We start from the raw sequence: 189,686 nt of genomic DNA on the forward strand, positions 1-189,686 counted from the left end.
CGGACCAGCACCCAGGCGATCAGCGTGCCCATGACCAGGTTGATCAGCGCCACCAGCAGCGAGGCGATGACGGTCAGCTTCAGCGCGGCCCACGCGTCCGGGGTGGTGATCGCGTCCCAGAAGGCGGCGGGCCCCTGCGAGGTCCCCTTCCACAGGACCGCCGCCAGCGGGATCAGCACCACCGCGCTCAGGAAGATGGTCGCCGTGCCCACGCCGACCGCCGTGCCGCCCCACGCGGGCGGGGTGATCCGGCGGCCGGGCGCGGGGGTGGGCGCGTCCCTCGTCTTCTCGATCGTCGGCACCGGGCTAGCCCTCCACCGAGACGCCGATGCCCTTCTCGACGTCGGCCATGATGCTGCCCTTGGGGTCGAAGAACTCCTTCTTGACCTTGGGCCAGCCACCGAGGTCGGCGATCGTGAAGAGCCCGGACGGGTTCGGGAAGCCCTCGGCGCCGGGGACGCCGTCCACGACGGGCCGGTACCCGTTCTTGACGAAGATCTCCTGCGCCTTCTTGCCGTACAGGTACTTCAGGAACGCCTGGGCCTCAGCCGGGTGCGCGCTCTTCTTGGTCACCGCGACCGGGTTCTCGATCAGGAGGGTGGAGTCGGGCACCGTGTAGTCGATCGGCTGGTTGTTCTGCTTGGCGAAGATGGCCTCGTTCTCGTAGGCGAGGAGCACGTCGCCCTTCCCGCCCGCGAACGTCTGCAGCGACTTGCGGGCGCTGGAGTCCTGCACGGGGACGTTCTTGAACAGCGCGTGCAGGTAGGCGGTGCCGGCCGCCTTGTCGGCGCCCTTGTTCGCCTTGGCGCCGTACCCGGCCATGATGTTCCACTGCGCCCCGCCGGAGGTGAACGGGTTCGGGGTGATGACCTGGACGCCGGGCTTGACCAGGTCGTCCCAGGTCTTGACGTTCTTCGGGTTGCCCTTGCGGGTGGCCAGGACGACGACGGAGTTGCTGACCATGCCCTTCTGCGGGCCGGAGTTCCAGTTCGCGTCGACGAGGCCGGCGTCCACCAGCCGCGTCATGTCCGATTCCAGGGAGAACTCGACGATGTCGGCCTTCAGCCCGTTCGCCACCGCGCGGCTCTGCTCGCCGGACGCGCCGAACGACTTGGTGAAGGCGACCTTCTTGCCCTCGGGCGTCTTCTGGTACTCCTTGATGATCGCCTCGAAGGCGGCCTGGGGCGTGGAGTAGGACACCAGCGACAGCCGGACCTTCCCGGAGTCCCCCGACCCCCCGCAGGCCGCCGCCCCCAGGGTGACGGCGGCCAGTCCCAGCACGACCCCGGTCTTGCGTGCGCGCATCGTCTCTCCCAGACTTTCCCTACATGTTTGGTCGACAAAGCATGTTGCATCGACGCGTACACGTCAAGTCCGGGCAAACTATTTCCTACTAAGACTATAGGAATAGTTGATTTTTAGCCGAGGCAGTGATTCGCTATGGATCGACGGGATCCCGCGCGGCCGGCCGTCCGCGGCCTGGACCCGTCACCGACCCGGGCCCGGGGCTGGGGTGGCCCCGGGCCCGCCCGCTCTCGCGGCTCCCGCCTACGGCTTGGGCAGCATGCACATGGTGTCGAGGCCGAGGACGCGGTTGAGGCGGCCGAACGCCAGCCAGGAGCCGATGCACATGCTCAGCTCCACGATCTCGCGCTGGGTGTAGTGCGCGGTCATGCGCTCCCAGAACTCGTCGTCCAGGCCGTGGTGGTCGAGCGCGTAGCGCTCCGCGTACTCGGCGGCGAGGCGGGTGCGGTCGTCGAAGCGGCCGGTGGTGCGCCACTCGGCGACCGCGCCGGCGAACTCCTCCTCGACCTTCTCGCCGTCGCGCTCCGTCCGCCAGTCGAGGCAGAACACGCACCCGTTGATCTGCGCGATGCGCAGGCGGGCGGCCTCGAACTCGCGGAGGCCGAGGGTCGTGTGCGCGTACACCGCGAGCGAGAGGCCGGACGCGGCCGGGCCGATGCCGGGCACCAGCTCGCCCCACGCGTACTGGATCGGGTCCTTGCCGTCGGGGACGTCGAGGTTCATGAGCGGGTGCCTCCGAGCCTGCCCACGGCGGGGCGCAGCGGGACGTCGAGCGCGTCGTAGAGTCCGGGCCGGGCGTCCACGAGCCAGTCGATGGCGCTGACGAGGCGTCCGACGGCGGTGGCGTTGCCGCCCGACGCGCGGTTGCCGTGCTCGTCGGTGGCCTCGACGGTGACCTCGATGCGCGGGACGCCCTCGATGACCACGCGGTGCGCGCCGTCGCCGTCCGGCGGGACGGGCCAGTCCGGCGCGCAGGACGGGTGGATGCGGGTGACGTGCTCGACGACGATGCGGGCCTCGCCGTCCACGATGCCCTGCACCTCGAACCGGACCGCGCCCTGGGTGCCCTTCTCGAAGTCGCCCATGGACGCGGTGGTGATGGTGTCGTCCAGCGGACGGCGGTCCAGGGTCTCGCGGATCTCGTCCAACTCGACGCCGAGCGCGCGCGCCATCAGCCGGACCTGCCCGCCCCACACCATGGTCGGGACGGTCGCGGCGAGCATGGGCGGCTCGTAGTCCATGGGCTGGCCCATGCCGACCAGGTAGCGGACGGAGTCCGGCTGGTCGTAGGTGGAGTAGTCGAAGATCTCCTGGCAGCGGATGACGTCGATGACGCCGCCGAGCCCGCTGATCATCAGCGGCAGGACGTCGTTGCCCCAGCCGGGGTCGACGCCGGAGACGAACAGCGAGCCGCCGCCCTCGGCGACGGCGTCCAGCACCGCCTCCCGCATCTCCGCCGGGGCGTTGCGCTGGTCGTAGAGCGCGTACAGCGCGGGCGTGACGACCACGGCGCCGGCGCGGACCGCCCGCAGGATGTCGGCGAGCGCCTCGTCCGGGCGGATGTCGCCGGACGCCGCGTAGACGACGGCCTGCGGGCCGGAGGCGAGGACGGAGTCGATGTCGGTGGTCGCGGCCACGCCGAGCCCGCGGCCGAGACCGGCGAGGTCGCCCGCGTCCCGTCCGGCCTTGCCCGGGTCGTGGACGATCACACCGGTGAGGTTCAGCGCCGGATGGGCGTCGACGGCGCGCAGGGCGAGTCGCCCCACGTTGCCGGTGCCCCAGACGATCGCGGAGATCATGGGCGGAATGTAACAAAGCCCGGATCACTTGCCAAGCAAGCACTTGGTTCACTGGCTGTGACCTGGCAACACGTGAGGGTGACGGGTCGTAAGTTACTTTTGCGTAGCTAGTGACTTCGCCCTCCTCTCGATATAGAACCTGTTTCAGTCTCAGTGAGAGTGAGGGAAGTCACATGAGCGACTTCGCCATGCCCAGCGGGAGACCCGACGGCATGTCCCGGCGCGGATTCATCGTTGGAACCGGTTCCATTTTGGGGCTCGGACTGATGGGCGGCACCGGCGCGGCCACCGCCCGGGCGGCCGGGCCGATCGGCAACGGCGCGCACGTGCCCGTCCTGATCATCGGCACCGGCTACGGCGGCTCCGTCGCCGCGCTGCGGCTCGCCCAGGCGGGCGTCGACGTGCACATGGTCGAGATGGGCCAGTCCTGGGACACCCCCGGCTCGGACGGCAAGATCTTCGCCAACACCCGGTCGCCCGACTACCGGTCCTACTGGCTGCGGACCCGGACGAAGCAGCCGCTCAGCAACTTCCTCGGCTTCCCGCTCGACAAGGACGTCCCCCGCTACGCCGGGATCCTGGACGCCGAGGAGTTCGCCGGCATCACCGTCTACCAGGGACGCGGCGTCGGCGGCGGCTCGCTGGTCAACGGCGGGATGGCCGTGACGCCGCAGCGCTCGCGGTTCAGCGGCGTCCTCCCGTCGGTCAACGCCGACGAGATGTACGGCGTGTACTACCCCCGCGCCAACGCCGGCCTCGGCGTCAACGAGGTCGACCGGGCGTGGTTCGACACCACCGACTGCTACAAGTACGCGCGGGTCGGGCGCAAGCACGCCGAGCGCTCGGGGTTCGACTTCGTCTACGTCCCCAACGTGTACGACTTCAACTACATGAAGCAGGAGGCGGCGAATGCGGTGCCGAGGTCGGCGCTGGACGCCGAGATCCTCTACGGCAACAACCACGGCAAGAAGTCGCTCCAGAAGACCTACCTGGCGCAGGCCAAGGCGACGGGCCGGGTCTCCATCTCGCCGCTGCACCGGGTGACGTCGGTGTCCCCGGCGTCCGGCGGCGGCTACACGGTCGCCATCGAGCAGCTCGACACGTCCGGCGCCGTCACGGGCGGCAAGACGGTGACCGCCGACCGGGTGTTCTTCGCGGCCGGCAGCGTCGGCACCAGCAAACTGCTGGTCAAGCTCCGGGCGACCGGCGCGCTGCCCGGCCTGAACGGCGAGGTCGGCAAGGGCTGGGGCGACAACGGCAACGTGATGTGCGGCCGCGCCAACCACATGTGGGACGCGACCGGCAGCCTCCAGTCGTCCATCCCCACCGCCGGCATCGACAACTGGGCGGCCGGCGGCGCGTTCGCCGAGGTCGCGCCGCTGCCGACCGGCATCGAGACCTACGCCTCGTTCTACCTGTCGATCACCAACACCCCGCAGCGCGGCGAGTTCTCCTGGAACGCCTCGGCGGGACGGGCCGAGCTGAACTGGCAGCAGTCCTGGAAGCAGACCAGCATCGACATGGCCAAGACGATCTTCGACAAGATCAATAAGAAGGAGGGGACGATCTACCGGACCGACCTCTTCGGCGCCTACAAGATCTGGGGCGACCACCTCACCTACCACCCGCTCGGCGGCGCCGTCCTGAACAAGGCCACCGACAACTACGGCCGCCTGCGCGGCTACTCCGGGCTGTACGCCATCGACGGCTCGCTCATCCCCGGCAACACCAGCGTCAACCCGTTCGTCACCATCACGGCCCTCGCCGAACGCAACATCGAGAAGATCATCGCGACCGACCTGTAGCGGCTCGCCGAGGGGATCCGGCCACGGGCGCGTGTGGCCGGACTTTTCACGTCCGGGGCAAGGCCGGGTCAGGGCGGGGCATCGGACGGCCCCCGCCGCGCGGCACGCCGGACCCGCGGGGGCGCACCCGGGTTGTCGGTCGAGTATCCGGGTAGCGGCTGGTCAACGGGGGGCTCGGACGCGCACGGCGCGCCGCCGGCAGGCCCCGCATCGCGCACCGGCGCATCAAGCACCGTCCAGTCGGTCGGGGGAAAACGTGGATTCGGATGAGCATTCTCGGCATGGGCATCGCCGTGGTGGCGGCGTGCTTCATCGGGCTCGGGTTCGTGGCGCAGCAGCATGCGGCCTTCCGGGAACCGCTGGAGCAGATCCTCCATCCGCGGCTGCTGCTGGACCTGCTGCGCAGCCGGCTGTGGCTGACCGGCATCGCCTCGATGATCGTCGGCCAGATCATCTTCGCGTTCGCGCTGAACATGGCCGACGTCGCCGAGGTCACGCCGGTGCTGACGGTCAACCTCATCTTCGCGCTGTTCGCCGCGCACGTGATCTACCGGGAGCCGCTCGGCCGCAACGAGTGGCTGGGGGCGCTGCTGCTGTGCGGCGGCGTCGCGACGTTCCTCGGGATCGGGACGCCGCACGGCGGCGACCTGCCCGGCGTGCACTCGCCGCGCTGGCTCGCGGGCGGGGCGGTGCTCGGCCTCGTCGCCCTGTGCGCGTTCGGCGGCCTGCACCGCGACCTGCGCGTCCGCGCGATGCTGCTGGCGTGCGGCGCCGGGCTGCTCTACGGGCTCCAGGACACGCTGACCCGCAGCGTCCTCGTGGTGTCCGACGACGGCTTCGCCAAGACCATGGTGACCTGGCAGCCGTACGGCCTGGTGTTCATCGGGGCGCTCGGGCTGCTGTTCGCGCAGAGCGCGTTCGACGCGGCGCCGCTGCGGATCTCGCTGCCCGCCACCACGGCGGCCGAGCCGCTCACCGGCATCGCGCTCAGCATCGTGATCTTCGGGGAGCGGGTGGAGCTGGAGGTCTCCGACCTCGCCCTGGAGTCGCTCGGGCTCGCCGCGATGGTCGGCGGCATCATCGTCCTCGGCCGGTCGCCGTACCTGGGCAAACCCGGCGAGCACCCGTCCGTGTCGGCTGACGGGGTGGAGTACCGATGATCGCCATCGTCCTCGCGCTGCTCGCCGGAGCCTCGAACGCCATCGCGTCCGTGCTCCAGCGGCGGGTCGCCAAGGCCGCGCCCGAGTCGGACGCCTTCAAGCCCGCGCTCATCCTGGACCTGCTGCGCAGCCCGATGTGGCTCGGCGGCATCGTGGCGCTCATCGCCGCGTTCGTGCTCCAGGCGGCGGCGCTGTCGATCGCGGGCCTGTCGCTCGTCCAGCCGCTGCTGGCCGTCGAGCTGCCGTTCACCATGATCCTCATCGCGTGGCTGGCGCCGCGCGGGCTGAAACGCGTGCCGTGGCCCGCCGTCGTCCTGCTCACCGTGGGGCTGGCCGTGCTGCTGTTCGCGCTCTCGCCCGACGAGGACTACCACCTGCCGAGCACCTCGGCGTGGATCGTCGCGATGGTCTGCACGGTCGGCGCCGTCGCCGGGCTCATCGCGGTGGCATGGGCCATCCACCGGCCCGCCCGCGCGGTGCTGCTGGGCATCGCCACGTCGACCGGGTTCGCGCTGACGGCCGCGTTCATGAACACGGCCACCCGCCAGCTCGAAGACGGGATCGAGACGGTCCTGACGTCCTGGCAGGTCTACGCCATGGCACTGGCCGGCCTCATCAGCCTCTTCCTGCTGCAGAACGCGCTGCAGAGCGGCAGCCTCGTCGCGGTGCAGCCCGCGCTGACCATCTCCGACCCCGTCGCCAGCATCATCCTCGGCGTCTACCTGTTCGGCGAGGACGTCCGCGGCGGGCCGTGGATCATCCTGGAGGCCGCCGGCCTGGCGCTGATCCTCCTCGGCAGCATCGGCATCGCCCGATCCCCGCTGCTGCACGAGGAGCACAGCGTCAGCCAAGCGCAGCGCGTATGACCCGCTCGGCGGGGACGGCGTCGAACAGCGCGGCCGCCCGCCGGGCGCGGGACCTCCGCGCCGCCCCGTCCGCCAGCAGGTCGAGCGCCTCGACCAGCTCCCCCGGCGTCCGCGCGTAGCAGCTCACCCCGGCCCGCGCCATCGCCGCGGCGCCGTCGCGGCCGTGCCCCGGGATCGGCCGGTAGGAGATCACCGGCAGCCCGCACGCGAACGCCTCCCGGCAGGTCAGCCCCGCCGCGTTGTCGATCAGCGCGTAGGCGCCCGCCATCAGCGCCGCCATGTCGTCCCGCCAGCCCAGCGCGGGCCCGTACACCCGCTCCCGGAGCCGCTCGTTCCGCCCGCACAGCACCACGGGCACGTACCGGCCGGACGCCGCGAGGCCCTGCGCCGTCTCCACGACCCGCCCGACGCCCCACGCGCCCGCGGAGATCAGTACGATCCGGTCGTCCGGCCGCGCCCCCGCCGCGTCCCGCAGCGCGCTCCCGGTCCCCCGCCGGCGCCGGAACTCGGGCCGGACGACGGGCGCGTGCCCGGACGCGGGACGTCCCGTCCGCTCCGTCACCGTCCGCGCGGCCCGCTCGTCCGGGCACAGGTAGCGGTCGTTGCCCGCGTGCAGCCACAACCGGTGGACGGCGAAGTCGGTCACCAGCACCAGCGACGGCACGGTGAGCCGCCCCGAGTCGCGCAGCCGCCCGGTCGCCTGCGCCGCGACGTGGAACGTCGACACGACCGCGTCCGGCGGCAGCTCCCGGATCCGCGCGTCCAGCCGGCTCGCGATCAGCGCGGTGAGCGGCGACGCGGGCGGCGGGCGCCGGGACACGAAGAACGACCGGTAGATCCCCTCGTACAGCCACGGCGCGGACCGGACCATCCCCTCGTACATCCGCCGCAGCCCGTCCCCGAGCCGCAGCGGGACCAGGTCGAGCACGTCCAGGACGGACGCCTCGACGTCCCGCACCGCCATCCGGCGCGCCAGCTCCGCCGCGACCGCGTCATGCCCCGCGCCCATACCCGCCGTCAGAATTAAGAGTCGCTTGCCCATGAGTTGAGCTCCCCCCGGTGAAACTGTCTGCATGTCCCGCCGCGCCGTCTTGACCGCCGCCCTGCTGGGCCCCGCCATGGCGGGCCCCGCCCTGCTGGGCCACGCCCTGCCCGCGGCCACCTGGCTCCGTCCGGTCCGCCGCCTGACGCCCCGCATCGCCGGGCGCGGCGGCCCCCGCCACGTCGCCCTCACCCTCGACGACGGCCCCGACCCCGGATCCACGCCCCACTTCCTGGACGAACTGGACCGGCTGGACTGCCGCGCGACCTTCTTCGTCCTCGGCACGATGCTCCGCCGGGTCCCGTCCCTGGGCCGCCGCATCGTCGGCGAAGGCCACGAGATCGCCGTGCACGGCTGGCACCACGACAACACCCTGACGACCCGCCCCGGCCGCACCTCCGCCGGGATACGGGACACGGTGCACCTCATCGAGGACGTCTGCGGCGTGACCCCGTCCTGGTACCGCCCCCCGTACGGCGCCCTCAGCACCGAGGCGCTCCTGGGAGCGCGCCGCCAGGGCCTGCACCCCGTCCTGTGGACGGCCTGGGGCAAGGACTGGACGGCCTCCGCCACCCCCGCCTCCGTGCTGGAGACCCTCGCACCGGGCCTCACGGGCGGGGCGACGCTCCTCCTGCACGACAGCGACGTCACCGCGGCACCCGGCGCATGGAAGTCGACCCTCGGCGCCCTCCCCGAGGTCGTCGCCCGATGCCGCGCGGCCGCCCTGACCGTGGGCCCCCTGCGCGACCACGGAGTACACCCGTAACGCCCCCTGTCACACGGCTACTACTCCCCCGCCATCCGCCCCCTATGTAGCGCTGACCACCCGTTTCTCGGTAGTCCCTGGCCTCACGGCGACGGCGGCCCCGCCGCGCGCGCGTCCCGTCCGGGTACCGGTGCACCCGGACATCGTCGTGACCGCCCACGTCTCCGGTGCCGACCAGGGTGGCCCCGCCGGGAGACACGTCGCACAGGGTGCGGCCCTCCCAGCGGGGGCCGTCGAACTCCGCGACGGCGAGCCCGCCGCCGCCCATCCGCCCGCAGTGCCCGGACGAACCGCCGTGCCCCGCTTCCCCCGCGGCGAGCAGCACGCTCCCGTCACCTTCGCGCTCGCGGCCCCCACTTTGCCGACCATGTGACCCGATACCGGGCATCCCGCGCCGACTGTGATCATCTGGCCCGAGCTTTCACAATGTTGACGAAGCCAACAGACTTGCCCATGGCTCCGACCAGTGCCGATACGCCGGACGGCAGCAATGATCACGACTTACCATTGAGGCACCATGCTTCTCGACACCATCGCTGTACGGCGGCAGAGCGGGAAAGAGTATCGATGACGGTGCCCCAGCGAGATGACGCCGACGATCAGGGCCGGCCGGAGCCGGTCGACGGACGCATGATCGTGCGGATCGTTCGTGATCTCGCCGTCCCCACCTTGCTGGTCAACCGGACGTCGGTCATGCCCTTCGACCGGAACCGGCAGGAGAACGACGCGGAGCATTCGTTCTCGCTCGGCCTGGCCGCGATCTGCATCGCGCCGCTGGTCGATCCCACGCTCGACACCGCGCTCGTGTCGAAGTACTCGCTCGTCCACGATCTGCCGGAGATCTATGCGGGGGACGTGTCGGTGTACGCGCAGGAGGAAGTGCGCGCGGGCAAGGCGCGACGGGAGACCGAGGCCCGCGAGCAGCTGGCGAAGAACTTCGGTGACCTCTTCCCGGACCTCATCGCGACGCTGGACGCCTATGCGGACCAGGACGACAGGGAGAGCCGGTTCGTCTACGCGCTCGACAAGCTCCTCCCCCACGCGATGGTGCTGATCGGCGACCACCACCCGGTCAGGCCGACCTGGGGCGAGTACAAGCGCACCGAACTGAGGGCGCGAAAGAAGATCCAAGCGGCCTTCCCGGAGCTCATCGGCGTCTTCGACGATCTCTGCGCCGAGTTCGCCGAGCGGCCGCACTTCTTCTCCGACGGCGCGTCGGGCGGCGAGCCGCGGTAGCGGGTCATTTCCCCCCTCGCGCCGACACGACCGTCGCGTAGGCGATGCACGCCGCCCCGGTGAGGGCCGCGAGCATGCGCGCCCAGAGCGGCGAGTCCTGCCCGAGGATGGCCGGCAGGGCCACCAGGAACGCCCCCGCGATGCTGCCGGCGACGCGGAAGGACAGCCGCCGCCGCGACCGGCGGACGATGACCGGGAACCACGCGTGCGTGGTCAGCGCGCGGGACCCGGCCCCCGCGCCTCCGTCCTGGGGCCCGCCGAGCCGCAGCGTGACCCGGGTCAGGGCGTCGAAGGACATGGTCTCGGGCTGGAGCCAGAACTCCACCGAGTCGTACCTGGACGCGACGTCGTAGGCGTCGTCCGACGAGACGCGCAGGAACGTTCCGTCCGTGACGCACGACAGGGTCCGCGGCACGTCGTCGGAGTACCTCTTGGAGTAGAAGACGACCGGGAGCCGCGCGGACCGGCGGTCGGATATCGCCAGCCTGCCCTGGTCGTCGAAGTCCATTGCCGCACCGTTGCCGAGCAGCGGCTGAGAGACCCGCATGAAATAGGAATGCGCGAAGGTGTCGTGCATGGATAGGCGGCGGGCTATGCCGAGCCATTTGGCGTCGTCGTCTCCGCCCTCATGGATGCGCAGGTCGGGGAATTTGGTGACCGCCGGATAGTACCGGCCGCCGTTGCGTTCCCTGAGCTTGTCCAGCCATGCCTTTCCGGAGGCGGCGAGTTCCTGTTCGGTGAGCGGCAGGTCCTCCAGGTTCGCGTAGTCCTCCACGCTGAGCTGGAGCACGATCATGTCCGCGACCTTGTCGGTCCGGACGACCGAGGCGAGCCGGATCGGAATGAGGAAGGGCGCGGGCTCGTCGACGTCCGCGACGAACGCGATCACGGTCCGGCGGCTGATCACCGAGCCGTCCGCGATGCAGGTCTGCAGGTCGGGCGCCACGTACTCCGCCTCGTAGCGGAAGCGCAGCAGGGCGCCGCGCGGCAGCGACAGGGCGGTGAGAATGTCCTCCGCGTAGCGCCTGCGGAGGTTGGAGGAGAGCAGGAGGACGCCGGGGCGCGCGTCTGCGGTCATCAGATCCGTGACTTTCCGGAGGTACGGCAGTGGCCCGATTTATTGCTATAACACCTGCAATTTAGCTTATCGTACGGCAGCCGGGGCCGGCACCGTCACGGTGGCGACCGATCACGCCTCGGTGTCACTCTCGTCGCTCAGCACGATGAACCTCCGCCAAACCCGGTCTTTGGGAAGTTCGTCAAGTCTCAAGCGAGATACAGAGTTATAACTGAGCCCGTCGGCGGCGAGGTCCTGATGCCTGCCGCAAAGCACGGGGCCTTCCATGCCCGTGGCCTGGTCGCAGGTCAGGTCGATGATCGTGCGGAACGGATCGGGCCGTTCTCCGATCTCGACCCAGCAATGGTGCTCGACCGAGGAGATCGCCGGGTTCGTGCTCTTCAACTGCCCGTAGCAGTAGGTGGACTCGACGCCGAACTCGTGGCGCAGAGCGCGGGCCAGCCATACGGAGGCGACCCCGCACTGCCCCCGCGGGTCGGCCGGATCCTGGTACTCCAGCGTGTACCGCGGATGCGCGGTCCGCGCGGACCAGGCCGCCTGTATCTCTTTCCGGTACTCCATGAGGCGGTTCAGGCAGTCGGGGTCGTGCGGGGAGAACCGGCGGCGCGGCAGGGACTCCTCGCGATGCCGCCCGTCGGGGATCCTGTGGATCCTTTCCGGTATTCGCGCGAGGGCCCGTTTGGCGTCGCGGGTCACCCCGGTGAGGAGAAGCAGGTTGCCGGGGACGTCGAGTTCCTGGGTGCGCTGCCCGCGCCGCAGTCTCCGGGTCGAGAAGTAGCCGTTGTCGTCGTAGGCGTACACCACCGGCGCGAGCGCGAAGGGCCGGAAGCCGGTGGCGTGGAACGTCGTCCCCTCGAAGCCGAGCATCGGGTTGAACGCGGTGATCACGTACTTGGCCCGCTCGGCGTCGCGGATGTGCTTGAAGGCGCGCCCCAGCATGAGGCTCATGATGTTGTGGGGAATGTCCGGCAGGCCGTGCATGCGGGTGAGGATGAGCAGTTCGCGCGGTTCGGCGTTCACGTCCACGGCTCGCAGGGCGTCCAGAACGTAGGGCCGGTCGACCGGAGAGAACGCCGCATAGGCGATCGGCATGGCGGCGCCGGGGACGAAGAGGCCGAACTCGAGTGTCGTGTCGCTTCTGGCGCTGCGCAGATAGTGAAGCCTCGACTGGATGAACTGGCCGGCGCGCGTCGTGACCTGACCGCAGGCCAACCGCAGCCGGTAGCCGTGGTCGCCCTCGAAGGCGAGGTCGCGGCGCACCTTGCTGCCCCCCGCCAGCATCGAGAAATGCGCCTCGTAGGCCGCGTCGACCGATGCCATGCCGATCTCGGCGGAGCGCACCACCGCCTGCACCCGCACCTGCTCGTACACGTCACCGACGGCGGGTCGCGTGAGCAGTTCGCGCGGAAGGGCCGGGAGGTGCAGGCGAACCTGTGTCTCCATGGTCCGCTCCGCCACCCCGACGCGGTGCGCGTCCCGCCGCCACAGCGGGCTCGCCTTGTCGATGAACGCCTCGATGTCGGGGTCTCGCAGTGCGGAAATAAGATCTTTCCTGCCCGGCGTGGAGGACGATTCCGGTCTCCGCGGACCCTCCGGACGGATCGGTGTCGACGTGCGCGTCATGGGGCCTCCCATCGTTGGCGATCGCGGCCCTGACCATGGCATCGCGCCAATTATAAGCAGTCTTTGCCCGGCCTCTGAGTCGCGAGTCACACTTGTCTCCATCTCGTTCGAAGACGCGCCTCCGCCGGAGATCGAACCTGCATCCGACCTCATATAAATGACCCTTCACCTGAAACCGCACCACAGTCGACGACCTTACGGGCTGCACCTTGGGATGAGGTATCTGCGTCCGTTTAGGGCAGCGGACCTGTCCGAATTCCGTGATCATCTTGTCGGCGTCGCCGATCTCATGTTCGGCTGCGGGCGGATCGCGGCCGGGAAGCGCACGAGGCCCGGCGGGGTCGGTCGGCTCCGGTGGAGTCCCGGTCCGAACGATCGCGCCCCGGCCGTCGTCCACCGGACGGCGGCCGCGCGACCAGGGCGCCCTGCGGCACGGCCGCCGCTCCCCTGCCATCGCAATCATACGACGGCATGATTACAGGAACAGGACGAATGTCATCACATTGCCCGTGAATCGCACGATCTCCTGCACTTTACGGCAACATAGACATACAGCTTCCCACAACATCGACACAAATAAATACTCAATCGATCACACCAGGGCGACCGACATGATGGGCTACCCTAGATCTCCGCGCGCGCGAGCCCATTCCGTAAGGGCCCGAGATTTCCGCGCCGATCGGACTGATTTATGGAGGGCGCTTGTCACGTATGCAACCCGGCCGGCTCATCCATGGGCGGTACAGGATCACAGGAAAACTGGGTGAGGGCGGCTACGGGGATGTGTGGAAGGCCGTCGACATGCACTATGAGATGGACGTGGCGGTCAAGGCCATGCGGCTGGGGGACGGCTTCTCGCCCGATGAGCGAACGCAACTGCTCGCCCGGGCCGAGCGGGAGGCCAAGAACGCGATGCGTCTTCGCGACCATCCATGCATCATCACCACGTACGACGTGGTGAACGAAGACGGCGTGCCCCTCATCGTCATGCGTCTGGTCGACGGGCACTCGCTCGAAGAACGGCTGAGGCGGGTGGGGCGCCTGTCCGCCGAGGAGACCTTGAAGATCGCGACGCTGCTGCTGAAGGCGCTGGAAGCGGCACACAGGTTGGGCATCCTGCACCGCGACGTCAAACCCGCGAACGTCATGCTGTCCAAGGACGGCGAGGCTCTTCTCGGCGACTTCGGCCTGTCCGTACACCCGGCCGACACCTCGATCACACCGTTCGGCCAGCGCATCGGCACACCGGAGTACCTCGCCCCAGAACGTCGGGCGGGCCAGAACAGCGACATGGCGAGCGACCTGTTCGCCCTCGGCGTCACCCTGTACCGGTGTGTGGAGGGAGCGTTGCCGTTTCCCCGCGACGCGGTGTCCGACTGGGCCACCCCGCCGCTGAAGTACGCCGGCCCTCTCGCAGTCCTGATCACGAGGCTGCTCGAAAAGAACCCGAGGAACCGTCCCACCGCCGCCGAGGCTCTCGCGCTGATCAGCGGACTGCCTCTTCCGGGCAGGCCGGGCGAGCCGAGCACCGCAGAACCGTCCCCGCAGGTCGGCCCGCTGCTTTCTCCTTGGGAGGACGTGGCCACGTCCAGGCCCGACACAGTGCGGAGCCGCCCCCTGAGAGCTCTGCGCCTGTCGGGCATCATGACTCTGGCTGCGATCGCCCTCGGGGGCCCCGCCGTAGCGGTGGTCATGCCGGACATGTTCGGCGACAGATCCTTCCAGCGCGCCCCCTGCCACGCCTCCACGCCAGATCTGATTATCAGGAATCACGACGAGGGCGGCGTTTGGCGGCCGCGCCGCTCCATGACGCTGCTCTCGGATGGGCAACCATCGATCTCGCCAGTTGCGCCAGGAAGTTAGCCGGGTCGGCACCCGACGCGCTGACCGCGCTCCGACGGGCCACGCCGTCCGCGGCGGGAGGGGCAGGACGCAACTCCGCCGTTCTCCCGCCTCACCCAGCAGGCCATGCCCTGTCACCCCATCGGAGGCGGGGCAGGCTCGCGGTTTCCTACGATCCCCAGGGCCTCACGCCGGATCATGAGCGTGAGGCCCTCCATGCTGCTGCGGCTCAGCTACCGGTCGTACCGCCCGGCGCGGACGTCGTCCGCGAACATGCTGAACGCCGCGCGCCCGAACGCCAGCCTCGGCCCGTCCGGATCTTTCGAGTCCCGGACGGCCACAACCGATCCACCTTCGGCAACCTCAACGCAGTTGCCGCCTGATGAGTCGCTGTACGTGCTCTTACGCCACTTGCTGGATGACAGGTCGGGGGTACTCACGTGTCCTCCATGATGGTCTGTATCAGGGCGGCGGATTCCGTCGCCGACAGTGCCTCAGATCTTGCCACATTGAAGAGCACGGCAAGGTTCTGAACTGCAACTGCGTCCGCGAGCATCTGACCATTTCCGCCAGCTCCTTCGATGTACGCGACGTCCGTGGATCTTTCGAAGGTAAGGACCTGGAACCCGGTCGCCTCGAAGACATTCGCGCAAGCCGGAAGTACCTGGATGGAGATATTCGGTAGGCCAGCGATGTCCAGCAGCCGCTTGCACTGCCCACAGCGAACCTCCTGTGGGACGTCACGGAGAACAGACTCGCGAATAAGTAGGACCACCACGGGGGGTCTGGGGCCCGTTAGCACCGCCTGCCGCTCCATCCGGATCGCCACAAGTTCATCGATCCGGTCAGGCTGCAGCCCTGTGCCGAACACCAAGCGGGCGTACTCCTCGGTTTGGAACAGCCCAGTGATAAGCACAGGCTCGTAGATGCTGATGTGTGGGTGCCATCGGGTGTCTCCCGGGTGTCGGCCCGTGTGCTCGGGGTGTCGCCCGCCTCGTTCGGGTGCTCGCTGGGGGGGTGAGCGGTTCGTAGCTCAGAGTAACTCTTCCCTGCAAGGCTTTCCCTTGAAACGCCCAACCGAATTCGCAGGGAACCTCGACCCGTGAACGATCAAGAACGCCAGCGACTCCAGCAGCAATATCCCGCGTGGCACATCCGCCGGCCCCCGACGATGGGATGCCTCGTAGCCACCCGCATCGACCATCGGCTGACTCAGCAGGAGATCTACTACGGCCTCTGCGCCACCCTTGTAGAGGACACGTATCAGCAGCTCATCGGGGCTCTCGCCAATCAGCGCAAGATCGAGGAGACGCTATGATCTCCGCGCTGGCGATCACCGGCGGCTCGCTCCTCGCGCTCTTCGCCATATGCATGCTGCTTCTCTTCATACGCATGGGGATCGCCGACCACAGTTACGTCGGAAAACACCGATAGGCCCGGCCCCCACCCGGCCCCCACCCCCGGGGCAGCACCACTACGCACTAACCTGTTTGCGATGCGTTGCCTTTATGAGACCCCCGGTAAGAGCAACACACCGCAAGCCAACACCGTCTAACACTTCGACCGGAAACCCAGCCAGAACCCTGGCTCCGTGACTGCGGCGTGTTGTCCCCGTATGTGGGGCGCGAGGGAGTAACACGCCGCTCCCAAGGCTGCTTCCGACGAAGCGCCTCTGAACACCCGGAGCGGTTGCCGTTCCGGTGCCTGCGCTCCCCCAACCCTGCGCAGGCCACCGACAGTCCCCCAGACCGGCAACCGCTCCGGGCCCACACCCAGAACCCGCCTACCGCCCGCCACTCACCGCACGGAGACCCAACCCTCGCGCCAGCAGCAACCACTCACCATCTGCCCTGCGCGGGGTCACTGCCGATCGCGGAAGGTCTGCTTCGACAGGTTGTAGAACGGCAGCTTCACCGCCAACTGCAGCGTGGGTGCCTTACGTTGCCGACATGACGTCCACTCCCCTGGCCGCGTCGCGCCGGGTGCACGCACGGCGATGGCTCGTCGCCACCGTCCTGCTCTACAACGTCGCGCACCATCTCGGCTTCGCCGTCGCGCCGCTCGGGGACGTCGGCCACACCCGCTGGGGCGACTGGATCGACGTCCTCACCCCCTACACCGTGCTGCTCTCCGCCGCGGCCGCCCTCCGCGCCGCCGGGGCGGACCGCCGCGGTTGGACGCTCTACCTCGTCGGCGCCGTCACGTACACCGAAGGCCACGGCATCCACCTCGCCGCCAACTCCGTCTACAACACCGCCCCGGGCCCCACCGCGCACCTCTGGGACGAGACCGTCGGCCACTACCTCTGGTACGCCGGAACCGCCCTCGTCTTCGCCGCCCTCGCCACGGCGTTCGCCCGCACGCCACCGCCGCGCACCTTGCTCTACCTTCCGTTCAGCCTCGGCGTCGCCGTCACCTGGACCACGAACTCCATCGAGGGCGCCACCGCCTTCATGGGCATCGCGGTCGCCGCCGCCTTCACCGTGTGGGGGTGGCGGACCCGGCAGCACCTGGGCCGCGTCCTGCTTCCCGCCTTCGCGCCCGCCCTCGTCATGCTCACGGCCTACGGGGGCTGGTACCGGGGCTTCCCCCAGCCGTCTCACATGGGCTGGATCTGACCCCGCGGCCCCAGCTTGTAGTCGGCCCACCGCCTGGTCAGCGCGGCGTATTCGGCGACCCAGGGGGCGGAGAGGGTCTCGCTGCTCCTTCGCCACCTCTCGGCGAACACGCGCGAGAACAGGGCGATGTGCGACGGCTCCGCGCCGGCCCACGAAGTGAACTGCGACACCCACGCGTCCGCTTCGCGGGGGGTGTGGCCCGCCTTGAGCAGCCAGGGGATCAGGAGCCCCAGCTCGGCCCATGCCTGGCCGCGGGCGACGAACGCCCAGTCCGCCACGTAGGCGCGCCCGTCGGACGTGATGATCAGGTTGTCCTCGTTGAGGTCGGTGTGGACGAGCGCCGAGCCGGCGATCGCGGAGACGTCCTCGCCGGCCGACGCCCAGCACTGCTCCACCGCCCTCTGGACGACGTCCGGGCACGGGGTGGCCTGGATCGCGTGGAGGGTCTTGGCGAACACGGCCAGGTCCGGCGAGCCCGGCGCGAAGTCGGCGGGACGGCCGTCCACGCGCTCGAACCCGAGGGCGACCCACTCCCCGGTCTCGACCTGGAAGCGCAGCCGGGGAGCGAATTCCGCGACGTAGGGGTTGACCGCCGCCTCACGGCGCAGCGACATGGCCTCGGGGCCGTCGCCGTCCGCCGGCTTCCTGGCGGCCTTGACGAAGGTGGAGCCGTCCGGGCCGTGCAGGGTGGAGGCGAAGTCCGCGTGGTTGCCCCTGCGGGCCGGCTCGATGCTCTTGACCCGGCCCGTCGTGGCCTGGATCTCGGCCCGGAGCTCATCGGGCAGGTCCGTCCAGCCGCTACGCATGAGGTTCCTTCCGCTGAACTCACGATCGTCGTGGCCGAGACCCGCGCCGGCGGCACGGTGCTCGCAGCATATGGGGAGGCGGCGGCCGCCGCGGCCGGAATGGGAGGCGGCGCGGCGGGCGTTGAAACGGAGATGAGCACGGCGGAGGAACGGCTGATCGCGGATCGCGTCGGCACGGTGAGCCTCATCGCGTCGCTGAGCCGCGATTGGCACGGTGTCGTCGACGCGTCGGCGCAGACCGGGGTGGACGACGAGCACGACCCGGAGGGCGCCACCATCGCCTTCGAACGCGCCCGGATCGAGGCGTCCTTGAGCCGGGCCCGCGCGCATCTGGCCGACATCGACGACGCGCTGCGACGGCTCGGCGACGGCGCCTACGGCGTGTGCGAACGCTGCGGCGGCCCGGTCGGGGCGGAGCGGCTGGCCGCCCGGCCCGCCGCCCGTACGTGCCTCGCCTGCGCCGCCTGACCTGGCCGGCGGTGGCGGTGGCGGCGAAGGCTCGCGTGGGCGGGCCGGGCCCACCCGGGCGGTGGGCGCCCGGGCGGGTGCCCTCACCCGGTCAGAGGCGCTCCTTCAGGAGCTCCTTGCCCTGCTCGGCGCCCTTGCGGCTCTCTCCCTGCGCGCGGCGGAAGAAGTCGGCCAGCTGGACGTCGCCCTCGCGCTCGGCGTCGTCGATGTAGGTGTCCAGCCTGAGGGCGTTGCTCAGGCACTGCTCGACGAACCAGGTGATGTTGTAGTCCTTGTCCTTGGTCCCTGTGGCGTGACCGGTCTCTTGAGGCATGAGTCCTCCCCCCGATGATGCTTACTTTTCCGGCGGATACCCATACGTCCGCCGATGAACCTCAGCCCCGTACATACCCACCCTTTTCAGACAGCAGTGACGGCGCCGCGTCAGGCGGGACGAGGGGGCTGCTGGACGCTCCAGCCGTTGCCGTCCGGGTCCTGGAAGAAGACGAAGCGGCCCCAGGGGAAGTCGTGGACCTCGCTGACCTCGACCCCGCGGGAGGCCAGTTCGGACCGGGCGGCGTCGGCGTCCTCGACGACCACCTGGAGGCCCTGGATGGATCCCGGGGGCATGTCGCCGCCCAGGCCGTCGCCGATGGAGATCGAGCAGGCCGACCCGGGCGGGGTCAGCTGGACGAAGCGGACCTCCTCGTTCACCCGGTGGTCGTGGTCGGCGTTGAACCCGACCTGCTCGGTGTAGAAGGTCTTCGCACGGTCCACGTCCGAGACGGGCACCTGCACGAGTTCCAGTTTGAAGTCCATGTCCCCTCCTCAGAGGGAGATGTCGTCGCTACCGGACTTCGTACCCACCGGGCCCGGTGCCAGCGAGCCGTTTCGTCATGAAGACGCTGTTCGGGTCGGGACGGTAGTCGGCGAAGGGCTCGCAATAGACGAACCCGAACTTCTCGTAGAGCTTCCTCGCGGGCAGGAAGAACTCGTCCGAGCCGGTCTCCAGGCTCACCTGCGCGAAGCCCGTCCGCTCGGCCTCGGCGACGATGTGCCCGAGCAGCATGGACGCGATCCCGCCCCGTTTGCGCGCCGTGGACGTGCGCATCGACTTCAGTTCGGCGTGGGACACGTCCAGCCTTTTGAGGGCTCCGCAGCCCACGACGGCGTCGCCGTCCATCACCGACCAGAAGGTGACGTCGGGCTTGCGCAGCGCGTCGAGATCGAGGGCGTGCTTGCTCTCCAGCGGTGTGACCGACCGCATCTCGCGCAGGTGCTCGGCCAGGAACTCCGCGACCCGAGGCCCGGACAGGTCGTCGACGACGATCCTCATCCCGCGCCCTCCTCCCCGTCAGCGACGCCGTACCCGGGCCATTCTCCCGCGCCGGAGCCGACGGCAGCCGCCGAGCCGCCGGGCGCCGACGGCGAACGGTTGACCGGGTCCGGCGCCATTTCTATTCTGTTGGGTCGTCCGAAGGGCGTCGACCAGGGGGTAAGCGGTGACACTGCCGGCGGAGGAGACGTTCGGCTTCCAGGCCGAGGCGGCCCAGATCCTCGACCTGATGGCCAATTCGCTGTACAGCGACAAGGAGATATTCCTCCGGGAGCTGATCTCCAATGCGTCCGATGCCATCGACCGGTTCCGGATCGAGCGCTTCACCCACCCGGAGTCGGCCGGGACGGAGCCGGAGGACGAGCCGCGGATCCGCGTCGCCTTCGACAAGGACGCCCGCACGATCACCATCGCCGACGACGGCATCGGGATGAGCCGCGACGAGGTGATCGGCAACATCGGCACCATCGCCCGGTCCGGCACCGCCGAGTTCCTCCGCGCGAGGAGCGGCGACGCGCGCGGCGACACGGCGCTGATCGGCCAGTTCGGCGTCGGCTTCTACTCCGCGTTCATCGTCGCCGACCGGGTGACGCTGACGACCCGGCGCGCCGGACTGCCGGCGGCCGAGGGCGTGCGCTGGTCGTCCGAGGGCAAGGGCGAGTACACGCTGGAGGCGGTCGAGCGCGCCGAACGCGGCACGACGATCGTCCTGCACCTGCGCGAGGGCGAGGACGAGCTGCTCAACGAGCACCGGCTGCGCTCGGTCATCAAGCGGTACTCCGACCACATCGGCCGGCCGATCCTGCTGGGCGGCGACGACACCCCGGTGAACCAGGCCACGGCGCTGTGGGCGCGTCCGAAGAGCGAGCTGACCGACAAGGACTACGACGACTTCTACCGGCAGCTCACCAACGACTTCTCCGGCCCCCTCGCCCACGTGCACGCGAAGGTGGAGGGGCGGTACGAGTACACGCTGCTGCTGTACGTCCCGTCGCAGGCCCCGTACGACCTGTGGCTGCCGCAGTCGCTCCAGGGCGTGCGGCTCCACGTGCAGCGCGTCTTCATCCTGGAGGACGCCGACCGGCTGATGCCGCGCTACCTGCGGTTCGTCCGCGGCGTCGTCGACTCGGCCGACCTGCCGCTGAACGTCTCCCGGGAGATCCTCCAGGGCGGCCAGGCCATGGACCACATCCGGTCGAGTGCGGTCAAGAAGGTGCTCAGGCTGCTCAAGGACATGGCCGAGGGCGAGCCCGAGAAGTACGCGACCTTCTGGACGGAGTTCGGCGCCACCCTGAAGGAGGGCATACCGGACGACCCCGCCCACCGCGACGACATCGCCCGGCTCCTCCGGTTCACCTCCACGGAGCGCACCGGCGTCTCGCTCGCCGACTACGCGTCCCGCATGAAGGACGGCCAGGACAAGATCTACTACCTGCTCGCCCCCGGCCTGTCCGACGCCGCGTCCAGCCCCCATCTGGAGGCGTTCCGGGCGAAGGACATCGAGGTGCTCCTGCTGGACGACGCCGTCGACAACTTCGTGGTCACGGCCCTGCCGCACTTCGAGGGCAAGCGGCTCCAGTCGGTCGCCCAGGGCCCGCCCGACTTCGGCGACATGGAGGACACCGCCGACAAGGACGCCGCCGAGCAGGACGACGCGGGCTGCGCCGACCTCGTCGGGAGGCTCAAGGAGCACCTGGACGGCAGGGCCTTCGACGTGCGCGTGACCACCCGGCTCACCACGTCCCCCGCCTGCATCGTCGCGGACGAGGCCGACACCGAGTTCGCCCTCGTGCAGCGGATGCGGGGCTCGGGCCTGCCGAACCAGCCGATCCTGGAGATCAACCCGCGCCATCCGCTGATCGAGCGGCTGAACGCCGGGCAGGACGACCCGCGCCTGGCCGACTGGGCCCACGTCCTGTTCGACCAGGCCGTCCTCACCTGCGGCGCCCGCATCGAGGAACCCGCCGCCTTCGTCACCCGCCTCAACACCCTCCTCGTCTCCCTCACCTCCGACACCCCCGGCCGCTAGCCGGGACGACCGGCGTCGCGTCGCCGATCGTCCATGATCACGGGACGCGCGTCCATCGGGATGCCCCTCCCCGGTCGGCGCCGCCGCCCGGCCCGCGGGAGGGCCTCGCCGCGCCGCGGGGGTGGGGTTAACCGGGGGCTTATGGGGTTTCTGGGGGAATGGGAGGATGCGGGTTCTGGTGGCCGAGGACGAGCGGTTCCTGGCGGATCTGGTGGCGGAGGGGCTGCGGAAGCGGGCGATGGCCGTGGACGTCGCCTACGGCGGGGACGGGGCGCTGGAGCGGCTCGCGGTCAACGACTACGACGTCCTCGTGCTCGACCGCGACCTGCCGGGGGTGCACGGTGACGAGATCTGCCGGGAGCTGGCGCAGCGGGGCGCGGCGGTCAGGATCCTGATGCTGACCGCGTCGGGCGCGGTGCACGAGCGGGTCGACGGGCTGAACCTGGGCGCCGACGACTACCTGGCCAAGCCGTTCGCGTTCGACGAGCTGGTGGCGCGGGTCAAGGCGCTGGCCCGGCGGAACGCGGCGGCGCTGCCGCCGGTGCTGGAGCACGGCGGGATCACCCTGGACACCGCGCGGCGGGAGGCGTTCCGGGACGGGCGTCCCGTGCCGCTGTCCCGCAAGGAGTACGCGGTCCTGGAGGTGCTGATGCAGGCGCGCGGCACGGTCGTCAGCACCGAGGACCTGCTGGAGCGGGCCTGGGACGAGAACACCGACCCGTTCACCACGGTGGTCAAGGTGACGATGAGCAAGCTGCGGACGAAGCTCGGCGGGCCCGCCGTCATCGTGACCGTGCCGGGGAGCGGGTACCGGCTGTGAGGCCGATGACGGTGCGGGCGCGGATGACGCTGCTCTACGGCGGGCTCTTCACCGTGATCACGCTGGGGGTGCTCGGCGCCGTGCTGTGGATCCAGGAGAGGATCGTCGACGGCCGGGTGCAGGACGTCCCCTTCGGCGTCCCGCTCAGCGGCATTCCGTGCGATCAGCGGGCCGCCGAGCAGTCCTGCCGGAAGGTCCCGTTCGAGGGCCCGCTGTCCTTTCCGGAGGAGGCGTCGAAGCGGGTCGTGGAGCCCGAGCGCTTCCAGGAGAGCCTGGTGGGGTCGCAGCGGCTCGTCATCCTGGTCGCCATCGCGGTGATCGTGGTGCTGGCGTTCGCGGTGTCGTGGTGGCTCACCGGGCGGCTGCTGCGGCCGCTGCACCGGATCACCGGCACCGCGCGCCGCCTGTCGCTGACCACCCTGCACGAGCGCATCGCACTGGACGGCCCGCAGGACGAGCTCAAGCAGCTCGCCGACACCTTCGACGCCATGCTCGACCGGCTGGAACGGGCGGTCGACAGCCAGCGGCGGTTCGTCGCCAACGCCTCCCATGAGCTGCGCACGCCGCTCGCCGTCCAGCGCACCGCCATCGAGGTCGGCCTGGCGGATCCGTCGCCCGAGCGGCTCGCGGTGGTCCGGGCGGAGATGCTGCGCAACACGCGGCGGTCCGAGCGGCTCATCGACGGGCTGCTCGTCCTCGCGCAGGGCGAGCGCGGGCTCGACGGCCGGGCCCTGGTCGATCTCGAAGCGGTGGTGGGGCAGGTCGTCGGCGACCATCTGCCGCTCGCCGAGCGCGGCGGCGTCGCCGTCGCGGCCGCGACCCGGCCCGTCACCGTCGCGGGGGACGAGGTGCTGCTCACCCGGATGGTCGCCAACCTGGTGGAGAACGCGATCCGGCACAACCGCCCCGGCGGGGACGTCCGGGTCGAGCTGTCGGAGGAGGGGCTGGTCGTCCGCAACACGGGCCCGGTCGTCCCGCCCGGGAAGGTGGACGAGCTGTTCGAGCCGTTCCGGAGGCTGGCCGGCGACCGGACGGGGCCGGGCGGCGGCGCGGGGCTCGGCCTGTCGATCGTCGCCGCCATCGTGCACGCCCACGACGGCACGGTGAGGGCCACGGCCGACCCCGCCGGGGGGCTGTCGGTGGCCGTGGCCCTCCCCTGATCACTCGCTGCGGAGCACCGCGGCGGTGCGGGTGGCGGCGGCCCGGACGGCGGGGATCCAGGCGCCGAGGACGGCGACCAGCAGCCCGGCGCCGGCGGGCGGCAGCAGCAGCGTCCAGGTGTAGACGTGGATCCACGACCTGGCCATCCCGCTGCTGAGGAGGTCGCCGGTGAACACCACGACGCCGTGGTGGGCCAGCACCCCGAGCGGCGTTCCGAGCGCCCCGCCGATCACCCCGAGGGCCGCCATGGACGTCACCATCATCAGCACGACCTGGCGCGGCGCCATGCCGATGGCCTTGAGGACGCCCAGGTCACGGCTGCGCTCCCGGGCGCTGAGCAGCACGCTGTTGAGCACGCCGAGGCCCGCCGCCGTGCAGATGATCAGCGAGAACAGCACGGACAGGCCGGTGAAGACGACGGCGCCGCCGAGGTCGGACTCGGCGACCTCGGCGTGCAGCCCGCCGGACGCGGCGGAGTTCACCCGCCGGGCGTAGGCCGCCGGGTCCGTGCCCGGCGTCACCATCACCGAGAACGGCCGCGGCATGGACTCGTCGCCGGCCCCGGGCAGGCTCGCGGCGTCGAGCATCAGCCTGGTGGTGTCGGAGTGCGCGAAGGAGCCGACGATCCGGACGGCGGCCCGCGACCCGTCCGCCTGGAGGGTGAGGGCGTCGCCCACGTCCAGGTCGTTGCGCCGCAGGAACGCCTCCGTCACCACCAGTTCGCCCCGGCCGGCGAACCAGCGCCCGCGGACGAGGTTGTCGCCGAAGAACGGCCGGTAGTCGCCGCCGTAGGTCTCGGCCACCAGCCCTGAGGGCAGCCCGGCGACGCGCACGGGAACGGGCATGGACGACATCACATGCGCGGTGCCCGGCTGGGCGCGCAGCAGCGCCGACACCTGCTGCTCCGGCAGGCGCGCCGGCCCCTGGAGGTGCGGGTCGACGCCCACGTCGACGGACGTGCGCGCCTCGGCGTCCGCCGTGAGGATCTTCGTGACCGTCTGGTGGAGGCCGAACCCCATCGTCACGGCCGTCACGCCGAGGCAGAGGCCCGCGAGGGTGAGCGCCGTCCGCGCCGGACGGGCGACGGGCAGGCTCAGCCCGAGACCGGCCGGGACGGGCAGCCGGGAGCGGGCCAGCCACCGCTGCGCTCTCCGGCCGCGTCCCCCGCGCGAGACGGTCCCGGCGCTGATCGCCTGGACCGCCGGCAGCCGGCCCGCCCGCAGCGCCGGGAGGAGCGCGGCCAGGACGACGAGGGCGAGGACGCAGCCGCCCGCCAGGACGTCCGGTCCGAGGCCGGTACCGCCGGCGGACGGCAGGTCGAACCCGGCGGCCAGGTCCGCCGCCACCCGCCCGGCGAGCAGGTGCCCGGCCACGAGCCCCGCCGCGCAGCCGAGCAGCGCCGGCGGCGCGATCATCCCGACATGCACGGCGACCACCTGCCCGGGTGTGAAGCCGAGCGCCTTCAGCACGCCGATGCGCCGGAACCCCGCGACCACCGCGCCGCTGACCACGTTGCCGACGATGAACACCGACACTGCCGTCGCGAGCGCCCCGAAGACCGCGACGAACGGGATCAGCTCGTTGAAGTCCTCCTCGAACGACTTCTCGACCTCCACGTAGGACGCGTAGTCCCGCGTCGGCAGCCCGGCGGTCGCGGCGGCCACGCCCCGCCGCACCGCGGCCGCGTCGCCCGCGCGGTCGAACCGGTAGAGCATCCGCAGCCCGTCCGGCCTGAGCGCGCCGATCTGGCCGGGCGTCACCCAGCCGTCCGCGCCGCCCGTCACGGAGGCGGCGAAGCCCACGATCTCCAGCGCCGGGAGTCCCGGCGGCGCCACGGTGCCGCCCAGCCGCTTCGGGCCGACCGGGCCGCCCCGGAGCACGATCTCGCCGGGCCCGCGGACCCACCGCCCCGACGTGACCGTCAGCCGGTCCACCGGGCCGCCGGGGTCGGCCCGTCCCGCGACGAGGAGGCCGTCACCGCCGACCGTCCGCGGGCCCATCCCCTGCCCCTGGGGCAGCTCGGCCGTCTGGAACGGGCCCGCGGCGGCGGTCACCCCGGACGCGTGCGCCGTGGCCGCCGCCTGCCCGGCGGTCACCTTCGCGGAGTCGAACGCGACGGTGGCGTGCGCCCCGCGCGCCTGCGCGAACGCGTCGGCGAACAGGGAGTCGGAGGCGGCCAGCAGGCCCAGCCCGAAGACGAGGGTGGCCGTCGACAGCGCCACGACGACGGCGATGCTGACCGCCTGCACCCGGCGCCGCCGCGCCCCGGCCCGCGCCGCCGCCCGCACCGCGCTCATCGCACGCCCCTCTCCAGCTCGGCCTCGCGGACGATGCCGCCGTCCCGGAACTCGACGATCCGGGTCGCGCAGCGGGCCGCCAGCCGCTCGTCATGGGTGACCAGCAGCAGGGTCTGGCCCTGCCGGTTGAGGCCGAGCAGCAGGTCGACGACCTGCTCGCCGGTCGCGCTGTCGAGCGCGCCGGTCGGCTCGTCCGCGAGCAGCAGCGCCGGGCGGTTCATCAGCGCCCGCGCCACGCCGACCCGCTGGCGCTCGCCCCCGCTCAGCACCGCCGGGTAGGCGCCGCGCCGGTCGGCGACGCCCAGTTCGTCCAGCAGTTCCAGCGCCCTGGCCCGCGCCTTCCGGGCCGGGACGCCGACGAGCCGCCCGGCCAGCGCCACGTTCTCCAGCGCGGGCAGGTCGTCGAGGAGGTTGAAGAACTGGAAGACCATGCCGATCCGGCGGCGCCGGAACCGGGCCAGCGCCGCCTCGCCCATCCCGGTGATGTCCTCGCCGTTCACCTCCACCGTCCCGGACGCCGGGCGGTCCAGGCCCGCGACCATGTTGAGCAGCGTCGACTTCCCGCTGCCCGAGGGCCCCATCACCGCGACGGCGTCCCCCGCGCGGATCTCCAGCGTCACCCCGTCCAGCGCGGTGACACCACCGAATGTCTTGCGCACGGAGCCGAGCCGTACGACCGTGTCCTCAGGTGCGTTCACCCGGCCACCATGGCGGCCGGAGGGTTTCCACGAGGTGAGCGCCCGGGACTTTCGGCCCGCGGACCCAGGCCGGAGGTCGCACCGCCGCCGGGGTCCGGCGGCGGCAGACTTGCCGGACGCGGCTCCTGGGAGGGCGGGCATGGCGGATGTTCGGACGGCGCTGGGCGAGGTCGTCGGCGAAGGGCATGTGCTGACGGGCGACGAGGTACCGCCGGAGTACGGGCGGGACGAGTCGCTCGGCGTCGCCGCGGAGCGGCCGGGCGCGGTGGTCAGGCCGGCGGACGCCGCGCAGGTCGCGGCGGTGCTGCGGGTCGCCGCCGGGTACGGGCTGCCGGTGACGGCGCGCGGTGCGGGGACGGGCCTGTCCGGTGCGGCGGTGCCGCGGCCCGGCGGGCTGGTGGTGTCGTTCGAGCGGATGAACCGGATCCTGGAGATCGACACGGACGGCCAGGTAGCGGTGGTGCAGCCGGGCGTCACCCTCGCCGAGCTGGACCGGGCGGCCGCCGGGAAGGGCCTGGTGTACCCGATCTTCCCCGGCGAGGACAGCGCCAGCATCGGCGGGACGGTCGCCACCAACGCGGGCGGCATGCACGCGGTGAAGGAGGGCGTCACCCGGCACCACGTCCTCGGGCTGGAGGCGGTGCTCGCCACCGGCGAGGTGATCCGGACGGGCGGCCGGTACGTGAAGACGTCCACCGGCTACGACCTGACGCAGCTCATCGTGGGGTCGGAGGGCACGCTCGCGCTGGTGACGGAGGTGACGCTGCGGCTGCGTCCCCGGCTCCCGCACCGTGCCGGGGCGCTGGCGCCCTTCCCCGGCACGGAGGCGGTCACGGCGGCGGTGTCCCGGCTCACCGGCGGCGGGCTCGACCCGCTCGTCCTGGAGTACGTGGACGTCCTCGCGATGGCGGCGATCACGGAGAACGCCGGGCTCGACCTCGGCGTGCCGCAGGACGTCCGCGACGCCGCCGGGGCCTACCTGCTGGTGGTCCTGGAGAACCGCTCCGCCGACCGGCTCGACGAGGACGTCCAGGCGCTCGGCGAGGAGCTGTCTGGCCTCGGCGCCGCCGACGTGTACGTCCTCGCGGGCGACCGCCTCCAGAAGCTGATCACCGCCCGGGAGCAGGCGTTCTGGGCGGCGCGCAACGCCGGGGCGAACGCGATCGTGGACGCCGTCGTGCCGCGCGCCGCGCTGTCCCGGTTCTTCGCCGCCGTCCCCGCGATCGCCGGACGGCACGGGGCGCTGATCGGCGGCTGCGGGCACGCCGGCGACGGCAACGTGCACCTGTCGGTGTTCCAGCCGGACGCGGCCGCGCTGGACCGGCTGATGGACGAGCTCCTCGCGGCGGCCGCCGCGCTGGGTGGGACGATCAGCGGGGAGCACGGCATCGGGCGGGAGAAGACCCGCCACTTCCGCGCCCTGGAGGATCCGGCCAAGGTGGAGCTGATGGCGCGGATCAAGCGGGCCTTCGATCCGGACGGGATGCTCAATCCGGGCGTCCTGTTCGGCTGAGCCGTCCGGCTGAGCTGTTCGGCTGGGCTGGAGACGAAACGTGGGGAGATGCGAATGAACGGCGCGCAGGCGATGGTGCGCACGCTGGCGGACGCGGGCGTCGGCGTGTGGTTCGCCAATCCGGGCACGTCCGAGCTGCACCTGGTGGCGGCGCTGGACGGCGAGCCGCGCGCGCGGGGCGTGCTGTGCCTGTTCGAGGGCGTCGCGACGGGCGCCGCCGACGGGTACGGGCGCATGGCCCCGGCGCCCGCCGCCGTCCTGCTGCACCTCGGCCCCGGGCTCGGGAACGGGCTCGCGAACCTGCACAACGCGCGGCGCGCCGGGACGCCCGTCGTCACGGTCATCGGCGACCACGCCACGGACCACCAGCGCTTCGACGCGCCGCTCCAGTCGGACATCGCCGCGGTCGCCGGGTCGGTGTCGGCCTGGACGAGGCGGCCCCGCGACGCCGCCGACGCGGGCCAGGCGGCGGCGGAGGCCGTCATGGCCGCCCGGGCCGGCGGCGTCGCCACGCTGATCGTGCCCGCCGACGTCGCCTGGTCGGAGGGCGGCGGCGCCGCGCCGGCGCTGCCCGCGCCCCGCCCCGAGCCGGTGGCCGCCGACGCGCTGGAGCCGGCCGCCGACGCGCTGACCGGCGGCGAGCCGTGCGTCCTGCTGATCGGCGGGGACGCGACCCGGCGCGAAGGGCTGGCGGCCGCCGGGCGCATCGCGGCGGCGACCGGGGCGCGGGTGCTGTGCGAGACGTTCCCGGCCCGGCTGGAGCGCGGCGCGGGCGTCCCGGCGGTGGAGCGGCTGGCCTACCTGGGCGAGATGGCGTCGGCGCAGCTGGACGGCGTCCGGCACATCGTCCTCGCGGGCGCGCGCCGCCCGGTGACGTTCTTCGCCTACCCCGGCAAGCCCGGCGACCTGGTCCCGGACGGCTGCCAGGTGCACGACCTCGGCGCCGACGCGACCGGCGCGCTCACCGGGCTCGCCGACGCGATCGCCAAGGAGGCGGTCCCGGTACCGCAGCCGGCGGCGCGGCCCGCGATCCCGTCCGGGACGCTCACCGGAGAGACCGCCGCCGCCGTCATCGGCGCGCTGCTGCCCGAGGGCGCGATCGTGTCGGACGAGGCGAACACGTCCGGGCTGTGGCTCCCGGCCGCGACCGCGGGCGCGCCGCCGCACGACTGGCTCTCGCTGACCGGCGGCGCGATCGGCCAGGGCATGCCCGTCGCGACCGGCGCCGCGGTCGCCTGCCCCGACCGCCCGGTCGTCTGCCTGGAGGCGGACGGCAGCGCCATGTACACGCTCTCCGCGCTGTGGACGCAGGCCCGCGAGGGCCTCGACGTCACGACCGTCGTGTTCAACAACGGCGCCTACGCGATCCTGTCGATGGAGACGACGCGGGTGGGCGCCGTCCCGGCCCCGCCCGAGCCGGGGACCATCACCCGGGACATGGTCGACCTGTCGCGCCCGTCCCTCGACTTCGTCGCGCTGGCGTCCGGCATGGGCGTCCCGGCGACCCGGGCGCGCACGGCCGAGGAGTTCGCCGCCCAGTTCGGCAAGGCGCTCGCCGAACCGGGCCCGCACCTCATCGAGGCGGTCGTGCCGCCCCTGGGCTGACGGCCGTCGCGCGCTGCGCCGGTGAGGAGTGAGGGCTTTCGTCCCCCGGACGGTGCCCTTCGGCCCGGCCGGGGGGCGCGGGCGTCAGACGCCGAGGCCGCGGCCGATGATCTCCTTCATGATCTCGGTGGTGCCGCCGAAGATCGTCTGGATGCGGACGTCCTGGTACGCCTTCCCGATCGGGTACTCGGTCATGTACCCGTAGCCGCCGTGGAGCTGGACGCAGCGGTCGACGACCCGCTTGAGCAGCTCGGTGTTCCACCACTTGAGCATCGCGGCCTCGTCGGCCGTCAGCTCGCCCGCGCCCTCCTTGAGGATGCACTCGTCGGTGAACGAGCGCGCGACGGTCAGCTCCGTCTTCATCTCGGCGAGGGTGAAGCGGTTGTGCTGGAACTTGCCGATGGGGCGGCCGAACGCCTCGCGGGTCTTGCAGTACTCCAGGGTCCGCTCGAAGGCGTCCTCGGCGGCGGCCATCGCGGTCGCGCCGATGGACAGCCGCTCGCGGGCGAGGTTCGTCATCAGGTAGATGAAGCCCATGCCCTCCTCGCCGAGGAGGTTCGCCTTGGGCACGCGGACGTTGTCGAAGAACAGCTCGGCGGTGTCCTGCGCGTGCATGCCGACCTTGTCGAGGTTGCGGCCGCGCTCGAAGCCCGCCATGCCGCGCTCGACGGCGAGGAGGCTGACGCCCTTCGCCCCGGCGGACGGGTCGGTCTTGGCGACCACGATGACGAGGTCGGCGAGGATGCCGTTGGAGATGAACGTCTTCGAGCCGTTCAGGACGTAGTCGTCGCCGTCCTTGACCGCGGTGGTCTTGATGCCCTGGAGGTCGGAGCCGGCGGCGGGCTCGGTCATCGCGATCGCGGTGACGATCTCGCCGGAGCAGTAGCCCGGGAACCAGCGGGCCTTCTGCTCGTCGGTGCAGAGCTGGCGCAGGTAGCCGCCGTTGATGTCGTTGTGGACGGCGAAGCCGGGCCCGTGGATGCCGGCCTTCGCCAGCTCCTCGTTGAAGATCACGTAGTAGCGGTAGTCGTCGTTGCCGCCGCCGCCGTGCTCCTCCGGCATGTCGATGCCGAGCAGGCCCGCGCGCCCGGCCGCCAGCCACACCTCACGGGAGACGATGCCGTCCTTCTCCCACTGCTCGTGGTGGGGGGCGGCCTCCTTCGCGATGAAGGAGCGCACCATGTCGCGGAAGGCGTCGTGCTCGTCGGTGTAGATGTCCCGTCCCATCCGGCGGTCTCCCTCTAGTAAGTGCGTGCTGATACAAGGTTAATGTAACACTGGCGCTGTCACATAGAGGGAGGCGGGATGGAACTCACCGTGGACGAGCTGGCCTCGCGCGCCGGCGTCACCGTCCGGACCGTGCGGTTCTACGCCGGGCGCGGCCTGCTCCCCCCGCCCCGCCTGCGCGGACGCACCGGGCTCTACGGCCCCGACCACCTCGCGCGGCTCGAACTCGTCCGGGAGCTCCAGTCGCTCGGCCTCACGCTCGCCTCCATCGAGAAGCACCTCCAGAGGATCCCCCTGGACGCGCCGGCCGAAGACCTCGCGCTGCAGCGGGCGCTGCTGTCGCCGTGGGCGCCCGAGCGGCCCGAGGACCTCGACCGGCACGAACTCGACCGGCGGGCGGGACGGCACCTCGACGACGAGACCATCGACCGGCTGGCCGCCCTCGGCGTCGTCGAGCGGATAGCGGACGGCGCCGTCCGGGTCGTCAGCCCGGCGCTGCTCGGCATCAGCGCCGAACTGGCCGAGCTGCCGATGCCGCTGGCCACGCTGATCGCGTCCCATGAGGCCGTCGACCGGCACACGACCGCGCTGGCCGCCGAACTCCAGCAGGTCTTCCAGGACACCGTCGTCCGGCCCTACCGGGAGGGCGGGCGGGCGCCGCAGGAGCGCGAGCAGCTCATGGAGATGGCCGGCAAGCTCAAGCCGCTGATGATCCAGTCGCTGGTGACGTCGTTCCAGCGGGCCGTGGACAAGGCCATCCGCCGCTCCGTCCCCGACTGATCAGGAGTTCTTCCACTCCTCGCCCTCGTACTCGACGAGTCGCGGGTGGACGAGCGTGTTGACCTCGACGTCCCGGCTGCGGCGGTCCTTGGGGAACACCGTCGACGCCTGGAGGACGTCGCCGTCGAGGAAGCGGAGGCCGGGGACGTCAGGCGCGAGCTTCAGCGCCGGTGCCTCCCCGGTGGGGGACGCCAGGACGTAGCCCCAGTCGCCGAAGCTCGGCACGTCCACGTGGTACGGGGTCGTCGCGAAACCGGCGGCGGCGATCGACTTCTCGATGCTCCAGAACGACTTGGGCGCGAAGTACGGCGACCCCGACTGGACGACCATCCGCCCGCCCGGCGCCAGGATCCGCTTCACCATGCCGTAGAACTCGACCGAGTACAGCTTGGCCGTGGACACGTCGTCGGGGTCGGGCATGTCCACGATGATCGCGTCGAACTGCTCCTTCAGGCCGCGCAGCCACGAGAACGCGTCGGCGGCCACCGTCCGGACGCGCGGGTCCTCGAACGAGCGGTGGTTCAGCGACACGATCGGCTTGTAGGTGCGGGCCAGGTGCAGCATCTCCGGGTCGAGCTCGACCAGCGTCGCGCTCCGGACGTCCTTGTAGCGCAGCACCTCGCGCAGCGCCAGCCCGTCCCCGCCGCCGAGGACCAGCACCCGGCCGTGCGGGCCCGACATCAGCGGGTGGACGAGCGACTCGTGGTACCGGTACTCGTCCACGGACGAGAACTGGAGGTCGCCGTTGAGGAACAGCCGCAGGTCGGACGGCCCCAGCCCGGCCTGCCGCGTGATGACGATCTCCTGGTACTTCGTGCGCTCGGAGACCGCGATCGGGTCGGCGTAGAGCGCCTGCCGCGCCGACACCTCGAAACCGTCCGCCAGCGCGTACGTCCCGCCGAGGACGCCGAGGACGGCCACCATGCCGAGCGCCAGCGCGGCCCGCGCGACGCGCCCGACCTCGCGGCGGAACAGCCACAGCACGACCGCCATCCCGGCGACCGCGTTCACGGCGCCGACGAGCAGCGCGCCCTTGATGTGCCCGAACGCCGGCAGCAGCAGGAACGGGAACGCGAGCCCGCCGACCAGCGCGCCCACGTAGTCGGCGGCGAACAAGTCGGCGACCGCGGACCCCGCGTCCTGCTTCCTGATCCGCTGCAGCAGCGTCATCAGCAGCGGGATCTCCGCGCCGATCAGCGCGCCGACCGCGAACGACACCACGACCAGTGCCGGGACGTACAGGTCGAGCCACGCGAACGCCGCGTACAGCGCCAGCACCGACACGCCGCCGATCAGCGCGAGCACGCCCTCGACGACCGCGAACGCCACGACCGCGCGGCCCTGCAGCGGCTTCGCGGCCAGCGACCCGACGCCCATCGCGAACACCATCACCGACAGGACGATCGACGCCTGCGTGACGGAGTTGCCGACGAGGTAGCTGCCGAGCGCGACCAGCGCCAGCTCGTACACCAGCCCGCACGCCGCGCACGTGAACACCGCCGCGAGGACGAGCGTGCGCGCGACCCGGGCCGGGACGCGCAGCCTCCCCGGACCGTCCGCCCGGGACGGCTCCGGGGAGGCCCGCTCCGCATCGGACGGCTCCGGGCCGGACGGCAGGACGGCCCCGTCCAGGTCGCGGGACGTCAGGAGACCGCCCCGGCCACGATCGCGGCGACGCCGAGGTCGGCCGCGGCGACGACCCACCCGGCCGGGTGGATGCCCGTGCCGCCGCCGTCCGCGTCCACGAGGGTCGCGCCCAGCTTGCCCGGCGTGATCACGTCCAGCAGGAAGAACGCGACGATCATCAGCACGATGCCGCACGCGCCGAACACGGCGGTGTCGATCAGGCCGTCGGTGAGGTCGCTGTCGCTCGTGACGATCGCGGTCGTGACGATCGCGCCGATGCCGAGGAGCTTGGCCGACAGCAGCAGCGCGGCGCCGCGGTTGCCCTCGGTCCAGATCTGCTTGCCGAGCCTGCCGGGCGTCGTCACCTCCACCACCAGGTAGCCGAGCGCCATCAGCGCGATCCCGATCGCCCCGTAGGCGAACGTCGCGCCGACCTCGTCAAGGATGTCGTTCATGTGTCGCTCCTCATTTGCCCGACCCTGGGCCGCCGCCCCGGAAGGACGCGGCGCCTCTGCTGTTCCATCCGTTGCTGCCGGGGCTCGACCAGCGCCCGCCGACGTGGGAGTAGTAGCGGTTGTAGCCGCCGCGGGGCCTGTCGACCGTGATCCGGCTGCCCGCGCCGTTCGGCAGGACGCCGACGACGAGCTTCGGGTAGCGCAGGAAGATGCCGCCCGCGGCGCCCTTGACCGCCATGTCGTCCACCCGGTCGATCGGCTTGAACTTGCGGCCGATCTCGGAGGCGACCGTCTGGGGGGCCTTCGGGGAGCGGTAGGCGCCCGATCCCGTCTTGGTGTACTTGTCGCCGATCCACGACGACTGCGACTGCCCGCAGCCGCCGAGCGCGACGGTGGTCAGGGCGGCGGCGGCCACGGCGCCCGCCACCCGGTGTCCGCTGTTCATGAGGGTCTCACCAACCGGCTTCGCGTCATCACGATCTCCCGGGTCTGGGGGTAGGCGTGCCAGGTCCGCCAGCCGAACCCGGGTTCCTGCGTCTCTTCCAGGGCCAGCGCGGTGACGGCGTGCGGGGAGCCGGGGAACGCCCCGGTCAGCGCGTCACCGCGGTCCGCGAGCCGCGCGCACACGGCCTCGACGGCGCCGGCGAACGCCGTCCCGTCGCTGTGCGCTGCGGTCGTCGCGGCGAACTCGTACGCCCAGCCGGGCACGCTCGTCGCCGCGCGTCCGGGCAGCGGCTCGGCGCGGCCGGCCAGGCATGCCACCGTCTCGCTCAGCGGGCCGGCGATGACCTGGTGGGACGCGCCGAGCAGGCGCATCTCCACGGTCAGGCCGGCGCGCTCCACCGGGAGGACGGCGAGCGCGTCCAGCGGCGGCAGGCCGAGCACGAAGGAGAGCCCGTCCGCGCGCGCGTCCGCGTAGGGGGTGTCGAGGGTGGCGCGCACTCAGGCACCGCCGCCCGGGTAGATCGTCATCGATCCGGTGGGGACGCGCTCGCCGAGGCCCGCCTCCCACTGGCCGCCGCCGTACTGCTCGAACGACAGGTACTTCCCGCGCGGGCCCTCGTAGTCGACGTACTCCACCCGGCCCTGGACGCCGACGCCGGTCGTGCCCTCGCTGGTGTAGTCGGCGGTGCCGTGCTCGTCGCGGCGGTACTCGACGCCGTCCACGACGACGGTCTTCTCACCGGGCGACAGGTCGCCGATGTCGTGCTCCGTCCACCAGACGACCTCCAGGTCGGGGTCCTCCTCGACGGAGACCCACACCTTGGCGCCCTCGGCGGTGTCGGCGTCGAGGAGGTGCTCGCTCCAGGTGAAGCCGCCCTCCTTCAGCCGCACCGAGCCCCGCACGAAGTAGCGGGTGCCGAGGTACTCGACCATGTCGCCGGCCTTCAGCGTCCGCGGGTCGCCGGCCACCTGGTCCTCGGCGGCGAACGGATCGCGCGGCGCGGCGGGCGGGGGCGGAGCCGGGGTGTTCGAACGACGTCGCAGCAGGACGAGGATGAGCACGACCAATGCGACCAGAATCAGCGCCAGGAGGATGACAATCGCCGTTCCGCCCACGGGCACCTCCATCGTTTCGTCGACAACACGGGCGCAGACCAGCGGATCTTACCGACTGTGGCGTCTCAGGCCCATACCGCGATGAGACGTATCAAATGATCCTCGGGTTTCATGTGAGAACCCGACGATCCGATGCAAGGCCGATACCGAAACCGGCCGGAGGCGGCCCGGTTCAGAGACGGGCGGGCTCAGGGGCGGCCCGTCTCAGAGGCGGGCGGGTTCAGAGGCGGTCGGCGGCGGCGGCGACGCGGTCGTCCGTCGCGGTGAAGGCGATCCTGACGTGCCGGGCGCCGGCCGGGCCGTAGAACTCGCCGGGGCCGACGAGGACGCCGAGGGACGCCAGGTGGGCGACGGTGTCCCAGCACGGCTCGTCCCGGGTGGCCCACAGGTAGAGGGACGCCTCGGAGTGGTCGACGCGGAAGCCGTGCCGCTCGAACGCCTCGCGCAGGACGGCGCGGCGGCGCGCGTACCGGGCCCGCTGCTCGTCCACGTGCGCGTCGTCGGCGAACGCCACCGCCATCGCGGCCTGCACCGGCGCCGGGACGATCATGCCGGCGTGCTTGCGGACCTCCAGCAGCCGCTTCACGAGCGCGAGGTCGCCGGTGACGAACCCGGCCCGGTAGCCCGCCATGTTGGAGCGCTTGGAGAGGGAGTTGACCGCGAGCAGCCCCTCGTGGGAGCCGTCGCACACGTCCGGGTGCAGGACCGAGATCGGCGGCTTCTCCTCGTCCCAGCCGAACTCCAGGTAGCACTCGTCGCTGACGACGACCGCGCCCCGGCCGCGCGCCCACGCGACGACCTTGCGCAGGTGCTCGGCGGGCAGCACCTTGCCGGTCGGGTTGGACGGCGAGTTCACCCACACGATCTTCGGGTTCACCGGGCCGAGCGCGAGGAGCCCGTCGGTCGCGACGGGCTCGGCCCCGGCCAGCCGGACGCCCACGTCGTACGTCGGGTAGGCCAGCTCGGGGAAGACGACCTTGTCGCCGGGGCCGGCGCCGAGCAGCGTCGGCAGCCAGGCGACCAGCTCCTTGGTGCCGATGACGGGGAGCACCGCGTCCGGGTCGGCGCCGGACACGCCGGCGCGGCGCCGCAGCCAGCCCGCGACCGACTCGCGCAGCTCGGGCGTCCCGTAGGTCTGCGGGTAGCCGGGCGCGTCGGCCGCCCCGGCGAGGGCCGCCCGGATCGGCTCGGGCGTCGGGTCGACGGGCGTCCCGACGGACAGGTCGACGATGCCGTCCGGGTGCGCCAGCGCCCGCTCCTTGTACGGCGCGAGCCGATCCCACGGAAAGTCCGGCAACGTGAACACTGGCCCTGCTCCTCCTCTGGAGACCCGGCGGGCCGCGGCCCTCCCCACGGGGAGGCCGCGGCCCGGAAAACGGCGCAGGGGACCCTCGGGGCGCGCCTCGGAGCGCGCCGGCCGGGTCCGCCCGGTCTGCTACTCGTCGTGGCTCTGCGGAGGCAGCGCGGCGACGATCGGGTGGTCCTTGTCGATCTTCCCGACCTTGGACGCGCCGCCGGGCGAGCCGAGGTCGTCGAAGAACTCCACGTTCACCTTGTAGAAGTCCTTCCACTGATCGGGGACGTCGTCCTCGTAGTAGATGGCCTCAACCGGGCACACCGGCTCGCATGCGCCGCAGTCGACGCACTCGTCCGGGTGGATGTAGAGCTGACGCTTCCCTTCGTAGATGCAGTCGACCGGGCACTCCTCGATGCATGCCTTGTCGAGCAGGTCCACGCAGGGCTGCGCAATGACGTAGGTCACGTCAGTGACTCCTCTCGGATATCCGGCCCCGCCGCACGTCACGGGTCGCCGCAAGCTCGCTGTGAATAGTATGGCCACCACGGCTCAGTCGATTCGACATGGGGGTCCTCACATGTCCGCCCGCTTCGCCGCGCGGCTGGTGGTTTCCATCAGTGGCGCGGACGTGGGCCAGCGGGTCTCGCTGCGCCGCCGTCTGCCTACGGGAGAGTACAGCGACGTCGTCGGCGTGCTCGAATCGTGGTCCGGCAAGACCCTCATGGTGCGCCGCCGCGACGGCGAGCTGGTCGAGGTGCCCGAGGAGATCATGGTCGCGGCGAAGGTCGTCCCGCCGCAGCCGCCGCCGCGCCGCCGTCCCCGCCGAGAGGAGCCGGAGGACGGCTGACGCGGCCGGCCCGGCCGGTCAGCCGGTGCCGCCGGGCGCCGGGCTCGACGGCGCCGGACTGGACGGGGCCGGGCTGGACGGGGCCGGGCTCGCCGGAGCGGGGCTCGACGGAGCCGGGCTGGACGGACCCGCCGGAGCCGGGCTCGTGCGCGCCGGTCCGGCGGGCGATCCGGACGGCGGCGGGCTCGCCGTGACCGGTGCGGGCTCGGTGACGCGCTCGCTGTAGGTCACGCCCGGCTTGAGCGGCCGGCCCTGGAAGAGCTCCGACACCGTGACGAACGTGAACCCGCGCTTCTTCAGGCCGTCCACCACCTTCGGGATGGACTCGACGCTCGTCTTGTGGATGTCGTGGAACAGGATGATGCCGCCGCGGTTCGCCTCCTTGACCCCGACCCGGGCGTCGCGGGCGGCGTTGTGGTAGCGCCAGTCGAGCGTGTCGACGCTCCACAGGATCAGCGGCATCCCGACATCGCGTCCGACGCGCTTGTTCGTCGCCCCGTACGGCGGGCGCATCAGCGTCGCCTTCACCCCGCCGGACGCGGCCGCGATGGCCTGCTGCGTCCGCTGGATCTGCGACCGCACCCCGGCGGACGACATCCCGGTGAGCTGCGGATGGGACCAGCTGTGGTTGGCCAGCTCATGGCCTTCGAGGGCCATCCGGCGCACCACGTCGCGATGGGCGCCGACGTTCTCGCCGAGCATGAAGAACGTGGCCCGGACGCCACCCTTGTGCAGCGTGTCGAGCAGGCCCGCGGTGTAGGGCCCCGGGCCGTCGTCGAACGTGAGCGCGACGCACTTCACCCGGTCGCAGTCGATCTTCCGTGGCGGTGGCGGCGCAGGCGCCCGGGTCGCCTGCGCCCTGCCGCCCAGGGCGGCGTTCTGCCCGGCGGTCCGCGCCTGCCGCTTGTCCGCGTGGCTGCATCCCGCGATGAGCAGCAGTCCGGCCGCAATGACGGTGATTCTTCTGGTCCGCACCACGCACCCCCGAACGTGTCGCTTCGGGGCGGCTAATACCCTCCGTCACCGTTAAGACACATGACGGGGCGGATACTGGTTCGTGACCGGTTCGCCCGGACCGGCGGAGGCCGCGGCGGGCCGGGCCGGGCGGGCGTCAGCGGAGCGGCCAGTCGGGGACCTCGGGCGGGAGGTCCTCGCTGACGCGCATCGGGAAGTCGGCGTCCCGCTTCTCCAGGAAGGACGAGACGCCCTCGATCGCGTCGGCGCCGCCGCCGAGGGCCGCCATGAGGCGGGAGTCGGCGACGTGCGCGTCCCAGGGGGACGGGGCGGACAGGCCCGACCACATGAGGCGGCGGATCGCGGCGACGGACACGGCCGAGGTGTTCCCGGCGATCTCGCGGGCGAGCGCGTAGGCGGCGGGGAGCAGTTCGTCCGGCGCGTACACGCGGGAGACGAGGCGTCCGGCGAGGGCCTCCCGGGCGTCGAAGACGCGGCCGGTCGCGGCCCACTCCATGGCCTGCGCGATGCCGACGATGCGCGGCAGGAACCAGCTGGACGCGGCCTCGGTGACGATGCCGCGGCGCGCGAACACGAACCCGAACCTGGCCTTCTCGCTGGCGAGGCGGACGTCCATCGGAAGGGTCATGGTGACGCCGACGCCGACCGCGGCGCCGTTGAACGCGCCGATGACGGGCTTGAGGCAGCGGGCGATGCGCAGCGCGACGGTGCCGCCGCCGTCGCGCGGGGTGCCGTCCTCCAGGACGTCGTCCTCCCCGGCGAACATGTCCTTCGACCTCTCCTTGTCGAAGGTGTCGCCGCCGCCGCTCAGGTCGGCGCCCGCGCAGAACGCGCGGCCGGCGCCGGTCACCACGACCGCGCGGACGGCGTCGTCGGCGTCGATCCGGTCGAAGACGTCGAGCATCTCGTTGCGCATGGTGAACGTGTAGGCGTTCATCTTGTGCGGCCGGTTCAGCGTGACGGTGGCGACCCCGTCCCGCACCTCGTACTCGATCTCCTTGTACGGCACCCGCGCACCCCTCCCGCTCGACAGAACCCGATTCTAGAACGAGTCTTCAGCTTCGGGGGGCCGGTCAGCTCCGGGCCTCGGGGAAGAGGCGGAGCAGGACGTCGCGGCGCCACTCCGCGGCGTCGCGGCCCGGCGGCGGGACGGGGATCAGCGCGCCGTCCCCGGCCTCGGCGAAGCGGACCCCGACGCCCGGGGCGAGTTCGGCGGGGGGCTCGCCGGTCGCCGCGAGGCTCCGCGCCAGGGCGCCGAGGACGCGCGCCCAGCCGTCCCCGAGGTAGGGCGGCAGGCCTTCGGCGCGCAACTCCGGCAGGCCCCGCGCGGCAAGGCCGACGGTGCGCAGGGTCAGACCGTCCGGGCCGCCGGCGCCGACGATCCGGACCTCGGACGTGACGTCCGCCATTGCCAACACCGCCTCCCTACAGGACTTTCTCCGATAAATTATGACAGTGAATTGGGCCGTGACGACGTACGACTCCGCCTTCGGGTACGTCTCCGCGCACGGTGCGCCCCTGGTCGACCTGCTCGATCCGCAGCCCGGCGAACGGGTCATCGACCTCGGGTGCGGCACCGGGACGTTCAGCGCGGAGATCGCAGAGCGGGGCGCCGAGGTGCTGGGCATCGACGGCAGCCCGGACATGGTCGCGCAGGCCGCCGCCATGCACCCGGGGCTGTCCTTCATCGTCGGCGACGCCCACGACTTCACCGTCGGCGAGTCCTTCGACGCGGTCGCCTCGAACGCGGCCCTGCACTGGATGACCCGCGACCCCGACGCCGTCATCGGGCGGGTGCACGCGGCACTGCGTCCCGGCGGCCGGTTCGTCGGCGAGCTGGGCGGCGCCGGCAACTGCGCCGAGCTGATCGTCTCGATGCAGACGGCGTGGCGGGTGTTCGGCCTCGGCGAGCCGGAGCTGCCCTGGTACTTCCCGTCGCCGGCCGAGTACGCGGCCAAGCTGGAGGACGCCGGCTTCACGCTGCGGCTGCTGGAGCACGCCGACCGCCCCACCCGGATGACCGAGGGCCCGAACGGCGCCGCCGACTGGGTCCGCGCCTACGCGGCGCGCGCGCTCGCGGACGTCCCGCCGGAGATGGTCGACCCGCTGCTCGACCGGGTCAACGACCTGGCCGCGCCCGCGCTGCGCCGCGAGTCCGGATGGGTCGCCGACTACGTGCGGCTGCGGTTCGCCGCCGTCCGCCGCTCCGACGGCGCCGCGCCGCCGCCGTTCGGACCGCTGGCCACCGACCGCCCGCTCTGACGCCCCCCGCGTCCCCCGCCTAGGGTGGGGGACATGCTGCGGTTGTACGACCATCGGACGGGACGCGCCGAGCCACTGCCCGGCGGGCGGGGCCTGCGCGTCCAGGTCCTGCCGGGCGCGGGCCACCGCACGCTGGTGGTCGCCGATCTCCTGCGGCGGGTCGCGCACCGGGCCGGGCGCCATGTCCGGCTGGTCAGCACTCCCCCCGGCGTGGACGACTACGCCGACTACAGCGTCGCGTCGCTTGAAGTGCTCGACGAGCCGCTCCCCGATGCCGACGTGTACGTCTCCGCCTCCGCTCGCGCGGACGTGGACGCGCTGTGCCTGTCCGTGCCCGCCGAGACCGGCGCGGCGCCGCCCGACGCGGCGGCCGCGCGCCTCGCGATGCTCCAGGTCCCCTACCGGGAGCCCCTGGACCTGTCGGACGCTCGGTCCCTGTCCGCGAGCGAACGGCTGGACGGGTTGCGCGCCAAGGTCGCCGGTTGGGCGACGTCCCCCGGCCGTCCGATGAGCAGGGAGTACGCGGCGGAGGCGGAGTCCGCGCTGGCGGACGACCTGGGCGGCGCGGGCGCGCTCGCCGTCCTCGACCGGCTCGCCGCCGACCCGGACGTCCCGCCGGGCGCGAAGCTGGAGACGTTCGTCCACCTCGACATGCTGCTGGGGCTCGGGCTGGTCTCCGCGATCGGGACCGCCTGACCGCTCCCGCCGACCGTGCGTCCCGATGGCCTCCTCCATGGCACCTGTGCGGCAGATTAACCGCACCTGCGGGTGACCCGGGCTTTCGCGGTGTCCGGGAGAAGCTAACTTCGTATGTCGTGTCGACCCGAGCCCCAGAGTCCCCGGCCCCGGCGGCCCCCGAACCGCCGGTCCGGCCGCGACGCCGCCGCGCCCGCCCGCTGATGGCGGCGTTCGCCGCGTTCGCCGTGCTGCTGTTCGCGGCCGTCGGCGGTGTCGGCTGGTACTTCGCCGGCGTCGCGATCGAGGTCGACCACTCCGCCGAGTACCCGCTGACCATCGTGGACGCGGCGAACGGCACCGTCACGCTGCCCCGCGTGCCCGCGACGGAACGCCCCGGGGCGTGGTCCCTCGTCTGGAAGGACGGGCGCGCCTTCCTCGGGCCCGTGGTCGGCGGCGGCGAGGACCACGTCGTGCGGAAGGTCGCGTCGGTCGTCTCGGGTTCCCTGGTGAAGGGCGCACCGGCGGCCATCGACCACTGGATGTACGACGGCGACCCCAAGACGGCCCTGGGGCTGCCCTTCGAGGACGTCACGTATCCGTCCAAGGTGGGGCCGATGCCTGCGTGGCTGGTTCCGGGGGCCGCCCAGAACGGGACGTGGGTCATCGCCGTCCACGGACGGAACTCGGACAAGGCCGAGACGTTCCGCGTCATGCGCTCCGTGCACGAGATGGGCCTGCCGATCATGTCGATCGCGTACCGGAACGACGTGGGCGCGCCTACGTCCGGCGACCGCAAGAACCATCTCGGCGACACCGAATGGCACGACGTCATCTCGGCGATGGGCTACGCGCGCGCGCACGGCGCGACCGGTGTCGTCCTGTACGGATGGTCGATGGGCGGCGCGATGGTGATGACGGCCCTGCGCAAGGACCCGACGTTCGTCCGGGGCGTCGTCCTCGACTCCCCCGTCGTGGACTGGAGCGCGACCCTCGACAAGCAGGGCGACGCCCGCCACCTGCCCGGCTTCATGACCGACGTGGCCAAGCAGGTCCTGGAGTGGCGCATCGGCATCGACCTGACCGACTACGACCAGCGCCGGTACGCGCCCCGCCTGCGCAGGCCAGTGCTCCTCTACACCACCAAGGACGACGCCACCGTCGCCAACGGCCCCGCCTTCACCTTCGCCAGGACGGCCCCGCCCGGCATGGTCACCCACATCACCACACAGGGCGACCACACCCAATCGTGGAACGTCGACCCCGCCGCCTATGAACGCTCCCTGAAGACGTTCCTGAAGAGAGTCAGCTAGGGCGCACCTCAAGGAGCGTCTTGCCGACGGTCGAACGCGACTCGATCGCCCGGTGCGCGTCGGCCGCCCCGTCCAGCGGGAAGCGCTGGCCGATCACCGGCCGCAGCCGTCCCGCGGCGGCCTCCTGCAGCGCGCTGAGCGTGAACTCCCGGAGCCGTTCCGGCCCGGCGGTCGGCCGGACGAGCGCCACGCCGCGTCCGGCCGCCTCGTCCGCCGGGATACTCGCCCACTCGCCGGACGCCAGACCGAAACTGACCATGCGCCCCCCGCTCCGGAGCAGCGTGAACGCCGCACGCGCGACGTCGCCGCCGACCCCGTCGAAGACGACGTCCACCGCCGCGACCTTCTCCGCCCAGCCGGGCTCGCGGTAGTCGGCCGCCTCGTCCGCGCCGAGCCGCATCGGGACCTCCGCCTTGTGCGCGCCCCCGGCCGCCGCCACGACCGTCGCCCTCCTGGCGTTCGCCAACTGGACGAGGAGCGTCCCGACCCCGCCGGCCGCCGCCTCCACCAGCACCCGCTCGCCCGGACGGGGCCCGGCCGCGTCGAGCATCATCGCCGCCGTCCGGCCGTCGGCGAGGAGCGCCACCGCGTCGTCGAGCGCCAGGCCGTCCGGGACCTCGAACAGCGCCGCCGCGTCCACGGCGGCCTTCTCCGCGTAGCCGCCGGCGCCGCCGGTGCCGCTGACGACCCGCCGTCCGACGAGCGCGCCGTCCACGCCCGCGCCGACCGCCGTCACCACGCCGCCGACGCCGTTGCCGGGGATGACGGGCGGCTCCAGCTTCACCGGCGCCGGCCCGGACCCCGACCGCATCTGCGTCTCCACGAACGTGATGTTGACGAACTCGACCTCGACGAGCGCCTGCCCCTCCCCCGCGACGGGATCGGGCGCCTCCCCCGGCACGAGCACCTCCGGCCCGCCGAACTCCCTCAGCCACACCGCACGCATGCGAACCCCTCCCATCAGCGACAGTCGGCTCCACCCTGCAATCTCAAGCATGGTTGAGGTCAACCTGGTCGCAACGAATCCCTTTTCTCGCCCCACGCATCTCTGTAAGCTTTCGCGCGTATTCCGCCCCGTTGTCGGCTGCCGCTCAAGGAAGACGATGCGCGCCCGGTTGGTACGTTCCTCCCTGCTCGGGTCACACCGCGCCGCCGCCATGGTCGCCCTGCTGACCGTGTGCACGGTCGCCGGCTGCGGCTCGCCCGGCCCGTCCTCGAACGGCGAACTGGCCCCGAACGGCTCCCTGGACAACGGCGCCGCCACGACCGCACCCGCCGCCGGCGCGCCCTCGTCCATCCCCACGGCGGAGCTTTACAAGACGGTCCTCCAGCGCTACCGCGCCTACCAGGACGCCTACAAGAAGGCCTACGAGACCAACGACCCCAGCGCCCTCCCCGACGTCGCCATGGCCCCCCTCCTCACCGAGGTCGCCGACGACGTGGAGGCCACCAAGGCCAAGGGCGTCATCTGGCGCTTCACGAACACGTTCAACCCGCGCGTCTACGCCCGCTCCAAGGACAGCACGAAGGTCTACGTCATCGACTGCGTCAACACTCTCGCCGCCTACCGCTACTCCGCGCAGACCGGCAAGCGGATCGAGCAGCTTCCTGGGGGAGCCTTCGTGTACCGGGCCACCGTCGCGTACGCCTCCGGCACTTGGAAGGTCGCCGCCAACGTCCGGGACCGGCAATGCTGACGGTTCGCAGGGAAGGACACCCGATGTCTGCCCACACCCACACCAGACGCCCGACGGCCGCCGCCCTCACCGCTACGGTCCTCACCGCTACGGTCCTGACCGTGCCCTTGCTGCTCGCCGCCCCGGCCCAGGCCGCACCCTGCAAGGTCACCAACGGCACGCATGCGAACTGCAATAAGACCATTCGCACGCCTGGAACCGGAGGAGGCGGCACGGCGCCGGGCGGTGGCGGCGGCGGCCCCTGGGTGCCTCCTACACCAGAGGGGCTCACCCCGGACCAGGCACCAGGTGTCATAGGAGTCCCGGGGGCGGCTGCTCCCCCGCCCGCACCCCCCGCAACGGCCGACCTGGTCGCCATGGCGCAGGCCGCCGCCGAATTCCCCACGCCCACCGTGCACACGGCCCCCGCGGACAAGACGTTCGTGAGGCTACGGACGGCTCTGTGGGTGGACGGCTTCCAGGACGTGCAGACTGAACCGATCACCGTGGGCGCGCAGACGATCCAGTTGACAGCCAAGGCCGAGTCCGTGACATGGAACATGGGCGAGAAGAAGTTCGATTGCACGGGCGCCGGAACCAAGGACGGCAAGACCTGCAATTACACCTACCAGCGGTCGTCCGCGTCAGAGCCCGGCGGCAAATACATGATCACCGCGACGATCAACTGGGGCGTCGCGTGGACGTGCACGGGCGACGACTGCGACTCCGATGGTGGCGTCCTCCCGGACAACCCCGTCACATCCGCGCCCACGCCGCTCGTCGTGGGCGAGATCCAGACCAACACGGGCCAGTGACCCCGCGCGAACATCGGCTGCCCGGGTTCGTCGAACTCGCGGAGCTGGGGACGGGCGCCCAAGGTGAGGTCGTGCTCGCGCGGCACGAGTCCGGCGGCGGACCGGTCGCGATCAAGTACCTGGCCCCCGCCCTGCTCGGTGACACGGCCGCGCGGAGCGTCTTCCGCCACGAAGCGCAGATGCTCAAGCGGGTGAACAACCCGCATGTGGCGCGCTTATTCGACTACCTGGAGTCGCCCTGGGGCGCGGCGATCATTCTGGAGGCGGTCCCCGGGCGTCCGCTCCGCAAGGTCTTGGACGAGCACGAAGGAGCGCTGACGGCCGAAGCCGCGTTGGCGACGTTGAAGGGCTCGCTGCTCGGGTTGGCGGCGGCGCACGCGGTCGGGGTCGTCCACCGCGACTACAAACCCGGCAACGTGCTCGTCAGGGACGACGGGCAGAGCAAACTGATCGACTTCGGTGTCGCCGTTCTCACCGGGCAGGGCGGCGACCTGGCGGGGACGCCCAGGTACATGTCCCCGGAGCAGTGGGCGGGTGGACCCGCCACCCCGGCGACCGACCTCTACGCGGCGACATGCGTCTTCGTCGAATGCGTCACCGGCAAGAAGCCCTTCGGGGGAACGACTCTCGCCGAGCTGAAGAGCGCACACGAGCAGGGCCTCACATCGTTGGAGAATGTTCCGGAGCCGCTGCGTCCACTCGTCCGGCGGGGTTTGGCGAAGAGCCCGAGCGATCGGGTCTCGAACGCGTACGAGTTCGTGAGCGAACTGGAATCGGTCGCCGTCCAGGTCTACGGACCGGATTGGGAAAGGCGCGGAATCCTCGCACTCGGTGCGGTCGCCGCGGCCGTGGTGACGGCCGTGCCACTCGCGATGCTCGGCGGTGCCCTTCTCGCACCTGGCGCATCGGCGACCGGCGCGGCGGCCTCCACGGCCGCGGGTCATGTGGCGGCCGGTCTCGCCCAGGGCGCCGCGTCGGTCGACACGATGGCGAAAGCCGGCGCGTCCGTGTCCAAGGGCTTCCTGAGCAAGGTCGGCGGCGCGAAGGGAGCCGCCGGCATCGGGGTAGTCGGCGTGGGCGGCGTGATCGCGGCCTGGCTCTTCTGGCCCGGCCCGAGCGTGGGCGGGACGAGCCACGCAGGCGTCCACGCGTACTTCACCAACCCGGGTGTCCTCCTTGGCCAGACATACCTGCCCGCTGCGGAGACTCCGTACATCGACTTCAAGTACACGCTCACCCCGGCCAGGGCGAAGACCGGAACGGAGGTGCGCCTCATAGAAGAGTTCCACGGGCGCACTCCCGGAGGCGTTTACTACACCCCGAGCGGTGAACGCCAATGCTTCGGCCACAAAGCGACCCCGCCCAAAACCCACGCATACGGATGGGGAATCGGGCTCAGCAAAGACCAACTCGATGTCAAAAGTCCGGACTATCTCACCTTTTACCGCATGCCGCCGGCGAAGCGGAACGACATCCCGCAGAAGATATCCGGCGCCGTCACCCTCCCCGTGCGAGGTGACACCGTGGGCGAACAGCAGCCGTTCGTCGAGGCGGAGTGCGCCACCATGAGCCGCTGGACGACCACGACGAGAATCGTCCTCCCCGACCACAAACTGCTGCCTCCGGGCAAGTATCTGGTGACACCGCATGCACCGATGAAGGTGACAAAGGCGGTACGGGAAGACGAGGCGATCCCTCCGGAGTCCGCGGGAGCCAGGATCGACGGAACACTACCGGTGATCGAGATCCTGGACGACTGAACGAGCCCAGATCACCCTCCCCTCAGGCAAGACGCCATACCCGGCCAGATTTCCCGGCCCCGCGCCCATCGATCAGCGTCGCCGGACGCGCCTCTCACGCTGCGCGCGGATTTGGACTCTGCGTGCTGCGAGGTCATGCGGGATGCGAGGTTCCCCGTTCATCGCCGCTTCCAGCAATTCCGGTGACGACGCCGAAAGGAGAAGGGGCCCCGAAGCCCGCCACATGCCGCGCTCCACCCGCACCGCCCAGCCGGGGAAGCACTCCCGCAGCCGTGCCAGCACGTCGGCTTCGCTCACGCCGCCCCGTCCGGCAAGAGTGCCCACACGGTCTTCCCGCCGCCTCCGAGCGGCTGCGCGCCCCACTCCTTGACGAGCGCGCCGAGCATCGCCAGCCCGCGCCCGTCCTCGCTCAGCAGCCTCGCCGACCCCGCGGCCGGCAGGACGTCGGAGGAGTCGCAGACCTCCACGACCGTGCCCTTGTCAGCTTGGAGGAGCCGCACGGTCGCCGAGGTACTCCCCGTTGTGCTGCAGGACGTTGGTGAGGAGCTCCGACACCACGACCTGCGCTACATATGCGTCCTGCCCCCACTTCTCCAGGACGTTCCCAGTCCAGTCCCGAGCCGTTTTGACCGACTCCGCCCGAACCTGGACGACGATCTCCGCACGCCCCTGCATAAACGATCACCTCCGGATTTCCGTGACTCAGTGCACAGAATCCACTCCGAGGCGTAATGTGACTATTCAAGCTCCGAGACGCAGCTCTGGGACTCACAACCGCTTTAGAACACTTCAGATCTACTGGAGGTCCCCCCGCCATGGCCGCCAAGCGCAAGCCGTCCCCCGCCCTCAAGGCATTCGGCGCAGACGTCAGACGCCTGCGGGAAGACGCGGGCATCACCCGTACGGAACTCGCCAAGCGAATAGCGGTCACCCCCTCGTACATCTCACAGGTGGAGAGCGGCAACACACGCTGCCGCAAGGACTTCGCCCAGCGCATGGACCAGGCGCTGGGCACGGACGATCAACTCGCCGCAGCCTGGACCAAGCACCTCCGCTCCGCGGCTTACCCGAAGTTCTTCTCCGACTACTCGGAGGCCGAAGCGTCGGCCGAACTCCTCCGCGCCTACGAGGCGACCTTCGTGACCGGCCTCCTGCAGACCAAGGAGTACGCTCACGTCCTCCTTCCCGCCGAGATCGCCCTTGAAGCCCGACTGAAACGGCAGCAGATCCTCCTCCGCGAGTCGCCTCCCAGGCTGGTGGTCGTCATGGACGAAAGCGTGCTCATGCGGGAGGTCGGTGGCCCAGTCGTGATGAGGGCCCAATGCGAGCACCTACTCCAGATGACCGAGCAGGAAAACATCATCGTCCAGATAGCACCGATCGCGTACTACCGTGGCGTCTCTGGATCATTCAACATCGCGACACAGCCCACGGGGGAGGAACTGGTCTCTCTGGAGACGTCAGTCGGGGAAGCGCCTCTGACGATCCAAGGGATATCTTGACCGTCGTCGGCGAGTTCGCGGAGTTGCAGGCGCGTGCACTAAGCGTCAGCGACTCTCGCGACTTCATACGAAAGGCGATAGACCGGTGGACGACGTGACCTGGCGCAAAGCTCAGCGCAGCAACGACCACGGCGGGGCCTGTGTTGAGTTGGCCGCTCTCCCCAAGGCCGTGGGCGTGCGGGACTCCAAAGACCCGGACGGCCCGAATCTCCTCCTTACCCCGACCGCGTTCCTGGCACTCCTGACCGACCTCAAGCGGCGGTAGCCTCATCCGAAAGGTTTTAGAGGAAAGATGGAGCTGAACTGGCGAAAGTCGAGTCACAGCGACAACCTCGGCGGCAACTGCGTGGAGTTGGCAGAGCGACCTGAGGGTGTCGGTGTGCGGGACTCCACGGACCCGGACGGCCCGAAGCTCCTCCTTGCCCCGACCGCGTTCCGCTCGCTCCTGACCGACCTCAAGCGGCGGTAGCCTCGAACGGTTCCAGAGCCGAGAGGGGGCGCACCGGCGTGGGAGCGGAGGGGTTCGTCGTGGTCACCGGGGGGCCTGGGGCCGGGAAGAGCACCCTGGTCGACGGCCTGCAGGATGCTGGGTTTGCTCGGTCTTATGAGGCCGGACGCGGTGTCATCCAGGACCAAGTGGCCATCGGAGGCCGCGCGCTTCCGTGGCAGGACGTGGATCTGTTCGCCGAGATGATGCTCTGCTGGGAACTGCGCTCCTATCGCGGCATGGAGGCTCGGACGGGGCCTGTCTTCTTCGATCGCGGGATCCCCGACATCGTCGGCTACCTTCGGCTTGAGGGGCGGTCTGTCCCCGCGCACCTGGACACCGCGGCCCGCACTTTTCGCTACGACGAGCGCGTGTTCATCGCTCCGCCGTGGCCTGAGATCTACGCGCGGGACACCGAGCGCAAGCAGTCACGGGACGAGGCGGAACGGACCTACGAGTCCATGGTCACGACCTATACCGAGTACGGCTATGAGCTGGTGGAACTGCCCCGCGCGCCCGTGGAGGACCGCGTCCGGTTCGTCACTGATCATCTGCCTTGACCTTGGACAACCCCGCACCAATCCGCGGACGAACACCTCGACCAACGTGACAGCGACCGGCAGCACGGAGAACCCGGCAGCCTAGTGCCGGACGCGGTTCGCCTCGGCGCAGAGCTGGGGGCGGGCGAACCAGGCGGCGTCGAGGCGCTGTCCGGTCAGCGACTCCAGGGTGGCCATCGCGGTCTCCCAGTCCGGGCCCGGGGTGGTCCGTGCGGCGAGGTCGCACAGCGCGCCGAGGTGGTCGGTCAGGGCGTCCGGGTCGGCGCCCCATCGGGTCAGCGGTTCGAGCAGGTCCAGTTCGGTGATCACTGCGCCGTCGACGAGGTGGTAGAGCCGGTTGTAGTTGTTGATCAGCCAGAACACCGAGTGGACCGTGGCGTCCCGGCTGAGCTGCTGCAGCGCCTCCACCTCGGCGGCGGCGGCGCCGTAGGCGACGACGACGAACACGTCGCCGCGGTCTTCGAGGAACACCGCGTCGACGAAGTCGTAGTCGCTGTTGTCGTCCGGGCGGCGGGTGGTCAGGGCGTCCGGGTCGCCGTGCAACCGGCGTACCAGTTCCTGCGCCGTCAGGCCGGCCTTGTGCGGGCGGACGACCGTCCAGGACAGGCTCTCCGCCGGGCAGACCGGAAGGTGGAGCAACTGTTCGAGCATTCGCACGTAATGCTCGATCTGCTCCGGCACCGGGCCCGCCATGATCGGCTCCTTCGGTCGGCGATCGCCCGACCCTACGGGAGCGCTGGGCTGAGGGGGTGGGAGATCGCGCTGGTAGGATCGCGGCCGATGCGTGGGCGGATGCGGTGACGCAGCCTGGTGGCCCGCCCCGGCGTGATACGGCCGATGTCCGTTCGGCGCGGGATTTCGTCCGCCCGCTCGTCCACAGTTAGGTTCCCCCGTGCTGTTCTCCCCTCTTGCCGATCGCCGTGTGAAGGCCGGTGCCTTGGTGAGCGCGGTGAGGGGCCACTGGTTGTTCGCGGTGGTGCTGCTCGCGGGCGTGGTACTGCGGGTGGTCACCATGCTCGGGTTCCGCGGCGTGCTGTGGTTCAACGACAGCTACGACTTCGTCCGGATCGCGGACGATCCGTTCCCGCATCCGCTGCGGCCGTCCGGTTACGGGTTGTTCCTGTGGGCGTTGAAGCCGTTCCACAGTCTGGCGCTGGTGACGCTGCTGCAGCACGCGGCGATCGTCGGGCTGGCGGTGCTCGGCTACCGGATGCTCGTGCGGGACTTCGAGGTCCGCCGGACGTGGGCGGCGCTGGCCGTCACGCCGATCCTGCTGGACTCGTTCCAGATCGAACTCGAGCACCTCCTCCTGTCGGACACCCTGTTCACCGTCCTGGTGTTCGGGGCGATGCTGCTCCTGGCGAAGCCGGGGGCGGCCGGGTGGCGGCGGGCGGCCGCGGTGGGCGCGCTGCTCGGCGTGGCGGTCGTCACACGCACCGTCGGCGTGCCGCTGTTCGTGATCGTCGTCCTGTACCTGCTGGTGCGGCGGACGAGGTGGCCGGTGTACGCGGCGCTCGCGGTGGCGTTCGTCCTGCCGGTGGGCGCGTACGCGACGTGGTACCAGCAGGAGCACGGCCGGTTCGGGATGTCCGGGGTGGACGGCATCTTCCTGTGGGGGCGGACGGCCGCGTTCGCCGACTGCGACGCGCACGCGCCGCCGCGCGACCTGGCGAGCCTCTGCCCGTACGGGGACAAGGGCGGCCGTCCCGCGTCGTCCCACCAGATCTGGGAGGCCAACTCGCCGACCGGGTGGTCCAACGGGAAGGCGTTCGACGAGGAGACCAACGCGCGGGCGCAGCGGTTCGCGGTGTGGGCGATCCGCAACCAGCCGCTCGACTACCTGCGCGTCGTCTCCTACGACTTCTTCGTCCGGACGTTCTCGTGGCACCGGTCGCAGTACCCGACGGTCGGGACGGAGGCCAGGTACCACTTCCCGACGAAGCCCACCGCGCGCAAGCCGGAGCTGCCCGTGCTCGGCGGCGGCACCCGGCGGACGGTCGTCCGCGAGTACTCGCACGGCACGGGACGCACGCACATCGTCGAGCCGTACGCCGGCTTCATGCGCGGGTACCAGGAGCGTGTGAGCGTGCCCGGCACCGTGCTCGGGGTCGTCCTCCTCGCGGGCGCGGCCGGGATGGTGCAGCGGCGGGCGCGGGCGCGGACCGCGCTCTTCTGGACGTCCGGGGTCACTCTCCTGGCGGTTCCGCCGATCATGGTCGATTTCGATTACCGGTACATGCTGCCCGCCCTCCCGTTCGCCTGCTTCGCCGCGGCGATGGCGTGGGGCCGCCGCGAACCGGTCGCGTCGCCGGACGAGCCGGATCCGGTCGCGGAGGCGGAGCCCGAGGCGCAGCCGGCGGACGCCTGACGCCCGCCCCTCTTGCGCCCGCCCGCGCGCTACGTGAGACTTCCTCACATTCTTGGGGTGGGAGGGCGCCGGTGCCGCGGATCCGATGGGACGTCCTGCTGGGCGTGGTCGTGCTGGCGGACGTGCTGCACGTCTTCCTGCCGTCGCTCATCACGCTGGTGGGGAGCGCGGGCGAGACCCCGGCCGAGGTCATGGGCGCGTACGCGCTGTCCTGGTTCGCGGCGGCCTTCCTCACCGTCCCGCTGGCCCGGTTCGTCCCGGCCCGGCGGCTCGCGGCCGGCGGCGCGGCCCTGCTCGTCGCCGCCCGGCTCGCGCTCCAGGTCACGGACGGCGGCGACGCCCAGCTCTACGCGGCCAGTGCGGGCCTGCTCGGCGGGCTGGTGTGGCTGACCGCGACCGCGATGACCGTCCGGGACGCGGCGCCCGCCATGACCGGCTTCGCGGGCGGGCTCGCGGCCGCGACCGCGCTGCACGCGGCCGTCGAGGGCATCGACCTGGTGTGGCGGACGGGCTTCGTCCCGTGGCTGCCGCTGGCGGCCTACCTGGGGCTGTTCGCGTTCACCCTGACCCGGCGACCCCCCGGCGGCGCGGAGGCGGACGGCCCGGCGACGAACGGCGCACCCCGGATCTGGCTGGCCGCTGGGCCCGCCTTCCTCCTGTGGGGCCTCTACACGGGCAACGCGGCGCACGCGCAGGCCAGCGCGGGATGGTCCGGGGGCGTGGCGGCGGCCGTTGTGGCGGCGGCCGCCGTCCTGTCGGTGGAGGTCGCGGCCAGGCCCCGGATGTGGACGCGGCATCCGCTGGTGCCGGCCGCCGGTCTCGTCCTGTCGGCGGCCGGGTTCGCCGCCGGACGCGCCACCGTGGACGGCGTCCACGGCGTCTCCCCGGCCTGGACGGTGGGCGCCCAGGTGCTCGGCCAGTTCGCGCTCGCCGGGTGCCTCGGCTGGTCCGCGTCCGTCCCCGGCCCCGACCGGCCGGGCAGGCGCGGGACGGCGATGGCGGGCGGCTGGTTGCTGTTCGTCGTGCTGATGTTCGCCTACTACTCCGCCTACGACCTCGGCACGCCCAACCGCTGGGTGCCGGTGGCGGCCGCGCTGGGTGCGGCCGCTCTGGCCGTCCGCGCCCCGGCGGTGCGGCGCGAGCGCGGCCCGGGGGTGTGGGCGGTGGGCGCGGCGGCCGTCGCCGTCCTGGCGGTCGCGGCCGTCCCGCTGTGGCGCGACACCGGCCCGCGCTGGCGCCCGGACGGCGACGGCGGCCTCCGCGTGGCCGCGTACAACGTGCGCATGGGCTACGGCCTGGACGGGACGATGACCGTGACCCGGCAGGCCGACGCCCTGCGCGCGCTGCGCCCGCACGTCGTCGTCCTCGGCGAGGTGGACCGGGGCTGGCTGCTGAACGGCGGCCGCGACTCGCTCCGGCTGATCTCCGAGCGGCTCGGGATGCGGGCGGTCTGGGCTCCGGCCGGGGACGAGGTGTGGGGCGACGCGCTGCTCACCGACCTGCCGGTCACGTCCGTCCGGAACACGCCGCTGGTGAAGGGCGGGCCGACGGGCGCGCAGGCGCTCGCGGTCGGGCTGCGGTGGCGGGGCCGCGACCTCACGGTGATCGCCACGCACACGCAGCCGCCCGCCGACTGGTCGGACCTCGGGCAGGCCGAGCAGCTCGCCGCGCTGGCCCGGCGGGAGGGACGCGACGGCCGCCAGGTCGTCCTCGCCGGCGACCTCAACCTGGAGCCCGGCAGCCGCCCCTGGGACGTCCTGCTGGGCGCGGGGCTGACCGACGCGTTCGCACCGTCGCGCCCGTTCGCCACCTTCCCCGCCGCGCCGGAGCCGGTGAAGCAGATCGACCACATCCTGGTCACGCCCGGCCTGGTCGGACGGGACGCGGCGAACGAGGCCGTCCCCCACTCCGACCACCGGCCGATCGCCGTCACCCTCGACGCGAAATGAGTACATCAGCGGATGGCCGCGCTCTCCGCGTCCGCGATCATGGCCGCATGCGCCGACTCGGGATCGTCCTGCTGACCTGCCTGACGGCCGCCGGGTGCGGCCAGGTCCCCTACTCCGAGGAGGGCGCCACGGCGGAGGACCGGGCCACCGACGACGCGCGGCGGACCGCGGACCTGGCGGGCGACAAGCTCTACACCGCCCGGGTGATTCCCGGGCGGGACCTGGCGCACCGGGCGGCGGATCTCGACGGCGTCGAGGTCATGAGCATGACGGGCGCGTCCACCGCCGGGACCGGGGTGGTCCTCGTGGTCCGCGTCTCCGGCACGGGGGCGCCTGCCAGGCCGTACTACGGCGAGCCCGTCACCGTGCAGCGCTGCTTCCGGATGCGGTTCTCGACGACCACCGAATGGAAGGACTACGGCACTCGCCTCGTGGCATGCCCGTCCGGGGCGGCACTGAAGTTCGGCCCATGGCCGAAGACGCCGGAGATCCCGTACGAGAAGCTGCGGAAGGCGCTGCCGCGCGTCCCGGTGGGAGGCCGTGCGGACGAGGCGGAGGTCCGCGCGGCGGTCGCGTCGCTCCACCTGGACCCGGCGATCAGCGGCGAGTTCGCGACCAGGGGGGACGTCGTCGGCCTGGTCCTGAAGGCGAAGCCGTACCTGTCGGACGCGTTCGACTGCGTCCTCGCCCGCGTCGCGCCGGGCCGGACGAGCGTGTGGTCGCCGTCCCGGATCCAGCGGATGCCGGGCGAGGGCGGCTGCGGCGCCGGCAACGCCGTCGACCCGGCGCCCCCGCCGCACTAGAGGTTGTCGAGGCGCGCGGCGGCCACCTTCTTCGGGACGACCATCCGCCACGCGTCGACGACCAGCTCGCGCATCTCGGGCTCGTCGAGCGCGGCCGTCCGGCACTCCACCCAGTTGAACCGCATCTCCGATTCCCGGGGAAGGTGGAACTTCGCCGGTTCGGAGGCCACCAGCGCGGCCCGCTCCTCCTTGGGGAACGCGAACCCCATCTCGGTCTCGTCCCGCGAGAACGCGACGTAGACGATCGAGCCGACGCGGAACTTCACCCGGTCCCTGATGAGGTGCTCCGACGTGCGGGGCAGCGTCAGCGCCAGCGCCCGCACCTGTTCCACCGTGATCATCTGTCCTCCTCCGGCCGCGTTCCCCCCAGGAAAGCACGCCGGAACACATGATCTTGTTAGATTTGCCGCGTGAACGAACTGGTGCGCTGGCAGACCGAGCACGGGACGATCGTCGTGGAGAGCGACGACCGGGACCCGGGATTCCAGTCGGTGTCCCGTACCGGCGACCTGTTCCGCGAGGCGGCGGGCAAGTTCGAGGACGCCTTCGACAGCGTCCGGGAGGCGGCCCAGTCGGCGCTCGCGGCGCTGCGCGGCGGCGGCCTCGACCCGGACGCGGTCGAGCTGGAGTTCGGCGTCAAGCTCAACGCGGCGGCCGGCGCCGTCATCGCGAAGACTTCCGTCGAGGGGCACCTGAAGGTCAAGATGACCTGGGGGCGGCCCGGCACCGGGGCCGCGGAGGAGGCGTAGCGGGCATCGTGGACGACTGGCAGTGGCGCGCCTGGGTCGGCCACCCGTCCGGCGGCAAGCTCGGCGCGGCGTTCCTCATCACCGAGACCCGGCTGCTGACCTGCGCCCACACCGTCCAGGGGCTGGACGAGGCGCGCGTCGGCTTCCCCGGCCTGCTGGAGGACCTGCCCGCCGAGGTCGTCCGCTGCGGCGACTGGCGGCGCGCGGGCGACCCCGGCGACGTGGCCGTCCTGGAACTGCGTCGGCCCGTCCCGTACGAGCCCGCGCGGCTCGCCGGCCCCGACGGCCTCCACGAGCACGACCTCGCCGGGCGGACGTTCGCCGTCTGCGGATTCCCCCGGCGCACCGACGAGAACGAACGGCATGCGACCGTCACGACGTCCCCGCACCGGGGCATGCGGCGCGAATGGTGGGAGCTGAAGACGGGGCCGGGCGACTGGCTGGAGGAGGGCTACAGCGGGTCGGCCGTGTACGACGCGGCGACGGGCGAGGTCATCGGCATGGTGACGAACGCCGAACTCCGGCACGGCGACCGCGCCGACCTCGGCTGGATGCTCCCCCTCCCGCGGATCCGCGCCCACTGGGAGGAGCTGGACGACCTGCTCCCGCTCCGCTGGCTCACCCGGGACGCGCGCCGCGAGCTGCGCGGACTCCTGGACGGTGTGCGCTTCACCGATCCTCTCGCCGCCGGGCTCGAACAGGTCACCGGGCGCCGCGCGTCCGGCGGGTTCCGGTCGGCGTGGGCGTCGGTCCGGTACGTCGCCGAGGGCTGGCCGGAGGACCGGCTCGTCCGCTACCTCGCGGCGCTCGGCCGGCACCTGCCCGAGGCGGCGCGCGGGCGGTTCGACGCCTGGTCCGCGCGGCACCTGCCCGGCGCGGCGGCCGCCCCGCGCCCCGCCCCGGGGGCCGGGCCCGCGTCGGTCATCGTCCGGCTGGAGCGGGTCACGTTCGACAACGCCTTCGACGTGACCGTCCACACCTGGATCGACGGCGCCGCAGGGACGTCCCGGCCCACCGAGCGGGTCCCCGACCGGCGGGTGCGGCCGGCCGTCGAGGCGGGCGTGGCGGCGCTGGCGCCCGCGCTGTTCGGCCGCGACTGGATGATCGAGTTCGCGGTGCCGGAGAGCTGGCTCGGCAAGCCGTTCGAGCAGTGGCACCTCGACCCGCGCAACAAGATCCCGATGCGCCGGTACCCGGTGGTCGTGCGGGACGTGGAGCGGATGCGGCCCGACTCGATCCGCCGCGACCAGGCGCACCACCGGTGGCGGCTGCTGCGCGAGCGCGGCCGCAGCGACCCGCGGGCCATCGCCTGCGACGCGCCGCGCAAGGGCCGCGACTTCCAGGACTGGCTGGAGGCGAACGTCGACTTCTGCGTGCTCGTCTACGGGTCGCGCCCGGTCAGGAGCTGGCTGACGGCCGCGCTCAACAACGGCGTCCCGGTCATGCTGTGGACGCGCACCCCGTGCGACGCGCCGACCCACGGCGACTGCCGCGGGCACCGCGTCCTGGACGAGCTGACCGCCGCCGTCTGCGACGAGGACCCGGGCGACCTGCCGCGGGTGGCGCTCGCCCTGCGCAAGGCCGCGCTCGTCGCGCCCAAGGACGAGCCGCACTGCGGACGCGACCTGACCCTGCTGTGGGACGACCCGTCCCGGCTGCCCGATCCCCCGCTCGCCATGGAGGTATAGGTGCCCGACTGGCTGCTCTACACCGGGAGCCGTCGCCCCCACGACGGCATCACGCGGCTGCCGCCGCCGCCGCCCTGGCGCGCGTTCGACGGCGGACCCGTGCTGAAGACGCCGCCCGGCGGTTCCGGGAACGAGCACCAGGCGACCACCTACCGGCCGTCGGACGACGCCGTGCAGCAGGTCAACGCCGCGCTGTATCTGCGTCGCCCGCTGCTGGTGACGGGCCCGCCCGGTACCGGCAAGTCGACGCTGGCCTACGCGGTGGCCCACGAACTGGATCTCGGGCCCGTCCTGCACTGGCCCATCACCAGCCGGACCACGCTGCGCGACGGCCTCTACCAGTACGACCCGCTGACCCGCCTGTACGCGGCGGGACGGGACGGCGCGACGGCCGGGCGGGACGGCGCGCCCGCCGAGGAGGACATCGGCCGCTACATCCGCCTCGGCCCGCTCGGGACCGCGCTGCTCCCCTACGGCCGTCCCCGCGTGCTGCTGGTGGACGAGATCGACAAGAGCGACATCGACCTGCCCAACGACCTCCTCACGATCTTCGAGAAGGGCGAGTACGAACTGCCGGAGCTCACCCGGCGGGCCGACCCGTCCGCCGAGGTCATGACGGCGGACGGGCCGGGCGCCCGGGTCACCGTCACCGCCGGGACCGTCCACTGCAACGCCTTCCCCCTGGTCGTGATGACCAGCAACGGCGAGCGCGAGTTCCCGCCCGCGTTCCTGCGGCGCTGCGTCACCGTGGAGCTGCGCCAGCCGTCCGGGGAGGCGGAGCTCGCCGCGATCGTCCGGGAGCACCTGGGGCCGCTGGCCGAGGAGAGCGACGACCTCGTCCGGCGCTTCTTCGAACGGTCGTCGTCCGGCACCCTCGCCACCGACCAGCTCCTCAACGCCGTCTACCTGTGCCGCCACGCCGACGCCGGGGACCGCCGCGCCCTCGCCGACCGGATCATGCCGTACCTGACCGGGCCGGTCGATGACGACTGACGGCGGGGCCGGGCGGCGGCCCCCCGCGGGTGAGATCGACCGGCTGCGGGCGGCCCTGTCCGCGATCGGGCCGCCGCCGGACGCCCGCGAGCTGAGCGAGATGCTGTGGCTCGCCTGCCACATCGCCCCCGCCGGAGAGCCGCCGTCCGCCGTCCCGCCGGTCCCGCCGCCGGCCGTGCCCGGCTCTCCGGAGGTCCCGCGGCCGCCGGTTCCGCCGGCTCCGGCGGCTCCCGCGCCGCCGCCCGCTCCGGAGCCGCTCACCGGCCTGCATCCGCGTCCCGGGCCGGGCGCCGCACCGGCCGGCGAGGCGGCGGAGGTGCTCGTGCCGACGGCGCCGATGCTGGCGGACGCCCTCGGCGTGCAGCGGGCGCTGCGCCCGCTGAAGCGCCGCGTCCCGTCCCGGCACCGGCGCGAGCTGGACGAGGAGGCCACGGCCGCGCGGATCGCCGACACCGGCCGGTGGACGCCCGTCCTCGTCCCGTCGCCCGAACGGTGGCTCACCCTCACCCTGGTCGTCGACACCGGCCCCACCATGCGCCTCTGGCGTCCGCTCGCCGGCGAGCTGACCGAGACGCTGATCCGCCAGGGGGCCTTCCACGACGTCCACGTCGCCTACCTGGACGGGACGGGCCGCATCGCCGCGACCCCCGGCGCCTCCCTCCAGGACCCCGGCACGCTGCTGGACGCGTCGGGCCGCCACGCCGTCCTCGTGCTGAGCGACTGCTCCGGGCCGCACTGGTGGGACGGGCGGGCCGCGCGGGCGGTCCGCCGCTGGGCGCAGGCCGGGCCGACCGCGATCCTGCAGCCCCTCGCCGAACGCCTGTGGCGCCGCACCGCCGCGCCGGCCACGCCCGGCCTCGCCGCCCTCCCCCGTCCCGGCGCCCCGAACACCGACCTGCGCTTCCTCCCGTTCGACGGCGCCCCGGCGCCCGGCACGCCCGTTCCCGTCCTGGAGGTGGCGCCGCACTGGTTCGCCGCCTGGGCCGGCCTCGTCTCCGGTTCCGGCCCGCAGCCCGCCGCCGTCGCGGCCCTGCCCGCCCGGACGTCCGGCCCGGCGCCGGTCCGCCGCGAACGCGACCTGCCGGTCGGCGAGCGGGTGCGCCGCTTCCTGGCCACGGCGTCCCCGGACGCCGCCGAACTCGCCGCGCACGTCGCGGTGTCCGTCCCGTCCCTGCCGGTGATGCGCCTCATCCAGCACCGCATCCTCGGCGGCTCCGGCCCCGGGCAGCTCGCCGAGGTCCTGCTGAGCGGCCTGCTGCGCCCGGCCGGCGACGTCCGCTACGAGTTCGTCCCGGGCGCCCGCGAGGCCCTCCTCGACACGCTCCCGCGCCCCGAGGCCCAGCACACCCGCCACGTCCTCAAGGCCGTCTCCGCCGAGATCGAACGCCGCGCCGGCACCGCCGCCGAGACGTTCCGCGCCCTCCTCCCCGCCGACGGCGGCCCCGTCGCCCTCACGGCCGACACCGACTACTTCGCCCTGGTCACGCCCGAGACCCGCACTCACCTCGCCCCCGCGGAGGCCCCGCCCCATGACCCCGACCTGGTGGAACTGCTCGGAGCGTCCGCCGAGGAACTGATCGACCGCTTCTGGGGCGGGCCGTCCCGGAAGACGCTCATCGGCGCGCTCGGCCACGGCGGCTGGATCTACCTGGACATCATCGACGGCGGCCCCGACCTGCCGCACGGCCTCGTCACGGGCCCCCGCCCGGCCCGCGAGGCCCTGCTGCGGACGATCGTGTTCAGCCTCGCCCTCACCCACTCGCCCGACCTCGTGAACGTCGTGCTCGCCGGCCTGCCGTGGGACACCTCCTTGACGGACCTGGACGGCCTCCCCCACGTCACCGACGCGGACATCCCCTCCACGCCGACCCCGGCGCTGGCGGGCGCACTCCAGGACCTCGGAGCCGAGCTGAGACGCCGCGAAGCCGTCCTCCGGGACGCCGGGGTCGCCACGTGGGACCAATACCAGGCGGCACTCGCCAGGGGGCGTCCGCTCGCCCCGCTCCCCGCGATCGTCGTGATCGTCGACGACGCCGACCCGCTGGTCGAGTGGGGCCGGGGGCTCACCGCTTCCCTCACATCGCTGTGCACGACCGGAGCGGGCGCGGGATTCCGCTTCGTCTTCTGCGCGCCGGACGGCGCCGCGATCCCCCCCTGGTCGGCGGACCTCACGACCTGGCACGCCGACGCACGCGACCGGACGCTGTCCATGAAGCTCCCGACGGGGGCGCCCGTCCGGCAGGAGTTCCGGCCCGCGCACGTCTCTCCCGACGCCTCCGCCTCCATCCGGGAGCTGATACGCCGCCGCGCAGGCCACACGGAGGGCTCCCCCGCGCGCGCGCAGCCTCCCTCGCGCGAGGCCGTGCCCAAGCCCGACGTTCTCAGCCTGAACGGCGGCGGGCCCAGCGGCATGTTCCACGAGACGTGGGCGCTCCCCGCATCGGAGCCGCGGAACCCTGCCATCGGCCACGACCCGGACGGCAACGTCCTCACCGTCTACCCGCTCGACTTCTCGTCTGGCCTACCGCACGGCCTGGTCATCGGCGCCTGGAAAGCCCGGCAGCGCGTCGTCCGCGCCATCACGCTCGCCCTGGCCGCCGGCCACTCCCCCGCCGACCTCAATTTCGTGTTCGCGGGCCTCGGCGAACACCCCCTCGGCGAACCCCTCGACCTCCCGCACGTCCGCTACTCCGAGGACGAACTGCTCGGGCACCCCGACAAGCTCCAGCACTTCTTCGACTTCCTGTCGGAGGAGCTGGACACCAGGGCGGCCGCACCACCGCGCGCCATCCCAGGCGCCTCCGATTTCCGCGTCGGCGCGGACCGTTTCTCAGGCGACCTCCAGGTGAGCGCCGCGGGGGACGTGGTCGCGGGCGACATGCGCCTACCGCCCCCCGCCGCCGACCCGCCGCGCCTGCTCGTGGTGGCCGACGTGTCGCTGACGCTGCCCGCGAGCAGGCCCCAGGTCGGCGAAACGCTCCTCTCGCTGGCGCAACGCGGGAGGTCCCTCGGCGTCCAGCTGCTGCTCACCTCGACCACGGTCGAGAACACCACGATCTGGGACCGCTTCCTCCCCCTCCTCGGCTGGCGCGTCGCCGCAGGCCCCGGCCCCCCCGCCGTACTCCAGCGCGTCATGGGACGGGCGGGCATCACCTTCCCCGGCGAGCGGACGGCCTACTTCCGCGCCGGCGGCGGCTCCCGGCAACGCTTCACCGTGGCGGACGAGCCTCCCGAACCCGTGGTGCGGGACTTCATCCGCCGTACGCGCAGCCGCATGCGGGACACCGCGACCGTTCGTGAGGCGGGTCCCGTCCAGGCCGATCCTCTGCGCTCCCGTGCCGTGCTGATCGGCGTGTCCGAGTACACCTCGCTGCCGGACCTGCCCGCCGTCCGGCACAACCTGGAGGGGGTGCGGCGGGTCCTCTGCGACCTGAGGGTCTGGGGGCTGCCGGAGAGCAACTGCGTCGTCCTGGCGGAGCCCGCGGACATGGCGCAGGTCCTGGAGACCGTCGAACGCGCTGCCCAGGAGGCAGAGGACGGGCTGCTGGTCTACTACACGGGGCACGGCCTGCGGGAGGAAGGCGGCGAGTTCTCCCTCGCCCTTCCCGCGTCGCGGCCGGGTGAGGCGTCCGCCACGCTCTCCTTCCAGCGGCTGCACCACGCGGTCGCCGGCGGCCCGCGCCACAAGGTCCTGCTCCTGGACTGCTGCTCCACCGAACGCACGCTGGAAGACGGCCTCCCTCCGGACACGCTCTCCGGCGACAGGACATTCGTCATGTCGGCGATGTCCGAAAGCGGGCCCGCGCCCGTCGACCAGGCCGGCCGCCACTTCCACACGACGTTCACCGGCGCGTTGATCGCAACGCTCGAGGACGGGATCGCGGGGGCGCCCGCCTGCCTGGACATGCGGACGCTTCACGAGGCCCTCTACCGGGACCTCACCGACAGAGGCCGGCCGCGCCCGTATTCCACCGAGTTCAACGACGACAACAGAGCCGTCTGCCTGTTCCGCAACCGCGCCCACGAGGCGGAGCCTCCGGCCGCGGAGGAACCCGCCGAGCCGATCATGGCGCTGCTCGACGGCTCTTACCGGGACGGCCATCTGGTGTTCTGCGGCCGGTTCCGGCAAGAGATGCTGACGGCGGCCCGGTGGTACGGAGCGCGACTCGCCCGCCGAGGCGAACTGCCGCACACGACCGTGACCGCGCCGTCTTGGCGGATGCTGGTGGCGCACGACTCGGGTGACGGTGCCACTACCGTCCCCGGGCTCCTCCGGGAGTCGGGAGGCGGGGTGCTGCTGGTACACGACGCGGGCGAACTGGTGACCTCCGAGGCGGGGCCGATGGGCATGGCGGTGATCGATGAGATCGCCGGATCGGCCGGGCGGGACGACGCCCCGCTGCTCGTCCTGTGCGGGGAGGTCCCCGCCATGCGCGCCCTGCTCACCCTGATGCCTCCCGACACCGCCGAGCGGTTCCGCATGATCGCGCCGGCGGAGTGGGGCGGTGCGGTGTCCCCGCTTCCGGTGCGCCTGCCGCGCGGCGAACTCGCGATGGCGTCGCACGGGCGCATCCCCATCGGCGTCGAGTACGGCACGCAGGCCCCGGCCGTGCTGGACTTCCGGGAGCTGCCGCATCTCACCGTGGCCGGCCCGCCCGGCTCCGGCAAGACGAACGTGCTGTACCTCGTCTTCGACGCCCTCAGCACCGGCGGGGAGGAACCGTACGTCATCGACCCGAGCGGCGGGCTGAACGACATGGACTTCCGGCTGCCGGGCCGGCCCCGGATCTCGTCCGGTGAGTACGCCGCCACGTCGACGCAGGTCCGGTCACTGATCGACAGGCTCCTCGGCCGCCTGGAGCGGTCGCCCGCACAGGAGTTCTACCTGCTCGTGGACGATCACGCCCTGCTGGACCGCGAGCTGTTCCAGCCGCTCGGGCCGCACCTCGGCGGGGGACGCCTCCACCTCGTCGTCGCCCGCACGGCGACGAGGCCGTACACCGGCGCCGATTCGCTGCTCGACGGGCTCCACCCGGAGATGTGCGCGGCCCTGCTGATGGGCGGGCCGACGCCGTCCGAGCGCGTCCCCGGGCGCGGGGTGCTCACCCGGGGGTACGAGAGCCGGTTCGTCCAGGTCGCGTCCGTCCTCTGAACGGTATTGGAACGACCGGCGCGGGGAAGGGCTACGCGTCCACCGCCTGGATCGGGGCCGGGCTGGGGGGCGCGGCGCTCGCGGCACTCACGCTCGACCGGGCCCGGCGGCCACGGGCGCGCCGGTCCCCCGAGGCGATCCGCTCGCGGGTGCGGGTCACGTAGCCGGGCGGGCGGAGGGCCGGGACGGTGGTGTCCGCTCCGGCCCTCCGGGTGCGGCGCGTCAGGAGCAGGATCTCGTCCGGAACGCCCACAGGGCCCGGCGGTGGGAGTGTTCGGCGACCGTCCAGACGCGGTGCCGGCCGCGGTAGCAGGAGAGGTCCTCGGGGCCGTAGGAGATCGTCCGGCGCTTCACCTGGGCCCAGCCCCGCGACGTGCGGCGGGTCGTGAGAAGGGTGCCGCGCTTGCCTCGGTGGCTCTGGGTGAACCACCAGCGGCCGTTCGTCCGGACGGCGCCCTGGATCTTGTCGGCCGGGAGCACGGCGCCCCAGCTCGGCCGGACGGGGCCGCCGCCGGACAGCGCTTCGAGCCGCCACGTCACCACCCGTCCCCGCGGCCAGTTCGGGCGGCAGTACTCCCCGGCGGTGAGGACGTGCGGCCGGGCGGTGCGGTCGACGGAGATCCAGGACATGCGCAGCGGTCCGGTGCCCCGGCACTTGCCGCCGACCTTGCCGTGGGCGAACTCCCAGCTGCTCGTCTGCGGCATCACGTACCGGAATCCGTGCCCGTAGTACTTGCCGTGGTGGAGGCCGACCCAGCCGGGGTGGCGGGTCGAGCCCGCACCGCTCTTGGACAGGTCGTAGATGTGGCGCATGTCGAACTCGCGCACGCCGTGGCGGGTGTCGGCCACGTACAGCCTGTCGCCGTACCAGGCGATGCCGCCCGCGTGGATGCCGATGTCGGAGTAGGTCGCGCGGCCCCCGCTCATCCTCGGCTCGACGAGGAGGACGTGCCGGTACGTCCGCCGGGCGGGGTTGACGAACGTGAGTCTGACCTTGCCGCTGTTGTGCCACGACACGAGGATCGGCCTGCCGCCGCCGGCCGTCCGTTCACCGGCCGCCGCGTCCGAGACCGACGTGACGCCCTGCGGGACCCACTTGCCGGTGGCGTTGTCCTTGCGGTTGAAGCAGTAGACGAGCGAGTGCGCGGGCACGCCGGCGCGTCCGGCGCAGCCGCGGCCCATCCTGGCCTGCCCGGACGAGTGGAGCAGCGCGTCGACGCCGCTGCGGTGGAGCCTGCCGCCGAGCGCCCGGACCGGCGTGCTCCGGTCGGCGCCGCGGCGCAGGACGAAATCGCGGGGATTCAGATCCGCCGGGGCCTTCGCGGACACCGCCGCCGCGGACACCGCCGTCACGGACACCGCCGTCACGGGCGCCGCCTGGGCGGCGCCGGGGACGGCGGCCGCCAGCGCGGCCAGCGGGACACCGGCCGCGAGGGCCGCGACGCCCGGCCGGCGGGCCCGGGTCACCGTACGCTGCATGATCATCACGCTCCGCTACGTAACCCCGGCCGGGTCGCGCTAAAGGCGTCCGCACCCCCCGCGATGATCAAGTTATGTTTACGCCCGCCGGGTGGACCCCCGAGATCGCCCGGGACATCGCGGGACGGGACGGCCCCCCGCGCGGAGGGCCGCCCCGGCGGGGTCAGCGCAACCGGCAGGCGCCGGAGCCGGACGCGGACGGGTCGCTCTCGGACGTCCCCGTCAGCCGCAGCCGCGCGTGGCGGGACGCGCCCGGCGCGGCCTTCGCCCAGACCTCCACGTGCGTCCCGCCGCCGGCCGGTGCGGTCGCCAGCTCGTTCGGCAGCCACGCCGTCCAGCCGTCGCCGGACACCTCGGCCTTCAGCCGGAACACGTCCGAGCCGTGGGGGCCGGCGCCGCCGCGCCCCGTGTTGCGGAGCGCCATGGTGCACTTCGTCCAGCCGGAGCCGGCCGGGCGCGCGTGCCCCGAGGACAGCCGCACGCCGCGCCGCTGCGGCCCCGCGCCGTCGAGCGAGCCGACCGCGACCGTGTAGGACAGGACGCCCCTCCGGTCGCGCCGCACGTCCAGGACGTAGAAGTGCAGCCGGTTCGCCTCGTCGACGTACTCGTACTCGCTGCCGGAGTCCGTGCCCGCGTGGTAGAGCGCGTCCGAGAGCTGCCGGTAGTCGCCGATCGTCATCTTCTGCGGCGTGCCGTCGGGGAGGACGAAGTCGACCTTGTCGATGTCCTGCGGGTTGGCGTCCTTGACCCAGATGAACGGGGCGCGGTCCTGGTCCTTGGTCTTCGCCAGCAGGACGCCGGAGTCGGGCGTGAAGGAGTCGGTGCCCATCCGGTCGACGACCTCGAGGGTGTAGTTGTCGTAACCGCCGCCGTCGCAGAGCGGGTCGGCGCCGGTCTCGCAGCCGGGGCTCTTGTCGCCGCCGTCGCCGAGCTTCAGATTGATGCCGGACAGCTCGTTCCCGCCCGGCTCGGCGGACCGGGCCGTCACCGTGGCGACGGCCATGCCGGACGAGGCGAGCGCGTCCCGGCCTAGTTGCAGCACCTTGCCGGAGTCGACCATGCCCAGTTTCAGCTTGTTGCGGAGCATGTGCTGGGCGCCCATGGACCCGCCGCCCGTCGCGGGGATCGTCCACCGGCTGTGCGGGCCGCCCGGCCCGTTGAACGTGCCGCGGCTGAGCATGTCCCACGGGCCGCTGTAGGCGCGGCGCGGCGGGTCGCTGTACGGGTTGTTGTAGTTGTCGCCGATGCCCAGGATGTGGCTGAACTCGTGGGCGTACACCGACATGCCGGAGCTCTCCGCCTGGGTGGAGGACACCCCGAAGATGGCGTTCGGCCAGATCGTGGAGCCCGCCTGCCAGGACGTCCAGGGGATGTACCGGGTCTTCACCCAGTTCGGCAGGCCCGGGTCGCCCGGCCCCCACTCGGGCGGCACGTTCTCCTTCGTGCCGAACTTCATCTCGCCGAACTCCTGCCACGTGGAGCTCTCGTCCTGCCCGGCGCTGAGGAAGAAGACGAAGTCGTACTTCTTCGCCGCCTCCTCGCCGACGTCGGCGACCCACGCGCCGCGGGCGTCGCCCCGCAGGTCGCGGCCGCAGGTGTCGCCGGACGGGCAGCCCGTGCCGCCCTGCATGCCGTCGACGCCGTACTCGTGGTCCTTGGCGGGCATCCGGTAGGCGCCGAACCCGGTCAGGTTCACGCCGTACCGGCCGCCGGAGTCCTCCATCCAGTACTCGTGGAGGGTGTGGCCGTGGTTGAGTTCCTGCGGCTTGTTGAGGAAGCCCTCGTAGAACGAGGCGACCTTGTCGCGCGGGACGTCGCCGACCTCGACCGGGTTGCCGAAGACGGACGAGTTCTTCGGCTGCGTCACCTCGAACGGCTGGTTCGCGTAGTCGACGAGGACCACCGCGACGTTGAAGTTGCGCACCGACCCCTGCCGGGACGGGTCCGCCCACGAGGCTCCGGGGATGGACCTGTAGTCGTCCCACGTCATCGTGTCGGGAAGCTCGTAGTTCTGCGGGTCGATGGGGCGCGGGGCGCCCGCCGCGAACGTGCGGGCGGACGGCTGCTCGCGCTGCCACGGCTGGGTCTGCGGCCAGTGCCGCATCTGCCAGGGGTTCGCGGCCGGCTCCGGGATCGGCGTTCTCGGCTGCGCGGCCGCCGGGACGGCCGCGAGTCCCGTGACGAGCCCCATCGCCGCCGCGGGGACCAGCAGCATCTTCTTCGCGCGCATGTCTCCCCTACCTCTCAGAAGGGTTGCTGAGAGGTAGGTAAGAACAGGCGCTTCCGCCCCGCTAGGGCCGACTTAGCCGATCTTGCACCGAATGTCCTGGCATGTCGCGCGATGCGCCCAGGTCACGGCCTCAGCCGGAGCCCAGGGGCAGCTCGCGCTCGGCGACCACGATGCCGTCCTCGTCGCTGTAGAGCCAGTCGCCCGGACGGAACTCGACGCCGCCGAACGACACCGGGACGTCCGCCTCGCCGGCGCCGTCCTTGGCGCTCTTGCGCGGGTTCGAGCCGAGCGCCTTCGCGCCGAGGTCGAGCCCGCGCAGCGCCGCCACGTCCCGGACGGCGCCGTTGATCACGACCCCGGCCCAGCCGTTCGCCACCGCCGCCGCCGCGATCATGTCGCCCATCAGCGCGGACGCCAGCGACCCGGCGCCGTCCACGACCAGGACCCGGCCGCCGCCGGGGGTGTTCAGCAGTTTCTTCACGAGGCCGTTGTCGCGGTGGCAGCGCACGGTCGAGACGGGGCCGGCGAACGACGTCCGCGCGCCGTACTGGCGGAACTGCGTCTCGCAGCTGCGCAGCTCGTCCCCGAAGTCGTCGATGAGGTCAGCGGTCGCGAAGTCCATGCCGGCAGCCTACTGTTCGGTAACCGATCAGCCCGAGGGCGCGTCGGTGGGACGGCCGATCAGCCGGGAGAGCACGATCGACGTCTTGGTCGCGGTGATGTTGTCCTCCCGGCGCAGCCGTTCGAGGGCCTGCTCCAGGTGCTGGATGTCGCGGGCCCGCACGTGCACGAGCGCGCTCGCGTCGCCGCTGATCGTGTACGCCGCGACGACCTCGGGGTGGCCGCGGACGCTGGAGTAGATCTGCTCCGGGGACGTCGCGCCCGTGCAGAAGATCTCGATGAACGCCTCGGTCGTCCAGCCGAGCGCGGCCGGGTCGACGACCGCCGCGAAGCCGTTGATCACGCCGTCCGAGCGCAGCCGGTCGACCCGCCGCTTCACCGCCGGGGCCGACAGGCCGACCTTGTCGCCGATCTGCGCGTACGAGGCGCGGCCGTCCTCCAGGAGACGCGCAACGATCCGACGGTCGAGGTCGTCAAGACGCAACAAATAACACCCCCCAAGTCGGTTTTCCGCATTGGTCGACGGTCATTTCCGAACATACGCTGGGAAGCGGACCGGCGGCCACCTGACCCGCCCGGCCTCCTCCCCTCGGCACCGGACCCGCGTCCGGTGTCCCAGCCATGCCCCGGCCCGACCGGCCGGGCCGAGCCGCCGAAGGAGCGTCGTGACGCGAACCGACCAGCTGCGAGCGATGTCCGAGGACCACAGCGCGCACAACTACCACCCCCTGCCGATCGTGGTCGCCGAGGCCGACGGCGTGTGGCTGACCGACGCCGAGGGCCGCCGCTACCTGGACATGCTGGCCGCCTACTCGGCGGTCAACTTCGGGCACCGCAACCCGCGCCTCACCGAGGCCGCCAGGCGGCAGCTCGACCGCGTCACGCTGGTCAGCCGCGCGTTCGACCACGACCAGTTCGGCCCCTTCGTGTCCGAGCTGGCCGAGCTGTGCGGCAAGGAGATGGTGCTGCCGATGAACAGCGGCGCCGAGGCCGTCGAGACCGCGCTCAAGACCGCCCGCAAGTGGGGGTACGAGGTGAAGGGCGTCCCGGCCGACCAGGCGAACATCATCACGTTCGAGGGCAACTTCCACGGCCGCACCACCACGATCATCAGCTTCTCCACCGACCCGGACGCCCGCGACTCCTACGGCCCGTACACGCCCGGCTTCCGGACAGTCCCGTACGGGGACGTCGAGGCGCTCAGGGCCGCGATGGACGACGCCACCGTCGGCGTGCTGATCGAGCCGATCCAGGGCGAGGCCGGCGTGAACGTCCCGCCGAGCGGGTTCCTGCGCGCGGTGCGGGAGCTGTGCACCGCCAACGGCTCGCTGATGATCGCGGACGAGATCCAGTCGGGCCTCGGCCGCACCGGCGCCACGTTCGCCGTCGAGCACGAGGACGTCGTCCCCGACGTCTACATCCTCGGCAAGGCCCTCGGCGGCGGCATCATGCCGGTCTCCGCCGTCGTCGCCGACCGGGACGTCCTCGGCGTCTTCAAGCCCGGCCAGCACGGCTCGACGTTCGGCGGCAACCCGCTCGCCTGCGCCATCGGACGCGAGGTCATCGCCATCCTGAGGACCGGCGAGTACCAGGAGCGGTCCCGGACGCTCGGCGCGCACATGCACGAGCGCCTCGGCCTGCTGCCCGGCGACCTCGTCCGCGAGGTGCGCGGCCGCGGCCTGTGGGCGGGCGTCGAACTGCACGGCGAGGCCCGTCCGGTGAGCGAGCGCCTCATGGACCTCGGCGTCCTCGCCAAGGAGACCCACGAGACCACCCTCCGCCTCGCCCCGCCGCTGGTCATCGAGCCCGCCGACCTCGACTGGGCCCTCGACCAGCTGGAGATCGCCCTGAAGGGCTGATCCCGGACCCGGGACGCCGCCGGCCGACGGAGCCCGGCGGCGTCCCGCCGCTAAGGCGAACCCGCGAGTCGTCAAAGACTTGGCCGCCGCCCGCACGGCGCGGCGGCGCGGCGCGGCCCCGGCGGCAGGGTGAGGGGCATGCTGCGGAACAGGAGCCGGCGCCGGGTCGTGATCGGATGCGGCGGGCTGGCGGTGGGCGTCCTGCTGGTGCTCGCGGGCGGCCTCTACTTGCTGCAACGGGCCTACGACGGGGAGGTCAGGCGGGTCGCCGGCGCGATGCCGAGCGCGGGCGGGCGGCCGTCCTCCACCGGACGCGGCGAGAACTGGCTGCTCATCGGGTCCGACCGGCGCGCGGACGACCCCTCGATGGGCTCCCGGGCGGACACGATCATGCTGGTGCACCTGTCCGGGCGCGGCGACCGGGTCTCGCTCGTCTCGATCCCCCGGGACGGCTGGGTGCCCGTCCCCGGGCACGGCTCCAGCAAGATCAACGCGGCGTTCGCGTACGGGGGGCCGTCGCTGCTGATCCGCACCGTGGAGCAGCTCACGCACGTCCGCGTCGACCACTACGCCGCCCTCGACTTCGGCGGGTTCGTGAAGATGACGGACGCGCTCGGCGGCGTCGACGTCACCATCACCAAGGACACCTACGACCCGATGCACGAGCGCCGCTGGAAGGCCGGGCGCCAGCATCTGGACGGCACCGAGGCGCTCGACTTCGTCCGGCAGCGGTGGAACCTGCCGGGCGGCGACCTCGACCGGATCAAGCGGCAGCAGGCGTTCCTGCACGCGCTGGCGGCCAAGGCGCTGGACACCCGCAACCCGCTCAAGATCGACCGGTTCGTCCGGGCGGCGACCGGCTCGGTGAGCGTGGACGACTCGGTGACCTCCGGGGCGCTGCGGGGGCTCGCGCGCCGGCTGCTCAAGACGTCCCTGATGGAGTACCTGACCGCCCCGGTCGCGAAGATGGCCGAGCGGGACGGGCAGAGTGTCGTACTCCTGGACGATGATGGCGTGCGGTCGCTGTCGGCCGCCGTCCGGGAGGACCGGGTGGGCCAGTACGTGACCCGCAACGGCGCGGCCAACTCAGTGAACGCCGTGCGCTGACCCGTCCCACCTGCGGGAACATGTCGGACATGTGGGCAAGGTGACGAGAGTCGTCCGATGGGATTAATCTGAGTGGACTAATCCCATCGACCCGAGGCCCGGCACCATGTCCCGACCGCTCACACCGCTCGCGCTGACCGTGCTGCGGATGCTGTGCGACAGTCCCATGCATCCGTACGAGATGCAGCAGCGCATCCGCGACTTCGCCTACGACCAGGCCGTCAAGATCACGCACGGGGCGCTGTACCACTCGGTGGAGCGGCTCGCCGCGTCCGGCCTGATCGAGCCGCTGGAGACGAGCCGGGAGGGCCGCCGGCCCGAACGGACCATCTACGCGGCGACCGCCGCCGGACGGGACGCCGCGCAGATCCGCCTCGCCGAACTGCTCCGCAACCCCGCCGAGGAGTTCCCGCTGTTCGGCACCGGGCTGGCGTTCCTCAACCTGCTGGCCGAGGACGAGGTCGCCCGGCTCCTGCGCAGCCGCACGGTCGCGCTGGAGGCGGCGCTCGCCGCGCACCAGACCGCGCACGACGCGCTCCGCAAGCAGGGGCTGGAGCGCTACAAGCTCATCGACCAGGAATGGCTGATCGCGCGCGTGCGCGGCGAACTGGAGTTCGTCCGCGGCCTGGTCGGCGACCTGGACTCGGGCCGCCTCACCTGGAAGGACGACGAGGTGCACATCCGCTGCCATCCGCGGCCACGACCGGCGCGCCGTGACGACAAGGGGGACTCATGAGCAAATGGCGCGGAAATCCCTGGGCGATCCTGCTCACGCTCTCCCTGGGATTCTTCATGACGCTGCTCGACCTGACGATCGTGAACATCGCGATCCCGAGCATGATCGACAAGCTGGACGCCTCGCTGGACGAGGTGCTGTGGGTCGTCAACGCCTACATCCTGGTGCTGGCCGTGCTGCTCATCACCGCCGGGCGCCTCGGCGACCTGTGGGGCAAGAAGAACCTGTTCATCACCGGGGTGGCACTGTTCACCGTGGCCAGCCTGGTGTGCGGCGTCGCGCAGGACCCGGCGCAGCTGATCGCCGCCCGCGGCGTGCAGGGGCTCGGCGCCGCGCTGCTGATGCCGCAGACGATGTCGATCATCATCAACGTGTTCCCGCCGGAGCGGCGCGGGACGGCGCTCGGCGTGTGGGGCGCGGTCGCCGGGGTGTCCACGATCGCCGGGCCGACGGTCGGCGGGCTGCTCGTCACCAGCCTCGACTGGCGGTGGATCTTCTTCGTGAACCTGCCGATCGGGATCCTGGTGCTGGCCATGGCCGTGCCGATCCTGCCCGGCCACACCCGCACCGTCCGGCACCGGTTCGACGTCGTGGGCGTGCTGCTGGCGTCCGCCGCCCTGTTCTGCCTCACGTTCGCGCTCACCGAGGGCCAGAAGTACGAGTGGAACGAGGGCATCTGGGGGCTGATCGCCGCCGGGCTCGCACTGTTCGCCGTCTTCGTCCTGCAGCAGCGCGGCCGCCAGGACGGCGAGCCGCTCGTCCCGTTCTCCCTGTTCAAGGACCGCAACTTCACCGTCCTGAACTTCGTCGGCGCGGCCGTCTCGATCGGCATGATCGGCATGTTCCTGCCGATGACGATCTACCTCCAGTCGGTGCTGGGCTTCAGCGCCCTCAAGGCGGGCCTCGTCATGGCGCCGTCCTCGCTCGTGTCGATGTTCCTCGCGCCCGCCGCCGGGCGGCTGTCCGACCGGATCGGCGGCAAGTTCATCCTGATGGCGGGGCTCACCCTCTACGGCGTCGGCATGCTGTGGATCGTCATCGTCGCCGGGGTCGCGACGGACTGGAAGGCGTTCATCCCCCCGCTCGTCGTGTCCGGCCTCGGCATCGGCGGCGTGTTCGCGCCGATGGCCACCGAGGCGACCCGGAACGTCCCGCCGCACCTCGCGGGCGCCGCGTCCGGCGTCAACAACACGATCCGGCAGGTCGGGTCGGTGCTCGGCAGCGCGGCGGTCGGCGCCGTCCTGCAGAACCGGCTCGCGTCCGCGCTGCGCGACGAGGCGACGGCCCGCTCCGCCGCGCTGCCGCCCGACGTGCGCCCCGGCTTCGTGCAGGGGTTCGCGGACGCGGCCAAGGGCGGCCTGGAGGTCGGCGCGGGGCAGAGCGGCGCGCAGCAGCAGCAGCTCCCGCCGGGCGTCTCGCCGAGCGTCGCGCACCGCGTGCACGAGCTGGCCGGCCAGGTCTTCTCGCACGGCTTCGTGCACGCGATGAAGCCGACGATGTTGCTGCCGGTCGGCGTCATCCTGCTCAGCGCCGCCGCGTGCCTCACCCTGAAGGGCCACAAGAGCGGCCACGCCGCGGCGGCACTCGACCAGGAACCCGCGCCGATGGCGACCTGACCGCGTCTGACCGTGCGGACGGCGACCTGACCGCGCCGCTAGCGAGTACGGCCCGCCCTGCCGAGCAGCCAGTCGCCCGGCGGGCGGGCCGGCGGCACCAGCATGATCCCGGCCACGGCGGCGACCATGCCGCCGATGATGAACAGGTACCCGGCCGTGGTGCCGGGGACGACGAGGTCGCCCTCGCCGCGGCGCGTCGACATGACGAACACGACGACGCCCCAGACGACCGCGGGGATCGTCGCGCCGAGCCGCCCGCCCATCCCGAAGCCGGCCAGCCGGGCCATCGCGAAGACCAGCGCCACCAGGGCGATCGCCGCGACCGGGACGGGGCCGACCGTCCAGTCCTGGGCGAACGAGCCGAACACGCCGAACACGCCGCCGAGCAGGCCGAGGGCCGCGTACGCGGCGCCGGACACGAACGCGTCCAGCGGGCCGTCGCCGCCGCCCGCCGCCAGGGCGGACGCGCCGGCGTCGCCGTCCGCCGGGAGGCCGTCCTTGGCGAGGCTCACCCGCGCCTCGTCATCGTCCTTGTGCACGGACGCCAGGGTACCGGCCGGGGTCGCGCGGCGGTCAGGCGCTCGGCTCGGCCAGGCCCGCGAACAGATCCTGCTCGCGGCGGCCGGGGCCGACCGGGCCCTGCTCCCCGGCCTGCAGGATGAAGTACTCGGTGCCGAACGCCTGCTGGCCCAGATTGTTCGACAGCGCGAAGAACGGGCCGACCTGCTCGGGCGCGACAACGATCTGGGTCCGGTGGGCGCGCAGCGCGGCGAGCTTGGCGGGCAGGTGGGCGCGGGCGTCCACGGCACTGGTGACCTGCCCGTCGGGGACGCCGGAGCCCAGCTCGTCCAGCCCGGCGACGCGCGCGAACGGCAGCTTCGCCTCGCGCATCACCGCGATCGCCCGCGCGAGGACGGTGCGCGGCGTGGCGTAGGCGTAGAACTTGCCGGCCCGCCACGGCTCGGCGCCGTCCACGAAGGACGGGTCGGCGGCCATCTCGAACGCGCGCCACGCGACGCGGTGCGCCTGGATGTGGTCGGGGTGCCCGTAGTTGCCGCGTTCGTCGTAGGTGACGACGACCTGCGGCCGGATCTCCCGGATCACCGCGACGAGGTCCGCCGCGGCGGTGTCGACGTCCGCCCGCCAGAAGCAGCGCGGGTCGTCGTTCGTGGGCGCGCCCATCATGCCGGAGTCGCGCCAGCGTCCGGCTCCGCCGAGGAAGCGGTGGTCGCGCACGCCCAGCGCCGCGCAGGCCGCCGCGAGCTCCCCGATGCGGTGCTCGCCGAGGCGGTCCTCCTTGTCGGACGCCAGATGGCGCAGGTCTTCGGGGATGACCTCGCCCTCCTCACCCAGCGTGCAGGTGACGAGGCAGACATGGGCGCCCTCGGCGGCGTACTTGGCCATGGTCGCCCCGGTCCCGATGGACTCGTCGTCCGGATGGGCGTGGACGAACAGGATCCGCGGCTCCTTCATAGTCACCGAGCCTACTCAGGGCCCGGCATCGCGGCGATGACCGCCCTGCCCCGCGCATCCCGGCGGGCGCCCGGCCCGGGTCAGCGGCCCCCGCCGCCCGGGGTCTGGCCACCGCCGCCGCCCGCTCCGGCGCCACCGCCACCACCGCCGCCACCGCCGTCGCCGCCGGTCGGCGGCGGCTCGGTCGTCGGCTCGTCCGTGGTCGGCGGCTCGGTCGTCGGCTCGTCCGTCGTCGGCGGCTCGGTCGTCGGCTCGGACGTGCGCGGCGGCGGGGTGTTCGTCCGCGTCCGGGTGCGGGTCGGCGTCGGCTCCTCGGGCTCCTCGGACGTCGGCGTCTCCGAGACCGTCCCGGAGTCGGTGACGGCCGGCGTGGTCGGCGAGTCGGCGGGGCCGCCCCCGCCGCGGGTCGCCGCGTACACGCCGACGACGATCGCCAGCACGACGATCGCGGCGACGGCCGCGATGATCGGCCACCGGGACTTGCGCTCGGGCTCCCAGTCGTCGTACCGCGCCCGCTCGGCGCCGCGCGGGGGCCCCGCGGGCGGCAGGTTCCCGGTGTAGTCGGCCGGGGAGACGCGGCGCGTCCCGGCGCCCGGACGGGTCGCGCCCGCCATCATCCCGGCCGCGCCGAGCCCGCCCGCGGCGAGCGTGGAGCCCTCCGCGAGCATCGTGTTCGCCTGCGCCGGGTCGTCCATGCGGGTCTGCCCGACGCCGCCGGGCCCGCTGCCGATCAGCGCCATCATGAGCTGCTGCGCGGTCGGCCGCCGCTCCGGCTCCTTGGCCAGGCAGGCGCCGATCAGCCGGTGCAGGTCGGGCGGCACGCCGTCCAGCATCGGGGGCTCGTGCATCACCCGGTTGATGACCGCCATCACGGTGTCGTCGCCGAACGGCGGACGGCCGGTCGCGGCGAACACCATCGTGGTGGCCCATGCCCACACGTCCACGGCCTCGGTGAGGGTGGCGCCCGCGACCTGCTCGGGCGCCATGTAGGACGGCGTGCCGATCGCCTTGGTCGCGTTCGTCTGCCCGGTGTCGAGGGCCCGCGCGATGCCGAAGTCGATCACCCGCGGCCCGTCCGGCGCCATGATCACGTTGTGCGGCTTGAAGTCGCGGTGCACGATCCCGGCCTGGTGGATCGCCACCAGCGCGGTCGCGGTGCCGATCGCGAGCCGGTCGAGCGCCGCCCCGCCGATCGGGCCGTCGTCGGTGACCTGCTTGTACAGCGACGGGCCCGGGACGTACTCGCTGGCGATGTAGGGCTGGTCGCCCGCGACGTCGGCCTCCAGGACCTGCGCGGTGCAGAACCGCGCGACCTGCTTGGCGGCCTGCGCCTCGCGGACGAACCGGGTGCGCGCCATCGTGTCCCCGGCCAGGTCGGCGCGGAGCAGCTTGATCGCGGCCCGGTTCCCGGAGGCGTCGACGCCGGCGTAGACGACCCCCTGGCCGCCCTCGCCGAGCCGTTCGACGATCTCGTACGAGCCAAGCCGCCGGGGATCTCCCGGCTGCAGCTCCGGCATTGACCACTCCTCAGCCCGCGACGAAAAAAGTGCTTGGGGAAGCTTTGAGCTTACGCGAGCGCGGACCCGGGCACGGGACATTCCCCGCCCACCGCGCGACGACCCGTGATCATAGGGGGAGGAGGCCGCCGTGCGCCGCGCTTCCGCGGCGTCCTGGCAGACTCGGATGTCATGAGCATCAGCTATCCGCGGCAGAGCGCCCGCACCCGACGGTTCAGCCTCGGCGTCCCGCGCGCCTTCCAGATCGCGCCGGACGAGTCGCGTGTCGCGTTCCTGCGCACCAGGGCGGGCGACGACCCGGTCACCTGCCTGTGGACGCTGGACACCGCGACCGGTGCGGAGCGGTGCGTCGCCGACCCCGCCGCGCTGGACGTCCCCGGCGAGGAGAACCTGCCCGCCGAGGAGCGCGCGCGGCGGGAGCGGGCCCGCGAGCAGGCGGGCGGCATCGTCGGCTACGCCACCGACCGGGCCATGCGGCTGGCCGTGTTCGCCCTCGCCGGCCGCCTCTACGTCGCCGACCTCGACACCGCGCTGGTCCGCGAACTGCCCGCGCGGACGCCCGTGTTCGACCCGCGCCCCGACCCGGCCGGGCGGCGGATCGCGTACGTGTCGGGCCGCACGCTGCGGCTGATCGAGATCGACGGGACCGAGGACCGGGCGCTCGTCCAGCCGGAGTCCGACCAGGTCTCCTACGGCCTCGCCGAGTTCGTCGCGGCCGAGGAGATGGGCCGGATGCGCGGGCACTGGTGGTCGCCCGACGGCGGGACGCTGCTGGTCGCGCGGGTCGACGAGACGCCGGTGCAGCGCTGGCACATCGCCGACCCCGCCAACCCGGACCGCCCGCCGGCCGAGATCGCCTACCCGGCCGCCGGGACGCCGAACGCGCTGGTGTCGCCGGTGCTGCTCAAGGTCGACGGCCGGCGCACCGCCGTCGCGTGGGACCGCGGCATGTTCCCCTACTTCGTCGCCGCCTCCTGGGACCGGCACGGCCTGCTGATCGTCGCCCAGCCGCGCGACCAGCGGGCGCAGCGGGTGCTGAACGTCGACCCGTCCAACGGCGAGACGTCCCTCCTGCACACCGAGCACGACCCGGTGTGGACGGACATCGTCCCCGGCCTGCCCGTCCGGACCCACTCCGGCGATCTCGTCTGGACCACCGAGGACCGCGACGCCGACACGCGCCGCATCACGGTCGCGGGCGAGCCCGTCACGCCGGCGGGCCTCCAGGTCAGGTCGATCCTCGGCGTGGACGGCGAGTCGATCCTGTTCACCGCGTCGGAGGAGCCGACCGAGGTCCACCTGTACTCCCGCGACGCGGACGGGATCACGCGGCTCACCGAGGGGCAGGGGGTCTTCGGCGGCATCCGCTCGGGCGGCGTCACCGTGGTCACGGGCGCGCGGCTCGACCGCCCCGGCTCGGAGATCGAGGTGCGCACGCCGTCCGGGACGCACCCGGTCGCCTCGTTCGCCGAGACCCCGGTGATCACGCCGCGGGTCGAGCTGCTGCGGGCCGGCGACCGCGAGATCCGCACCGCCGTGCTGCTGCCCACCGGCTGGGAGCCCGCCCAGGGCCGGCTGCCCGTCCTCATGGACCCCTACGGCGGGCCGCACGCCCAGCGCGTCCTCGCCGTCCAGCGCATGTACTACGAGCCGCAGTGGCTCGCCGACCAGGGCTTCGCCGTCGTGATCGCCGACGGCCGCGGCACGCCCGCGCGCGGCCCCGCGTGGGACCGCGCCGTGCACGGCGACTTCGTCGGGCCCGTCCTGGACGACCAGATCACCGCGCTGATCGAGGCCGCGCGCAAACATCCGGGCGCGCTCGACCTCGACCGCGTCGGCATCCGCGGCTGGTCGTTCGGCGGCTGGCTCGCGGGCCTCGCCGTCCTGCGCCGCCCGGACGTGTTCCATGTGGGCATCGCGGGCGCGCCCGTCACCGACTGGCGGCTGTACGACACCCACTACACCGAGCGCTACCTGGGGCATCCGGACGAGGAGCCGGAGAACTACGCCGCGAACTCGCTGATCGAGATGGCCGGCGAGCTGAAGCGCCCGCTGATGATCATCCACGGTCTCGCGGACGACAACGTCGTGGCCGCCCACACGCTCCGGCTGTCGTCCGCGCTCCTGGCGGCGGGACGCCCGCACACCGTCCTGCCGCTGTCGGGCGTCACCCACATGACCCCCCAGGAGGTCGTCGCCGAGAACCTGCTCCACATCCAGGTCGACTACCTGAAGTCCGCCCTGTCCTCGTGAGCCCGCGCGTCGCCCTGGCCTCCGTGCCAGGACGTCCATAGGGCGGCGTAGGAGCCGTTCTGGGCGATCAGCTCGTCGTGGGTGCCGAGTTCGGTGATGCGGCCGTCCTCCACCACCGCCACGCGGTCGGCGTCGTGGGCGGTGTGGAGGCGGTGCGCGATCGCCACGACGGTCCGTCCGTCCAGGACGGCGGCGAGCGAGCGTTCCAGGCGGCGGGCGGCGCGCGGGTCGAGCAGCGACGTCGCCTCGTCCAGGACGAGCGTGTGCGGGTCGGCGAGGACGAGCCGGGCCAGCGCGAGCTGCTGCGCCTGGGCGGGCGTCAGCGCCGTCCCGCCGGAGCCGACGGCGGCGCCGAGGCCGGGCCCGTCCCAGTCGACGGCGGCCAGGACGCGGCGGATCTCGTCGTCGGACGCGCCCTCCCTGGCCATCGCCACGTTCTCGCGCAGCGTGCCGCGGAACACGTGGTGCTCCTGCGTGACCAGGGCGACCTCGCGGCGCAGGCCGTCCAGCGGCAGTTCCACCAGCGGCACGCCGCCGACCGTGACGGCGCCCGAGCGCGGGCCGTCCACCCCGGCGAGCAGGCGGCCGAGCGTGGACTTGCCCGCGCCGCTCGGCCCCACCGTCGCGAGGCGCTCGCCGGGCCGCAGGTCGAGGTCGACGCCGTGCAGGACGTCGTGGCCGGAGCGGTACGAGTAGCGGACGCCGCGCGCCGTGAGCCGCTCCCCCGCGGGGCGCGCGTCCCCCGGCGCGCGGTCGGGCGGGACGTTGCCGACGCCGAGCAGGCGGGCCAGCGACGCGCCGCCGAGCTGGAGCTCGTCCAGCCAGGAGAGCATGGCGTCCACCGGTTCGATGAGCAGCTGCGCGTACAGGGTCGCGGCGGTCACCTGCGCGAGCGACGCCATGCCGTGGATGTAGAGGAGGCCGCCGGCGAGGAGCGTCGCGACCACGGGCAGGACGAAGCTCAGCTCGGCCACGGGGAACAGGAACATGCGCAGCCGCAGCGTGTAGCGCTCCGCCTGGTAGGAGGCGGCGATGTCGGCGTCGCCGCGCCGGTGCCGGCGGCCGGCGAGGCCGAGCGCCTCGACGGTCCGGGCGCCCTGCACGGTCTCGGTCAGCCCGTCCGCGATCCGTGACCACGCCTCGTTCTCCCGCAGGTAGCCGGTGTGCGCGCGGGGCAGGTACCAGCGCATCACCGCGACCAGCAGCGGGACGGCGACCAGTGCGGGCAGCGCGACGAGCGGGCCGTTCAGCAGCAGCGCGGCGAGGGTGAACGCGCCGACGACGATCGCGACGAGCGTCTCCGGCATCGCGTACCGGACGGACGTGCTGAGCGTGTCGACGTCGCGGGACGCGCGGGTGACGAGGTCGCCGGTGCCGGCCCGCTCGACCGTGGACAGCGGCAGCGCCAGCACCCGGTCGACGAACTCCTCCCGCAGCTCGGCCAGCACGCGCTCGCCCAGCTTCGCGGACGCGAGGTAGGCGTACCGGATCAGCAGGCCCTGCGCGACGACGAACCCGGCGATGGCGAGGCCGATCGCGTCGATGGAGGCGCGGCCGTCGCGGACGTCCTCGACGAGCGCGCCGAGCAGCCGCGGCGTCACCAGCCCGGACACCGCGGCCAGCCCGTGCAGGGCCAGCACCGCGGCGAGCGCGCGGGGATGCCGCAGGACGAGCCGCCGCGCGTACGCCCGCACCTGCGCGGGCGTCGCGACCGGCAGCGTCTCGGCGCTCATGTTCCCGCCCTTTCTGCGGTCTCGCCCCGGGTGACGGCGGCCGCGTAGCGCGGCTCGCCCTCCAGGAGGTCGCGGTGTGTCCCCTCCGCGACGACGCTGCCGTCCTTGATGAAGACGACATGGTCGGCGCGGTCCAGCATCAGCGGGCTGGTCGTGCACACGACGGTGGTGCGGCCCGCGCGCGCTTGGCCGAGCCTGTTGGCGATGCGTGCTTCGGTGTGGGCGTCCACCGCGCTGGTCGGCTCCACCAGGACGAGGACGTCGGGGTCGGCGGCGAGCGCCCGCGCGAGCCGCAGGCGCTGCTGCTGGCCGCCGGAGAACTCCCGCCCCGCCTCGGCCACGTGCGCGTCCAAGCCGACCGAGGCGACGACGTCCTCGACGCAGGCCGCGTGGATCGCGGCCTTGAGGACGGCCTCGTCACCGTCCGGGGCGAGGGACTCGTGCAGCGCCCCCGAGAAGAGGCGGTCCTCGTTGACGGCGACGAGGATCCGCTTCCGGACGTCCGCGACCGCGTCCAGCGGGACGCCGCCGAAGTCGACGTCGCCCGCCGCGTACCGGCCGAGCCGGTCGGCGACGGCCTGCGCGTCGCGCGGGTCGGCCGCGGCGATCGCGGTCACCCGCTCCGGCCGCACGACCAGCCCGGACGCGATGTCGACCAGTTCGGCGGACGCCGCCGGACGGGCCGTCCCGGTGTCCGGCAGCTCGGGGTCGATCGCCAGCAGCGCGGTCACCCGGCCCGCCGCGACCAGCCCCTTGGTGATCTTGCTGGCGGCCTCGCCGAGCGTCTTCAGCGGGACGATCAGGAAGACCGCGTACCCGTAGAACGCCACCAGCTCGCCGACGCCGATCCCGCCCCGCACGGCGAACCGGGCGCCCGCCCACGTCACCAGCGCGATCAGCAGCCCGGGCAGCAGCACCTCGGCGCCGTTCATCCGGGTCTCGGCCCGCGCGACCGCCACCCCGGCCGCGCGCACCCGCTGCGACTCGGCGCGGTAGCGGCCGGAGAACAGCGCCTCGCCGCCGATGCCGCGCAGCACCCGCAGGCCCGCGACGAGGTCGGTCGCGTGCGTGCTCAGCTCGCCGACCAGCTCGCGGTGCGCCAGCTCGCGGTCGCGGTAGGGGCGCAGCAGCGGCGCCGCGATCGCCAGGATCAGCGGGACGCCCACCAGCACGATCAGGCCGAGCGGCGGCGAGGTGGTCAGCAGGATGCCCGCCACGGCGACGATCGCGACCACGGCGCCCGACCCGCGCGAGACGATGTCGAGTGCGTCGCCGACGTGCGACACGTCGGACAGGCCGATGCTGACCACCTCGCCCGCGCTCATCCGCTTCGGCAGCGTCCCGCCGAGCCGGGTCGCCTGCCGGGTGACGAGCTGGACCGTCCGGTAGGCCGCCGCGAGCCAGTTGAACACGGCGAACCGGTGCCGCGCGGCGCCGGTGACGGCCTGCACGACGCCGAGGCCGAGGAGCACGCCGGACCACGCCAGCAGGGCGCCTTCGTCCCGCGCCGCGAGCCCGTCGCCGATGGCGCGGCCGATCGCGGCGGGCATGAGGGCCTGGCTGAGCATCCAGACCACGCCGAGGAGCGCGCCCGCGGTGACGCTGCGCCACTGGACGCGCAGCAGCCACCAGAGGTAGCGCGCGGGGGTTCGGTGATCCGGCCTGCCAGGCTCTTTCTCCGGCAAAGGCTTCACGGAACGAAAGGTTATGCAGCGGGTCGGCCGATGTTCGACTGGTTTTTCACCTGGTCCGACGCGTTTCGGGCCGCCCGGATTTCATGATCGGGACGCCTGCCGGGGGTGCGCCGCGGCGTTCGGACACGCTAAGGTCGGGTGCGTACGGAGCGACGCTTCCTCCGCTCCTTGAGCCGGGACCCTGGCGGCTAGGCCAATGCCGCTGCCCGGCGCGGCTCGCCACGCTCTTCCGCGCCAGCGGGAATACGCGGGGCGCCACCAGCCGTTGCCAGTGCCGTCAGCCCGACTTTCCGGAAGCCCCTGTGAGCACGATCAGCCATCAGACGCACCCCTTCACGCCGGGGGCAGAGGACAGGATCGACCTGCTCCTCATCGACGCCGACCCCTCCGACGTCCTCATGGTCGAGACGATGCTGGCCGAGACCGGCATGGACGCCGGCATCTCCGTCGCGTCCGACCTCGCCGCGGCCCGGCGCTCGCTGACCCGCCGCACCCAGTGCATCCTCGTCGACCTGTCCACCCCCGGCATCGACCGGCTGGACGGGCTGCGGCAGGTGCTGGCCATGTCCGGCACCGCCGCCGTCGTCGTCCTGACCGGCCTGGACGACGCGCACCTCGGCGTGCGCGCGGTCGCCGCCGGCGCCGAGGACTACCTGGTCAAGCAGGAGGTCGACGCGCCGCTGCTGGCCCGCGCCATCCGCTACGCCATCGAGCGCAAGCGCTCGGAGGAGACCGAGCGGCGGCTCGTCGAGGCCCGCATCCTCGGCCGGGAGAACGCCCGGCTGGAGCGCGGGCTGCTGCCCGTCCCGCTGATCGACGACCCGTCGCTGCGGCACCACACCCGCTACCGGCCCGGCCGGCGGCGCGCGCTGCTCGGCGGCGACTTCTACGACACGGTGCAGACCGAGGGCGGCGCCGTCCACCTGATGATCGGGGACGTGTGCGGGCACGGCCCGGACGAGGCGGCGCTCGGCGTCCAGCTCCGGATGGCGTGGCGCACGCTCGTGCTCGCCGGGCACACCGGCGAGCAGCTCCTCGGCACCCTCGACACCGTCCTCGGGCACGAGCGGCGCAGCGAGGAGATCTTCACCACGCTCTGCATGATCACGATCGCGCCGTCCCGGCGGACCGCGCGGATGCACCTCGCCGGGCATCCCGCGCCGCTGCTGTTCCGCGGCGCCCTCGGCGCGGACGGCGAGGTCGCCGCGCTGCCCGAGTACGCGCACGGCCCCGCGCTCGGCCTGCTGCCCGGCGGCGAGTGGCCGACGACCGAGATCGACCTCGGCGAGTCGTGGAGCCTGATGCTCTACACCGACGGCCTCATCGAGGGCAGGGTCGGCAAGGGCTCCGAGCGGCTCGGCACCGACGGGCTCGTCGACCTGGCCCGCGTGGCGCGCGGCGGAGGCGCCGCGGGGCGCGCCCTCATCGACGACCTGGTGACCCAGGTGGAGCGCCTCAACGGGGACGCCCTGACCGATGACCTCGCCGTCCTGCTGCTGTCCCGGCAGGAGGGGACGATCTCCGCGCGACGTTGACCACAGGTCCCTGACCTCCGTCAATGTCGCCTGGATCACCCGATCGGAGAGTTCCCGGCCGTCCTGTGAAGTCACTCACCGGACCGGACGTCACGGAACGGCCACAACCGCCGGTCGGCATGCGTTCATAGCCTGCGGCTATCGCCACCAGTGCGCTGATGACTTGGAACTATTCTCTGATCCGGACATAACGTGCAGGTCGTGGCTATAGCGATACCTGCGATCTACCGATCGACCGTCGGCAAGAAGGCCGTCATGGCCGTCACCGGCGGCGTCCTCGTGCTGTTCCTGATCACGCACATGCTCGGGAACCTGAAGATCTTTCTCGGCGCGGAGGAGTTCAACCACTACGCGCACTGGCTGCGCACGATCGGTGAGCCCGCGGTACCGCACCGGACCGTCCTGACGCTCCTCGAGGTCGTGCTCGCCGTCTCGGTCGTCCTGCACATGTGGTCGGCGGTGTCGCTCGGCAAGCGCGCCGCCCACGCGCGCCCCGTGAAGTACCAGTCGAAGAAGAAGTCGCACGCGCAGGGCTACGCCGTCCGCACGATGCGCTACGGCGGCGTCATCATCGCCTTCTACATCGTCTGGCACCTGCTCGACCTCACGTTCTTCGTCGTGAACCCCAAGGGCGGCGACGCCACCCCGTACGAGCGGATGGTCGCCGACTTCGACGCCTCCCGCTGGTACATCACCGTCTGGTACGTCGTGGCCGTCCTGCTCGTCGGACTGCACCTCAACCACGGCATCTGGAGCGCGTTCCAGACCCTCGGGCTGCGCGGCCCGCGCAGCCACAACGCCCTGCGGGGCCTCGCCGCGACCGTCGCCGTGCTGGTCACGCTCGGCTTCGTCGCCGTCCCCGTCTCCATCACGTTCGGATGGGTGAGCTGACCATGACCGACGGCTTCTACAAGTCCGGCGAGCCGATCGCCGACAGCAAGGCCCCCGTGGGCCCCATCGAAGGCCGCTGGACGACGCGCAAGTTCGAGGCCAAGCAGGTCAACCCGGCCAACAAGCGCAAGAAGAAGATCATCATCATCGGCACGGGGCTCGCCGGCGGCTCCGCCGGCGCGACCCTCGGCGAGGCCGGCTACCACGTCCAGCAGTTCTGCTTCCAGGACTCGCCGCGCCGCGCCCACTCGATCGCCGCGCAGGGCGGCATCAACGCCGCCAAGAACTACCGCAACGACGGCGACAGCGTGTACCGGCTCTTCTACGAGACGGTGAAGGGCGGCGACTTCCGCTCCCGCGAGTCGAACGTGTACCGGCTCGCCGACATCTCCCGGAACATCATCGACCAGTGCGTCGCGCAGGGCGTCCCGTTCGCCCGCGAGTACGGCGGCCTGCTCGACAACCGCTCGTTCGGCGGGACGCAGGTCTCCCGCACCTTCTACGCCCGCGGGCAGACGGGGCAGCAGCTGCTCCTCGGCGCCTACCAGGCGCTGATGCGGCAGGTCGAGGCCGGCAACGTCGAGCTGTACCCGCGGCACGAGATGCTCGACCTGATCATGGAGGACGGGCGGGCGCGCGGCGTCGTCGTCCGCGACCTGATCAGCGGCGAGATCAAGCACTACACGGCGGACGCGGTCGTGCTCGCGTCCGGCGGCTACGGCAACGTGTACTTCCTGTCCACGAACGCGATGGGCTCGAACGTCACCGCGTCCTGGCGCGCGCACCGGCACGGCGCCCTGTTCGCCAACCCGTGCTACACGCAGATCCACCCGACGTGCATCCCGGTCAGCGGCGACCACCAGTCGAAGCTGACGCTCATGTCGGAGTCGCTGCGCAACGACGGCCGCGTGTGGGTGCCGAAGCAGGGCGGCGACACCCGCAAGCCGTCCGACATCCCCGAGGACGAGCGCGACTACTACCTGGAGCGCATCTACCCGTCCTTCGGCAACCTCGTCCCGCGCGACATCGCGTCCCGCGCGGCGAAGAACGTCTGCGACGAGGGACGCGGCGTCGGCCCCGGCGGCCTCGGCGTCTACCTCGACTTCGCGGACGCCATCGGGCGGCTCGGCCGGGACAAGGTCGAGGCCAAGTACGGCAACCTCTTCCAGATGTACGAGCGCATCACCGGGGAGAACCCGTACGACACGCCGATGCGCATCTACCCCGCCGTCCACTACACGATGGGCGGCCTCTGGGTGGACTACGACCTGGAGTCCTCCATCCCCGGCCTGTTCGTGATCGGCGAGGCGAACTTCTCCGACCACGGCGCCAACCGGCTCGGCGCGTCCGCGCTGATGCAGGGCCTCGCGGACGGCTACTTCGTGCTGCCGAACACCATCGGCGACTACCTCGCCCGCAACCCGTTCGCCCCGGTCTCCGAGGCGGCGGTCGGCGAGGCCGAGGAGCGGGTGCGGTCCCGGATCGAGCGGCTCCTCGCCGTCGACGGGGACCGCTCCGTCGACTCCTTCCACCGCGAGCTCGGCCACATCATGTGGGAGTACTGCGGCATGGAGCGCACCGAGCAGGGGCTGCGCAAGGCCCTCGAACTCGTCCCGGCGCTCCGCGCGGAGTTCTGGGCGCGGGTCAAGGTCACCGGCAAGGGCGAGGAGCTGAACCAGCAGCTGGAGAAGGCCGGCCGCGTCGCCGACTTCTTCGAGCTGGCCGAGCTGATGGTCGTCGACGCGCTGCACCGCACCGAGTCGTGCGGCGGCCACTTCCGGGGCGAGAGCCAGGACGAGGACGGCGAGGCCAAGCGCGACGACGACAACTTCGGCTACGTCGCCGCCTGGGAATGGGCCGGGGAGGGCGAGCAGCCCGTCCTCCACAGGGAGGCCCTGGACTTCGAGAACGTCAAGCCGTCGCAGCGGTCGTACAAGTAACAGAGGTCGTACACGTAATCATGAAGCTCACACTGCGCGTCTGGCGCCAGAGCGGCCCCCGGGACAAGGGCAGGATGGTCGAGTACAAGCTCGACGACATCTCCCCCGACGCCTCGTTCCTGGAGATGCTGGACGTCCTCAACGAGAAGCTCATCGCGGACGGCCTGGAGCCGGTCGCGTTCGACCACGACTGCCGCGAGGGCATCTGCGGCATGTGCTCGCTCGTCATCAACGGCACCCCGCACGGCCCGGAGCGCGCCACCACCACGTGCCAGCTCCACATGCGGAAGTTCGAGGACGGCGAGGTCATCGACGTCGAGCCGTGGCGGGCCAAGGCGTTCCCGGTCGTGAAGGACCTGGTCGTCGACCGGTCGGCGTTCGACCGGATGATCCAGTCGGGCGGCTACATCACCGCCCCGACCGGCACCGCGCCCGAGGCGCACTCGACGCCCGTGCCGAAGCCGGACGCCGACCGCGCGTTCGAGGCCGCCGAGTGCATCGGCTGCGGCGCGTGCGTCGCTGCCTGCCCGAACGGCTCGGCCGCGCTGTTCCTCGGCGCCAAGATCACCGCGCTGGGCCTGATGCCGCAGGGCCAGCCGGAGCGCTGGGACCGCGTCGTGTCCATGCTGGAGACCCACGACGAGGAGGGCTTCGGCGGCTGCACCAACACCGGCGAGTGCACCGCGGCCTGCCCGAAGGAGATCCCCCTCGACGTCATCGGCCGCCTCAACGGCGACTACCTGAAGGCGACCGCCGGCGGCCGGAAGCGGTAACCCGCCCTGCCCTCGGCCCATGGTCTCGGCCCCGCCCGGAGTACCGGGCGGGGCCGTTCTAACCTGGACGCATGATCACTCTGGTCCCGTACCACCAGGACGAGCGGATGCCCGACGCGTCCTTCCCCCTGCCCGGCCCCGCCCCCGTCCCGATCACCCGCGACCTGCCGGACGGGGACGTGTGGCAGCGCCTCGCCGCGCTCTTCGAGATCGTCACGGCCGAGGTCGCCGACCAGGTCGCGGGCGGCACGCGGCCCACCGTGGTCTCCGGCGACTGCCTCACCGCCGAGGCCGTCCTCGCGGGCCTCCAGCGCGCGGGCGTGGACGCGTCCATCATCTGGTTCGACGCGCACGGCGACATCCACACGGCGGCGAGTTCGACCTCGGGCTACATCAGCGGGATGCCGCTGCGCCAGATCCTCGGCGCCGACCCCGGCCTGCTCGCCGACCGCCTCGGCCTGCGTCCGCTGCCCGAGGAACGCGCCGTGCTGGTGGACGCCCGCGACCTCGACCCGGCGGAGGCCGAGTTCCTGGCGTCGTCCAAGGTGCGGCGCTGCCCGGTGGACGACGTGGTCCTGCCCGACGGGCCGCTCCTCCTGCACATCGACGTCGACGTCATCGACGAAAACGACCTGCCGGGGCTGAAGTTCCCGGTGGCCGGCGGCCCCTCGTCCGACGCGGTGGTGGCGTCCGTGCGCCGCATCATGGCGACCGGCCGTGTGGCCGCCCTGGACATCGCCTGCCCCTGGCATCCGCCCGCGGGCGACGACACCACCGTCCGTGCCCGGCTCCTGCAGGATCTACTGGACGGCTGACGGATCACCGCGGTGAACGTGCCGCGGGGGCCGGGAACCTAGGCGTCGACCAGGTTCTCGACGCCGGCCGGGAGGGTCCCTGCCACGCCGGCCTCTGCGAGGAACGTCTGCAGCGTCTCCTGGAAGGCGCGTGCGGCGTGCGTGAGTTCGACGTCCTTGCGATGGGCGAGGGCGATCGTCCGGAGGAGGCCCGGACCGTGGCGTCCGCGGCGCGCCTCCTCGTCGGCCAGGACGAGCGGCGTCCCGCGCAGGCCGGGCCGTCCGGCCAGGACCATGCTCGGGACGACCGCGATACCGAGACCGACCTCGACGAAGCGCAGCACGGCGTCCATCTCGCCGCCCTCCACGGCGAACCGGGGCTCGAACCCCGCCGCCCGGCAGGCGCTGATGGTCGCCTCGCGCAGGTCGTATCCGGGACGGAACATCACCAACGGACGGTTCTGCAGATCCTCGATGCGCAGGTACGAGCGGCGCGGCAGCTGCGCCGGGTTGTCGGCCCCCGCCGGAGAGGCCACCACGAGGTGTTCGCGCAGTATCGAGGTCGCGTCCAAGGGCGGGTCGCCGTGGAGGGGCAGGATGACCAGGGCCAGGTCCAGGGAGCCGCGCGTCAGCTCCCGGACGAGGTCTCGCGAGCCGCCCTCTTCGACGATGAGCTGAATCCCCGGGTACATGTCGTGGAAGCGGCGCAGGACGTCCGCCAGCAGGCCCGCGCAAAGGGACGGCGTGGCGCCGAGCCGGACGCGCCCGCGCTTCAGGCCCGCCAGCTCCTGCACCTCCAGGCGCGCGGTGTCGACGTCGGCCAGAATGCGCTTGGCCAAGGGCAGCAGCGCCTCACCGGCGGGCGTCAGCGTGATGTTGCCGCGCGCGCGCCGGAACAGGGAGACGCTCAGCTCGCTCTCCAGCGCCCGGATCTGCTTGGACAGCGACGGCTGCGCCACCCGCAGGAGCTCCGCGGCCTGCGTGAAGTGGCGCACCTCCGCGACCGCGACGAAGTAGGCGAGCTGCTGCAACTGCATCCTGCACAGGGTACGGGCCGTCCCTCCGCCCGGTGCGCACCGGGTCAGCGGGCGTGCCTGCGGAGGGCCTGGAGGTCGTGCACGATCAGCCGCCGCCGCCCCGTCTCGATCCAGCCGTGCCGGCGCAGCGTGCGCAGCGCCTTGCTCACCGCCTCGCGGGACGCGCCGACCCAGCCCGCCAGCTCCTCCTGCGACAGGTTCAGCGTGATGCGGACGCTCTCCTCGCCGGCGCCCGTCCGGTGCGGCACGCCGAACCGCTCGGCCAGCTCGACCAGCCGCTGCGCGACCCGCCCCGTGGCGTCGAACATGCCGAACTCGACGCGCTTGCGGTCGGCGTCGCGCCAGCGCTGGCACAGCATCCGCATGATGATGATGGAGACGCGGCCGTGCGCCTGGAGGAACGCCGTGAACTCGTCCACCGTGAGCGCGAGCGCCCGCACCGGCTCCAGCGCCTGGACCGTCGCCGACCGGGGCTCCCCGTCGATCGCGGCGACCTCGCCGAGCAGCGCGCCCGCGCCGCGCACCGCCAGCAGCGCCTCGCCGCCCTGCTCGTGGTAGGAGAACGCCTTCACCCGGCCGTGCAGCAGGACCGCGACCCAGCCGGGCGCCTCCCCCTCGCTGAAGAGCGTGTCCCCCCGGGCGAAGTCGCGGACGCGGCCACGTGCTTCCAGGTCCTGGCGTTCCACCGGGGTGAGGTCGGCAAGGAACGAGCCCGGTTCGAGGGCGCTCATGCCCACCACGCTAAAGGGATCCGGGCCCGGCCGCCCCCGGGAGGCAATCACGGTTCAGTATCGCGTTGTGTGCACTATTCCCTACTCCGCCGGGCGGGCGTGCGTCACAGTTGCTCCCGGCGTGCGCATTCGGAGGGCCGTCCGGTGTCCACGGCGTCCACGGGGAACGGCGGGGACGGCGGGCGGCGGTCCGGGGGCGCGCCGCCCGCCGTGTTCCGGGAGCGCCGCACGCCAGAGCGCCGCTCCCGCAGCGGAGACCGGCGGGAAACGCGAACGCCCCCCGTCGCGCGGGGCGGCGGGGGACGTTCGCGAGAACCTCGGGACGCGTGGACCTCAGGCGGACGGGGTGTCCTGGCCCTTCTTCACGATGCCGAGCTTGCTGCCGAGCCACACCACCGGGTCGTACTTGCGGCCGACGACCCGCTCCTTCATCGGAATCAGGGCGTTGTCGGTGATCTTGATGTGCTCGGGGCAGACCTCGGTGCAGCACTTGGTGATGTTGCAGAACCCGAGGCCGTGGTCGTCCTGCGCGATGTTGCGCCGGTCGGCCTGGTCGGCCGGGTGCATCTCCAACTCCCCGATCCGCATCAGGAAGCGCGGGCCGGCGAAGTTCTCCTTGTTCTCCTCATGGTCGCGGACGACGTGGCAGACGTTCTGGCACAGGAAGCACTCGATGCACTTGCGGAACTCCTGCGACCGCTCCACGTCCACCTGCTGCATCCGCAGCTCGCCCGGCTTGGCGTCGCCCGGGTCGAACGAGGGGACCTCCCGGGCCTTCTGGTAGTTGAACGACACGTCCGTGACCAGGTCGCGGATGACCGGGAACGTGCGGATCGGGGTGACCGTGACCGTCTCGTCCGGGTCGAAGGTCGACATCCGGGTCATGCAGAGCAGCTTCGGCATGCCGTTGATCTCCGCCGAGCACGAGCCGCACTTGCCCGCCTTGCAGTTCCACCGGACGGCGAGGTCGGGCGCCTCCGTGGCCTGCAGCCGGTGGATGATGTCGAGGACGACCTCGCCCTCGTTCACCTCGACCGTGTAGTCGGTGAGCTCGCCGGAACCGTCGTCCCCGCGCCAGACCCTGAACTTGGCCTCGTAGCTCATCGGTCGCCCTCCTCGTCGTCCGCGGCGCCGGCGGCGGTCGCGCCCGACCCGGCCGCGTCCTCCGCCTCCTCCGCCTCGACCTCCTCGGCCAGCCCCTTCGGCAGCTCCTCGGCGGTCAGGTACTTCTTCAGCTCGTCGTTCTCGAACAGTTCGAGCAGGTCCTCGCGCATCGGCGACAGGGACTGCCGCGTCAGCTCGACGTGGGGGGACGCCGGGTCGCCGGCCAGCGAGCAGACCAGGTTGACCTTGCGCCAGTCCGCCGACATCCCCGGGTAGTCGTCGCGGGTGTGGCCGCCGCGGCTCTCCTGCCGCTCCAGCGCCGCCTTCGCGACCGCCTCCGACACCAGCAGCATGTTGCGCAGGTCGAGGGCCAGGTGCCAGCCCGGGTGGTAGCCGCGGCCGTCGTTCACCGCGACCGGCTCGACGGCGACGTTCGCGACGCGCTCGCGGAGCTCGCCGAGCGCCTCGATGGCCTGCTCCAGCTCCTCTTCCTTGCGGATGATGCCGACCAGCGTGTTCATCGTCTGCTGCAGCTCGGCGTGCACGGCGTAGGGGTTCTCGCCGTCCTTGCGCCCGAACGGGGCGAGGGCCTCGGCCGCCGCCGCCTCGATCTCGGCGTCGGGGGCGGCCGGCCGCGCGGCCAGCCCGTCCACGTACTCGGACGCGCCGAGCCCGGCGCGCCGCCCGAAGACCAGCAGGTCCGACAGCGAGTTGCCGCCGAGCCGGTTCGAGCCGTGCATGCCGCCGGACACCTCGCCCGCCGCGAACAGGCCGGGGACCTTCGCCGCGCCGGTGTCCGGGTCGACCTCCACGCCGCCCATCACGTAGTGGCAGGTCGGGCCGACCTCCATCGCCTCCTTGGTGATGTCGACGTCCGCCAGCTCCTTGAACTGGTGGTACATCGACGGCAGCCGCTTGACGATCTCGGCGGCGCCGCCCGGCATCCGGCCGACGACGGTGAGGAACACGCCGCCGTGCGGTGATCCCCGCCCCGCCTTGACCTCGGAGTTGATGGCGCGCGCCACCTCGTCGCGGGGCAGCAGCTCGGGGGGCCGCTTGTTGTTGTCGGGGTCGTCGTACCAGCGGTCGCCCTCCTCCTCGGAGGTGGCGTACTGGTCCTTGAAGACCTCGGGGATGTAGTCGAACATGAACCGCTTGCCGTCGGAGTTCCGCAGGACGCCGCGGTCACCGCGCACCGACTCGGTCACGAGGATGCCCTTGACGGACGGCGGCCAGACCATCCCCGTCGGGTGGAACTGCACGAACTCCATGTTCAGCAGCGTCCCGCCGGCGAGCAGCGCCAGCGCGTGCCCGTCCCCGGTGTACTCCCAGGAATTGGACGTGACCTTGAACGCCTTGCCGATGCCGCCGGTCGCCAGCACCACCGCCGGGGCCTCGAACACCACGAACTTGCCGGTCTCGCGGACGTAGCCGAACGCGCCGCAGATCTTGCCGTCGGCGTCCTTCAGCAGCCGGGTGACCGTCGTCTCGGCCCACACCTTGAGGTTGGCCTCGTAGTCGCCGTGCTCGGCGTGGTCCTCCTGCTGGAGGGCGACGATCTTCTGCTGGGTGGTGCGGATCAGCTCCAGGCCCGTCCGGTCGCCGACGTGCGCCAGCCGCGGGTACTCGTGCCCGCCGAAGTTGCGCTGGCTGATCTTGCCGTCCTTGGTGCGGTCGAACAGCGCGCCCCACAGCTCCAGCTCCCAGATCCGCTCCGGGGCCTCCTTGGCGTGCAGCTCCGCCATCCGCCAGCTGTTCATGAACTTGCCGCCGCGCATGGTGTCGCGGAAGTGGACCATCCAGTTGTCGTTGGCGTTGACGTTGCCCATCGCGGCGGCCGCGCCGCCCTCGGCCATCACCGTGTGGGCCTTGCCGAACAGCGACTTGGAGATGATCGCGGTCTTCTTGCCCTGGAGGCGCGCCTCGATCGCCGCGCGCAGACCGGCGCCGCCGGCGCCGATCACCACGACGTCGTACGAGTGCCTCTCGATCTCAGTCATGATTCCTTGGCCTCAGTTGAAGATGCGCGGGTCGTTGAAGGCGCCGCCGGCGACGAGTGCGACGTAGGCGTCGGCCACCACCAGCGAGCCCAGGGTGATCAGGGCGTACATGCCGTGCCGCTCGTTGATCTTGGACACCCAGCCCCACATCCGGTACCGGAACGGGTGCTTGGAGAAGTTCTTCAGGCGTCCGCCGACGATGTGCCGGCAGGAGTGGCACGACAGCGTGTACAGCCACAGCAGGACCACGTTCGCCACGAGGATGAGGGTGCCGAGACCGATGCCGATCCCGCCGTCCTTTCCGTGGAAGGCGCGGATCGCGTCGTAGGTGTTGACGAGGGAGATGAGGACGGCGGCCAGCCAGAAGTAGCGGTGCAGGTTCTGGCCGATCAGGGGGAAGCGCCGCTCCCCGGTGTACTTGGCGTGCGGCTCCTTGACCGCGCAGGCGGACGGCGACAGCCAGAACGACCGGTAGTACGCCTTGCGGTAGTAGTAGCAGGTCAGCCGGAACAGCAGCAGGAACGGCAGCGAGACCGCCGCGAACGGGATCCAGCCGCGGGTGCCCGCCGGGAGGAACGTCCCGAACTCGGCCGCGTTGCCGCGCTGGCCGGTCTGCCCGACCACGTCGTTGCAGATCTCGTTCAGGCACGGTGAGTAGAACGGCGTCAGGTAGTGGTACTCGGGCACGTAGAACGCGGAGCCCCAGAAGGCCCGGACGGTCGCGTACACCACCCACGCCGTGAAGATCACGAAGGTCGTGATCGGATACAGCCGCCAGTTGTCCTTCCGGAGGGTGCGTTCCTTGATCTGGGCGCGCGTTTTGGCGGGCGCCTCCACAGTGCTCATCGATCGCTCTCCTGAGCTCGGGTCGTCGTGTCCCCGTACCACGGTCCGCGCGCACCGTCCGGCCGTCGCGCCCGGCCGCCGGCTCATCGCGCCCTCGCGCCATAAGCCGCCGGCCATGCGTCCGGCCGGGGGCCGCGCTCCGGCGGCCGGGGCCGTGCCGCATGCGGGCGGTGACGCCTCGTGTGCGCTTCCAGCGAAGCGACCCTATGCCACTTACCGGGAGCTGTGACATACATAACAGCCAGACCCGCATGTGAGCCTGACCACAGACTTTAGCCCGGCAGGGGACGCCTCGCACGGGCCTCCGTCCATAACCAGTTGTTATGGCGGAGGGGAATCGAGACGAGCGCGCTACGGAATGACCGAGCGGTCGCCGAGCACCCGGCCGAGGACGGTGCGGGCGAAGTGGGCCTCGGCCTCGCTCGTCCGGCCGGTGCCGTACACCCGGAGGACCTCGGCGAGGTCGGGGAAGCGGTCGGCGATGAGGGCGGCGGCGTCGTCGATCTCGGCGGCGGACGCGACTTCGCGCAGGAGCGCCTGCACCAGGCGGGCGGGCTCGGCCTCGGGCGGCCGCCCGTCCGGAGGGAGGGAACGTCCCGTGTCGGTACGGCCGGTCGCGCGTCCGGCGCCGGGGGCGCGTTCGGACGCGGCCATGCGCAGCCCGGAGGTGGTGGCGGCCGTCTCCCCCCTGATCTCCGCCAGGCGCTCCTTGACCTCCGCGGCCGGCAGCGCGCCGAACGCGGGATCGGCGACGAGGTCTTCGACCGCCATCAGCCGGTGCAGGACCGCCGGGTTGCTGATCTTGGCCCGCTGGCCGGACATCAGCTGCGACAGCATCGGCGCCGACAGCCCGAGCACGCCGGCGAGACCGGACTGGGACAGGCCGAGCCGGTCGAGCAGCGGCCGGACCCGGTCGCCGAGCGGCTCGCCGTACCACTCGGTCTGCAGCGCGCGGTTCCGGGCGACCGTGTCCTCGGCGACGCTCACCTCTTCGCCCCTCCTTGACGATTCGCAAATGCAAACGCTAGATTAACGTCCGCACACGCCGATGCGGCTCCGCAGGCCATGCTGCCACGGAACGCGCTGTTTGCATATGCGACAAACCGGAGAGGATCGACCATGCGCCCGACGTTTCGCCTGGTGGCCGCCAGCGCCGCGACCCTGCTGCTGGCCGGCGGGCTGACCGGCTGCTCGATGCTCGGCTCCGACGAGTCCGGCTCGGGTTCGTCGTCCGGGAGCGGCTCGGCCGCCGAGGGCGGCTCCAACGTCTCGCTGGGCCGGGCGGGCTTCGACAACGCCGCGAAACCGGTGGTGAAGGGCACGTTCGCCAGCCCGGCGGGGAAGGACGCCACGATCGACATCGCCGTCATGGGCCTGCGGGCGAAGGGGCGGCTGGCCACGCTGAGCGTCCAGCTCACCCCGCACATCCCCGCCCCCACGACGGATCGGATCAACGCCTACGCCCTCAACGGCGAACACGGCCTCGGCACCTCGCTCATCGACCCGGTGAACCTCAAGCGGTACGTCGTCGTGAAGGACTCCGGCGGCAAGGAGCTGGAGACGGACGACATCTTCACGAAGATGACGAACCACCAGGCCACGCCCTTCTTCTTCACCTTCGCCGCCCCGCCGGAGAACGTGCAGGCCATCGACGTGCAGATCGGGACGTGGCCCACGTTCCGCAACATCCCGGTCGGGCGGTGAGCCGCATGCGCCGACCGGTCGTCCTCGCGGGCGTCCTCGCCATCGTGCTCGGCATCCCGGCCGTCGCCGGCGCCGACCCCGGCGTTCCGGACGTCAACCTGGCGAAGAGCACCCTGTCCATCGACGCCGGCAGCGCCGTGCACCCCATCGACCTGTCCAAGTCGGTGCTCCCCCTCGAAGAGGAGGAGCGCAGCGGCGCACGGGTCACCGTCCGCATCTCCGCGGACGTCCTGTTCGACTTCGGCAAGGCCACGCTGACCGACGGCGCCCGCCGCCGCATCGCCGCCCTCGCTCCCCGGCTGCGCGACGTCAGGGGCACCGTCCGGGTCTCGGGGCATTCCGACTCGATCGGCGTCCCGGGCTACAACCTGGCGCTGTCCGAACGGCGCGCCGAGGCGGTCAGGGCCGAGCTGCAGGACGCGCTGAAGGGGTCGAACCCGCGGATCCAGGCCACGGGCTACGGCGAGACCAAGCCCGCCGCCGCCAACGAGCAGGGCGGCAAGGACGACCCCGAAGGCCGCGCCAAGAACCGGCGCGTGGAGATCACCTACGAAAAGGGGTGAGCGGCCACCCGCGCACCTCGCGGCCGGTCTCGGCCGGTCGTGGGTGGTCTCGGGCAGTCGTGGGTGGTCTCGGGCAGTCGTGGTGGTCGTGGGCGGTTGTGGGCGGTTGTGGGCGGTTGTGGGCGGGGGCGGTCAGCGGGGTGGCGGACCGAGGTGATCGAAGATCTGCAGGGGTTCGCCGTCCAGCGTCCGAACGGGGAACCGCAGCTCCAGGCGGCACCCGGCCAGCGCCCGCCGCGCCATGTCGGCGTTCCCCGGGCGCTGCGCGGGATCGTCCGCGCACAGGCGGCCGACGACGGACCACAGCATCGGCGGCACCCCGGCGGGCGGCGACCCGACCCGCTGCCGGGGCGCGGGGTCGCCCGCGCCGGTCAGCATGCGCCAGCAGACCATGCCGGCGGCGTACAAGTCCTGGCGCGGGCCCGGACGGTTCCAGTCGAGCACCTCGGGCGCCAGGTATCCGGGCGTGCCCATGGTGAACCCGGTCGTGGTGAACCGCATCCCGTCGTCCCCCAGCGCGATCCCGAAGTCGGCCAGCCGCACGTGCGGCGCCCCGACCGGGCTCGGCTCCAGCAGCAGGTTGGCGGGCTTCACGTCCCGGTGGACGACCCCGGCCCCGTGGATGTGGCTCAACGCGGCCAGCAGCTGATCGAGCACCTCGGCCGCGTACTCGGGCGGCAGCCTGCCGTAGTCCCCGAGGAGCGTCTCCAGCGAACCGCCGCTCATCAGGTCCATCGCCAAGAGGACGTCGTCATCGGTCATGCATGACGCGTACGGCGTCACCACATGCGGATGCGCCAGCCGCAGCGCCCGCTCCCGGACGACCCGCTGCATCAACGCCGGCCCCCGCCGCCGGACGAGCTTGGCCGCGCAGTACCGCCTCTCCGCATGGTCGTAGGCGCGCCACACACGACTCGTCCCCCCGGTCCCGATCCGGTCGAGCATGGTGAACCGACCGCCGATCACCCACCCCTCGTTCACGGCACCGATCGTACGGAACCCGGCCCGATCCGGCCGCCCGGGTATTCCGCCCTCCTGTCAACAGAAAGGGCGCCTCAGGCATCCAATAGGAGGAGCCCGCTCCCCCGCCTCCATAGAATGATCAATCACCCGAACCACCCGCCCTCGACAGGGCCCGCCCGAAACGGGACCGATGAGCGACAAAGACCCCGGCCACGACGACCTCGGACCGGACAAGGCCGCCCATGACACCCCAGAGGCCCCCGACGCCGCGGGGCCGCCCGAAGCCGAAACCGAACCGGCGACCGGGGACCAAGGCGAGAAGCCGCACACCGCCGTCCCTCCCGAGCCCACCCAAGCCGCCCCCGCCCCGGACCGCCCCGCCGAACCCGCTACCGAGGTCGGCTCCGAGCAGCGCGACCCTGCGGTAGATGAATCGGCGGAAGCCGAGGGCACTAGTAAGGCTGGAGCCGGGTCGGAGCGACGCGGGCAGGCGGCGGGTGAAAAGGCGGAGGGTGCGGACGCCGGTGAGGCCACGGTCGTCGTTTCGGCGGCCAAGCGGGGCGGTGCGGAGGATTCCACGGGCGAAGGCGAGGCGAAGGGCGGGGGCGCGGACGTGCCCTCGGCCGAGCAGGGCGGGGCTGGGAGCGGCAAGAAGGGTGAGGGGCGGCGGCGGAGGGTCTGGCGGCGGGTCGCGGTCGGGGTGGTCGTCGTGCTGCTGCTCGGGGGCGGCGGGGCGGCGTGGCTGTACCACGACATCATGGGGGGCATCGAGAAGGAGCACGTCAGCGACAAGCTCGGGACGGACCGGCCGAAGAAGCTGAACAAGTCGCTCAACATCCTGCTGATCGGGTCCGACACGCGGGAGGGCGACAACGCGCGGTACGCGGTGCCGGGTATGTCGGGGGCGCGGTCGGACACCACGATGCTGCTGCACCTTTCCCCGAACCGGGACCAGGCCGTCGGGATCAGCTTTCCGCGCGACTCGATGGTGAAGATGCCCGCGTGCAAGAAGGAGAAGGGCGGGACCGTTCCGGCGCAGTTCGGCATGTTGAACGCGGCCTTCGCGTACGCCGGCCCGACCTGCACGTGGAAGACGCTGGAGTCGCTCACCGGTATCCACATCGACCATTTCGTCCAGGTGGACTTCGCCGGGTTCAAGCGGATGGTCGACGCGCTGGGCGGCGTCCAGATTTGCGTCGACAAGCCGGTGAACGATCCGCGGGCCGAGCTCTACCTGAAGGCGGGGAAGCAGACCGTCAAGGGCGATGAGGCGCTCGGCTACGTGCGGGCCCGCTATTCGCTCGGCAACGGGTCCGACCTTGAGCGGATCGAGCGCCAGCAGAAATTCATGGCCTCGGTCGTCGACAAGGCCACCAGCGGTTCCGTCCTCACCGATCCGGCCAAGACGTACAAGTTCCTCAAGGCCGCGACCAAGTCGATGACGACCGACGACGACCTCGACCTCGCGGCGATGCGGAAGCTGGCGGACGGACTCAAGGGGATGAGCGCGGGGCAGGTGCGGTTCGTGACCGTCCCGGTCGAGGGTTACGCGCCGGACCCGAACCGCGTCCAGTGGAACCGGGAGCTGGCGAAGCCGCTGTTCGAGGCGATCCAGCACGACGGCGAACTGCCCGCCGAGCCCACGGGGCCGGCGAAGCCCGCGCAGGCCGAGCCGCCCGCGCCCGGCAAGGTGCACGTCACCGTCGTCGCGGCCGGGGCCAGGGACAAGCTGGTCGAGCGCGTCGTCAGGCAGCTGAAGCTGCGCGGTTACAAAGTCGCGAAGAAGGTGGAGAAGGGCGCCGGGACGGCGGAGAGCCGCCTCGTCTACGCGCCGGCGGCGGAACCGCAGGCGTCGGCGCTGGCGCGGGACGTCCCCGACGCGGTGCTCACCGCCGATGCGAAGGCCCCGCCGGACGAGGTGCGGCTCGTCCTCGGCACGAACGGCGTCCGGCTCGCGCCGCCCGCCATCAACAAGATCGGCGGAGGAGTGCAGGCCGGTGCGAAGCTCTGCGGCTGACCGGCCTCAGCCGGCGAAGGACAGGACGGAGACGAGCGCCCCGGCGAGCATGTAGGGGCCGAAGGGGAACTCGCCCTTCCGCGTCCGGCGGACGATCATGATGCCGACGGCGACCAGGCCGCCGAGGACGTAGGTCGCGAGGAGGCCGAGCACCCAGGCGTCCCGTCCGAACCAGCCGAGGCAGAGGCCGAGCACGCCGGACAGCTTGACGTCGCCCATCCCGATCCCCGCCGGGACCGCGAACGCCTGCGCGAAATAGAGGACGAACAGCGCCGCCATGCCGATGAGCGCGTGCCCGAACCGCGGCCATCCGTCGTCGGCGAACGGCGCGGCCACCGCCAGCAGCGCCGCCGCGATCCCGTAGGACGGCAGCGTGAACCGGTCCGGGAGCCGCTTGACCTCGACGTCGATGAAGGCGAGCAGGGTCCCGGCCGCCGCGAGGTAGAGCAGCGCGGGCAGGACGGGCTCCGCCCCGGCCCGCCACCCGAGCAGCCCGAAGAGGACGGCCGTGACCAGCCCCGCCAGGATCCGCCGGCGGCGCGGGACGGCGCCGACGTACGGGGCCGCCATGGGCGCCAGGAGCATCCCGACGGCGAACCCCGCGGGCGGCAGCACGAACATGATCATCGATTCTCGTCCCGTCCGCGCGTCACGTCAGCTCACGCCGGTTCACGTCGCGTTCGCGTACAGCAGCGCGATTCCGATGGCCGTGAACACGCAGCCGACCGCGACCATCCCGATCGAACCTGAAAGTGCGCGTCCGGAAGAGGTGTTCATTCGCGCCGTCCGGGGGTTCCGCGGGTCGTACAGGACCTCGACCTGGTGTCCCTTGAGCCGGAAGAGCTCGTAGGATCCCGCCCTGGTCTGGCCGACCGTCTCGATGTCGGCGCCGTCCAATGTGCGGAAACGCAGGACCGGGAAGTATTCGTAGGAGTCCGTGGTCGACGTTCGATGGACCCCGGCGACGATTCCGGGAACGCGATATGCCGAGGCGAGGAACGCCTTGGACGTGCGGTAACGGTGAACGCCGCCGATGCCGAGAGCCGGTCCCAGCAGCAGGGGCACGATTACGAGAAGCCAGCTCGACACCACCAGTACCGCCGCGCTCTTCCGATCCGACGCCAATGCGGATGGTCGGGCCCAGACCCGCCGCCATCCCCGTGACTCCCCACAACGTACAGGCCGCCTGAGAAGAAGGAACCGGTTTCCACGGGGGTGGCCCCGACCGGACGACCGCGATTCCGAGGAGCCCGGTCCGTGGCGTCGGCGACACGGGAGGGAGGCGACGGGGACGGCAGCGCGTGGCTGGGCCGGGTGCCGGACGGGTGCAGGCTCTAGAGTCTGTCTGTAGGCCCCACACTGGAGACGACGGCGATGACGAATCCTTCGGACCCCGGTCACCCTTCGCGCCCGCAGGCGCCCGGCCCGCCGGGGGGCCCGTACGGCGGACCGCCCGGTCCGCGGCAGCCTGGGCCCGTCCCCGGCCCCCGCCCGCCGGGCCCGGTCGGTCCCGCGGGCCCGCCCGAGCAGCAGAGCTGGGCTCCGCCCGAACGAACCGACAAGGGCCTGCTCGGCGCTCTCCTGGACGCCAACTTCGACTCGCTGGTGACTCCGAAGCTGCTCAAGGTCTTCTACGCCCTGTCGATGGTGATGGTCACCTTCGAGTGCCTCGCCATCGTCGGGCTCGCCATCTGGATCATCTCCCTGGACTTCTATTGGGCCGTGGCCGTTCTGCTGATCATCGCGACGCCGCTGATCTGGTTCTTCCAGATGCTGTTCGTCCGGATCCTCATGGAGGCGGTGGTGGTCCGCTTCAAGCAGGCCGAGTATCTGCGGATCATCAAGGACAAGGTCTAGACGGGGCTGCTGGTGGGCGAGTTCGACGGGACGCCGCCGCGCGACACGCGGCGCGACGCCGGGGCGACGCGGCGCGAGGGCGCGCGGGTGCCCGGCCCGAGGTCGGCGGCGGAGACGGCGCGGGACGGGACGGCGGCGGGCGGTTCGCTGATGCGGCTGCCCGCCGTGCTCGGCGAGCGGTACGCGACGGTCGCGGAGCTGCCCGTGCAGGGCGCCGAGTCGGATCTGCTGCTGGTGCGGGACGCGCGCGGCGACGCGTACGTGGTGAAGATCTTCCGCCGCGGCTACCGGGCCGACCGGGACGTGTGGGCGAAGCTGCCCGCGCTCGGCTCGCCGAACGTCCTGCGGATCCTGGAGACCGGGCACGCGGACGGGCGCGACTACGAGATCACCTCGTACGTGCCGGACGGCAACCTGCGGGCGCTGATGCAGGAGGGGCCGCTCCCGGAGGAGGGGGTCCGCGAGGCCGCGGCGCAGCTCGCCGCGGGACTGGCGGCGCTGCACCGGGCGGGCATCGTCCACCGCGATCTGAAACCCGAGAACGTCCTGGTGCTGGGGACGGGCCCGTTGCGGCTGGCGATCGCCGACTTCGGGCTGAGCAAGGTCCTCGACCAGAGCGTGGTGTTCGCGTCGTCGTCGCGGACGCTCGCGTACGCGGCCCCGGAGTCGCTGTCCGGGCAGGTGTCGCCGGCGCGCGACTGGTGGTCGCTCGGCATGATCGTCCGGGAGCTGGCGACGGGGCGGGCGCCGTTCCAGGGGCTCAGCGAGACCGTGGTGGTCGACCATCTCGCGACGCGCCCGGTCAGCGCGGACGACGTCCCCGACCCGAGGCTGCGGATGCTGTGCCGCGGCCTGCTGGCCCGGGATCCGCGCAGAAGGTGGACGGGCGAGCAGGTTCGGGAGTGGCTGGACGGGGGCTCGCCGCCGGTCGCCGAGGAGAGCCCGCAAGCGGAGGCCGGCAGCGGCCTCCCTTTCCAGGGCCACCGCTACACCAGGCGGGACGAGCTGGCGCGCGCGCTTGTCGAGCACTGGGATCACGCCGCGCAGTACTTCTTCGGACGCGGCGAGTCGGGCGAGGCATGGCGGAGCCTGCGCGAGTGGCTCGCGGACGTCCCGGACGACAGCCGCATCGGCCTGATCGACGGCTACCTCATGACGCGGCTCCCCCCGGACGTGAAGCTGCTGCATCTGGTGCGCTGGCTGGATCCGGCGCTCCCTCCGCACTTCCTCGGCCGCCGGGTCGCCGCCGGCGATCTGCCGGGGCTCGCCGCGCTGGCCGGCGACCACCGCCACCCCGACCACGGGACGGCCCGCCTCATCGGCCGCGCGTTGTGGGAGCACCACCTGCTGCACGTGCTGGCCGGTTTCGAGGGCGCGGAGGAGCTGGGCCGGATCGACGACCAGTGGCGCGCTCACGTGACGGCGTGGAACGACCTCGTCCGCTGGCTGCGCGAGCAGGACGCCATGCCGCCGGGCGTCGCGCGGCGGCTGCCGGACGCGGAGGCCGAGGAGCCGCCCGCCGTCCTGCTCACGCTGCTCGCGCTGGCGGCGCGTCCGGCGGAGACCGACCGGCTGATCTCGGAGGGCGCGGCGCGGGCGCGGGAGGCGGTCTCCGGGCCGGTGCCGTGGTTCACCTGGATGGCGGACGGGGCCGGTGACGATCCGCTGCGCCTCCTCGCGGTGACGCGCGCCGCTCCGGAGGCCGTCCTGGAGAGCGAGTCCCGGGCGCGCGACCGGCGCACCGCCGAGCAGCGGGACGAGGAGTTGCGCGCGCAGTGGGCGGAGCGCGAACGGCGGCGGCTCGCCGGCCGCAACGCGGCCATGGGCAAGGCCGTCCTGTGGACGCTGCCGGCGCTGTTCTTCTGGCTCGCAGGCAGCTGGGTGGTCGGCTCGCTGTTCGGCGGCGGCGGCAGTGACAGCGGGACGACGTCCGTCGGCGTGCACGGCTCGTCGTCGGGCTTCTCCTTCGGCGCGCTGGCCGTCGTGTCCGTCCTCGCCTGGGCGGTGCAGTGCGGCAGTGAAGTGCTGCTCGCGCGCGCGCAGGGCGAGGACTACCTCCGCAACGGCCCGTGGTCGATGCTGTCGGGGGTCCTCGGGGCGGGCGGCCGGGGCCTTTCGAAGGCGTCCCAGACGATGTCGGGCGCCGCGCGGCGGACGGGGCGGCGCGGCTGCGGCGTCCTGCTGATCGCCGTGACGCTCCCGCTGCTGCTCCTCCTGCTCCTGCTCGCGGCGCTGACGTCGGTCGCGAGCCTGCTCTGGCTTCTCGTCCTCATCGCCGTCCCCGCCGCGCACGCCGTCGCGGCGGGTGTGCGGCTGCACCGCTGGCGGCAGGCCCGCACGATCGGAGGCACTCCTTGAGCAGCGGAATCGACGCCGACATCGCGCTGGACGCGGCGGTCGTGCTCAGCCTGGGCATGAACCGGGTGCTCGGCCGCGGCGCCGGACTGGCCGGACGCGGCGCGGAGGCGCTCGCGGCGCTCGCCGCCGGGCGGGCCGAGGCGCGGGCGGCGGCCCTCGCCGAGGTCGAGTCGCACGAGCGCGCCCTGCGCGAGGTCGTGGAGCGCAACGCGCGCATCGCGGCGCTCGCCGAGACCCGCGCGAAGATCGGCGCGGAGGTGCCGCTGCCCGAGCGGCTGCGGCCGGACGAGCAGACGCCGGCGGAGCTGGCCGCCTGGTGCGCGGCCGCCGACCAGGCCCTGGACGAGGCGGAACGGCGCCTGTCCGAGCACCTCGCCGCCCAGGTCAGCACGCAGATCTTCGCCGTCCCCGCGGAGGGCCTCACAGCCGCCGCGGCGCGGCCCGCGCCCCCGCCGGCCGGCGGCGACGACGACGACGTCCAGCGGAACCTCGAACGGATCATGGCGCGGCTGCTGCCGGACGCGGCGGACGCGGAGCGGCGGGCCGTCGCGGAGGCGGCCCGGCTGCTCGCGGAGGCCGGGACGGCGGAGGAGGCCGAGGGCGTCCTGCACGAGGTGCGGCTGCGGATCCAGTCCGCCAACCGCCGCACCGAGGAGCGGCGGGCGGAGGAGCGGCGGCTGGCGGCCGAGCGCGACGCCGCCGAGCAGGCCGGGGCCGAGCGCCGCTACGTCCTCGACTCGATCACCGCCGCGTTCGAGGACATGGGGTACGAGGTCCACGCCGGGTTCGAGACGCTGACGGCCGAGGACGGCACGGTGACGCTCACCAAGGGCGCCTGGCCCGACCACAGCGTCCGGATGCGGGTCGACGACGCCGCGCACGTCCGGGCCTCGATGATGCGCGAGCGGCCCGCCGAGAGCGAGGACGACCGGCGGGTGGACGTGGAGCGGGAGCGGGAGTGGTGCGAGGCGTTCGAGGCGGCGCGGGCCCGGCTGGCGGACGCGGGGATCCGCGCGGACGTCGGGTGGCGGCTGGAGCCCGGGGTGCGCGAGCTGCCGGTCTCGGCGCGATCACGGCAGACTAGGGGACGTGCCGGGCAACGCGAGCACCATCGCGAGCGTCATAACTGAGATGCCGGGGGACGGGGATATGGAGCGGGGCCGCATGAGGCCGTCTCCCTGTGACGGCCGTCACCCCGCGGGGGAGCGCAGATGAGCATTGATTCGCCGACTCTCGGGGGCCGGCTGCAGGGCTGGCCGCCGTTCATCCGCGAGCTCGACGCGACCCTCTCGGTGCACTCCCAGTACGTCCTGTCGGGGAACCTCTACGACAGCTTCCTCGCGCCGCCGGCGGAGGGCGCCGGCCCGGCGCGGCTGCTGCCGCTGCGCGGGCTGCTCTGGGAGACGCTTCACTCCAGCGGCGCGTCCTGCATGATCGTGTACGACCCGGTGGACGGCCTCCAGGTCTACCCGGACGGCGACGACGCGGCGGCGCAGGCGGCGCAGCGGCTGCTCGGCAAGACCAAGCCGGACGAGAAGCCGTCGCTGGAGGGGCTGACCCGGCACCTGGCCGCGGTGGCGCGCCCCGGCGAGGACATCCGCGCCGCGTTCGTGATCGACTCCGCGTCGCGGATCGCCCGCACGCCGACCGACCTGGAGCCCGGCGAGCGCGACTTCTTCCGGTTCTGCGCGAAGCTGTCGCGCAGCGCCCGGCCCGTCCGGGTGACGGGGGCGCGGCCGAAGCCGCTCTACAACCCGGTCGTCTGGCTGGTGGAGCGGCCCGGCGATCTGCCGCCGTGGCTGACGGCCGACAACGAGAACATCCGCGAGATCACGATCCCGCGCCCGCACCTCGGCGACCGGCAGGAGACGGCGCGGCTGCTGGCGCGCGCGTTCGGGGTCACCGACGCCGGGACGGACGAGGCCGCGGCCGCGGCGTGCGACGCGTTCGCCGAGCAGGCCGACGGGCTCACCCTCCAGTCGATGATCGAGGTGACGCGGCTGGCGAAGGAGCGCAACGTCGACCTGGCCGACCTGCCGGACGCGGTGCGCACCTACAAGCTCGGCGTCCTCGACAACCCGTGGAGCCGGGGCCATCTGCGCCGCCGGGTGCTGGAGGGCGAGAAGCGCGTCCCGGAGCGGGTGATCGGGCAGCCGCAGGCCGTCACCAAGACCCTCGACATCCTGAAGCGGGCGGTGCTGGGGCTGTCGGGGGCGCAGGCGACCCGGTCCGGCAGCCGGCCGCGCGGCGTGCTGTTCTTCGCGGGCCCGACCGGCACCGGCAAGACGGAGCTGGCGAAGGCGATCACCGAGCTGGTGTTCGGGGACGAGTCCGCCTACCTGCGCTTCGACATGAGCGAGTTCTCCGGCGAGGGGTCCGGCGACCGGCTGATCGGGTCGCCGCCCGGCTACGTGGGGCACGAGGCCGGCGGCGAGCTGACCAACGCCGTCCGCGAGGACCCGTTCCGGGTGATCCTCTTCGACGAGATCGAGAAGGCGCACCCGCGGATCCTGGACAAGTTCCTCCAGATCCTGGAGGACGGCCGCCTCACCGACGGGCGCGGCAACACCGTGCACTTCTCCGAGTCGATCCTGATCTTCACCTCGAACCTCGGGATGTACGTCCCGGGGCGCGACCTGACGACCCGGGACGCGTTCCCGTACGGCACGGCCGACCGTGTGCAGAACATCACACCCGGGATGGCCTACGACGAGGTCGAGCAGCGCATCAAGGGCGCGGTCGCCGACCATTTCACCGAGGTCCTCAACCGGCCCGAGCTGCTCAACCGGTTCGGCGACAACATCGTCGTGTTCGACTTCATCTCCGCCGGGGCCGCGCACAAGATCTTCGACCTGCAGTTCGCGAACATCTGCCGGCGGGTCACCGAGGAGCACCGGCTCTCCCTCGCCGTGAAGGGGGACGCGCTGACGACGCTCCGCGAATGGTGCACGGGCGAGCTGGACAAGGGCGGACGCGGCATCGGCATGGCGCTGGAGTCGCATTTCGTCAACCCGCTGGCGCGCGCGATGTTCGACCGGGAGCTCGTCCCGGACGAGAAGGTCACGGTGACGGGCATCCGGCGCGAGGGAAGCATCGTCCATCTGGAACTCCAGTGACCGGCGAGACCGGCACGGCCGGCGGGGAGGGCTCGGGGGGCGGCGGCGAGGCGCTGCTGCTCGCCAAGGCGCACTATCCGGTGACCACACTCGGCCCCGGAATCCGCGCCGGCATCTGGACGCAGGGCTGCACGCTGCACTGTCACGGCTGCCTCTCCACGGACACCTGGGAGGCCGACCCGCGCCGCGCGGTGCCCGTCGAGACCGTTTTAGGATGGCTCGCGTCCCTGCCCGGACCGGTCGACGGCGTCACCATTTCCGGTGGTGAGCCGTTCCAGCAGCCGGCCGCGCTGGGGGCCCTGCTGCGCGGTATCCACGCGTGGCGGGACACCCTCGACCGTGAGACGATTGCGTTGGACATATTGGTATATAGCGGATATGTCTACTCTCGGCTCTCCCGCGGCGGCGAGACGCGCGAGATCCTGGACATGTGCGACGCCGTGATCACCGGACCGTACGTCGACCGGCTCAATCCGGGGGGGCGACACCCCGCCGACGGCTCCCTACTCTGGAGGGGGTCGGCCAACCAGCGCGTCGTGCCGCTGTCCCCGCTGGGGCGGCGGCGGTACGGGGCACTGGCCGACATCGGCAAGACTGGAGAAGCAACAGGGCCCCGAGTACAGGTGTCCGTGGACGAAGGGCCGGAGGGAAGGCGGGTGTACTACATCGGGATCCCGCGAAGGGGTGACATGGAGCACCTGACGTCGAGGCTCGACCGCGCCGGGGTGCGCTCGGGGGATGTGTCATGGCGACCTTGAACTGTCCTGTCTGCGGCGAGCCGCATCAGCAGGGCGACCTGCTCTGCATGAACTGTGGGGCCAACCTGGCGCGCGGCGGGGGCGGCGCCCACCGGCAGGGTCCGGGCGGGTACGACGACCAGCAGCGTCCCGGCGGCCCGCCGCCCGGGCAGCCGCAGGGCGGCCAGTACGGCGCCCCGCAGCCCGGCCAGCAGCAGTACGGCCAGCCGCAGCAGCCCCACGACCCCTACGGCCAGCAGCAGCAGCCGGGCCCGCCCGGCCAGCAGCCCGACCCGTGGGGCGCGCCGCAGCAACAGCAGGCCGACCCGTGGGGGCCGCCGGCGCCCCAGCAGCAGGCACCCGACCAGTACGGACAGCCACAGCACGGCGCGCCTCCCCAAGGCGGTCCCCCGCAGGGCGGGCCCCAGCAGGGCGGTCACGGGGGCCAGTCCCCGATGCAGCAGCAGCCGCCCGCTGACCCGTGGGGCGCGCCGCAGCAGCAGCCTCAGGACCAATGGGGTCCCCCGCAGCCTCCTCAGGACCAGTACCAGCCGCGCGAGCAGCAGCAGCAGTACCAGCCCCCTCAGGACCAGTACGGCGCTCCGCAGCCTCCTCAGGACCAGTACGGCGCCCCCCAGCCGGCCCAGGACCAGTACGGCGCCCCCCAGGACCAGTACGGGGCACCGCCGCAGGAGCAGTACGGGGCCCCTCAGGAGCAGCAGTACGGCGCCCCCCAGGACCAGTACGGGGCACCGCCGCAGGATCAGTACGGCGCTCCGCAGCCGGCCGAGCACCAGTTCGGTCCGCCGCCCCAGCCGCACGGGCAGCCGCCGCAGGGCGGGCCCCAGCACGGTGGGCCTCCGCACGGCGGCCCGCAGCACGGCGGCCACGGCGGTCCCCCGCTCGGTGGCCCCCCGCAAGGCGGTCCCCAGCACGGTGGCCAGCCGCCGCTGCCGCCGCACGGCCGTGAGGCGACGCTGCTGCCGCACGACCACAACCAGGGCCGGCCTGCGCCCGACAGCACGGCGTTCATGTGCCCGTACTGCGAGGCGGTGCTGAGCAACCCGGGCGCCGCGCAGTGCGACTCGTGCCTTCGGCCCCTGCCGAAGCAGGGCACGCCCGTCCTGCGGGTGCTGTTCCCCACGGGCGAGCTGAAGGTCTCGGTCGGCCAGCACCTCGTGCTCGGCCGGGACGTCGGCCAGTCGCCGGTGGCGGCCACGTTCACGCAGTACGACAACGTGTCGCGGCGCCACTCGACGGTGTGGCTCGACCCGTCCGGCACGGCCTGGGTGCGGGACGAGGGCTCCACCAACGGGACGTTCGTCAACGGCGAACGCCTCCCCCGGGGCGTGGAGGCGCCCCTCCGCGACGGCGACCAGCTCCGCCTGGCCGCCGACGTGACCGGGACCGTCCAGCTGAAGTGACCGGTACGTGAAAGGGCGGCCCCGGGGTTCTCGGAACCCCGGGGCCGCCCCCCTTTCACACGGCGGTGAAGGTCAGCCGGCGCGCTTGGTGCGGGCGCGGGTGCGCTCGCGCTCCTTGGCGTCCAGCACGACCTTGCGGATGCGGACGTTCGCCGGGGTCACCTCGACGCACTCGTCCTCGCGGCAGAACTCCAGCGCCTCCTCCAGCGACAGGTTGCGGGGCGGGGTGAGCCGCTCCAGCTCGTCGCCGGTGGACGACCGCATGTTCGTGAGCTTCTTCTCCTTGGTGATGTTGACGTCCATGTCGTCGGCGCGGGAGTTCTCCCCGACGATCATGCCCTCGTACACCTCGGTGGTCGGCCCGACGAAGAACGTGCCGCGCTCCTGCAGGTTCGTGATCGCGTACGCGGTGGCGACGCCGGTGCGGTCGGCGACGAGCGAGCCGGACGGCCGGGTGCGCAGCTGGCCGAACCAGGGCTCGTAGTCCTCGAAGACGTGGTGCGCCATGCCGGTGCCGCGCGTCTCGGTCATGAACTCGGTGCGGAACCCGATCAGGCCGCGGGCCGGGACGAGGAACTCCATCCGGACCCAGCCGGTGCCGTGGTTGGTCATCTGCTCCATGCGGCCCTTGCGGACCGCCATCAGCTGCGTGACCGCGCCGAGGTGCTCCTCGGGGATGTCGATCGTGAGCCGCTCGACCGGCTCGTGCCGCTTGCCGTCGATCTCGCGGGTGACGACCTGCGGCTTGCCGACGGTCAGCTCGTAGCCCTCGCGGCGCATGTTCTCGACCAGGATCGCGAGGGCCAGCTCGCCGCGGCCCTGCACCTCCCACGCGTCCGGCCGCTCGGTCGGCAGCACCTTGATCGACACGTTGCCGACCAGTTCGCGGTCGAGCCGGTCCTTGACCATGCGGGCGGTGACCTTGGTGCCCTTCTCCCGGCCGGCCATCGGCCCGGTGTTGGTGCCGATCGTCATCGAGATCGCGGGCTCGTCCACGGTGATCAGCGGCAGCGGGCGCGGGTCGTCGGCGTCGGCGATGGTGTCGCCGATCATGATGTCGGGGATGCCGGAGATCGCGATGATGTCGCCCGGACCCGCGTCGTCGGCGGGCTTGCGGGCGAGCGCGTCCGTCATCAGCAGCTCGGTGATCCGGACCCGCTCGACGCTGCCGTCGTGCCGGAACCAGGCGACCTGCTGGCCCTTCTTGATCGTCCCGGCGTGGACGCGGCAGAGCGCGATCCGGCCGAGGTAGCTGGAGGCGTCCAGGTTGGTCACGTGCGCCTGCAGCGGCGCGTCCGGGTCGTAGGACGGCGCCGGGATCGTCTCGGTGATGACCGAGAACAGCGGCTCCAGGTCTTCGCTGTCCGGCATGGCGCCGTCGGCGGGCTTGGCGAGCGAGGCCCGCCCGGCGCGGCCGGACGCGTACACGATCGGGAAGTCGATCTGGCCTTCGTCGGCGTCGAGGTCCATGAACAGCTCGTACGTCTCGTCCACGACCTCGTCGATGCGGGCGTCGGGACGGTCGGTCTTGTTCACGACGAGGATCACGGGCAGCCGGGCGGCGAGCGCCTTGCGCAGCACGAACCGGGTCTGCGGGAGCGGGCCCTCGCTGGCGTCCACCAGCAGGACGACGCCGTCCACCATGGACAGCCCGCGCTCCACCTCGCCGCCGAAGTCGGCGTGGCCGGGCGTGTCGATGATATTGATCGTCAGCCCGTTGTGCTTGACGGCGGTGTTCTTCGCGAGAATGGTGATGCCCTTCTCGCGTTCCAGGTCGTTGGAGTCCATGACCCGGTCGTCGACGTCCTGGTTCTCGCGGAAGGCCCCGGACTGCCAGAGCATGGCGTCGACCAGCGTCGTCTTGCCGTGGTCGACGTGGGCGACGATCGCGACGTTCCGGAGGTCGTCGCGCGTGGAGATGGGCATGCGGGTTACCTTGCGTGAGGTTTCAGGAGAGTCGCCGCAGAAACGCGGCAGCACTCCATTCTACGCGCCGCCGTGCGCCGCCCCATCCCGAGCGCGTCCGTCCCGTCCGCCACAGGGCCTCCCGCGCCTTCACACGGGCCTCCGATTCGCCATCTTTGCTCGTTCTTTGTAATCTGCCCGAGATCCGGTCGTGCGGAGCCCCACCCCCACGGGGCTGCGACCGGGACGCCGAATCTCCCCTCCGCGGGGAGAACCGGGGACCCACGCAACTCGGGGTGAATCGACGCACGTCGCAGGACGCGCGCCGTAGGGCGACTCCTGGCCCGAACCCGTCAGCTAACCCGGTAGGCGCGCGAGGAGAGGAGAACACCGGCTTGGCACCGGACCCCCACCGGCGGCGTCGCGTCACGCCCGCCGCCACCGCGGCGACCATGCTCCTGATCGGCCTCGGCGCCACCGCGCCCGTCGCCGCCCACGCCGCACCGCCGTTCCGGACGGCCGCCGCCGTGGCCGCGCCGAACCCCACTCCGACGACGGAGAAGGGGCTGCGCAAGAGCCTGAACGCGCTGAACGAAGAGGCCGAGATCCTCACCGAGAAGTTCAACAAGACCCGCGTGGACCTGAAGGCCGCGCAGAAGGCCCAGCGGGACGCCGCCAAGACGGCGCAGACCCTGCGTTCCCAGGCCGCCCCCTCCCGCGAGCAGCTCGGCCGGATGGCCGCCGCGAACTACATGGCCGGCGCCCCCGACGCGATCTTCGGCGCGACCGGATCCCCGGACGGGCTGTCCGACGGCGCCTACCTCGTGCAGAACCAGGCGCACGCCGTCCTCGCCCTGCGCAAGCAGATCGAGCGGGCCGAGGCCGCCGAACGCGACGCGAAGGCCAAGACCGCCCGGGTCGAGAAGGCCTGGGACGACGCCAAGAAGGCGCGCTCGGCGGCGAAGGCCAAGGTCGCCGAGGTGATGAAACGCCTCGACAAGCTCTCCACCACGCACGCCAGCGACCCGCGCACCGGCCTCACCGCGACCATCAAGGGCTCCGACCTGCCCGCCAAGATGGCCCGCAAGGCCTACGGCAAACTCGGCTCCCCGTACGTGTGGGGCGCCGCCGGCCCGAGCAGCTTCGACTGCTCCGGCCTCGTCGTCTGGGCCTACGCGCAGGTCGGCAAGTCCGGCCTGCCGCACTACACCGGCGACCTGTACCAGCTCGGCACGAAGGTCTCCCAGAGCCAGCTGCGCTCCGGCGACCTCGTCTACTTCGGCAGCAACCTCCACCACATGGGCATCTACCTCAGCGGCGGCAAATACCTGCACGCCCCGCAGACCGGCGATGTGGTGAAGATCTCCAAACTGTCGGACCGGTCCGACTTCGCGGGCGCCAACCGAATCACCTGATTCGCGCCCCCCACGAGCGTCGGGGGCTTCCTGCGGCGCGGCAGGAAGCCCCCGCGGTTCTTATTGCTTCGCCCTCGGCGTCAGGCGCTGGCGCGCCCTCCTTCAACGGCCGAAGCGGCGATCGCTCTGTTCATCGCTTCGCCCTCGGCGTCAGGCGCTGGCGCGCCCTCCTTCAACGGGCAAAGCGGCGATCGCTGCATCGCTTCGGCTCGCCTGGCGGCTCGCTGCGCGATCAGGTTTCTCGCAGGCTCGAAACCTGCCTTCGGACGCGATCGCAACGTTCAGGTCGTTGCCGGCTCAGGTTACGGACGTTCATGCTCAGGTCGTTGCGTGGTTGCGGCCCTGGGGCTAGGCGAAGCCCTCTTGGGCGATGACGTCTATGACGGGGCGGTCGCCTGGGAGCCAGTCGACCTCGTAGAGCTCGTGCGGGGACAGCCAGCGGAGCGCTAGGTGCTCCAGGGCCCGGGGCTCTCCCTCGGTGATCTCGGCCGTCCACACGCGCAGGAGGCTGCGCCCGCTCAGCCGCCAGTCGCCGCCGATCCGGCGGCCGAGCCGCACCTTGATCGCCAGTTCCTCGTGGCACTCGCGGACGAGGGCGTCCTCGTCCGACTCCCCCGGGTCGACCTTTCCGCCCGGCAGCTCCCAGCCGCCCGCCATGTGCGGCGGCTCGGCCCGCTGCGCGCTGAGCAGCCGTCCGTCCGCGATGATCGCCGCACCTACGACAACGAGATCGATCGCAACCAGCCCCTCTCCCTAACGCTCCGAAATCGCGGCCTCGGTCCCGCGGACCGACTCGACCAGCCGGACCGAGGCCCGGACGATCTCCTCCAGGTGGCCGCCGTGCGCGCCGCGCCAGTAGAGCTGCCCGCAGTCGGCGCAGCGGCCGTAGACGTCGTAGTTGCGGCGCGTCCCCGCCTCCAGGTCGCCCGCGATCTCGCTCTTGTCGACCGGGACCAGCTCGCCGTTGCAGGCGGTGCAGCGCGTCCACGGCCGGAGGACGGGGGCGAACCGGCCGAGGAGGTCGCGGAGCTGGTCGTCCGGCCGGGAGCCGCGGACGTAGGCGCCGAACCACAGCGCGCGGCGGCGGAGGAGGCCGCGGTCCTGGGTGAGGAGGACGCGGCGCTCCGCGTTGGCCTGGACGACCAGCGCCGGGTCGTCCATGTCGTTGTGGTAGGCGGTGTCGAGGCCGAGGAGGCGCATCCGCCGGGCCAGCGTGCCGAGGTGCACGTCCAGGAGGAAGCGCGGCGCGGCCTGGCCGGGCTCCAGCGGGACGGGCTGCGGACGCGGCACCGCCGCCACGTGGACCTCGTCGCCCCCGTCCGGCCGGGCGGACGGTTCGACCCGCGCGCCGCCGATGGTCATCGGGCCCGCCTCGGGCAGCGGCACGCCGAGCGACTCCACGAGGTGCCCCAGCGTCGACGTCCCGTCGCAGGGCACGCGGGTCACGGGCTCGCGCCGCGTGGCCGGCAGGAACATCAGCAGTTCGCCGGCGACGCGGATGGTTATCTCCGACTCCACGCCGATCAGCATGCCACGCGGCCCCGACGGATTTACGCGTGCGCCACGTGCGCCGCGGACTCGGCCAGCGAGCCCAGCAGTGCCGGGACGTCGTGGCCGCGCAGCACTCCGCCGCGCTTGACCGCGCGGCCGCCGACGAGGACGGTGTCGACGTTGCGGGTGTCCGCCGACAGGACGACGGCCGCGACGGGGTCGTGGGCTGACGCCGCGCCGAGCGTGTCGGTGCGGAGCACGAGGAGGTCGGCCTGCTTGCCGGGGGCCAGCGAGCCGGTGACGTCCGCGAGCCCGGCGGCCTCGGCACCCTCGATCGTGGCCATCCGCAGCACGTCGGCGGCCGTGAACCCGAGGCCGGCGCCGCCCGGACGTCCGCGCTCCAGGACGTAGGCGGCCCGCATGACGCCGAACATGTCGCCGGGGCCGCTCGCGACCGTGTCGGCGCCGAGCCCGGTCGCGACGCCCGCGTCCCGGGCCCGCCCGGTCGGCGGCGGGCCCATGTCGAGGGCGGCCTCGATGAAGGGCGTGACGGACGCCGTCCCGCCGCTGCCGGCGATCCGCTTGAGCGCCTCGCCGGTGTAGTGGTTGGCGTGCACGTAGTTCGTCGGGTGCTCCAGCAGCCCGTGCTCGTCGAGGAACGCGAGGCCGCGGGCGGCGCTCTCGGGCCCGTGCCCGCCCATGTGCGCGGTGACCGGCAGCCCGAGGTCGCGGGCCAGCCGCCATTCGGCCAGCGCGCGGTCCGCGCCCGCGATCTCCGGGCCGAGCGCCGCCATCGCCATGGTGAGCGGTCCGGCGGGCGCGCCGGAGTACGCGCGGTGGACGCGGCGGGTCTCGGCGCCGAGCGCGTCGAGGTCGCCGCCACCGCCGTAGCAGTAGCCGAACACGGCCCTGATGCCGGACGCGCGCAGCGCCTCGACGTTCGCGTCCGTGTGGCCGGGGCCCAGCTGGATGTGCGCCCAGTCGACCAGCGTCGTGATGCCGGAGTCGAGGCATTCGAGCGCGCCGGCGAGCGTCCCCGCGTACACGTCGTCCGGACGGTGGCGGGGCGCCAGTTCGCCGAGGACGCGCTCCAGGTAGGCGGGGAGCGTGGCGTCCGGCAGGATCGCGCGGATTCCGGCCTGCCAGGTGTGCCGGTGGGCGTCGACGAAGCCCGGCATGACGATGCGTCCGGTCGCGTCGATCACTTCGGCGTCCGGGGGCGCGGGCAGTCCTGGGCCGACTGCGGCGATGCGGCCGTCCTCGACGAGCACGTCGGAGTCCGCGAGCACCGTCGGGACGGGGTCGGTGTCGATGACGGTGCCGTTCCGGAGCAGGAGGGTGGGTGTCATGGCATGAAGCTTAGGAAAAAGCTTTTCCAAAAGCAATATGCGGAGCGAGTACGCTCTGGCTGTGCACGTGGACGACGACGGACGGCGGCGCGACGACATCGACGCCGCGGCCGAGACGTGGCGGCGGGACGGCCTCGCCGAGCCGCTCGTCGCGATGCTGGAGGTCAGCAAGCGGGCCGGGCGGATCGCCATGCTCGTCCAGCAGGCCATGCGCCCCGAACTCGCCGGGCTCGGGCTCACCTACGCCGAGTTCGAAGTGCTGACCGTCCTGCGCCGGGAGGGCGAGCCGTACCGGCTGCGGCCGAGCGAGCTGACCCGGTCGGCGTTCCTCACCTCCGGCGGGACGAGCAACGTCCTGCAGCGGCTGCAGAAGGCCGGGTACGTCGAGCGGGAGGCCAACGCGGGCGACGCGCGCAGCCGCTTCGTCCAGCTGACCGGGGACGGCCTGCGGGTCACCGAGCAGGCCCTGCGCGCGGCCGGGACCGCGCACGAGGAGGTCATGGCCCGCGTCCCGGCGGAGGACGTCCGCGCCGCCGCCGACGCACTCCGCGAGATCCTGCTGGCCGTCGGCGGGCGCCGGTTCCGCTGACCGCGCCGGTCAGGGCCGCCGGGCGGCCAGCTCGCCGACCTTCTTCTTGAAGTCGGGCCGCGCGAGCGGACGGGTCACGCCCACCCAGTCCGGCCGCTTGTACGACTTCACGCCGATCGCGGGGACGCACGTCGAGCAGCTCGCCACGATCATCTTGCCCTTGCCGATGACCATCCCTACGTGGCCCGGATTGTCCGACGACGTGCCCGGCCCGGAGTTGAAGAACACCAGGTCGCCCGGCTGCTCCTTGCCCTTGCCGACCTTCACGCCGAACGGCCACTGCTCGAACGTCGTGCGCGGGATGCTCAGACCCGCCTTCCGGTAGGCGGCCTGGAGGAGGCTGGAGCAGTCCCACGCGTCCGGGCCGTTCGCGCCGAACACGTACGGCTTGCCGCGCTGCGCCAGCGCGAACTCGATGATCGTCTGGACGAGGCCGCCGACGTTCGCGGGCAGCTCGTTGTCCTCGCAGTTGACGCCGTTCGCCTGGACGACCCTGAAGTCGCCGCCCACGTAGCGCTTCGCCCAGTCGAGGACGAGGTCCACGTAGTCCGACGAGTGGTTGTACTGGAAGATCGCCGTCTTCATCCGCTGCGGGGCGCCGTTGTGCTTGAGGTAGGCCGCCGCCGAGGGGATCGCGTCGGCCGGGTCGTAGCGGTCCTTCTTGCCGTCCTTGTTCCCGTCGACGCCGAACGACTTGAACGTCGCGGCCAGGAACTGCATCGGGCCGCCCGCGCCCGCGTAGTTCTCGCCGCCGGCGACGCCGGGGAGCGTCGACCGGCCGTGGTCGGTCTCGACCTTGCCCACGCCCGCCAGCACGTTCCACGGGATGCCGTACTTCTTGCCCGCCTCGTGGTACAGCTCCAGGTAGTTCGCCGGGACGGCCTTGGCGTCGTCCGCCGCCGCGGGCTGCGCGTCCGCGCCGGCGACGTCCACGCAGCCGCCCCCGCCGACCCCGCCGCCGAACATGAACTGGCTCGCGCCGAACAGGATCGGGACGAACACCAGCGCGACGAACAGCGTCGCGGCGACGCCCAGGCCGCCGGCGATCAGCAACCGGCGGGGGGTCATCCGGTGTCTCCCGCCTGACCTGCGTCGGCGGGCTCGAACGCGTACACCTTCAGCGAGCCGCCGTCGCGCGCGACCGTCACCGCGTACTGCTTGCTCCCGCTGCTCTCCTTGCCGCCCTTCGTCAGCCGCTGCCGTCCCGTGACGAGGAAGATGACCGAGTTGTCCTCGATGGTGCGCATCCGGTCGAGGGACGCCGACCCCTGCGCGACGACCTGCTCGCGGCGGCGCTCCTCCAGCAGGCCCGGCGTCGCCGCGTCCCGTCCGAGCTGCTGCGCCAGGTCGTCGGTGGCCAGGCCGGACAGGCGGCCCACGTAGGCGTCGGGAGTCTCGTCGTAGCGGTAGGTCTCGTAGGCGGAGACGAACCGCTGGGCCAGGTCCGCCGCCGTGGCGAACTCCTGCCGGGAGAACGGCAGCAGCCGGTAGATGTCGAAGTCGCCCGGGTTCACGGCCTGCTGGATCCCCGGCGGCGGGGACTCCGGGCCCGGCGACCCGGGGGTGGCCGTGGCGCTCGGCCGCGCCTCCGGACGGTCGTCACCCTGCTCGGGCGCCGCGACCGTCAGGTAGACGCCGACGGCCGCGAGCACCACGACGAGCCCCGCGAACAGGAGCTTGCGCCGGCGGTCGTTCAAGTTCATCACTCGTCCCGTTCCGGCTCACCGGCCGGACGGTCCACCGGGCGCAGCCAGAACGGGATCGGCGGATCGTCCTCGGCGCCGCGCCCGCCCCACAGCGGCGGGGGCCGCCGCCCGCCCGGCCCCGGGGCGGGCGGTGCGCCGTTGGACGCGCCGCCGCCCGAACCGCCGCGCTGCTTGGGGACGTTCGTGGCCGGCGCCCCGCCACCGGAGCCGCCGGAACCGCCGCCCGAGCCGCCGCCCGCTCGACCGCGGCCGCGGTCGCCCGAACCGGACGAACGGCCGCCACCGGCGAACCAGCCGCCACCGCCACCGGAGCCGCCGCCGCTGCCGCCGCCGTTGCCGCCGTCGCTGACGCCGCCCCGTCCCGACCAGGCGGTCGGCCGGACCGTGCCCGCGCCGGGACCGGCGCCTGACGACGGCTTGCCGCCGCCGGCCGCCGCGCCCGCACCGCCGCCGCCCTTCGCCGCCGACACGCCGCCCGGCCGGCTGTTCGCCGCCGCTCCGTCGTCCGAGCGGCGGTCGCCGAGCACGCCCGCGCGCGTCGGCAGGTTCAGCGGCGGCGCGCCGCGCCCGGACCGTCCCTGCCGCGCCACCACGGCGCCCGCGCCGCGCGGTTTCGCCGCCAGGACCGGCGCCTCCTCCGGCGACGGGCCCTCGCCCGCCCCCGCGACGGCGGCCCGCCGGTCGGCCGCGACCGCGGTACCGGGCGCGGCGTCGCCCTGCGTCGCGGGCGCGACGCCCTCGGACCCCGCCTCGCGCTTCGCCCACCGGGCCAGCCGGTAGCCGGTCGCGGCCGGCACGGCGGCGCCCGCGACGGCGGTCGTGCTCCGGCGCGCCTCCGCGACCGACTTGTTCAGCTGCGCCTCGCTCTTCTCCCGCGACCCGACCGCCGAGTAGCCGACGGCGGAGAACAGGTGCTGGAACGGCTTGCGGTAGATGAACGCCGCGAACGTCACCAGTGCGATGAGCAGCACTTGCAGGCCCCACGGCAGCGTCTCGCCGAGGATCAGGCCGTACGCCCACAGCAGCAGCGACAGGACGCCGATCAGCGCCGCCTGCTTCAGCAGCATGGACAGCAGCAGTTCGAGCCACCGGACGGCGATGACCCGTCCGATGCCCGGATGTATCCCGATGCCGAGGAAGATCGGCCCCGCGACGAGCAGCAGCAGGAACGCGATCTTCACGACGATCAGCGCGATCGCGATGACCATGATGAGCAGCCCCGCGACCAGCGCGGCGAACAGCCCGCCGAACGCGACCGCCAGCCGGTTCTGCCAGTTCTTGCCCTGATACAGCGAATACGTCTGCGGGTAGTTGTCCTTGATGTTCTTCGTGACGTCCTTGTAGGCGTCGGCCTTCTCGCCCAGGTCGACCTTGTTGCCGCCGTACGTCTCCGGCAGGTCGACCGCCTGCGACCACAGCAGCTTGTCGGCGTTCTCCTTGACGATCTTGGCGTTGGGGTCGGTGGTGCCGAACTCGCCCTGCAGCCACGGCTTGCAGACCAGCGCCACCCACAGCCCGTTGGCGTTGCGGGTCGTCGCGTCCAGGTTCTGCGAGGCGGCCGGATCGGGCTTGCCGTCCGGCCTCGGTATACAGGTCGCGCCCTTGGTGTCGCTCTGCGGCAGCGCCGCGTTGAACGCGGCGCTCGTCGCTTCGGACGTCTTCGTCCCCAGCGTGGTGAAGTCCGCCGGACGCGCGACCAGCCAGATGAGCGCCACCATCGCGGCGACCATCCAGATCACGCCCTCGGTGACCTTGCTGGCCCGCTTGCGGACGAGCCCCCACCAGGCGAGCCACATCGCGCCGAGGATGACCACCCACGACCAGTAGCGCGCGTTGAACGTCTTGCCGATGTTGCTGATGACGCCGTCGACGGTGTCCTTCAGCCAGCCGAGCAGCGATTCGGACGCGGCCGCCTGGTACACGCTGATCGTCGTCCGGTCGACCGCGCGGACGATGGTGAACGTGGTGTTGGCGAGGGCGTTGCCCATCAGCGCCATGCCGTCCGAGCAGTCCATGTCGACCGCGTACCACGTCTGCCCGGCGGTGCCGTACCGGTCGTAGTAGGTCAGCTGCTCGACCTTGCTCTTCTGCAGCTTCTCGTTCGGGTAGTCGGGCGGCTTGATCATGCCGTCGGTGCCCGACCCGTACTGCTCGGGGGGCGGGTTGTCTGCCGGGCGGCAGGGGCTGTTCGGGGAGAACGGCCCCGCACTCGCCATCGGTGAGAGGACGAGGACGAAAAGCGCCGCCACCAGCATGACGAGGACCGAGCGGCCGGTGCGCGGAAGCCGCCGGCGGCGGCCGCGGCGGTCGAGGACCGTGCGGTCGAGCCCTTCGCCGGGCGAGCGCTGCAGGCGCGCCGCCACCCGGTCGCGGGGACCCCTCATCGACTGACCTCCTCGACCTCTGCCCCCGCGACGGTGAGTTCGGACGCGCCCGGACGTGACCGGGTCGGGTTGGTGTCCAGCCAACGCTGCAGTTCCTCGGAGATCAGGTCGACGCCGATGCGCCCCGCTCGGCCGTCGAGGTCACGGAAGATGCATTCGCCGTTGCCGAGATTGCGCAGCACGGCCTTGTGCTCGTCGGACGCCTCGACGCCGAGTAGCGACATGACGTTGCCGACCTCGACCCGCTCGGTGGAGCGGAACGAGAACACCGACGACAGGCAGTTCGTCACCTGTTCGTTCAGCAGGTCCCCCGCGTTCTGGGAGACCAGGATCAGAGCGGTGTTCCGGGAGCGTCCCATGCGGGACACCTCCGGCACCAGCTTCGCGCCCTCGGGTGTCGAGGTGATCGCCCACGCCTCGTCCAGGAAGATCGCCTTCGGCAGGCGCCGGTCGAGGCCGTGCATGAGCCGCCGCGCGAACTGCGACACCAGGTACATCAGCGCGACCGACAGCCGCTGCTCGTAGGAGTAGTCCTCCCGCGGGATGGCGACGTCCGGCAGCGTGAGGCCGCCGAGCGTGAACACGGTCGTCCAGCCGGCGGTGTCGATGCGCTCGCCGCCGGACGGGTCGAAGCACAGCCGCGCGAGCTTCATCTCCGACATGGAGCGGAGCACCGCGCCGAGGTTCTTGGACGCGGGATCGTCGGCCGCCTCCAGGTGGTCGACGACGCGTCCGAGCGACGGACGTTCGGCGTTGGCGACAGCGCCGACCGCCTGGATCATCGCGGACTCGCGCTCCTCCGACATGCGCGGCAGCAGCAGCCGCAGCGTCTCGGTCGCCATCGTCTTCATCGTCGCGAGGTCGTCGCCGAACGAGAACGGGTCGAGCAGGCCGGGCGCCGCCGAACCGAGCGGCAGGATCCGCGCCTTGCGCCCGCGCGCCTTCAGCAGCTGGACGAGCGACTCGGCGTCGCCCTTCGGGTCGATCGCCGCGATCGTGACGCCGCGCAGCGCCATCTGGTAGATCAGCAGCAGCGCGAGCGTCGTCTTGCCGCCGCCCGGCTCGCCGGTGATCGCCACCGCCGTCGGGCGGTTGCGGGCCGCGGCGACGAGCGGGTCGAAGTGCACGATGGACCGGGCCCGGCCGAGCGTCTCGCCGATGTACGGGCCGATCCAGCCCTCCTGCTCGTCGTCCGGGCGGTCGCCGAGGTCGACGGTCGCGACCGGCATGCCGCCCGCGATCGTCCGCAGCGGCTGCCGCTGCGCGTACGCGTTCAGCCGGATCTGGTCGCCGGGCAGCGACTCCAGGAACAGCGAGAACTGGTCGCCGGTCGAGTTGACGACGTCGATGCCGATGTCGCGGTAGTGCTCCACCACCGCGTCCACCCGCTGGGCGAGCAGCTCCTCGGTCGGCGCCGACACGATCAGCCGGTGCCACCCGTACACGAACGGCAGCCGCTCCTTGGTGATGCCGTGCTCCAGCATCCGGGCCGCGTCGATCTGCTCCGCGAGCGCGATCGGCGCCTCCGCGCCCGCCTCCCGGATGTGCTGGTCCATGTCGCGGGCGTGCGCCAGCTTCCGCGAGACGTCCTTGGACGCCTTCGCCGGCGGGATCAGCTTCATCCGCGCACTGATCTCCACCGGGAACGGGAGCGCGTCGGCGTAGTGGAGCCAGGGCTCGCCGTCCGGGAACGGCATCATGTCGGGGAACCGGGCGAACGACAGGTACGCGACATACGACGCGGCGGTGGCGCCGCCGCCCGCGCCCGTGAAGTTCGGCTGCTCGATCCGCAGGTACGAGCGCCCGTTGTGGATGGCGCCCTCCACCAGCGACTCGATCTCGCCCTTGCCCCACGTCCTGCGCGAGACGGCGGACGGCGGCGGATCGGCGAGCGACCCCGTCACCGCGTGCTGGAACAGCCACGCCACCTCGGTGGACGTGGCGTGCCTGGCGTAGAGGGCCGACCCGCCGAGGGCGCGCCCGACCCGTTCGGCCTGCTCCGTCCAGCGCGCGATCTCCTTCTTGTCGATCGCGTCGTCGTGGACGCCGAGCACGTTCTCGCTGCGCTTGTAGAACCCGAGCAGCTGCGACAGGGCGCCGCCCGACAGGTGCGCGCCCATGCCGCGCGGCCCGAGCCGCACCCCGAGGTAGACCTCCTTGGTCCAGAAGTCCTTCGCCCACACGTGCGCGTAGGTCTCCTCCAGGTACTCCCGCCACCCCGTGCCGCCGTCGGACGTCCGGTCGAGGGCCAGCGCCCACTCCGCCGCCGGGTACGTGCGGTGCGCGATCCGCAGGTGGACCTCGGCGTCCTGCATCCGGATGCCCGCGAGCGCGATGGTGATGTTGGTGGCGAGCGCCTCGCGCTCCTCCCCGGTGGTGAACTCGTACGACACCGTGGGCAGCCGGAAGTACGCCCAGGCCGCGTTGTCGGTGAACAGGACGCGGTCGTCGAAGTACCGGACGGCCAGCCGGCTGGACTTGCTCATGCCGTCCTCCCGCCCTCGGTTCCGAGCATTGATTCTCCCGGCGCCCGGGCGGCCGCGCAGGGCTGCCCGGGAGACTCTTTGACGTCCGGACGGTCATGAACGTCGAACGCGCCCGCCAGGATCACCCGGCCCGGCCCGGTCTCCGCTCGATGCCCGCGAGGGGCGCTCATCGGGTGGCCTCCTGCTCCTGCTGAAGCTCCTGGTAACGCTCGGGCATGACGGTGAATCCGCCGGCGACCACACCGGCAAGGGCAAGGTAGGCACGCCGCGTCGGCGTCCGCAACGATTTCAGCTCGTTGCGCGGCGCGCGGTCCATGCTCAGGTGATCATCCCACGGGATGCGGACGAGGGCCCGGCAGCGCCCGCGCGCCACGGCCTCGGCCTGTTCGACGTCGTCCATGCTGCGGCGGCTCACCCCGTTGATGACGGTCACCGCGCGGGACCGGAGTTCCTCGTAGCCGTGGCCGTCCAGCCACTCGAACGTCATCGCGACGGCGCGCGGCGCGTCGGCGCTGGCGGGCGCGACCAGCACGATCTGGTCGGCGTACGGCAGGACGCGCGCGACGACGGCGGCCGCCGCGTCCAGCAGCGTCACCGAGTAGAACCTGTCGATGGTGCGGATCGCGAGCGCGTAGTCGCGGTCGTCGAGCGCCTGCAGCGGGTTCTTGCCCGCCGCGATGACGTCGAGGCCCGACTTGGCCTGCGAGGTGTACCGGCGCATCGCGGTCAGGCTGCCGACCTGGTCGGCGCGCGTGATGAGCCCGGTCAGCGTCTCGTTCGTGTCGCTGCGCGTCCGCCGCGCCAGCGCGCCCGGCCCCGGGTTCACGTCGATCGCGACGACGGGCTCGCCGTTGTGCTGCGCGAACGTGTGCCCGAGCATCAGCGCCGTGACGGTCTGCCCCGCCCCTCCGGTGCATCCGAGGACCACCACGTGCCGCGTCCCGTGGAACGGCTGCTGGAGCCGCTGCTGGTACTCGGCGTCGACCTCGCCGTGCCCGCCGCCGACCGCGTGGATGAGCCGCCGCAGCCCGCCGGTGCTGACCTCGTGCTCGGGCCCCGGCGGCGTGATCGCCGGACCGGACGGCGGCGGAGCCGGTGGCGGCGGCAGCGGCCGCGGCCGGACGGGCGACGCCGGCTGCGAGCGGACCTCCCGCGGCGGCGCCTGCTCCTCCAGCGGCGGCACGGGCTCCGGCACGGGCGGCGCGGCGGGTACGGGCGGCGCGGCGGCCGGCGGCGCCGGGGCCTCGGCCGCCGGACGCTGCGGCCTGGACAGCCCTTCCGACCACGGCTTCGGCGGCTCCCGCCTCGGTGCGGGCGCGGGCGGCTGCGGTTGCGCGCCCCGCGCGCCGAACGCCCCGGGCACCATCGGCACATCGGGCCGCGTCGCGGGCGGCGGCGCCCACGGCGGCGGCGGAGGATTCCGCACCCCGGCGACCTTCTTGTCCCCGGGCTCGCCGCCCTCGGGCACCCCGGCGCCACCGGGCTCCCGGGCGGCGCCCTGTGCCCCGATCGGCCGCGCACCCGCGGGCGGCCGCGCACCCGCAGCGCCCGGACGCTGCGGAACCTGCTGCTGGAACTCACCCGGACGCTGGGACGGCGCGCCCGCCGGCCCCGGCACCGCGGCGGCACGCCCGGCCACCCGGACATCAGCCGGATCGCCCGCGCCCGGAACCCCCGGTACCGGCGAGCCTTCACCCGCCGCTGCGGGCCCGGCGGCGGCCGGAGACACCGGCTCCGCCGCCTGAGCGGCGCCCGACTCGGCCGGACCACCCGGCCGCTGACGAACCTGCTCCCCCTCACGCTCGGACGACTGCGCACCCTCCCCGGCCACCGACGCCTGCCCGGTCGGCTGACCGCCAGGCGACTCAGCCCGAACCTCCGGCCCCTGCTGCCGACGCTCATACGTACGCTCGGACGACGGAACACCTCCGCCGACCGCCGACGCCGCCTGCCCAGACGGCTGGGTCCGGGGCGACTCGCCTGGAACACCCGGACGATGAGGTGCACCCTGCTGCGACTCCCGCTCCGGCGACTGCACGCCCTCGCCGGCCGCTGACGCCGTCTGCCCGGTGGGCTGCACGGCGGGCGACTCCGCCGGAGAACCCGGGCTCAGCGGCTCAGGCGCACGCTCGGACGACTCCGCGCCCTTGGCGGCCGTCGATGCCGCCTGCCCGGACGGCTGGGTCCGGGGCGACTCGCCTGGAACACCTGGACGATGAGGTGCACCCTGCTGCGATTCACGCGCACGCTCGGGCGACTGCGCTCCTCCGCCAGGCGCCGGTGCTGCTTGCCCGGTGGGGGGCTTGGCCGGGATGCCGGGGCGATGGGGCGTCTGCTGCTGCGGTTCGCGTGTGCGCTCGTCGGCTGCGGGCAGGCGGTGGTCGGGGGGCGGCGGGACGCGCGGGGTCTGGTTCGCCGGGGCCGGGACGGGGTTCGTCGCGGAGGTGCGAGGGCCGTTGGCTATTTCCTCGGCGGCGCGGCGGATGCCGGCGGGGTTCTGCTGGGGGATGTCGGGACGGGTGGCCGGGGCCGCCTGCCAGAACTCGGCGGGGGCGCCGGGGCGGCGGACGCCGGAGGCGAAGGCGCGCTTGCCGGAGCCCGCGGGCGCCTCCAGTTCGGGGGTCGCCGGGGGCTGCTCCATCTCGGCGGCGGGGACGGGCAGGACGTCGTCCTCGTGGGAGATGTCGCGGGTGGTGCGGCGCCAGGGCTTGGGCGGCGCGGTGGCGGCGGCCGGTTCCCGCCCGGCCGCGTACTCGACCAGGGGCGGGGGCGCCGCGACGGCGGACGGGCGGGGCAGGCGGGCCGGGACGGCCACCGGCTCGGCCACCGGCTCGGGGGCCGCCTGCCTGCGCTTGCGGCGGGACTTGACGGCGGCGCGCTCCATCGCGGCGACCGGGGCGGGGGCGTCGGCGCGCCGCCAGACGCGGGCGACGATGACCACTTCGCGGGGTTCGCGGATCGGGGTCAGCCGGCACCAGGTGCGGGGCTCGGCGAGGTAGCGGCCCTGCGAGAGCAGCAGCTCGGTGAGCCGCTTGCCCTCGATGACGGGGCGCGTCGCCATCCAGGTCAGAACGCCCGGCGGGACGATGTACAGGACGTGCCAGGGCGACTCGAAGGGGATGCCGACGAGCCTGAGCAGCAGGATCCACGGCACGAAGACGCCGAGGAACACACCGATCTGGACGAGCGGCAGCGGCATGGGCAGCCGCAGGTCGTACAGCTTGTAGAGCCGCTTCTCGATGCGCCAGATGTTCGTGTACGTGGGTAGATCCACGCCCCTACTCCCCTCGCTGCGCGAGCGCCGTGCCTCCCCGGGTCAGGAGACGTCCACACCGAGGGCCTTGGCGATCGCCTTGGCCGTGGTCTCGATGATGTTCGGCACGTAGAAGACCACTCCGATTCCGATCGCCAGCACGATGAATTGAACGAAACGCGTGATCTCCCGGGTGAACAGGAAGAAGATCGCCACAATGGAGACGATCACGAGGAAGAGCGGACCGAATATCTGGCGGAGCCAATCGGCGAGCTGGTCGGTCTTGAGTTCGTCGTCGGGCGCCGCCAGGATTTCCATCGGAATCGACGCCATGAGGTGATGCAGCATCGACTGACTACCTTCCTTGGTCGGCTGATTCGGGGGTCGGGTTCTTCAATTCGCGGCCTCTCATGACGCGCTCGGTTCGGTGGTGCCGCGAATGTCGCGCACGAGCCAGGTCGTGCCCTTCTTGACCATGGCGAGCTGGTAGCTCTGCTCCAGCTCGCCGCCGCCGCCCCCGGCGGGCTGCCACACCACCGTGGCGGTGACGGTGCGCTCACCGTTCGGGCCCTTGGCCGCGATGACCTCCTTGACCTGCATGAAAGCGACGGATCTGGCGAGGCCGGTGATGGCCGTCCCGGCGGAGAAGCGGGACAGGGCCTCCTGGTTGCCGTCCGCGTACTCCTTGAAGAAGGTGCCGAGGAAGGGCTTGAGCTCGTTCTCGAGCGCGGTGTCGCGGTCTTCGACGCCGCCCTGGGGAAGCTGCGCCTTGGTCGGCGGGGGAAGCAGGGCGGGACGGGCGGACACGACCAGGGACCCGCTCTTGTCGGCGTACACGGGAACGGCGAGCCGCAGCCACCGGTCGGCGGTGCGGGCGAGCAGCGTCACGGTCGCGTTGCCGGCGTCCCGCGCGTCCACTCCGGCGACCTGGACGGACTGCACCTGCATCTTCCCGACGCCGTTCCAGCCGAATTGGGCGTCGGCGCCGTCGGGCAGGAACGTGCGCAATTGCGCCTCGCGGGCGGGCGCGGTCTTCTGGTCGTAGTTGAGATAGACGTTGGCGAACTGGATGGCGAACGCGCCCGCCGCGCTGCTGGGGAATCCGGCGCTCTTCGGCGGCTTGGACGCGGTCCCCGCGCCGCCGCCGGCGGACGAGTCGTCGGCGGTGAACCGCTCGAACGGGGCCCGGACGCCGTTGACGAGGATGACGAGGATCAGCGCCCACAGGACGGCGCGCCCGGCCCACACCCACCAGCGCCCGCCGGAGCCGCCCCAGCGGCCGCCGGTCCGCCCGCCGCCGCGGCCCGGCCGTCCGCCGTGCCCGCCCGGCTCGGTCAGGCCCCACGACGGGTCGGCGGAGGAGGCGAGCGCCCGGCCGGGCGCCGCCCTCTCCTCGACTACGGCGGTGTCACGGCCGCGTCCCGCGGCCGACCTGCGAGCCATCCTGCCTCCGCTCGCGCCTCGCCCCCGGTCGGCGCGGTCTGTTGCCTGGTCGTGTTCCGGTGGCTTTCTGAACCCACCTCGGGCCCAGGGTAACCACGGGCGTCAATTGTTCCAGCGCATCGCAGCGAAGCACAGCCCCGGCACGCGGTTGTGGATAATGCAATCCACCTCAGCAGGAACGGGGAAGATTGCCAAACGGTGACGATCCCCTATCCAAGGCTCCGAAGAGTGCGCAGGTCCAGGTTCCGGACAAGCGGCACGACTCGGCTGTTGCTTGGTTACCGGGTGACGGCGACGGCCGCAATCTGTTCCCGAAATAACGTGACAAACTGTCGCATTCGCGACATCTCACTACAAAACACCCAGCTCACCGGCCACCCCGGTCTCACCGGGACCCGCTGTTGCCAAAATCACACTGGTCGCGGCGGGTCACCGCGCCCTGGGACCACCGGCCGCGCGGGACCCGCCGGCCGCGAAGCCGCCGCACCGGCCCGTCAGACGTTGAAGCGGAACTCCACGACGTCGCCGTCCTGCATCACGTAGTCCTTGCCCTCCATGCGCACCTTGCCCGCGGTGCGGGCGGCGGCCATGGAGCCGGCCGCGACCAGGTCGCCGAAGGAGACGGTCTCGGCCTTGATGAAGCCGCGCTGGAAGTCGGTGTGGATGACGCCGGCGGCCTCCGGAGCGGTGGCGCCCTTGCGGATCGTCCAGGCCCGCGCCTCCTTCGGCCCCGCCGTCAGGTACGTCTGGAGGCCGAGGGTGCCGAACCCGATCCGGACGAGCTGCGACAGGCCGGACTCCTCCTGGCCCATGCCCTGCAGCAGTTCGAGCGCCTCGTCGTCCGGCAGCTCGATCAGCTCCGCCTCGATCTTCGCGTCCAGGAAGATCGCCTCGGCGGGGGCGACCAGGTCGCGCAGGCGGGCGCGCAGCGCCTCGTCGGTCAGCTCGCTCTCGTCGAGGTTGAAGACGTAGAGGAACGGCTTGGCGGTGAGCAGGTGCAGCTCGCGCAGGAGCTCCGGGTCGATGCCGGCCTTCGCCGCGCCCGCGAAGAGCGTCACGCCGTCGTTCAGGAGCTTCTGGGCGGCGTTGACGGCGTCGAGGACGGCGAGCTTCTCCTTGTCCTTCTTGGTGCGGGCCTCCTTGTCGAGACGCGGCAGCGCCTTCTCGATCGTCTGGAGGTCGGCCAGGATCAGCTCGGTGTTGATCGTCTCGATGTCGCGGGACGGGGCGACCTCGCCGTCCACGTGCGTGACGTCCGGGTCCTCGAAGGCGCGGATGACCTGGCAGATCGCGTTGGTCTCGCGGATGTTGGCGAGGAACTTGTTGCCGAGGCCCTGCCCCTCGGACGCGCCCTTGACGATGCCCGCGATGTCGACGAACTCCATCGTCGCGGGGATGATCTTCTGCGAGCCGAAGATCTCCGCCAGCGTGTGCAGGCGCGGGTCGGGCACCCCGACCACGCCGACGTTGGGCTCGATGGTCGCGAACGGGTAGTTGGCGGCCAGCGCGTCGTTCTTGGTCAGCGCGTTGAACAGGGTGGACTTGCCGACGTTGGGCAGCCCGACGATTCCGATGGAGAGGCTCACGGCGGTCAAGTTTATGGGCCGCGAGGACCCGTCGCGCTGCCTGGAACCTCCGCTGGACCGCCGAATGTCCGGGACGGGGCGTCCCGCGGCATCCCGGCGCGTCGCGATCCCGCTTCGCCGCCGCGCTGTCACGATGAGCGGATGGACCTCGCGCTGTTCGCCGGCCTGCTCGTCGGCGCCGCCTTCGGCGCCGTCGCCGGATACGCGCTCGCGACGGGCCGGCAGGGCGCGCTGATCGCGCGGGCGCGGGCGGCCGAGGAGAAGCTCGCCTACGCCGAGGAGCGGATGGCCGAGCACTTCGAGAGCCTGTCCGCGAAGGCGCTGGACGCCAGCAACCAGCGGTTCCTCGAGCTGGCGGACGCGCGGCTCAAGACGGCGGGGGTCGAGGCGGCGGGCGAGTTGCAGCGCCGCCAGCAGGCCGTCGAGCACCTGGTCGCGCCGCTGAAGGAGACGCTCGCCAAGGTGGAGGAGCAGCTCCGCGAGGTGGAGACGGGCCGCCGCGAGTCGCACGCGATGCTCGCCAAGCAGGTCGACTTCGTCCGGCAGAGCTCCGACCAGCTGCGCCGCGAGACGCAGTCGCTGGTGCGGGCGCTGCAGCGGCCCGAGGCGAGGGGGCGGTGGGGCGAGCTGCAGCTCCGCCGGGTGGTGGAGCTCGCCGGGATGACGCACCACTGCGACTTCGAGGAGCAGGCGAGCGCCTTCACGGTCGACGGCACGGTGCGTCCCGACATGGTGGTGCGGCTGACCGGCGGCAAGAGCATCGTGGTCGACTCCAAGGTCTCCCTGGCCGCCTACCTCCAGGCCGCCGAGAGCGGCGATCCCGTCCGGCTGGACGCGCACGCCCGTCATCTTCGCGACCACGTGGACCGTCTCGCGGCCAAGTCGTACTGGCAGGCGTTCAGCCCGGCGCCGGAGTTCGTGATCCTGTTCATCCCCGGCGAGGCGTTCCTCGCGCCCGCGCTCGACCGCGACCCCGGCCTGCTGGAGTACGCGATGCGCCGCCGGGTGCACATCGCGACGCCGACCACGCTCATCACCATGCTGCGGACGGCGTCCTACGCGTGGCAGCAGGCCGCGCTCTCACGGAACGCGCGCGCGGTCTTCGAGCTGGGCAAGGAACTGTACGAGCGTCTCGGCACGATGGGTCAGCACGTCGACGAACTGGGCCGCGCGCTGACCGGGGCCGTCAAGTCCTACAACCGGACGGTCGGCTCCCTTGAGACGCGCGTGCTGGTCAGTGCGCGCAAGCTGAACGAGCTGGGCGTGGTCGAGGACGGCTTGGACGGCCCGCGTCCGGTGGAGGAGAGCCCCCGCGCGCTCTCCGCGGCCGAACTGAGCACGGCGGACGACCCCCGCGGACGCCCCCTGGAAGCCCCCTCGGACGCCCCTCTCGACGGCGGCCCCCCGGACGAGGAACCCGTCGACGACGAGCGGGCCAGGCCCGGCCCGGCGGCGGAAGCGGTAGGTTTCGGCGCACAGCCCGTCCCCGAGCAGAGGGATGTGGAGGGCCCCGCGGAGGCGCGTCCCCCCACGGCGAAGGGATGGCGATGAGTTCATCGACGGTACGCGACGCGCCCGGCGGCGCGCCGCCGGCTCCGGAGGGTCCAGTGGGACGTCAGCGCGGCGCCGCCCGCCGATCGCGGTCGGCCGCCGCCGGGGCGAGCCCGGTCACGCTGACCGGGCGCGGGGGCATCGTCGTCATGTTCGCCGCCGGGGTGCTGTGCGGGCTGCTGTCGCACTGGTTCGGGGTGCCGCTGCTCGCCGGCGCCGGGTTCGCGATCGGCTGCGCGCTCGCCGGGTTCGCGACGCGCCCCGCCGACCTGCTCACGCTCGTCGTCAGCCCGCCGCTGGTGTTCTTCGCCGCCACGTTCACGGTCGTGTTCGCCACCACGCTCGGCCAGGGCTCGCTGCTGCGCGGCCTCACGGTCGGCGTCCTGGCCGCGCTGGCGGCCACCGCGCCGTGGCTGTTCTTCGGGACGCTGCTGGTCGTCGTGATCTGCCTGGCCCGCGGCATGATGACGAACGTCCGCGAGCTGCGGGACAAGCTCGTCGGGGTGCGCCTCTTCGAGAAGGAGGAGAACGAGAACCCCGTCCGGTGGGACGAGTCGCCCGCGACGGCGCAGGACCGCCGCCTCCACCACGGCGAGGTCGACTGACCGGGCGGCCGGGCCGCGGCGCCGGGTCTAGACCGGCGTGATGCGGAGGTCCTTGCGGAGTTCCTTCGGGAGGGAGAAGCGCATGTGCTCCTCGACCGACTCGATCTCCTCCGCCTCGCCGAACCCGCGCTCGGCCAGCCAGGCCAGGACCTCCTGCACCAGCTCGTCCGGGACGGACGCGCCGCTGGTGACGCCGACGGTGGCGACGCCCTCCAGCCAGGCCGGGTCGATGTGCTCGGCGTAGTCGACGAGGTGGGCGTCGTCGGCGCCGTGCTCCTTGGCGACCTCGACCAGCCGCACGGAGTTGGAGGAGTTCGTCGACCCGACCACGATGACGAGCTGCGCCTGCGCCGCCATCTCCTTCACGGCGACCTGCCGGTTCTGGGTGGCGTAGCAGATGTCGTCGGACGGCGGGTCCATCAGCTTGGGGAACCGCTCGCGGAGCTTCTCGACGGTGGCGACGGTCTCGTCGACCGACAGCGTGGTCTGGGAGAGCCAGGCCACCTTCTCGGGGTCGCGGACGGTCACGTTGGCGACGTCGCCGGGGCCGTCCACGAGGTGGATGTGGTCGGGGGCCTCGCCGGTGGTGCCGATGACCTCCTCGTGCCCCTCGTGGCCGATCAGCAGGATGTCGTAGTCCTGGTCGGCGAAGCGCACGGCCTCCTTGTGGACCTTGGTCACCAGCGGGCACGTCGCGTCGATGGTGCGCAGGTCGAGGCCCTTGGCCTCCTCGTGCACGGCGGGCGCGACGCCGTGCGCGGAGAACACCACGATCGCCCCTTCGGGGACCTCCTCGGTCTCCTCCACGAAGACGGCGCCGCGCTCCTCCAGCGTCTTGACGACGTGGACGTTGTGCACGATCTGCTTGCGGACGTAGATCGGGGCCCCGTACTTCTCCAGGGCGATCTCGACCGTCTGGACGGCCCGGTCGACGCCTGCGCAGTAACCACGCGGCTTGGCGAGCAGGACACGGCGCTGGCTGTTGGCGGTCATGGCTCTATCGTACGAGTGACCGGGTCGTACGCGTGACCGGGCCGTGACCCGCTCCACGCCTCCTTGGGACAGAAATCCGTTGACCCGGGGTGACCGCCGTCGAACCCATGGGGCAGAGTGAGGTTCAGGAGACGATGCAGGAAGAGGAAGAGTCGATGACGAAATCGCCGCGCCGCCTCAAGGAGCAGGTCCAGGACACGGTGGGCGAGCAGGTTCGCGATCTCCCGCTGCACGCCGTCCGGCTGGCCATGTTCGGTGTCGGCCGGGCGCTGCTGCTCGGCGACCGGGTCACCCGCGACTACAAGGAGATCACCGAGGGCGCCGGGGTGAAGCCGGTGCTGGGGCGGCTGCGCGACGACGTCCAGAGCACGGCCGAGAAGGTCGTCGGGCGCGTGGTCGAGCGGGTGCGGGGCGAGGAGCCCGAGCCGGAGCCGGAGCCCGTCCGCCGGACGAGGCCCGCGCGGCCGGCCGCCGCGCGCGCCGCCGGCGAGGAGATCTCCGTCGGCAAGCCCGGCGCGGGGGCGCCGCACGCGCCGAAGCACGCCAGGCCGGGGGTGCCGCCGAAGCCCGCGAAGCCGGGCGCGCTCGGACGCCGGCACGCCAAGGTGGACGAGCAGGGGCCGGTCGCCGAGCCCGCGCCGAAGCCGGAGCCCGCCGAGCCGAAGCCGGAGCCCGCTCCGCAGGCCGTGCCCGCCCCGAGCCCGAAGGCCGCCGAGCCCGCGCCCGCCAAGGCCGAGCCCGAGAAGCCCGAGGCCAAGAAGCCCGAGGCCAAGACAGCCGAGGCCAAGAAGCCCGACGCCAAGAAGCCCGCGGCCGGGAAGCCCGCCGAGGGCGAGCCCGCCGAGGCTTCGGACGAGGCGACGAGCGAAGCGGTCGCCAAGGACGAGAAGGCGTTCGAGCCGAAGCCGGAGAACAAGCCCGCCGCTCCGGCGGAGGCCGCGCACATCGCCGAGGACCTGCCGGTCCCCGACTACGACACCGCGACGCTGCCGCAGCTGCGCGCGCGCCTGCGCGGCCTGTCCGTCGAGCAGGTGAAGCTGCTGCGCGAGTACGAGCGCAAGCACGCCGCCCGCGAGGACGTCGTCCGCATGTACGAGCGCCGCATCGCCAAGCTGAACGGCCTCAGCTGACCGAGCGACCACCGACGAGCCCCCGGCCGGCGCCGGGGGCTCGCGGCGTTCTCAGGGGCCGCTGAGGAGCTTGTCGAGGGCGGGCAGGGCCGCCGCGACCAGCGCGCGCTCCTCGTCCGTCAGGTTCGCGAGCCGCTCGCTGAGGAACGTGAGCCGGCGCTCCCGCCCGGCGGCCAGCCGGTCGCGGCCCGTCCCGGTGAGCCGCGCGGTGACGACGCGGGCGTCGGCGCCGTTGCGGCCGCGTGCGACGAGCCCGTCCCGTTCCAGCCGGTTGATCTGGGCGGTCATGGTCGGCAGCCGGACGCCGTGCTCGGCGGCCAGCTCCGTCATCCGGCGCGGCCCGTGCTCCAGCGAGCCGAGCACGGACAGCTGCTGGCCGGTGACCGGCTGGTCGGCGGCGGCCTGCCGCAGCATCAGCACGACGTGGCGCAGGCGCAGGTTGAGCTGTTCGGCCAGCTCGCGTTCGGAGGCGGTCACGGGTCACTCTCCTCGGGGTCGTAGTCAGTAGTGTTCCTGCATGGCGATGGAGACCACGGCCGAATCCCCGGTTCCGGTGCGGACGGTCCTGCAGGCGGTGAGCGGCTGGATCGGCCGGCTCGGCCGCATCTGGGTCGAGGGCCAGATCACCGACCTCAACGCCCGGGGCGGGACGGTCTACATGACGCTCCGCGACCCGGTGGCGAACATGTCGGTGCGGGTCGTCGGGCCGCGCGCGGCGTTCGAGGCGGCGGGCCCGGCGGTGACCGACGGGGCCCGCGTCGTCGTGCACGCCAAGCCGGACTTCTGGATCAACCGGGGGACGTTCTCGCTCAGCGTCCTGGAGATCCGGCCGGTCGGCGTCGGGGAGCTGCTGGCCCGGCTGGAGCGGCTGAAGCAGGTCCTCGCGTCGGAGGGGCTGTTCCGGCCGGAGCGCAAGCGCCCGCTGCCGTTCCTGCCCGGCAGGATCGGGCTGATCTGCGGGCGCGACTCCGACGCCGAGCACGACGTCCTGCAGAACGCGCGGCGGCGCTGGCCGGCGGTCGCGTTCCGGGTGGAGAACACCGCGGTGCAGGGCTCGTACGCGGTCGGCGAGGTCATGGAGGCGCTGCGGGCGCTGGACGCCGATCCCGAGATCGATTTGATCATCATCGCGCGGGGCGGGGGCGCGATGGAAGACCTGCTGCCGTTCTCGGACGAGGCGCTCGTGCGCGCCGTGTCCGCCGCCCGGACGCCGGTGGTGAGCGCGATCGGGCACGAGCAGGACGCCCCGATCCTCGACCTGGTCGCGGACGTCCGGGCGTCCACGCCGACGGACGCGGCGAAGAAGGCCGTCCCGGACGTGCGGGAGCAGCTCCAGCTCGTCCGGCAGCTGCGCGACCGGGGGCGGCGCTGCCTGGCGGGCGCCGTCGAGCGGGAGCTGGCGTGGCTGAGGGCGGTCCGGTCGCGGCCCGCGCTGGCCGACCCGGTGCGGGAGATCGAGCGGCAGTCCGAGCAGGTCGCGGCGTTGCGCGACCGGACGCGGCGGTCCCTGTCCGGGGCGCTGGACCGGGCCGGCGACGAGCTGTCGCACACCCGCGCCCGGCTGCTGGCCCTGTCCCCCGCCGCGACGCTGGAGCGCGGCTACGCGATCGTCCAGCGGGAGGACGGGGCGGTCGTGCGGGAGGCCGCGGCGGTCGCGGACGGGGAGGCGCTGCACGTCCGGCTGGCCGGCGGGCGTCTCGGCGTGTCCGTGACCGGGCGCGAGAAGTCCTAGGGTGGGGCGGGTGGCGGACGACGAGGGGACGGCGGAGAAGCCGTCGTACGAGCAGGCACGGGACGAGCTGACCGAGGTCGTCAAGCGGCTGGAGGCGGGCGGGCTGACGCTGGAGGAGTCGCTCGGCCTGTGGGAGCGCGGCGAGAAGCTGGCCGCGGTCTGCGAGGAGTGGCTGGAGGGCGCCCGCGCGCGGCTGGCGGCCGCCCTCGACCGGCCCGGGGACGGCGACGCCGCCGCCCCGTTCTGACGGTCAGGGGGCGGGCGTCGCCGCCGGGGACGGCGCCAGCGTCGCGCCGTCCCTGCTCTGCGGCTTCAGCGACGCCGCCAGGACGGCCAGCTCCGCGTAGGACGCGGTGCCGGTCACCACGATGCTCGTGCCGTCCGGCAGGGTGCGGGCGAGGGAGTTCGCCTTCTTGTCCTTGCGGTGGTACTTCGTCCAGGTGACGCCGTCGATCTGCTGCGTCCCGACGGGCAGGCTGCTGTTGGTCATGCGCGGGACGTACTCGGACGCCTTCTCGTCGCTCTGCTCCAGCGCCGCGTACTCGTCCTTCGGCGTCACGAACCCGAGGTGCCAGGCGACGGGCTCCTTGCCGCCGGACCCGAGGCCGTGCAGCCGGGAGCTGTTCGGGCGCCAGCCGGCGGGCAGCCCCTCGGGCGCGACCACGGTGTAGGGCGCGTCGCCGCGCATGGCCCAGAGCTGCGAGTTGTAGTCGACGGTCGGCAGGACCTCCTCGTCGCCGCCGCGCGGCGACACGAGGTAGATCGCCAGCACCAGCAGCATGCACGCGGCCATGGCCAGGGCGAAGCCGCCGAGGCCCGTCGTCAGCCGCTTGTGCACGGCCGGGCTGACCTCGACGACGGGCCGGCCCGCGGGGTCCCGCGGGGACGGGGACTCCTGCCGGGCTTCGGTCTCGGCCTGCTCCGCGGAGGCGGCCTCCGCGGCCGAGGTGTCCGGGGCGGCGGTGTCGGGGGCCGGGGTCTTGTCGGTCACCCCTCCAGGATCCCCCACGGTCAGCGCTGCTCGGTACCGGGGTTCCTTATCGTGCCGACGATGCGCATGACCTTCTCGGCGAGCCGGCGGGCGGCGTCCTCGTCGTCCATGAGGGAGATCTCGGACACGGCGCCCGCCATCGCGCCGGTCAGCACGGTGACGAGGGCCTCGTCCACGCCGCCGTCGGCGGTGTGGAACAGCGCGGCGTTGCGGCGCGCCCACTTGGTGAGCCGCTGCCGCATGACGCGGTCGAACCCGGGCGGGCCGTCGCCGGAGATGAACAGCCGGGCGACGTCGCGCTCGTCGAGGCAGCCGTTCAGGTAGGCGCCCGCGCCGGCGATGAACTGCCGCATGGGGTCGGTCTCGCCGGCCTCCCGGACGGCGCTGATCGCCTCCCGGGTGCGTTCCTGCTGGCGGCCCTGGAAGTCCTCGAACAGCGTGAGGTACAGGTCCGCCTTGCCGTTGAAGTGGTGGTAGAGGCTGCCGACGCTGGCGCCCGCCTTGGCGACGATGTCGGTCACCGCGGCCTGGGCGAACCCCGACGCACAGAAGACGTCCCTCGCCGCGGACAGCAGTGCGCCGCGCGTGGCGGCGCCGCGGTCGGAGGTCCGCGCGGGGGAGTCTGCGGGCCGCCCACCCCCGCCGCCTGCCGCCTCGCCGGACGAGACGTCGATGTCGCTGCTCATGACGCCTGAGGTTACGCCCTCTCCCATGGGGAAACGATCCCTTGCCCGCGCGACCGTCAAATACCGGGGGCGCGCGGGCCGCTACCACGGGTGCCGGCACGCTCCGCCCGCGGCTGGTCTGGTCCAATTTGTGGCCCGCCGTCCGGTCCACGGAGAATCCGAGGCACCACCGACCGAAGGGGCTGCCCCGCCATGTCCGATGAGACCACCGTTTCCTCCCCGCTCACGACCGAGCCGGCGGCACCGGACCGCAACCTCGCGATGGAGCTCGTCCGGGTGACCGAGGCCGCCGCGATGGCCGCGGCGCGCTGGGTCGGCCGGGGCGACAAGAACGGCGCCGACGGGGCCGCCGTGAACGCGATGCGCCAGCTGATCAACACCGTGTCCATGCAGGGCGTCGTCGTGATCGGCGAGGGCGAGAAGGACCACGCGCCGATGCTGTTCAACGGCGAGGAGGTCGGGGACGGCTCCGGCGCCGAGTGCGACGTCGCCGTCGACCCGGTGGACGGGACGCGGCTGACCGCGCTCGGCATGGGCAACGCGGTCGCGGTCCTGTCGGTGGCGCCGCGCGGATCGATGTTCGATCCGTCCGCGGTGTTCTACATGGAGAAGCTGGTGACGGGACCGGAGGCGGCGGACGCCGTCGACATCGAGCGTCCGATCGCCGACAACATCCGCGCGATCGCCCGCGCGAAGGGCTCCGCGCCGAACGACGTGACCGTCTGCATCCTGGACCGCCCGCGGCACGAGGGCATCGTGAAGGAGGTCCGCGAGGCGGGCGCGCGGATCAAGTTCATCCTGGACGGCGACGTGGCGGGCGCGATCATGGCGTCCCGGCCGGGCACCGGCGTGGACCTGCTGGTCGGCATCGGCGGCACCCCGGAGGGCATCATCGCGGCGTGCGCGATCAAGGCGCTCGGCGGGGTGATCCAGGGCCGGCTCTGGCCGCAGGACGACGCGGAGAAGCAGAAGGCGAAGGACGCGGGGCACGAGCCGGGCCGGGTGCTGACCACCGACGACCTGGTCACGTCCGACGACGTGTTCTTCGCCGCGACCGGGATCACCGACGGGGAGCTGGTCGACGGCGTCCGCTACAGCAAGGGCACGGCGGTCACGCATTCGCTGGTCATGCGCTCGCGCAGCGGGACGATCCGGACGATCTCCAGCGAGCACCAGCTGAGCAAGCTCCGCGCGTACAGCGCGATCAACTTCGACACGGCGGTCTAGCGGGGGCCGCGTCCGGCCGGGCTAGCGGCCCCGGCCGAGGCGGTCGCGGACGCGGGTGCGCAGCGAGCGCTTCGGCGCGCGGGCGCGCACCGAGCCGAAGATCATCGTGCCGCCGACCTCGACCGTGGGCCCGTCCTGGGCGGGGCGGGCCCGCAGGTCGCGGGTGCTGAGGATGGTGCGGCCGGTGACGTGCACGCTGACGCCCTCGGGGACGAGGATCCGGATCCGGCCGCCGAACACCAGCGAGTCGACCACGATGTGCCGGCGCTGCATGACGGCTTCGCGCAGGTCCAGTTCGACCGTTCCGAAGAGGGCGAGCAGTGGCAGTTTCACGGGGACGACCCAGCGCCCCTCCCTGCGGGTGCGTCCGAAGAAGACCGAGACCGGGCGGTCGTCCACGAGGATGGGCTGCGCCTCCTCGGGGCTGAGGTCGTGGGTGAGGCCGGTCAGCTCGCCCAGGGTGCGGGCGGCGTAGGCGCGGGACGTGCGGTCGGAGTGCTCCTCCAAGGTGAGCCGTCCGTCGGCGACGGCCTCGCCCAGAACGGCGACGACGCGTTCCCGGTCGGCGTCGGACGCGCGCAGCTGGCGCACGCTGGTGGCCTTCTCGGCCGGGCGATGGGGGACGTCCACACCTAGAGATTAACCTCCGGGCGGCGCGCGGCCCGCCGAAAACCTGTGGGGATGTGTCCGTCCGTGTCCTTAGTGTGAGGGGTATGACCTTGCAGCGTGCCCAGATCACGGGCGCCCGGGACGAGGCCGGCGCGGCGGCGATCAGCCTGCGCGGCGTCGTGAAGCGGTTCGGCGACTTCACCGCCGTGGACGGGCTGGACCTGGAGGTCCCCGCCGGGGTCTGCCTGGGCCTGCTGGGGCCGAACGGCGCCGGGAAGTCGACGACGATGAAGATGCTCACCGCGCAGGCGATCGCCGACGAGGGCAGCATCGACGTGCTCGGCTTCAGCATTCCGAGGGAGTCCAAGCGCGCGCGGGCCGTGATGGGGGTCGTCCCGCAGCAGGACAACCTCGACGAGGAGCTGACCGCCCGCGAGAACCTGGAGGTGTTCGCGCACCTGTACCGGGTGCCGCGCAAGGAGCGCCGCAAGGCCGTGGACGACGCGCTCGCGATCGCGCACCTGACCGAGCGGCAGCGCACGAAGGTGGACGACCTGTCGGGCGGCATGCGGCGGCGGCTGCTGATCGCGCGCGGGCTGGTGCACCGGCCCGCGCTCGTCCTGCTGGACGAGCCGACCGTCGGCCTCGATCCGCAGGTCCGGGCGGAGCTGTGGGGGCTGATCGACGGGCTGCGCGCCGGGGGCACGACCGTGCTGATGTCCACGCACTACATCGAGGAGGCCGAGCGGCTGGCCGACGCGTGCGCGCTGATGTCGCACGGCCGGGTGATCGCGCGGGGCTCGCCGTCCGAGCTGGTCGCCGAGTACGCGGGCGAGCGGGTCGTCGAGCACTACGGGCCGCCCGGCCGGCTCACGGAGGTGGAGCGGCTGGCGAGGGGCGCGGGGTTCCCGACGCGCCGCACCGGCCCGTCGGTGTCGGTGCTGAAGGCCGAGACGATCCCGCCCTCGCTGGAGGACGAGCTGGGCCCCGACGGCGTACGCCGCGCCGCGAGCCTGGAGGACGTGTTCGTGGTGCTGACCGGGGAGCGCGTGGAATGAGCGAAGCGAACCGGGGGGTGCGGGGGGTCGCCCCCCCGCAAGGAACAGGAATGAGCGAAGCGAACCGCGGGGTGCGGGGGGTCGCCCCCCGCAAGGAGCAGCAATGAGCGGAGGAGTGGAGCGGGCGCCGCGGCTCCGGCGGTTCGAGTTCGCGCCCGTGCGGGGCATCTGGCGGCACGAGCTGGCCCTCTACAAGCGGTACTGGAAGTCGCAGTCGTTCGCCTCGATGGTGGAGCCGACGTTCTTCCTGCTCGCGTTCGGCTACGGCTTCGGGTCGATGGTCGCGGTGATCGGCGACTACCGGTACCTCGACTTCGTCGCGACCGGCGTGGTCGGGACGGCGGCGCTGTTCACGTCGGTGTTCCCCGGCATGTTCAACGGCTACATCAGGCGCGTGTTCCAGCACACCTACGACGGGATGCTGGCGACGCCCGTGGACGTCCACGAGCTGGTGACGGCCGAGGCGCTGTGGATCGCGGCCAAGTCGGCGGTGTACTCGTGCACGCCGATCATCGTGGCGCTGTTCTTCGGCCTCGATCCCGCGTTCGGGATGCTGCTGGTGCCGTTCGTGACGTTCTTCACCGCGCTCGGCTTCGGTCTGTTCGGCATGTGGACGTCCTCGGTCGTGCCGTCGATCAACTCGTTCGACTATGTGATCACCGGCGTGGTGACGCCGCTGTTCCTGATCGCCGGGACGTTCTTCCCGGTGGACGCGCTGCCCGCGTGGGCGCAGAAGGTCTGCTACCTCAATCCGCTCTACCATTGCGTGGAGCTGGTCCGGGACGCGGTGTTCGGGCTGCGCCCGCTGGCCGATCTCGGCCACCTGGGCGCCCTGCTGGCGTTCGCGGCGCTCATGTGGGTGATCGCCGTCCGGGGGATGCGCAACCGCCTCATCGACTGACGGTTCCGGGGAACATTGACCTGGTACGCACCCTGTCCCTACGCTGACGCGAATCTTCTTCACGTTGCGCAGCTCAGAGAGGTCGGGCCGCATGACCCAGGGCACCACCGCGCGGGACCGCCAGGCCCGGTACGCCGCGTACACGGCCTTCGCCGTCCAGGGGCTCTGCTTCGCCTCGCTGGTGACGCAGGTCCCGCAGATGCAGAAGGCGCACCACCTGAGCGACGCCATGCTGTCGCTGGTGCTGCTGATGGTGCCGCTGGTCGCCGGGGTGGGCAGCGTCGTGTCCGGCGCCCTGTTCCAGCGGCTCGGCAGCGGCCCCGTCCTGCGGGTCGCCCAGCCCGCGGTGGCGGTCACGATCGCGCTGATCGGCCTCACCGGCGACAACGACATCGCGCTCTACGTCGCGGTCGCGGCGTTCGGCCTGTTCGTCGGGGCCGTGGACGCGTCGATGAACGCGCAGGCCGTCGCCGTCGAGCGCCGCTACGGCGTCAGCCTGATCACCGGCTTCTACGCGGTGTGGAGCGTCGCGGGCATCCTCGGCGGGCTCTGGGCGTCGCTGGCCAACAAGGTCGACCTGCCGCTGGCCACCTGCTTCGGGATCGCCGCCGCCGTGGGGATCGCCGGGTCCCTGGCCACCGGCCACCGCCTCTACCGGCGCGCGGAGGAGGGCGACGGGCCGACCGCCGAGGAGCTGAAGGCGGCGGGGCGCAGCGTCCCGTGGCGGCCGATCCTCGTCGTCGGCGCCGCGATGGCGGTCGCCTACCTCGCCGACGCGGCGATCTCCAACTACGGCGCCAAGTACCTGGACGACGAGCTGTCGGCGAGCGACTGGGTCGCGCCGCTCGGCTACGTCGCCTACCAGATCACGATGGTGATCAGCCGCGGCGTCGCCGACTTCGCCGTCCGGCGCTCGGGCGCCGTCCAGGTGGTGCGGCTCGGCGGGCTGGTCGGCATCGTCGGGATGGCCGGGGTGGTCGCGGCGCCGAACGCGGGCTTCGCCATCGCCGCGCTGGCGGTCGCCGGGCTCGGCCTCAGCGTGATCGCCCCGGTGTCCTTCTCCGCCGCCGGACGGGTCGACCCGACCGGCCTGGGCGTCGCCGTGTCCCGCGTGAACATCTTCAACTACGTCGGGTTCGTCCTGGGCGCCGCCGTGGTGGGCGCCATCGCCCCGCTGAGCGCCGACCACGGCCTGCGCATCGCCTTCATCATCCCCACGGCCCTGATCCTGGTCGTCTTCGTCACCGCCAAGGGCTTCGCCCCACCCCCCGTGAAGGGCGCCACCCCGGACGCCCCCGCCATAGAACGCCCCATGGCCTGACCCCCACCCACCCCGGGCGTGGACCTCAGCCGGGGGCACGGGTCGGGCGGCCGGAGGGCGCTCCAGCGCCCGGAGGCCGCCCGACCCGCCGAGCCGGGCGACCGCAGCGACGCCCGACAACCCGCACGGTCACAGCAACCGCAACAGCGGCGTGAGGATCGACCGGCTCGCAACGGGGGTTCCAGGGGGTCGCCCCCCTGGGAAACTACGCGTCTTCCAGGCTCCTCAGTGCCTTTTCGCCTTCGGCCTGGGCCTGCTCCGGCGTCATGTCCTTCAGCGCGCGGCTGAGCGCCACCTCGGCGGCGTCGGCGGCGGCGCGGAGGGTCACCGCGTGCTCCTGTGCCCTTTCGAGGTCGCCCAGGCCGATGCAGTCGAACGCGACCTGCGCGTCGTGACCGGCCATCTTCAGCTGTCGTGCGGCCTCATCCAGACTCATCCGTGCCTCCTACACCGGGGATGTCGGTCCTACCCATCGGCACCGGGGGTAATCGCTTGACCCAGCAGTTCCGCGGCCTTGACCAGGCGGGTCTCGCCGAGTCCGGCGTAGCCGAGGACGAGCGCGGGCGGCGCGGAGGCGGCGCGTCCGGCCGACCACATGCTCCGGGCGCCGGCGACGGCGACGCCTGCTCGGGCCGCGCGGGCCACGACCTGGTCCTCGTCGCGTCCGGGGGGCAGTTCCACGTAGAGGTGGATGCCCGCTGACACGCCGTGAACCCTCGCGTCGGGGACGTGGGCGTCCAGCGCGCGGGCGAGGGCGTCGCGGCGGGCCCGGTACCGCCGCCGCATGGTGCGCAGGTGCCGGTCGTATCCGCCGCCGGCGATGAACTCGGCCAGCGCGTACTGCTCCAGGACGGGCCCGCCCAGGTCGGTGCCGGCGCGGTGGCCGCGGAGCCGCGCGGCGACGGACGGCGGCGCGACGGCCCAGCCGAGCCGCAGCGCGGGGGCGAGGGACTTGCTCACCGAGCCGAGCAGGACGACCCGGTCGGGGTCGACGCCCTGGAGGCAGCCGACCGGGTCGCGGTCGTAGCGGAACTCGGCGTCGTAGTCGTCTTCCAGGACGAGGCCGTCGACGTCCCGCGCCCAGGCGATCAGGGCGGCGCGGCGGGCGGCGGACAGGACGACGCCGGTCGGGTACTGGTGCGCGGGCGTGACGAGGACGGCCCGCGCTCCACTGCGGGTGAGCGCCGCGACGTCCAGGCCCTCCTCGTCGACGGGGATGCGGGCGAGCCGCAGCCCGGTGGACTCCATCATCGGCAGCTGCCGGGCGCTGGTGGGGTCCTCGACGGCGATCGCGCGGTGCCCGGTGGCGCTCAGCAGGGCGAGCAGGGCGGACAGCCCGTGCGCCACCCCGTTCATGATCACGACGCGGTCGGGGTCGGCGTGCGCGGCGCGGACCCGGCCGAGGTAGCCGGCCAGCCCGGCGCGCAGTTCCGCGACGCCGCCGGGGTCGGGGTAGGCGAACGCGTCGTGCGGGAGGGTGCGCAGCGCGGCGCGGGCGGCGGCGATCCAGCGTTCCCGGGGGAAGGCCGACAGGTCGGGGCGGCCGGGCAGCAGGTCGTAGGAGGGCGGGGGCGGGGGCGCGGCGGGCCGGGGCGGCGCGCCCGGACGCGGCGGCGGCGCGGGTTCCCCGTCGGGGCGGGCGAGCGGCGCGATCCGGGTGCCGTCGCCGCGCCGGGCGATGAGGAAGCCCTCGGCGGTGAGCTGCTCGTAGGCGGTCACGACGACGCCGCGGGAGACGTCCAGGTCGCGTGCCAGGTCGCGGCTCGACGGCAGCCGGGTCCCGGCGGTCAGCCGGCCGCTGCGCACGGCCGCGCGGAAGCCGGCGGCGATCTGCGCCGCCAGCCGGCCGGCGGACCGGTCCAGGGAAAGGTGAAGGTCGGTCACACCACTCTCAGCGCCGTGGGGGACTCCGGACGTCACGGACACTCTATTGGTCCACGTTCCAACGCTTTGATTGGCCCTGTCCAGTAGACCAAGGGTTTTCTAGCGTTCCCTGCATGAACACGTCTCAGAAGCGCGGCACGCTCGGCGCGGGCGCCGCGATGTTCCTCGTCGGCACGCTGACCGCCGTCTCGGCGACCATCTCCGGCTATCCCGTGTTCGGCGGCCAGGCCGTCCGGTACGCCGTCGCCGCGCTGATCCTGCTCGCCGTGGCGCGCTTCGCCGGCGGGCCCGCGCGGCGGCCGTCCGCGCGGGACTGGGTCCTGCTGGCGGCCCTGGCGGCGACGGGCCTGGTCGCCTTCAACGTCTGCATCGTGGCGGCGACCGAGCACACCGGCCCGGCCACCATCGGCACGGTGATCGCGACGGTCCCGATCGTGCTGGCGCTGGCCGGGCCGCTGCTGGAGGGGCGCCGCCCCGCGCCCTCGGTCATCGTGTCGGCGTGCGTGGTCGCGGCCGGCGCGGCCCTCGCGAACGGGTTCGGCGGCGGCAGCGCCCGCGGACTGCTGCTCTCGCTCGGCGCGCTCGCCGGCGAGGTGTGCTTCTCGCTGCTGGCCGTCCCGCTGCTGCCGCGCCTCGGCCCGCTGCGGGTCTCCGCCTACTCCGCCGCGCTGGCGGCCCCGATGCTGCTGGCCGCCGGCCTGGCCGTGGACGGGGCGGCGGTCCTGCGCGTCCCGACCGCGGGCGAGCTGGCGGGCTTCGGCTACCTGTCGGTCGTCGTCACCACGATCGCGTTCCTGCTCTGGTACGACGCGATCGGACGCCTCGGGGCCGACCGCGCCGGCCTGTTCGCCGGCCTGATCCCGGTCAGCGCGGTGATCACGACGGTCGTGCTCGGCATCGACCGGCCGGGACCCGCCGACCTGGCGGGGGCGGCGCTGGTCGCGGCGGGCGTCGTGGTCGGCCTGCGCACCCCGTCCGCCCCCCGCGAGGCCGCTCCCCCGCAGCCCGTAACCTGTGAGGCGGCCCCCATCGGAATCGCGCGAGGATCTGCCTGAGATGCCTGAGTTCTCCTACACCGACCTGCTGCCGCTCGGCCCGGACGAGACCGACTACCGGCTGCTGACCTCCGACGGCGTGTCCACGTTCGAAGCGAACGGGCGGACGTTCCTCCAGGTCGAGCCGGAGGCGCTGCGGCTGCTCACCGAGACCGCGATGCGCGACATCGCGCACCTGCTGCGCCCGGCGCACCTCGCGCAGCTCCGCCGGATCCTGGACGACCCGGAGGCGTCCCCGAACGACCGGTTCGTGGCCCTGGACCTGCTGAAGAACGCGGGCATCGCGTCCGGCGGCGTCCTGCCCATGTGCCAGGACACGGGCACCGCCATCGTGATGGGCAAGCGCGGCCAGCACGTCCTAACCGACGGGAACGACGAGGAGCACATCTCGCGCGGCGTGTACGACGCGTACACGAAGCTGAACCTGCGCTACTCGCAGATGGCGCCGGTCACGATGTGGGACGAGAAGAACACCGGCGACAACCTGCCCGCGCAGATCGAGCTGTACGCGGCTCCCGGCGACGCCTACAAGTTCCTGTTCATGGCCAAGGGCGGCGGCAGCGCCAACAAGTCGTTCCTGTACCAGGAGACCAAGGCCGTCCTGAACCCGAAGCGGATGATGTCCTTCCTGGAGGAGAAGATCCGCTCGCTGGGCACGGCCGCGTGCCCGCCGTACCACCTGGCGATCGTGGTGGGCGGGACGTCCGCGGAGTACGCGCTGAAGACCGCCAAGTACGCCTCGGCCCACTACCTCGACACGGTCCCGTCCGAGGGCTCCCCGCTCGGGCACGGCTTCCGCGACCTGGAGCTGGAGCTCCAGGTGTTCGAGCTGACGCAGAAGCTCGGCATCGGCGCGCAGTTCGGCGGCAAGTACTTCTGCCACGACGTGCGGGTGATCCGGCTGCCGCGGCACGGCGCGTCCTGCCCGGTGGCGATCGCGGTGTCGTGCAGCGCCGACCGGCAGGCCCAGGCGAAGATCACCGCGGAGGGCGTGTTCCTGGAGCGGCTGGAGACCGACCCGGCGCAGTACCTCCCGGAGACGACCGCCGAGCACCTCGAGGGCGTCAGTACCGGGGCGGGCGGGAACGCGGTCCAGATCGATCTGAACCGCCCGATGGCGGAGATCCGCGCCGAACTGGCCAACTACCCGGTGCGGACGCGGCTGTCGCTGACCGGCCCGCTGGTCGTGGCCCGCGACATCGCGCACGCCAAGATCAAGGAGCGGCTGGACGCCGGCGAGCCGATGCCGCGGTACCTGCGCGACCACGCCGTCTACTACGCGGGACCGGCCAAGACGCCGGAGGGCTACGCGTCCGGGTCGTTCGGCCCGACCACGGCCGGGCGGATGGACTCCTACGTCGAGCAGTTCCAGGCCGCCGGCGGCTCGCTGGTGATGCTCGCCAAGGGCAACCGCTCGAAGCAGGTCACCGACGCCTGCAAGGAGCACGGCGGCTTCTACCTCGGCTCGATCGGCGGCCCGGCGGCCCGCCTCGCCCAGGACTGCATCAAGAAAGTCGAGGTCCTGGAATATCCGGAACTCGGGATGGAGGCGGTCTGGAAGATCGAGGTCGAGGACTTCCCGGCCTTCATCGTGGTGGACGACAAGGGCGAGGACTTCTTCGCCGACACCACCGGACCCGTCCTCAGCATCGGCAGGCGCTGACATTCGGCAGCCCCTGACGGCCCTTGGCGAAGGCCGTCCGGAGGGCCGTCCGGGGCCGGTTCGGGGCCTGTTCGGGAAGTTTCCCGTCGGTAGGTCACAGTATTGGGCCAAAAACCTAGTTCCTCCTGAGGTCTCCCCGATGACCGCCTGGCCACTCCGGTATCTTTTCCGCCATGTCACAGTCAGAGCGCCTCGTTCTAGCGACGCGCTACCGGCTGGTCTCGGAAATAGGTCAGGGTGCCAACGGCACCGTCTGGAGAGGGCACGACGAACTCCTCGATCGCTCAGTGGCGATCAAGGAGCTGCGGCTGCCCGAAGACCTCACCGAGGACGACCGGGTGGTCTTCTACCGCCGCACCCTCCGGGAGGCGCGCGCGCCCGCTCAACTGCGCACGCACTCCATCGTCGAGGTGTACGACGTCGTCATCGAACAGGGCCGTCCCTGGATCGTGATGGAGATGATCGAGGCGCCGAGCCTCGAACAGCTCATCGAGCGCTCGGGCCCGCTCCCGCCCGAACGCGTCGCGCACATCGGCCGCGCGCTGCTGGACGCCCTCAACACCGCGCACAAGGCCGGGATCGTGCACCGCGACCTCAAGCCCAGCAACGTCCTGCTGGACGGCGACAGGGTCGTGCTGACCGACTTCGGGCTCGCGTTCTCGTCCGGCTCGGCGAGCCTGACGAAGACGGGCCACTTCATGGGCTCGCCCGCGTACGTGGCGCCCGAGGTCGCCGCCGGGGAGAAGGCCACGCCCCGGTCCGACCTGTGGTCCCTCGGCGCGACGCTGTACGCGGCGCTGGAGGGCCGCCCGCCGTTCGAGCGCGAGAACGTGATGGCGACGCTGTCCGCGCTGGCGAACGAGTCGACGCCGTCCCCGCAGAACGCGGGCGCGCTCGCGCCCGTCATCACCGGGCTGCTGGAGAAGAACCCGACCCGGCGGCTCAGCCACGCCCGCGCGGTCGACCGGCTGGAGCGGGCCCTGACCGGTCCCCGGTCCGGCCGCCGCCCGCCGACGCCCCGGTACCGGCTGATGGCCGTGATCGCGCTGATCGGCGCGACCGTCGCCTCCTGCGGGATCGGCGCGACCGCGCTCATCGTCGGCATGATGCGCGAGAGCCCCGGCCCCTCCCCCACCGCGTCCGCCACCGCCGCCGGCCCGGCGGACACCGCCCAGGCCACCGCGCCTCCCGGCGTCGCGGACAGCACGCTCGTCGTGCGGGCCCGCACCGGCAAGTGCAAGATCTTCGTCTCCATCCCCGGCGCCTCGATGACCGTGCTCACCGACGGGCCGCTGTCCCAGGGCGAGCTGCGGCAGTACGACCAGCCGCGCCTCAACGCGGTCGTCTACGACGCGTCCGCCTGCGACGTCTGGGTGAACGGCGAGCAGCAGCCGGCCGGCAAGCCGGACCAGCGCAAGAACTACACGATCAACAAGGAGTGAGACGGGCCACCCCCGGGAATGCGGGAGCCACCTGACGGGCTGCCATGAAGAAGGGCCGGCGAGGCGAAGAGGAGGCTTCCATGTCCGAGCGGGAGTTCCGGGTCGAGCACGACTCCATGGGCGAGGTGCGGGTGCCCGCGGCGGCCAAGTGGCGGGCGCAGACGCAGCGCGCGGTGGAGAACTTCCCGATCTCCGGGCGGACGCTGGAGGCCGCGCACATCGCCGCGCTCGGCCAGATCAAGGCCGCCGCGGCGACCGTCAACGCCGAACTCGGGGTGCTCGACGAGGACGTCGCCGGCGCGATCACCGAGGCCGCCCGCGAGGTCGCGGACGGCCGGTGGAACGGCGAGTTCCCCATCGACGTGTTCCAGACCGGGTCGGGGACGTCGTCCAACATGAACGCCAACGAGGTCGTCGCGACGCTGGCGCAGGAGCGGCTCGGACGGCCCGTCCACCCCAACGACGACGTGAACGCCTCTCAGTCGTCCAACGACGTGTTCCCGTCCTCCATCCACATCGCGGCCACCGGGGCCGTCCTGAACGAGCTGATCCCCGCGCTGCGGCATCTGGAGGCCGCGCTGGCGCGCAAGGCCGCCGAGTTCGCCACGGTCGTGAAGTCGGGCCGCACCCACCTGATGGACGCGACGCCGGTGACGCTGGGCCAGGAGTTCGGCGGGTACGCGGCGCAGGCACGGCACGGCGTGGAGCGGCTCGAGGCCGTCCTGCCGCGGCTCGCGGAGCTGCCGCTCGGCGGCACCGCGGTCGGCACCGGCATCAACACGCCGGAGGGCTTCGCCGCCCGCGTCATCGCGGAGATCGCGCGGGTCACCGGGCTGCCGCTGACCGAGGCCCGCGACCACTTCGAGGCGCAGGGCGCGCGGGACGGCCTGGTCGAGGCGAGCGGCGCGCTCCGCACGGTCGCGGTGAGCCTCCACAAGATCGCCAACGATCTGCGCTGGATGGGCTCCGGCCCGCGCGCCGGGCTCGCCGAGATCCGGCTGCCGGACCTGCAGCCCGGCTCGTCGATCATGCCGGGGAAGGTGAACCCGGTGATCCCGGAGGCGGTGACGCAGGTCGCCGCGCAGGTCATCGGGAACGACGCGGCGGTCGCGTTCGGCGGCGCGTCCGGCAACTTCGAGCTGAACGTGATGCTGCCGATGCTGGCCCGCAACGTGCTGGAGTCGATCACCCTGCTGGCGAACGCGTCGCGGCTGCTCGCCGACCGCTGCGTGGACGGCATCGAGGCCGACGTAGACCGGATGCGCGAGTACGCCGAGTCGTCGCCGTCGATCGTGACGCCGCTGAACCGCTACATCGGCTACGAGGAGGCGGCGAAGGTCGCCAAGCAGGCCCTCCGGGAGCGCAGGACGATCCGCGAGGTCGTGCTCGAACGCGGCTACGTGGACGACGGGAAGCTGACCGCCGAGCAGCTCGACCGGGCGCTCGACGTGCTCGGCATGACCGGCGCGTCCGGCGGGCCCGCCGGAGGCTGACGGCCGAACGCGTCCCGGCCGCTCTGGCGGCCGGGACGCGCCGGACCGGGATCAGTACCAGCCGGCCGACTGGAAGTGCGACCAGCCGCCGCAGGGCGTCTTGTAGCGGTCCTTGATGTAGCCGAGGCCCCACTTGATCTGGGTGGTGGCGTTGTTGCGCCAGTCGGGGCCGGCGCTCGACATCTTGGAGCCGGGCAGCGCCTGCGGGATGCCGTACGCGCCCGACGGGTTGGCGGCGTGGGTGTTCCAGCCGCTCTCCCTGTCCCAGAGCTTCACCAGGCAGCCGAACTGCCCGTCGCCGGTGAACCCGAAGCCCGGCATGAGCTTCTTGGCGATCTCCTGCGCCTCGCCCTTCGGCACCGGGTCGCCCACCGGGGCCGCGGCGCCGCCGCCCGTCTTCTTCTTCTCGGGCTTCTTGGTCGGGATGGGCGTGCCCTTGGGGAGCAGGGACGGGCCCTTGCCGCTGTCCTCGCGCGTCGCGCGGGAGGCGCGTTCGAGGGCCAGCTCGCGCCGCTGCTGCTCCAGGACCTTCGGGTCGGTCTTGGGCGCGGCGGCGTCGGCCAGTTGCCGGTTCGGCTTGACGGTCGTGCCCGCGTCGTCGGAGCCGCCCGTCAGCGCGAACGCGGCGACCGCGCCGCCGCCGAGCACGACGGCCGCGCCCGCGGCGACCGCGGCGATCCGCAGGCCGTTGCGGCCGCCGGAGCCGCCCGCGCGGGCCGGACCGGCCGGACGGCGCCCGTGCCGGTTCGAGCCGATCTCGTCGTGCGGCTCCTCACCGAAGGCGTCGGCGCGACCCGGTCCGGGCTGCATGGCACTGGACGGCAGGGCACTGGACGGCAGGGCTTCGGACGGCATGGCCTGGAAGCCGAGGGTGTCACCGGCGGGGGCCTGGGCCCGGCCGGTGCCGGCGACCCGCACGTCGTCCTCGTGGGGCGCGGCCTGGGCGGCCGGCCCGAAGGCGGCCATCGCGTCCACCGCCGGGGACGGGGGGTCGAAGTTCTGTCGTTCGTCTCGCCTAGGGGACCCGGGATGGTCTCCGTACAAGGCGGTCCTTCCGACGGTCGCACGCGCATGGACACGCGCCCGAGCTGTTTCCACCCCCGGCCCGGCGGGCCGCCGGGAGGTCGGCGCGGCTCCGGGCCCCGGTCCGGCGCCGCGTCCGGTGCGCGTCTTCAGGGGGCCGCGCTCCGGCCTGGCACCGTTCGGGGGTGCTTACGGGGAGACACAATGCCGGAGTCGGCGGGCTGCTTCGCAACCGAAACGAGACAAATGCGGTCGGTGGGGCCGTTGTCAACTCCCCGGAAAGGCACCGAAACCCGCGACCGGCCTGGGCTTCTCCGCAACCGTACGAACGAATGTGACCTTAATCACAGATCCACGGTCCGGGGTTTGATGATCACGTTCCGTAGGGAAGGGAGGGGTGTTCTGAGACACGAGACCCCGGCGCCCGAGCAGGGCCCGCCGGGGTCTCGCCTGGTCCGCGCGCGCCCGCCCGCTACGCGCCCACGTCGCCGAGCATGTCGGTGACCAGCTCGGCGATCGGCGAGCGCTCCGACCTGGTCAGCGTCACGTGCGCGAACAGCGGGTGGCCCTTCAAACGTTCCACCACGGCCGCGACGCCGTCGTGCCGCCCCACCCGCAGGTTGTCGCGCTGCGCCACGTCATGGGTCAGCACGACCCGCGACCCGGCCCCGATCCGCGACAGGACGGTCAGCAGCACGCCGCGCTCCAGCGACTGCGCCTCGTCCACAATCACGAACGCGTCGTGCAGCGAGCGGCCCCGGATGTGCGTGAGCGGCAGGACCTCCAGCATGCCGCGCTCGAGGACCTCGTCGATGACCTCCGGCGTCGTCAGCGCCGACAGGGTGTCGTAGACCGCCTGGGCCCACGGCGACATCTTCTCGTTCTCCGAGCCGGGCAGGTAGCCGAGCTCCTGGCCGCCGACCGCGTACAGCGGGCGGAACACCACGACCTTGCGGTGCCGGCGCCGCTCCATCACGGCCTCCAGCCCCGCGCACAGCGCGAGCGCCGACTTGCCCGTGCCGGCCCGCCCGCCGAGCGAGACGATGCCGACGTCCTCGTCCATCAGCAGGTCGAGCGCGATCCGCTGCTCCGCGGACCGGCCGCGCAGCCCGAACACCTCCCGGTCGCCGCGCACCAGCCGCACCGACTTGTCCGGCAGCGTCCGGCCGAGTGCGGAGCCGCGCTCCGACAGCAGCCGCAGGCCCGTGTGGCAGGGCAGGTCCCTGGCCTCCTCCAGGTCGGCGCTTCCGGAGTCGTAGAGTTCCTCGAGCGCCGCGGCGGGCACCTCCAGCTCCCGCATCCCGGTCCAGCCGGACTCCACGACCGCCAGTTCGGCCCGGTACTCCTCGGCGGCGAGCCCGACCGCGGACGCCTTCACCCGCATCGGCAGGTCCTTGGAGACGAGCACGACGTCCCGTCCCTCGCGGGCGAGCCAGCCGGCCACCGACAGGATCCGGGTGTCGTTGTCGCCGAGCCGGAACCCGTCCGGCAGCACGCTCGCGTCGGAGTGGTTCAGCTCGACGCGGAGCGTGCCGCCCTGGTCGCCGTTCGGCCCCGCGACGGACACGGCCTCGTCCAGCCGCCCGTGCCGCAGCCGCAGGTCGTCCAGCGTGCGCAGCGCCTGCCGGGCGAAGTACCCGAGCTCGGGGTGGTGGCGCTTGGCCTCCAGCTCGGAGATGACGACGATGGGGAGTACGACCTCGTGCTCGGCGAACCGGGTCAGCGCCCCGGGGTCGGCGAGCAGGACACTGGTGTCGAGGACGTACGTGCGCCGATCAGAACCGCTGTGGGGGGACGACCCCCCACTCCCCCCGGAAGGGCCCGGAACGGACGTTCCGGAGGTGTTCCCGGACGTGCCGGGACGGCGCGCGGAGGATGTGGCCACTCGATCTCCCTGACTATGGGGAACCAACCGGTGGCGCGCAGGTCCGCCGCGTGGGCGGTGGTCCGCAGGGGACGGTCAGGTACCGTAGCGCCGGTGCCGCGCGGCGTAGGAGCGCATCGCCCGGAGGAAGTCGACCTTGCGGAAGTCCGGCCAGTGGACCTCGCAGAAGTAGAACTCCGAGTGGGCGCTCTGCCAGAGCATGAAGCCGGAGAGACGCTGCTCCCCCGAGGTGCGGATGACCAGGTCCGGATCCGGCTGGCCGCGCGTGTAGAGATGCTCGGCGATGTGCTCCACGTCGAGGGACTCGGCGAGTTCCTCGATGCTGGTGCCCCGGCTCGCCTGCTCGATGAGCAGTGAGCGCACCGCATCAGCGATCTCACGCCTACCTCCATACCCAACCGCGACGTTCACAATCAGGCCGGGGGCGCCGGATGTGGTCTCACCCGCGTCTTTCAGGACGCGTGCGGTCTTATCGGGCAGCAGGTCGAGGGCGCCGACGGGCTTGACGCACCAGCCGTCGGCGGCGAGCTTGCGGACGGTGTTCTCGATGATCTCCAGCAGCGGCGCGAGCTCCCCGGCGGGACGGTTCAGGTTGTCGGTGGACAGCAGCCACAGCGTGACGACCTCGACCCCGGCCTCCGCGCTCCACTGCAGCAGCTCGGAGATCTTCTGCGCGCCGCGCTGGTGCCCGGTGTTGACGTCGGCCAGCCCCATCGACCTGGCCCAGCGCCGGTTGCCGTCCAGTATGACGCCGACGTGCCGGGGGGTGACGTCGGTCGGCAGGTCGGCCTCGACCCGGCGCTCGTACAGCCGGTAGACGACGTCCCGGACGGCCGCGTACGGTCCGCTGCGGCGGAGGGCGGAGACCAGCCGCCCGCCCTCGGCGGGACGGCGGCGCGCACCCTCGCTCCGGCCCTCGCGCGGCGGCGCGATGCGCGGCCTTCCCGTACGCCGAACCCCCATGTGGGCTTCCCTTCGAGCGACCCGTCCCTGCCGGGAGGACGCTCAATTATGGCCCGGCGGCCATACTTCTCCCGCCCGTTCCGGTGAAGCCAGGCTAGTGCGGGGGTGTCCGGAACGGGCCGGAAGATCCATTCTGGGCGCGCGGGCGGCGGGAGGCCGGTACAGGCGTCCGGTGCGGGCGGCTCAGGCTTTCGGGCCGGCGGCGCGGGCGCGCTCGACGTGCTGCAGCGCGGTGCGCAGCTCGGAGAGCCACGTGTCGGTGTTCTTGCCGACGAGCCGGACGCACCAGGCGAGCGCGTCGCTGCGGCTGCGCGCGACGCCGGCGTCCACGAGGGTGTCGAGGACGCGGCGCTCCGGCTGCCGCAGCCGGGTCATGACCGGCACCGACAGGTGGGTGAACATCTCGCGCTCGCCGTCGCAGTCGACGCCCCAGGAGACCTTGTAGCCGAAGCGCTGCTCGGCCTCGCGCGCGATCCCGATGCGCCGCTCGCGGGTCTCCTCCCGGAAGCGCTGGACGTGCCCGGAGACCACTCCGGCCCGTTCCGCGCCCGTGACGTCCTCGGCGGCCGCGGGCAGCGGCAGCCGCCCGATGACACTGGCCTCCTCGCGGTCGAGGACGACCTCGGGCGCCCCCTCGAACCACTCGTCCGGCAGCCGTCCCGAGAACCAGCCGCGCAGCTCCTCCGCCACTTCAGTACTCATGTAATCAAAATTACAACGTTCCGCTGCAATGGCGCTAGCATGCCCGAGATTTGACATACACCATCTTTTGAAAGTTACTGTCATTTCCAAGTAACCATCATTCGAAAGGGGATGCCATGGAACGGACGGGCACACGCCGCTGGTTCGGGCTCGGCGCGCTGGCGCTCTGCATGCTGGCGCTCGGCTTCGACATGACGATCCTCAACGTGGCGCTGACCACGCTGTCCCGGGAGCTCGACGCGAGCACCAGCGAGCTGCAGTGGATCGTCGACTCCTACCTGCTGGTCTTCGCGGCCGTCCTGCTCCCCGCGGGGCTGCTCGGCGACCGGCTCGGCCGCAGGCGGCTGCTGCTGGCCGGCCTCGGCGTCTTCGGCGCGGCCTCGCTCGCCGGCGCGTTCGCGGACGGCACCGGCGGGGTCGTCGCCGCCCGCGCGTTCATGGGGCTCGGCGCGGCGGTCGTGCTGCCGCTGTCCATGTCGATGCTGCCGGCGATCTTCCCGCCGGAGGAGCGGACCCGCGCCGTCGCGGTCTGGTCGGCGGCCAACGCGCTCGGGCTGCCGCTCGGCCCGCTGCTCGGCGGCTGGCTGCTGGAGAACTTCTGGTGGGGCTCGATCTTCCTGGTCAACGTCCCGGTCGTCGTGGTCGGCGGGCTCGCGGTCGCGTTCCTGCTGCCCGAGACCCGGGACCCGGCAGCCCCGCGCCTCGACCCCACCGGCTCGCTGCTGTCGATGGGCGGGCTCGTCGCGCTGGTGTACGGGGTGATCGAGGCGCCGGTGCGCGGCTGGACGGACGCGGTCGTGCTCGGCTCGTTCGGCCTCGCCGCCGCGCTGCTCACCGCGTTCGTGCTCGCGGAGCGGCGGGCCGCGGAGCCGATGCTCAACCTGCGGCTCTTCCGGGACCCCGCGTTCGGCTGGTCGGTCGTCGCCGCCGTCGCCGCGAACCTCCTGCTGGGCGGGCTCCTGTTCGTCCTGCCGCAGTACCTGGAGGCCGTCCAGGGCAGCGACGTCCTCGGCACCGGACTCAAGATCATCCCGATGCTGGCCGGGCTGCTGGCGGGCGCGGTCGCCACCGACCGGATCGCGGCCCGCGCCGGGCACAAGCCGATCATGGTGGCGGGCCTGCTGGTCCTCGCCGCGGGCCTCGGCTGGGCCGCGCTCACCTCCGCGGGCGACGGCTACGGCGCCACCGTCCCGTGGCTGGTCGTCATCGGGCTCGGCAGCGGCCTCACCCTCATCCCGGCGATGGACGCGCTGCTCGCCGCCCTCCCGGCCGAGGAGGCGGGGCGCGGCTCCGGACTCGTCCAGACGCTCCGCCAGACCGGCGGCACGCTCGGCGTCGCGGGCCTCGGCAGCCTGCTCGCCGGCGTCTACCGCGACCACGTCGCCACCGGGCGCCTGCCCGCCGACGCGGCGGCCGCGGCCCGCGACTCCATCGGCGGCGCCGTCCGGGTCGCCGCCCGGCTGGACGACGGCGCGCTGCTCGCGTCCGCGCGGGACGCCTACGTCCGGGGCATGGACGCGGTGTTCGCCGCGTGCGGGGCCGGGGCCCTCGCCGCGGCCGTCCTGCTGTGGCTCTTCATGCCCCGCCGCCCCGGCGGGGGCGCGGCCGGGGGTGCGGGCCCGGCCGCCGATGCCCGACAATCGACGCATGAGCACGTCGTCCCCTGAGCACGCGATCGACCGGCTGGAAGACCGGCTCTCCCGCCTCCCGCTGCGGGAGCGCAAGAAGCTGCGGACCCGGAGGGCGATCCAGGACCACGCCCTCCGGCTCTTCGGCGAGCAGGGGTACGACGAGACGACGGTCGAGCAGATCGCGGCGGCGGCGGAGATCTCCCCGAGCACGTTCTTCCGCTACTTCCCCACCAAGGAAGACGTCGTGGTCACCGACGAGTACGACCCGATCATGGCGCAGGTCATCCGCGACCAGCCGCCCGGAGTGCCCCCGATCGAGGCGCTGCGCGCCATGCTCCGGGAGATGCTCCCGCAGCTGTACGCGACCGACCTGGAGGCCCTCAAGACCCGGCTCCGGCTCACCGCGGACGTCCCCGCCCTCCGCGGCCGCACGTTCGAGTCCATGCGGGTCACGTTCACGCTCATGAGCGAGGTCGTCGGCGAGCGGACGGGACGCGCCCCCGACGACCCGGACGTGGAGGCGTTCAGCTGGGCCGTCCTCGGCGTCATGCAGGCGGCGCTGTACCGGCTGATCGACGGCAGGACCACCTACGAGGAGCTCCCGGACCTGATCGACCGCAACCTGGAGTTCCTCGGCCGCGGCTGCCCGCTGTGACTCAGCCGCCGATGGCGCCGGCGACCCTGGCGGCGGTCCGCGGGCTGACCCGGACGGCGCCGCGCATGTTGCGGGTGTAGACGTTCTGGATCTGCACCACGGTGCCCCGGCGCGGCGCGGCGATCATCTTGCCGTTGCCCAGGTACAGGGCGATGTGCGAGATGTAGCCGGGGGCGGTCGGGTCGTTCGCCCAGATCAGCATGTCGCCCGGCTCGGCCTTGCTGTAGGGGATCACCCAGCCGGCGCGGGCCTGGTCGGCGGCGACGCGCGGCAGCCTGATGCCCGCCTTGGCGAACGCGAACTGCATCAGGCCGGAGCAGTCGTAGCCGCCCTCGGCCTCGGACTCGCCGCCCCACACGTACGGCCAGCCGAGCCGCGTGTACGCCGCCTTGATCACCGTCTGCACCTGCCGGGCCGTCATGACCTGGCCGTTGGAGGCGGGGGCGTCCGCGCCGGGGACGCCCGCCCCGGCCTTGGGGAAGTCGATCTCCGGGTTGACCGCGACGGCCTTGGCCTGCTTGGGCAGGACCTTGCGCAGCTTCTTGATGAACGTCTTCGGCTCGGTCTTCGGCACGCTGATCAGCATCGCGTTGCCGCTCGGCATCCCGAGGGACTGCGCGGCGGCGTGCGAGATGACCGCGTCGACGTCGCTGACGCCCATGGTCGCGTAGGCGCCGACGCGCAGCTGCGACTGGCGCTGCTTGCCGCCCACGGGGATCTGGCTGCCGAGCGCGACGCCGCCGTCGCTGCCCATCGTGAAGGAGATCGCGACGTCGCCGGACGCCACGTTGCGCCAGAGCGCGTCCGACTTGGCGGTCGGCTTCGGCGTGTAGTTGCGGAACGTGGACGGGTTCACGCCCATCAGCCCGACCTGCTTGCCGCCGACCATGCCCTGCACGGCGTCCACGACCTCGACGCCCTTCACGCCCTTGGCGCCGCGGATCCGCTGGACGACGTCCGCGGGCAGCGTGGACGGGGCCGCCACCAGCACGTGCGGGGTGAGCCGCCCGCCGAGCGGCGCGACCGCCGTGGGCGACAGGCTCGTGCTGCCGGACGCGGCCACGTAGCGGGCGCTCTTCTCGGCCTTCCGGTCGTTCCCGGGGGTGTCGTCATGGGCGACGAGGACGGCCACGTTGGCGGCGAGGGTGGTCAGCACCGAGACGCCGATGATCGTCGGTAGGATCCGGCGGTTCGGCTTTCCCACTGCCACACTCCTCGAAGGTCGCCCTGCGCCCTGACCGTCCCGGTACACGACTATGACTCAGCCGGCCGGCCACCGTCCAGATACCCGGGACGCCGCCCGACACCCTCGTCCGCCGCGCCGGTTCGGGTCAGGCCCGGCTTTACTACTCATTGGTAACACCAAGCGATAACGAGATCAAGGTCACGTTGCCACAAAGTGGACCGTCAGTCCAATTGCCCGCGTAGCTCGCGGGCCAGCTCGGCCCGCGTCGTCACGGGCAGCCGGCACACGAAACCGCGGCACACGTACGCGGACGGCACCCCGTCGACCAGGCCGCGCCCCTCCAGCAGGGGCACGCCCTCCGCGTCCGGCGGGCCGACGCTCACCACCGCGCCGGGCGCGACCGCCATGAGCGCCGTGCGGTGCAGCTCCCGCGTGCGCTCGTCGGCCGGGTCGCCGATCACCGCGATCTCCACCGGGCCCGTCGCGAGCGCCTCCGCCACGGCCAGCCCCCAGCCCGCGAACCGCGCGTGCTTCTCGGCGAGCGTCCCGGCCGGGGCCAGCGCCGCCTCGGCGGCCTCCCGGTGCCAGTCCGAGCCGGTCAGCGCGGCGAACGACAGCAGCGCCCCCGCCGCCGCGAACTGCCCGGACGGCGTCGCGTTGTCGGTCGGGTCCTGCGGGCGGCGGAACAGCCGCTCCGCGTCGTCGGCGGTGTCGTAGAACCCGCCGTGCCCGTCCGCGAACCGTTCGAGGACGGTGTTCAGCAGCTCGCCGGCCAGCCGCACGTGACGCGGGTCGCCGGTGACGCCGTGCAGCGCGATCAGCCCCTCGGCCACGTCGGCGTAGTCCTCCAGGACGCCGGAGTTGGCGCCCGCCGTCCCGTCCTTGGACGTCCGCACCAGCCGTCCGCCGCGCTCGTGCACGTCCAGCAGCAGCCGCGCCGTCTCCTCCGCCGCCCGGACGAGGTCGGGCCGGTCGAACAGCGCGCCGCACTCGGCCAGCGCGGCGACGGCGAGCCCGTTCCACGCCGCCACGACCTTGTCGTCCCGTGCCGGGGGGATCCTGTGCGCGCGCGCCGACAGCAGGGCGGTGCGCACACGCTCGTACCGGTCGACGTCCTCCGGGTCGGCCAGCAGTTGCAGGACCGACGCGCCTTGCTCGAACGTCCCCGTCACCTCGAACAGGTCCTCGGCGAACGCGCCGTCCTCCTCGCCGAGGACCTCGCGGAGCAGCGCCGGCGTCCACACGTAGTACTTGCCCTCGACGCCCTCGCTGTCGGCGTCCAGCGCCGACGCGAGCCCGCCCTCGTTCGTGCGCAGGTCGCGGAGCATCCAGTCGCACGTCTCCAGCGCGATCCGCCGCGCGAACGGCGACCCGGTGAGCCGCCACCAGTGCGCGTAGACCCGCGCCAGCAGCGCGTTGTCGTACAGCATCTTCTCGAAGTGCGGGACGACCCACTGCGCGTCCACGGAGTAGCGCGCGAACCCGCCGCCGAGCTGGTCGTACATCCCGCCCCTGGCCATCGCCTCCAGGGTGTGCGACGCCATCGCCAGCGACTGCTCGTCCCCCGTCCGGGCGTGGTGCCGCAGCAGGAACTCCAGGGCCATCGACGGCGGGAACTTGGGCGCGCCCCCGAACCCGCCGCGCGCCGCGTCGTAGGACCCGGCGAGCACCTTCACCGCGTGCGCGAGCGCCTCCTCGCCGGGCGCCCGCGTCCCGGTCAGGCCCGACCCGCGCGAGCCGAGCGCCGTGACGACCTGCTGCCCCTGCCCGACCACCTCGTCGCGCTGCTCCGTCCACGCCTTGTGGACGGCGTGCAGCAGCGCCTGGAACTGCGGGCGCGGGAAGTACGTCCCGCAGTAGAACGGATGCCCCTCCGGAGTCATGAACACCGTCATCGGCCACCCGCCCTGGCCCGTCATGGCCTGGGTCGCCTCCATGTAGACGGCGTCGATGTCCGGCCGCTCTTCGCGGTCCACCTTGATGTTCACGAACAGCTCGTTCATGACGCGCGCGGTCTCACCGTCCTCGAAGGACTGATGAGCCATGACGTGGCACCAATGGCAGGCGGCGTATCCGACGGACAGGAGAACGGGGACGTCGCGCCGCCGCGCCTCGGCGAGCGCCTCGTCGCTCCACTCCCACCAGTCCACCGGGTTGCCGGCGTGCTGGAGCAGGTACGGGCTTGTCGCGTCCTTGAGCCGGTTCATGCCCCCGATCCTGCCCGATCGGGCCGCGGCCTCACCCCTCAGGCGTCGAGGTCGGCGAGGGCGGCCTCGATGGCGCGGTGGAAGGTGGGATAGGCGTAGATCATGTCGCGGAGGACGGCGGTGGGCGTCTCGGTGTGCACGGCGACGGCGAGGAAGCCGAGGACCTCGCCGCCGGACGGGCCGACCGCGGTGGCTCCGGCCAGGGTGCCCCACTCGGCGTTCTCGACGAGCTTGATGAAGCCGTCGTTGCCGGCCTTGTGGATCCAGCCGCGCGCCGACTCGGGGATCTTCGCCATCCCGGTGCGGACGGACAGGTTCTGCTCCCGGGCCTGCGCCTCGGTCAGGCCGACCGAGGCGATCTCGGGGTCGGTGAAGGTGACGCGGGGGACGGCGCGGTAGGCGGCGGGCGATCCCTCCTCGCCGAGGATGTCGCGGACGGCGATGGCCGCCTGGTACATCGAGACGTGCGTGAACGCGCCCATGCCGGTGATGTCGCCGATGGCCCACACGCCGTCGGCGGCGCGCATGTGGCCGTCCACCTGGATCTGGCGGGCCTTCTCGTCCAGGCCGACGTGCTCCAGGCCGAGGCCCCTCAGATTGGGGCGGCGGCCGGTCGCGACGAGGAGGCGCTCGGCGGAGACGGCCTCGTCCCCCAGGCGCATGGTGAACTCGACGCCGTCGTGGCTGACGGCGGTGACGTCCACACCCGTGCGGACGCCGATGCCCTCGCGCTCGAAGACGTCCTGGATGAGGGCGCTCGTCTCCGGTTCCTCGTTGACGAGGAGGCGGTCGGCCGCCTCCACGATGGTGACGCGGGTGCCGAACCGGGGGAAGACCTGCGCCATCTCGGCGCCGACGACACCGCCGCCGAGGACGAGGAGCGACTCCGGGGCCTCGGCGGCCTGCACTGCCTCCCGGTTCGTCCAGAACGGCGTGTCGGCGAGGCCGTCGACGGGCGGGGCCGCGGGCGACGTGCCGGTGTTGAGGAGGATGCCCCGGCGGGCGCGGAAGACCTGGCCGTTCACCGTGACCTCGTCCGGCGCGGTGATGCGGCCCTCCCCGCGCACGAGCCTCGCGCCCTTGCCGGTGAGGCGGTCGGCGGCGACCTTGTCGTCCCACGAGTCGGTCGCCTCGTCCCGGATGCGGGCCGCGACCGGCGTCCAGTCGGGGCGGACGGTCGCCCCGCCCGCCATCCCGGGGACGCGGCGGGCCTCTTCGAGCAGCCCGGCCGCGCGCACCATCATCTTGGTGGGGACGCAGGCGTAGTACGGGCACTCGCCCCCGACCAGCCGGGACTCCACGGCGACGACGGACAGGCCCGCCTCCGCCAGCCGCCCCGCCGCGTCCTCTCCCCCGGGCCCGGTACCGATCACCACGACATCGACTTCGTCAGTCATGACGTCCTTCTTGCCCACGTTCCGGCCTGGTCAGACGGCGCGCCGGCATCGGGATCCGATCGAGGTCGTGAACGGCGGTGACGTCTCCGGCGAACACGGCGGACGCCTCGTCCGCGAAGCGGTGCCCGTCTTCGGCGGGGTACCGCTCGGAGAAGTGGGTGAGGACCAGGAGCCGGACGCCCGCCTCCGCCGCCACCGCGCCCGCCTGCGCCGCCGTCAGGTGCCCGTACTCATCGGCCAGGCCCGCGTCCTCGTGCAGGAACGTCGACTCGATGACGAGCATGTCCACGCCGTCGGCCAGTTCGCGGACGCCGTCGCAGAGCCGGGTGTCCATGACGAACGCGACCTTCTGCCCCGGCCTGGGCACGCTGCACTCGTCGAGGGTGACGGTGCGGCCGTCCGGCGCGGTGACCCGGCCCTCCTCCTGGAGCCGCCGGATCAGCGGCCCCCGGACGCCCCGCGCGGCGAGTTCGGCGGGCAGCATGGTGCGGCCGTCCGGCTCCTCCAGCCGGTAGCCGTACGCCTCGACCGGGTGCGACAGCCGCCGCGCGACCAGCGTGAACGGCGCGTCGCCGGTGTCGAGCGGCATCCGCTCGCCGGAGACCGGACGCTCACGGATCACGTCGGTGTCCCGGAAGGCGGTCGCGTGCCGCAGCCGCTCCCAGTAGGGCGCGCCGCTCGCCGGGAACGCGGCGTCCACCGGGTGCTCGACGCCGTCGCGGGCGATCCGCTGGACGATGCCGGGCACGCCGAGGCAGTGGTCGCCGTGGAAGTGCGTCACGCAGATCCACGTCACGTCGTTCGCGGACACCCCGGCGCGCGCCATCTGCCGCTGCGTCCCCTCGCCGGGGTCGAACAGGACGCCGTGGCCGTCCCAGCGCAGCAGGTAGCCGTTGTGGTTGCGGGTCTTGGTGGGGACCGCGCTGGCGGAGCCGAGGACGATCAGATCGCGAGCCGACATCCCCCCATGGTGCCGGGTCGGAGGGCATGCAAGCGCTTGGTTATTCTGTGCGCGATACAGACGAGCCGGGGAGGCACCCGTTGGCCGGGAGCAAGCGCGACAAGATCAAGATGACGCCGGAGGAGGTGGCGTCCTACCTCGCGGAGAATTTCAAGGTCCAGGTCGCCACCGTCGGCAAGGACGGCGAGCCGCACCTCGTGACGATGTTCTACACGCTGCTCGACGGCAAGATCGCCTTCACCACCTACAAGGCGTCCCAGAAGGTGCTGAACCTGCGCCGCGACCCCACCATGACCTGCCTGGTCGAGGACGGCGTCGAGTACAACGAGCTGCGCGGCGTCGCCCTCTACGGCCGCGGCCTCGTCATCGAGGACCCCGGACCGCGCACCAAGGTCGGCATGGTCGTCGGCTCCCGGATGGCGGGCCTGCCCGTCCCCGAGATCGGCGAACCGGTCGACCCGGTCATCGCCGAGGGCATCGAGCAGGCCCTGGCCAAGCGCGTCCTCATCGTCATGGAGCCCGACCGCCTGGTCAGCTGGGACCACGGCAAGGCGTGACCACAGCCCCCCGCGGATTCACGGGGGGCCGCCCCCAGGCGGCAGCAGGGCCCGGAGCAGCGCGGCGGTCTCGGCGGCGTGGTCGGCGCGCTGGTGCGCGGCGTCCGCGATGTGGGCGAACATGGCCGCCTGCTCGTCGGGCGTGCCGTGCCTGCGCAGGATCTCCAGCGCCTGGCCGAAGAAGTTGGTGGCCGCGACGGGACGGCGCGCGCGCAGGTACGCCTCGCCCAGGGCCGTCAGGGCGCGGGCGCGGTTGCGGTCGTCGGGGTCGGGGAGGGCGGCGAACTCGTCGGGGAGCGGGCCGAGCAGCGCGATGGCGCGCTCCAGGGCGTCCGTCCTGATGAGGGCTCGGGCCAGGTCGAGGCGGGACACGAGGACCGCGTGCGGGTCGCCGCCGGACTCGGCCCGGTCGAGGCGCTCCCGCATCACGTCGGCGGCCTCCGCCCAGCGTTCGCGGTCCAGGAGACCACGCGCCGGGGACTCGTCCCCTTCGGACGCGGTGGCGAGCGAGTGGTCGAGGAGGCGGCGGAGGGCGGCGATGCGGCCGGCCTCGCTCTCGTCGTGCCCGGCCCGCTCGCGCGCGAGGACGCGGACCGGGCCGGGGAGCCGGAACCGGCCGCCGGACGCGCCGGCGAGCCCGGCCGCGGCCAGCGCCTCCAGCAGCTCGCGGGCCTCGGCCTCCGGCACGCCGGCGAGGGCCGCGGCCGCCGCGGGCCCGATGTCGTCGCCGGGCGGCAGGCTCAGCAGCCTGAGCAGCCGGGCCGCCGCCGGGGCGAGCTCCCGGTAGGCGTCCTCGAAGTTCGCGCGCACGTCGAGGGTCCTCCCCGGCCGCGCCCCGATCGAACCGGCCGGCCCCGCCGCCGGCCCGTCAGGCGTCCTCGGCCGGCTTGGCCGCCGCCGCGGCGCCCCTGGCCTCCTGGGCGCGTTCCCACTCCCGCTGCTTCAGGTCCTGCTCGCTGGGCGCCTGGATCTTCTTCATCTGCTTGCCCATCGAGCGGATGAGGAAGACCGTCGCGACGGCGAGGGCGACGAAGACCGCGAAGCCGAGGAGGCCGGGGCTGACCGTGGTGTCGTTGAGCGGCATGGCGATGAGGGGCGGCATTACAGACACACCTTCTCCCGGATACCGGCGAACAAGTCGTTCTCCGGCACCTCGGTGTCGACGAGGGACCTGGCCAAATGGTAGTCCTCGGTCGGCCATGCCTCGCGCTGGACGTCCAGCGGGACGACGAACCAGAACCCGTTGGGGTCGATCTGGGTGGCGTGGGCGATGAGGGCGCGGTCGCGGGTCTCGAAGTGGTCGCCGCACGGGACGCGCGTGGTCACCTCCCACTTCGCGCGCGGGCCGCTCTCCTCGTCGAAGCGCTTCATCCAGTCGCCGTAGGGCGACTCCAGGCCCGCGTTCTCCATCGCCGTGTGGAGGGCGAGGATGCGGTCCTTGGTGAAGGTCATGTGGTAGTAGAGCTTGAGCGGCTGCCAGGGCTCGCCCGCGTCCGGGTAGCGCTCCGGGTCGCCCGCGGCCTCGAACGCCTCCACCGACACCTCGTGGCACTTCACGTGGTCGGGGTGGGGGTAGCCGCCCTTCTCGTCGTAGGTGAGCATCACGTGCGGGCGGAAGTCGCGGACGGCGCGCACCAGCGGCTCGGACGCGGTCTCCAGCGGCTCCAGCGCGAAGCAGCCCTCCGGCAGCGGCGGCAGCGGGTCCCCTTCGGGGAAGCCCGAGTCGACGAAGCCGAGCCAGCGCTGCCGGACGCCGAGGATCTCGCGGGCCCGCGCCATCTCCGCCTCGCGGACCTTGCCGATGTCGGCCTTGATCTCCGGCCGGTCCATCGCGGGGTTCAGGATGTCGCCGCGCTCCCCGCCCGTGCAGGTGACGACGAGGACCTCCACGCCGTCGGCGACGTACTTCGCCATCGTGGCCGCGCCCTTGCTGGACTCGTCGTCGGGATGGGCGTGCACCGCCATGAGCCGCAGCGGCCCGGCGCCGCCGCCGCACGGCAGGTCGAGCGTCGTACCGTCGATGACCTCGGACACGGATCTTCCTCTCGGGACTCTCGTGGCGCCCCCCGGTTCGAGGCACGCGCCGGCACAGACGAGAATTGTCCCTGACAACGTCCGCACACCGCACGGAGATTCCCCGCCATGACGACCAGTGTGTCGAAGACAGCGGCGCCCGCCGAGCCCCGGCGCGGACGGCTCGGGATGGTGGTCGCCGGGCTCCTCGCGGCGCTGATGGCGACCGGCATCGGGATTCTCGCCGCGCACGCGGGGCAGACTCCGGGCATCGTCCCGCAGACCGTCTCCTACGACATCACCGACGGCTCGGTGGTGATCAACTACACGGTGGCCAAGAGCACCGGCGACGAGGTCCGCTGCACGGTCGACGCCTACGACACCGATTTCGCCGTCCTGGCGAAGAAGGAGGTCTCCGCGCCCGCCGGGAAGTCCGGCGTGAAGGGGACCGAGACGCTGACGACGCCGCGGCGGGCCACCGGGGCCCGGATCCACGACTGCCGCAAGGTGTGAGCCGTCCGGGCGGACGGTACGGACGGTGAACGCCGAACCGCGATTGGCGGATTGCGGACCCCGTGTTCAGGGAACCTTTACCCGCAACCACCGGATAGGCTAGAGGTTTCACCCGCCGCACTTCATGTCGATGTGACACCCACCCGCGTGGGCGGGTGAGGATCGCAACATGTGGATGAGGAGTACCCGTGACCGAGACCCGCGCTGACAACGTCACCTGGCTCACCCAGGAGGCGTACGACCGGCTCAAGGCTGAGCTGGACCATTTGTCGGGCCCGGGCCGCATCGAGATCGCTCAGAAGATCGAGGCGGCGCGGGAGGAGGGCGACCTGCGCGAGAACGGCGGCTACCACGCGGCCAAGGAGGAGCAGGGCAAGATCGAGGGCCGCATCCTGCAACTCCAGGCCATTCTGGAGAACGCGCGCGTCGGCGAGGCGCCGCGGACGGAGGGCGTCGTCGGGCCGGGCATGACCGTCACGGTCTCCTTCGAGGGGGACGACGAGGAGGTCACCTTCCTGCTCGCGTCCCGCGAGGAGGTCGGCGCCCCCATCGACGTGTACTCGCCCAAGTCGCCCCTCGGCGCCGCGATCGACGGCAAGAAGGTCGGCGAGAAGGCCACGTACAACCTCCCCAACGGCCGCTCCATGACGGTGGAGATCATCGACGCCACCCCCTACGGGGCCGCGTAGCCGCTCGGCGAGACGAACGCGGAAGCCGCCGGACGGGAGGTCCCGTCCGGCGGTTTTTCGCGTCACCGGGCGGCGGCGCGCACCAGCGGGAGGGTCCGGTAGGGGATCTGGGTGGCGAGGGAGATCACCGAGGAGGCGCGCTCCACGCCCGCCACGTCCACGATCACGTCGATGACGCGCTGCAGGTCGGTGTTGCTGCGCGCGACGATCCGGCACAGCATGTCGCCGGGGCCGGTGATGGTGTGCGCCTCGATCACCTCGGGGACCTGCGCGAGCCGCGCGGCGATCGGGTCGTGCCCGCCGGCCTGCCGCAGTTGCAGGGTGACGAACGCGGTCACGCCGTAGCCGAGGGCCGCCGCGTCGATCTCCGGGCCGTGGCCCGCGATGACGCCGTCGCGGGCGAGCCGGTCGAGCCGCGCCTGGACGGTGCCGCGCGCGACGCCGAGCCGCCGGGACGCCTCCAGAACGCCGACGCGCGGTTCGGCGGTGAACACCTCGATGAGCCGGGCGTCCAGTTCGTCGATCGCCACGGGGCCTCCCGGGATCGTGGTCAGGATGTACAGAGATACCGGTCGGCACCAGAGTGCACTGTACAGATTGCCCAGTGATTCGAGCCACTCTTGCGCACCTTGTAGCCGTATGCCGACATTAGGTGGCATGGATGAGTTTCCGGTCAAGGGGATGGACGCCGTCGTCTTCGCCGTCGGCAACGCCAAGCAGGCCGCCCACTACTACTCGACCGCGTTCGGGATGCGCAGGGTCGCCTACCGGGGCCCGGAGAACGGCAGCCCCGACGAGGCGGTGCACGTGCTGGAGTCCGGTAGCGCCCGGTTCGTGTTCCGCGGCCCGGTGAAGGCGGGCACGGAGATCGGCCGGCACATCGCCGAGCACGGCGACGGGGTCGTCGACCTCGCGATCGAGGTCCCGGACGTGGAGCACGCCTACCGGCACGCGCTCGCGAAGGGCGCCACGGGACTGGAGGAGCCGCACGTCCTGGAGGACGAGCACGGCAAGGCGACGGTCGCGGCGATCGCCGCCTACGGCGAGACGCGGCACTCGCTCGTCGACCGCTCCAACTACACGGGCCCCTACCTGCCGGGGTTCGCGCCCGCCGACCCGGTCGCGGAGCCGCCGGAGAAGAGGTTCTTCCAGGCCATCGACCACTGCGTCGGCAACGTCGAGCGCATGGACGAATGGGCCGAGTTCTACCACCGGGTCATGGGCTTCACCGACATGGCGGAGTTCATCGGCGACGACATCGCGACCGAGTACTCGGCGCTGATGTCCAAGGTCGTCGCGGACGGCTCCCGCAAGGTGAAGTTCCCGCTGAACGAGCCCGCGGAGAGCAGGCGCAAGTCGCAGATCGACGAGTACCTGGAGTTCTACGGCGGGCCGGGCGTGCAGCACATCGCGCTCGCCACGAACGACATCCTGGCGTCGGTCGACCGGATGCGCGCCGCGGGCGTGGAGTTCCTGGACAGCCCCGACTCCTACTACCGGGACGCCGAGCTGCGCGAGCGCATCGGCGAGGTGCGGGTCCCGATCGAGGAGCTGCAGAAGCGCCGGATCCTCGTCGACCGGGACGAGGACGGCTACCTGCTGCAGATCTTCACCAAGCCCGTCCAGGACCGTCCGACGGTGTTCTTCGAGCTGATCGAGCGGCACGGCTCGCTCGGCTTCGGCAAGGGCAACTTCAAGGCCCTGTTCGAGGCGATCGAGCGGGAGCAGGAGCGCCGCGGCAACCTGTGAGCCGCGCCCGACCCGAGGGGGCCCGGCCCCGGACGCGGCCCGCGTCCGGGACCGGGCCCCTTCCCGGTGACCGAATCGTGGCCGGTAGCGGGCACACTGTGGGGGCATGAGCGAACCGCCGCAGAACCCCCCGCCCTCGGACGGCGACTGGCAGGCCCCCGACCCCCGGCCCGCCGCCGGGGAACCTTCCGCCGAGAAGGCCCCGGCCCCGGAAGCGCCCGCCGCCGAGGCCCCCGCCTCACCCGACCGTCCGCCGCCCTACCAGGGCACGTACGGCGCCCAGCCCGGCTCGGCCCCGCCTCCCCCGGCGGCCGGCTACGGCCCGCCCGGCCCCCCGCAGCCCCAGTACGCCCAGCCCGGATACGCCCAGCCGGGCTACGGCCCGCCGCTTCCGCAGGCGCCGCCCCTGCCCGGCTACGGCGCCCCCGGCGGCCCGCAGGACGCGCTGGCCGGACGCCTCGCCCGCCTCGGCGCCGGCATCCTGGACAGCGTCCTCCTCAGCATCGTGGCCGTCCCGGCGGCGCTGGTCTCCATCCGCTGGGACAAGCTGACGGAGTCCGTGGAGTCCGGTGAGCCGATCACCGACCCGCTGGACATGTACAACATCCCGGTGCTGCTGGCCGGGTACCTGGTCGTCTTCATCCTGGGCTTCGGCTACTTCACCGTCGCGCACGCCAAGTGGGGCCAGACGCTCGGCAAGAAGGCGTTCAGCATCCGGGTGGTGAAGGCGGCGGACTGGTCCGCGGTGACGTGGGGGCAGTCGGCCGTCAGGGAGGCGGTCGTCTACGCCATCGCCCTCGTGACGGTCCTGCTCAACTTCCTCGCCGCGGGCGGGGCGCTGCTCGGGATCGTCGGGCTGCTCGACAACGCCTGGATCCTGTGGGACGAGCGGCGCCAGGCGCTGCACGACAAGGCCGCCGGCACGGTGGTGATGAAGGCGACCCCGTGGACGCCGAACCCGTACGCGCGGCCTCCCGGCTCCGAGCACGCGGGCGGCCCCGTCCAGAAGTGACCGGGCACGCGACGTCCGATCGAGCGGGGGCCTGCATTCCGGACGATCCCGGACGCGGCGATGTTTGGACGGCGGTGGCGTGGCCACGCTGTCGGCATGACGCAACCGCCGAGAGACCCCGCGTCCGGGGGAGGGCCGGAGGAGAACCGGCCGCACGGGCAGGAGCCCGGACGGCCGGGACCCTACGAAGGGCAACCGTACGGCGGCCTGCCGCGGTACGGCGACCAGCAGCCCCAAGGAGGGCGACCGCCCTACGGCGACCAGCCCCCCGGGGGCCAGCAGCCTTACGGCGGCCAGCCGCCTTACGGAGAGCAGCAGCCCTACGGCGGCCAGCAGCCTTACGGAGGGCAGCAGCCCTACGGGGGCCAGCCCGGATACGGGGGCGTGCCGGGGCACGGCGGGGCCGGCTACGGCGCTCCGTCCGGGGAGCTGGCGAGCCGGTGGGCGCGCCTGGCCGCCGGGATCCTCGACCTCATCCTCATCGGGATCGTGGCGGGCCTCATCTCGATCCCGTTCATCAACTGGGACCGCGTCGTCGATCCGGAGCCCGGCGCGTCGGTGTACAACGGCGCCCAGGTCGGGACGAACGCCATCAGCGTCGTCGTCGCGTTCCTCTACTTCTGGCTGATGCACGCCAAGTGGGGGCAGACGCTCGGCAAGATGCTGCTGCGGATCCGCGTCGTCCGGGACGTCGACGGCCAGGCGATCACCAACGGGCAGGCGCTGGGACGTTCGGCGTTCTACAGCGTGCTCGGCGGCATCTGCGGCTGCATCGGTTTCATCGACGTCCTGTGGATCCTGTTCGACTCCCGCAAGCAGGCCCTCCACTGCAAGGTGGCGCACACCGTCGTCGTCAAGGCCGGACCCCACCTGCCGAACCCGTACGATTTCCGGTGACGTGAGCAAGTACAGCGGCGTGAGCGAGTACCGCTGACGCGTACGCGTGACAGGGGCCCTCGCGGCCATCCGAGTTGCCCGGCGGGTACCGGTACGGGCAGGCTGGGCGGGTGCATATGGCCGGAAAGTCCCCCAGTCCCCGCCTTCACGGGTCTCGGGCCGTCCGCGGAGCCGCGGGACTGGCCGCCCTCGCCGTCGCGGGATCGCTGGCCGCCGCCTGCCAGTCGCCCCTCGGCGACGACCCGGGCGGGCCCGGCGGATCGTCGAAGGGCGCCGCGACCGGGCCGGCGGGCCCGACCACGGCGGGCGACGACTACGTGCCGGGCGACGGCAACGGCGGCTACGACGTCCAGCACTACGGGCTGAAGCTCACCATCGACCCGAACGGGCAGAACCAGCTCGACGGCACCGCGACGATCACCGCGACCGCGACCGAGCGCCTCGCCCGCTTCAACCTCGACCTGACCGGCCTGGACGTCTCCTCCATCGAGGTGGACGGCGCGCAGGCGCGGCAGCAGCGCGCGGGCAGCGAGCTGGAGGTCACCCCGGCCAAGACCCTGAGCAAGGGCGCGAAGTTCACCACGGTCGTCCAGTACTCGGGGACGCCGAAGCCGGTGTCGGACCCGGTGCTCGGCAAGTACGGCTGGATCCGCACCCCCGACGGGGTGTTCGTGGCCTGCCAGCCGAGCGGCGCGCACACCTGGTTCCCGAGCAACGACCACCCGAGCGACAAGGCCACGTTCGACTTCGAGATCACGGTCCCGCAGGGGCTGACGGCGATCGCCAACGGCGAGCCGGACACGCCGCCTGAGGGGACGGGCGGGACGCCCGGCCTGCCCGGCGGGCCGCCGACCGGGGCCCCGACCACGGAGGGCCCCGGCGTCGTCCCGGTCGCCCGGCGCGGCATGGCGACGACGAAGTGGCGGGTCAAGAACCCGATGGCCACCTACCTCGCGACCGTCGACGTCGGCCGGTTCGGGGTGGCGACGGGCAAGACGCCGAGCGGGATCCCGGTCATCACCGCGGTCGACCCGTCGGTGTCCGGCGTGAGCCTCGACCAGTTCCACAAGCTGAACGCCGACGTCACCGAGGAGTGGTCGAAGCTGTTCGGCCCCTACCCGTTCTCCTCCACCGGCGGGCTGATCGACAACGCCGACGTCGGCTTCGCGCTGGAGGCGCAGACCCGCCCGGTGTACGGGGCGTTCGGCCTCCAGCCGACGATCGTCGCGCACGAGCTGGCGCACCAGTGGTTCGGCGACAGCGTGAGCGTCACCCGCTGGCAGGACATCTGGCTGAACGAGGGCTTCGCCACCTACGCCGAGTGGCTGTGGGACGAGAAGACCGGCGGCCAGACCGTCAAGCAGCACTTCGACGAGACGTACGGGGGCCTCGGCGCGAACGAGCTGTGGAACGTCCCGCCCGGCAACCCGGGACGCAAGCAGATGTTCGGCCGCTCGGTGTACGACCGGGGCGGCATGGCGCTGGTCGCGCTGCGCGGCCGGGTCGGCGAGGCCGTCTTCTACAAGATCCTCCAGACGTGGACGAAGGAGCGCGCGCACTCCAGCGGGACCACCGAGCAGTTCATCGCTGTGGCGAACAGGGTGTCGGGCAAGAAGCTCGACGCATTCTTCGACGACTGGCTGTACCAGAGGGGCCGTCCCGCCAAGTGACCGTGCGGGCGGTGTGACCAGTACCGGAAGAACACCGCCGCCCAGCCATTTCGATACCGAATCGCGCTTGCCCCGGCCCGCTCCGCAGGAAAGTCTTGATCACGGTTGTGACGGCTTACCGAGGTAGCGAGGACGAGGTCGATGAGCAGAACTCCACGAGCCCTGGCCGCCGTGTCGCTGGGCGTCGCCGCGAGCCTCGCGGTGACCGCCGCGCCCGCGGGCGCGGCCGCCGCGCGGTTCACCCCGGGCGCGCCCGGCGCGGGCGACCCCTACTTCCCCGACATGGGGAACGGCGGCTACGACGTCGCCCACTACGACATCGGCCTGAAGTACGACCCCGCCACCAAGGCGATCCAGGCCGTCACCAAGATCAAGGCGACGGCGACGCAGGACCTGTCCCGGTTCGACCTGGACTTCCTCGGGCCGCTGAAGATCTCCTCGCTGCGGGTGGACGGGCGCCGGGCGTCCTTCGAGCGGACCGGCGCGCAGGAGCTCGTCATCACGCCGCGCAAGGGGCTGCGCAAGAACCGGCACTTCACCGTGACGGTCGCGTACTCGGGCGTCCCGCAGACGATCGACGACGCGACGCTGGGCACGTCCGGCTGGATCCCGACGGCGGACGGCGCGGTGATGCTCAATCAGCCGTTCGGCGCCGCCACCGTCTACCCGGTGAACGACCACCCGACCGACAAGGCGACGTACACGTTCACCCTGTCGGCGCCCAAGGGCCTCACCACGCTCGCCAACGGCGACCTGCGCGCGACGCGGACCAAGGGCGGCTGGACGACGACGCGATGGGACGTCCGCAACCCGATGGCCAGCGAGCTCGCCATGCTCGCGATCGGCAAGTACGACGTCCGCACCGGGCGGACGAAGGCGGGCATCCCCAACCTGACCGCCACCGACCAGGCGATGGCCATCAAGCCGGACGACGCGCAGAAGTTCCACGACCAGACCGCCGAGGTCACCGACTTCCAGAACGGGATCTACGGGCGCTACCCGTTCACCTCGACGGGCGGGATCGTGGTCAAGGCGGGCGTCGGCTACGCGCTGGAGACGCAGGGCCGCCCCGTGTACGACCTCGGACGCCGGCCGGGCAGCATCCCGAACGGCGGCCTCCTCGCGCACGAGCTGGGCCACCAGTGGTTCGGGGACGCGGTGTCCCCCGCGAAGTGGGCCGACATCTGGCTGAACGAGGGCTTCGCGACGTACTCCGAATGGCTGTGGGCCGAGCACACGAGCGGCACGCCCGTCCAGAAGAGCTTCGACGACGTGTACGCGACCCCGGCGGGCGACGGCCTGTGGAAGGGCAAGGTCGCCGACCCGGGCCGCGACCACATCTTCGACGGGCTGGTGTACGACCGCGGCGCGATGGCCGTGCACGTCCTGCGCACGGCCATCGGCGACGAGGACTTCTCCCGGCTGCTGAAGGCGTGGCCGGCCGCGCACCGGTACGGCAACGCCTCGACGGCGGACTTCGTCCGCTTCGCCGAGCGCCTCTCCCACGAGAACCTGGACGCCTGGGCCAAGGCGTGGCTGTACTCCGAGGGCAAGCCCGCCCTCTAGCCGGTTCAAGGCCGGGTCAGCTCAGGGTGAGCGTGTAGCCCTTCTCGCGCAGGCGGCCGATCACGTCTTCGGAGTGGTCGGCCCCTCGCGTCTCCAGGTGCATGAGGACCTCCGCCTCCTCGACGTGCAGGCGGGCCGCGACGCGCTCGTGCATCACGTCCAGGACGTTGACGCCCAGCCCGGCGAGTTCGCTCAGCAGGGTCACGAGCGCGCCGGGACGGTCCTTCAGGCGGCAGCGGACGACGAGGTACCGTCCGGTGCCCGCGAGGCCGTGCCGCAGCACCTTCGACAGCAGCAGCGGGTCGATGTTGCCGCCCGACAGCAGCACCACCACGGGCGGCTCCACCGCGTACGCGTGCTCCAGCATCGCCGCGACGCCGGCCGCGCCGGCGGGCTCGACGACCTGCTTGGCGCGTTCGAGGCAGAGCAGCAGCGCCTGCGAGATGGACTCCTCGGTCACGGTCACGACGGCGTCCACGAGTTCGGTGAACATGCCGTAGGTGAGGTCGCCGGGACGGCCGACGGCGATTCCGTCCGCCATGGTCGGCTCTATCTCGATCTGGACGGGCCGTCCGGCCGCGAGCGAGGGCGGGAACGCCGCCGCGCGCTTCGCCTGCGCGCCCAGCAGCTTGATCTCCCCGCCGCCGGCCTCCTTCGCGGCGCCCTTCGCGGCGGCCGCGATGCCGGACAGCAGGCCGCCGCCGCCGACCGGCGCCACGATCGTCCGGACGTCCGGGCACTGCTCCAGGATCTCCAGCCCGATCGTGCCCTGCCCTGCGACGACGTCGGGATGGTCGAACGGGTGGATGAACACGGCGCCGCACGCGTCGGCGTGCTCCTGCGCGGCGATGAGGCAGTCGTCGACGGTCGGGCCGGGGAACACGACCTCGGCGCCGTAGCCCCGCGTCGCGGCGATCTTGGGGAGCGGGGCGCCGACCGGCATGAACACCGTGGCCTTGCAGCCGAGCATGGCGGCGGCGAGCGCGACGCCCTGCGCGTGGTTGCCGGCGCTGGCCGCGACGACGCCGCCGGCGCGCTCTGCCTCGCTCAGCCGGGCGATCCGCACGTACGCACCGCGGATCTTGAAGGAGCCGGTGCGCTGCAGGTTCTCGCATTTCAGCAGGACGGGCCCGCCGATCTGCTCGGACAGCACCCGGGAGGGGAGGAGGGGGGTGGGCACGGCGACCGTGCTGAGCAGGTCTTGCGCAGCCCGGACGTCGTCGACGCTGACGGTGGTCATACGCTCAGTCTGCACCCCAGTAGCGATCTTGGGCGAAGACGAGGGCGGCGGCGCCGACGAGCCCGGCGGCCTGCCCGAGCGCCGCGGGGACGATCCGGGCGCGGCGGGCGAAGTCCATCCGGGCGTGCGCGCGGAACGCCTCCTCCATCGGGTCGAAGAGCAGCGCGCCCGCCTGGGACAGGCCGCCGCCGATCGCGACGACCTCCAGGTCGCACAGGTGCGTCGCGGACGCGATCGCGATGCCGATGGCGCGTCCGGCGCGCCGCATCGCCGACCCGGCGACCGGGTCGCCGCGGCGCGCGTCGGCGGCCAGCTCGACCCCGGTGACGTCGGTGCCGCCGGGCCGCCAGCCCTGCTCGCGCGCCCACGCGACCAGCCCCGGGCCGCGCGCGATGGCCTCCAGGCAGCCGCGCCCGCCGCAGGCGCACGGCGGCCCGCCGGGGTCGACGACGACGTGCCCGATGTGCCCGGCGTTGCCGCTGGCGCCGTCGACGAGGCGGCCGCCGAGGACCAGCCCGCCGCCGACGCCCGTGGACACCACCATGCCGAGGACGTTGTCGTGCCCGCGTCCGGCGCCGAGCCAGTGCTCCCCGACCGCCACGCAGATCGCGTCGTTGTGGATGCGGACGGGCAGCCCCGGATGGCGGGCGCGGAGCCGCTCGCGCAGCGGGAAGCCCCGCCACGCCGGGATGTTCAGCGGGGACACCTCGGCGGCGGGCCACGTCATCGGCCCGCCGCAGCCGACGCCGACGCCCGCGAGCGGCGGGTCGCCGGCGCCGGCGACGAGCTTGGCGAGCAGCGCGTCCAGGGCCCGCCACAGCTCCTCGCCGTCCACGCCCGGCCCGTTCGGGGTGGGCGCGCGCTCGTGGGCGGCGACGCGCCCGCCGGGTTCGACGAGGGCGGCGGCGAGCTTCGTCCCGCCGATGTCCACGGCGAGGACGCTCCGCGCGCTCAAACGGGGTCCCCCGCCCGGCCGAAGGCGAGGATGGACGCGGTGAACCCGTGCACGTGGTTGCGGCCCGAGACCGGGCCGATCTCGCCGGCGGCGAAGAACCCGCCCACCCCGGCCGGGCCGAACGCGCGGTCGAGGACCTTCGCGTCGTGGTCGGAGTCGGGGAACATCGCCTGCCCGCGCCCGTTGCAGGAGAACAGCAGCGCGCCCTCGACGGGCGCCAGGTCGAACCGTTCGAGCAGCGCGGCGAGGTCCTCCTCGGCGGCGCCCGCGTCCCGGACCTGGAACCGGACGGTGCGGCCCACGTCGACGACGTCGCCGATCGCGATGGCGCCGCTGTCGGTGTCGGCGCCCACCACCCCGCGGACGAGGAAGTCGCCGTGCTCGTGCTCGTCGGCGTACTCGTCCATCGCGACGCCGATCAGCAGCCCGCGCCCGGCCAGCTCCTGCTCCTCCTCCGGCAGCCCGACCACGATCTGCTCCAGCTTCTCCAGCGCAGGGACGCCCGCCAGCTCGTACAGGACGTTCTCCTCGGCCTTCGTCACCACCATGTCGGGGCCGATCGGGCGGGCGCCCTGGCTGACGACCGTCGCGGCGGCCACGGACCCGCCGATCACGACGCCGACCGCGCCGTCCCGGTAGATCTCGCCGCCGACGAACAGCCGCGCCTCACCGTGCCCGCCCTCGCCGAGCGCGCTCTCGCCGAGCCCGCCGCCGGGGCCGCCGCCCTCGGCGAGCCCGCCGACGAGCGGCAGACCGGGCAGCGCCTCGTCCGAGCGCTCCACGAACGCGTCCACGGGGAAGCTGTACGGATCGGCCAGCAGCACGCCGACCACGTCGTCGTCCTGCCCCTCCGGCATCCCGACCACGACGAGGCGGTCGTCGGCCTTGAGGGTCTCCAGCCGGAACGCGTCGAGCCGCGCGCCCGGCAGCACCGCCGCCCACGCGCTGACCGCGCCGCGCTCCTCCACCCCGCGCCCGGCGCCGATCACGCCGGACGCGCTGCAGCCGAGCAGCATCGCCGGCCCCGCCGCCCGCTCCGCGGCCGCGGCCGCCGCCTCGATCTCGTCCGCGTCGTCGCCGGTCACGAAGACGCACACCAGGTCCGGCGCCGCGCTGAGCGGGGCGAGCGCCTGCTCGACCGCCGACGCGGCGGCACTGGACAGATCGGGCCCGAGGGCCAGGCCATCACCGAATCGCGCCATCGGCGCCGCCTCCCTCTCCGTGTCGGCCGACTCCGTGTTCGCCGGCTCCCGTTCACACTTCCAGTCTCCCCCGCGGCGCGCATCCCACCCAAACACCGGCTAGCCGGGCATGCAGGGACGAAATTCCGGGCGCGCACGAATCCGCGGCGGGAGGGTGCGATTCCGCGCACCCGCGACGTAGTGTCGGTCGCGTGCGTCCATCCACACCACGCGAATCCATGCCCCATGGATCAACACTGGGCGAGCTGCGCAACAGCGGCCACGTCCAGCTCTCCGTCAAGGCCGAGATCCGCCGCAACCTGCTCGACCGGCTGCGATCCGGCGAGCCCCGCTTCCCCGGCATCCTCGGGTTCGACGACACCGTCCTCCCCCACCTGGAGCGCGCCCTGCTCGCCGGGCACGACCTGGTGCTGCTGGGCGAGCGCGGCCAGGGCAAGACGCGGCTCATCCGCACCCTCGTCGGGCTGCTGGACGAGTGGACCCCGGTCGTGGCCGGCTGCGAGATCAACGACCACCCGTACGCGCCGGTGTGCGTCCGCTGCCGGCGGCTCGCCGCCGAGCTGGGCGACGCGCTGCCGGTCGAGTGGCTGCACCGCGACCGCCGGTACGGCGAGAAGCTCGCCACACCCGACACGAGCGTCGGCGACCTCATCGGCGACGTCGACCCGATCAAGGTGGCCGAGGGCCGCACGCTCGGCGACCCGGAGACCGTGCACTTCGGGCTCGTCCCGCGCACCAACCGGGGCGTCTTCTCCATCAACGAGCTGCCCGACCTCGCCGAGCGCATCCAGGTCTCGCTGCTGAACGTGCTGGAGGAGCGGGACGTCCAGATCCGCGGCTACGCGCTGCGGCTGCCGCTGGACGTGCTGCTCGTCGCGTCCGCCAACCCCGAGGACTACACCAACCGCGGCCGCATCATCACCCCCCTGAAGGACCGCTTCGGCGCCGAGATCCGCACCCACTACCCCCTCGAACTGGACGCCGAGCTCGCGCTGATCCGGCAGGAGTCCGACTTCGCCGACCTCGCGGGGCTGCCCGCCGAGGTGCCCGACCACCTGATCGAGGTGATCGGGCGGTTCACCAGGCTCGTCCGGGAGTCGACGGCGGTGGACGCGCGGTCCGGCGTGTCGGCGCGGTTCGCGCTCGCGGGCGCCGAGACGGTCGCGGCGGGCGCGGTGCGCCGCGCCGCGCTCACCGGCGAGGAGCACGCGGTCGCGCGGGTCTGCGACCTGCCGTCGGTCGTGCCGTCGCTGATGGGCAAGGTCGAGTTCGAGGTCAGCGAGGAGGGCCGCGAGCAGGAGGTGCTGGAGCACCTGCTCCGCCGCGCGATCGCCGAGACCTACCGGCGGACGCTCGGCGCCGCCGACCTGACCGGGCTGCTCGACAAGTTCGACTCCGGCGAGCGGGTCGAGTCGGGCGAGCTGGTCCCGGCGAACGAGCTGCTGCGCCGCATCGGCCAGGTCCCCGGCCTCGCCAAGATCATGGAACGGCTCGGGCTGAGCGGGGAGTCCCCCGGCCAGGCCGCGGCCGCGCTCGAGTTCGCCCTCGAAGGGCTGTTCCTCTCCCGGCGGCTGTCCAAGGACGCCGCCGAGGGCCGCTCCGACGGGACGGCCACCTACCGGACCTGATGCCCGGACCAGAGGTCTCCACGCGAAGGGAGCTTCGATGAGCCGATATCGCTACGGGGCCTACGAGGACGGGCCCGACCCCCTCGCCCCGCCCTACGACGTCCGCGACGCCCTCGACGCGGTCGGCGACGCGGTGCTGGACGGCGCCCGCCCCGACGACGCGCTGCGCGAGCTGCTGCGGCGCGGCCTGCCCGGCGCCCGCGACCGGCGCGGGCTCGACGACATGCTCCGCCAGGTGCGGGAGCGGCGCCGCGCGCTGCGCGACCGGGGCCGCCTCGACGGCACCCTGGAGCAGGCCCGCGCGCTGCTCGACACCGCGATCGGGCAGGAGCGCGCCGAGCTGTTCCCCGACCCGGGCGACGAGGCGCGGCTGCGCGAGGCCGAGCTGGACACGCTGCCGTCCGACACCGCGCAGGCGATCCGCCGCCTGTCGGACTACGACTGGCGCTCCGCCGCGGCGCGCCGCACGTTCGAGCAGCTGAAGGACCTGCTGCGCCGCGAGGTCCTCGACGCGCAGTTCCAGGGCATGAAGCAGGCCCTGGAGAACCAGGACCCGGCCGCCATGGAGCGGGTCAAGGACATGATGGCCGCGCTGAACCAGATGCTGGAGAGCGACGCGCGCGGCGAGCACACCCAGGACGACTTCGACCGGTTCATGGAGCAGTACGGGGACATGTTCCCCGACGATCCCCAGAACCTGGAGGAGCTGGTCGACTCCCTGGCCCGGCGCGCCGCCGCGATGGACCGGCTGCTCGCCTCGCTCAGCCCCGAGCAGCGCGCCGAGCTGGGCGGGCTGATGGAGCAGGCCATGCAGGACGCGGGCCTCGCCATGGAGATGACCCGGCTCGGCGACGCGCTCCGCGCCCGCCGTCCCGACCTCGGCTGGGGGCAGCCCGAGCAGATGACCGGCGACGACCCGCTCGGCGTGGGCGACGCCACCACCGCGCTCGCGGAGCTGGCCGACCTGAGCGAGCTGGAGGCCGCCCTCGGCCAGGACTACCCCGGCGCGCGGCTCGACGACATCGACGAGGACGCCGTCCGGCGGGCGCTCGGCCGGCAGGCCGTCGACGACCTGGACGCGCTGCGCCGCATCGAGAAGGAGCTGGAGCGCCAGGGCTACCTGCGGCGCAACCGGGGCAAGCTGGAGCTGACGCCGAAGGCGGTGCGGCGGCTCGGCGAGACCGCGCTGCGCCGGGTGTTCTCCCGGCTCACGTCCGGCCGGCAGGGCGACCACGACCAGCGGGACGCCGGCCAGGCGGGCGAGCTGACCGGGGCGAGCCGCGAGTGGCGGTTCGGCGACGAGCAGCCCCTCGACGTCGTCCGGACGGTGAGCAACGCGATCCGCCGCAGCGCCATGGAGGGCGGCGCAGGGCTCGTCACCCGCCCGGCGCTCGCGAAGGTGGTGGAGCCGGCCACGGCCGACGTCGCCGAGATCACCGGCGCGGGGCGGCCCATGAGTGTGCGACCCGGCGGCGTGCGGCCCGGCGGCGTGAAGCTGGGCGTGGACGACTTCGAGGTGCACGAGACCGAGCGGCGCACCGGCGCGGCCGTCTGCCTGCTGGTCGACCTGTCGTACTCGATGGTGCTGCGCGGGACGTGGGCGGTCGCCAAGCAGACCACGCTCGCCCTGCACACGCTCGTGACCAGCAAGTTCCCGCAGGACGCGATCCAGATCATCGGGTTCTCCAACTACGCGCGGGTGCTGCACCCCGAGGAGATGGCCGGTCTCGACTGGGACATGGTGCAGGGCACCAACCTGCACCACGCGCTGATGATCGCGGGACGGCACCTGGACCGGCACCCCGACTTCGAGCCGATCGTCCTCGTCGTCACCGACGGGGAGCCGACCGCGCACCTGCGCCCGGACGGCCGCTCGCTGTTCGACTACCCGCCGTCCACCGACACGCTCGTCCTCACCCTCGCCGAGGTCGACAAGATGACCCGGCGCGGCGCCTGCATGAACTTCTTCATGCTCGCCGAGGACCGGCGGCTCGTGTCGTTCGTGGAGGAGGTCGCGCAGCGCAACGGCGGCCGGGTCTTCGCGCCCGACGCCGACCGCCTCGGCGAGTACGTCGTCAGCGACTACCTGCGGGTGCGCCGCGGCTGACGCCGTCGCCGGCGGCCCCGCTCCACCCGCCTCCGCACGGGGCGGGGCGGGGGTTAGGGTCGGCACATGTCGACTTCCGATCGCATCCTGCTGATCCTGCACATCGGCTTCGCGATCTTCACGCTGGGTCCGCTGACCGCCGCGACCATGTCCACGCCCCGCTACATCCGGAAGCGGAACGTGGCCGTGGTCCGCTTCCTCAACCGGACCACCCGCGTCTACGGGCTCGCCGCGCTCGGCATCTTCCTGTTCGGGCTGGGGCTGGCCGACGGCGATTTCGCGCAGGTGTGGCTGACGGTGTCGATGACGCTGTTCATCGTCGCGCTGGTGCTGCTGCTGATCGTCGAGCGCGACCAGCGGAAGGCGGCGCACCTGCTGGAGCTCGCGGCGGCCGAGGAGTCGCGCGCGGCGGCGCCCGCCCGCGCCGACGCGGGTGAGGCTCCGGACGGCGAGGAGAAGCCCGCGGAGCCCCCGGCCGCCGCGACGGCCGCCACCGCGGGCGGCGAGATCGCGCAGGTGGAGCGCGGCCGGCTGGCCGCCATCTCCGGCGTCATCGCGCTGCTGTGGCTGGTGATCCTCGTGCTGATGGTCTGGAACGGCTGAACCCCGTCCCGGACCCGGCTCACCCGCCGTCCGGGCCCGGGCCGGTTCGCCCCGGCCCGGTTCGCCCCGCCTACTCGGCCGAGCCCGGCTTCAGGCGGTTCTTGAGCCAGCTCACGATCGTCGGGTAGGTGTTCTCGTCGGTCAGCAGCTGCGCGGCGTGCAGACGGCCCTCGACGGTCTTGACCGTCGTCTGGACGCCCGCCGCGCGCAGCGCGCCCGCCAGCCCGGTGCTCTGGGCGACCGGGACGAAGTCGCCGGTGGCGTGCATGAACAGCATCGGCGCGTCGCCCGGCGAGACGTGCGTGACGGCGCTGGCGTCGTCCAGCCGCGGCCAGCAGTCCGCGCCGGCGCCGGCCTCCCCGGTCTCCGTGCCGGCCTGGACGCCCGGCTCGCAGTTCATGAGCCCGATGACGGCCTGCCGCAGCTTGCGCTGGCTGGGGGTGGCGCCGGGCTTCGCACCGTCCTGGTAGGCCAGGTACGGGTTGTTGGGCGGCGACAGCGCGACCACGCCGCGGACCTGCCGGGTGCCGGTGCCGAGCGTGCCGAGCTGGGTCGCGAGCTGCCCGCCCGCCGACGAGCCGATCACGGCGACGCGCGACGGGTCGGCGTTCCACACCCGGGCGTACTTCTTGATGAAGGAGAGGGCGGCCATCGAGTCGTCGCGCTGCGCCGGCCAGTGCGCCCGGGGCGCGAGCCGGTAGTTCGCCGACATGACGACGAACCCCTCCTCGGTCAGCCGCCGCGCGAAGTACTTCCAGCCGCCGCCCTTGTCGCCCTGCAGCCAGTAGCCGCCGTGCAGGAGCAGCACGACCGGCCGGGGCGCCGCCCGGGGCCCGGTGGCGCGCCAGTACGCGTCGACCTTCTGCTCGGCGGCCTTCCCGTAGGCGTAGGTGCGGAACTTCGGCAGCTCGGGCGTGACCATGACCGCCTGCGCCTTGACGGTGCCGTCGGGCTCGCCGTCCGGGACGCCCTGCCCGTTCTCGGGGAGGGTCGTCGACGACGTGGACGGCGACTCCGACCCCGGCGCGCCGGTCTCCGGCCCGCCGGAGGGCCCGGTCGTGCCGGGGTCTCCGGTAGGCGTCACCGACGGGACGGTCGCGGACGGCGTCGGCGCCGGGGCGTGCGCCTGCGCGCCTCCCGGGACGGCCACGGCGGAGACACACGTCGCGGCGAACGCCGCCCCACACACCAGTACTTTGCGCACCCGGGGCCCCTCCTTTAAGAACCTGGCGCGCTGAGTATAGATGTTTTGATCAAGTACGGGCGGGAATGGTCAGCTGATTCTCAGCCGAGCGCCTGCTCGAGATCGCGGCGCAGGTCGTGCACGTCCTCGATCCCGACGGAGAGCCGTACCAGGTCGGAGGGCACTTCCAGCGGCGAGCCGGCGGCCGAGGCGTGCGTCATCCGGCCCGGATGCTCGATCAGCGACTCGACGCCGCCGAGCGACTCGCCGAGCGTGAACAGCTTCGTCCGCTCGCACACCCGGACGGCGGCCTCCTCCGACTCCATCCGGAACGAGACCATGCCGCCGAACGCCTTCATCTGCTTGGCGGCGACGTCGTGGCCGGGGTGGCCGGGCAGCCCCGGGTAGAGGACCTGCCGGACGGCCGGGTGCCGCTCCAGCATCTCCACGATCCGCTCGGCGTTCGCGCAGTGCCGGTCCATCCGCACGCCGAGCGTCTTGATGCCGCGCAGGGTGAGCCAGGAGTCGAACGGGCCGGCGACGGCGCCCATCGCGTTCTGGTGGAACGCGAGCCGCTCGCCGAGCGCCGGGTCCGACACGACGAGCGCGCCGCCGACGACGTCGGAGTGCCCGCCGATGTACTTGGTGGTCGAGTGGACGACCGCGTCCGCGCCGAGCTCCAGCGGCCGCTGCAGGTACGGGGACGCGAAGGTGTTGTCGACGGCGAGCAGCGCGCCCCCGTCGTGCGCGACGGCGGCGAGCGCCGCGATGTCGGCGATGGCGAGCAGCGGGTTCGTCGGCGTCTCCACCCAGATGATCTTCGTTTCGGGGCGGAGCGCGGCCCGCACCGCGGCGATGTCGCTCAGCGGCACCGGGTCGAACGCGACGCCCCACGGCTCGGCGACCTTCGCGAACAGCCGGTAGGTGCCGCCGTAGGCGTCGTCCGGGATGATCACGTGGTCGCCGGGCCTGCACACGGCGCGCAGCAGCGCGTCCTCGGCGGCGAGCCCCGACGCGAACGCCAGGCCGCGCGCGCCGCCCTCTATCCCGGCCAGGCATACTTCCAGCGCGGTACGCGTCGGGTTGGCCGACCGGGAGTACTCGTAGCCGCCGCGCAGGCCGCCGATGCCGTCCTGCTTATAGGTGGAGACCTGGTAGATCGGCGTCACGACCGCGCCCGTGGCGGGATCGGGTTCCTGCCCGGCGTGGATGGCCAGGGTCTCGAACCCATGCTGAACCTCGTTGTCCATGGGTACGAGGCTATCCACCCGCCGCCCCTCCTAGAGGAGGAGGCACTCCCCCGGAGGTATCACCCCCTATTTCAGCGCAGGGGGTGACCCCAAACCGCCCGGGGGTCTCTACCGTTCTAGTGGTATCCCTACGACCTTGATTAAGGAAGTCCCATGTTCGCTCGGCTCGCGCGCTTCGTCGTGAGACATCCGTGGTGGACGATCGTGGCGTGGCTCGTCGCCGCGGTCGTCATCATCGCCTTCTCCCCCAAGCTCACCACCGAGTCCGACCAGGGCGACTTCCTGCCCTCCAAGTACGAGTCGGTCCAGGCGATGGAGATCGCCGAGAAGGCGTTCCCGCAGCAGGAGGACACCTCCTCGCTGATCGTCGTGAAGCGCTCCGACGGGCAGCAGCTGACGCCCCAGGACACCGCCAAGGTGACCGAGGCCGCCAAGTCGCTGAACGCCGACAAGCCGCAGACGGTGCTGAACTTCCTGACCGGCCCGCAGACCGTGGCGCCGAACAAGGCCGTCCAAGTGGTCATGGTGCCGATGAAGGGCACCTCGATGGACGACAGCACGAAGCAGGGCGACGCGGTCAAGGAGATCCGCAAGGACCTGCCGGGGCTGCTGAAGGGCAGCGGGCTGGAGGCCAAGGTCGGCGGTGACGTCGCGAGCTTCGTCGACAACGAGGACTCCTTCAACAAGTCCTTCGAGATCGTCGGCATCGCCACCTTCGTGCTGATCATCGGCCTGATCCTGCTGATCTTCCGGGCCCCGCTGGCGGCGGTGCTGCCGATCGTCGTGATCACGGTGACGATGCAGGTCGCGATGGGCCTGATCGGCGTCGCCTCGAAGATCTTCGGGTTCTCCGGCGACGACAGTCTCAGCACCATCATCTTGATCGTCCTCTTCGGCATCGGCGCCGACTACTACCTGTTCCTGATGTTCCGGTTCCGGGAGCGGCTGCGCGCCGGCGACGACAAGAAGACCGCGATGATCACCGCGGTGGAGCGGGTCGGCGAGGTCATCTCCTCGGCCGCCGCCGCGATCGCCGTCACGTTCCTGGTGCTGCTCCTCGCGACGTTCGGGGTGTTCAGCGCCTGGGGCCCGTCCCTCGCCATCGCCGTCATCGTGATGGGCATCACCTCGCTGACGCTGATCCCCGCGCTCGTGTCGCTGCTCGGCACCGCCGTGTTCTGGCCGTCCAAGGCGTGGAAGAAGCAGCCGAAGGGCACGGTCTCCGCGGCCATCGGCCGGGGCGTCGGCAAGCGCCCGGCGGTCGCCGCCGCCGCGTCCGGCCTCGTGCTGGTCGTGCTGGCGCTCGGCGCCCTCGGGTTCAAGGCCGACTACGACTTCGCCGCCGGCTTCCCGCAGGACACCGAGTCCGCCCAGGCGACCAAGGACATGGAGAAGGGCTTCCCGCCCGGCCTGACCACCCCGGTCCAGGTGTTCATCAAGAGCCAGAACGGGCAGCCGGTCACCGAGCAGCAGCTCGCGTCCTTCAGCCAGGCCGCCAAGACCGCGCCCGGCGTCGGCCAGGTGCAGCAGGCGATCCCCGGCCAGGACAAGTCCGTCGCGCGGGTCGACCTCGTGCTGAAGACCAACCCCATGTCCAACGAGGCGATCAGCCTGGTCAAGGACGACCTGACGCCGGCCGTGCACAAGGCGGCCCCGGAGGGCACCCGCGCCTACGTCGGCGGCGCGACGGCGATCTTCTCCGACATCAACACCGTCAACAACCGCGACCTGTCGGTGATCCTGCCGGTGGCGGCGGTGCTGATCGCGGTGATCCTCGCCCTGCTGCTCCGCTCGATCGTCGCCCCGCTCTACCTGGTCGTCTCCGTCCTGCTGGGCTTCGCCGCGACGCTCGGCTCCGCGGTGTACGTCTTCCAGGTCGGCATGGGCGAGGCGGGCGTCACCTTCCAGTTGCCGATCATCCTCTACCTGTTCGTGCTGGCCATCGGGACCGACTACAACATCCTGATGACCGCGCGGCTGCGGGAGGAGGCCAAGGAGGGCAACGAGCCGCGGCAGGCCGCGGCCTTGGCCGTCCAGCACGGCGGCCCGACCGTCGCCGCGGCGGGCCTCATCCTCGCCGGCACGTTCTCGGTGATGATGCTCGCGCCGGTCTCGATGCTCAAGCAGATGGGCTTCTCCGTCGCGATCGGCATCGCGCTGTCGGCGTTCGTCATGTCGACGTTCCTGGTGCCGGGCATCACCGCGTTGCTGGGCCACAAGGCCTGGTGGCCGGGGCACGGCGACGAGCCGAAGAAGAAGCCGGTCGGCCCCGCCGACACGCGCGAGGACTACGTCCCGTCCGGGTTCAGCCAGTAGGGGCCCCCTAGACGCCGGGTTGCGGAGCACGGCCTGAAACGCCGCCCACCGGCCGGCTCCGCAACCCGGCACCCGTTCGACGAAGAAGCGCCCGGTCTCCCGGGCGCTTCTTCCGTTCGCGGGGTCAGCCGGTGGCGGACGCCAGGAAGGACAGGAGGTCCTGGCGGGTGACGAGGCCCTTCGGCTTGCCGTCCACGAGGACGACCGCCGCGCCGGACTTCTCCAGCACGCCGACGGCCTTGCTCACCGGCTCGCCGTAGCCGAGCGTCGGCAGCGGCGGCGCCATGTGCAGCTCGACCGGCTCGGACATCTTGGCCTCGCCCTTCACCATGATGTCGAGCAGGTCGGTCTCGCCGACCGAGCCGACCACCTCGGCCGCCATGACCGGCGGCTCCTCCTTCATCACCGGGAGCTGCGACACCTCGTACTCGCGCATGACGGCGACCGCGGTCTGCACGGTCTCGTGCGGGTGGACGTGCACGAACTCCGGCAGCGTCCCGCCCTTGCGGGTGAGCACCTCGCCGACCCTGGCCTCCTCGGTGTTCGGGGTGAGGAAGCCGTAGTCCGCCATCCAGCCGTCGTTGAAGATCTTGCCGAGGTAGCCGCGTCCGCCGTCCGGCAGCAGCACCACGATGACGGCGTCGGGGTCCGCCTTCTCGGCGACGCGCAGCGCCGCGACCACGGCCATCCCGCAGGAACCGCCGACGAGCAGCGCCTCCTCGCGGGCGAGCCGCCGCGTCATGGTGAAGGAGTCCTTGTCGGACACCGCGATGACGTCGTCGCAGATTCCGCGGTCGTAGGTCTCGGGCCAGATGTCCTCGCCGACGCCCTCGGTCAGGTAGGGGCGGCCCGAGCCGCCCGAGTACACCGAGCCCTCCGGGTCGGCTCCGATGATCCGCACCCGGCCGCCGGAGACCTCCTTGAGGTACCTGCCGGTGCCGCTGATCGTGCCGCCGGTGCCGATGCCCGCGACGAAGTGCGTGATGCGGCCCTCCGTCTGCTCCCACAGCTCCGGCCCGGTCGTCTCGTAGTGCGACCGCGGGTTCTGCGGGTTGGTGTACTGGTTCGGCTTCCACGCGCCGGGGATCTCGGCGGCCAGCCGGTCGGAGACCGAGTAGTAGGAGTCGGGGTGCTCGGGGTTCACCGCCGTCGGGCAGACGACGACCTCGGCGCCGTACGCGCGCAGCACGTCGATCTTGTCCTTGCCGACCTTGTCGGGGCAGACGAAGACGCAGCGGTAGCCGCGCTCCTGGGCGACGATGGCGAGGCCCACGCCGGTGTTGCCGGAGGTCGGCTCGACGATCGTGCCGCCCGGCCGCAGCTCGCCCGACTTCTCCGCCGCGTCGATCATGCGGACCGCGATGCGGTCCTTCACCGACCCGCCGGGATTGAAGTACTCCACCTTGGCGAGCACCTGCGGCCGTAGGCCTTCGGTCACCTTGCGCAGTCGAACGAGCGGGGTGTTGCCCATCAGCTCGACGAGCGAGTCGTGTACGTTCACCGCGACTTCCTTGTCGTTCAGTGTTGATCTGAGCACAGCGCCGCCGTCCCGCCGACGGTAACGCGGCGGAACGGACGCGGCTCCGGAAGGTTTCCCGTTTCCGACGGTAGCCGACATCGACCGGGCAGGCATCAAACTCCCTTCGCGCGGGTAGGAACTTAATCACGGAGGGTCAACTCGGTATGTTGAGAGCATTCACCGCGCGCCGGATCGCCGCCGCGGCGGCCTACGGAGGCGGCGGCATCACAGCCCTCGGCGGCATCACGTTCGGCCTCATCATGGCGGAGGCGAGGCTCGCCCGCCGGATCATCCAGGCGACGCCCTACGGCGACCCGCCCGTGTCGGACGGCCTCTACGGGGAGTCGTTCGGCGGCGCGCCGCTGTCGCTGGTCATGCTCGGCGATTCGACCGCCGCCGGCCTCGGCGTCCACACCCCGGAGGAGACGCCCGCCGCCCTGCTCGCCACCGGGCTCGCCGCGACCGCCGGGCGTCCCGTCCGGCTGACGAACGTGGCGCGCTCTGGTTCCCGGTCGCAGGCCCTCGGCGGCCAGGTCGACCGCGCCCTGCAGACCCGTCCCGACATCGCCGTCATCATGATCGGCGCGAACGACGTGACCGGGCGGGTCGCCCCGGCCGAGTCCGTCCGGCACCTCGCGGACGCCGCCCGGCGGCTGCGCGCGGCGGGCGGCCAGGTCGTCGTCGGCACCTGCCCCGACCTCGGCTCGGTGAAGCCGCTGATGCAGCCGCTGCGCTGGTTCGCGCGGCGCGCGTGCCGCCAGCTCGCCGCCGCGCAGACCATCGCCGCCGTCGAGTACGGCGCCCGCTCGGTCTCCCTCGGCGACCTGCTCGGCCGCGAGTTCGCCGCCGATCCGCTGTCGATGTTCAGCGAGGACCGCTACCACCCGTCCGCCCGCGGCTACGCCGCCGCGGCCGCCGCGATCCTGCCGTCGGCGGCGTCCGCGCTGGGCCTGGAGCCGGAGCTGCCCGGCGAGATCGCCCGGCCGGTCTCCGAGGCCGCCGCGGAGGCGGCCGAGCGGGCCGGGACCGAGGTCAGCGGCGCCTCCGTCGCGGGCGACGACCGGGGGCCGCGGGGCCGCTGGGCCACGCTGCGCTACCCGCTGGACCACCCCTGGCGGAGGGCGCTGGGGCGCCGGCTGTCCACGGGCGTCGCGGCGGTCGCCGCCGTCGCCCCGGCCCGCCTGGCGGCCCGCTGCGCGACCGGTGTCGCGCAGGCCCGCGACCGGCTGCGGACGCGATCGCGGGACGCCCGGGTCCAGCCGGGCGAGACCGGCGGCTGAGCCCGGCCGGAACCGGGGACGGCCGCCGGAACGGGGCCCGTCACAAGGGCCGGCGGGGGCGGGACGGCCGTCCGGCCGCCAAGCTGCGTAAGCCCGCACTTATTGGATGTGATGTCCACCAAGACCGGGGGCGGGCTGCACCGGCCGGGACGCCGGCGGTTAGATTTGCTGGTGACCGGTGAGTAACGCAGCAACGTCCCAGGCCGTGAACAGGAGACCCGCCATGCCCGAGGCAGTCATCGTCGCCACCGCGCGCTCGCCCATCGGCCGCGCCTTCAAGGGCTCGCTCAAGGACATCCGGCCCGACGACCTCACCGCGCAGATGATCACCGCCGCGATGGCGAAGGTCCCGCAGCTCGGCCCGGACCAGATCGACGACCTGCTGCTCGGCTGCGGGCTGCCCGGCGGCGAGCAGGGCTACAACATGGCCCGCGTCGTGTCCGTCCTGCTGGGCTGGGACAACGTGCCCGGCGCCACCATCACGCGGTACTGCTCGTCCTCGCTCCAGACGACCCGGATGGCGCTGCACGCGATCAAGGCCGGCGAGGCCGACGTGATCGTCTCGGCCGGCGTCGAGACCGTCAGCCGGTTCGCCAAGGGCAGCAGCGACGGGCTGCCCGACACGCAGAACCCGCTGTTCGCCGACGCCCAGGCCCGCACCGCCAAGGCCGGCGAGGGCGGCGCGCCCGTGTGGCACGACCCGCGCGAGGACGGCGCCCTCCCCGACATCTACATCGCGATGGGGCAGACCGCCGAGAACGTCGCCGGGATGCGGGGCGTCAGCCGCCAGGCCCAGGACGAGTTCGGCGTCCGCTCGCAGAACCTCGCCGAGAAGGCGCTCTCCAACGGCTTCTGGGAGAAGGACATCACGCCGGTGACGCTGCCGGACGGCACCGTCGCGGCCAAGGACGACGGCCCCCGTCCCGGCACCACCTACGAGAAGGTGTCGCAGCTCCAGCCGGTGTTCCGGCCGGACGGGACTGTCACCGCGGGCAACTGCTGCCCGCTGAACGACGGCGCCGCCGCGGTCGTCGTCATGAGCGACACCAAGGCCGCCGAGCTCGGCATCACCCCGCTGGCCCGGATCGTGTCGACCGGCGTCACCGGCCTGTCCGCCGAGATCATGGGGCTCGGCCCGGTGGAGGCGTCGAGGAAGGCCCTGGCCAAGGCCGGCATGACCATCGACGACATCGACCTCGTCGAGATCAACGAGGCGTTCGCGGCGCAGGTGCTGCCGTCCGCCGAGGACCTCGGCATCGACCACGACAAGCTGAACGTGAACGGCGGCGCGATCGCGGTCGGCCACCCGTTCGGCATGACGGGCGCCCGCATCACGTCCACGCTCATCAACGGGCTGGAGTTCCACGACAAGCAGTTCGGTCTGGAGACCATGTGCGTGGGCGGCGGCCAGGGCATGGCGATGATCCTGGAGCGCCTCTCCTGACCCTCGGCCCGGTGGCCCGCACGGCACCGCCCTCGGGCGGCGCAGTGCGGGCCACCTGCGCGTTTCCGGGGGACATCCCCGTTACAAATGATCTACGTAACGCAAAAGATAGGTCCCCGTTAGGGTCTTGTCACATGCGGAGACGTGTTGCAGAGTCAGCAGGAAGAGCCCCGCGACCTGGAGGTGCCAATTGTCACTGAACCACTCGCCGGAGACGCACAGCAAGCTGATCGCCCGTATTCCGCAAGTCACAGGACGTGACATCCCCGAGTGGTTCACCACCATCGAGAACGGCCCCTCGTTCACCCGCTGCGAGGAACGCAGCTCGTGGCTGGCCGACGAGCACAACCTCTCGCACGGCTACGCCGCCGCACTGGTGCGCGAGCACGAGCGCGCGCGCCGCGCACGCCACTACTGAGTAGCCGCACGTACCCCATACGGACCCGGTGGGATCCCGCCGGCGGACGCCCCCGCAGTCGTGCCGCCGTGACGTCACGACCCTGGCGCTGAGATCCCGCACGGATCAGCCCCGCACCGCACGGCGCGGGGCTGATCGTCGGAGCGGTCGATCTCCCGCCCGGCTCAGTCGCGCCCGCTGAAGTAGCTGACCAGCCGCAGCATCTCCAGGTAGATCCACACGAGGCTCAGCACCAGGCCGAACGCGCAGTACCAGGCGAACTTCTCCGGCGCTCCCTGGCGGACGCCCTGCTCGACGGCGTCGAAGTCGAGCAGCAGGAAGAAGCAGCCGACGAGGATCGCGACGACGCTGAACACGTAGGCGAGCGGGCTGCCCGGGTCGCGGATGCCGATGCCCTCGTCGCCGCCGAACGCGTGCACCAGCAGGTTGAGGAACATCAGCGCGACGAGCGCGGCGCCCGCGGCGATGACGAACCTGGCGAACTTCGGCGTCACCCGCACGATGCGCAGCGCGTAGACGGCGAGCGTGCCGCCGAAAGCCAGCGCGGTACCGATCACTGCCTGGAAGACGACGCCGTGAAAGTGGTCGTTGTAGGCGTGGCTGATGATGCCGACGGCGACGCCGTAGACGGCCGCGAACGCCAGCACCAGCGGCGCGTTCGCCTTCTGGCCGAACGTGATGAACGCCCAGATGCCGATCTCGGCGATGAGCGCGACGACGAGGACCGGCATGGCGACCTCGGTGGGCACCAGCGTCCACGCGAGCGCCGCGGTGACCACCAGGACGGCCAGCGTCAGGAATCCGCGGACGACGACGTCGTCCATGGTCATCGGCCGGGTGGCGGGCGGCGCGTATCCGGGGGCCGCATAGCCGGGCGCACCGTACTGCTGCGCCCCGTAACCGGGTGCGTAACCGGGTGCGCCATAGGCGGCGCCCCCGGCCCGCTGGTCGAAGGCGTTCCCCCGGAACGCGGGGTTTCTGCTCTCCATCAGAGCCTCCACTTTCGGCCGACGTGGCCCTCAGTCTAAACGCGAAACCCCCGCATGATCAGCCCGAACCCGCGCCGAGCACGGCCAGCACCTGAGAGAAGCAGAACTGCCGATCCCCGGCCCCGCGGCCCCGCGAGGGCGAAGCCCTCGCTCGGGGGTTCCAGGGGGTCGGCCCCCTGGGTAAACAATGCGGGCCACCCGCGAGTTGATCGGAGATCAACGAGCATGGTGGCCCGCCCTCGGGGGTTC

At 72.5% G+C, this 189,686-nt stretch carries 171 protein-coding genes and 1 riboswitch (1 of these 172 running past the window's edge); of the genes, 84 read left to right on the top strand and 87 right to left on the bottom strand.

Annotation, left to right across the window (positions count from 1 at the left end; genetic code table 11):
• The 4 genes from cysT to ACA511_RS31205 form a co-directional block, all read right to left on the bottom strand.
• On the bottom strand, positions 1 to 302 hold the 5' end (the start) of the coding sequence (gene cysT / locus ACA511_RS31190) for a sulfate ABC transporter permease subunit CysT (RefSeq protein ID WP_375028245.1). It extends 544 nt beyond the left edge of the window; 302 of the gene's 846 nt are visible here — the first part of the coding sequence; the start codon lies at positions 300 to 302; the stop codon falls past the left edge of the window.
• Positions 303 to 306: 4 nt separating this feature from the next.
• Entirely contained in the window at positions 307 to 1,305 is a 999-nt protein-coding gene (locus ACA511_RS31195; protein ID WP_375028246.1) for a sulfate ABC transporter substrate-binding protein, read from the bottom strand.
• A 243-nt stretch (positions 1,306 to 1,548) separates the two neighbouring features.
• The gene (locus tag ACA511_RS31200) at positions 1,549 to 2,028 is read right to left on the bottom strand and encodes a carboxymuconolactone decarboxylase family protein (RefSeq protein ID WP_375028247.1); all 480 of its coding nucleotides are present in this window, start codon (positions 2,026 to 2,028) and stop codon (positions 1,549 to 1,551) included.
• Positions 2,025 to 3,104 carry a dihydrodipicolinate reductase gene (locus ACA511_RS31205; RefSeq protein WP_375028248.1) on the bottom strand — a complete coding sequence of 360 codons (1,080 nt, stop codon included), beginning with the start codon at positions 3,102 to 3,104 and terminating at the stop codon, positions 2,025 to 2,027. Before ACA511_RS31205 ends, ACA511_RS31200 begins: the two co-directional genes overlap by 4 nt.
• Positions 3,105 to 3,277: 173 nt before the next feature.
• Between ACA511_RS31205 and ACA511_RS31210 the strand changes: the two genes are divergently transcribed.
• From ACA511_RS31210 to ACA511_RS31220, 3 genes are all read left to right on the top strand, one after another.
• Complete coding sequence (locus ACA511_RS31210) at positions 3,278 to 4,909, top strand: GMC oxidoreductase (RefSeq protein ID WP_375028249.1); 1,632 nt, start codon at positions 3,278 to 3,280, stop codon at positions 4,907 to 4,909.
• A 266-nt stretch (positions 4,910 to 5,175) separates the two neighbouring features.
• Entirely contained in the window at positions 5,176 to 6,069 is an 894-nt protein-coding gene (locus ACA511_RS31215) for a DMT family transporter (protein WP_375028250.1), read from the top strand.
• The gene (locus ACA511_RS31220; RefSeq protein WP_375028251.1) at positions 6,066 to 6,935 is read left to right on the top strand and encodes a DMT family transporter; all 870 of its coding nucleotides are present in this window, start codon (positions 6,066 to 6,068) and stop codon (positions 6,933 to 6,935) included. The genes ACA511_RS31215 and ACA511_RS31220 overlap by 4 nt, the downstream gene beginning before the upstream one ends.
• Here ACA511_RS31220 and ACA511_RS31225 read toward each other — a convergent pair.
• Positions 6,913 to 7,944: a hypothetical protein gene (locus ACA511_RS31225; RefSeq protein ID WP_375028252.1), complete on the bottom strand. Its 1,032-nt coding sequence runs from the start codon at positions 7,942 to 7,944 to the stop codon at positions 6,913 to 6,915. The two genes, ACA511_RS31220 and ACA511_RS31225, sit on opposite strands and share 23 nt — an antisense overlap.
• Positions 7,945 to 8,008: 64 nt before the next feature.
• On the opposite strand from ACA511_RS31225, the gene ACA511_RS31230 reads away from it, so the two are divergent.
• Together ACA511_RS31230 and ACA511_RS31235 are read left to right on the top strand one after the other, a co-directional pair.
• Positions 8,009 to 8,743, top strand: a complete 735-nt coding sequence (locus ACA511_RS31230; RefSeq protein WP_375028253.1) for a polysaccharide deacetylase family protein — start codon at positions 8,009 to 8,011, stop codon at positions 8,741 to 8,743.
• 573 nt (positions 8,744 to 9,316) lie between these two features.
• The gene (locus ACA511_RS31235) at positions 9,317 to 9,979 is read left to right on the top strand and encodes an HD domain-containing protein (RefSeq protein WP_375028254.1); all 663 of its coding nucleotides are present in this window, start codon (positions 9,317 to 9,319) and stop codon (positions 9,977 to 9,979) included.
• Positions 9,980 to 9,983: 4 nt separating this feature from the next.
• On the opposite strand, the gene ACA511_RS31240 is transcribed toward ACA511_RS31235, so the two are convergent.
• Both ACA511_RS31240 and ACA511_RS31245 read right to left on the bottom strand, forming a co-directional pair.
• Positions 9,984 to 11,057 carry a hypothetical protein gene (locus tag ACA511_RS31240; RefSeq protein ID WP_375028255.1) on the bottom strand — a complete coding sequence of 358 codons (1,074 nt, stop codon included), beginning with the start codon at positions 11,055 to 11,057 and terminating at the stop codon, positions 9,984 to 9,986.
• A gap of 111 nt (positions 11,058 to 11,168) precedes the next feature.
• Complete coding sequence (locus tag ACA511_RS31245) at positions 11,169 to 12,680, bottom strand: hypothetical protein (protein ID WP_375028256.1); 1,512 nt, start codon at positions 12,678 to 12,680, stop codon at positions 11,169 to 11,171.
• Between the two features lie 711 nt (positions 12,681 to 13,391).
• On the opposite strand from ACA511_RS31245, the gene ACA511_RS31250 reads away from it, so the two are divergent.
• Entirely contained in the window at positions 13,392 to 14,543 is a 1,152-nt protein-coding gene (locus tag ACA511_RS31250; protein ID WP_375028414.1) for a serine/threonine-protein kinase, read from the top strand.
• Between the two features lie 212 nt (positions 14,544 to 14,755).
• Here the strand turns inward: ACA511_RS31250 and ACA511_RS31255 are convergent, their stop codons facing one another.
• Both ACA511_RS31255 and ACA511_RS31260 read right to left on the bottom strand, forming a co-directional pair.
• Positions 14,756 to 14,962, bottom strand: coding sequence for a DUF397 domain-containing protein (locus tag ACA511_RS31255; protein ID WP_375028257.1), 207 nt, complete (start codon positions 14,960 to 14,962; stop codon positions 14,756 to 14,758).
• Entirely contained in the window at positions 14,959 to 15,456 is a 498-nt protein-coding gene (locus tag ACA511_RS31260) for a DUF5753 domain-containing protein (RefSeq protein ID WP_375028415.1), read from the bottom strand. The genes ACA511_RS31255 and ACA511_RS31260 overlap by 4 nt, the downstream gene beginning before the upstream one ends.
• Positions 15,457 to 15,624: 168 nt before the next feature.
• Between ACA511_RS31260 and ACA511_RS31265 the strand changes: the two genes are divergently transcribed.
• Together ACA511_RS31265 and ACA511_RS31270 are read left to right on the top strand one after the other, a co-directional pair.
• Positions 15,625 to 15,840: a hypothetical protein gene (locus ACA511_RS31265; protein ID WP_375028258.1), complete on the top strand. Its 216-nt coding sequence runs from the start codon at positions 15,625 to 15,627 to the stop codon at positions 15,838 to 15,840.
• 631 nt (positions 15,841 to 16,471) lie between these two features.
• On the top strand, positions 16,472 to 17,140 hold the full coding sequence (locus ACA511_RS31270) for a hypothetical protein (protein ID WP_375028259.1): 669 nt from the start codon (positions 16,472 to 16,474) through the stop codon (positions 17,138 to 17,140).
• Here the strand turns inward: ACA511_RS31270 and ACA511_RS31275 are convergent.
• Complete coding sequence (locus ACA511_RS31275; RefSeq protein WP_375028260.1) at positions 17,122 to 17,946, bottom strand: hypothetical protein; 825 nt, start codon at positions 17,944 to 17,946, stop codon at positions 17,122 to 17,124. The two genes, ACA511_RS31270 and ACA511_RS31275, sit on opposite strands and share 19 nt — an antisense overlap.
• Positions 17,947 to 17,976: 30 nt before the next feature.
• Between ACA511_RS31275 and ACA511_RS31280 the strand changes: the two genes are divergently transcribed.
• Positions 17,977 to 18,414 (top strand): TraR/DksA family transcriptional regulator, encoded by a 438-nt coding sequence (locus tag ACA511_RS31280; protein ID WP_375028261.1) that lies wholly within the window; start codon positions 17,977 to 17,979, stop codon positions 18,412 to 18,414.
• A 91-nt stretch (positions 18,415 to 18,505) separates the two neighbouring features.
• Here the strand turns inward: ACA511_RS31280 and ACA511_RS31285 are convergent, their stop codons facing one another.
• The 3 genes from ACA511_RS31285 to ACA511_RS31295 all read right to left on the bottom strand — a co-directional run bounded on the left by ACA511_RS31285 (position 18,506) and on the right by ACA511_RS31295 (position 19,729).
• The gene (locus tag ACA511_RS31285; protein WP_375028262.1) at positions 18,506 to 18,727 is read right to left on the bottom strand and encodes a hypothetical protein; all 222 of its coding nucleotides are present in this window, start codon (positions 18,725 to 18,727) and stop codon (positions 18,506 to 18,508) included.
• A gap of 110 nt (positions 18,728 to 18,837) precedes the next feature.
• Entirely contained in the window at positions 18,838 to 19,212 is a 375-nt protein-coding gene (locus tag ACA511_RS31290; protein WP_375028263.1) for a glyoxalase superfamily protein, read from the bottom strand.
• Positions 19,213 to 19,240: 28 nt separating this feature from the next.
• Positions 19,241 to 19,729 (bottom strand): GNAT family N-acetyltransferase, encoded by a 489-nt coding sequence (locus ACA511_RS31295; RefSeq protein ID WP_375028264.1) that lies wholly within the window; start codon positions 19,727 to 19,729, stop codon positions 19,241 to 19,243.
• Between the two features lie 166 nt (positions 19,730 to 19,895).
• Here ACA511_RS31295 and htpG point away from each other — a divergent pair, with 166 nt between their 5' ends.
• The 3 genes from htpG to ACA511_RS31310 all read left to right on the top strand — a co-directional run bounded on the left by htpG (position 19,896) and on the right by ACA511_RS31310 (position 23,738).
• On the top strand, positions 19,896 to 21,758 hold the full coding sequence (htpG, locus tag ACA511_RS31300) for a molecular chaperone HtpG (protein ID WP_375028265.1): 1,863 nt from the start codon (positions 19,896 to 19,898) through the stop codon (positions 21,756 to 21,758).
• 166 nt (positions 21,759 to 21,924) lie between these two features.
• A complete protein-coding gene (locus ACA511_RS31305) occupies positions 21,925 to 22,578 on the top strand; it encodes a response regulator transcription factor (RefSeq protein ID WP_375028266.1) in 654 nt (217 codons plus the stop codon).
• Positions 22,579 to 22,583: 5 nt separating this feature from the next.
• Complete coding sequence (locus ACA511_RS31310) at positions 22,584 to 23,738, top strand: sensor histidine kinase (RefSeq protein ID WP_375028416.1); 1,155 nt, start codon at positions 22,584 to 22,586, stop codon at positions 23,736 to 23,738.
• Here the strand turns inward: ACA511_RS31310 and ACA511_RS31315 are convergent, their stop codons facing one another.
• Both ACA511_RS31315 and ACA511_RS31320 read right to left on the bottom strand, forming a co-directional pair.
• Positions 23,739 to 26,036: an FtsX-like permease family protein gene (locus ACA511_RS31315; RefSeq protein WP_375028267.1), complete on the bottom strand. Its 2,298-nt coding sequence runs from the start codon at positions 26,034 to 26,036 to the stop codon at positions 23,739 to 23,741. It lies immediately after the preceding gene.
• Positions 26,033 to 26,734 carry an ABC transporter ATP-binding protein gene (locus ACA511_RS31320; RefSeq protein WP_375028268.1) on the bottom strand — a complete coding sequence of 234 codons (702 nt, stop codon included), beginning with the start codon at positions 26,732 to 26,734 and terminating at the stop codon, positions 26,033 to 26,035. Before ACA511_RS31320 ends, ACA511_RS31315 begins: the two co-directional genes overlap by 4 nt.
• 139 nt (positions 26,735 to 26,873) lie before the next feature.
• Here ACA511_RS31320 and ACA511_RS31325 point away from each other — a divergent pair, with 139 nt between their 5' ends.
• The gene (locus tag ACA511_RS31325; protein ID WP_375028269.1) at positions 26,874 to 28,247 is read left to right on the top strand and encodes an FAD-binding oxidoreductase; all 1,374 of its coding nucleotides are present in this window, start codon (positions 26,874 to 26,876) and stop codon (positions 28,245 to 28,247) included.
• Between the two features lie 54 nt (positions 28,248 to 28,301).
• Positions 28,302 to 29,852, top strand: a complete 1,551-nt coding sequence (locus tag ACA511_RS31330) for an acetolactate synthase large subunit (RefSeq protein WP_375028270.1) — start codon at positions 28,302 to 28,304, stop codon at positions 29,850 to 29,852.
• A gap of 84 nt (positions 29,853 to 29,936) precedes the next feature.
• On the opposite strand, the gene ACA511_RS31335 is transcribed toward ACA511_RS31330, so the two are convergent.
• Positions 29,937 to 31,079 carry an acyl-CoA dehydrogenase family protein gene (locus ACA511_RS31335; RefSeq protein ID WP_375028271.1) on the bottom strand — a complete coding sequence of 381 codons (1,143 nt, stop codon included), beginning with the start codon at positions 31,077 to 31,079 and terminating at the stop codon, positions 29,937 to 29,939.
• 78 nt (positions 31,080 to 31,157) lie between these two features.
• Between ACA511_RS31335 and ACA511_RS31340 the strand changes: the two genes are divergently transcribed.
• Positions 31,158 to 31,859, top strand: a complete 702-nt coding sequence (locus ACA511_RS31340) for a MerR family transcriptional regulator (protein WP_375028272.1) — start codon at positions 31,158 to 31,160, stop codon at positions 31,857 to 31,859.
• Here the strand turns inward: ACA511_RS31340 and ACA511_RS31345 are convergent, their stop codons facing one another.
• From ACA511_RS31345 to fdxA, 7 genes are all read right to left on the bottom strand, one after another.
• Positions 31,860 to 33,401 carry a polyamine aminopropyltransferase gene (locus ACA511_RS31345; RefSeq protein ID WP_375028417.1) on the bottom strand — a complete coding sequence of 514 codons (1,542 nt, stop codon included), beginning with the start codon at positions 33,399 to 33,401 and terminating at the stop codon, positions 31,860 to 31,862.
• Positions 33,402 to 33,502: 101 nt separating this feature from the next.
• Positions 33,503 to 33,940, bottom strand: coding sequence for a DUF350 domain-containing protein (locus tag ACA511_RS31350; protein ID WP_375028273.1), 438 nt, complete (start codon positions 33,938 to 33,940; stop codon positions 33,503 to 33,505).
• A gap of 10 nt (positions 33,941 to 33,950) precedes the next feature.
• A complete protein-coding gene (locus ACA511_RS31355) occupies positions 33,951 to 34,385 on the bottom strand; it encodes a DUF4247 domain-containing protein (protein WP_375028274.1) in 435 nt (144 codons plus the stop codon).
• Positions 34,382 to 34,882 carry a DUF2617 family protein gene (locus tag ACA511_RS31360; protein WP_375028275.1) on the bottom strand — a complete coding sequence of 167 codons (501 nt, stop codon included), beginning with the start codon at positions 34,880 to 34,882 and terminating at the stop codon, positions 34,382 to 34,384. The genes ACA511_RS31355 and ACA511_RS31360 overlap by 4 nt, the downstream gene beginning before the upstream one ends.
• Positions 34,883 to 35,500, bottom strand: a complete 618-nt coding sequence (locus ACA511_RS31365; protein ID WP_375028276.1) for a DUF4178 domain-containing protein — start codon at positions 35,498 to 35,500, stop codon at positions 34,883 to 34,885.
• A 220-nt stretch (positions 35,501 to 35,720) separates the two neighbouring features.
• Positions 35,721 to 36,806 (bottom strand): succinyldiaminopimelate transaminase, encoded by a 1,086-nt coding sequence (dapC, locus tag ACA511_RS31370; protein ID WP_375028277.1) that lies wholly within the window; start codon positions 36,804 to 36,806, stop codon positions 35,721 to 35,723.
• Between the two features lie 129 nt (positions 36,807 to 36,935).
• Positions 36,936 to 37,262 carry a ferredoxin gene (fdxA, locus tag ACA511_RS31375; protein ID WP_141578074.1) on the bottom strand — a complete coding sequence of 109 codons (327 nt, stop codon included), beginning with the start codon at positions 37,260 to 37,262 and terminating at the stop codon, positions 36,936 to 36,938.
• Positions 37,263 to 37,374: 112 nt separating this feature from the next.
• Here fdxA and ACA511_RS31380 point away from each other — a divergent pair, with 112 nt between their 5' ends.
• Positions 37,375 to 37,644: a hypothetical protein gene (locus ACA511_RS31380; RefSeq protein WP_375028278.1), complete on the top strand. Its 270-nt coding sequence runs from the start codon at positions 37,375 to 37,377 to the stop codon at positions 37,642 to 37,644.
• A gap of 18 nt (positions 37,645 to 37,662) precedes the next feature.
• Here ACA511_RS31380 and ACA511_RS31385 read toward each other — a convergent pair whose 3' ends face one another.
• The 3 genes from ACA511_RS31385 to ACA511_RS31395 all read right to left on the bottom strand — a co-directional run bounded on the left by ACA511_RS31385 (position 37,663) and on the right by ACA511_RS31395 (position 40,028).
• Positions 37,663 to 38,619: a polysaccharide deacetylase family protein gene (locus ACA511_RS31385; RefSeq protein WP_375028279.1), complete on the bottom strand. Its 957-nt coding sequence runs from the start codon at positions 38,617 to 38,619 to the stop codon at positions 37,663 to 37,665.
• Positions 38,620 to 38,755: 136 nt separating this feature from the next.
• Positions 38,756 to 39,628 carry a crotonase/enoyl-CoA hydratase family protein gene (locus tag ACA511_RS31390; RefSeq protein WP_375028280.1) on the bottom strand — a complete coding sequence of 291 codons (873 nt, stop codon included), beginning with the start codon at positions 39,626 to 39,628 and terminating at the stop codon, positions 38,756 to 38,758.
• Positions 39,629 to 39,692: 64 nt separating this feature from the next.
• Entirely contained in the window at positions 39,693 to 40,028 is a 336-nt protein-coding gene (locus tag ACA511_RS31395) for a hypothetical protein (protein ID WP_375028281.1), read from the bottom strand.
• Positions 40,029 to 40,068: 40 nt separating this feature from the next.
• Here ACA511_RS31395 and ACA511_RS31400 point away from each other — a divergent pair, with 40 nt between their 5' ends.
• The 3 genes from ACA511_RS31400 to ACA511_RS31410 all read left to right on the top strand — a co-directional run bounded on the left by ACA511_RS31400 (position 40,069) and on the right by ACA511_RS31410 (position 42,869).
• The gene (locus tag ACA511_RS31400) at positions 40,069 to 40,881 is read left to right on the top strand and encodes a methyltransferase domain-containing protein (RefSeq protein WP_375028282.1); all 813 of its coding nucleotides are present in this window, start codon (positions 40,069 to 40,071) and stop codon (positions 40,879 to 40,881) included.
• 33 nt (positions 40,882 to 40,914) lie between these two features.
• Positions 40,915 to 41,577: a hypothetical protein gene (locus ACA511_RS31405; protein ID WP_375028283.1), complete on the top strand. Its 663-nt coding sequence runs from the start codon at positions 40,915 to 40,917 to the stop codon at positions 41,575 to 41,577.
• Positions 41,578 to 41,696: 119 nt separating this feature from the next.
• Positions 41,697 to 42,869 carry an alpha/beta hydrolase family protein gene (locus ACA511_RS31410; RefSeq protein WP_375028284.1) on the top strand — a complete coding sequence of 391 codons (1,173 nt, stop codon included), beginning with the start codon at positions 41,697 to 41,699 and terminating at the stop codon, positions 42,867 to 42,869.
• Here the strand turns inward: ACA511_RS31410 and ACA511_RS31415 are convergent.
• Positions 42,862 to 43,815, bottom strand: coding sequence for a zinc-binding dehydrogenase (locus ACA511_RS31415; RefSeq protein WP_375028285.1), 954 nt, complete (start codon positions 43,813 to 43,815; stop codon positions 42,862 to 42,864). The two genes, ACA511_RS31410 and ACA511_RS31415, sit on opposite strands and share 8 nt — an antisense overlap.
• 157 nt (positions 43,816 to 43,972) lie before the next feature.
• Between ACA511_RS31415 and ACA511_RS31420 the strand changes: the two genes are divergently transcribed.
• The 3 genes from ACA511_RS31420 (at position 43,973) to ACA511_RS31430 (ending at position 47,120) form a co-directional block, all read left to right on the top strand.
• Positions 43,973 to 44,566: a hypothetical protein gene (locus tag ACA511_RS31420; RefSeq protein ID WP_375028286.1), complete on the top strand. Its 594-nt coding sequence runs from the start codon at positions 43,973 to 43,975 to the stop codon at positions 44,564 to 44,566.
• 356 nt (positions 44,567 to 44,922) lie between these two features.
• Positions 44,923 to 45,360 (top strand): hypothetical protein, encoded by a 438-nt coding sequence (locus ACA511_RS31425; RefSeq protein ID WP_375028287.1) that lies wholly within the window; start codon positions 44,923 to 44,925, stop codon positions 45,358 to 45,360.
• Positions 45,357 to 47,120, top strand: coding sequence for a serine/threonine-protein kinase (locus tag ACA511_RS31430; protein ID WP_375028288.1), 1,764 nt, complete (start codon positions 45,357 to 45,359; stop codon positions 47,118 to 47,120). The genes ACA511_RS31425 and ACA511_RS31430 overlap by 4 nt, the downstream gene beginning before the upstream one ends.
• Positions 47,121 to 47,413: 293 nt before the next feature.
• Here ACA511_RS31430 and ACA511_RS31435 read toward each other — a convergent pair whose 3' ends face one another.
• Together ACA511_RS31435 and ACA511_RS31440 are read right to left on the bottom strand one after the other, a co-directional pair.
• Positions 47,414 to 47,620: an ATP-binding protein gene (locus ACA511_RS31435; protein WP_375028289.1), complete on the bottom strand. Its 207-nt coding sequence runs from the start codon at positions 47,618 to 47,620 to the stop codon at positions 47,414 to 47,416.
• A complete protein-coding gene (locus ACA511_RS31440; protein WP_375028290.1) occupies positions 47,601 to 47,795 on the bottom strand; it encodes a hypothetical protein in 195 nt (64 codons plus the stop codon). The genes ACA511_RS31435 and ACA511_RS31440 overlap by 20 nt, the downstream gene beginning before the upstream one ends.
• Positions 47,796 to 47,935: 140 nt before the next feature.
• Between ACA511_RS31440 and ACA511_RS31445 the strand changes: the two genes are divergently transcribed.
• The 4 genes from ACA511_RS31445 to ACA511_RS31460 all read left to right on the top strand — a co-directional run bounded on the left by ACA511_RS31445 (position 47,936) and on the right by ACA511_RS31460 (position 49,669).
• On the top strand, positions 47,936 to 48,622 hold the full coding sequence (locus ACA511_RS31445; RefSeq protein WP_375028291.1) for a helix-turn-helix domain-containing protein: 687 nt from the start codon (positions 47,936 to 47,938) through the stop codon (positions 48,620 to 48,622).
• 85 nt (positions 48,623 to 48,707) lie between these two features.
• The gene (locus tag ACA511_RS31450; protein ID WP_375028292.1) at positions 48,708 to 48,887 is read left to right on the top strand and encodes a DUF397 domain-containing protein; all 180 of its coding nucleotides are present in this window, start codon (positions 48,708 to 48,710) and stop codon (positions 48,885 to 48,887) included.
• Positions 48,888 to 48,914: 27 nt separating this feature from the next.
• Positions 48,915 to 49,091, top strand: coding sequence for a DUF397 domain-containing protein (locus ACA511_RS31455; protein WP_375028293.1), 177 nt, complete (start codon positions 48,915 to 48,917; stop codon positions 49,089 to 49,091).
• A 59-nt stretch (positions 49,092 to 49,150) separates the two neighbouring features.
• Positions 49,151 to 49,669, top strand: a complete 519-nt coding sequence (locus ACA511_RS31460; RefSeq protein WP_375028418.1) for an AAA family ATPase — start codon at positions 49,151 to 49,153, stop codon at positions 49,667 to 49,669.
• Positions 49,670 to 49,750: 81 nt separating this feature from the next.
• Here the strand turns inward: ACA511_RS31460 and ACA511_RS31465 are convergent, their stop codons facing one another.
• Entirely contained in the window at positions 49,751 to 50,362 is a 612-nt protein-coding gene (locus ACA511_RS31465; protein WP_375028294.1) for a DUF6461 domain-containing protein, read from the bottom strand.
• Positions 50,363 to 50,609: 247 nt separating this feature from the next.
• Here ACA511_RS31465 and ACA511_RS31470 point away from each other — a divergent pair, with 247 nt between their 5' ends.
• From ACA511_RS31470 to ACA511_RS31480, 3 genes are all read left to right on the top strand, one after another.
• Entirely contained in the window at positions 50,610 to 52,037 is a 1,428-nt protein-coding gene (locus tag ACA511_RS31470) for a hypothetical protein (RefSeq protein ID WP_375028295.1), read from the top strand.
• Positions 52,038 to 52,108: 71 nt separating this feature from the next.
• Positions 52,109 to 53,986: an endonuclease/exonuclease/phosphatase family protein gene (locus tag ACA511_RS31475; protein WP_375028296.1), complete on the top strand. Its 1,878-nt coding sequence runs from the start codon at positions 52,109 to 52,111 to the stop codon at positions 53,984 to 53,986.
• Positions 53,987 to 54,033: 47 nt separating this feature from the next.
• Complete coding sequence (locus tag ACA511_RS31480) at positions 54,034 to 54,789, top strand: hypothetical protein (protein ID WP_375028297.1); 756 nt, start codon at positions 54,034 to 54,036, stop codon at positions 54,787 to 54,789.
• On the opposite strand, the gene ACA511_RS31485 is transcribed toward ACA511_RS31480, so the two are convergent.
• Positions 54,786 to 55,130, bottom strand: a complete 345-nt coding sequence (locus ACA511_RS31485) for an MmcQ/YjbR family DNA-binding protein (protein ID WP_375028298.1) — start codon at positions 55,128 to 55,130, stop codon at positions 54,786 to 54,788. The genes ACA511_RS31480 and ACA511_RS31485 overlap by 4 nt on opposite strands.
• A gap of 69 nt (positions 55,131 to 55,199) precedes the next feature.
• On the opposite strand from ACA511_RS31485, the gene ACA511_RS31490 reads away from it, so the two are divergent.
• From ACA511_RS31490 to ACA511_RS31505, 4 genes are read left to right on the top strand one after another with little or no spacing between them, the layout of a single operon-like run.
• Entirely contained in the window at positions 55,200 to 55,538 is a 339-nt protein-coding gene (locus ACA511_RS31490; protein WP_375028299.1) for a CU044_2847 family protein, read from the top strand.
• 8 nt (positions 55,539 to 55,546) lie between these two features.
• Complete coding sequence (locus ACA511_RS31495; RefSeq protein ID WP_375028300.1) at positions 55,547 to 57,226, top strand: trypsin-like peptidase domain-containing protein; 1,680 nt, start codon at positions 55,547 to 55,549, stop codon at positions 57,224 to 57,226.
• A complete protein-coding gene (locus ACA511_RS31500; protein WP_375028301.1) occupies positions 57,227 to 58,219 on the top strand; it encodes an AAA family ATPase in 993 nt (330 codons plus the stop codon).
• Positions 58,209 to 63,371 carry an SAV_2336 N-terminal domain-related protein gene (locus tag ACA511_RS31505; protein WP_375028302.1) on the top strand — a complete coding sequence of 1,721 codons (5,163 nt, stop codon included), beginning with the start codon at positions 58,209 to 58,211 and terminating at the stop codon, positions 63,369 to 63,371. The genes ACA511_RS31500 and ACA511_RS31505 overlap by 11 nt, the downstream gene beginning before the upstream one ends.
• 222 nt (positions 63,372 to 63,593) lie before the next feature.
• Here ACA511_RS31505 and ACA511_RS31510 read toward each other — a convergent pair whose 3' ends face one another.
• The 4 genes from ACA511_RS31510 to ACA511_RS31525 all read right to left on the bottom strand — a co-directional run bounded on the left by ACA511_RS31510 (position 63,594) and on the right by ACA511_RS31525 (position 68,185).
• On the bottom strand, positions 63,594 to 64,850 hold the full coding sequence (locus tag ACA511_RS31510) for a hypothetical protein (protein ID WP_375028303.1): 1,257 nt from the start codon (positions 64,848 to 64,850) through the stop codon (positions 63,594 to 63,596).
• A 163-nt stretch (positions 64,851 to 65,013) separates the two neighbouring features.
• Positions 65,014 to 67,080: a M6 family metalloprotease domain-containing protein gene (locus ACA511_RS31515; RefSeq protein WP_375028304.1), complete on the bottom strand. Its 2,067-nt coding sequence runs from the start codon at positions 67,078 to 67,080 to the stop codon at positions 65,014 to 65,016.
• A 130-nt stretch (positions 67,081 to 67,210) separates the two neighbouring features.
• Positions 67,211 to 67,702, bottom strand: coding sequence for a ribonuclease E activity regulator RraA (rraA, locus tag ACA511_RS31520; RefSeq protein ID WP_375028305.1), 492 nt, complete (start codon positions 67,700 to 67,702; stop codon positions 67,211 to 67,213).
• A 27-nt stretch (positions 67,703 to 67,729) separates the two neighbouring features.
• The gene (locus ACA511_RS31525) at positions 67,730 to 68,185 is read right to left on the bottom strand and encodes an Lrp/AsnC family transcriptional regulator (protein WP_375028306.1); all 456 of its coding nucleotides are present in this window, start codon (positions 68,183 to 68,185) and stop codon (positions 67,730 to 67,732) included.
• A gap of 208 nt (positions 68,186 to 68,393) precedes the next feature.
• Here ACA511_RS31525 and rocD point away from each other — a divergent pair, with 208 nt between their 5' ends.
• The 4 genes from rocD (at position 68,394) to ACA511_RS31545 (ending at position 73,019) form a co-directional block, all read left to right on the top strand.
• Positions 68,394 to 69,560 carry an ornithine--oxo-acid transaminase gene (rocD, locus tag ACA511_RS31530; protein WP_375028419.1) on the top strand — a complete coding sequence of 389 codons (1,167 nt, stop codon included), beginning with the start codon at positions 68,394 to 68,396 and terminating at the stop codon, positions 69,558 to 69,560.
• Between the two features lie 138 nt (positions 69,561 to 69,698).
• Positions 69,699 to 70,667: an LCP family protein gene (locus ACA511_RS31535; protein ID WP_375028307.1), complete on the top strand. Its 969-nt coding sequence runs from the start codon at positions 69,699 to 69,701 to the stop codon at positions 70,665 to 70,667.
• 106 nt (positions 70,668 to 70,773) lie between these two features.
• Positions 70,774 to 71,403 carry a PadR family transcriptional regulator gene (locus tag ACA511_RS31540; RefSeq protein ID WP_375028308.1) on the top strand — a complete coding sequence of 210 codons (630 nt, stop codon included), beginning with the start codon at positions 70,774 to 70,776 and terminating at the stop codon, positions 71,401 to 71,403.
• Positions 71,400 to 73,019, top strand: a complete 1,620-nt coding sequence (locus tag ACA511_RS31545; protein WP_375028309.1) for a DHA2 family efflux MFS transporter permease subunit — start codon at positions 71,400 to 71,402, stop codon at positions 73,017 to 73,019. Before ACA511_RS31540 ends, ACA511_RS31545 begins: the two co-directional genes overlap by 4 nt.
• A 38-nt stretch (positions 73,020 to 73,057) precedes the next feature.
• Here ACA511_RS31545 and ACA511_RS31550 read toward each other — a convergent pair whose 3' ends face one another.
• The 3 genes from ACA511_RS31550 to ACA511_RS31560 form a co-directional block, all read right to left on the bottom strand.
• A complete protein-coding gene (locus tag ACA511_RS31550; RefSeq protein WP_375028310.1) occupies positions 73,058 to 73,558 on the bottom strand; it encodes a DUF6113 family protein in 501 nt (166 codons plus the stop codon).
• Between the two features lie 34 nt (positions 73,559 to 73,592).
• Positions 73,593 to 74,492, bottom strand: coding sequence for an N-acetyl-1-D-myo-inositol-2-amino-2-deoxy-alpha-D-glucopyranoside deacetylase (mshB, locus tag ACA511_RS31555; RefSeq protein ID WP_375028311.1), 900 nt, complete (start codon positions 74,490 to 74,492; stop codon positions 73,593 to 73,595).
• Between the two features lie 80 nt (positions 74,493 to 74,572).
• Entirely contained in the window at positions 74,573 to 76,009 is a 1,437-nt protein-coding gene (locus ACA511_RS31560; RefSeq protein WP_375028312.1) for a serine/threonine-protein kinase, read from the bottom strand.
• Between the two features lie 171 nt (positions 76,010 to 76,180).
• On the opposite strand from ACA511_RS31560, the gene ACA511_RS31565 reads away from it, so the two are divergent.
• The gene (locus tag ACA511_RS31565; RefSeq protein ID WP_375028313.1) at positions 76,181 to 78,262 is read left to right on the top strand and encodes a prolyl oligopeptidase family serine peptidase; all 2,082 of its coding nucleotides are present in this window, start codon (positions 76,181 to 76,183) and stop codon (positions 78,260 to 78,262) included.
• On the opposite strand, the gene ACA511_RS31570 is transcribed toward ACA511_RS31565, so the two are convergent.
• A complete protein-coding gene (locus ACA511_RS31570) occupies positions 78,235 to 79,995 on the bottom strand; it encodes an ABC transporter ATP-binding protein (RefSeq protein ID WP_375028314.1) in 1,761 nt (586 codons plus the stop codon). The genes ACA511_RS31565 and ACA511_RS31570 overlap by 28 nt on opposite strands.
• On the bottom strand, positions 79,992 to 81,689 hold the full coding sequence (locus ACA511_RS31575; protein WP_375028315.1) for an ABC transporter transmembrane domain-containing protein: 1,698 nt from the start codon (positions 81,687 to 81,689) through the stop codon (positions 79,992 to 79,994). The genes ACA511_RS31570 and ACA511_RS31575 overlap by 4 nt, the downstream gene beginning before the upstream one ends.
• Positions 81,690 to 81,991: 302 nt before the next feature.
• Between ACA511_RS31575 and ACA511_RS31580 the strand changes: the two genes are divergently transcribed.
• From ACA511_RS31580 to ACA511_RS31600, 5 genes are all read left to right on the top strand, one after another.
• Positions 81,992 to 83,224, top strand: a complete 1,233-nt coding sequence (locus ACA511_RS31580; RefSeq protein ID WP_375028316.1) for a PP2C family protein-serine/threonine phosphatase — start codon at positions 81,992 to 81,994, stop codon at positions 83,222 to 83,224.
• A gap of 201 nt (positions 83,225 to 83,425) precedes the next feature.
• Positions 83,426 to 84,115, top strand: a complete 690-nt coding sequence (locus tag ACA511_RS31585) for a succinate dehydrogenase cytochrome b subunit (RefSeq protein WP_375028317.1) — start codon at positions 83,426 to 83,428, stop codon at positions 84,113 to 84,115.
• A gap of 2 nt (positions 84,116 to 84,117) precedes the next feature.
• Positions 84,118 to 86,055, top strand: a complete 1,938-nt coding sequence (locus ACA511_RS31590; RefSeq protein WP_375028420.1) for a fumarate reductase/succinate dehydrogenase flavoprotein subunit — start codon at positions 84,118 to 84,120, stop codon at positions 86,053 to 86,055.
• A 20-nt stretch (positions 86,056 to 86,075) separates the two neighbouring features.
• On the top strand, positions 86,076 to 86,828 hold the full coding sequence (locus ACA511_RS31595) for a succinate dehydrogenase/fumarate reductase iron-sulfur subunit (RefSeq protein ID WP_375028318.1): 753 nt from the start codon (positions 86,076 to 86,078) through the stop codon (positions 86,826 to 86,828).
• Between the two features lie 71 nt (positions 86,829 to 86,899).
• The gene (locus ACA511_RS31600; protein WP_375028319.1) at positions 86,900 to 87,643 is read left to right on the top strand and encodes an arginase family protein; all 744 of its coding nucleotides are present in this window, start codon (positions 86,900 to 86,902) and stop codon (positions 87,641 to 87,643) included.
• A gap of 38 nt (positions 87,644 to 87,681) precedes the next feature.
• Here ACA511_RS31600 and ACA511_RS31605 read toward each other — a convergent pair whose 3' ends face one another.
• The 6 genes from ACA511_RS31605 to ACA511_RS31630 all read right to left on the bottom strand — a co-directional run bounded on the left by ACA511_RS31605 (position 87,682) and on the right by ACA511_RS31630 (position 94,327).
• Positions 87,682 to 88,659 (bottom strand): LysR family transcriptional regulator, encoded by a 978-nt coding sequence (locus ACA511_RS31605; RefSeq protein WP_375028320.1) that lies wholly within the window; start codon positions 88,657 to 88,659, stop codon positions 87,682 to 87,684.
• Between the two features lie 44 nt (positions 88,660 to 88,703).
• Complete coding sequence (locus ACA511_RS31610; protein ID WP_375028321.1) at positions 88,704 to 89,390, bottom strand: Crp/Fnr family transcriptional regulator; 687 nt, start codon at positions 89,388 to 89,390, stop codon at positions 88,704 to 88,706.
• 333 nt (positions 89,391 to 89,723) lie between these two features.
• Entirely contained in the window at positions 89,724 to 90,494 is a 771-nt protein-coding gene (locus ACA511_RS31615; RefSeq protein ID WP_375028322.1) for a succinate dehydrogenase/fumarate reductase iron-sulfur subunit, read from the bottom strand.
• On the bottom strand, positions 90,491 to 92,494 hold the full coding sequence (locus ACA511_RS31620; RefSeq protein WP_375028323.1) for a fumarate reductase/succinate dehydrogenase flavoprotein subunit: 2,004 nt from the start codon (positions 92,492 to 92,494) through the stop codon (positions 90,491 to 90,493). Before ACA511_RS31620 ends, ACA511_RS31615 begins: the two co-directional genes overlap by 4 nt.
• A gap of 12 nt (positions 92,495 to 92,506) precedes the next feature.
• A complete protein-coding gene (locus ACA511_RS31625; protein WP_375028324.1) occupies positions 92,507 to 93,340 on the bottom strand; it encodes a hypothetical protein in 834 nt (277 codons plus the stop codon).
• 351 nt (positions 93,341 to 93,691) lie between these two features.
• Positions 93,692 to 94,327: a DNA-binding protein gene (locus tag ACA511_RS31630; RefSeq protein WP_375028325.1), complete on the bottom strand. Its 636-nt coding sequence runs from the start codon at positions 94,325 to 94,327 to the stop codon at positions 93,692 to 93,694.
• 132 nt (positions 94,328 to 94,459) lie between these two features.
• On the opposite strand from ACA511_RS31630, the gene ACA511_RS31635 reads away from it, so the two are divergent.
• Both ACA511_RS31635 and ACA511_RS31640 read left to right on the top strand, forming a co-directional pair.
• On the top strand, positions 94,460 to 95,044 hold the full coding sequence (locus tag ACA511_RS31635; RefSeq protein WP_375028326.1) for a hypothetical protein: 585 nt from the start codon (positions 94,460 to 94,462) through the stop codon (positions 95,042 to 95,044).
• 5 nt (positions 95,045 to 95,049) lie between these two features.
• On the top strand, positions 95,050 to 95,607 hold the full coding sequence (locus tag ACA511_RS31640) for an OmpA family protein (RefSeq protein WP_375028327.1): 558 nt from the start codon (positions 95,050 to 95,052) through the stop codon (positions 95,605 to 95,607).
• Between the two features lie 132 nt (positions 95,608 to 95,739).
• On the opposite strand, the gene ACA511_RS31645 is transcribed toward ACA511_RS31640, so the two are convergent.
• Positions 95,740 to 96,588 carry a serine/threonine-protein kinase gene (locus ACA511_RS31645; protein WP_375028328.1) on the bottom strand — a complete coding sequence of 283 codons (849 nt, stop codon included), beginning with the start codon at positions 96,586 to 96,588 and terminating at the stop codon, positions 95,740 to 95,742.
• 172 nt (positions 96,589 to 96,760) lie between these two features.
• On the opposite strand from ACA511_RS31645, the gene ACA511_RS31650 reads away from it, so the two are divergent.
• Positions 96,761 to 98,587: an LCP family protein gene (locus ACA511_RS31650; RefSeq protein WP_375028329.1), complete on the top strand. Its 1,827-nt coding sequence runs from the start codon at positions 96,761 to 96,763 to the stop codon at positions 98,585 to 98,587.
• A gap of 6 nt (positions 98,588 to 98,593) precedes the next feature.
• Here the strand turns inward: ACA511_RS31650 and ACA511_RS31655 are convergent, their stop codons facing one another.
• Together ACA511_RS31655 and ACA511_RS31660 are read right to left on the bottom strand one after the other, a co-directional pair.
• Positions 98,594 to 99,214, bottom strand: a complete 621-nt coding sequence (locus ACA511_RS31655; protein WP_375028330.1) for a prepilin peptidase — start codon at positions 99,212 to 99,214, stop codon at positions 98,594 to 98,596.
• A gap of 42 nt (positions 99,215 to 99,256) precedes the next feature.
• Positions 99,257 to 99,679, bottom strand: coding sequence for a DUF3592 domain-containing protein (locus ACA511_RS31660; RefSeq protein ID WP_375028331.1), 423 nt, complete (start codon positions 99,677 to 99,679; stop codon positions 99,257 to 99,259).
• Between the two features lie 282 nt (positions 99,680 to 99,961).
• Between ACA511_RS31660 and ACA511_RS31665 the strand changes: the two genes are divergently transcribed.
• The 6 genes from ACA511_RS31665 to ACA511_RS31690 all read left to right on the top strand — a co-directional run bounded on the left by ACA511_RS31665 (position 99,962) and on the right by ACA511_RS31690 (position 108,079).
• Positions 99,962 to 100,444: a DUF4282 domain-containing protein gene (locus ACA511_RS31665; RefSeq protein WP_375028332.1), complete on the top strand. Its 483-nt coding sequence runs from the start codon at positions 99,962 to 99,964 to the stop codon at positions 100,442 to 100,444.
• A gap of 12 nt (positions 100,445 to 100,456) precedes the next feature.
• The gene (locus ACA511_RS31670) at positions 100,457 to 102,802 is read left to right on the top strand and encodes a protein kinase (protein ID WP_375028333.1); all 2,346 of its coding nucleotides are present in this window, start codon (positions 100,457 to 100,459) and stop codon (positions 102,800 to 102,802) included.
• Positions 102,799 to 103,932, top strand: coding sequence for a response regulator receiver protein (locus tag ACA511_RS31675; RefSeq protein WP_375028334.1), 1,134 nt, complete (start codon positions 102,799 to 102,801; stop codon positions 103,930 to 103,932). The genes ACA511_RS31670 and ACA511_RS31675 overlap by 4 nt, the downstream gene beginning before the upstream one ends.
• An 81-nt stretch (positions 103,933 to 104,013) precedes the next feature.
• Positions 104,014 to 105,918: an AAA family ATPase gene (locus tag ACA511_RS31680; RefSeq protein WP_375028335.1), complete on the top strand. Its 1,905-nt coding sequence runs from the start codon at positions 104,014 to 104,016 to the stop codon at positions 105,916 to 105,918.
• Positions 105,915 to 106,676 carry a 4Fe-4S single cluster domain-containing protein gene (locus tag ACA511_RS31685; RefSeq protein WP_375028336.1) on the top strand — a complete coding sequence of 254 codons (762 nt, stop codon included), beginning with the start codon at positions 105,915 to 105,917 and terminating at the stop codon, positions 106,674 to 106,676. Before ACA511_RS31680 ends, ACA511_RS31685 begins: the two co-directional genes overlap by 4 nt.
• On the top strand, positions 106,664 to 108,079 hold the full coding sequence (locus ACA511_RS31690; RefSeq protein ID WP_375028337.1) for an FHA domain-containing protein: 1,416 nt from the start codon (positions 106,664 to 106,666) through the stop codon (positions 108,077 to 108,079). Before ACA511_RS31685 ends, ACA511_RS31690 begins: the two co-directional genes overlap by 13 nt.
• A gap of 72 nt (positions 108,080 to 108,151) precedes the next feature.
• On the opposite strand, the gene typA is transcribed toward ACA511_RS31690, so the two are convergent.
• Positions 108,152 to 110,005, bottom strand: a complete 1,854-nt coding sequence (gene typA / locus ACA511_RS31695) for a translational GTPase TypA (protein WP_375028338.1) — start codon at positions 110,003 to 110,005, stop codon at positions 108,152 to 108,154.
• Positions 110,006 to 110,221: 216 nt separating this feature from the next.
• Positions 110,222 to 110,372, top strand: a riboswitch (cyclic di-AMP (ydaO/yuaA leader).
• Between the two features lie 7 nt (positions 110,373 to 110,379).
• On the opposite strand from typA, the gene ACA511_RS31700 reads away from it, so the two are divergent.
• Positions 110,380 to 111,399, top strand: coding sequence for an NlpC/P60 family protein (locus ACA511_RS31700; RefSeq protein WP_375028339.1), 1,020 nt, complete (start codon positions 110,380 to 110,382; stop codon positions 111,397 to 111,399).
• A 348-nt stretch (positions 111,400 to 111,747) separates the two neighbouring features.
• On the opposite strand, the gene ACA511_RS31705 is transcribed toward ACA511_RS31700, so the two are convergent.
• Genes ACA511_RS31705 through ACA511_RS31715 form a run of 3 tightly spaced genes read right to left on the bottom strand, consistent with a single transcriptional unit; the run spans position 111,748 to position 114,239 of the window.
• Positions 111,748 to 112,143: a (deoxy)nucleoside triphosphate pyrophosphohydrolase gene (locus ACA511_RS31705; protein WP_375028421.1), complete on the bottom strand. Its 396-nt coding sequence runs from the start codon at positions 112,141 to 112,143 to the stop codon at positions 111,748 to 111,750.
• A gap of 9 nt (positions 112,144 to 112,152) precedes the next feature.
• Complete coding sequence (locus ACA511_RS31710; protein WP_375028340.1) at positions 112,153 to 112,929, bottom strand: Mut7-C RNAse domain-containing protein; 777 nt, start codon at positions 112,927 to 112,929, stop codon at positions 112,153 to 112,155.
• Positions 112,930 to 112,949: 20 nt separating this feature from the next.
• On the bottom strand, positions 112,950 to 114,239 hold the full coding sequence (locus ACA511_RS31715; protein ID WP_375028341.1) for an amidohydrolase family protein: 1,290 nt from the start codon (positions 114,237 to 114,239) through the stop codon (positions 112,950 to 112,952).
• 61 nt (positions 114,240 to 114,300) lie between these two features.
• Between ACA511_RS31715 and ACA511_RS31720 the strand changes: the two genes are divergently transcribed.
• The gene (locus tag ACA511_RS31720) at positions 114,301 to 114,828 is read left to right on the top strand and encodes a MarR family winged helix-turn-helix transcriptional regulator (RefSeq protein WP_375028342.1); all 528 of its coding nucleotides are present in this window, start codon (positions 114,301 to 114,303) and stop codon (positions 114,826 to 114,828) included.
• A 9-nt stretch (positions 114,829 to 114,837) separates the two neighbouring features.
• On the opposite strand, the gene ACA511_RS31725 is transcribed toward ACA511_RS31720, so the two are convergent.
• The 8 genes from ACA511_RS31725 to ychF all read right to left on the bottom strand — a co-directional run bounded on the left by ACA511_RS31725 (position 114,838) and on the right by ychF (position 127,686).
• The gene (locus ACA511_RS31725) at positions 114,838 to 115,896 is read right to left on the bottom strand and encodes an NlpC/P60 family protein (protein WP_375028343.1); all 1,059 of its coding nucleotides are present in this window, start codon (positions 115,894 to 115,896) and stop codon (positions 114,838 to 114,840) included.
• Positions 115,893 to 116,531: a hypothetical protein gene (locus ACA511_RS31730; RefSeq protein WP_375028344.1), complete on the bottom strand. Its 639-nt coding sequence runs from the start codon at positions 116,529 to 116,531 to the stop codon at positions 115,893 to 115,895. Before ACA511_RS31730 ends, ACA511_RS31725 begins: the two co-directional genes overlap by 4 nt.
• Positions 116,531 to 118,918: a type IV secretion system protein gene (locus ACA511_RS31735; RefSeq protein WP_375028345.1), complete on the bottom strand. Its 2,388-nt coding sequence runs from the start codon at positions 118,916 to 118,918 to the stop codon at positions 116,531 to 116,533. Before ACA511_RS31735 ends, ACA511_RS31730 begins: the two co-directional genes overlap by 1 nt.
• Positions 118,915 to 121,404: an ATP-binding protein gene (locus ACA511_RS31740; RefSeq protein WP_375028346.1), complete on the bottom strand. Its 2,490-nt coding sequence runs from the start codon at positions 121,402 to 121,404 to the stop codon at positions 118,915 to 118,917. The genes ACA511_RS31735 and ACA511_RS31740 overlap by 4 nt, the downstream gene beginning before the upstream one ends.
• 166 nt (positions 121,405 to 121,570) lie before the next feature.
• Positions 121,571 to 124,678 (bottom strand): TcpE family conjugal transfer membrane protein, encoded by a 3,108-nt coding sequence (locus ACA511_RS31745; RefSeq protein WP_375028347.1) that lies wholly within the window; start codon positions 124,676 to 124,678, stop codon positions 121,571 to 121,573.
• A 42-nt stretch (positions 124,679 to 124,720) separates the two neighbouring features.
• Positions 124,721 to 125,005 (bottom strand): hypothetical protein, encoded by a 285-nt coding sequence (locus ACA511_RS31750; RefSeq protein WP_375028348.1) that lies wholly within the window; start codon positions 125,003 to 125,005, stop codon positions 124,721 to 124,723.
• Positions 125,006 to 125,065: 60 nt separating this feature from the next.
• The gene (locus ACA511_RS31755; protein WP_375028349.1) at positions 125,066 to 126,100 is read right to left on the bottom strand and encodes a conjugal transfer protein; all 1,035 of its coding nucleotides are present in this window, start codon (positions 126,098 to 126,100) and stop codon (positions 125,066 to 125,068) included.
• Between the two features lie 494 nt (positions 126,101 to 126,594).
• Positions 126,595 to 127,686 (bottom strand): redox-regulated ATPase YchF, encoded by a 1,092-nt coding sequence (gene ychF / locus ACA511_RS31760; RefSeq protein ID WP_375028350.1) that lies wholly within the window; start codon positions 127,684 to 127,686, stop codon positions 126,595 to 126,597.
• Positions 127,687 to 127,827: 141 nt separating this feature from the next.
• Between ychF and ACA511_RS31765 the strand changes: the two genes are divergently transcribed.
• Together ACA511_RS31765 and ACA511_RS31770 are read left to right on the top strand one after the other, a co-directional pair.
• The gene (locus ACA511_RS31765) at positions 127,828 to 129,237 is read left to right on the top strand and encodes a DNA recombination protein RmuC (protein WP_375028351.1); all 1,410 of its coding nucleotides are present in this window, start codon (positions 127,828 to 127,830) and stop codon (positions 129,235 to 129,237) included.
• A gap of 56 nt (positions 129,238 to 129,293) precedes the next feature.
• Complete coding sequence (locus tag ACA511_RS31770) at positions 129,294 to 129,842, top strand: DUF6542 domain-containing protein (RefSeq protein ID WP_375028352.1); 549 nt, start codon at positions 129,294 to 129,296, stop codon at positions 129,840 to 129,842.
• 27 nt (positions 129,843 to 129,869) lie between these two features.
• On the opposite strand, the gene ACA511_RS31775 is transcribed toward ACA511_RS31770, so the two are convergent.
• The gene (locus ACA511_RS31775) at positions 129,870 to 130,835 is read right to left on the bottom strand and encodes a 4-hydroxy-3-methylbut-2-enyl diphosphate reductase (protein ID WP_375028353.1); all 966 of its coding nucleotides are present in this window, start codon (positions 130,833 to 130,835) and stop codon (positions 129,870 to 129,872) included.
• Between the two features lie 155 nt (positions 130,836 to 130,990).
• Here ACA511_RS31775 and ACA511_RS31780 point away from each other — a divergent pair, with 155 nt between their 5' ends.
• The gene (locus tag ACA511_RS31780; protein ID WP_375028354.1) at positions 130,991 to 131,965 is read left to right on the top strand and encodes a hypothetical protein; all 975 of its coding nucleotides are present in this window, start codon (positions 130,991 to 130,993) and stop codon (positions 131,963 to 131,965) included.
• A 51-nt stretch (positions 131,966 to 132,016) separates the two neighbouring features.
• Here the strand turns inward: ACA511_RS31780 and ACA511_RS31785 are convergent, their stop codons facing one another.
• Positions 132,017 to 132,442, bottom strand: coding sequence for a MarR family winged helix-turn-helix transcriptional regulator (locus ACA511_RS31785; RefSeq protein WP_375028355.1), 426 nt, complete (start codon positions 132,440 to 132,442; stop codon positions 132,017 to 132,019).
• Between the two features lie 40 nt (positions 132,443 to 132,482).
• Between ACA511_RS31785 and xseA the strand changes: the two genes are divergently transcribed.
• Together xseA and ACA511_RS31795 are read left to right on the top strand one after the other, a co-directional pair.
• Positions 132,483 to 133,697, top strand: a complete 1,215-nt coding sequence (xseA, locus tag ACA511_RS31790) for an exodeoxyribonuclease VII large subunit (protein WP_375028356.1) — start codon at positions 132,483 to 132,485, stop codon at positions 133,695 to 133,697.
• A gap of 10 nt (positions 133,698 to 133,707) precedes the next feature.
• Positions 133,708 to 133,944: an exodeoxyribonuclease VII small subunit gene (locus tag ACA511_RS31795; protein WP_375028357.1), complete on the top strand. Its 237-nt coding sequence runs from the start codon at positions 133,708 to 133,710 to the stop codon at positions 133,942 to 133,944.
• Between the two features lie 3 nt (positions 133,945 to 133,947).
• On the opposite strand, the gene ACA511_RS31800 is transcribed toward ACA511_RS31795, so the two are convergent.
• On the bottom strand, positions 133,948 to 134,688 hold the full coding sequence (locus ACA511_RS31800; RefSeq protein ID WP_375028358.1) for a DUF4245 domain-containing protein: 741 nt from the start codon (positions 134,686 to 134,688) through the stop codon (positions 133,948 to 133,950).
• 20 nt (positions 134,689 to 134,708) lie between these two features.
• Entirely contained in the window at positions 134,709 to 135,374 is a 666-nt protein-coding gene (locus ACA511_RS31805) for a TetR/AcrR family transcriptional regulator (RefSeq protein WP_375028359.1), read from the bottom strand.
• A 192-nt stretch (positions 135,375 to 135,566) separates the two neighbouring features.
• On the opposite strand from ACA511_RS31805, the gene glpX reads away from it, so the two are divergent.
• Entirely contained in the window at positions 135,567 to 136,601 is a 1,035-nt protein-coding gene (gene glpX / locus ACA511_RS31810) for a class II fructose-bisphosphatase (protein WP_375028360.1), read from the top strand.
• Positions 136,602 to 136,622: 21 nt separating this feature from the next.
• Here the strand turns inward: glpX and ACA511_RS31815 are convergent, their stop codons facing one another.
• Positions 136,623 to 137,231, bottom strand: coding sequence for a DUF1707 domain-containing protein (locus ACA511_RS31815; protein WP_375028361.1), 609 nt, complete (start codon positions 137,229 to 137,231; stop codon positions 136,623 to 136,625).
• An 83-nt stretch (positions 137,232 to 137,314) separates the two neighbouring features.
• Here ACA511_RS31815 and ACA511_RS31820 point away from each other — a divergent pair, with 83 nt between their 5' ends.
• From ACA511_RS31820 to ACA511_RS31830, 3 genes are all read left to right on the top strand, one after another.
• Entirely contained in the window at positions 137,315 to 138,268 is a 954-nt protein-coding gene (locus ACA511_RS31820; protein WP_375028362.1) for an ABC transporter ATP-binding protein, read from the top strand.
• A gap of 103 nt (positions 138,269 to 138,371) precedes the next feature.
• Positions 138,372 to 139,169, top strand: a complete 798-nt coding sequence (locus ACA511_RS31825) for an ABC transporter permease (protein ID WP_375028363.1) — start codon at positions 138,372 to 138,374, stop codon at positions 139,167 to 139,169.
• Positions 139,170 to 139,260: 91 nt separating this feature from the next.
• Complete coding sequence (locus ACA511_RS31830) at positions 139,261 to 140,490, top strand: MFS transporter (RefSeq protein WP_375028364.1); 1,230 nt, start codon at positions 139,261 to 139,263, stop codon at positions 140,488 to 140,490.
• Positions 140,491 to 140,695: 205 nt separating this feature from the next.
• On the opposite strand, the gene ACA511_RS31835 is transcribed toward ACA511_RS31830, so the two are convergent.
• Positions 140,696 to 140,926 carry a hypothetical protein gene (locus ACA511_RS31835; protein WP_375028365.1) on the bottom strand — a complete coding sequence of 77 codons (231 nt, stop codon included), beginning with the start codon at positions 140,924 to 140,926 and terminating at the stop codon, positions 140,696 to 140,698.
• A gap of 29 nt (positions 140,927 to 140,955) precedes the next feature.
• On the bottom strand, positions 140,956 to 142,374 hold the full coding sequence (locus ACA511_RS31840; protein ID WP_375028366.1) for a PLP-dependent aminotransferase family protein: 1,419 nt from the start codon (positions 142,372 to 142,374) through the stop codon (positions 140,956 to 140,958).
• A gap of 113 nt (positions 142,375 to 142,487) precedes the next feature.
• Between ACA511_RS31840 and ACA511_RS31845 the strand changes: the two genes are divergently transcribed.
• From ACA511_RS31845 to ACA511_RS31860, 4 genes are all read left to right on the top strand, one after another.
• Entirely contained in the window at positions 142,488 to 143,429 is a 942-nt protein-coding gene (locus tag ACA511_RS31845) for a DMT family transporter (RefSeq protein ID WP_375028367.1), read from the top strand.
• 1 nt (position 143,430) lies between these two features.
• Positions 143,431 to 145,092, top strand: coding sequence for a fumarate hydratase (locus tag ACA511_RS31850; protein ID WP_375028368.1), 1,662 nt, complete (start codon positions 143,431 to 143,433; stop codon positions 145,090 to 145,092).
• Between the two features lie 173 nt (positions 145,093 to 145,265).
• Positions 145,266 to 146,534, top strand: a complete 1,269-nt coding sequence (locus ACA511_RS31855) for a serine/threonine-protein kinase (RefSeq protein WP_375028369.1) — start codon at positions 145,266 to 145,268, stop codon at positions 146,532 to 146,534.
• Between the two features lie 80 nt (positions 146,535 to 146,614).
• Positions 146,615 to 148,027: a class II fumarate hydratase gene (locus tag ACA511_RS31860; RefSeq protein ID WP_375028371.1), complete on the top strand. Its 1,413-nt coding sequence runs from the start codon at positions 146,615 to 146,617 to the stop codon at positions 148,025 to 148,027.
• A 51-nt stretch (positions 148,028 to 148,078) separates the two neighbouring features.
• Here the strand turns inward: ACA511_RS31860 and ACA511_RS31865 are convergent, their stop codons facing one another.
• The 4 genes from ACA511_RS31865 to ACA511_RS31880 form a co-directional block, all read right to left on the bottom strand.
• Positions 148,079 to 148,993 carry a lytic transglycosylase domain-containing protein gene (locus ACA511_RS31865; RefSeq protein WP_375028372.1) on the bottom strand — a complete coding sequence of 305 codons (915 nt, stop codon included), beginning with the start codon at positions 148,991 to 148,993 and terminating at the stop codon, positions 148,079 to 148,081.
• A gap of 529 nt (positions 148,994 to 149,522) precedes the next feature.
• Positions 149,523 to 150,935 carry a PhoH family protein gene (locus ACA511_RS31870; RefSeq protein ID WP_375028373.1) on the bottom strand — a complete coding sequence of 471 codons (1,413 nt, stop codon included), beginning with the start codon at positions 150,933 to 150,935 and terminating at the stop codon, positions 149,523 to 149,525.
• 75 nt (positions 150,936 to 151,010) lie between these two features.
• On the bottom strand, positions 151,011 to 151,898 hold the full coding sequence (locus ACA511_RS31875; protein WP_375028374.1) for an isoprenyl transferase: 888 nt from the start codon (positions 151,896 to 151,898) through the stop codon (positions 151,011 to 151,013).
• A gap of 183 nt (positions 151,899 to 152,081) precedes the next feature.
• Complete coding sequence (locus tag ACA511_RS31880; protein WP_375028375.1) at positions 152,082 to 152,600, bottom strand: hypothetical protein; 519 nt, start codon at positions 152,598 to 152,600, stop codon at positions 152,082 to 152,084.
• Between the two features lie 116 nt (positions 152,601 to 152,716).
• Between ACA511_RS31880 and ACA511_RS31885 the strand changes: the two genes are divergently transcribed.
• Together ACA511_RS31885 and ACA511_RS31890 are read left to right on the top strand one after the other, a co-directional pair.
• Complete coding sequence (locus ACA511_RS31885; RefSeq protein ID WP_375028376.1) at positions 152,717 to 154,267, top strand: MFS transporter; 1,551 nt, start codon at positions 152,717 to 152,719, stop codon at positions 154,265 to 154,267.
• Positions 154,248 to 154,886: a TetR family transcriptional regulator gene (locus tag ACA511_RS31890; protein WP_375028377.1), complete on the top strand. Its 639-nt coding sequence runs from the start codon at positions 154,248 to 154,250 to the stop codon at positions 154,884 to 154,886. Before ACA511_RS31885 ends, ACA511_RS31890 begins: the two co-directional genes overlap by 20 nt.
• Position 154,887: 1 nt before the next feature.
• On the opposite strand, the gene ACA511_RS31895 is transcribed toward ACA511_RS31890, so the two are convergent.
• From ACA511_RS31895 to ACA511_RS31910, 4 genes are all read right to left on the bottom strand, one after another.
• Positions 154,888 to 156,090 (bottom strand): C40 family peptidase, encoded by a 1,203-nt coding sequence (locus ACA511_RS31895; protein WP_375028378.1) that lies wholly within the window; start codon positions 156,088 to 156,090, stop codon positions 154,888 to 154,890.
• Positions 156,091 to 156,293: 203 nt separating this feature from the next.
• Positions 156,294 to 158,279 carry a thioredoxin domain-containing protein gene (locus tag ACA511_RS31900; RefSeq protein WP_375028379.1) on the bottom strand — a complete coding sequence of 662 codons (1,986 nt, stop codon included), beginning with the start codon at positions 158,277 to 158,279 and terminating at the stop codon, positions 156,294 to 156,296.
• A 38-nt stretch (positions 158,280 to 158,317) separates the two neighbouring features.
• Entirely contained in the window at positions 158,318 to 159,676 is a 1,359-nt protein-coding gene (locus ACA511_RS31905; protein ID WP_375028380.1) for a dihydrolipoyl dehydrogenase family protein, read from the bottom strand.
• Complete coding sequence (locus tag ACA511_RS31910; protein WP_375028381.1) at positions 159,669 to 160,637, bottom strand: ribonuclease Z; 969 nt, start codon at positions 160,635 to 160,637, stop codon at positions 159,669 to 159,671. Before ACA511_RS31910 ends, ACA511_RS31905 begins: the two co-directional genes overlap by 8 nt.
• An 80-nt stretch (positions 160,638 to 160,717) precedes the next feature.
• Here ACA511_RS31910 and ACA511_RS31915 point away from each other — a divergent pair, with 80 nt between their 5' ends.
• On the top strand, positions 160,718 to 161,194 hold the full coding sequence (locus tag ACA511_RS31915) for a pyridoxamine 5'-phosphate oxidase family protein (RefSeq protein WP_375028382.1): 477 nt from the start codon (positions 160,718 to 160,720) through the stop codon (positions 161,192 to 161,194).
• A gap of 18 nt (positions 161,195 to 161,212) precedes the next feature.
• On the opposite strand, the gene ACA511_RS31920 is transcribed toward ACA511_RS31915, so the two are convergent.
• The 3 genes from ACA511_RS31920 to mca are packed head-to-tail and all read right to left on the bottom strand — an operon-like array spanning position 161,213 to position 163,159.
• Positions 161,213 to 162,004 (bottom strand): hypothetical protein, encoded by a 792-nt coding sequence (locus ACA511_RS31920; RefSeq protein WP_375028383.1) that lies wholly within the window; start codon positions 162,002 to 162,004, stop codon positions 161,213 to 161,215.
• Between the two features lie 58 nt (positions 162,005 to 162,062).
• Entirely contained in the window at positions 162,063 to 162,296 is a 234-nt protein-coding gene (locus ACA511_RS31925) for a hypothetical protein (RefSeq protein ID WP_375028384.1), read from the bottom strand.
• The gene (gene mca, locus ACA511_RS31930; protein WP_375028422.1) at positions 162,296 to 163,159 is read right to left on the bottom strand and encodes a mycothiol conjugate amidase Mca; all 864 of its coding nucleotides are present in this window, start codon (positions 163,157 to 163,159) and stop codon (positions 162,296 to 162,298) included. Before mca ends, ACA511_RS31925 begins: the two co-directional genes overlap by 1 nt.
• Positions 163,160 to 163,336: 177 nt before the next feature.
• Between mca and ACA511_RS31935 the strand changes: the two genes are divergently transcribed.
• Together ACA511_RS31935 and greA are read left to right on the top strand one after the other, a co-directional pair.
• A complete protein-coding gene (locus tag ACA511_RS31935) occupies positions 163,337 to 163,720 on the top strand; it encodes a DUF4307 domain-containing protein (RefSeq protein WP_375028385.1) in 384 nt (127 codons plus the stop codon).
• Positions 163,721 to 163,908: 188 nt separating this feature from the next.
• A complete protein-coding gene (gene greA, locus ACA511_RS31940) occupies positions 163,909 to 164,409 on the top strand; it encodes a transcription elongation factor GreA (protein ID WP_375028386.1) in 501 nt (166 codons plus the stop codon).
• Positions 164,410 to 164,471: 62 nt separating this feature from the next.
• Here greA and ACA511_RS31945 read toward each other — a convergent pair whose 3' ends face one another.
• On the bottom strand, positions 164,472 to 164,939 hold the full coding sequence (locus ACA511_RS31945) for an Lrp/AsnC family transcriptional regulator (protein ID WP_375028387.1): 468 nt from the start codon (positions 164,937 to 164,939) through the stop codon (positions 164,472 to 164,474).
• 127 nt (positions 164,940 to 165,066) lie between these two features.
• Between ACA511_RS31945 and hppD the strand changes: the two genes are divergently transcribed.
• From hppD to ACA511_RS31970, 5 genes are all read left to right on the top strand, one after another.
• Positions 165,067 to 166,158 (top strand): 4-hydroxyphenylpyruvate dioxygenase, encoded by a 1,092-nt coding sequence (gene hppD, locus ACA511_RS31950; protein WP_375028388.1) that lies wholly within the window; start codon positions 165,067 to 165,069, stop codon positions 166,156 to 166,158.
• Positions 166,159 to 166,264: 106 nt separating this feature from the next.
• Positions 166,265 to 167,170 (top strand): RDD family protein, encoded by a 906-nt coding sequence (locus tag ACA511_RS31955; protein WP_375028389.1) that lies wholly within the window; start codon positions 166,265 to 166,267, stop codon positions 167,168 to 167,170.
• 96 nt (positions 167,171 to 167,266) lie between these two features.
• Positions 167,267 to 168,067, top strand: a complete 801-nt coding sequence (locus tag ACA511_RS31960; protein WP_375028390.1) for an RDD family protein — start codon at positions 167,267 to 167,269, stop codon at positions 168,065 to 168,067.
• Between the two features lie 116 nt (positions 168,068 to 168,183).
• Positions 168,184 to 169,737 (top strand): M1 family metallopeptidase, encoded by a 1,554-nt coding sequence (locus tag ACA511_RS31965; protein WP_375028423.1) that lies wholly within the window; start codon positions 168,184 to 168,186, stop codon positions 169,735 to 169,737.
• A 141-nt stretch (positions 169,738 to 169,878) separates the two neighbouring features.
• Complete coding sequence (locus ACA511_RS31970; RefSeq protein ID WP_375028391.1) at positions 169,879 to 171,303, top strand: M1 family metallopeptidase; 1,425 nt, start codon at positions 169,879 to 169,881, stop codon at positions 171,301 to 171,303.
• Between the two features lie 16 nt (positions 171,304 to 171,319).
• On the opposite strand, the gene ilvA is transcribed toward ACA511_RS31970, so the two are convergent.
• From ilvA to ACA511_RS31985, 3 genes are read right to left on the bottom strand one after another with little or no spacing between them, the layout of a single operon-like run.
• Positions 171,320 to 172,543: a threonine ammonia-lyase gene (ilvA, locus tag ACA511_RS31975; protein WP_375028392.1), complete on the bottom strand. Its 1,224-nt coding sequence runs from the start codon at positions 172,541 to 172,543 to the stop codon at positions 171,320 to 171,322.
• Positions 172,544 to 172,547: 4 nt separating this feature from the next.
• Complete coding sequence (locus ACA511_RS31980) at positions 172,548 to 173,498, bottom strand: ROK family protein (protein WP_375028393.1); 951 nt, start codon at positions 173,496 to 173,498, stop codon at positions 172,548 to 172,550.
• The gene (locus tag ACA511_RS31985; RefSeq protein WP_375028394.1) at positions 173,495 to 174,700 is read right to left on the bottom strand and encodes an FIST N-terminal domain-containing protein; all 1,206 of its coding nucleotides are present in this window, start codon (positions 174,698 to 174,700) and stop codon (positions 173,495 to 173,497) included. The genes ACA511_RS31980 and ACA511_RS31985 overlap by 4 nt, the downstream gene beginning before the upstream one ends.
• A 218-nt stretch (positions 174,701 to 174,918) precedes the next feature.
• Here ACA511_RS31985 and ACA511_RS31990 point away from each other — a divergent pair, with 218 nt between their 5' ends.
• From ACA511_RS31990 to ACA511_RS32000, 3 genes are all read left to right on the top strand, one after another.
• On the top strand, positions 174,919 to 176,328 hold the full coding sequence (locus ACA511_RS31990; RefSeq protein WP_375028395.1) for a sigma 54-interacting transcriptional regulator: 1,410 nt from the start codon (positions 174,919 to 174,921) through the stop codon (positions 176,326 to 176,328).
• 37 nt (positions 176,329 to 176,365) lie between these two features.
• A complete protein-coding gene (locus ACA511_RS31995) occupies positions 176,366 to 178,435 on the top strand; it encodes a VWA domain-containing protein (RefSeq protein ID WP_375028396.1) in 2,070 nt (689 codons plus the stop codon).
• 66 nt (positions 178,436 to 178,501) lie between these two features.
• Positions 178,502 to 179,038 carry a hypothetical protein gene (locus tag ACA511_RS32000; protein ID WP_375028397.1) on the top strand — a complete coding sequence of 179 codons (537 nt, stop codon included), beginning with the start codon at positions 178,502 to 178,504 and terminating at the stop codon, positions 179,036 to 179,038.
• 70 nt (positions 179,039 to 179,108) lie between these two features.
• Here ACA511_RS32000 and ACA511_RS32005 read toward each other — a convergent pair whose 3' ends face one another.
• Both ACA511_RS32005 and ACA511_RS32010 read right to left on the bottom strand, forming a co-directional pair.
• The gene (locus ACA511_RS32005) at positions 179,109 to 180,242 is read right to left on the bottom strand and encodes an alpha/beta hydrolase (protein WP_375028398.1); all 1,134 of its coding nucleotides are present in this window, start codon (positions 180,240 to 180,242) and stop codon (positions 179,109 to 179,111) included.
• A gap of 80 nt (positions 180,243 to 180,322) precedes the next feature.
• The gene (locus tag ACA511_RS32010; protein WP_375028399.1) at positions 180,323 to 181,471 is read right to left on the bottom strand and encodes a cystathionine gamma-synthase; all 1,149 of its coding nucleotides are present in this window, start codon (positions 181,469 to 181,471) and stop codon (positions 180,323 to 180,325) included.
• 153 nt (positions 181,472 to 181,624) lie between these two features.
• Between ACA511_RS32010 and ACA511_RS32015 the strand changes: the two genes are divergently transcribed.
• Positions 181,625 to 183,787, top strand: a complete 2,163-nt coding sequence (locus tag ACA511_RS32015; protein ID WP_375028400.1) for an MMPL family transporter — start codon at positions 181,625 to 181,627, stop codon at positions 183,785 to 183,787.
• Positions 183,788 to 183,911: 124 nt separating this feature from the next.
• Here the strand turns inward: ACA511_RS32015 and ACA511_RS32020 are convergent, their stop codons facing one another.
• The gene (locus tag ACA511_RS32020; RefSeq protein WP_375028401.1) at positions 183,912 to 185,288 is read right to left on the bottom strand and encodes a cystathionine beta-synthase; all 1,377 of its coding nucleotides are present in this window, start codon (positions 185,286 to 185,288) and stop codon (positions 183,912 to 183,914) included.
• 182 nt (positions 185,289 to 185,470) lie between these two features.
• Here ACA511_RS32020 and ACA511_RS32025 point away from each other — a divergent pair, with 182 nt between their 5' ends.
• From ACA511_RS32025 to ACA511_RS32035, 3 genes are all read left to right on the top strand, one after another.
• Positions 185,471 to 186,586: an SGNH/GDSL hydrolase family protein gene (locus ACA511_RS32025; protein WP_375028402.1), complete on the top strand. Its 1,116-nt coding sequence runs from the start codon at positions 185,471 to 185,473 to the stop codon at positions 186,584 to 186,586.
• Positions 186,587 to 186,809: 223 nt separating this feature from the next.
• Positions 186,810 to 188,030 carry an acetyl-CoA C-acetyltransferase gene (locus ACA511_RS32030; protein ID WP_375028403.1) on the top strand — a complete coding sequence of 407 codons (1,221 nt, stop codon included), beginning with the start codon at positions 186,810 to 186,812 and terminating at the stop codon, positions 188,028 to 188,030.
• 190 nt (positions 188,031 to 188,220) lie between these two features.
• On the top strand, positions 188,221 to 188,448 hold the full coding sequence (locus ACA511_RS32035; RefSeq protein WP_375028404.1) for a DUF4287 domain-containing protein: 228 nt from the start codon (positions 188,221 to 188,223) through the stop codon (positions 188,446 to 188,448).
• A 164-nt stretch (positions 188,449 to 188,612) separates the two neighbouring features.
• Here the strand turns inward: ACA511_RS32035 and ACA511_RS32040 are convergent, their stop codons facing one another.
• Positions 188,613 to 189,437 (bottom strand): Bax inhibitor-1/YccA family protein, encoded by an 825-nt coding sequence (locus ACA511_RS32040; protein ID WP_375028405.1) that lies wholly within the window; start codon positions 189,435 to 189,437, stop codon positions 188,613 to 188,615.
• Between the last annotated feature and the right edge of the window lie 249 nt (positions 189,438 to 189,686).

This window comes from Actinomadura sp. GTD37, from assembly GCF_041951365.1.
Lineage (GTDB): Bacteria > Actinomycetota > Actinomycetes > Streptosporangiales > Streptosporangiaceae > Spirillospora.

Excerpts from the sequence above, each read along its gene's own strand:
- ACA511_RS31195 (WP_375028246.1), bottom strand. The coding sequence starts at position 1,305 with ATGCGCGCACGCAAGACCGGGGTCGTGCTGGGACTGGCCGCCGTCACC.
- ACA511_RS31200 (WP_375028247.1), bottom strand. The coding sequence starts at position 2,028 with ATGAACCTCGACGTCCCCGACGGCAAGGACCCGATCCAGTACGCGTGG.
- ACA511_RS31205 (WP_375028248.1), bottom strand. The coding sequence starts at position 3,104 with ATGATCTCCGCGATCGTCTGGGGCACCGGCAACGTGGGGCGACTCGCC.
- ACA511_RS31210 (WP_375028249.1), top strand. The coding sequence starts at position 3,278 with ATGAGCGACTTCGCCATGCCCAGCGGGAGACCCGACGGCATGTCCCGG.
- ACA511_RS31215 (WP_375028250.1), top strand. The coding sequence starts at position 5,176 with ATGAGCATTCTCGGCATGGGCATCGCCGTGGTGGCGGCGTGCTTCATC.
- ACA511_RS31220 (WP_375028251.1), top strand. The coding sequence starts at position 6,066 with ATGATCGCCATCGTCCTCGCGCTGCTCGCCGGAGCCTCGAACGCCATC.
- ACA511_RS31225 (WP_375028252.1), bottom strand. The coding sequence starts at position 7,944 with ATGGGCGCGGGGCATGACGCGGTCGCGGCGGAGCTGGCGCGCCGGATG.
- ACA511_RS31230 (WP_375028253.1), top strand. The coding sequence starts at position 8,009 with ATGTCCCGCCGCGCCGTCTTGACCGCCGCCCTGCTGGGCCCCGCCATG.
- ACA511_RS31240 (WP_375028255.1), bottom strand. The coding sequence starts at position 11,057 with ATGACCGCAGACGCGCGCCCCGGCGTCCTCCTGCTCTCCTCCAACCTC.
- ACA511_RS31245 (WP_375028256.1), bottom strand. The coding sequence starts at position 12,680 with ATGACGCGCACGTCGACACCGATCCGTCCGGAGGGTCCGCGGAGACCG.
- ACA511_RS31250 (WP_375028414.1), top strand. The coding sequence starts at position 13,392 with ATGCAACCCGGCCGGCTCATCCATGGGCGGTACAGGATCACAGGAAAA.
- ACA511_RS31270 (WP_375028259.1), top strand. The coding sequence starts at position 16,472 with ATGACGTCCACTCCCCTGGCCGCGTCGCGCCGGGTGCACGCACGGCGA.
- ACA511_RS31275 (WP_375028260.1), bottom strand. The coding sequence starts at position 17,946 with ATGCGTAGCGGCTGGACGGACCTGCCCGATGAGCTCCGGGCCGAGATC.
- ACA511_RS31285 (WP_375028262.1), bottom strand. The coding sequence starts at position 18,727 with ATGCCTCAAGAGACCGGTCACGCCACAGGGACCAAGGACAAGGACTAC.
- ACA511_RS31290 (WP_375028263.1), bottom strand. The coding sequence starts at position 19,212 with ATGGACTTCAAACTGGAACTCGTGCAGGTGCCCGTCTCGGACGTGGAC.
- ACA511_RS31295 (WP_375028264.1), bottom strand. The coding sequence starts at position 19,729 with ATGAGGATCGTCGTCGACGACCTGTCCGGGCCTCGGGTCGCGGAGTTC.
- ACA511_RS31305 (WP_375028266.1), top strand. The coding sequence starts at position 21,925 with ATGCGGGTTCTGGTGGCCGAGGACGAGCGGTTCCTGGCGGATCTGGTG.
- ACA511_RS31310 (WP_375028416.1), top strand. The coding sequence starts at position 22,584 with ATGACGGTGCGGGCGCGGATGACGCTGCTCTACGGCGGGCTCTTCACC.
- ACA511_RS31315 (WP_375028267.1), bottom strand. The coding sequence starts at position 26,036 with ATGAGCGCGGTGCGGGCGGCGGCGCGGGCCGGGGCGCGGCGGCGCCGG.
- ACA511_RS31325 (WP_375028269.1), top strand. The coding sequence starts at position 26,874 with ATGGCGGATGTTCGGACGGCGCTGGGCGAGGTCGTCGGCGAAGGGCAT.
- ACA511_RS31330 (WP_375028270.1), top strand. The coding sequence starts at position 28,302 with ATGAACGGCGCGCAGGCGATGGTGCGCACGCTGGCGGACGCGGGCGTC.
- ACA511_RS31335 (WP_375028271.1), bottom strand. The coding sequence starts at position 31,079 with ATGGGACGGGACATCTACACCGACGAGCACGACGCCTTCCGCGACATG.
- ACA511_RS31340 (WP_375028272.1), top strand. The coding sequence starts at position 31,158 with ATGGAACTCACCGTGGACGAGCTGGCCTCGCGCGCCGGCGTCACCGTC.
- ACA511_RS31350 (WP_375028273.1), bottom strand. The coding sequence starts at position 33,940 with ATGAACGACATCCTTGACGAGGTCGGCGCGACGTTCGCCTACGGGGCG.
- ACA511_RS31355 (WP_375028274.1), bottom strand. The coding sequence starts at position 34,385 with ATGAACAGCGGACACCGGGTGGCGGGCGCCGTGGCCGCCGCCGCCCTG.
- ACA511_RS31380 (WP_375028278.1), top strand. The coding sequence starts at position 37,375 with ATGTCCGCCCGCTTCGCCGCGCGGCTGGTGGTTTCCATCAGTGGCGCG.
- ACA511_RS31395 (WP_375028281.1), bottom strand. The coding sequence starts at position 40,028 with ATGGCGGACGTCACGTCCGAGGTCCGGATCGTCGGCGCCGGCGGCCCG.
- ACA511_RS31400 (WP_375028282.1), top strand. The coding sequence starts at position 40,069 with ATGACAGTGAATTGGGCCGTGACGACGTACGACTCCGCCTTCGGGTAC.
- ACA511_RS31405 (WP_375028283.1), top strand. The coding sequence starts at position 40,915 with ATGCTGCGGTTGTACGACCATCGGACGGGACGCGCCGAGCCACTGCCC.
- ACA511_RS31415 (WP_375028285.1), bottom strand. The coding sequence starts at position 43,815 with ATGCGTGCGGTGTGGCTGAGGGAGTTCGGCGGGCCGGAGGTGCTCGTG.
- ACA511_RS31420 (WP_375028286.1), top strand. The coding sequence starts at position 43,973 with ATGCGCGCCCGGTTGGTACGTTCCTCCCTGCTCGGGTCACACCGCGCC.
- ACA511_RS31425 (WP_375028287.1), top strand. The coding sequence starts at position 44,923 with ATGGCGCAGGCCGCCGCCGAATTCCCCACGCCCACCGTGCACACGGCC.
- ACA511_RS31440 (WP_375028290.1), bottom strand. The coding sequence starts at position 47,795 with ATGCAGGGGCGTGCGGAGATCGTCGTCCAGGTTCGGGCGGAGTCGGTC.
- ACA511_RS31445 (WP_375028291.1), top strand. The coding sequence starts at position 47,936 with ATGGCCGCCAAGCGCAAGCCGTCCCCCGCCCTCAAGGCATTCGGCGCA.
- ACA511_RS31455 (WP_375028293.1), top strand. The coding sequence starts at position 48,915 with ATGGAGCTGAACTGGCGAAAGTCGAGTCACAGCGACAACCTCGGCGGC.
- ACA511_RS31465 (WP_375028294.1), bottom strand. The coding sequence starts at position 50,362 with ATGGCGGGCCCGGTGCCGGAGCAGATCGAGCATTACGTGCGAATGCTC.
- ACA511_RS31480 (WP_375028297.1), top strand. The coding sequence starts at position 54,034 with ATGCGCCGACTCGGGATCGTCCTGCTGACCTGCCTGACGGCCGCCGGG.
- ACA511_RS31485 (WP_375028298.1), bottom strand. The coding sequence starts at position 55,130 with ATGATCACGGTGGAACAGGTGCGGGCGCTGGCGCTGACGCTGCCCCGC.
- ACA511_RS31505 (WP_375028302.1), top strand. The coding sequence starts at position 58,209 with ATGACGACTGACGGCGGGGCCGGGCGGCGGCCCCCCGCGGGTGAGATC.
- ACA511_RS31510 (WP_375028303.1), bottom strand. The coding sequence starts at position 64,850 with ATGCAGCGTACGGTGACCCGGGCCCGCCGGCCGGGCGTCGCGGCCCTC.
- ACA511_RS31515 (WP_375028304.1), bottom strand. The coding sequence starts at position 67,080 with ATGCGCGCGAAGAAGATGCTGCTGGTCCCCGCGGCGGCGATGGGGCTC.
- rraA (WP_375028305.1), bottom strand. The coding sequence starts at position 67,702 with ATGGACTTCGCGACCGCTGACCTCATCGACGACTTCGGGGACGAGCTG.
- rocD (WP_375028419.1), top strand. The coding sequence starts at position 68,394 with ATGTCCGAGGACCACAGCGCGCACAACTACCACCCCCTGCCGATCGTG.
- ACA511_RS31535 (WP_375028307.1), top strand. The coding sequence starts at position 69,699 with ATGCTGCGGAACAGGAGCCGGCGCCGGGTCGTGATCGGATGCGGCGGG.
- ACA511_RS31540 (WP_375028308.1), top strand. The coding sequence starts at position 70,774 with ATGTCCCGACCGCTCACACCGCTCGCGCTGACCGTGCTGCGGATGCTG.
- ACA511_RS31545 (WP_375028309.1), top strand. The coding sequence starts at position 71,400 with ATGAGCAAATGGCGCGGAAATCCCTGGGCGATCCTGCTCACGCTCTCC.
- mshB (WP_375028311.1), bottom strand. The coding sequence starts at position 74,492 with ATGAAGGAGCCGCGGATCCTGTTCGTCCACGCCCATCCGGACGACGAG.
- ACA511_RS31560 (WP_375028312.1), bottom strand. The coding sequence starts at position 76,009 with ATGCCGGAGCTGCAGCCGGGAGATCCCCGGCGGCTTGGCTCGTACGAG.
- ACA511_RS31565 (WP_375028313.1), top strand. The coding sequence starts at position 76,181 with ATGAGCATCAGCTATCCGCGGCAGAGCGCCCGCACCCGACGGTTCAGC.
- ACA511_RS31570 (WP_375028314.1), bottom strand. The coding sequence starts at position 79,995 with ATGAGCGCCGAGACGCTGCCGGTCGCGACGCCCGCGCAGGTGCGGGCG.
- ACA511_RS31590 (WP_375028420.1), top strand. The coding sequence starts at position 84,118 with ATGACCGACGGCTTCTACAAGTCCGGCGAGCCGATCGCCGACAGCAAG.
- ACA511_RS31595 (WP_375028318.1), top strand. The coding sequence starts at position 86,076 with ATGAAGCTCACACTGCGCGTCTGGCGCCAGAGCGGCCCCCGGGACAAG.
- ACA511_RS31600 (WP_375028319.1), top strand. The coding sequence starts at position 86,900 with ATGATCACTCTGGTCCCGTACCACCAGGACGAGCGGATGCCCGACGCG.
- ACA511_RS31605 (WP_375028320.1), bottom strand. The coding sequence starts at position 88,659 with ATGCAGTTGCAGCAGCTCGCCTACTTCGTCGCGGTCGCGGAGGTGCGC.
- ACA511_RS31610 (WP_375028321.1), bottom strand. The coding sequence starts at position 89,390 with ATGAGCGCCCTCGAACCGGGCTCGTTCCTTGCCGACCTCACCCCGGTG.
- ACA511_RS31615 (WP_375028322.1), bottom strand. The coding sequence starts at position 90,494 with ATGAGCTACGAGGCCAAGTTCAGGGTCTGGCGCGGGGACGACGGTTCC.
- ACA511_RS31620 (WP_375028323.1), bottom strand. The coding sequence starts at position 92,494 with ATGACTGAGATCGAGAGGCACTCGTACGACGTCGTGGTGATCGGCGCC.
- ACA511_RS31625 (WP_375028324.1), bottom strand. The coding sequence starts at position 93,340 with ATGAGCACTGTGGAGGCGCCCGCCAAAACGCGCGCCCAGATCAAGGAA.
- ACA511_RS31635 (WP_375028326.1), top strand. The coding sequence starts at position 94,460 with ATGCGCCCGACGTTTCGCCTGGTGGCCGCCAGCGCCGCGACCCTGCTG.
- ACA511_RS31640 (WP_375028327.1), top strand. The coding sequence starts at position 95,050 with ATGCGCCGACCGGTCGTCCTCGCGGGCGTCCTCGCCATCGTGCTCGGC.
- ACA511_RS31650 (WP_375028329.1), top strand. The coding sequence starts at position 96,761 with ATGAGCGACAAAGACCCCGGCCACGACGACCTCGGACCGGACAAGGCC.
- ACA511_RS31655 (WP_375028330.1), bottom strand. The coding sequence starts at position 99,214 with ATGATCATGTTCGTGCTGCCGCCCGCGGGGTTCGCCGTCGGGATGCTC.
- ACA511_RS31665 (WP_375028332.1), top strand. The coding sequence starts at position 99,962 with ATGACGAATCCTTCGGACCCCGGTCACCCTTCGCGCCCGCAGGCGCCC.
- ACA511_RS31680 (WP_375028335.1), top strand. The coding sequence starts at position 104,014 with ATGAGCATTGATTCGCCGACTCTCGGGGGCCGGCTGCAGGGCTGGCCG.
- ACA511_RS31690 (WP_375028337.1), top strand. The coding sequence starts at position 106,664 with ATGGCGACCTTGAACTGTCCTGTCTGCGGCGAGCCGCATCAGCAGGGC.
- typA (WP_375028338.1), bottom strand. The coding sequence starts at position 110,005 with ATGCCCATCTCCACGCGCGACGACCTCCGGAACGTCGCGATCGTCGCC.
- ACA511_RS31710 (WP_375028340.1), bottom strand. The coding sequence starts at position 112,929 with ATGCTGATCGGCGTGGAGTCGGAGATAACCATCCGCGTCGCCGGCGAA.
- ACA511_RS31715 (WP_375028341.1), bottom strand. The coding sequence starts at position 114,239 with ATGACACCCACCCTCCTGCTCCGGAACGGCACCGTCATCGACACCGAC.
- ACA511_RS31725 (WP_375028343.1), bottom strand. The coding sequence starts at position 115,896 with ATGACCCCCCGCCGGTTGCTGATCGCCGGCGGCCTGGGCGTCGCCGCG.
- ACA511_RS31730 (WP_375028344.1), bottom strand. The coding sequence starts at position 116,531 with ATGAACTTGAACGACCGCCGGCGCAAGCTCCTGTTCGCGGGGCTCGTC.
- ACA511_RS31735 (WP_375028345.1), bottom strand. The coding sequence starts at position 118,918 with ATGAGGGGTCCCCGCGACCGGGTGGCGGCGCGCCTGCAGCGCTCGCCC.
- ACA511_RS31740 (WP_375028346.1), bottom strand. The coding sequence starts at position 121,404 with ATGAGCAAGTCCAGCCGGCTGGCCGTCCGGTACTTCGACGACCGCGTC.
- ACA511_RS31750 (WP_375028348.1), bottom strand. The coding sequence starts at position 125,005 with ATGCTGCATCACCTCATGGCGTCGATTCCGATGGAAATCCTGGCGGCG.
- ACA511_RS31755 (WP_375028349.1), bottom strand. The coding sequence starts at position 126,100 with ATGGCTCGCAGGTCGGCCGCGGGACGCGGCCGTGACACCGCCGTAGTC.
- ACA511_RS31765 (WP_375028351.1), top strand. The coding sequence starts at position 127,828 with ATGGACCTCGCGCTGTTCGCCGGCCTGCTCGTCGGCGCCGCCTTCGGC.
- ACA511_RS31775 (WP_375028353.1), bottom strand. The coding sequence starts at position 130,835 with ATGACCGCCAACAGCCAGCGCCGTGTCCTGCTCGCCAAGCCGCGTGGT.
- ACA511_RS31780 (WP_375028354.1), top strand. The coding sequence starts at position 130,991 with ATGACGAAATCGCCGCGCCGCCTCAAGGAGCAGGTCCAGGACACGGTG.
- xseA (WP_375028356.1), top strand. The coding sequence starts at position 132,483 with ATGGCGATGGAGACCACGGCCGAATCCCCGGTTCCGGTGCGGACGGTC.
- ACA511_RS31805 (WP_375028359.1), bottom strand. The coding sequence starts at position 135,374 with ATGAGCAGCGACATCGACGTCTCGTCCGGCGAGGCGGCAGGCGGCGGG.
- glpX (WP_375028360.1), top strand. The coding sequence starts at position 135,567 with ATGTCCGATGAGACCACCGTTTCCTCCCCGCTCACGACCGAGCCGGCG.
- ACA511_RS31820 (WP_375028362.1), top strand. The coding sequence starts at position 137,315 with ATGACCTTGCAGCGTGCCCAGATCACGGGCGCCCGGGACGAGGCCGGC.
- ACA511_RS31825 (WP_375028363.1), top strand. The coding sequence starts at position 138,372 with ATGAGCGGAGGAGTGGAGCGGGCGCCGCGGCTCCGGCGGTTCGAGTTC.
- ACA511_RS31830 (WP_375028364.1), top strand. The coding sequence starts at position 139,261 with ATGACCCAGGGCACCACCGCGCGGGACCGCCAGGCCCGGTACGCCGCG.
- ACA511_RS31835 (WP_375028365.1), bottom strand. The coding sequence starts at position 140,926 with ATGAGTCTGGATGAGGCCGCACGACAGCTGAAGATGGCCGGTCACGAC.
- ACA511_RS31845 (WP_375028367.1), top strand. The coding sequence starts at position 142,488 with ATGAACACGTCTCAGAAGCGCGGCACGCTCGGCGCGGGCGCCGCGATG.
- ACA511_RS31850 (WP_375028368.1), top strand. The coding sequence starts at position 143,431 with ATGCCTGAGTTCTCCTACACCGACCTGCTGCCGCTCGGCCCGGACGAG.
- ACA511_RS31855 (WP_375028369.1), top strand. The coding sequence starts at position 145,266 with ATGTCACAGTCAGAGCGCCTCGTTCTAGCGACGCGCTACCGGCTGGTC.
- ACA511_RS31860 (WP_375028371.1), top strand. The coding sequence starts at position 146,615 with ATGTCCGAGCGGGAGTTCCGGGTCGAGCACGACTCCATGGGCGAGGTG.
- ACA511_RS31865 (WP_375028372.1), bottom strand. The coding sequence starts at position 148,993 with ATGGCCGCCTTCGGGCCGGCCGCCCAGGCCGCGCCCCACGAGGACGAC.
- ACA511_RS31875 (WP_375028374.1), bottom strand. The coding sequence starts at position 151,898 with ATGGGGGTTCGGCGTACGGGAAGGCCGCGCATCGCGCCGCCGCGCGAG.
- ACA511_RS31880 (WP_375028375.1), bottom strand. The coding sequence starts at position 152,600 with ATGAGTACTGAAGTGGCGGAGGAGCTGCGCGGCTGGTTCTCGGGACGG.
- ACA511_RS31885 (WP_375028376.1), top strand. The coding sequence starts at position 152,717 with ATGGAACGGACGGGCACACGCCGCTGGTTCGGGCTCGGCGCGCTGGCG.
- ACA511_RS31890 (WP_375028377.1), top strand. The coding sequence starts at position 154,248 with ATGAGCACGTCGTCCCCTGAGCACGCGATCGACCGGCTGGAAGACCGG.
- ACA511_RS31900 (WP_375028379.1), bottom strand. The coding sequence starts at position 158,279 with ATGAACCGGCTCAAGGACGCGACAAGCCCGTACCTGCTCCAGCACGCC.
- ACA511_RS31905 (WP_375028380.1), bottom strand. The coding sequence starts at position 159,676 with ATGACTGACGAAGTCGATGTCGTGGTGATCGGTACCGGGCCCGGGGGA.
- ACA511_RS31910 (WP_375028381.1), bottom strand. The coding sequence starts at position 160,637 with ATGTCGGCTCGCGATCTGATCGTCCTCGGCTCCGCCAGCGCGGTCCCC.
- ACA511_RS31925 (WP_375028384.1), bottom strand. The coding sequence starts at position 162,296 with ATGCCGCCCCTCATCGCCATGCCGCTCAACGACACCACGGTCAGCCCC.
- mca (WP_375028422.1), bottom strand. The coding sequence starts at position 163,159 with ATGGCGGTGCACGCCCATCCCGACGACGAGTCCAGCAAGGGCGCGGCC.
- ACA511_RS31935 (WP_375028385.1), top strand. The coding sequence starts at position 163,337 with ATGACGACCAGTGTGTCGAAGACAGCGGCGCCCGCCGAGCCCCGGCGC.
- hppD (WP_375028388.1), top strand. The coding sequence starts at position 165,067 with ATGGATGAGTTTCCGGTCAAGGGGATGGACGCCGTCGTCTTCGCCGTC.
- ACA511_RS31955 (WP_375028389.1), top strand. The coding sequence starts at position 166,265 with ATGAGCGAACCGCCGCAGAACCCCCCGCCCTCGGACGGCGACTGGCAG.
- ACA511_RS31960 (WP_375028390.1), top strand. The coding sequence starts at position 167,267 with ATGACGCAACCGCCGAGAGACCCCGCGTCCGGGGGAGGGCCGGAGGAG.
- ACA511_RS31965 (WP_375028423.1), top strand. The coding sequence starts at position 168,184 with ATGGCCGGAAAGTCCCCCAGTCCCCGCCTTCACGGGTCTCGGGCCGTC.
- ACA511_RS31970 (WP_375028391.1), top strand. The coding sequence starts at position 169,879 with ATGAGCAGAACTCCACGAGCCCTGGCCGCCGTGTCGCTGGGCGTCGCC.
- ilvA (WP_375028392.1), bottom strand. The coding sequence starts at position 172,543 with ATGACCACCGTCAGCGTCGACGACGTCCGGGCTGCGCAAGACCTGCTC.
- ACA511_RS31985 (WP_375028394.1), bottom strand. The coding sequence starts at position 174,700 with ATGGCGCGATTCGGTGATGGCCTGGCCCTCGGGCCCGATCTGTCCAGT.
- ACA511_RS31990 (WP_375028395.1), top strand. The coding sequence starts at position 174,919 with ATGCCCCATGGATCAACACTGGGCGAGCTGCGCAACAGCGGCCACGTC.
- ACA511_RS31995 (WP_375028396.1), top strand. The coding sequence starts at position 176,366 with ATGAGCCGATATCGCTACGGGGCCTACGAGGACGGGCCCGACCCCCTC.
- ACA511_RS32000 (WP_375028397.1), top strand. The coding sequence starts at position 178,502 with ATGTCGACTTCCGATCGCATCCTGCTGATCCTGCACATCGGCTTCGCG.
- ACA511_RS32010 (WP_375028399.1), bottom strand. The coding sequence starts at position 181,471 with ATGGACAACGAGGTTCAGCATGGGTTCGAGACCCTGGCCATCCACGCC.
- ACA511_RS32015 (WP_375028400.1), top strand. The coding sequence starts at position 181,625 with ATGTTCGCTCGGCTCGCGCGCTTCGTCGTGAGACATCCGTGGTGGACG.
- ACA511_RS32025 (WP_375028402.1), top strand. The coding sequence starts at position 185,471 with ATGTTGAGAGCATTCACCGCGCGCCGGATCGCCGCCGCGGCGGCCTAC.
- ACA511_RS32030 (WP_375028403.1), top strand. The coding sequence starts at position 186,810 with ATGCCCGAGGCAGTCATCGTCGCCACCGCGCGCTCGCCCATCGGCCGC.
- ACA511_RS32040 (WP_375028405.1), bottom strand. The coding sequence starts at position 189,437 with ATGGAGAGCAGAAACCCCGCGTTCCGGGGGAACGCCTTCGACCAGCGG.